The organism is Vibrio sp. 2017_1457_13, assembly GCF_030851525.1.
In the GTDB taxonomy this organism is placed as follows: domain Bacteria; phylum Pseudomonadota; class Gammaproteobacteria; order Enterobacterales; family Vibrionaceae; genus Vibrio; species Vibrio metschnikovii.
On the sequence record NZ_VHTA01000005.1, the window covers coordinates 57,672 to 288,357 of the forward strand.

181 protein-coding genes, 2 pseudogenes and 1 riboswitch (2 of these 184 only partly in view) are annotated in these 230,686 nt (G+C 43.6%); of the genes and pseudogenes, 96 read left to right on the top strand and 87 right to left on the bottom strand.

Annotation, left to right across the window (positions count from 1 at the left end):
• Nucleotides 1-585, bottom strand: the 5' portion of a protein-coding gene (locus tag FKN88_RS07960) for a glycogen/starch/alpha-glucan phosphorylase (RefSeq protein WP_154170814.1). Its footprint begins 1,869 nt before the window's first position; only the first 585 of its 2,454 coding nucleotides appear in the window; it begins with the start codon at nt 583-585; its stop codon lies beyond the left edge, outside the window.
• Nucleotides 586-1,079: 494 nt separating this feature from the next.
• Here FKN88_RS07960 and malT point away from each other — a divergent pair, with 494 nt between their 5' ends.
• The gene (gene malT, locus FKN88_RS07965; protein ID WP_004396825.1) at nt 1,080-3,788 is read left to right on the top strand and encodes an HTH-type transcriptional regulator MalT; all 2,709 of its coding nucleotides are present in this window, start codon (nt 1,080-1,082) and stop codon (nt 3,786-3,788) included.
• 55 nt (nt 3,789-3,843) lie between these two features.
• Here the strand turns inward: malT and FKN88_RS07970 are convergent, their stop codons facing one another.
• Nucleotides 3,844-4,200 carry a YibL family ribosome-associated protein gene (locus tag FKN88_RS07970; RefSeq protein ID WP_004396826.1) on the bottom strand — a complete coding sequence of 119 codons (357 nt, stop codon included), beginning with the start codon at nt 4,198-4,200 and terminating at the stop codon, nt 3,844-3,846.
• A gap of 377 nt (nt 4,201-4,577) precedes the next feature.
• On the opposite strand from FKN88_RS07970, the gene FKN88_RS07975 reads away from it, so the two are divergent.
• Complete coding sequence (locus FKN88_RS07975; protein ID WP_154170815.1) at nt 4,578-6,239, top strand: methyl-accepting chemotaxis protein; 1,662 nt, start codon at nt 4,578-4,580, stop codon at nt 6,237-6,239.
• A gap of 347 nt (nt 6,240-6,586) precedes the next feature.
• Entirely contained in the window at nt 6,587-7,834 is a 1,248-nt protein-coding gene (locus FKN88_RS07980; RefSeq protein WP_154170816.1) for a diguanylate cyclase, read from the top strand.
• Nucleotides 7,835-7,930: 96 nt separating this feature from the next.
• Here FKN88_RS07980 and FKN88_RS07985 read toward each other — a convergent pair whose 3' ends face one another.
• The 3 genes from FKN88_RS07985 to FKN88_RS07995 form a co-directional block, all read right to left on the bottom strand.
• Entirely contained in the window at nt 7,931-8,239 is a 309-nt protein-coding gene (locus FKN88_RS07985) for a YkgJ family cysteine cluster protein (protein ID WP_154171222.1), read from the bottom strand.
• Nucleotides 8,240-8,366: 127 nt separating this feature from the next.
• Nucleotides 8,367-9,074: an SDR family oxidoreductase gene (locus tag FKN88_RS07990; protein ID WP_004396829.1), complete on the bottom strand. Its 708-nt coding sequence runs from the start codon at nt 9,072-9,074 to the stop codon at nt 8,367-8,369.
• A complete protein-coding gene (locus FKN88_RS07995; RefSeq protein ID WP_154170817.1) occupies nt 9,074-10,618 on the bottom strand; it encodes a cryptochrome/photolyase family protein in 1,545 nt (514 codons plus the stop codon). Before FKN88_RS07995 ends, FKN88_RS07990 begins: the two co-directional genes overlap by 1 nt.
• A gap of 232 nt (nt 10,619-10,850) precedes the next feature.
• On the opposite strand from FKN88_RS07995, the gene FKN88_RS08000 reads away from it, so the two are divergent.
• A complete protein-coding gene (locus tag FKN88_RS08000; RefSeq protein ID WP_306687451.1) occupies nt 10,851-12,794 on the top strand; it encodes a methyl-accepting chemotaxis protein in 1,944 nt (647 codons plus the stop codon).
• Between the two features lie 82 nt (nt 12,795-12,876).
• Here FKN88_RS08000 and FKN88_RS08005 read toward each other — a convergent pair whose 3' ends face one another.
• Both FKN88_RS08005 and FKN88_RS08010 read right to left on the bottom strand, forming a co-directional pair.
• Nucleotides 12,877-14,190, bottom strand: a complete 1,314-nt coding sequence (locus FKN88_RS08005) for an FAD-dependent oxidoreductase (protein WP_154170818.1) — start codon at nt 14,188-14,190, stop codon at nt 12,877-12,879.
• A 323-nt stretch (nt 14,191-14,513) separates the two neighbouring features.
• Nucleotides 14,514-16,550 (bottom strand): tRNA(Met) cytidine acetyltransferase TmcA, encoded by a 2,037-nt coding sequence (locus FKN88_RS08010; protein ID WP_154170819.1) that lies wholly within the window; start codon nt 16,548-16,550, stop codon nt 14,514-14,516.
• Nucleotides 16,551-16,774: 224 nt separating this feature from the next.
• Here FKN88_RS08010 and FKN88_RS08015 point away from each other — a divergent pair, with 224 nt between their 5' ends.
• Nucleotides 16,775-17,809, top strand: a complete 1,035-nt coding sequence (locus FKN88_RS08015) for a PotD/PotF family extracellular solute-binding protein (protein ID WP_004396834.1) — start codon at nt 16,775-16,777, stop codon at nt 17,807-17,809.
• Between the two features lie 80 nt (nt 17,810-17,889).
• Here the strand turns inward: FKN88_RS08015 and FKN88_RS08020 are convergent, their stop codons facing one another.
• Both FKN88_RS08020 and FKN88_RS08025 read right to left on the bottom strand, forming a co-directional pair.
• Nucleotides 17,890-18,861 carry a ParB/RepB/Spo0J family partition protein gene (locus FKN88_RS08020; protein WP_154170821.1) on the bottom strand — a complete coding sequence of 324 codons (972 nt, stop codon included), beginning with the start codon at nt 18,859-18,861 and terminating at the stop codon, nt 17,890-17,892.
• 7 nt (nt 18,862-18,868) lie between these two features.
• Entirely contained in the window at nt 18,869-20,086 is a 1,218-nt protein-coding gene (locus FKN88_RS08025; protein WP_040905504.1) for a ParA family protein, read from the bottom strand.
• A 1,560-nt stretch (nt 20,087-21,646) separates the two neighbouring features.
• On the opposite strand from FKN88_RS08025, the gene FKN88_RS08030 reads away from it, so the two are divergent.
• From FKN88_RS08030 to pdxH, 8 genes are all read left to right on the top strand, one after another.
• The gene (locus FKN88_RS08030; protein WP_115152779.1) at nt 21,647-23,623 is read left to right on the top strand and encodes a replication initiator protein RctB domain-containing protein; all 1,977 of its coding nucleotides are present in this window, start codon (nt 21,647-21,649) and stop codon (nt 23,621-23,623) included.
• A 435-nt stretch (nt 23,624-24,058) separates the two neighbouring features.
• Nucleotides 24,059-24,262: a hypothetical protein gene (locus FKN88_RS08035; RefSeq protein ID WP_004396838.1), complete on the top strand. Its 204-nt coding sequence runs from the start codon at nt 24,059-24,061 to the stop codon at nt 24,260-24,262.
• Between the two features lie 222 nt (nt 24,263-24,484).
• The gene (locus FKN88_RS08040) at nt 24,485-24,694 is read left to right on the top strand and encodes a DUF3283 family protein (RefSeq protein ID WP_004396839.1); all 210 of its coding nucleotides are present in this window, start codon (nt 24,485-24,487) and stop codon (nt 24,692-24,694) included.
• A 77-nt stretch (nt 24,695-24,771) separates the two neighbouring features.
• Complete coding sequence (locus FKN88_RS08045; RefSeq protein ID WP_040905215.1) at nt 24,772-25,491, top strand: YebC/PmpR family DNA-binding transcriptional regulator; 720 nt, start codon at nt 24,772-24,774, stop codon at nt 25,489-25,491.
• Nucleotides 25,492-25,566: 75 nt separating this feature from the next.
• The gene (locus FKN88_RS08050; RefSeq protein ID WP_306687450.1) at nt 25,567-26,430 is read left to right on the top strand and encodes an NAD(P)-dependent oxidoreductase; all 864 of its coding nucleotides are present in this window, start codon (nt 25,567-25,569) and stop codon (nt 26,428-26,430) included.
• Between the two features lie 331 nt (nt 26,431-26,761).
• The gene (locus FKN88_RS08055; protein WP_158137173.1) at nt 26,762-28,480 is read left to right on the top strand and encodes a PP2C family protein-serine/threonine phosphatase; all 1,719 of its coding nucleotides are present in this window, start codon (nt 26,762-26,764) and stop codon (nt 28,478-28,480) included.
• A gap of 157 nt (nt 28,481-28,637) precedes the next feature.
• Nucleotides 28,638-30,311 carry a DUF342 domain-containing protein gene (locus tag FKN88_RS08060; protein WP_158145251.1) on the top strand — a complete coding sequence of 558 codons (1,674 nt, stop codon included), beginning with the start codon at nt 28,638-28,640 and terminating at the stop codon, nt 30,309-30,311.
• 105 nt (nt 30,312-30,416) lie between these two features.
• Nucleotides 30,417-31,052: a pyridoxamine 5'-phosphate oxidase gene (gene pdxH, locus FKN88_RS08065; RefSeq protein ID WP_004396844.1), complete on the top strand. Its 636-nt coding sequence runs from the start codon at nt 30,417-30,419 to the stop codon at nt 31,050-31,052.
• Nucleotides 31,053-31,117: 65 nt separating this feature from the next.
• Here the strand turns inward: pdxH and FKN88_RS08070 are convergent, their stop codons facing one another.
• Nucleotides 31,118-32,935, bottom strand: a complete 1,818-nt coding sequence (locus FKN88_RS08070) for a formylglycine-generating enzyme family protein (protein ID WP_158145250.1) — start codon at nt 32,933-32,935, stop codon at nt 31,118-31,120.
• Between the two features lie 158 nt (nt 32,936-33,093).
• Nucleotides 33,094-34,197, bottom strand: a complete 1,104-nt coding sequence (locus FKN88_RS08075) for a PEGA domain-containing protein (RefSeq protein ID WP_154170824.1) — start codon at nt 34,195-34,197, stop codon at nt 33,094-33,096.
• Between the two features lie 436 nt (nt 34,198-34,633).
• Here FKN88_RS08075 and FKN88_RS08080 point away from each other — a divergent pair, with 436 nt between their 5' ends.
• The 6 genes from FKN88_RS08080 to FKN88_RS08105 all read left to right on the top strand — a co-directional run bounded on the left by FKN88_RS08080 (nt 34,634) and on the right by FKN88_RS08105 (nt 43,651).
• A complete protein-coding gene (locus FKN88_RS08080; protein ID WP_115152766.1) occupies nt 34,634-35,446 on the top strand; it encodes an AraC family transcriptional regulator in 813 nt (270 codons plus the stop codon).
• 357 nt (nt 35,447-35,803) lie between these two features.
• A complete protein-coding gene (gene putA, locus FKN88_RS08085; RefSeq protein ID WP_306687449.1) occupies nt 35,804-38,923 on the top strand; it encodes a bifunctional proline dehydrogenase/L-glutamate gamma-semialdehyde dehydrogenase PutA in 3,120 nt (1,039 codons plus the stop codon).
• 23 nt (nt 38,924-38,946) lie between these two features.
• Complete coding sequence (locus FKN88_RS08090) at nt 38,947-39,645, top strand: 1-pyrroline-5-carboxylate dehydrogenase (protein WP_306687448.1); 699 nt, start codon at nt 38,947-38,949, stop codon at nt 39,643-39,645.
• A 70-nt stretch (nt 39,646-39,715) separates the two neighbouring features.
• Nucleotides 39,716-41,206, top strand: coding sequence for a sodium/proline symporter PutP (putP, locus tag FKN88_RS08095; protein WP_187003328.1), 1,491 nt, complete (start codon nt 39,716-39,718; stop codon nt 41,204-41,206).
• Nucleotides 41,207-41,374: 168 nt separating this feature from the next.
• A riboswitch (FMN riboswitch) is annotated at nt 41,375-41,515 on the top strand.
• Nucleotides 41,516-41,621: 106 nt separating this feature from the next.
• Nucleotides 41,622-42,278, top strand: coding sequence for a 3,4-dihydroxy-2-butanone-4-phosphate synthase (gene ribB / locus FKN88_RS08100; protein WP_154170827.1), 657 nt, complete (start codon nt 41,622-41,624; stop codon nt 42,276-42,278).
• Between the two features lie 185 nt (nt 42,279-42,463).
• A complete protein-coding gene (locus tag FKN88_RS08105) occupies nt 42,464-43,651 on the top strand; it encodes a DEAD/DEAH box helicase (protein WP_306687447.1) in 1,188 nt (395 codons plus the stop codon).
• Nucleotides 43,652-43,745: 94 nt separating this feature from the next.
• On the opposite strand, the gene FKN88_RS08110 is transcribed toward FKN88_RS08105, so the two are convergent.
• From FKN88_RS08110 to FKN88_RS08125, 4 genes are all read right to left on the bottom strand, one after another.
• Entirely contained in the window at nt 43,746-44,483 is a 738-nt protein-coding gene (locus FKN88_RS08110) for a transporter substrate-binding domain-containing protein (RefSeq protein WP_072670847.1), read from the bottom strand.
• 132 nt (nt 44,484-44,615) lie between these two features.
• Nucleotides 44,616-45,353, bottom strand: coding sequence for an ABC transporter substrate-binding protein (locus FKN88_RS08115; protein ID WP_161429653.1), 738 nt, complete (start codon nt 45,351-45,353; stop codon nt 44,616-44,618).
• 75 nt (nt 45,354-45,428) lie between these two features.
• The gene (locus FKN88_RS08120; RefSeq protein WP_306687446.1) at nt 45,429-46,955 is read right to left on the bottom strand and encodes a methyl-accepting chemotaxis protein; all 1,527 of its coding nucleotides are present in this window, start codon (nt 46,953-46,955) and stop codon (nt 45,429-45,431) included.
• A 136-nt stretch (nt 46,956-47,091) separates the two neighbouring features.
• Nucleotides 47,092-47,988: a LysR family transcriptional regulator gene (locus FKN88_RS08125; protein WP_154170831.1), complete on the bottom strand. Its 897-nt coding sequence runs from the start codon at nt 47,986-47,988 to the stop codon at nt 47,092-47,094.
• A 120-nt stretch (nt 47,989-48,108) separates the two neighbouring features.
• Here FKN88_RS08125 and FKN88_RS08130 point away from each other — a divergent pair, with 120 nt between their 5' ends.
• Nucleotides 48,109-48,744 (top strand): NAD(P)-dependent oxidoreductase, encoded by a 636-nt coding sequence (locus FKN88_RS08130; RefSeq protein ID WP_306687445.1) that lies wholly within the window; start codon nt 48,109-48,111, stop codon nt 48,742-48,744.
• 84 nt (nt 48,745-48,828) lie between these two features.
• On the opposite strand, the gene FKN88_RS08135 is transcribed toward FKN88_RS08130, so the two are convergent.
• From FKN88_RS08135 to FKN88_RS08145, 3 genes are all read right to left on the bottom strand, one after another.
• Complete coding sequence (locus FKN88_RS08135) at nt 48,829-49,281, bottom strand: hypothetical protein (protein ID WP_154170833.1); 453 nt, start codon at nt 49,279-49,281, stop codon at nt 48,829-48,831.
• A gap of 152 nt (nt 49,282-49,433) precedes the next feature.
• Nucleotides 49,434-49,769, bottom strand: a complete 336-nt coding sequence (locus FKN88_RS08140; protein WP_040905217.1) for a multidrug efflux SMR transporter — start codon at nt 49,767-49,769, stop codon at nt 49,434-49,436.
• A 43-nt stretch (nt 49,770-49,812) separates the two neighbouring features.
• A complete protein-coding gene (locus FKN88_RS08145; RefSeq protein ID WP_306687444.1) occupies nt 49,813-51,126 on the bottom strand; it encodes an HdeD family acid-resistance protein in 1,314 nt (437 codons plus the stop codon).
• Between the two features lie 343 nt (nt 51,127-51,469).
• Between FKN88_RS08145 and FKN88_RS08150 the strand changes: the two genes are divergently transcribed.
• A complete protein-coding gene (locus tag FKN88_RS08150; protein ID WP_170905326.1) occupies nt 51,470-52,384 on the top strand; it encodes a VirK/YbjX family protein in 915 nt (304 codons plus the stop codon).
• A 211-nt stretch (nt 52,385-52,595) separates the two neighbouring features.
• On the opposite strand, the gene FKN88_RS08155 is transcribed toward FKN88_RS08150, so the two are convergent.
• Complete coding sequence (locus tag FKN88_RS08155; protein WP_083797782.1) at nt 52,596-52,826, bottom strand: VF530 family DNA-binding protein; 231 nt, start codon at nt 52,824-52,826, stop codon at nt 52,596-52,598.
• A gap of 257 nt (nt 52,827-53,083) precedes the next feature.
• Between FKN88_RS08155 and FKN88_RS08160 the strand changes: the two genes are divergently transcribed.
• From FKN88_RS08160 to FKN88_RS08170, 3 genes are all read left to right on the top strand, one after another.
• Nucleotides 53,084-54,265 carry a YbfB/YjiJ family MFS transporter gene (locus tag FKN88_RS08160; RefSeq protein WP_306687443.1) on the top strand — a complete coding sequence of 394 codons (1,182 nt, stop codon included), beginning with the start codon at nt 53,084-53,086 and terminating at the stop codon, nt 54,263-54,265.
• A complete protein-coding gene (locus tag FKN88_RS08165; RefSeq protein ID WP_306687442.1) occupies nt 54,259-54,843 on the top strand; it encodes a glutathione S-transferase family protein in 585 nt (194 codons plus the stop codon). Before FKN88_RS08160 ends, FKN88_RS08165 begins: the two co-directional genes overlap by 7 nt.
• An 80-nt stretch (nt 54,844-54,923) precedes the next feature.
• Nucleotides 54,924-55,937, top strand: a complete 1,014-nt coding sequence (locus FKN88_RS08170) for a lipoate--protein ligase (RefSeq protein WP_306687441.1) — start codon at nt 54,924-54,926, stop codon at nt 55,935-55,937.
• A gap of 58 nt (nt 55,938-55,995) precedes the next feature.
• On the opposite strand, the gene FKN88_RS08175 is transcribed toward FKN88_RS08170, so the two are convergent.
• Entirely contained in the window at nt 55,996-56,673 is a 678-nt protein-coding gene (locus tag FKN88_RS08175; protein WP_154170839.1) for a response regulator transcription factor, read from the bottom strand.
• Nucleotide 56,674: 1 nt separating this feature from the next.
• Nucleotides 56,675-58,264, bottom strand: coding sequence for a HAMP domain-containing sensor histidine kinase (locus tag FKN88_RS08180; protein ID WP_306687440.1), 1,590 nt, complete (start codon nt 58,262-58,264; stop codon nt 56,675-56,677).
• A 161-nt stretch (nt 58,265-58,425) separates the two neighbouring features.
• Here FKN88_RS08180 and FKN88_RS08185 point away from each other — a divergent pair, with 161 nt between their 5' ends.
• Nucleotides 58,426-58,992 (top strand): phosphoribosyl-AMP cyclohydrolase, encoded by a 567-nt coding sequence (locus tag FKN88_RS08185; protein WP_154170840.1) that lies wholly within the window; start codon nt 58,426-58,428, stop codon nt 58,990-58,992.
• 194 nt (nt 58,993-59,186) lie between these two features.
• Here FKN88_RS08185 and FKN88_RS08190 read toward each other — a convergent pair whose 3' ends face one another.
• From FKN88_RS08190 to FKN88_RS08210, 5 genes are all read right to left on the bottom strand, one after another.
• Complete coding sequence (locus tag FKN88_RS08190) at nt 59,187-59,954, bottom strand: potassium channel family protein (RefSeq protein ID WP_154170841.1); 768 nt, start codon at nt 59,952-59,954, stop codon at nt 59,187-59,189.
• Nucleotides 59,955-59,999: 45 nt separating this feature from the next.
• The gene (locus tag FKN88_RS08195; protein WP_306687462.1) at nt 60,000-60,935 is read right to left on the bottom strand and encodes a Gfo/Idh/MocA family protein; all 936 of its coding nucleotides are present in this window, start codon (nt 60,933-60,935) and stop codon (nt 60,000-60,002) included.
• 151 nt (nt 60,936-61,086) lie between these two features.
• Entirely contained in the window at nt 61,087-61,617 is a 531-nt protein-coding gene (locus FKN88_RS08200; protein WP_004396869.1) for an MltR family transcriptional regulator, read from the bottom strand.
• A gap of 59 nt (nt 61,618-61,676) precedes the next feature.
• Nucleotides 61,677-62,825: a mannitol-1-phosphate 5-dehydrogenase gene (locus FKN88_RS08205; RefSeq protein WP_306687439.1), complete on the bottom strand. Its 1,149-nt coding sequence runs from the start codon at nt 62,823-62,825 to the stop codon at nt 61,677-61,679.
• Between the two features lie 98 nt (nt 62,826-62,923).
• Complete coding sequence (locus FKN88_RS08210) at nt 62,924-64,873, bottom strand: PTS mannitol transporter subunit IICBA (RefSeq protein ID WP_154170844.1); 1,950 nt, start codon at nt 64,871-64,873, stop codon at nt 62,924-62,926.
• A 790-nt stretch (nt 64,874-65,663) separates the two neighbouring features.
• On the opposite strand from FKN88_RS08210, the gene FKN88_RS08215 reads away from it, so the two are divergent.
• Nucleotides 65,664-66,611, top strand: coding sequence for a M23 family metallopeptidase (locus FKN88_RS08215; protein WP_072670864.1), 948 nt, complete (start codon nt 65,664-65,666; stop codon nt 66,609-66,611).
• On the top strand, nt 66,515-66,970 hold the full coding sequence (locus FKN88_RS08220; protein WP_187984906.1) for a polymer-forming cytoskeletal protein: 456 nt from the start codon (nt 66,515-66,517) through the stop codon (nt 66,968-66,970). The genes FKN88_RS08215 and FKN88_RS08220 overlap by 97 nt, the downstream gene beginning before the upstream one ends.
• Here the strand turns inward: FKN88_RS08220 and FKN88_RS08225 are convergent, their stop codons facing one another.
• Entirely contained in the window at nt 66,971-68,644 is a 1,674-nt protein-coding gene (locus FKN88_RS08225; RefSeq protein WP_306687461.1) for a pseudouridine synthase, read from the bottom strand.
• Between the two features lie 94 nt (nt 68,645-68,738).
• On the bottom strand, nt 68,739-69,323 hold the full coding sequence (locus FKN88_RS08230) for a LysE family translocator (RefSeq protein WP_161439338.1): 585 nt from the start codon (nt 69,321-69,323) through the stop codon (nt 68,739-68,741).
• Nucleotides 69,324-69,429: 106 nt separating this feature from the next.
• Here FKN88_RS08230 and FKN88_RS08235 point away from each other — a divergent pair, with 106 nt between their 5' ends.
• On the top strand, nt 69,430-69,873 hold the full coding sequence (locus FKN88_RS08235) for an Lrp/AsnC family transcriptional regulator (protein ID WP_040905225.1): 444 nt from the start codon (nt 69,430-69,432) through the stop codon (nt 69,871-69,873).
• Between the two features lie 37 nt (nt 69,874-69,910).
• Here FKN88_RS08235 and FKN88_RS08240 read toward each other — a convergent pair whose 3' ends face one another.
• Nucleotides 69,911-70,174 carry a DUF3012 domain-containing protein gene (locus FKN88_RS08240; protein ID WP_306687438.1) on the bottom strand — a complete coding sequence of 88 codons (264 nt, stop codon included), beginning with the start codon at nt 70,172-70,174 and terminating at the stop codon, nt 69,911-69,913.
• A gap of 341 nt (nt 70,175-70,515) precedes the next feature.
• On the opposite strand from FKN88_RS08240, the gene rbsD reads away from it, so the two are divergent.
• The 6 genes from rbsD to FKN88_RS08270 all read left to right on the top strand — a co-directional run bounded on the left by rbsD (nt 70,516) and on the right by FKN88_RS08270 (nt 76,406).
• Nucleotides 70,516-70,935, top strand: coding sequence for a D-ribose pyranase (gene rbsD, locus FKN88_RS08245; RefSeq protein ID WP_158137159.1), 420 nt, complete (start codon nt 70,516-70,518; stop codon nt 70,933-70,935).
• Between the two features lie 35 nt (nt 70,936-70,970).
• Complete coding sequence (rbsA, locus tag FKN88_RS08250) at nt 70,971-72,479, top strand: ribose ABC transporter ATP-binding protein RbsA (protein ID WP_158137158.1); 1,509 nt, start codon at nt 70,971-70,973, stop codon at nt 72,477-72,479.
• Nucleotides 72,476-73,459, top strand: a complete 984-nt coding sequence (gene rbsC / locus FKN88_RS08255; RefSeq protein WP_004396879.1) for a ribose ABC transporter permease — start codon at nt 72,476-72,478, stop codon at nt 73,457-73,459. The genes rbsA and rbsC overlap by 4 nt, the downstream gene beginning before the upstream one ends.
• Before the next feature lie 65 nt (nt 73,460-73,524).
• Nucleotides 73,525-74,403 carry a ribose ABC transporter substrate-binding protein RbsB gene (gene rbsB / locus FKN88_RS08260; protein WP_158145230.1) on the top strand — a complete coding sequence of 293 codons (879 nt, stop codon included), beginning with the start codon at nt 73,525-73,527 and terminating at the stop codon, nt 74,401-74,403.
• 67 nt (nt 74,404-74,470) lie between these two features.
• Entirely contained in the window at nt 74,471-75,391 is a 921-nt protein-coding gene (rbsK, locus tag FKN88_RS08265) for a ribokinase (RefSeq protein ID WP_306687437.1), read from the top strand.
• A gap of 13 nt (nt 75,392-75,404) precedes the next feature.
• Nucleotides 75,405-76,406: a substrate-binding domain-containing protein gene (locus FKN88_RS08270; RefSeq protein WP_154170851.1), complete on the top strand. Its 1,002-nt coding sequence runs from the start codon at nt 75,405-75,407 to the stop codon at nt 76,404-76,406.
• Nucleotides 76,407-76,442: 36 nt separating this feature from the next.
• Here the strand turns inward: FKN88_RS08270 and glpQ are convergent, their stop codons facing one another.
• Nucleotides 76,443-77,495, bottom strand: a complete 1,053-nt coding sequence (gene glpQ, locus FKN88_RS08275) for a glycerophosphodiester phosphodiesterase (protein ID WP_154170852.1) — start codon at nt 77,493-77,495, stop codon at nt 76,443-76,445.
• A gap of 287 nt (nt 77,496-77,782) precedes the next feature.
• Nucleotides 77,783-79,153, bottom strand: coding sequence for a glycerol-3-phosphate transporter (gene glpT / locus FKN88_RS08280; protein WP_154170853.1), 1,371 nt, complete (start codon nt 79,151-79,153; stop codon nt 77,783-77,785).
• Nucleotides 79,154-79,752: 599 nt separating this feature from the next.
• On the opposite strand from glpT, the gene FKN88_RS08285 reads away from it, so the two are divergent.
• Nucleotides 79,753-80,919 carry a lytic polysaccharide monooxygenase gene (locus FKN88_RS08285; RefSeq protein WP_154170854.1) on the top strand — a complete coding sequence of 389 codons (1,167 nt, stop codon included), beginning with the start codon at nt 79,753-79,755 and terminating at the stop codon, nt 80,917-80,919.
• A 139-nt stretch (nt 80,920-81,058) separates the two neighbouring features.
• Here FKN88_RS08285 and FKN88_RS08290 read toward each other — a convergent pair whose 3' ends face one another.
• Nucleotides 81,059-83,311 (bottom strand): TonB-dependent receptor domain-containing protein, encoded by a 2,253-nt coding sequence (locus FKN88_RS08290; RefSeq protein ID WP_306687436.1) that lies wholly within the window; start codon nt 83,309-83,311, stop codon nt 81,059-81,061.
• Between the two features lie 116 nt (nt 83,312-83,427).
• Nucleotides 83,428-84,351: a LysR family transcriptional regulator gene (locus FKN88_RS08295; RefSeq protein ID WP_004396886.1), complete on the bottom strand. Its 924-nt coding sequence runs from the start codon at nt 84,349-84,351 to the stop codon at nt 83,428-83,430.
• Nucleotides 84,352-84,484: 133 nt separating this feature from the next.
• Between FKN88_RS08295 and FKN88_RS08300 the strand changes: the two genes are divergently transcribed.
• Nucleotides 84,485-85,744, top strand: a complete 1,260-nt coding sequence (locus FKN88_RS08300) for an adenylosuccinate synthetase (RefSeq protein WP_004396887.1) — start codon at nt 84,485-84,487, stop codon at nt 85,742-85,744.
• 101 nt (nt 85,745-85,845) lie between these two features.
• Nucleotides 85,846-86,064: a DUF3820 family protein gene (locus FKN88_RS08305; protein WP_004396888.1), complete on the top strand. Its 219-nt coding sequence runs from the start codon at nt 85,846-85,848 to the stop codon at nt 86,062-86,064.
• Nucleotides 86,065-86,077: 13 nt separating this feature from the next.
• Here the strand turns inward: FKN88_RS08305 and FKN88_RS08310 are convergent, their stop codons facing one another.
• The 3 genes from FKN88_RS08310 to agaR all read right to left on the bottom strand — a co-directional run bounded on the left by FKN88_RS08310 (nt 86,078) and on the right by agaR (nt 89,686).
• Complete coding sequence (locus FKN88_RS08310) at nt 86,078-87,538, bottom strand: sensor domain-containing diguanylate cyclase (protein ID WP_154170855.1); 1,461 nt, start codon at nt 87,536-87,538, stop codon at nt 86,078-86,080.
• A 348-nt stretch (nt 87,539-87,886) separates the two neighbouring features.
• Nucleotides 87,887-88,489 (bottom strand): Fic family protein, encoded by a 603-nt coding sequence (locus tag FKN88_RS08315; RefSeq protein ID WP_154170857.1) that lies wholly within the window; start codon nt 88,487-88,489, stop codon nt 87,887-87,889.
• A 420-nt stretch (nt 88,490-88,909) separates the two neighbouring features.
• Nucleotides 88,910-89,686 carry a transcriptional repressor AgaR gene (gene agaR, locus FKN88_RS08320; protein WP_004396891.1) on the bottom strand — a complete coding sequence of 259 codons (777 nt, stop codon included), beginning with the start codon at nt 89,684-89,686 and terminating at the stop codon, nt 88,910-88,912.
• Nucleotides 89,687-89,930: 244 nt separating this feature from the next.
• Here agaR and kbaZ point away from each other — a divergent pair, with 244 nt between their 5' ends.
• The 9 genes from kbaZ (at nt 89,931) to FKN88_RS08365 (ending at nt 101,492) form a co-directional block, all read left to right on the top strand.
• Nucleotides 89,931-91,211, top strand: a complete 1,281-nt coding sequence (gene kbaZ, locus FKN88_RS08325; RefSeq protein ID WP_154170858.1) for a tagatose-bisphosphate aldolase subunit KbaZ — start codon at nt 89,931-89,933, stop codon at nt 91,209-91,211.
• A gap of 12 nt (nt 91,212-91,223) precedes the next feature.
• On the top strand, nt 91,224-92,381 hold the full coding sequence (locus FKN88_RS08330; protein WP_154170859.1) for an SIS domain-containing protein: 1,158 nt from the start codon (nt 91,224-91,226) through the stop codon (nt 92,379-92,381).
• 13 nt (nt 92,382-92,394) lie between these two features.
• Nucleotides 92,395-92,868 (top strand): PTS N-acetylgalactosamine transporter subunit IIB, encoded by a 474-nt coding sequence (gene agaV, locus FKN88_RS08335; protein ID WP_004396894.1) that lies wholly within the window; start codon nt 92,395-92,397, stop codon nt 92,866-92,868.
• An 18-nt stretch (nt 92,869-92,886) separates the two neighbouring features.
• Nucleotides 92,887-93,666, top strand: coding sequence for a PTS N-acetylgalactosamine transporter subunit IIC (gene agaW, locus FKN88_RS08340; RefSeq protein WP_040905236.1), 780 nt, complete (start codon nt 92,887-92,889; stop codon nt 93,664-93,666).
• Complete coding sequence (gene agaE / locus FKN88_RS08345) at nt 93,656-94,513, top strand: PTS N-acetylgalactosamine transporter subunit IID (RefSeq protein ID WP_154170860.1); 858 nt, start codon at nt 93,656-93,658, stop codon at nt 94,511-94,513. Before agaW ends, agaE begins: the two co-directional genes overlap by 11 nt.
• Before the next feature lie 169 nt (nt 94,514-94,682).
• On the top strand, nt 94,683-95,117 hold the full coding sequence (gene agaF, locus FKN88_RS08350) for a PTS galactosamine/N-acetylgalactosamine transporter subunit IIA (protein WP_154170861.1): 435 nt from the start codon (nt 94,683-94,685) through the stop codon (nt 95,115-95,117).
• Nucleotides 95,118-95,153: 36 nt separating this feature from the next.
• Nucleotides 95,154-96,296, top strand: coding sequence for an N-acetylglucosamine-6-phosphate deacetylase (gene nagA, locus FKN88_RS08355; RefSeq protein ID WP_306687435.1), 1,143 nt, complete (start codon nt 95,154-95,156; stop codon nt 96,294-96,296).
• Between the two features lie 111 nt (nt 96,297-96,407).
• The gene (locus FKN88_RS08360) at nt 96,408-97,262 is read left to right on the top strand and encodes a tagatose bisphosphate family class II aldolase (protein WP_004396899.1); all 855 of its coding nucleotides are present in this window, start codon (nt 96,408-96,410) and stop codon (nt 97,260-97,262) included.
• Between the two features lie 309 nt (nt 97,263-97,571).
• Nucleotides 97,572-101,492, top strand: coding sequence for a discoidin domain-containing protein (locus FKN88_RS08365; protein WP_373567177.1), 3,921 nt, complete (start codon nt 97,572-97,574; stop codon nt 101,490-101,492).
• A gap of 58 nt (nt 101,493-101,550) precedes the next feature.
• On the opposite strand, the gene FKN88_RS08370 is transcribed toward FKN88_RS08365, so the two are convergent.
• Nucleotides 101,551-102,201 carry an epoxyqueuosine reductase QueH gene (locus FKN88_RS08370; protein WP_154170862.1) on the bottom strand — a complete coding sequence of 217 codons (651 nt, stop codon included), beginning with the start codon at nt 102,199-102,201 and terminating at the stop codon, nt 101,551-101,553.
• Nucleotides 102,202-102,553: 352 nt separating this feature from the next.
• On the opposite strand from FKN88_RS08370, the gene FKN88_RS08375 reads away from it, so the two are divergent.
• The 3 genes from FKN88_RS08375 to FKN88_RS08385 all read left to right on the top strand — a co-directional run bounded on the left by FKN88_RS08375 (nt 102,554) and on the right by FKN88_RS08385 (nt 106,199).
• Nucleotides 102,554-103,438, top strand: a complete 885-nt coding sequence (locus FKN88_RS08375; RefSeq protein WP_154170863.1) for a cation diffusion facilitator family transporter — start codon at nt 102,554-102,556, stop codon at nt 103,436-103,438.
• 128 nt (nt 103,439-103,566) lie between these two features.
• The gene (locus FKN88_RS08380) at nt 103,567-104,937 is read left to right on the top strand and encodes a DEAD/DEAH box helicase (protein WP_154170864.1); all 1,371 of its coding nucleotides are present in this window, start codon (nt 103,567-103,569) and stop codon (nt 104,935-104,937) included.
• Between the two features lie 131 nt (nt 104,938-105,068).
• Nucleotides 105,069-106,199, top strand: a complete 1,131-nt coding sequence (locus FKN88_RS08385; protein WP_154170865.1) for a conjugal transfer protein TraF — start codon at nt 105,069-105,071, stop codon at nt 106,197-106,199.
• 65 nt (nt 106,200-106,264) lie between these two features.
• Here FKN88_RS08385 and FKN88_RS08390 read toward each other — a convergent pair whose 3' ends face one another.
• Nucleotides 106,265-108,799 carry a zinc-dependent metalloprotease gene (locus FKN88_RS08390; RefSeq protein WP_154170866.1) on the bottom strand — a complete coding sequence of 845 codons (2,535 nt, stop codon included), beginning with the start codon at nt 108,797-108,799 and terminating at the stop codon, nt 106,265-106,267.
• A gap of 442 nt (nt 108,800-109,241) precedes the next feature.
• Entirely contained in the window at nt 109,242-110,450 is a 1,209-nt protein-coding gene (locus FKN88_RS08395) for a NupC/NupG family nucleoside CNT transporter (protein WP_040905244.1), read from the bottom strand.
• A gap of 926 nt (nt 110,451-111,376) precedes the next feature.
• Between FKN88_RS08395 and astA the strand changes: the two genes are divergently transcribed.
• The 3 genes from astA to FKN88_RS08410 all read left to right on the top strand — a co-directional run bounded on the left by astA (nt 111,377) and on the right by FKN88_RS08410 (nt 116,254).
• On the top strand, nt 111,377-112,420 hold the full coding sequence (gene astA / locus FKN88_RS08400; protein ID WP_154170867.1) for an arginine N-succinyltransferase: 1,044 nt from the start codon (nt 111,377-111,379) through the stop codon (nt 112,418-112,420).
• Nucleotides 112,421-112,459: 39 nt separating this feature from the next.
• Entirely contained in the window at nt 112,460-113,803 is a 1,344-nt protein-coding gene (gene astB, locus FKN88_RS08405; RefSeq protein WP_154170868.1) for an N-succinylarginine dihydrolase, read from the top strand.
• A gap of 309 nt (nt 113,804-114,112) precedes the next feature.
• The gene (locus FKN88_RS08410) at nt 114,113-116,254 is read left to right on the top strand and encodes a GGDEF domain-containing protein (RefSeq protein ID WP_306687434.1); all 2,142 of its coding nucleotides are present in this window, start codon (nt 114,113-114,115) and stop codon (nt 116,252-116,254) included.
• Between the two features lie 38 nt (nt 116,255-116,292).
• Here FKN88_RS08410 and FKN88_RS08415 read toward each other — a convergent pair whose 3' ends face one another.
• From FKN88_RS08415 to FKN88_RS08440, 6 genes are read right to left on the bottom strand one after another with little or no spacing between them, the layout of a single operon-like run.
• Complete coding sequence (locus FKN88_RS08415) at nt 116,293-117,936, bottom strand: BatD family protein (protein WP_154170869.1); 1,644 nt, start codon at nt 117,934-117,936, stop codon at nt 116,293-116,295.
• On the bottom strand, nt 117,936-119,828 hold the full coding sequence (locus tag FKN88_RS08420; RefSeq protein ID WP_306690723.1) for a VWA domain-containing protein: 1,893 nt from the start codon (nt 119,826-119,828) through the stop codon (nt 117,936-117,938). The genes FKN88_RS08415 and FKN88_RS08420 overlap by 1 nt, the downstream gene beginning before the upstream one ends.
• Nucleotides 119,821-120,789 carry a VWA domain-containing protein gene (locus tag FKN88_RS08425; RefSeq protein ID WP_170904429.1) on the bottom strand — a complete coding sequence of 323 codons (969 nt, stop codon included), beginning with the start codon at nt 120,787-120,789 and terminating at the stop codon, nt 119,821-119,823. Before FKN88_RS08425 ends, FKN88_RS08420 begins: the two co-directional genes overlap by 8 nt.
• Nucleotides 120,776-121,261: a DUF4381 domain-containing protein gene (locus tag FKN88_RS08430; protein WP_154170870.1), complete on the bottom strand. Its 486-nt coding sequence runs from the start codon at nt 121,259-121,261 to the stop codon at nt 120,776-120,778. Before FKN88_RS08430 ends, FKN88_RS08425 begins: the two co-directional genes overlap by 14 nt.
• 5 nt (nt 121,262-121,266) lie before the next feature.
• Complete coding sequence (locus tag FKN88_RS08435) at nt 121,267-122,196, bottom strand: DUF58 domain-containing protein (RefSeq protein ID WP_154170871.1); 930 nt, start codon at nt 122,194-122,196, stop codon at nt 121,267-121,269.
• 9 nt (nt 122,197-122,205) lie between these two features.
• On the bottom strand, nt 122,206-123,162 hold the full coding sequence (locus tag FKN88_RS08440) for a MoxR family ATPase (protein ID WP_170906140.1): 957 nt from the start codon (nt 123,160-123,162) through the stop codon (nt 122,206-122,208).
• 287 nt (nt 123,163-123,449) lie between these two features.
• On the opposite strand from FKN88_RS08440, the gene FKN88_RS08445 reads away from it, so the two are divergent.
• From FKN88_RS08445 to FKN88_RS08470, 6 genes are all read left to right on the top strand, one after another.
• Nucleotides 123,450-125,363, top strand: coding sequence for a methyl-accepting chemotaxis protein (locus FKN88_RS08445; RefSeq protein ID WP_154170872.1), 1,914 nt, complete (start codon nt 123,450-123,452; stop codon nt 125,361-125,363).
• Between the two features lie 353 nt (nt 125,364-125,716).
• Complete coding sequence (locus tag FKN88_RS08450; RefSeq protein WP_154170873.1) at nt 125,717-127,633, top strand: methyl-accepting chemotaxis protein; 1,917 nt, start codon at nt 125,717-125,719, stop codon at nt 127,631-127,633.
• 64 nt (nt 127,634-127,697) lie between these two features.
• Nucleotides 127,698-127,898: a restriction endonuclease subunit S gene (locus FKN88_RS08455; RefSeq protein WP_154170874.1), complete on the top strand. Its 201-nt coding sequence runs from the start codon at nt 127,698-127,700 to the stop codon at nt 127,896-127,898.
• Nucleotides 127,899-128,197: 299 nt separating this feature from the next.
• Nucleotides 128,198-129,556: an alpha-amylase family protein gene (locus tag FKN88_RS08460; protein WP_154170875.1), complete on the top strand. Its 1,359-nt coding sequence runs from the start codon at nt 128,198-128,200 to the stop codon at nt 129,554-129,556.
• 454 nt (nt 129,557-130,010) lie between these two features.
• A complete protein-coding gene (pepT, locus tag FKN88_RS08465) occupies nt 130,011-131,240 on the top strand; it encodes a peptidase T (RefSeq protein WP_306687432.1) in 1,230 nt (409 codons plus the stop codon).
• Nucleotides 131,241-131,384: 144 nt separating this feature from the next.
• On the top strand, nt 131,385-132,263 hold the full coding sequence (locus FKN88_RS08470) for a mechanosensitive ion channel family protein (RefSeq protein WP_072670949.1): 879 nt from the start codon (nt 131,385-131,387) through the stop codon (nt 132,261-132,263).
• 9 nt (nt 132,264-132,272) lie between these two features.
• Here the strand turns inward: FKN88_RS08470 and norR are convergent, their stop codons facing one another.
• Nucleotides 132,273-133,859: a nitric oxide reductase transcriptional regulator NorR gene (gene norR / locus FKN88_RS08475; protein WP_306687431.1), complete on the bottom strand. Its 1,587-nt coding sequence runs from the start codon at nt 133,857-133,859 to the stop codon at nt 132,273-132,275.
• Nucleotides 133,860-134,050: 191 nt separating this feature from the next.
• Here norR and hmpA point away from each other — a divergent pair, with 191 nt between their 5' ends.
• Nucleotides 134,051-135,250 carry an NO-inducible flavohemoprotein gene (gene hmpA, locus FKN88_RS08480; RefSeq protein WP_306687430.1) on the top strand — a complete coding sequence of 400 codons (1,200 nt, stop codon included), beginning with the start codon at nt 134,051-134,053 and terminating at the stop codon, nt 135,248-135,250.
• A 65-nt stretch (nt 135,251-135,315) separates the two neighbouring features.
• On the opposite strand, the gene FKN88_RS08485 is transcribed toward hmpA, so the two are convergent.
• Nucleotides 135,316-135,525 carry a cold-shock protein gene (locus FKN88_RS08485; RefSeq protein WP_004396923.1) on the bottom strand — a complete coding sequence of 70 codons (210 nt, stop codon included), beginning with the start codon at nt 135,523-135,525 and terminating at the stop codon, nt 135,316-135,318.
• 501 nt (nt 135,526-136,026) lie between these two features.
• Here FKN88_RS08485 and FKN88_RS08490 point away from each other — a divergent pair.
• From FKN88_RS08490 to FKN88_RS08505, 4 genes are all read left to right on the top strand, one after another.
• On the top strand, nt 136,027-136,386 hold the full coding sequence (locus FKN88_RS08490) for an NADH:ubiquinone oxidoreductase (protein WP_154170879.1): 360 nt from the start codon (nt 136,027-136,029) through the stop codon (nt 136,384-136,386).
• Nucleotides 136,387-136,554: 168 nt separating this feature from the next.
• Entirely contained in the window at nt 136,555-137,559 is a 1,005-nt protein-coding gene (locus FKN88_RS08495; RefSeq protein ID WP_154170880.1) for a response regulator, read from the top strand.
• Nucleotides 137,559-138,002 (top strand): PAS domain-containing protein, encoded by a 444-nt coding sequence (locus tag FKN88_RS08500; protein WP_217524024.1) that lies wholly within the window; start codon nt 137,559-137,561, stop codon nt 138,000-138,002. Before FKN88_RS08495 ends, FKN88_RS08500 begins: the two co-directional genes overlap by 1 nt.
• 42 nt (nt 138,003-138,044) lie before the next feature.
• Complete coding sequence (locus tag FKN88_RS08505) at nt 138,045-139,520, top strand: NAD(P)H-hydrate dehydratase (protein ID WP_306687428.1); 1,476 nt, start codon at nt 138,045-138,047, stop codon at nt 139,518-139,520.
• Here FKN88_RS08505 and FKN88_RS08510 read toward each other — a convergent pair.
• The gene (locus tag FKN88_RS08510) at nt 139,510-140,508 is read right to left on the bottom strand and encodes a 2-hydroxyacid dehydrogenase (protein WP_306687427.1); all 999 of its coding nucleotides are present in this window, start codon (nt 140,506-140,508) and stop codon (nt 139,510-139,512) included. The two genes, FKN88_RS08505 and FKN88_RS08510, sit on opposite strands and share 11 nt — an antisense overlap.
• 554 nt (nt 140,509-141,062) lie before the next feature.
• On the opposite strand from FKN88_RS08510, the gene FKN88_RS08515 reads away from it, so the two are divergent.
• Entirely contained in the window at nt 141,063-142,109 is a 1,047-nt protein-coding gene (locus FKN88_RS08515; RefSeq protein ID WP_154170883.1) for a GMP reductase, read from the top strand.
• Between the two features lie 502 nt (nt 142,110-142,611).
• On the top strand, nt 142,612-145,314 hold the full coding sequence (locus FKN88_RS08520) for an ATP-dependent RecD-like DNA helicase (RefSeq protein ID WP_154170884.1): 2,703 nt from the start codon (nt 142,612-142,614) through the stop codon (nt 145,312-145,314).
• Nucleotides 145,315-145,542: 228 nt separating this feature from the next.
• On the opposite strand, the pseudogene FKN88_RS08525 reads toward FKN88_RS08520, so the two are convergent.
• From FKN88_RS08525 to FKN88_RS08535, 4 genes and pseudogenes are all read right to left on the bottom strand, one after another.
• Nucleotides 145,543-145,941 (bottom strand): annotated as a pseudogene (locus FKN88_RS08525) (DUF4113 domain-containing protein); the annotation flags it as partial.
• Nucleotides 145,934-146,097 (bottom strand): annotated as a pseudogene (locus FKN88_RS17510) (IS66 family transposase); the annotation flags it as partial. The pseudogenes FKN88_RS08525 and FKN88_RS17510, both read right to left, overlap by 8 nt.
• A gap of 9 nt (nt 146,098-146,106) precedes the next feature.
• Nucleotides 146,107-147,453, bottom strand: coding sequence for an ATP-binding protein (locus tag FKN88_RS08530; RefSeq protein ID WP_154170885.1), 1,347 nt, complete (start codon nt 147,451-147,453; stop codon nt 146,107-146,109).
• A 394-nt stretch (nt 147,454-147,847) separates the two neighbouring features.
• A complete protein-coding gene (locus FKN88_RS08535; protein WP_161426293.1) occupies nt 147,848-149,929 on the bottom strand; it encodes a TonB-dependent receptor in 2,082 nt (693 codons plus the stop codon).
• A 181-nt stretch (nt 149,930-150,110) separates the two neighbouring features.
• On the opposite strand from FKN88_RS08535, the gene fes reads away from it, so the two are divergent.
• The 3 genes from fes (at nt 150,111) to FKN88_RS08550 (ending at nt 160,172) form a co-directional block, all read left to right on the top strand.
• A complete protein-coding gene (gene fes / locus FKN88_RS08540; RefSeq protein ID WP_154170886.1) occupies nt 150,111-151,439 on the top strand; it encodes an enterochelin esterase in 1,329 nt (442 codons plus the stop codon).
• A gap of 2 nt (nt 151,440-151,441) precedes the next feature.
• On the top strand, nt 151,442-151,636 hold the full coding sequence (locus tag FKN88_RS08545; RefSeq protein ID WP_040905268.1) for an MbtH family protein: 195 nt from the start codon (nt 151,442-151,444) through the stop codon (nt 151,634-151,636).
• A gap of 67 nt (nt 151,637-151,703) precedes the next feature.
• On the top strand, nt 151,704-160,172 hold the full coding sequence (locus FKN88_RS08550) for a non-ribosomal peptide synthetase (RefSeq protein ID WP_306687425.1): 8,469 nt from the start codon (nt 151,704-151,706) through the stop codon (nt 160,170-160,172).
• Nucleotides 160,173-160,205: 33 nt separating this feature from the next.
• Here FKN88_RS08550 and FKN88_RS08555 read toward each other — a convergent pair whose 3' ends face one another.
• From FKN88_RS08555 to FKN88_RS08565, 3 genes are read right to left on the bottom strand one after another with little or no spacing between them, the layout of a single operon-like run.
• Nucleotides 160,206-161,012, bottom strand: a complete 807-nt coding sequence (locus FKN88_RS08555) for an ABC transporter ATP-binding protein (RefSeq protein WP_072670962.1) — start codon at nt 161,010-161,012, stop codon at nt 160,206-160,208.
• 4 nt (nt 161,013-161,016) lie between these two features.
• Nucleotides 161,017-162,054 carry an iron-enterobactin ABC transporter permease gene (fepG, locus tag FKN88_RS08560; RefSeq protein WP_004396935.1) on the bottom strand — a complete coding sequence of 346 codons (1,038 nt, stop codon included), beginning with the start codon at nt 162,052-162,054 and terminating at the stop codon, nt 161,017-161,019.
• Nucleotides 162,054-163,124, bottom strand: coding sequence for an iron chelate uptake ABC transporter family permease subunit (locus FKN88_RS08565; RefSeq protein WP_170906125.1), 1,071 nt, complete (start codon nt 163,122-163,124; stop codon nt 162,054-162,056). Before FKN88_RS08565 ends, fepG begins: the two co-directional genes overlap by 1 nt.
• Before the next feature lie 123 nt (nt 163,125-163,247).
• Between FKN88_RS08565 and entS the strand changes: the two genes are divergently transcribed.
• The gene (entS, locus tag FKN88_RS08570; RefSeq protein WP_158137117.1) at nt 163,248-164,531 is read left to right on the top strand and encodes an enterobactin transporter EntS; all 1,284 of its coding nucleotides are present in this window, start codon (nt 163,248-163,250) and stop codon (nt 164,529-164,531) included.
• A 122-nt stretch (nt 164,532-164,653) separates the two neighbouring features.
• Here the strand turns inward: entS and fepB are convergent, their stop codons facing one another.
• The gene (gene fepB / locus FKN88_RS08575) at nt 164,654-165,676 is read right to left on the bottom strand and encodes a Fe2+-enterobactin ABC transporter substrate-binding protein (protein WP_154170889.1); all 1,023 of its coding nucleotides are present in this window, start codon (nt 165,674-165,676) and stop codon (nt 164,654-164,656) included.
• Nucleotides 165,677-166,031: 355 nt separating this feature from the next.
• Between fepB and FKN88_RS08580 the strand changes: the two genes are divergently transcribed.
• Nucleotides 166,032-166,916, top strand: a complete 885-nt coding sequence (locus FKN88_RS08580; protein ID WP_154170890.1) for an isochorismatase — start codon at nt 166,032-166,034, stop codon at nt 166,914-166,916.
• 56 nt (nt 166,917-166,972) lie between these two features.
• Here FKN88_RS08580 and FKN88_RS08585 read toward each other — a convergent pair whose 3' ends face one another.
• Together FKN88_RS08585 and FKN88_RS08590 are read right to left on the bottom strand one after the other, a co-directional pair.
• Entirely contained in the window at nt 166,973-168,598 is a 1,626-nt protein-coding gene (locus FKN88_RS08585; protein ID WP_154170891.1) for a (2,3-dihydroxybenzoyl)adenylate synthase, read from the bottom strand.
• Between the two features lie 9 nt (nt 168,599-168,607).
• Entirely contained in the window at nt 168,608-169,789 is a 1,182-nt protein-coding gene (locus tag FKN88_RS08590; protein ID WP_158137114.1) for an isochorismate synthase, read from the bottom strand.
• Between the two features lie 146 nt (nt 169,790-169,935).
• On the opposite strand from FKN88_RS08590, the gene FKN88_RS08595 reads away from it, so the two are divergent.
• Nucleotides 169,936-170,709, top strand: a complete 774-nt coding sequence (locus FKN88_RS08595) for a 2,3-dihydro-2,3-dihydroxybenzoate dehydrogenase (protein WP_004396942.1) — start codon at nt 169,936-169,938, stop codon at nt 170,707-170,709.
• Between the two features lie 54 nt (nt 170,710-170,763).
• Here FKN88_RS08595 and FKN88_RS08600 read toward each other — a convergent pair whose 3' ends face one another.
• Complete coding sequence (locus FKN88_RS08600; protein WP_154170893.1) at nt 170,764-171,837, bottom strand: 3-deoxy-7-phosphoheptulonate synthase; 1,074 nt, start codon at nt 171,835-171,837, stop codon at nt 170,764-170,766.
• Nucleotides 171,838-172,066: 229 nt separating this feature from the next.
• On the opposite strand from FKN88_RS08600, the gene FKN88_RS08605 reads away from it, so the two are divergent.
• The 3 genes from FKN88_RS08605 to FKN88_RS08615 all read left to right on the top strand — a co-directional run bounded on the left by FKN88_RS08605 (nt 172,067) and on the right by FKN88_RS08615 (nt 175,276).
• Nucleotides 172,067-172,789, top strand: coding sequence for a 4'-phosphopantetheinyl transferase (locus FKN88_RS08605; RefSeq protein WP_154170894.1), 723 nt, complete (start codon nt 172,067-172,069; stop codon nt 172,787-172,789).
• Between the two features lie 175 nt (nt 172,790-172,964).
• The gene (locus FKN88_RS08610; protein ID WP_306687424.1) at nt 172,965-173,813 is read left to right on the top strand and encodes a TauD/TfdA family dioxygenase; all 849 of its coding nucleotides are present in this window, start codon (nt 172,965-172,967) and stop codon (nt 173,811-173,813) included.
• Nucleotides 173,798-175,276 carry an FAD-binding protein gene (locus tag FKN88_RS08615; RefSeq protein WP_158137109.1) on the top strand — a complete coding sequence of 493 codons (1,479 nt, stop codon included), beginning with the start codon at nt 173,798-173,800 and terminating at the stop codon, nt 175,274-175,276. Before FKN88_RS08610 ends, FKN88_RS08615 begins: the two co-directional genes overlap by 16 nt.
• 153 nt (nt 175,277-175,429) lie before the next feature.
• On the opposite strand, the gene FKN88_RS08620 is transcribed toward FKN88_RS08615, so the two are convergent.
• Nucleotides 175,430-176,320, bottom strand: a complete 891-nt coding sequence (locus FKN88_RS08620) for a LysR family transcriptional regulator (RefSeq protein ID WP_306687423.1) — start codon at nt 176,318-176,320, stop codon at nt 175,430-175,432.
• A 233-nt stretch (nt 176,321-176,553) separates the two neighbouring features.
• Between FKN88_RS08620 and FKN88_RS08625 the strand changes: the two genes are divergently transcribed.
• Nucleotides 176,554-178,380: an L-tyrosine/L-tryptophan isonitrile synthase family protein gene (locus tag FKN88_RS08625; protein WP_306687422.1), complete on the top strand. Its 1,827-nt coding sequence runs from the start codon at nt 176,554-176,556 to the stop codon at nt 178,378-178,380.
• 139 nt (nt 178,381-178,519) lie between these two features.
• Here FKN88_RS08625 and FKN88_RS08630 read toward each other — a convergent pair whose 3' ends face one another.
• Together FKN88_RS08630 and FKN88_RS08635 are read right to left on the bottom strand one after the other, a co-directional pair.
• A complete protein-coding gene (locus tag FKN88_RS08630) occupies nt 178,520-179,449 on the bottom strand; it encodes a sodium-dependent bicarbonate transport family permease (RefSeq protein WP_154170897.1) in 930 nt (309 codons plus the stop codon).
• On the bottom strand, nt 179,439-179,669 hold the full coding sequence (locus tag FKN88_RS08635) for a hypothetical protein (protein WP_154170898.1): 231 nt from the start codon (nt 179,667-179,669) through the stop codon (nt 179,439-179,441). The genes FKN88_RS08630 and FKN88_RS08635 overlap by 11 nt, the downstream gene beginning before the upstream one ends.
• A gap of 124 nt (nt 179,670-179,793) precedes the next feature.
• Between FKN88_RS08635 and FKN88_RS08640 the strand changes: the two genes are divergently transcribed.
• Nucleotides 179,794-180,729, top strand: a complete 936-nt coding sequence (locus FKN88_RS08640; RefSeq protein ID WP_154170899.1) for a LysR family transcriptional regulator — start codon at nt 179,794-179,796, stop codon at nt 180,727-180,729.
• 69 nt (nt 180,730-180,798) lie between these two features.
• Complete coding sequence (locus FKN88_RS08645; protein ID WP_306687421.1) at nt 180,799-181,482, top strand: TVP38/TMEM64 family protein; 684 nt, start codon at nt 180,799-180,801, stop codon at nt 181,480-181,482.
• Nucleotides 181,483-181,519: 37 nt separating this feature from the next.
• On the opposite strand, the gene FKN88_RS08650 is transcribed toward FKN88_RS08645, so the two are convergent.
• The 6 genes from FKN88_RS08650 to FKN88_RS08675 all read right to left on the bottom strand — a co-directional run bounded on the left by FKN88_RS08650 (nt 181,520) and on the right by FKN88_RS08675 (nt 186,207).
• On the bottom strand, nt 181,520-181,930 hold the full coding sequence (locus FKN88_RS08650) for a VF530 family DNA-binding protein (RefSeq protein ID WP_004396952.1): 411 nt from the start codon (nt 181,928-181,930) through the stop codon (nt 181,520-181,522).
• 260 nt (nt 181,931-182,190) lie between these two features.
• Nucleotides 182,191-183,144 (bottom strand): pyrimidine-specific ribonucleoside hydrolase RihA, encoded by a 954-nt coding sequence (gene rihA / locus FKN88_RS08655; RefSeq protein WP_154170900.1) that lies wholly within the window; start codon nt 183,142-183,144, stop codon nt 182,191-182,193.
• Between the two features lie 132 nt (nt 183,145-183,276).
• Complete coding sequence (locus FKN88_RS08660; protein WP_154170901.1) at nt 183,277-183,960, bottom strand: Crp/Fnr family transcriptional regulator; 684 nt, start codon at nt 183,958-183,960, stop codon at nt 183,277-183,279.
• A gap of 154 nt (nt 183,961-184,114) precedes the next feature.
• Nucleotides 184,115-184,843: a nucleoside phosphorylase gene (locus tag FKN88_RS08665; protein ID WP_306687420.1), complete on the bottom strand. Its 729-nt coding sequence runs from the start codon at nt 184,841-184,843 to the stop codon at nt 184,115-184,117.
• A complete protein-coding gene (pnuC, locus tag FKN88_RS08670) occupies nt 184,840-185,586 on the bottom strand; it encodes a nicotinamide riboside transporter PnuC (RefSeq protein WP_154170902.1) in 747 nt (248 codons plus the stop codon). The genes FKN88_RS08665 and pnuC overlap by 4 nt, the downstream gene beginning before the upstream one ends.
• Nucleotides 185,587-185,730: 144 nt before the next feature.
• The gene (locus FKN88_RS08675; protein WP_154170903.1) at nt 185,731-186,207 is read right to left on the bottom strand and encodes a hypothetical protein; all 477 of its coding nucleotides are present in this window, start codon (nt 186,205-186,207) and stop codon (nt 185,731-185,733) included.
• A 355-nt stretch (nt 186,208-186,562) separates the two neighbouring features.
• Between FKN88_RS08675 and FKN88_RS08680 the strand changes: the two genes are divergently transcribed.
• The 4 genes from FKN88_RS08680 to FKN88_RS08695 all read left to right on the top strand — a co-directional run bounded on the left by FKN88_RS08680 (nt 186,563) and on the right by FKN88_RS08695 (nt 190,800).
• On the top strand, nt 186,563-188,713 hold the full coding sequence (locus tag FKN88_RS08680; protein ID WP_306687419.1) for a TonB-dependent hemoglobin/transferrin/lactoferrin family receptor: 2,151 nt from the start codon (nt 186,563-186,565) through the stop codon (nt 188,711-188,713).
• Nucleotides 188,714-188,993: 280 nt separating this feature from the next.
• Nucleotides 188,994-189,686, top strand: a complete 693-nt coding sequence (locus FKN88_RS08685) for an energy transducer TonB (RefSeq protein ID WP_154170905.1) — start codon at nt 188,994-188,996, stop codon at nt 189,684-189,686.
• The gene (locus FKN88_RS08690) at nt 189,686-190,393 is read left to right on the top strand and encodes a MotA/TolQ/ExbB proton channel family protein (RefSeq protein WP_158145154.1); all 708 of its coding nucleotides are present in this window, start codon (nt 189,686-189,688) and stop codon (nt 190,391-190,393) included. The genes FKN88_RS08685 and FKN88_RS08690 overlap by 1 nt, the downstream gene beginning before the upstream one ends.
• Entirely contained in the window at nt 190,390-190,800 is a 411-nt protein-coding gene (locus tag FKN88_RS08695; RefSeq protein WP_306687418.1) for a biopolymer transporter ExbD, read from the top strand. Before FKN88_RS08690 ends, FKN88_RS08695 begins: the two co-directional genes overlap by 4 nt.
• Before the next feature lie 87 nt (nt 190,801-190,887).
• Here FKN88_RS08695 and FKN88_RS08700 read toward each other — a convergent pair whose 3' ends face one another.
• Nucleotides 190,888-191,529, bottom strand: a complete 642-nt coding sequence (locus tag FKN88_RS08700) for a hypothetical protein (protein ID WP_158137094.1) — start codon at nt 191,527-191,529, stop codon at nt 190,888-190,890.
• 128 nt (nt 191,530-191,657) lie between these two features.
• The gene (locus FKN88_RS08705; protein WP_306687417.1) at nt 191,658-192,563 is read right to left on the bottom strand and encodes an AraC family transcriptional regulator; all 906 of its coding nucleotides are present in this window, start codon (nt 192,561-192,563) and stop codon (nt 191,658-191,660) included.
• A gap of 241 nt (nt 192,564-192,804) precedes the next feature.
• Here FKN88_RS08705 and FKN88_RS08710 point away from each other — a divergent pair, with 241 nt between their 5' ends.
• Nucleotides 192,805-194,016, top strand: coding sequence for a sugar efflux transporter (locus FKN88_RS08710; protein ID WP_154170909.1), 1,212 nt, complete (start codon nt 192,805-192,807; stop codon nt 194,014-194,016).
• Nucleotides 194,017-194,059: 43 nt separating this feature from the next.
• Here the strand turns inward: FKN88_RS08710 and FKN88_RS08715 are convergent, their stop codons facing one another.
• Entirely contained in the window at nt 194,060-195,049 is a 990-nt protein-coding gene (locus tag FKN88_RS08715; RefSeq protein WP_154170910.1) for a rhodanese-related sulfurtransferase, read from the bottom strand.
• Between the two features lie 317 nt (nt 195,050-195,366).
• On the opposite strand from FKN88_RS08715, the gene FKN88_RS08720 reads away from it, so the two are divergent.
• Nucleotides 195,367-195,813 carry a DoxX family protein gene (locus tag FKN88_RS08720; protein WP_154170911.1) on the top strand — a complete coding sequence of 149 codons (447 nt, stop codon included), beginning with the start codon at nt 195,367-195,369 and terminating at the stop codon, nt 195,811-195,813.
• 89 nt (nt 195,814-195,902) lie between these two features.
• Here FKN88_RS08720 and FKN88_RS08725 read toward each other — a convergent pair whose 3' ends face one another.
• The 4 genes from FKN88_RS08725 to FKN88_RS08740 all read right to left on the bottom strand — a co-directional run bounded on the left by FKN88_RS08725 (nt 195,903) and on the right by FKN88_RS08740 (nt 199,652).
• The gene (locus tag FKN88_RS08725; RefSeq protein WP_306687416.1) at nt 195,903-196,742 is read right to left on the bottom strand and encodes a CPBP family intramembrane glutamic endopeptidase; all 840 of its coding nucleotides are present in this window, start codon (nt 196,740-196,742) and stop codon (nt 195,903-195,905) included.
• Nucleotides 196,743-197,066: 324 nt separating this feature from the next.
• Entirely contained in the window at nt 197,067-198,329 is a 1,263-nt protein-coding gene (gene tyrS, locus FKN88_RS08730) for a tyrosine--tRNA ligase (protein WP_154170913.1), read from the bottom strand.
• Between the two features lie 150 nt (nt 198,330-198,479).
• Nucleotides 198,480-199,271 (bottom strand): response regulator transcription factor, encoded by a 792-nt coding sequence (locus FKN88_RS08735; protein ID WP_306687415.1) that lies wholly within the window; start codon nt 199,269-199,271, stop codon nt 198,480-198,482.
• 9 nt (nt 199,272-199,280) lie between these two features.
• Nucleotides 199,281-199,652, bottom strand: coding sequence for a rhodanese-like domain-containing protein (locus FKN88_RS08740; RefSeq protein WP_154170914.1), 372 nt, complete (start codon nt 199,650-199,652; stop codon nt 199,281-199,283).
• A gap of 377 nt (nt 199,653-200,029) precedes the next feature.
• Here FKN88_RS08740 and FKN88_RS08745 point away from each other — a divergent pair, with 377 nt between their 5' ends.
• Nucleotides 200,030-200,542 carry an outer membrane beta-barrel protein gene (locus FKN88_RS08745; protein WP_072670998.1) on the top strand — a complete coding sequence of 171 codons (513 nt, stop codon included), beginning with the start codon at nt 200,030-200,032 and terminating at the stop codon, nt 200,540-200,542.
• A 288-nt stretch (nt 200,543-200,830) separates the two neighbouring features.
• Here FKN88_RS08745 and FKN88_RS08750 read toward each other — a convergent pair whose 3' ends face one another.
• The gene (locus FKN88_RS08750; protein WP_332396747.1) at nt 200,831-202,366 is read right to left on the bottom strand and encodes an EAL domain-containing protein; all 1,536 of its coding nucleotides are present in this window, start codon (nt 202,364-202,366) and stop codon (nt 200,831-200,833) included.
• Between the two features lie 359 nt (nt 202,367-202,725).
• On the opposite strand from FKN88_RS08750, the gene FKN88_RS08755 reads away from it, so the two are divergent.
• A complete protein-coding gene (locus FKN88_RS08755) occupies nt 202,726-205,452 on the top strand; it encodes a cation-transporting P-type ATPase (RefSeq protein WP_306687414.1) in 2,727 nt (908 codons plus the stop codon).
• Between the two features lie 74 nt (nt 205,453-205,526).
• Here FKN88_RS08755 and FKN88_RS08760 read toward each other — a convergent pair whose 3' ends face one another.
• Nucleotides 205,527-206,177: an HAD family phosphatase gene (locus tag FKN88_RS08760; protein ID WP_158137084.1), complete on the bottom strand. Its 651-nt coding sequence runs from the start codon at nt 206,175-206,177 to the stop codon at nt 205,527-205,529.
• 297 nt (nt 206,178-206,474) lie between these two features.
• On the opposite strand from FKN88_RS08760, the gene FKN88_RS08765 reads away from it, so the two are divergent.
• Entirely contained in the window at nt 206,475-208,214 is a 1,740-nt protein-coding gene (locus FKN88_RS08765) for a SulP family inorganic anion transporter (protein WP_158137418.1), read from the top strand.
• Between the two features lie 38 nt (nt 208,215-208,252).
• On the opposite strand, the gene nagB is transcribed toward FKN88_RS08765, so the two are convergent.
• Nucleotides 208,253-209,053, bottom strand: coding sequence for a glucosamine-6-phosphate deaminase (nagB, locus tag FKN88_RS08770; RefSeq protein WP_004396974.1), 801 nt, complete (start codon nt 209,051-209,053; stop codon nt 208,253-208,255).
• A 407-nt stretch (nt 209,054-209,460) separates the two neighbouring features.
• Between nagB and FKN88_RS08775 the strand changes: the two genes are divergently transcribed.
• Nucleotides 209,461-209,712, top strand: coding sequence for a DUF3081 domain-containing protein (locus tag FKN88_RS08775; protein ID WP_004396975.1), 252 nt, complete (start codon nt 209,461-209,463; stop codon nt 209,710-209,712).
• Nucleotides 209,713-210,016: 304 nt separating this feature from the next.
• Here FKN88_RS08775 and FKN88_RS08780 read toward each other — a convergent pair whose 3' ends face one another.
• Nucleotides 210,017-210,376, bottom strand: a complete 360-nt coding sequence (locus tag FKN88_RS08780; RefSeq protein WP_154170916.1) for a DUF413 domain-containing protein — start codon at nt 210,374-210,376, stop codon at nt 210,017-210,019.
• Nucleotides 210,377-210,593: 217 nt separating this feature from the next.
• On the opposite strand from FKN88_RS08780, the gene FKN88_RS08785 reads away from it, so the two are divergent.
• A complete protein-coding gene (locus FKN88_RS08785) occupies nt 210,594-211,499 on the top strand; it encodes a LysR family transcriptional regulator (RefSeq protein WP_158137083.1) in 906 nt (301 codons plus the stop codon).
• A gap of 126 nt (nt 211,500-211,625) precedes the next feature.
• On the opposite strand, the gene FKN88_RS08790 is transcribed toward FKN88_RS08785, so the two are convergent.
• The gene (locus FKN88_RS08790) at nt 211,626-211,874 is read right to left on the bottom strand and encodes an Lpp/OprI family alanine-zipper lipoprotein (RefSeq protein ID WP_004396978.1); all 249 of its coding nucleotides are present in this window, start codon (nt 211,872-211,874) and stop codon (nt 211,626-211,628) included.
• A 577-nt stretch (nt 211,875-212,451) separates the two neighbouring features.
• Here FKN88_RS08790 and FKN88_RS08795 point away from each other — a divergent pair.
• The gene (locus tag FKN88_RS08795) at nt 212,452-213,792 is read left to right on the top strand and encodes a DEAD/DEAH box helicase (RefSeq protein ID WP_158145144.1); all 1,341 of its coding nucleotides are present in this window, start codon (nt 212,452-212,454) and stop codon (nt 213,790-213,792) included.
• A gap of 120 nt (nt 213,793-213,912) precedes the next feature.
• Here FKN88_RS08795 and FKN88_RS08800 read toward each other — a convergent pair whose 3' ends face one another.
• Nucleotides 213,913-215,292: a YjiH family protein gene (locus FKN88_RS08800; protein WP_158137081.1), complete on the bottom strand. Its 1,380-nt coding sequence runs from the start codon at nt 215,290-215,292 to the stop codon at nt 213,913-213,915.
• 381 nt (nt 215,293-215,673) lie between these two features.
• Nucleotides 215,674-217,335: a SulP family inorganic anion transporter gene (locus FKN88_RS08805; protein ID WP_158137080.1), complete on the bottom strand. Its 1,662-nt coding sequence runs from the start codon at nt 217,333-217,335 to the stop codon at nt 215,674-215,676.
• A gap of 201 nt (nt 217,336-217,536) precedes the next feature.
• On the opposite strand from FKN88_RS08805, the gene FKN88_RS08810 reads away from it, so the two are divergent.
• Nucleotides 217,537-217,848, top strand: coding sequence for an isoamylase early set domain-containing protein (locus FKN88_RS08810; RefSeq protein ID WP_170904391.1), 312 nt, complete (start codon nt 217,537-217,539; stop codon nt 217,846-217,848).
• 353 nt (nt 217,849-218,201) lie between these two features.
• Entirely contained in the window at nt 218,202-219,515 is a 1,314-nt protein-coding gene (locus tag FKN88_RS08815) for a peptidoglycan DD-metalloendopeptidase family protein (protein ID WP_004396983.1), read from the top strand.
• A 76-nt stretch (nt 219,516-219,591) separates the two neighbouring features.
• Here FKN88_RS08815 and FKN88_RS08820 read toward each other — a convergent pair whose 3' ends face one another.
• A complete protein-coding gene (locus FKN88_RS08820; protein WP_306687413.1) occupies nt 219,592-221,421 on the bottom strand; it encodes a bifunctional diguanylate cyclase/phosphodiesterase in 1,830 nt (609 codons plus the stop codon).
• 284 nt (nt 221,422-221,705) lie between these two features.
• Here FKN88_RS08820 and FKN88_RS08825 point away from each other — a divergent pair, with 284 nt between their 5' ends.
• Together FKN88_RS08825 and FKN88_RS08830 are read left to right on the top strand one after the other, a co-directional pair.
• Nucleotides 221,706-222,062, top strand: a complete 357-nt coding sequence (locus FKN88_RS08825) for a hypothetical protein (RefSeq protein ID WP_004396986.1) — start codon at nt 221,706-221,708, stop codon at nt 222,060-222,062.
• A 102-nt stretch (nt 222,063-222,164) separates the two neighbouring features.
• Nucleotides 222,165-222,299 (top strand): hypothetical protein, encoded by a 135-nt coding sequence (locus tag FKN88_RS08830; protein WP_004396987.1) that lies wholly within the window; start codon nt 222,165-222,167, stop codon nt 222,297-222,299.
• A gap of 53 nt (nt 222,300-222,352) precedes the next feature.
• On the opposite strand, the gene FKN88_RS08835 is transcribed toward FKN88_RS08830, so the two are convergent.
• On the bottom strand, nt 222,353-222,976 hold the full coding sequence (locus FKN88_RS08835; protein WP_004396988.1) for a glutaredoxin: 624 nt from the start codon (nt 222,974-222,976) through the stop codon (nt 222,353-222,355).
• A 265-nt stretch (nt 222,977-223,241) separates the two neighbouring features.
• Nucleotides 223,242-224,213 carry a porin gene (locus tag FKN88_RS08840; protein WP_306687412.1) on the bottom strand — a complete coding sequence of 324 codons (972 nt, stop codon included), beginning with the start codon at nt 224,211-224,213 and terminating at the stop codon, nt 223,242-223,244.
• 275 nt (nt 224,214-224,488) lie between these two features.
• On the opposite strand from FKN88_RS08840, the gene FKN88_RS08845 reads away from it, so the two are divergent.
• Nucleotides 224,489-225,103, top strand: a complete 615-nt coding sequence (locus FKN88_RS08845) for a fumarylacetoacetate hydrolase family protein (RefSeq protein WP_004396991.1) — start codon at nt 224,489-224,491, stop codon at nt 225,101-225,103.
• A 70-nt stretch (nt 225,104-225,173) separates the two neighbouring features.
• Nucleotides 225,174-225,821, top strand: coding sequence for a LysE family translocator (locus FKN88_RS08850; protein WP_004396992.1), 648 nt, complete (start codon nt 225,174-225,176; stop codon nt 225,819-225,821).
• 68 nt (nt 225,822-225,889) lie between these two features.
• Here the strand turns inward: FKN88_RS08850 and FKN88_RS08855 are convergent, their stop codons facing one another.
• Nucleotides 225,890-227,596 carry a phospho-sugar mutase gene (locus tag FKN88_RS08855; protein WP_306687411.1) on the bottom strand — a complete coding sequence of 569 codons (1,707 nt, stop codon included), beginning with the start codon at nt 227,594-227,596 and terminating at the stop codon, nt 225,890-225,892.
• A 377-nt stretch (nt 227,597-227,973) separates the two neighbouring features.
• On the opposite strand from FKN88_RS08855, the gene aroG reads away from it, so the two are divergent.
• Nucleotides 227,974-229,026 (top strand): 3-deoxy-7-phosphoheptulonate synthase AroG, encoded by a 1,053-nt coding sequence (gene aroG, locus FKN88_RS08860; RefSeq protein WP_187984631.1) that lies wholly within the window; start codon nt 227,974-227,976, stop codon nt 229,024-229,026.
• A gap of 99 nt (nt 229,027-229,125) precedes the next feature.
• Here the strand turns inward: aroG and FKN88_RS08865 are convergent, their stop codons facing one another.
• On the bottom strand, nt 229,126-230,686 hold the 3' portion of the coding sequence (locus tag FKN88_RS08865) for an FAD-binding and (Fe-S)-binding domain-containing protein (RefSeq protein WP_187984632.1). Its footprint extends 1,274 nt past the window's final position; only the last 1,561 of its 2,835 coding nucleotides appear in the window; the start codon falls outside the window, past its right edge; the stop codon is at nt 229,126-229,128.

Sequence of the window (230,686 nt, forward strand, 5' to 3'; positions counted from 1 at the left end):
TTCGACATGACCATAAAAGCCAATTTCTTGTTTAATGTCAGGACGAGCGACTTCCCATGGATAGCCTTCAATTCCACACCAAGCATCCGGCGCTTCTTTTTGATGTCCATCCTCAAACGATTGTTTAAACAAACCGTACTCATAATGCAAACCATAGCCGACGGTTGGATACTCTTGCGCAGCGCATGAATCCATAAAACAAGCCGCTAAACGACCTAAACCGCCATTACCTAATGACGGATCGCGTTCTTCCTCTAGTAAATCAGTCAGGTTCTGTCCAAGTTCACTCATTGCTTGGCCAACCTGCTCATACAAGCCCATGCTGATCAGGTTGTTACCCGTTAACCGTCCAATTAAGAACTCAAGTGACAAGTAGTTAACACTTTTCGCATTAACGATGCGTGGATCTTGTTCTGTTTCTAATAAATCAAAGGTGGTTAGTTCCGCTAACGCTTGCCCCATTGCTAAGTACCATACTCGACTAGAAGCATGTTCAATCGTCGTCGCATAGGTCGCGGTAAGGTGGCGTTTCACGTTTGCTTGAAATAATGCTTTATCAAAAGTTTTCTGTTGCGTAGGTTTCATTGAGAAATCTCACTTTTCGGTTTTAATCCATCTGTGGTCTATCGTGCATCGCCTCTTCCCGCAAAACATCCTCCCACTGAAATGGCAAATTAGGATGAGAAGCAAGGGCGTAGATGCAGCGATAGCCTCGTAGAGGTGATCTGTCTCTCATCGATCAAACAGAGAAACAAACGATGAGTGATAACGATCACAGCAACGCGTTTAGTGAGCATAGTGGTCTCTTTTTACAAAACCCGGACAGCTAGATAAACATTTACTCAAAATGCAACAATGATCACATGACATTATTTTCTGTTGCTTAATTTGCAGCGTATCTCGTGTGCAAGAGATAAATATCAGGGTTATTCACCTCACCAATAAGTGACAAACATCACACAACTGGGGCGTAGTTAGTGAAGAACTGTGAATTTGGCAAGAAAGTCGTCTGGGATCAATAACAGTCTGCGGCAAGTTCCAGTAACATCCCTGTCATTAACGATGACGGGACAAATATCATGTGGATTCCATCGAAATTAACTCGCCCAGGACGGCTACACAACGCGATTGTCCGTCCGCGCGTTTTAGAACTCCTGCAAAAGGCCCCTTGTTATAAGTTGGTCCTTTTCCGCTCTCCAGCGGGTTATGGCAAAACCACCATGGCCGCTCAATGGCTTGCCGATAAACCGAATGTCGGCTGGTACAGTATTGATGAAAGTGATAATGATCCTTTTCGCTTCATGAATTACTTACTGCAAGCGATGAATAAAGCGACTCAACAAAGCTGCCCTAATGCGCAAAAATTGGCAGAACGACGCCAATTTTCATCGCCCCACTCACTGTTTAGCGAAGTTTTTGCTGAGATTTCTCAGTTTGATCAAGAATGCTTTGTCGTGCTGGATGATTATCATCTGATCAGTGATGATGAGATTCACGAAGCGATGCGCTTTTTCCTGAAACATATGCCAGATAATCTCACCCTAGTCGTCACCAGCCGAATGACACCGCCGCTGGGCACAGCGAATCTGCGTGTACGTGATTTAATGATAGAGATAGGTAATGAGTTGCTGGCGTTTGATACCGAAGAGACCACGCGTTTTTTCAACCAGCGTGTCGTGGAAGGTATTGATGACGTCACCGCCCTCAACCTGCGTAATTATGTTGAAGGTTGGCCTTCAGCATTACAACTTATCGCCTTACAAGCACAACATCAAAAGCGCACCTTAGCCCAGTCGGTTGAATCGGTCGCTCATTTTAACCATGCCCATTTATGGGATTACTTAGTTGAAGAAGTGTTTGATTTACTGGATAAAGAAACGCGCCACTTTCTGATGCAGTGCTCGGTATTGGATCACTTTAACGACAGCTTAGTCAGCGCCTTAACACAACGAGACGATGCCCTAAGTATGATTGAATCGCTCAATCGGTATGGTCTGTTTATCTATCCATTAGAAGGTGATCACAACTGGTATCGCTTTCATAATTTATTTGCTGAATTTCTTGCCCATCAACGCATGGCACGGATCCCTCAGCAAGAGCAAGAATTACATCGCTCCGCCGCGCGCGCCTGGCTTGAAGCCTCTACCCCACATCAAGCCTTACGTCATGCTAACTTAGCGCAGGATACCGATCTTTTAGCGAGTATTTTGACTCAACATGGTTGGAAAATGTTCAACCAAGGTGAGCTTAATGTCCTTGAGTCGGCAATTAATCTCCTCGCGCCACAACAGCTTTATAAAGAACCCAAACTCTGTTTACTGCAAGCTTGGTTGGCACAAAGCCAACATCGCTACGATACCGTGGGCGCGATGCTTGAACAGGCAGAAAAAGAGATGCAAGCGCTGAACGTCGAACTCAGTAGTAAACAGCAAGGTGAGTTTAATGCGCTATTGGCTCAAGTCGCGATCAACAAAAATGAGCCCGAAAAAGCCTTAACCCTCGCTGAACTGGCATTAAGCCAATTAGACAGCACCGTGTATCGAAGCCGCATTGTTGCCACATCGGTTGTTGGAGAAGTGAACCACGTTCTTGGTCACCTCAGTCGTGCGCTATCAATGATGCAACAAACCGAAAAACTGGCACGGCAATATCAAGTCTACCATCAAGCGCTCTGGGCCTTATTGCAACAGAGCGAAATCTTAATTGCTCAGGGCTACGTGCAAGCGGCTTTCGAAGTGCAAGATAACGCCTTCAAGCTGGTGGAGGAGCAGCATTTACACCAAGTTCCCTTACATGAGTTTTTACTGCGTATTCGCGCCCAAATTCTCTGGTGTTGGAATCGTTTAGATGAAGCAGAAGAGTGTGCCCACAAGGGGTTAGAAGTGCTTGGTCAACATTCACCGAGTCAACATTTACACAGTTATTCAATGTTGGCACGTATCGCGGTTGGCCGTGGAGAACTGGATAAAGCCGGGCGTTATATCGAGCAAGTCCATCACCTGATCAAACAATCACAGTATCATGTCGACTGGACGGCGAACGCCTCATTATCGTTATTATTGTATTGGCAAGCTCGTGGGGATAAAACCGCGATAGAACATTGGTTGACCACTACCCATCGACCAGAAAAAGCTTATAACCATTTTTTCCAACTGCAATGGCGCAATATTGCTCGCGCACAAATTTGCCTCGAACAGTATCCGGAAGCGAAACAAACCTTAGCATTTTTACAACAGCAAGCGAGTGAGTACCAACTACTGACCGACTTAAATCGCAACTTAATTGTTGAAGCCACGCTCGCCGCGCTCGGCAATGATGATGAACTCGCTCGTGATAAGCTCAAAGAGGCTCTACGCCTCACCAATCAAACGGGCATGGTGGGTAATTTCCTGATCGATGGACAAAAAATTGGCCATTTACTGGAAAAAATGGTTCACCGCGGAGAATTAGGCGATCTAGAGCGCCATCGCGCCCAGCTATTGATTAAGGAGATATCAACCTCTCAGCGCAGTCGCTCCATTCATTTTGATGAAGAATTTGTCGAAAAGCTGATTAACCATCCCAATATCCCTGAGCTGGTTAGAACCAGTCCGCTCACTCAACGTGAGTGGCAAGTGCTTGGGTTAATTTATTCAGGCTTTAGTAATGAGCAGATTGCTCAAGAGCTTGATGTGGCAGGAACGACCATCAAAACGCATATTCGTAACCTGTATCAAAAGCTGAATATCGCCAACCGTAAGGAAGCGATGCATACCGCAGAAAACTTATTACAGTTAATGGGATATTAAAATATCTCGAACCTCGGCCTACTGATTGGATTATAACAAGTAGGCCGACCGTCGATTAAAATGGTTTAGGCGCAAAACCAGTCATCACTTCGACCCGTAAGGCTTTACCAATTTTGGTGGTAGGATGAACAATAACCAGCCCTTTAACGGATTTTTTCAGCTTCCCTAAATCGGCCTGCTCTTCTTTAGTCAACTCACGATAAAACGGCATATCCGCCAGCATTTTGCGCTCTTTGTTTAGCTCATATTCTGCTTTGTTCTTCAAACTATTAATTTGTTTGGTCAACTGATCAACTTCATCCGTAAACTTACTCACCATAGCGCTGTCACCGCGAGTCTTGGCCGATTCTAACTTATGAGAACAAGTATCAAGGCGGCTGTGTAATTTTTGCAGATCGTTTTTTAAACTCATGGGGCTTAAGGCTCTTACCGATAAATGGGCACGGATTATAGCATAGGAGAGGCAGAGTGTTGAAACACAAAAACATCGATTCTTGCTCTTGGATTGCTCTCACCGTATAGCGCTGTGAACATCAGATGACCACAAAGTCCGGCTTCTTGAGCAAGTGATATCGAGTCGCCGCTCTTTGATAACCATAAAAATGTGAGACACCACATAGTAATCTTTCATTCATCGTTAAATATCTGCACTAGTATTATGGTAATAGCCTGCATCGCTGACAATGATATCGATAAGATAACCAATCATTCTCACGCCACGAAATGATCAAGCAGGCAAAATGGTCTCAGTTGGTTTGAATTTAATTATCATGAAAGATGGAAAACACCATGAATCTAACCATACGCCAGCGCCTCTATATCTTGTCGATTGTACCTTTATTACTGATTGCCTTAAGTATGATCTATTCAACCTTCGCAGAAACGCGCAGTTTGACTCAAGGGCAGATGAATAACACTCGCCTTGCGATGATGGAGATGAAAAAAACCGAGCTGAAATCCTATTTGGAGATTTCGCGTACCGCAATCGAGCCATTACTGCGTCGTCAAGCGCCTTTAGAGGAAGCTCTGACCATCTTACGAGAGATTCGCTTTGGACTTGATGGTTATATTTTTGGTTATGACAGCAAGGGAACTCGCCTTCTCCTTGGTCAGAGCAAAGCTGGATTAGGCGATAACTTCATCAATATGACCGATGCCCAAGGTAACTTTTTAATTCGAGATATCATTAATAACGCGAGAAAAGATGAATTTTCCATCTACTATTTTCCAAAGCCTGGGGAATCCGTACCTTTACCTAAACTCAGCTACTCGATTTATATTCCTCAATGGGATTTAACCATAGGCACTGGGTTTTATACTGATGATGTCGATGCAGAAATTGCGGCCATGGAAAAGCGGGCTCAGCAACAACTGACTCAAAGCCTTTGGACATTAACGACGATTGCCACTGTTATTGTCATTATTGTCGGAGTCATGGCACTGTTCTTAAATCGTAGCATTATGCGCCCACTGGATATGCTGGATGAATCGATTCGCTCTTTTGCCAGTGGCGATGCCGATCTCACCGCTCGGATGGAAAGCTTCACTATTCCAGAATTTGCCCGTTTAAGCAGTAACTTCAATGCGTTTGTGGCCAGCCTGCAAGGGATCATCCAACGCGTCCATCAACTCGGACAACAAGTGGTTGCAGAAACCGATACCATGACGCAACGCGCTGCTCAAGTGGACATCATTGCCACTGGACAGCGCGAAGAGACCGAGCAGGTCGCCACCGCGATGACTGAAATGACAACGACCGCTCAAGAGATCTCGAATAATGCCAATCAAGCAGCCAATTCGGCCAGACAAGCGGAAGATAATGCTCAAGAAGCGCATAAGATTGTCGAATCTGCGGCTCGATCAGTACAAGCCTTAGCCAAAGAGGTTGCCGAGGCCAGTACCGTAATTTCTAAACTCGAAGGCGATGTCAAAAATATTTCCAGCTCTTTAGTGGTTATTCAAGATATTGCTGAACAAACCAATTTACTGGCCTTGAACGCTGCAATTGAAGCCGCACGAGCTGGCGATCAAGGCAGAGGTTTTGCCGTTGTGGCGGATGAAGTTCGTAAATTGGCCAGCCGTACCCAAGACAGTACGGAAGACATCCATAACATGATTCAGCAGTTAAAGTCTGCTTCAGACAACGCCGTGAAAGCGATGGACTCCAGTCAACACCGCAGCACATCGACGGTCAAAGAAGCCAGCGAAGCAGCAAAAGCGCTGGAAAGCATTCAGCAATCGATCGGTGTGATCATGGATATGAACTCATTAATTGCCACCGCGACTGAAGAACAAAGTATTGTTGGCCAAGAAATCTCCGAACGGATTGTGGTCATTTCTGACCAAAGTAGTCAGTCTGCCGATCTGGCTAATGAAAACAAAGCCAGTAGCCAAGATCTTAATGGCCGTGCGCATGAGCTGTATAACTTGGTCGGGCGCTTTAAAGTTTAAGGTGTTTACAGTGTAAATTACTGACTCTGATCATCACTGAGTCACAAACCGTCAGCGATAACCAAACGGTTAAGCGTTGCAGATAAGCAACCAGTGAGTGAATCTCCAATCACCTTGATAAGCGAGGTGATTGGATTCAGAGTCTTTGACCAAAACTGATATCGCTTCATTAAAAATGCCTATCTTGATAATTAAACGTTGCAACCGTCGAGTTGAGAAAGGGAACAATAAAAAGCGAATAACGTGTCGACTCTTATAGACAAAGTTGGCTCATTTCGATTAATGGCTCAGGTAATACCCGATAGACATGGGAACAGCGTCCGATTAGAACCATTGGGAGTATTATTGTGCAACATTCCGTACTCATCGTTGAAGACAGTCGAGCTTATCGAAATTACTTAACTGCCCTTCTTTCAAAACTAGAAGTAGAGTTGATGATTGCTGATGACTACCAATCGGCACGTCGTTTACTCGACGCTCCAGAGTCGACCAATATACTCTGTGCGGTATTAGATTACTGTTTACCCGATGCGCAAGATGGAGAAATCGTCGATCTGCTGATCGAAAAAAACATCCCTAGCATTGTTCTCACTGCTCATGTAAATGAAGACATTCGTCAACGACTCGTCAACAAAGGGATACTCGATTACATCCTTAAAGACAGCGTTGCATCTGTCGCGTATTTAGCGCCACTCATTGATCGCTTGATTAACAACTTAACCCATACCGCTTTAGTGGTTGATGATTCGGTGATGGTACGGCGTCATATGTGTCAATTATTACAGCGTTGTTATATTCATTGTTTAGAAGCCGAGAATGGTCAACAAGGCTTAGAAATACTGAAACAGCATCCACAAATCACGCTCGTGATTGTCGATCATGATATGCCGATTAAAAATGGCGTCACCATGATCCAAGAAACTCTAGCCTTGTACCCACGCCATAAATTTATGCTGCTTGGGGTTTCGGCAAGTAATGATCGCTCTATTACCTCACAATTTCTTAAAGCCGGAGCAAATGATTTTCTGCATAAACCCTTTAATCAAGATGAGTTCTATTGTCGGGTGAATAATTTATTAAATTTAAAGGATTCTAACGATCGGATGTTCTATCTGGCCAATAAAGATGTGTTAACTGGATTGTGGAATCGACGCTTCTTTTTTGACCATATTTATACAACGAAAAACCTGATCAGTATTGCGATGCTAGACCTGGATCATTTTAAAAAAGTGAATGACTTATACGGTCATGCCATGGGAGATCAAGTCCTACAATCTGTTGCTCAATGTATGCAAGACATTTTTAATCATGAAGATAACGAACTGGTAGCACGTTTTGGTGGTGAAGAATTTTGTCTCTATTCTAAACAAGCGTTTCCGATAGTCATTGAGAAGCTCGAACAACTCATCAAGCAGGTCGCGAGTTTATCCTTTAGCCATAATCAACACACCTTCTCAGTCACGATCAGTGTTGGGCTATTTTGTGGCTATCAAGATATTTCCACCTTGGTGAATCGAGCAGATGACATGTTGTATGAAGCCAAGCGACGAGGTAGAAATCAATTGATCTACAAACCGCCTCACTTAACGACCTAACAGAGTCACGGTGACAATCAAGCATGGTCAAGGTTAACGTTAAGATAACCTTCTCAGCTTATGGTTTAAAAACAAGTTAAATCCATAAGCTAAACATTAAAGAAATAAATCTCTTTCTTCTCTGCACTCATATTCGCCCATTTCAAAGGCACGACAAACCCAAGGGCGCAATTCATAGATAGTACACATAAAAGTTTCACGATCGAGCGCCGAGCACCATCCGTCATCCAAACGACGCATCGTTTCTCCGCCCCATCGATCAACCGCGACGTGCTGCTTAGGAACCCCTGTGTCACTAATGAGCATGACTTCTAATCGGCAGCAACAAGCCTGACAAGTTGAACAGGTAATTGACGAAGATGGATCAGGATTGAGTTCGGTATGGATAGGAATTGATGTAGTCATAAAGGTCAATAATAAAGGCGATGAGCGCATCATACGCCAACTCGGTCAAGATAGCGAAAACCCTCTATCTGTTTTAGGATAAAACGTTAAGACTCAGCCTAGCGTCTGTAGAATGGACAGAACGTGATTACCATGGCAAGCGCTCTCCGTTATAAGCCAAAAACTGTCCTGTTTGCTGCAAATTCGCTTGAATGATTAACTCAACCAGATGCTGTGCAGCCTGCTCTGGCGTTAATAGCTTATCGGCGGGTACGTTGGCTTGAAAAGGCTTAGACAGCGGCGTATCGGTGGTCCCTGGATGTAGCGCCAAGACAACACCTCGTTTAATCGTGCGCTGCCACTCAATAGAGAGAGTTTTCAGCAGCATATTCAATGCGGCTTTCGAAGCCCGATAGCTGTACCATCCGCCAAGACGGTTATCACTAATACTGCCCACTTTGGCAGAAATAGTCACAAACTTAGCAGCATCACTGGCTTTCATCAGCGGCGAAAAATACTTGGCCAATAACAGCGTAGGCAAGGTGTTAATGGTAATATTTTGCATAAAAAAATCACTATTCAATGCTTGCAAATTCTTCTCTGGACCCTGATCTTGAGCATGCAGCATACCTACCGCGTTAATTAACCAATCCAGTGTCGAAAAACGCTGACTGAATAAAGCAACGTCAGATTCTTGAGTGACATCCAACTGAGACCAAGTGACACGTTGAGAGGTGAAATCGGGGCATTGGCGATGATAAGTCGCATGAATATTCGCTTCAGGTAAGGCCAATAATAACTGCTTTACGATGGCTAAACCGATTCCACCATTTGCGCCAACCACCAAAATATCCATTATAACTCCTCCAGGTGACTCACGTAGTATTCTGCCGTCTGTAAGATATCCGCTCGCTGCTGATCCGTCATGTTGTCCCATGAGCGATACAACATTCCAATACGGGGATTGACTGCTAAACGATCACGCTGCTGATGCATAAATCGCCAATAAAGGCTATTGAATGGACAGGAAGCCTTACCACTGCGGGCTTTATTATCATAGAAACAGGTCTTACAATAATCGCTCATTTTATTAATATAAGAACCGCTAGCCGCATACGGTTTAGTCCCGACGATGCCACCATCGGCAAATAAAGCCATTCCCCGTGTATTTGGCATCTCAACCCACTCAATGGCATCGACGTAAACACCTAAATACCAAGCATCGACTTCATCGGGATTGATTCCAGTTAATAAGCAGAAGTTTCCCGTCACCATCAGACGCTGAATGTGGTGTGCATAAGCAAAATCGAGTGATTGACCGATCGCTCGCTGCATACAATGCATTTTTGTTTTTGCCGTCCAAAAATAGCTAGGTAAGCGAGAGGTGGCCTGAAGTGCATTGAGCTGAGCATAGTGCGGCATGTTGGCCCAATAGATGCCACGTATGTACTCACGCCAGCCTAGGATTTGGCGAACAAAGCCTTCCACTTGGGCAAGATCGATCTGGCTCTCACGCTGATAAGCCGCAACCGCTGCATCAATCACTTCTTTAGGATGTAAGAGCTTACTGTTAAGAGCAAAGGACAATCGGCTATGATAAAGACTCCATTGCGCAGGATGCAGATGGGTCATCGCATCCTGAAATTGGCCAAAGCGTGGTAAACACACTTGGCAAAAATGAGCAAGCAATGTCAAACTCTGCGCGCGATTGATTGGCCAAAACAAATCGCCCTTTAAGTGCCCTATCGTTTGTATTCCATGTCGATTTAGGCGTGCAAGAACGTCCGATGGGTTATTTTTGAACAGCAAAGGTTCTGGTAACTGAGCAATATCTTGTGCTTTTAATTTATTGCGGTTACTGGCATCAAAATTCCATTGACCAGCAAGCGGTTTGCCATCTTCGATTAAAACCGTAAAACGTTGTCGCATCCGCCGATAAAAATGCTCCATCATTTTATGCTTGCCTTTAGGGAAATGTTGTTCAATCTCTTCAAACGGCAGCAAAAAGTGCTCGCTATTGACACAACCAATAACCGTATTAGCAAAACGTAAGTTTGCGAGCTGTGCGAATAAACGATACTCATCAGGGCGCTGATACTCGAAGCTCATCGCTCCAGTCTGTTGTACGTAGTGCGCGATTAATTGTGGTAGATCACTAAAATTCTGTGTCTCATCGAGGGTCAGGTAAACGACTTGATGACCTTCTTCCTGCCTTGCTTTAGCAAATTCTTGCATCGCCAAAAAAAACGCGACGACTTTTTGGATGTGGTGAGTCACATAGCCCGTTTCCTGATGAAGTTCAGCAATAATGTACAGTACATCATCATCTACTTTCTTAAACCAAGAGTGTTGAGCATTGAGCTGATCGCCTAATAGTAATCGAACCGTTTTGAAATTCATGCCGTGATCAGATCCTTGCTTCAGAGATGGATAGGGTTAGCTAAACCTTTACGCGAATACAGAGAATAAGATCATTCACTGCTGTTGGATTAACCTTTTTATGATTAAAAATCGTCGTCATATCAGAATGTTACTGAATAGTTAACTATATTTTCGTTCATTTATTACTCACTTTAGCAAACAAACACTATGGTCTATAGGTTGGTTAATAATAATAAATGAGGCTTATGTTATGTATTGGAAAACGCTATCAATTCGTCGCAGAATTAACTGGGTTCTATCCGTCATACTGGTGACTTGTACATTGATTGCCATGGGGCAACAGGCAATCCGCACATCAAATGATCAATTGAATGAGCTTAAGTCGCACACTCTGCCGAGTCAATTACGCGGACTCGCTTTTGAAATCAGTAATCAGCTACAACCGGCGATCACAGGATCGAATTTTCTTGCTCATCATTCAGGTTTGCTGGATTGGAGCGCGGAACAAAAATCCATTGCTAATCCCGCCGTAGCTCATCAGGCATTAGAAAATGCGATGACTCGACTCGGAGCAGACAATGCTTTTGCCGTCTTAGATAGCGCAGAAGGAAAATATATTTTTACTTATGATGGTCAGCATCGAGCCACTCGCCTTGCCGATTACCCCTTTAAAGATTTCTATCCCAACTTTCTCGGCAAAAACAAACCCATTGAATTGAACATGAACCAAGATCAAGTAGGTGGGCAATACGTTATTTTTATTAATTATCGCAGTACACAAGTCAATCCTCGAACCAATCAACCTTATGTGGTCGCCGGGTTAGGCTTCAACGTTAGTAGCTTGGTCAGTATGATCGAAAGCTTTAGGATAGGCTCTAATGGGCGAGCCATGCTGGCATCGAGCGACGGAAAAATCCAAGTCGCTCCCAAAGATTCTGTGTTAGCGAATCATACCAGCGGGCAACTGCAACAAGCCATTAGTGCGGGTAAAACCGCTCCCATTATTACTGAACTTACCGTCAACCAAGACGCTTATTTAATTGGATCTTATTGGTTAGCAGATTTAGACCGTTTTGTGGTTGTTGAAATACCCAAATCTCAAATTACCTCACCAATCATGGCTCAATTTATTCAATCGCTCCTGTTTACATTAATTTTTATCGCCGCTGCCTTAGTGATCATGCACTTTGTCGTTACGGCGTTAACTAAACCGATTCAACAACTAAGCAGTGAGATTGATCATATTGCCCAGCATCTTGATTTAAACCACAAAGTGAATATTTTTGATGGTGCAGAGGTAGCGAATTTATCGCAGAAAATTAACCTCTTTATTGAGCGGTTCAGAGATTCATTAAGTTCTGTTAATCAAACTGTAGCGGAATCGCAAGTGGCATTTTTACAATTGAAACATAACGCTAAAGAAACCAATCAAGCCACAGAGGAACAGCGTAGTGCTTTAGGAACCATTTCTCAGGCCAGTCAACATATTACCGAACGAACCGAAGAAGCGACACGACTCGCTAGCCATGCAGGCGAGCTTTCCGCGCAAGGCAATAGCTCATTACAAAATGCCCTCTCTGCGATGCACAGCAGCCTTACCCATATAGAACAACTCGGTTCGAATATGGCAACCAGCCAGCAGAGTCTGCAACAGCTTAACAACCATATTGAAAATATTCTTCGCGTTCTCGAAGTGATTAGCTCTATTTCCGAGCAAACCAACTTGTTAGCGTTAAACGCGGCGATAGAAGCCGCAAGGGCAGGAGAACATGGTCGAGGATTTGCGGTCGTTGCTGATGAAGTGCGTTCGCTTTCCCAACGCACTAGTGAGTCTACCACCGAGATCCAAGACATCATCAACAAGCTTCGATCGGCGTCGAATTCAGTGACCACACAAATTGAAGTCGTGCATGAAAATAGCCAACACAGTTTGACCACTCATCATCAAGCAGTAAAAGACGTGCAAGCATTAAACACCACTCTACAAGCGCTCTTTTCAATGAACCAACAAATCGCTCAAGGTGCTGAAGAACAAAGTGCAGCGGTAGTAGAAATTAATCAAAGCATAGAAAATTTAAATGAACAAAGTAGCCGCACCGAACAACTGACTCAACAAGGTGAGCATTCGGTGATCGGCGTAGAAAAACAGATGACTCATTTAGCCGCTAAGATTAATCAGTTTAAGGGAATATAACCGGTTGATTCTTGCCGAAGCTCACTCGCTACGTCTTGCGATAAAGAGACGTAGCGAGTTTTTTCTCTTCCTAGAAAATGATCTACATCGGTGTGTAACCACGTAGCATCATGTCATAAATCGGTTTAATCACAGATTCTTTTACCTTCCAAGCAAAGCGACTGCTTTTTAGAGGGTCAACGACTTGAAACGGTAGCGCTGTCATCGGTTGAAGAGTGAAGTCAAACTCCCACAGCATTGCATGACCCACATCTAAGATCATCGGACATGACGTGTAACCATCCCATTTCGCCATTAATGGTTTATCTTTTATTAGTGCCGTTAAGTTTTGTGTCACTACCGGTATTTGTGTTTTGACAGACGCTGCCGTCTTACCGATTGGCGTCCCTACATTATCTCCCAAGCCAAAAATATTGCTGTAACGCTTATGCTGCATCGTATATTGATCGACCTCTAGGTAGCCCTTAAATTGCTCGTTATCTGCCAATGGCGATTCTCTGATGGTTTTTATGGCCGTCATAGGGGGAGCAATATGAATAAAATCCCAATCAACGGTGTGTGTCGATTGGTCCGCTAATTGGAATGTGGCCTGTTTTCTACTCGTATCGACTGAGGTTAAGGTATGCTGAAAGTGTGAGTCAATGCTGCGTTGCTGCCAAATCTCACGTATCCGCTGGTCAAATACTTTAACTGAGAAAAGGAAATTCTCTGCCGTAAAATAGTCAAAAACAAATTTATCTCGATGACCGGCTTGGGCAACAAAGTATTCCACCAAGTTGGTCGCTTTCATTGGCGCTCCAGCGCATTTCATCGCCCCCTGCGGTCGAGTAAAGACGGCTTTACCACCTTGGCTATGGGAAAATGCTTGAGCTTGTTGATGACTAGCGATTCCGGCCTGCGGGCTGTAATAAATACTCGTTATCCCATTTTGGCCAATTTCTTGCGGATCAAACCCGTCAATTAAGTCATAACGAAGCTCAACACCCGTCGCGACAATCAAATAGTCGTAGTTCACTAACAGACCATTTTCAGTTACCACTTGATTCCGCTCAGGCCGATACTCAATTACTGAATCTTCAACCCAACGCACACTAGCATCAATAAAACGCTCATTGGGACTAATCACATCACTGACTTGTGTATAAGCACCGGCAAGTAATAACGTTTGGCCCGGTTGATACCAGTGGAAACCACGTGGTTCTATCACGGTGATCGTTGCGCCGTCCAAATAATGTCCCAATTGATTGGCAATACCAATACCGGCCGCTCCCCCCCCAACAATGACAATGTTAGCTTGAGTTTTGGTTTTATTTATCTGCCTATAACCAACTCCCACCGCACCTACTGCGCCAACCCCAACGCCTGCTTTAAGAAACGTCCTTCGTGAAATAGCCATAATGACTCCTAGGGTGTTCTCGCCCAACAATAATTTCTTTTATCGTCTAGCGAAATCATCGATCATGATTTCAAGCTCAAACACTTAAAGTCGGCGACCAGTGCAGTAATCTCACAATGATCAATCACAGCCATGGCTAAGCAGCAGCGTTAAGTAAAATGAGCGTCTAATGATTAAGAGGTTGCGTCCTTTTATCGATAGCGAATATAAGCAACCCCTTATAAAGGTAGTCAGTAGTTACTCTCAATACCAATGAGGATTGATTAAATTCGTAGACTCAGTCACACGCTTTCCAGTTTACAGTGTAAATTTCAATCCTCGTTTTATTGAAGGCTCAGTTTACACTGTAAATCACTCAATAACCGAGCGAGCTGCTGACGTAATACTTGCTCTGTTTGTTTACGTCCGGTATAGCCATGAATGGCTGCACACTCTGTCCAGGTACGCTGTTGAATGACTTTTTCAATCAATAAATCTTCGATCACCATTGAGGATTGAAAAGCAGAATGAATGAGGAGTTTTTCAATCCATACTGCGACACTTTCATAATTCGCCCCACCGATACTGTAACGAGTCAATAAATCAACCGGCAACGCTATTCGCTTCTCAGTTTTAGCTTCGCTCAATAACAAACAAACCGTCTTTGCAGCTAAGCACTGCAAACTATCTTTCAACTCGTAGAGCAAATGTGCTTGGAATTGCCGACGAGCTTGAGAGAGCCATTCTACGTGTCGAGCGTAGATCATCAGTAATGAAAAACAGCCACTCGCTTGATCACGCTGTGAACCTAACTTGATGCTATGAAAACCATTGCGTTGCCAAAAATGGATAAGCTCCGGCGTAGCACCAAAGCTGGTAGCAACATAATCACAAGGATGGCGTTCAATAAAGTGAGTCAGTAACTGGCTGCCAATACCCAAATGTTGTCGCTGGGGATGAACCGCTATTCGCATCACTCGCCAACATTGCTGCTGCGCTGCCTGCGTTATTCCCATCTGATTGGCTAATGTAATCGGGGCAAGATGGCCCCGAGGACGACGCTGACCCAACTGAATCGATTCAATTAACTCTTGGTCCAATCCGCCCTCTTGCACCGCTAAGAGACACCCAACCAGACACTGCTGATGGCTAGCAACGTAGAGCGTTAATTTTTCGTCACTCAACAAATGGAAAAGATCATTCGGCGAAGTTTGATAATGGGCATTAACCAATAAACCAAACGCCTCTTTTAACAAACCCGGTGACGCCAATAACTCGGTTTTCGATACACTAAAATAATCGATATTATCGAGCGTGATCGCTGCTAAATCCGACCGTAAATCATAATTGAGGAGAAAGGTCTCTCGATGCCAAGTCTCTAGAGGGTCTTGCGCAGCCCAGCGAATAGGTTGCTCCAAATGTAGACAATGCGTTTGTGGTCGATGCTGTGCTAACCAGTGTTGAAATTTGAGCGTGAAACCTCGCCCACAACCTTCATAGCCATGAATAGTGGTCGAAAAGACCGCTCGATGATAACGCTCAACAAAACGATACAAAAACGGTAACGGCAGTGCTGCTGCCTCATCGACCAACAATAAATCACAGTCATGCTCATGTTGCTCCAGCTCATCTGGAGCAATAAACTGTAATTGAGAGGCTTGATAATCAATTTTATCTTTACTTACCTTGGCACCGGGTAAACCTTGCGCTGCAAAATATAACACCGGAGTAATCGCCGATAAGCGTGGCGCTGTAATGATGATCTTGAGCGTTCGCGATTGCATTAACTTGGCAGCAGCGATACCTAAAGCGCTACTTTTGCCTCTACCGCGATCGGCGGTAAGTAATAATGGGCGCTTACGATGTCCAGTAACCACTCGAAGCATCGCCTCAACCGCTAATGCTTGTTCTTGGGTATGGCATGACTCAGGAACAAGGAAAGACTTAGGAAGGGCAGGAATATCGCTTTCGGTAACAATCAATAACTGCTCAAGTGCTCGAGTAAGCCAAATATTATCAGCGGCGGTAGGATTAACCTGATGACCGATAATAAACAGAAGCCCGCCACCAATTAATGTCCCTAAGGCAGCACTAAAACTATTAGCATCAAATCCTTGGCTAAAATCCGTGATCAATACATGACATTCTTGACCTAAAAGACGCTGTCCTTGGTTATACGCTAACGAAGAAGCGGCGAAAAATGGAACACCACCAAGTTGTACAACACGATGTTCCTCTACTGTTGCAAGCCATGCTTGAAGAACATGTCGACTCCATGGTAGTTCACCAGACAGATAAACGGCAAAGCGGTGATTACGCTGTTGTGCACAGCGTTGGAGAGATTGGAAGTAGTTAAGATAATCGGTCGTTAAAGTCGTCATACAGATTCACATTTCATCATGATTTGGCAATGGTAGCACAAAAGGTAAAGTGGATACGGTATCGGCTTGCGCGACACAATAAACATCATGCTAAGCCAAAGAATTGAGAAGGTTAAAATAATTGTTCTTAACGATAAATTATATTTGCTTTATTGAAACACCGATTTAACTAATTATGCATCTGAACACCAGCATTGGGCTGGACTTTAAGGAACGAAAATGCAATGAAATCTTTCATCAAAGGATTGGTCCTCGCAGCCGTCATTACTTCTGCTCAAGTGAGTGCGCAAGCACAAAGACTGAATGTTTACGCTTGGGGTGGCTACCTGCCAGAAAAATCACTCAAACAGTTTGAAGCACAAGAAGGCGTTTCGATCCATTATTCAACCTTCGAGAATAATGAATCCATGTACACTAGGCTCAAACTTCTTAAAGGCAGCGGATATGATGTGGTTTTTGCTTCCGCTTATTTTATTGAAAAAATGGCTCGTGAAGGGCTATTGAGCGAATTGGATCACGCACAAATTCCAAACATGAAAGATGCTATGCCATCGTTATTAGGTCAAGCGCATGATCCAAAGAACCAGTATTCTTTGCCCTACATTTGGGGCATTACTGGCCTTAGCTACAACGCTGCTTATTTGCCTAACGGAATTTCTCGCTGGGCCGATCTGTGGGACCCGAAATATGTTCGTCAAGTCATGCTGATTGATGATATGCGTGATGTATTTGGTATGGCACTGAAACTCAATGGATTTAGTATCAATACCCAAAACGAAGCAGAAATAGAAAAAGCTTATCAATCATTGGTTGCCTTAAAACGTAATGTATTGCTGTATAACTCTGATGCGCCGCATGTACCTTATGTTTCTGGCGAAGTCGCCCTAGGCATGCAGTGGAATGGCAACGCATTCCAAGGCCAAGAAGAGCTACCAGAGCTTACCTTCGTGATGCCTGAAGAAGGTGCTGTACTATGGATGGATAACTTTACTATTCCTTCCGGTAGTAATAATAAAGCACTAGCCCATAAATTTATTAATTTTATGTATCAAGCTGAGAATCAAGCCGAGATAGTAAACAGTTTAGGTTATGCATCCGCAACGCAATCAGGAAGAGCTTTATTAGCGGACGAACTACGTAATAATCCGTCGATTTTTCCTTCTGATGAAGAGATGCAAAAAGGCGAATTTATTAACGATGTAGGCCCAGAAGCGCTCGTTATTTATGAACGCTACTGGCAGCGTCTGCGTAATCAATAATCGTCCATACACTTAACATAAAAAAAGACAGCCCATAAAATGGGCTGTCTTTTTTTATGTTGAAAGAAAACGATAGCGAGTTAGCTAAGTTTTTTTTCGAGAAAGTCTAAAATCTCTTGAGCCAATTGATCATCAACTTTTTGGATATTCAGCGTTAATAGCGGCCCTTTACGCTGATAGTTGACTCGGCCTTTGACCAGCTCAATTTTATTATTCGGCGTTTTTTTCGGTGGCGAAAGCTGCTCTATCCAAGATTCTATCGTTTCTGTGACCTCTTTGGTGATCCGAGTAACCCCTTGAGACTGACAGTGTTGCCAAACAAAGCCATTGGCTTGCTGACATTTATCCAACAACTCTTTTTGCTGATCAGGTGTTAATTCATTAAATTGCTTATGTAATTTAACGATGGTCGGTCGACCAAGTTCAACCACATTTGGGTAAGCTTGTAACAGAGCTAGAGGTAGTGAAGCCGCCTTTAGCGCTCCGCTGACTAACGCCTCACTGCACTGAAACATCTTAGCTAACGCTTTTTGATCTTCTGCTGCTCCACTATCAAGCTGAGCTTGCATTTCTTTGCCTTTTTCATACAGAGATAAGGGCTTATGTGCATTCGCTACATCAGACAAAAATTTAGCATGATCGCTAGTGATATTATCAGCGACATAAACTAAAAAATCTTGCTTGGCAATCAAACACGATTTACGACGGCGGCTACCATCTAGGATCTCAATTTGTCCGTTCTCAAGCCGACGACCGACAGCCGGATATTGCTGCCCACGCTCACGTAACGTATTGAGAATATCGGCCAACGCATGTTCGTTAAGGAATGATTGCTCACGCGCATTTTGAGTAAAAACAGAAGTACGACTATCAATCTCTGAAGCCGGTATACGAATAAGTTCAAAAGTTACCATCGCTTCACCGGCAACGGTTAACTCAATGATCTGCGCTTGGGCTTTAGCAGCGGCTTGTGCCTCTTGCGGGGTAGAGGCCCGTCTTTTATCGGCTTTACCGAACAATTTAGCGTTCAGATCAGATGTTTTTATGGCCATGAATTACTTACCCCTGATTTAAAGAAAGCCAATGTGAATGCAAAACACGTTCTAGCTCAAGTGCGCTTTTTTGCACCGCGTCTTGCGCTGTGGCTAAGGTTTTTTTACCGCCCTCAAAATCACTCGTCGTTAAATCAAACACGGTACTGTAGGTATCGGCACAAGTTTCAAAAGCACGGCTGCGTGGAATAGTAGCCATCATCACTTGCTCGCCCAATAAATAGTTCATCTCGGTTAATACAGAAACTTGCTTTTTATTATCGTCTTCAAACATCGTTGGCATTAAACGAACAAACTCTAGCCCTTTCCAATCATCTGGAAACATTTCATAAACCGTTGGCAAATGCTGGAAAAAATTCACGGTTGATGCCCAGTCAAGACGTTTTGCCGCACAAGGGATCAATAATGCATTTGACGCGTACATAGCATTCCACACCAAAGGATCAACGTGTGGTCCAGTGTCAATCATGATAATGTCGAATTCATCGGCAATTTTATCAATCAACTTCTCTTTCAATAAACGAACAATGTCTAACGATTGATTTTTAGACAGTGATTGCCAAGCTTCAGCGTTAAACATGGCGTCTTCAGGGAAGGCTGAGATGGTTTTTAAATTCGGGTATTGGGTGGGCAGTAACACATTTTTTTTCAAAAATGCCGTATCTATCTCGGTCCCTTCGGGAAAATTATCGAGCATAATATCAACCGCAGAATAGATATTACTGTGTTCTGCCAAACTAATTTGAGGATTCAAAAATAGACGTAAAGACCCTTGCGGATCTAAGTCAATCAAACAAATGCGATAACGTTTATCCAAATTTAGTGCTAAGCAAGCCGCTAAATGCACCGCCGTCATCGACTTACCTGTTCCGCCTTTTTGGTTTTGAACATTAATGATCCAAGGCTTATTCTCAGTATTTTTTTTACGCTGGTGAAACTTCAATACACCAGCAGCATCCATAAGCATGTGTGCTTCAGCCAATGAAATCGAGTAATGGTTAGCATTATTTTTAGTGAATTGATGACCAGCGGCTTCTAGTTTAGCAATCGCTTCATCAAGTTTACGTCGTGTTAAGCCCGAACGTGTTTCCATCAATGCTTTTGACATCGGAGGGAAGTGCTCATCGCGACGTTCTTCTAATACAATCTCTATTCGGTCAGCTTGCACTTGCTGAGTTTGCTCGGCGAGCCTGTAGAGATTTTCTATCGTTTGTTCTCTTTTCATAGCCATTCTCATCATCCGTTACTGACCACAATTGTACAGCAATAAACATACAATACAATAAAAAGGTGAACATACAATTTAGGACAGAAATCACAATAAATAGATTTTATAACACCAATAGAGAAACATATGACAAAATGCTGACAGTTTTTTGATTAATTTCTACGGATAACCCAGGCAACAAAAGCAAAATTATAAAAGTGTCACAGCGTCACTTATTTACAATGTAAACTCTGCTATCCATTATTATCCAATCAGTAGCCAAAAGAAGAAGGAACGTCATCAACAAAAATATCACAAAAGAAACCATCCTAATCAGGTAATAAAACCACACATTTTTCTAACCACCCGCGAGGGGAGGGATATAAACCATTAAAAATCCCTTTAAAATAATCAAGATAGACTTATCACAATAATAAAACCTCTCTTTCGTATAAAACTTGACCTAAAAATTGAAGATTAGTAATCATCGGAACGATTATCCATCATCGATAAATTACGGTTGGTGTCATTTCAATCATAACCTGAAATAGTGAAACAACGCGTCAATGTGGTCATCAGCATGACTCTACCAACCTTACAAGGCTATTTGCAGATCTATACTCTCAATATTTCGGTTTATATTCACCAAAAACCACTGAATAAGGTTATCGAGACTCAAATCCATCTTAAATACTGTGTACGATCTTAAGAATGGAGGAGGGAGAAAATAGGAAGCATGATCATGGCTTGAATGATGATCATGCTTCCTAGGTAAAAACCCTATAATGGAAACATGATCAAGGAAGAAAATCGACGAATCACGTTTATTCGGATCCGTTAATCGTAGGATCCAAGATCGGAAAGATGATCAAGTGAAGAAAAATCACCGGAAGCATGATAAATACCAGATAATTTACGGAAGACGTCAGTTGCAATCAGGCTTTATCGATTATCTCTCTTTCACGATGACCAATAAAATCAGCAACAGAAACCGTGCAAAATCATCATAATCAACATGATCATGCTTTCGTAACACAGGAAAATAGACAAATAAACACTGACCGTTAAAATGATGACCCCAAAAGGTAAAACCGAATCGAAAATAGGTACGCGCTTTAATCAAAGATCTCAAAATACCGATTTGATGATCATGCTTCCTGTCATGTTTACGTATCAATGAACCATCAATTTGAGAAAAGAGGCTTCAACGATAAGCTGCCTGTGGATAACCTGTAGAGAAACCGTGATCATTGATCCGAAATCATAATGATCATTGATTCGTCAGTCACATGATCACGCTTCAGTGATCGTTTGATCATGCTTTCTAATAACCATTGATCATCGTTGCGAATAAGTCATGATCATGCTTCTTATCGAACTATTTTTTTATCAATTAAATACAATAGGTTAGCCGTAAAAATCCTGTCAGATCATATGATCATACTAATCAATATAGATCAGAATAATCAAAAAGATCAGTTATTTAAAAAACAGAAATTTTCCTTTATTTATGATCTTTTTTTGATTATGCTCTTGGAACTATGGCGATATTACGGCTTGTGTGATACGGAACTAATCATGGCATCAGAAGAAAAATTGTTAATCAAAGCACCACGAAGCCACAAAGATGGGCATCTTTTTGTCGTCTCAGAAACCGCGGTAGACTGGATCGAACAGTATCAACATTTCAAGGGTGTCACTAAAAGTATCATTGAATTGTTAAACTTAATCTCGCTTAGAGGCTTTCGCAGCAAAGATGGTTTAGTGTCTACAACAGAATTGATCGAAGCAACGGATGGTCAGTTGACCAGAGCGGCCATTCAACAAAGGTTACGTGCCGCTGTTGCCATTGGACTATTTAAACAAATCCCAGTTCGTTTTGAAGAAGGTCTGGCAGGCAAAACCATGCTTCATCAGTTTGTTAATCCTAATCAGCTGATCTCCGTATTAGGTTCAACCAGTCTCATCACCGAATCCGTAAAACAAAGTGAAAAACGTAAACGTTCAAAGGCACTAGCACAAACACAAGTTAACCAACGTTTGTTGCATGAGCATGGTCTTAATACGCCTCCAGCAATGAAAGACGAAGCTGAGCAATTTGTTGTCTCTCCAACCAACTGGGCAGGGATCATTGATCAAGCATTAGCACCACCACGCACACGCAAAAGTTATCAAAAATCGATGGTATCTATCTCAGGAACTCGTGCTGTGATTGAAACGCGATCATCTAAAAACATCATGACGGTCGATGATCTTATGACCCTGTTTGCTCTGTTTACCTTAACAGTACAATATCACGATCATCATCAAGAAGATTATCAGCTCAATGCGAAATACGTTCCTAATAAAACTCCGTTGTATATCACAGATATTTTGTCGTTAAGAGGTAAAAAAGACAGTGGTCCAGCGCGAGACTCGATTCGTGATAGTATTGATCGTATTGAATTTACCGATTTTCAGTTACACGAATTAACCGGTCGCTGGCTGAGTGAGAATATGCCTGAAGGCTTTAAAAGTGATCGTTTTCGTTTTCTAGCACGCACGATCACCGCGTCTGAAGAAGCACCCACAGAAGGCAGCGATGGTGAAATTCGCATTAAACCCAATCTGTATATTTTGGTATGGGAGCCCTCATTTTTTGAAGAATTGATGACCAAAGACTATTTCTTCTTGTTTCCACCTGAAATTCTTAAACAACATACATTAGTCTTCCAACTCTATTCGTATTTTCGTAGCAGAATGTCACGTCGCCATACCGATACCATGATGTTGAGTGAGCTTAATCAGAAATTAGCTCGCAATATCGAATGGCGGCGTTTTTCGATGGATCTGATCCGCGAGTTAAGACGATTGTCTAACGATCAAGATAAAACCGGTGATTTTACGGTTAATTTATGGGGTTACCATTTAACGATCAGTGAGCTGGTTGAACAAAGTAAAGTGGTTGATTATCAAGTTGCCATAAAATGTGATGTAGAAGAGGTACTGCGTTATTCTCGCGCCAAGACCACTAATGCAGGTAAGCGTAATATGGCACCAACGTTACCGAACCCATTGCGAAATGAAATGGTTTCAAAACAAAGGCTCCAAGAGTTATCTGAAATTATTGATGGTGAATTTGAACCGATACAACGTAAACCGTCGACGCCTCGTGGTCGATTAGGGCGACGAGTAAAGTTACGTAAGCATCTGGTTGAGATCAACGCAGATGAAATCACCATAACCTTATCCAAATATACCTCAGCAGAGGCGCTAGAACGAAGCATAACGGCTTTAGCAGCCATGACTGGGCATGCCCCTTCATCCATTCGTGAAGAGTGTCAGGAATTGATTGATAAGCTCGATTGGCTAAAAGTGGATGATTGCGTCGTACCTTACAGCACGTTGAGTAAGGTGATCGAGCTGTATAATACTCAGCACCGCAATAAGCACCTTTCAATCGAGCGATTAATCTCTGGCTTAGCGGTTCGTCGTAAAGTCTGTAAGTTAGTTTATGAAGAACATATCGACGACACGGTGTTCCGTGCCTTAGACGAAGTGGCTATCGGCGTTTAATCCGCTGTTATTCTCTATCCAATCACGTCCCCTAAACTATCTCTCGTTACCGCTTCTGGGCGATAACGAGAGATAGTTTCGTAAAATGAATAGAATTCACCGATGAGCACGAAGACTTTCAAACCACTGAGAACAACAGCAACCCGCCTTGATCATGCTTTCATTACTTATCAATGATTGAATTATCGATGACCGCCTATTTAACGAACTGATCAGTAAAATATTTTTCCGCACTAGTTGATTTAGTGAATTTTTTACCGATAATCCGCTCGATGTACTTCTATACTCAGGGTGAGCAGAAAATAATTGAGTCATTTATCGATTATGATAAATGAACCATTGCTTAAGTCACACTCTCGCTAAAATCTGCTTAACAAGGTTTTGGCCTTTTGTTACAGATAACTGGTTCCTAGCATGGTTTGTTCGGAGGTTGCAATGTCTATAAATTCAATTGACCATGATGAAATGACTAACATCGCCAATAAATGGGATGTTGAGGTTACGGAAGAAGCAGAAATGCAGCGTCCTAGTAAAACGCTGAAGTCTGCGCAGGCTCGTCGTCGTATTGAAATGCTACGCGATATTCGTGAAAGTGGTTTAACGATTGAAGAAGCCAAAGAGTTAGGTCTTCTTCACTAAATCACGAAAGATGATTGCGTTTGAAGAGTGACGAATGATCCTCTTCAAGTGGTTTTACGGTTAAAGTGCATGAAACCGTTAATAAAGCAGGGTGGCTAAGGCCGCCCTTTATTTTTGATGATTTCTTGGCTTAAAGCAGCCCAAAGCGCGATTTTGACTCTTAATTTTTACCATTCCTATGCTATATTTCGCATCACGTTTTTACTGATTGTGGGTTTACTAATGTCTTTTAACCTTGCGTTGCTGGATGCGGAGCAGAAAAACAAGATAGAGCTTGATAAACAGGCCTCTTTTTTAGTTTGGCAGATCAAGCAGGCTAAATGTGGACCGGAAGCGATCACTAAGCAGCTAGCCAAACTGAACTCTGAACAAGAGAAAGCTTGGTTTCAACAGTCAGTAGATAAGTACAAACGAGTAATGGGCGTAGCGTAGCGTTCATGATTAAACAGCCAAGATCACTCTTGATTGCTGTAACCATCGTATTTAATTGAATAAGAGAGAAGATCCCGATGGGAAGAAGTTTTGAAGTGCGCAAAGCCTCTATGGCGAAAACTCAAGGCGCAAAAATTAAAGTTTATTCCAAGTACGGTAAAGAAATTTACATGTGTGCAAAAAATGGTGGCACAGATCCAGATATGAACTTATCTCTTCGCCACCTGATCTCTAAAGCGAAAAGAGATCAAGTTCCTGGCCATGTTATTGATAAAGCGTTGGATAAAGCAACAGGCGGTGGCGGTGAAGATTATCAACCTGCCCGCTATGAAGGTTTTGGCCCAGGCGGCGCAAGCGTGATCGTTGATTGTTTAACCGATAACGGTAACCGTACTTATCAAGACGTTCGTCAATGCTTTGTGAAAACTGGAGCGAAAATTGGAACTCCAGGCGTTGTTGCACACATGTTTGATCATCAAGCGGTCTTTCAATTCAAAGGCAGTGACGAAGAGGCGATCCTTGAAGCGCTGATGATGGAAGACGCCGATGTGACGGATATTGAGTTAGACAACGATGTGATTACCGTGTTTGCACCTCACACCGAGTTTTTCAAAGTAAAAACGGCATTGGCTAATGCTTTTCCTGATTTAGTCTTAGATGTTGAAGAAATCACCTTCGTACCACAAAATCGTACCGCTGTGACGGGTGAAGATGCTGAAAAATTCCAGAAATTCCTCGATTTACTGGATGACTGTGACGATGTTCAGCAGGTTTATCATAACGCTGACGTTGAGTAATGATTAATAGCCGAGCTTGTCTCGGCTTTTTTACGTCCTTAGCATGTCAATCTTATTCAATATAGGGAAATTATTATGAAAGTCAGTTTTCTCGGTTTAGGTGTGATGGGTTATCCGATGGCTGGGCATTTAGCCAATGCGGGTTTTGAGGTGAGTGTTTTTAACCGTAATCAGCAAAAAGCCATTGCTTGGTCTCAGCGATTCTCTGGCCGCGCGGCAATGACCATCGCTGAATGTGTCGCTGATGCTGATGTCGTGCTGATGTGTGTCGGTAATGACGATGATGTCCGTAGCATTACGCTTGGCCAGCATGGCGCGCTATCAGCAATGAAGCCAAATGCTATGTTAGTCGATCACACTACGACGTCCGCTGAGCTTGCCCGAGAGCTTGCACAAGCGGCGAAAGAGCAGGGAATAAGCTTTATGGATGCTCCGGTCTCTGGTGGACAAGCTGGCGCTGAGAATGGGCAATTGACCATTATGTGTGGCGGAGAGCAAACGCTATTTGAAAAGCTACAACCTGTTTTTGCCGCTTATGGTCGTTCTGCAATACGGATGGGGGAGGTTGGTCAAGGGCAAAGTGCTAAGATGGTCAATCAAATTTGTATCGCTGGCATCTTAAATGGACTGTCTGAAGGCTTGTTATTAGCTGAAAAAGCAGGCTTGGATGTTCCAACCATGATCGCTTGTTTAAAAAATGGCGCCGCAGGCTCTTGGCAAATGGAGAATCGTGCAATCAGTATGGCTGAGAACCGCTTTGATTTTGGTTTTGCTATTGATTGGATGATCAAAGATCTGCAGTTTTGTCTGGATGAGGCTGAGCGTCATGGCTTGTCTTTACCGATGACGGAAGCAACGGCGCAACGTTATCGTGATTTGTCTGCTCAGGGGCTTGGCCGGATGGATACCTCGGTTTTAATCAAAGCTCTTAGGGACTGATTTTTACCGCTAACGACTCTCAGCCATCATCGATGATGGGAGGACAACACAAAACAATCGAAAGCCCAGCATCATGCTCAAACAAAACATTCTACAAGTTTGATTTGGGCATTGATGTATTTATTGTTGGTTGATAGATCATTGGCTTCTTCTTTTGATCAGCAAAGCTATTCGCTCTAACTCATAAACTGAACTATATTTTTATGCATAGGGTTTGTTACTCTTGCGATGTTCTCGGCTCATTTTTATCGATAGAGCCGATGAAATAGCTAAGGCTAACAGACCTTAATCGTCTAAAAATGAATAACACGCACAGTCAGTGAGGCCGAGTATGAGAGTGTTGATCATCGATGATCATGCGACCAACCGAGAATTGTGCCGTATTATGCTGAGTCATATTACGCCGCATGTTGATCTTTTTGCCGATGGTCAGGGAGTGGTCGCGGCAATGAAAAAGATGGATCCTTTACCCGACATTATTCTTCTCGATGTGATCATGCCAGTAAAAGATGGCTTTACTACCGCAAAAGAGATCCGTACGGCTTTTCCTGATCAGCATATTCCTATTTTGTTTCTCACGGCATTGGATGATCAAGACTCTTTTTCTCGCTGCCTTGCTCTCGGTGATGATTTTATTCCTAAACCAATCGAAAAAAGTGTCTTATTAGCCAAAATACAGGCGCACTATCGGATTGTCAAAATGCATCAGCAACTGATCTTGCAGCGTGATCAGTTACAAATATTCCAAGATCAAGTCCAGCATGATTACTCGGTAGCAGAGTCGATTTTCAGTAATTTGGTCGAAGAGATGAGCGCACAAATCGAACCGATTTATGGTATTCATTACATCTCTACGCCTTCAACGATTTTTAACGGTAATTTGATCTTGGTGGCTCGGCGTCGTTATGGTGGAATTTATGTGATGATCGCCGACTCTAGTGTCGATGGGTTGCCTGCTGCGATTGCTAATATTCCTGCGACTCGCGCTTTTTTTGCATTGGCGGAACGAGGTTGTGCATTAAGCGAAATGGTTGTCGAGCTTAATCAAGAATTGGCAACGTTTTTGCCCCCAAGTATTCATGTTGCGGCTCATTTATTTGAAATACACTCCAACGGTTTTGAAATCTCTTGGTGGGGGGGAGGAATGCCTGACGGTTATATATTATCGCCGAATCGTCAGTTGGTGAAACGCTTGGCATCGACACATCAGCCCTTAGGTGTTCTACCGAGTGAAATGTTTCGTTGTGATATCAAACACTTTAAACTCTCACCAGGGCAGAGTATTGTCTGCTGCACGAAAGGGGTTATTGAAACTCGTCATCAAAATGGCGAAGTGTTTGGTCGAAAACGGCTGGAAACATTATTGACACAAGCATCGACTCAATCGTTCATCAGCCTGATTGATTCGGCGGTGCACGCTTTTTCACCAGCAGGGCAAGATGAAGATCTCTCTATCCTTGCCATGTCTTTTCCGATCATTAATGCCCAAAATACTCAGCCGACGCTCGGTTCTTCTCCCAGTTTAATTCCTTGTAAAAGTGAACTCTATTTTTCCGCTTCGGTATTAAAGCAGATCATCGTCATGAATGAAGTTCGTTTATTTTTAAAAGGGATTATTCAAGTTGGCGATCATCTGGATTTTATCTGTTCAATTTTATCGGAACTGTTTACGAAGATTATTGAACAAGGTTTACTTGGTTTATCGACGGCTCTCAAAAGTCATCCTGACGGTTTTGTGCTTTACCACCAACAGCGAGAGCAGTTGCTTGAGGAATTAGCTGACGATTACTGGATCCGTTTTCAGGTCGATTATCAACCTCAGCAGCAAAGGGTGTTGTTTATTCTCGAACACAATGGACGACCGTTGACAGACGTTAATACTGAGCAAACGGAGTTGACGCATGATGATCAAGATTTACTATTTGCAACCGAGTTATGTGAATCGATTCGTTATATAAACCACGGTCAGCAAATTCAAGCCGTATATCGTTTTGATACTCGGTACGCTTTTCCAGACGTCTCTGTGGTCATTGAGGATTACGAGCATTAAACGAATGTCGAGGTTAGGTCTTTAATATGGCCTTTTTTTAACTTAAAGCCGATATCCAGTGATGGGGGCCTTAATTTGAACATCGAATTATTTAGTGATTCAGACATTTTTTATACACTGCTCTTTAACCCAAAGAGATGCGGTAAGGTTGAGTATTATGTGGAAGGATCTGATTACTCTCTCGGAAGACAAGAGTCGCGTTATTGCGCGCTTACCGAGCGATAGCAATGCAAACCCTGAATTAGCTCAAACGGGATTGAGTGAGTCTTTAGCTCGATTAGGAGCAGGGAAATTCTATTTGCTCGAAGAGGCGGTGAATCGTTTTATCAATTGTGTCAAAGAAGGTAAAAAAGAGGCTCGTGAAGGCATCATCATTGCTGAAAAAAGAAATGCGGCTGTTGAAGTCGTCTTGAGTGAACAAGATATGCTAGCCAGTATGGTGGTCACAGGCGCTTATGGGGGGCGTGGTCTTTATGGCAGTGAGTTAGTGCATGCTTTAGCGCAAGCTTATGTAATTAAAGGCATAAATAAACAAGCTTTAAAAAAAGTCTTACTGGTGAGTAAAACCTTAAAACCCGGAGAAACCTTTACTCAACCGATTGCTCAGGGTAAAGCGCCGATTCAAGGTCAAGACGTGCAATTTGTCCCTTTAGTGGATGATGTGACAACCCGCATTTTAGCTCCGCAAAAAACGGCCGATCCGCATAAAGTCGATATGAGAAATCTGGGAGAAACAATCACCGTCGAAGAAAACGATCCAGTGATGCGTCGTAAGCCGGCAACTCAGGGTGAGCCGGGTTTTACCGTGTTGGGGAAAGTCATTCCTGCTAAACCGGGTAACGAAGGGGTACTGGTTGCGGGTAAAGGGACACACATCTCTCCTGATGATCCTAATTTGTTGTTATCCAGTCTATCTGGAATGCCGATCATTAAGAATAAAACGGTCGATGTAGAAAGCGCCTTGTGTCTAAATAACGTCAGTGTCGCAACTGGTCACGTGAAATTTAAAGGCAGTGTGGTTATTGCCGGAGATGTTGAGCCGGGAATGATTGTCCGCGCGACGGGGTCTATTGTGATCGGTGGATTTGTTGAATCGGCAGATGTACAAGCTCAAGGTGATATCGAGATCGGTAAAGGGATTATTGGCCATACGGTTTATGATGATGAAGCGAAAACCTGTGTGGTCAAATCGGGAGGCAGTATTAAAGCCAATTATGCCCAATTTTCTGAGTTACAAGCCGCGGAAAATATCCAGCTTTCTGTGCATAGCCTGAGCAATGATATTCGCTGTGGGGGCGATCTAACCGTTTTAGATAAAGCGGAAAAACAAGGCACACTCAGCGGCGGTAGTGCGAAAGTTGGCGGAAAAGTCGTGTGCTTTAATCTAGGAGTAGAAGGCGATGCGGCCACAACGCTTGAAGCATTTGCTCGCTATGGATGGTACCGTGACCGAATCGCTAAACATAAAGAGTATTATAAACAAGCTCAAGAGAGCACGATGGAAGTCATTCGCCGGGAATTAGAGTTTAAAAAGCGTCCTAAAGCCGAGCGTAATGAGGAAGAAGCGTCACAGATTGATCAGCATAAGGCGCAATCAAGTGAACGGATGGAAAAAGTGAAGGTGGCGGTAGACTTATTAAATGAAGAATTTGAACAGATGTTGGAAATCAATACCATTGAAGTTAAAGGCAAGGTCTTCACTCACGTGACGATTCAATATGGTGATGAAAAAGTGGTCACAAAGCGAGTTCATGGGCCTTCGATGATTATTTTTAATCAACATGAGATTAAGTTTTCCTCCAAATTGGATCAAGAGGATATTGGAATTTAAGCCAGAGACTCTGCACGGTGAGAGTTCGACGGGCTAAATCAATCCGTTCTACTTGAGATCGTTAGGCTATCGGCGCACAATCATAGCCAAAAAAGAGGAGTAGACATGGATCTTTCAGATATTCGTCGTGAGTACACACAAGGTGGATTACGCCGTAAGGACTTATTGCTCGATCCTATCGAGCAATTCAATTTTTGGCTAGAGCAAGCGATTAATGCCGGGCTCGCTGATCCGACGGCGATGACGGTTGCGACCGTAGATGAACATGGTCAACCTTTTCAACGAATTGTTTTACTAAAAAATATTGATCAGCAAGGCTTGGTTTTCTACACCAACCTAGCCAGTCGTAAAGCGCAGCATATTGAACATAATCATCGAGTCAGTTTGCACTTTCCTTGGCATCCTTTAGAGCGTCAAGTGCACATTACTGGCGTCGCGGAAAAACTGACTGCCTTTGAGAACATGAAATATTTCACCTCTCGACCTAAAGAGAGCCAGCTTGCCGCATTGGCGAGTAAGCAAAGTAGCCGCATTTCTGCTCGTGGTGTATTAGAAGGTAAGTATCTCGAACTGAAACAAAAATTTGCTAAAGGAGAAATTCCTGTGCCTAAATTTTGGGGAGGCTATCGAATCAAACCGCAAAGTATTGAGTTTTGGCAAGGTGGTGAGCATCGTCTACATGATCGTTTTCTATACAGCAAATCTGATCAGCAGTGGCAGATAGAGCGTTTAGCGCCATAAAACGGGTTAGAGATGATAAAGGGGGATAAGTGACTTATCCCCCTTTATTGTATTTAATGCTTGCGCTATAGCTCGCGTAGGACGCGAAATCCGAGATAGTTGGCCGCCGTAGACGGCGAGACAAAGAGTTGATGGTAGGCTTTAGCCATTTCAGGTGAAAAACTCCATGCTCCACCTTTAGCGATACCGGGATTGTCTGATGTCCATTGCCAAACGTTACCAACCATATCGTAAAAGCCTAATGGGTTTGGTGAAAATGCCATGACGGGTGATGTACGGTTATTTGACCATGGCGTACCACTCCATCCAGTATTGGCTTGACCAGCGCCAAAATCATTTCCCCACCAGTAATCAGTTCTCCGCCCAGCGCGAGCGGCGATCTCCCACTCATCTTCACTCGGTAAGCGATAACGAAACCCAGTTTGTTGAGTTAACCAATTGGTATAAGCTCTTGCGTCGCTACGACTGATACAGACGGCAGGTGATTGAGCTGTTTGCTGAAAGCCGGGATTTTTCCAATCGCTTCCTGATACAGGAGCAACCGTTGTTCCTTGTACTGCCAGACAAATATTTTTCAGTTCAGCATCGGTTTTATAACCCGTTTGTTGAATAAATTGCTTAAATTGCCCTACGGTGACTGGCGTTGCGCTAATAGCGAAAGCATGATCAAGGCGAACTTGACGAGATGTGTTCTCCCCTAATAAGTACTCCCCTGCGAGTAGAGTGATCATTTGCGGGGCTTGCTGAGTATTTTTCAGAGTATCGGCGAACTTATCACCGGCTTTTACTTCATTGACGATTTCACGTAATACGGCACGTAAGGTGTGATCGTTACTGATATTGACTTGTTGATCAAAGGGATGGAAGCCTTCCTTTTTTATCACAACATGGTGCTGACCCGTGGGAAGCATAATTTCAACCGGAGTACTACCATAACGCACGCTATTAATCGTGACCTGATCATTATGTTGATTCGAGCGAATCATGACATTGACCCAAGCCACTTCTTTTTGTTGACTAGGGTGACTACCATCACCAGGGGCGAAGCAGTATTGGCTATCAATATTGAGTAATGTACAAGGCACATTTTCTGCTGGTCTTGCATCTAATTGCGCTTCGAGCACAGTTTTAAAGCGATTACCGTCGTAAAAGCCAGAATCAACGGTTTTATGTCTGAGTAAATGAATGTTGAGCGAAACGGAAGCCAGATGCTGTTTGATTAATGGTGCTTCGGTGGTTTCTTCTATTAGCCAAGTTTGAAATTGATTAACCGCTTTTTGCTGAGCTAAATCAGTCGTTTGCTGGCTACATTGTGCCAAGGTCATCGCCGCATTACACACATTGGTAAAGCTAACTTTTTGTTCTCCGACACGACTCAATTCTGTTCGTAATCGCTCAGCTCTTGCTCGGAGTTTATCTTGATCCAGTTGAGTGATTTTTTGTTGGATAGCGTCTTGGCTAGCTTGTAATTGAACGAGCTGATTGTGCATTTCTTGCAAGGTTTGTTCAGCAAGTAAAGTGTCTTGCTGATTCTTCTTAACTTCAGACCAAGCTGTTTGGTAAGCGTTTTGTGAACCGCTAATGTCTAATTGCGGTTCATCAATCATTTTCAAATAATCACGTTCAAGGGCTGTTTTCGCTGAATTAAACGCGGTATTGAGTTGTTTCGCTAAGGCAGTTAAACGAGCGAGTTCAGCTTGCTGAGTGTCCACCACCGTTTGCTGATGTTGAGTTGCTTTCTTCGCTTCTTGCCACTGGGTATGATGCGTAAATAATGCGTCATCAATCGCCATGACTGAGGAAGGTGTGCCTTCAGCTAACGTGGGTGCTGTCACTAAGCAAGGTAAAAGTGCTAATAACAGAACGGGTAAACCTGGTCGCATTGTTGCCTACTTCAGTTAAGTTTTTTAAAAATTATTGTCGCTATTCTAAACGAAAACGCCGTTTTGTCAGAAGTCATCTTTCAATAACTTAGGACCAAAACGGCGTTTAAACGACAGCTTTGTGAAATCAGACCAGAAAACGGGTCGATTTACAGGAATTAATCGTTTCTACTGGGGCGAAGTCTTACCCAAATAGTGTCATTTCCGTTGATTGTCACGGTTTGATTATAGGTCTCAAATCCGTCCTTCGTCACAGAAATTTGATGACGTCCTGCGGGTAAAACAACTTCCACAGGCGTACTACCGTATTGTATACCGTTAATGGTGACAGAATCATGATACTGATCTGAGCGAATAGTCACATTGGCCCACTGTTTTTCATTCTTGCTATTGACAGCTTCGGTGGCGTTTTTTAAGCAATAGCGACTAGATAGGTTTAACAGTTTACAGGCGGCGACGGCTTCTGGACGAGCTTGTAGCTGAGCCTGAATATGAGTGAAATACTCGTTGTTACCTTCAAACCCACTGCGAATCACTTGGCTTTCTTGGACGTGAATGTTGAGTTCTACACCACGAAGATTTTGCTTAGCGATGACCGATTCAGTCAAATTATCAAGCAGTTGCTCTCTAAAGGTATTCACGGCACGCTGACGAGTCAACTGCTGACCTTGATTGGCACATTCGCCCAGAGTCATACTGGTGGAACACGTGGTGCGGAAGCTGGCCTCCAAGACGCGGCTTTGACGAAGCTCGGCTTCGAGACGTTTAACTCGAGCATCCATTTTGCTCTCTTGCAAGTTCGTAAACTCAGTTTTCAAACGCGCATGACGCTGCTTCATTTGCGATAAACGCATATCACTTTCAGTTATCGCTTGCTGATTGGTAAGTTGTTCCGATTGGTTTTGTTTTACATCGGCCCAAGCCTGCTGATAACGTTGTTGGAAGGTGACTAAATCAGTGTCTGGATCTTCAAGAAGGCGATTATACTGTTTGTCCAGAGCCGATTTTGCCCGGTTTTGCCGTGCATTAAGCTCATCACTTTCACGTTTTAAACGTGCCTGTTCGTTTTTAAGTTGTTGAAGTTGAGCTCCTTCTGCTTCAAATTCCGCAGCGATAGTGTCAATTTCACTTTGTTTAATGGTTATTTTTTCATCGATAGCGGCCACAGGATCAACCTGTGTAACTTCTTCCGCGAACACCGATGCCGATACCCACAGAGGGCTTAGCGCAAGCAGTAGCGCTGGGAGGTGATATTTGATCATTAGGTCCCTGCAACAATTAACATAGCCACATTATAGTGGAGAAAGACAAACTTTTGACAGCGTTATCAATACGCTGGCTCATCGCAAAAAATTCTCATCCTGAAGGCACAATTGTATACAAAATCTAGTGAGTAGGTCACTGATTTTGTATCTTTTATAAATGTACTTACTCCATTTTGAGCAGATTCTTGAAATATGCAAGCTCCGATTTCCGATCTGCTTTAACGTTTTTTAATTGGATACTCATTGACCGTAATTTATGTGCACTTGATCATTGTTCCGAAGCCTCGGATCAGGAGCTATTGCTCTCAGTGAGCGCTAATTTTGCTTGTTGTTGGCGGTATTGATAGTGAGATGAGACTTATTTCACTATCAAGCTTGGTTTCTGATAAAAATGTTATAACATGCAAAGAGGTCATCCCATGGTGCAGTGCTCATGAGTCAATATTTAGTGAATAACCCAGAAAGAGCCAAACTTTTGTCGCCTCGTCCGGCGGAATTAATTACTTTACCGGCTTATATGGATTGCCATGATCATAGTTACACACAAATTGTGATTGGCTTGAAAGGACAAGCGGATTTTGAGGTATCGGGCATCGGTAATATTGTTGGCCCTGGACAAGGATGTGTCGTAACTTCAAGTACAGGGCATGCTTTCGGCGCGACGGTAGGACAGTCGGACATTTTGGTGTTGAACTTGCCCTTACCACAAGGGGATGATCCTTTAACGTTACAGAGAATCAATGAACTAGCGCGTAGCGACATTTATTTTCAACTCGATAAGCAGATCCAAAAACTCATTCAGATGTTAGTGCTGGAGATGCATGCCAGTCCGGACGATTTATTACTGAGTCGAGCGTGCAGTGATACCGTGCTAGCCTTGTTATTGCGTCATATTTCGGCGTTTGAAGTCCATCGTAAAGAGGCTCGTTTTGATTTAGACGCGATCGATCGCTATATCGAGCAGCATTTAAGTCGTCGGATATCAGTTGCTCAATTAGCCGGCAGCGTTTATTTAGGTGAGAGTCAGTTTCACCAATTATTCAAAGAGCAATTGGGGATTACTCCACACCAATATGTCTTGAGTAAACGTGTGGATATGGCGAAACAACTCCTTGAGCAATCTCGTTTTACCTTGGGCCAAGTTGCTGAATTGGCAGGGTTTTCAAATCAAAGTGCTTTCACTCATACCTTTTCTCGTTTACAAGGTATTTCCCCTTCTCAATACAAAAAGCAGTGTAGTCGATAAATGGTTTACTGCGCTTTGCGGACTCTTTGTCCGCAAGCCTATTACCAGTGATCCTCAGCGCTGGTCTCGCTGAATTCTGTGTTGTCCATCTGATATTGTATGGTGATTGTTTTTCTTGGCATCGATGGCTGTGTTCTTGACGACATAGTGACGTTGTTTTTTTGAAAAATTATCAGTGGTTTTGCTTTTTCTTATGACCTTAATTGCTGTGATTTTGTTTTTGTTTTGTTAAAAAGACGAGATTTTCACAAAAACTCCGGAGTTTTTGACAAGTATTGTGCTTGCGCTCAAAATACACTGCTTGCCATTGACTGAAATCCGAGTCACATCCCTCGGATAGGAGATTGAGGAAAACGCATGTTTACAGCAATAGATGTGTTGAACCCCAAGTTTATTGAGCAACCGCTTAGTACGCTTTGGGCACAGATCTCGCCACTTTATATGGTGGACGAATCTCAATGGCTAATGCAATTACTGCCTTTGGCAACGCCTAGCGATGAAGAAAAAGTGTTGATTGCGACCAAAACGACACAATTGATCGCGGCGATTCGCCAAGACAAGAAATCGGTGCAGATGATCGATGCTCTGCTTTTAGAGTACAGCTTGGACACTCAAGAGGGTATTTTATTGATGTGTCTTGCAGAAGCTCTGATGCGTATCCCTGATGCACCAACAGCGGATGCGTTTATTAAAGACCGATTATCGGTCGCCGATTGGAAATCACACCTGAAAAATTCGGATTCTGTGTTTGTCAATGCTTCGACCTGGGGATTGATGCTGACTGGTAAAGTCATTGGCTTGGGTGACAACCAAGCGCAAAGTCCGGCTCAAGCGTTAAACCGTTTGGTCAATAAACTTTCTGAGCCAGTCATTCGTAAGGCGATGCATCAAGCGATGAAAATCATGGGTCATCAGTTTGTATTGGGTCGCACGATCAGCGAAGCGCAAAAAAATGGCCGGGTAATGCGTGATAAAGGTTACACCTATTCGTTTGATATGTTGGGTGAAGCGGCGTTAACCACCAGCGATGCCAATAAATATTTAAAAGATTATTTAATGGCGATTGAGGCGGTTGGCCGAGACCAATATGGTTTGGATACCAGCCCAGCCCCATCGGTATCCATTAAGCTATCAGCCTTACATCCTCGCTATGAAGTGGCTAATCAAGCCCGTGTCATGGATGAGCTGTACCAGACTTTGCTGCAATTATTAGAACGAGCAATGGAATTGGATGTGGCGATCACCATTGACGCCGAAGAAGCGGATCGCCTAGAGCTGTCGTTACAACTATTTGAAAAATTGTATTGCAGTGAACAAATTCAAGGCTGGGGCAAGTTTGGCTTAGTCGTGCAGGCGTACTCTAAGCGGGCGTTACCGACTTTAGTGTGGTTGACTGCGCTGGCTAAGCAGTACAGTTGTTGTATCCCCGTACGTCTCGTTAAGGGCGCTTATTGGGATAGCGAGATTAAATGGTCACAGCAGCGAGGCTATCAACGCTACCCCGTTTTTACCCGCAAAGAAGCGACCGATGTGTCCTATTTAGCCTGTGCTCGTTTTTTACTGAGTGATGGGGTTCGCGGACATCTTTTTCCTCAATTTGCGACTCATAACGCTCACACTGTATCGGCGATTGCGGTCATGGCAAACCATAAAGAATTTGAGTTTCAGCGTTTACACGGGATGGGTGACGGCTTATATCATCATGCCATGAAAGCGTACCAGCAATCGGTACGTATTTACGCCCCCGTTGGTAGCCATAAGGATCTGTTGCCTTATTTAGTCCGCCGTTTATTAGAAAATGGCGCGAATAGCTCCTTTGTCCATCGTTTAGTCGATGCGCGCTGTCCGGTTGAGAGCTTAACTCAGCATCCGGTTGATGCGTTATTGGCGTTTGAGACGTTACACAACACTAACATTCCTCTGCCGCCACAGATTTTCCCTGAACGCAAAAACTCAGATGGGATCAATATTGATATTCAAAGTGAAGCGCAACCATTCGAAGATCAAGTGCATGGTTATTTGAGTCAACAATGGCAAGCAGGACCGATACTCAATGGTCAGTCACAGATCGAAAGCATGATCAAGGAACGTACTTCTCCGGTTGCAGTCACGGCTCCCTATGATCGCCGTGTTGACGTTGGGCAAGTTTATCATGCAACCCATGATCATGTTTCCGAAGCCATTGCGATTGCTCAGGCTGGATTTTCAAAATGGCAGCAGACTCCTGATCAGCAACGTGCTGAAAAGCTTCTGAAATTAGCCGATTTGCTGGAATCGCATTTGGCTGAGCTTTGTGCGCTTTGTCATCAGGAAGCCGGAAAAACGATTCATGATGCAATAGATGAAGTTCGTGAAGCCGTGGATTTTTGTCGTTATTACGCAAATCAAGTTGAAGGGTTAGCTCCGTTCAGCATCAGCAGTTTTGATGGCATAACACGTCAAGTTTCACGTCAAGGACGAGGCGTATTTGTGTGTATTAGCCCGTGGAATTTCCCATTAGCGATTTTCCTTGGACAAATTACGGCAGCTTTAGTCGCTGGTAATACCGTGGTGGCTAAACCCGCCGAGCAGACCAGCTTGATCGCCGCGCGTGCCGTTGAACTGATGCTTGAAGCGGGCTTCCCTGACTATGCAATTCAATTTTTACCTGGTCGCGGCTCGGAGATAGGCCATGCGTTGACTTCACATCCTGCGATTGCTGGTGTGGTGTTTACGGGATCGACAGCTACCGCTCAGCGGATTAATCAAACATTGGCTGAGCGAGAGTCGACGCCTGTGCCCTTGATTGCTGAAACGGGAGGGCAAAATGCGATGATCGTCGATAGTACGGCTCTGCCCGAGCAAGTGGTGCGCGATGTGTTACGTTCTGCCTTTGCTTCGGCGGGTCAACGCTGCTCAGCACTGCGGGTATTGTTTGTGCAGCAAGATATCGCTGATCGTGTGATTAGTTTGATCCAAGGTGCGATGCAGGAGCTGTCGGTCGGAATGCCTTATTTGCACAGTACCGATGTCGGCCCAGTGATTGATACGAAGGCAAAGCAAGGTTTAGAGAAACACATCGCTCACATGAGCCAGACTCAGAAAAAAATTGCGCAATTAACGTTAGCTGATGATTGTCAATATGGCGATTTCGTAGCACCGACGGCGTTTGAAATCTCAGGAATTGATTGTTTAAGTGAGGAGCAGTTTGGACCTATTTTGCATATTGTTCGCTACCAAGCCAACGAGTTGGCTCAGGTGGTGCAGCAGATCAATGCTACCGGTTACGGCTTGACAATGGGTATCCATAGCCGCAATGAAACCACTTACCGTTGGATAGAGAAGCATGCGCGAGTCGGTAACTGCTATATCAATCGCGATCAGGTTGGTGCAGTGGTTGGAGTGCAGCCATTTGGTGGGCAAGGGCTATCTGGCACCGGCCCGAAAGCGGGTGGGCCGCATTATTTATATCGTTTTACCCAAGTGCAATACGGTTAATCTAACCAGCGAAGGAGTAGTTTATGGTACATCAAGTCACCCGTTTTACTGACGCCTGCTCGGCTTGGGAAAACTGGAACTTAACCGATTTTGATTTTAAATGTGAGTGCTTACTGTCATTGAAATCATCTTTAAAAGAAAGTATGCCGGGATTAGCTGATGTGGTGTCTTTTCACCTTGAGCAGGCCAGCGCATTATTGGCGCGTTCACACTCATTGATTGGTCCTACGGGCGAAACCAATGAACTGTATACCGCGGGGCGAGGGGTTGCTCTACTTATCCAAAATGACGCGAGTGTAACGGCCAAGCAAGCATTGGTGGCCCAGTTATGCTGTGCGTTGGTGGCGGGCAATAGTGTGATTATCTGCAGTGATGATCGCGAGCTGGTTTCCGCTTTAACGGCGGCTAACCAGCAGTCATCTTTACCGGTTAATTTACTGCAGTTTAGTGCCTTGGATGCGTATCAGGCATTAATCGAATCAGACATCCGCAGTGTTGGTTATGTGGGTAATGTATCGCTTGAGCACAGTCTTAATCGACAACTTGCCCAGCGTTCCGGCGCAATTATTAATCTTGTTTCAGAAACCGATCTCACCACCCTTCCCGTGGCACACGATCCGCACTTATCGCTACGTTTTATTACCGAACGTACGCGCACTATAAATATAACAGCAGTGGGTGGTAACGCGACGCTCTTAGAGCTAGGCAACGAAACCCATTAATCCTGACCCTCCTGCTCATTAAATTAATGAGCAGGAGGGAAAGCGATCTTAGTAAATAGAGGAAATATCAATGGACAATAGCTTTGCTATTACGACCACCTTCATTATCTATCTGATTTTGATGTTGGCGATCGGTGTGTTTGCTTACCAGCGAACCAAAAACTCATCAGACTACTTCCTAGGGGGCCGTTCCCTTGGGCCATGGCCTGCTGCGTTGTCAGCGGGAGCATCGGATATGAGTGGTTGGTTACTGTTAGGTTTACCCGGCTACGCTTATGCGGCAGGGATTGAAGCCTTTTGGCTTGCGGGTGGCTTACTCATCGGTACATGGGCTAACTGGTTAATTACCGCAAAGCGGTTGCGTACTTACAGTATTACCACCGATGCTCTGACTTTACCTGAGTTTTTATCGCGGCGCTTTAATGATAAATCGAAACTGATTCAAACCATCTCAGCCTTTTTCATTTTGTTATTTTTTCTTTTCTATACCAGTTCAGGTTTAGTCGCGGGTGGTAAATTATTTGAAACCGTCTTTGGGATTGACTACACCACCGCGGTGATCATTGGCACGATTTGTGTGGTGTCCTATACCTTATTTGGTGGTTTTCTAGCTGTATCTTGGACCGATTTGGTGCAAGGTTTATTGATGGCTGCCGCGTTGCTGATTGTCCCGATCACCGCAATGAATGGTGGTTTTAGTCAATTAAGTTCAGATTTGAGCGCGATTAACCCGCAATTATTAACTCTATGGGATGATATTCAAGGCAAGCCTCTTTCTAGTATTGCCATTCTTTCTCTCGTCGCTTGGGGCTTTGGCTATTTTGGACAACCGCATATTTTGGCGCGTTTTAAGGCAGCGCGTTCGAATAAAGATCTAACTACTGCCCGTTGGATTGCGGTGCTGTGGACGGCGTTGTCAATGTTTGGAGCCATGTTAGTGGGTTTAGTTGGCCTAGTTTACGTTACGCAAAATGGCTCGATTCAGCTTGATGATGGTGAGCGGATATTTATGCTGCTGGTTAACGCTGTGTTTCATCCAGTCATCGCTGGTATTCTCCTAGCGGCGATTTTAGCGGCCATCATGAGTACCGCAGATTCACAGCTGTTGGTCTCTTCGTCTGCCCTAGCGGAAGATTTTTATAAGCAAGTTTTCAAACAAGAGGCGACTTCAGAAGAGATCGTTAAAGTAGGACGTTTTTCCGTTGTGCTGATATCAATCGTCGCGTTAGTGTTGGCCATGACACCGGATAGCTCAGTGCTTGGCTTAGTCTCTTATGCCTGGGCGGGTTTTGGTGCTGCTTTTGGTCCTGCATTAGTGCTCAGTCTGTACTGGTCGCGTATGAATCGTAATGGCGCTTTAGCGGGGATCATCGTTGGTGGTGTGACAATTGTGGTTTGGAAACAGCTGACTGGCGGTTGGTTTGATGTGTATGAAATCGTTCCTGGGATACTCTTTTCAACCCTAGCGATTGTGGCTGTTAGTTTGCTAACTGGTCAACCAGAAGATGCGGTTAAAGCGCAGCACAAAACCTTTCAAAAGAATTTAGTTGAATTAGAGTAATGTGGTACAGGTAAATACTATCAAGCCTCATGTCGATCATGAGGCTTTTTTATTGTGTCTGCATGTCTCAAATCTGGCCGCTTGTGGCTTTGCAAACGAGGCGTGAAGTATTACCATAATAGGCGTCAAGTTAAAGGAGGCCTTTAGCTTGACCTTAACTCATTACATTAAAATTCTCAGGGCGGGGCGAAATTCCCCACCGGTGGTATGTCCATTAGGGCCAGCCCACGAGCGCTCGATTCGTCGAGGTCAGCAGATCTGGTGAGAAGCCAGAGCCGACGGTCATAGTCCGGATGAGAGAGAATGACAAATACGCCAATAGTGTCTAGCGAGGATTTACTCAGCTTGCCATTATGGTGCCTTTCGTTTTGCCTCATAAAACTGCCCTGATTCTGGTCATTATTAGGAGTAAACCATGAATCAGTTGTCACTACTTGCCGAATTTGGCGATGCAATCACTCGAGTAGAAAACGCGTTACACGCTTTACGTGAAGGGCGCGGTGTTTTATTGCTTGATGATGAAGATCGTGAAAATGAAGGCGATATTATCTATTCTGCAGAAAAGTTGACCGACCAACAAATGGCGTTGATGATCCGCGAATGCAGCGGGATTGTCTGTCTATGTTTAACCGATGAGCAGGCCAATAAACTCGAACTGCCACCGATGGTGCCCGTCAACGACAGCAAAAACCAAACCGCGTTTACGGTATCGATAGAAGCTCGTCATGGTGTGACCACTGGAGTGTCCGCTCAAGATCGTGTGACCACGATTAAAACCGCGATTAATCCGCAAGCGAAACCCGACGATTTAGCCCGCCCAGGTCATGTCTTTCCGCTACGTGCCCGTAAAGGCGGAGTTATGACACGACGTGGTCATACTGAAGGTACGGTAGATTTAATGCAAATGGCAGGATTATTGCCCGCTGGTGTGTTGTGTGAAGTAACCAATCCCGATGGTACGATGGCTAAAACGCCAGAGATTGTTGCCTTTGGCCTTTTACACAATATGCCCGTACTGACTATCGAAGACATCGTCCAATACCGTTTGATAGCGCAGCAAAAATTGGCGTGATTACATGCGACATCATGTCTGACTTATAAATGAGGTATGAAGAAAGTAAAGCGTTCATACCGAGGTGCTGTTGAACGGCTTCGAAATCACTAATCTCGAAAGATCAACAGCACCGCATTCTTCATGTTAGAATGAACGATATTGTCGAGCGTTTTTGCTCTACGCCATTTTATTTAGAGTCTGCTATGTCATTTACACAACTTGGGCTAAACGAAGCACTGATCAAATCAGTCGCTGAGCTTGGTTATCAAACTCCGACCACCATTCAAACGCAAGCGATCCCGGTTATTTTAAAAGGCCAAGATCTGATTGCTGCCGCGCAAACTGGGACCGGTAAAACAGCCGGCTTTGTGCTACCGATTTTAGATAGATTGATGCAAGGAGAAACTCAGCGCAAAAAACGAATTCGCGCGCTGATTTTAGTGCCGACTCGTGAGCTTGCCATCCAAGTTGCGGATAATGTCAAACAGTATGCTCAATACACGGAGTTAACCAGTTTAGCGATGTATGGCGGTGTTGATGAGCAGGCACAAAAACAGCAACTGATTGACGGTGTGGATGTGTTGGTTGCCACCCCCGGACGACTGCTTGATATGTACGCTCAACGAGCGGTACATTTTGATGAAATTGAAGTGGTTGTGCTGGATGAAGCGGATCGCATGCTCGATATGGGCTTTATTGAAGCGATTAACAAAATCATTCAACGTTTGCCAACGGAAGCGCAATTTTTACTCTTTTCCGCGACTTTATCGAATAAGGTTCGTGAGCTGGCTAAAACTGCGGTGGGTGAAGCTCATGAGATCAGCATTGCAGCGAACCAAGCGTCGAAGTCGAATATTACCCAGTGGCTTATTACGGTCGATAAAGATCAAAAGTCAGCATTGTTGAGTCACTTGATTCATGAGTATCAATGGGACCAAGCGCTGATCTTTATCGAGACCAAACACGGCGCTGCCAAATTGGCTGCGCAATTAGAAAAAAGAGGCATTGCCGCTGAAGCGTTTCATAGCGGTCGTAGCCAAGCAGTACGCGAGCAACTGTTAGCAGATTTTAAAGCTGGAAAGATCAAATATTTGATTGCGACCGGTGTTGCAGCGCGTGGTATTGATATCGATGAATTACCGCGAGTGGTCAATTATGATCTGCCGTTTCCCGCCGATGAATATGTCCATCGTATCGGACGGACAGGTCGAGCTGAGGCACAAGGCGAAGCGATCTCTTTGGTATCGAAAGACAACTTCAAAAACTTATGCATGATAGAGAGCCGTTTAGGGCATTTGATTGAACGGCGAGAAATCGCAGGATTTGAGCCTAAACATCCAGTGCCAATATCAATTCTTAATTACGTGCCGAAGCACAAACGCACTCAATAAAAAAATGCGGCTGGTGGATTATTTCTACCAGCCGCATTTTACTCATATCCGATCTCTGTTTTTTTAATGCCTTAGACGCAGGTCCATAGACTGATTAATCGAGAGCGATCCCATACTTAAGCAGTATTTCGTTAAAAGTACCATTGGCTTTGATTTGTGCTAACCCTCGATTAAAAGCTTCGATGTACTCGAGAGCATTGGGATTGGCTAGCCCAGAGGTAACATGAAGTGAGTTAGCGGATAAACCACTCGTGGTAAATCGATAGTTATTGGCATCCAAACCATTGTCACTCATTAAAGAGCGAGCGACTAATTCATCTTCTAAAGTGACGTCGATCCGGCCTGCTTCTAAACGGCGTAAATTAGAAATTAAATCATTGGCTTCTGAGCGATTAAATAGCGTTGAATTTAAAAAATCGTCGCCATATCCATAACCTCGAACCGTACCTACGCGTTTACCTGCGAGACTATCAAGACCGCTATATTCAAAGGCATTCGTAGGTAGGGTAATAAATTTTATTTGGTTGTAGAGATAATGATCGCTATAAGCCAGGACGCTGGTTCGCTGTTCGGTAAACCACGTTGCTGGTAGCAAATCAATATTGCCAGCTTGAACCTCTGCCAGTGCCCTTGCCCAAGGCATAATTTGAAACTCTAGTTGATAGCCTTGCGTTTCTAGTGCGGCGCTGACTAATTCAATAGAAAGTCCATGAGGAGCCTCTGAGGTAACAAACGGTGGCCATGGATCTTGCGCTGCTGTGAGAGTTTTCGCCCAGCTTGTCCAGCTCAGAAAAGTAAGTAATACGGTTAAACAAAGTGATGTGACTTTCATACGAAGACCTCATTATCCTAATAAAACACTGGTGTCGTTTGAGTAGGGAAAACGCCACTTTGTATCAAAGGTGATCACTTGAAGAGATTGAAGAAGTATTCTCTTCAAGTGATGAAGTGCGGATTGATAGTATTAACGGTAACCGGCAATGATTTCATCGAGTTTACCGCTCTCTTTGATGAGATTAATTCCGTTCTGCAGTTTTTCAACATATTGATCGTTAGTACTGTTATGGAACGCGAAATAGGTTTGCGATTCATGTAGTACGTAGACGATTTCGTACAGACTGGGATCGATATTTTGTTCACGCATAATAAATACACCGACATTATCGCCATAAGCCCACAGATCGATGCGATTAGCATCCAATTGCCTTGCGACCATTTCCGGTGATGCTGAAGGTCTTAACGCATTAGGATTGACCGCGAGATTACGCAGCAGTTGCTCACCGATATCTTCTCTCACCACACCCACGCGATAATTATTGAGATCGCTCGGTGTGGAAATTTTGATGCCTTTGGCTTTTGGTGCCCAGAGCACGACTCGACTTTCGACAATCGGCCCCGCCCATTTAAAGAGGTTGTCTCGAGCTTCAGTACGTGTCATGGAAAATAGAACTGTATTTGGCGTTTCTAACGCCGCAGCGTAACCTCTCGCCCATGGTTGAAGTTGTACGCTTTCGCGTTTGACAGGGTCATTGACGGCTTCTGAGGCTGATTCAAGCACATCAATAGCGATTCCCGTTAATCTCCCTTGTTCTTCATAATTAAAGGGCGGATAGATTTCAGTAATAAAATTTAGATCGTTTAAGCTTGATGCAAAACTGTAAGAAGATACGGCCAATAAACTGGCGGTGATAATTGACTTCATGGTGTTCCCTCTTGATGACGATTGAAGTGGTATCCCTAGAGGAGGTAATGAACGATTACCTCCTCTCACCGGAAATTAATGGGTTTTAAATTTAGCGACTTGTTGTTTGATTTCTTCTCCAATATTGATCACCTCTACTGACATACCTAAGTTGGTTTGAGCACCATCAGCCACGGCTTTGGATGTGTCAACGACGTCAAGTAATGAGCGGCTAATCGAGGCAATCGATACATTTTGACTTTTGGCAAGATCGGCCACGTGTTGATTTTTCTCTTTGATGGTTTTTGCCATCAGGTTCATTTTTTCGATAACGGAATGAGACTCACCAAAACGCTCAGAGGTTTTTTCCAGAGTCAGTGCGATGTCATGTAACTCTTTTTCAACCATTGAGGTGGCTTCATTGAGGGCATTGATATTGGTTTTAATTTGCTCAGTAGAATGGCTAGTTTTCACGGCTAGGTTACGGACCTCATCGGCGACCACCGCGAATCCTCGGCCTTGTTCACCAGCTCGAGCGGCTTCGATGGCAGCGTTGAGTGCGAGTAGGTTGGTTTGTTCTGAAATATCATTAATCACATTTAAAATGGTGTTAATTTTTTCACCTTCTTGAGAAAGCGTAGTCATTTTGCTGTTAAGCAGTAACATTTTCTCCTGCATTTTTTTCATTTCGTGCGAGGTGGTTTCAATCGTACTGTGCATCGAGTCGGTTAACGTGCTGGATGAACTGGCGTGCTGTGCGCTGTCTAACGCTGATTCATTAACTTGTTGAATTGAATGTTGAATATCAACGGCAGCGTGTGAGATAGAATCTAACGTGTGTTGTTGTTGATTGAGTTTTACGGCATTGTCGCTCGCAATCTCTTTACTGGCGAGCGAGGATTGATGCAGGTGTTCCGTTGACTGGATGATTTTTTGAACAATGGTTTCTAAAGACTCGGTAAATCGATTGATCCCTAAGGTAATATCTTTAAATTCGTTGAGTTTGGCAGGCTCAATCCGTTGTGTGAGATCGCCATCTCCAGAAGCAAGGTCCATGACCCTATCGGTAAGGTTAGCAAGAGGTTTTAATACCGTGATACGCAACAGTAAAAGAGTGATTAAAGAGAGCAAAACGTCCAGAATCAGTATCTCGATGATAACTTTTTGCATCAATTCAGATAATTGTTCGGCGATAGCAAAATCATTGTAATATAAAACAATCGAACCGACTTTTTTGATATTACCAAAATCATCAATAAAGAATTCCTGCTCTTTTTTCCCCGTATACGATTTGGGATCAATATTGGTGATCTCTGGGTATTCAGGATGATTGAGATAAAAGATTATTGATTTGTCATTATTGTCTTTTATCTGTACTGCACTAATCGCAGGCTCATTGAGCTCTGATAATACAATTGCCTTCGCTGAGTCAAAATCGAAGTCCCAAATCGGCTTAGGTAGACTGATCGATAAGCGATGAGTAGCATGTTCAATATTCGCACTTAGGCTTTGATAGAGCTGCTTTTGGAAAACATTATATTTTACTGCGCCCATTCCCAATAGAATCAGAGTAATAGCCAACACAATTTGGCTAAAAAAGATCACTTTGATACTTTTAAACATAGTTAATCCTCATCCACGCTATTACCTATTGAGTATAGTCGGCGTTCCATTTACTGCTAACGGAAGGGAAAAATTATGTTTATTTACTCGTCTAGGAAAGCGTTTTCTTGAGCATCGGTTTGATTTACCTCCATTTTTATGAAGGGATCGTCATGTCTAGATCGTCCCATTGTGTGCTGACAAAATCGATAAATTGCCGCACTAGAGGCGACTGATAGCTACGCGATAAATACACCGCCCACAATGCGCTGGTCGCTAAATGGTAGTCGGGTAATATCTGGATTAGAGCGCGATCTTTTAAGTAGCGATTGGCTAAATCACAAGGGAGCAGGGCAATGCCTTTACCGTGTAATGTTGCCCGGCAGATTAGGCTCATATCGTTGGCTCGAATCGTACCATTGACATTGACACTGTAGGTTTGGTTATGGCGAAGAAACTCCCATTTATGATGTGAAAGATGGACAAAACAGTTGTGCTCAGCTAGGTCACTCGGCTGTACAATCGGTTGATGTTGAGCAAGATAAGTCGGCGCAGCACAAGCAACCGTGTCGACTTGAAAAAGACGTCGAGCAATTAATTGTTCGTCAGGCTGATTAGTGAATCGCAGCGCAATATCTACCCGTTCATCAACCAGTTGAGCTAAGCGATCGGAAGCAAGAATATCAATCGTCACTTGCGGATGTAGGTCAGTAAACGCTTCTACGGCATCAAGCAGGAGATAACGTGCTAAACCAATCGGTACCGAAATACGAATTCGCCCAGACAATGACTGCGATTGCTCTAGTGCTCGCATTTCTAATTCTGCCGTTTGATTGAGGATTTTTTCACACTGTCTTAGCGCTTCTTCCCCAGATGCTGTTAGGCTCACTTTGCGTGTCGTCCGATGCAGCAAACGCTGTTTTAACCAATCTTCAATTTCTTGTACATGGCGTGAGACTTGTAAGCGACTTAAGTTAAGGTTTTCTGCCGCTTGAGTGAAACTGCCAATGTTGGCGACTTCTACAAAGCTGCGCATTGCGGTTAATTTATCCATGCTTCTCTCTTATTAGTATCTTATCTAGATACAATCTACATCCTTTCTTACCATTTATCACTCGCTCAGAGGCGACTACACTAGCATCTGTTGATAAATTAAACATTAAGGTGTTAAAAAATGAAAGTTGCTATTGTTGGAGCCTCGGGTTGGATCGGTAATCATTTAGTACAAGAAGCACTGTCTCGTGGGCACGATGTTGTCGCTATGGTGCGTGATCCCGCTAAAATGACCGATACGAATGTCGAAGTACGTCAGTTTGATGTACACAATCATACCAATTTTGCTCAGTTATTTGCAGATATAGATGTCGCCATGGTGTCCATTGGCGGTCGAGCAAGTGGGGAACATAGTATTGTGGCTAAGACGGCAGAGCAGTTATTGAGTGCATTGCCTCAAGCTGGAGTAAAACGTTTACTTTGGGTTGGGGGAGCCGGCTCGTTAGAAGTTTCACCGGGCGTTTCACTGGTCTCTTTACCGGACTTTCCAAGCGAATATAAACCAGAAGCATTAGCACAAGGTGAAGCCTTGGCGATTTTTAGAAGTAGCGATAGTCCACTGAATTGGACCTTTGTTAGCCCTGCGGCTGAGATTTTCCCCGGTGATAAGCAAGGCGCTTACCGCATTGGCGGTGATCAGTTACTCGCAGATCAAGATGGTCACAGTCGGATTTCGGTCAGTGATTATGCAGTGGCAATGCTTGATATGTTAGATACCGCGTCGTTTGCACAGCAACGAGTCGGAGTTGCCTACTAACGGATCGTTATCAACGCTGATATTTATGATCGTCACTAAGTGAGTGTATGCTTAGCGACGATCCGTCTTGTTTATTCACGCTCGTTATTGTTCGACGTTAATGCTATTCAAAATAAACTGGCTTTCATAAACCATTTTATAAGCATCTGAAGGTTGATGAAGCCCTTTGCTGATTGCCATGATGGTTGTTTCACTGGTGATCTGGGTGGTTGAATACAACCATTTTTGCTTATTTTCAGCCTGTGAAATTTGGTTTTTAGCAACAGAATCAACATTGATATCTTCATCCAAGAGGGTGAAGTAAGCATACCCGGCTTGACTCGCTAACTCCGCACTTTTACGCAAAATATACTTACGAGCAATGGCTCTGTCTGTGTAATCATTACCAATAAAACTGATTTGCCAAGTATCTTGAGCAAGGGCTTGTACATCGAATCCTTTACCAAAGGACCAAAAGTTTTTTTCTGTTTGATAAGGTGTTGCACAACCTGAAAGTAATAATAACCCTGCTATGATCATCACGATGTTTTTTTTCATTGATTTTTACTCTATAAACGTTATTGATAAAGGTGTAAGACCTTGGTTAAGTGAAGTTTACTTAAGATTGACATCGATGATTGTCTGGAAATGTCTGTTGATGTCTTTTTTTTTTGAAAAAGACTCCTTATCGCTCATATTAATGGTGGTGATTAATGAGTGATGGATTTAGAGAATATTTGTATAATCATGATACCTACGACAATAAAAGTGATACCAATTAATGCTGGGACATCTAAACTTTGTTTATAAATAAAAAACGACATGATAGAAACCAGGAGAATACCCATCCCTGCCCATATCGAATAAGCGATGCCAATATTCATGGTTTGTACGACTTGAGATAAACCATAAAAAGAGATGCAATACCCGATAACCACAAAGCAACTCGGCAGAAATCGAGTAAAACCATAAGAAGCTTTCATCATCGTTGTTGCCATGGTTTCTGCAAGGATAGAAACCATTAATATAATATATACTTTCTGCATAAAATTGATGCCTGTCGAAATTAATAAAAATAATGAATAGAATTTATTTTGTGGATAAATTTAAATTTAGTTTCCTCATTTTCCACAAGCGGCGTTTATACCACGGAACCGTCGTTGCGTGAACCATACGATGTAGTGCGCGAGAATAATCCATGACCAAGCCCGGAGTCCATGCCATCATTAGCGCTCGTCTTCTTATTTGTGCGGCGATCCATAACTCTGGAGTACACATTATTTTTAATAGAGATAAGAAATTCTGATTTGGCCGAGCTAGAATACCTTCTAAGGCCGCTTCTAAAGCATAAGCAACCGTACTAGAGCAATTCTGATGCGTTATATTATAAATCGGATATTGACGATAACTTTCCCAAAAATTTAGCAAAGCATCGCGATTATAATGTTCAAACATAATCTTTTGATCGGATTCACACCAGTCGGCAGCTTCAGTTTGATAGTCTGATAAAAACCGTCCAGGTACATTATTATCTGGCGTTGCTCTTAATAAGCGAAAAAAGTCAGCCGCTTTGCGATCGATATCTTCCTCTGGGTATAAGCTTACATAAAGCTCAGAGGGTAACTCTAATGAGGCGTGACCGGTCGAAATAGTACCATTTTTATCAACTGCAGCAATATAACGATTAATAATTGGACGTGGTAAAGGAGGCGTGCTTGCTGAACCGACAGGTGTCCAAATATGGATAGTTAAAGGCTGTTGGAGAGATTGAGTGGCTCGATGTGATACCTTCGATACGGTGTTCTGTTTGATAGAGTCGAGAGATAACTTAGGGTTGATAATCTGAAATATGGTTAATCCTTTTTCTATATAACGAGATCGAGTAGCAATCGATAAAGCACTTACGCCAGTCCCAATCATAATTAAACCGATAAAAAAAGATAGTGTCGATTGATGATGAGTTAAAATAAAAAATGAAAACAACATTTGGAATACTCCCCATGCAAGAGTAATTTTCCATCGATAGAATCGGACGATCCAAGCAGAAGCCATAGCAAAGGATCCGGTAATAAAATAAGCGAGAACAAAAATCGCTGAGATAATTTCGTTACTGTATCCATTATTCATTAATAAAATATAGGAGAAAAATAAAAAAACAATTCCCTTACATAATAGTAAGTGGTTTTTATTTTTTATGCTGCATAGAGCAATGCTTAAGGTCATTAAGCTTTCAAATAATAGAATAAGACCAAAGGTATTTTTAGGGAATAATAGCTGTTGATTCAATCCATCAAAAAAGATAAAGGCACCAGTCATCACCCACAGAATTCCGAAAATCCATAGGTAAAGTGAGTGTTTTTTAACAAAGTCGGAACCTAAAAATAGTAAAGCAATCTGTAACATGTTGAGCCTATTCTTATTCTTTAACTACAGCGATGAAATGAAGATAAAAATATCTTATGAATGGAGTCTACCTAAAACCTGAACCAATGACTGTCTGCATATGTCACCTTCTGTCTTGGTTATTTTGATTAATATGAGGATTGGGTCATTTTCCGTCTTTTTGATGGTTTTTTATTGGGGGTTTATTTTTAAGATATTGTATAATAAGGATTATTTATCCATACAATCCCATACATTAGTTACCGAGTATGAAGCAATAAAACGCTGTATAATTGCGCTCTATGTCTATTTACTCTGGTGAGTGATTTATCCCACCACTGACGAAGTGTGAGTAATCAATACTATGTTGACTAATATCCAAAGCGATCTACCCGAATGGGCAGCAAAAATTTATCCAGAGAGCAAAGGCTGGGATCGTATTCGTAAGAACTGGCGTTTTCGTTTGTGGGCGTTGCTGCATCCCCAAGCTGTGCGGCGGATGTTATCACTGGTTGAGCAGCCTATTCTCGCTAAGGTGCTGAATGACAATCCACAGCTATTAGAAAGACCACTTAAACCCTACCTCTGTGTTGATTTATCGCTAATGCAAAGAGTGGAGTTCCTTGAGCAGCATTTTTTATTTGTCGCTGAGCGTTTTGGTGAGCGTTGTACGGAGATCATGTCTGATCAAGGTGTGAGCTTATTATCTATCGAAGATAAAAATGGCGAAGCCTATGATATCCGTTTAAACCGAGGAGCCAGTCGTGAGGGATCGATTGGTTTAAGCTTAGTGAATCAAGCGGGGACTACGATTTATTCGATTAGCTTTCATTTTTCTGATCACGGTAAAACGGTGTATATTGGAGCTTTGCAAGGTCCAAGTGAAAAGATTGAAAATCGTCAGCAAATCATTAAAGATTTAACGCGTACAGTTCACGGCTTACGGACGAAAGCATTAATGGTTGAGTTAGCCTTATTAGTATCTCGTCAGTTGGGTGTTGAGCGCTGTTATGCGATTTCTAATCGCGGCCATATTTACCAAGCGCTGCGTTATATTGGTTCTAAGCGTAATAAAGTCAGTTTTGATTATGATGAGCTATGGACAGAATATGAGGCAGAGAAAATCAGTCGTTATAGGTATCGTGTTGCGATGATGCCAGCACGTAAAGAGATCGAGACCTTAAACCGTAATAAACGTCGTCTGTATACCAAACGTTATCAATGGTTAGATGAGTTAGAGTTAGCTATTGGTGAGCGACTTAAGCAATTGAGCTGTTAATTATTCAAATTGTACAACAATATCCTTTCATAATGTCACGTCTATAGTAGATAAAGGGCTGCTCAGCCCTTTATTTAATCTATCCCCTTCCTATTTGAAGCTGCAGCGGTATTGGCTACGTTCGTTCACCCAATCACATTGCCTATCTATGTGCATGGGGACTCACTCACTTGTCGCCTGCCTGCAACTCCAAGTTGTTTGGGTATATGGTTTAATGAAAGGTCTCAATATAGAGATTTTCCACCTTACTTCTTGCCCATTCTGTACGACGTAAAAACTTCAAGGAAGATTTGATTGACGGATCGCTTTTAAAACAGTTTAGGCTAATTCGTTGCGCTAATCCTTGCCAGCCATAATGTTCTACCAATTGAGTCAGAATTTTTTCTAAGGTTAGGCCGTGTAAAGGATTATGCGGCTGCGCATGCGGATCGTTTGTGTGCATAAAAATAGCATAAGTGATGATTGAGCTGCCAAGTATAGCGTGCTTAGTAATAAATGTGCAGTAGGGCAGATCTTTGCATCATCAAGATGCCAATTTGTTGGTTATTTGTTAGCTTATGGTTTCTTTTTGTGGTTGCTTTCTACTTATGGCGTTTAGCATAGATTATATCGAACCATCATTGCTGACCGGCCAAATCAACTCATGAGTCAAGGAATCGATGAGCAGAGTGAACATTAAATGGCTGAATGAGCTTTAATATGCGATCAACGAATACCTTATTAGTATTGATGGTTGGTATGAGTTCGACGCTGATTGGCATCGGCTTATCTCGCTTTGCATTTACCCCTTTAATACCGATGTTATCGAGCGAGGGGTGGTTTTCGGTCGTTGAGACCAGTTACCTCGGTAGCTTGAATTTACTGGGCTATTTGATTGGAGCCTTGAGTGCTCATCGTTTAGCGCAGCAGGTCGGAGATCGCTTATTATTGACCGTTGCTGCTTTGGTGGTCAGTGTTAGTTATTTTGTCTGTTTTTTGCCTATCCACTATCTGTGGGTTGCTGGTTGGCGTGTTCTTGCTGGTGTTGCTGGTGGACATTTAATGGTCATTGGCCCAGCATTCGCTTTGCTGCATAGCCATAAAAATTATCGCAATGCGGTTATGACTATGATCTTCATGGGCATAGGTTTAGGTGTAGTACTTTCTTCTGCGATTATCCCGCTCCTACTTCGTTTTAGTCTTTCGATAACCTGGTTAGCTATCGGTAGTCTCTCTTTGTGTATTAGTGCTGTGATGATATTCGGCTTACGGCAACTGCCTGCTATATCTCACCCATCTTTATCCTCGGAACCTTCATCGTCTTTTGCCACTGGCGCTGTTTGGTTAGTGATGGCGGCTTATGCGCTTGATGCCGCCGGTTTTATTCCGCACACCATTTTTTGGGTTGATTATTTGGTTCGTGAGCGGAACTTCACGCAACCACAAGCGTTATGGTTGTGGTTTGCGTTTGGCGGTGGCTGTCTTAGCGGGCCATTGATTGCCAAATGGTTGGTATCGCAATTATCTTGGCACAGAGCGCTCTGGGTTGCTTACGCACTCAAAGCGTTCGCCATTCTTTTGCCAGTGCTGACCGCGATGCCAGTGTTGCTGTTTTGTTCAGCTTTCATCGTCGGAGCATTGACACCAGGTATTGTCGCGTTAACCGCAGGCCGAATTGCTGAGTTAGTTGGCACGACACGACATCAATATTATTGGGGTAGGGCAACGGCTGGTTTTGCTTTATTACAAGCATTATCGGGTTGGGGCATGTCCTTTTATTATCAGAAAGTAGGTGAGTACGCCCCGCTATTTATCACGGCGGCACTATTGATGTTATTCGCTTTGCTCTGTATTTCGGCAAGTCCATTTTTTCGATCAAAATCGGTGAAACAGTCATGTTAACGCTTTATTTAAATGCCACTTCCCCTTATGCGCGGTTAGTGCGCATTTGTGCACTAGAAAAACAAATTCCGTTAAATTTAGCCATGGTCGATCCGTGGGGTTCACCGGATACACTTTTGCAGGTTAACCCAGCGGCAAAAGTTCCCGTGTTAATCACGGACGCAGGTGTTGCCTTGAGTGAAACCTTACTTATCCTGCAATACTTGGATATTCACTCTCCTTGTGCGCCGAGAATGGATGATGATGAGCAAGTGATGCAATGGTTAGGTCTAGGTCAAGCATTAATGGATAGCGCTTTTCAGACGGTGATCGCCAATAAATATGGTGAGCCCGATGGATGTGAATTGGCTTTGCGTCGTCAGCATGCCATACAGAGAATGTTGACTCAGCTTGAAAGTCAATGCTTACCGTTTGCTAACAAACCATTCACCACTGCCCATTGTTCGATTGCAGTAGGATTAGCTTATCTCGATTTTCGTTTGAGTAAGCTGAATTGGCAACGCTCTTATCCACAGTTAGCAAGCTGGTACGCACAAATCACACAGCGCCCCAGTTTTCAACAAACTCAATTTTCCTAGTGAGCCCACGGATTTCTGCTCGCTATCTTGAGTCATGCTCAGTACGATAACGGTTTGTTCAATATCAATGTGAAGTAGACATGACTCGTACCCGTATTCTTATTTCTGAATCAACCAATCCTTGGTTTAACTTAGCGGTTGAAGATACGATTTTCCGCTCGATGCCCGCCGATCAGCGTATCCTGTTTTTGTGGCGCAATGCCGATACTGTCGTTATTGGACGAGCGCAAAATCCATGGCGAGAGTGCCGAACTGAGCGCATGGAACACGATGGAGTGAAACTGGCGCGCCGACAGACGGGTGGTGGCGCGGTTTTTCATGATTTGGGCAATACTAATTTTACTTTTATGGCGGGCAAACCTGAGTACGATAAACAGGTGTCGACGCAGATTGTATTAGCGGGATTACAACAACTGGGTATTCACGGCGTGGCCAATGGACGTAATGATTTGGTGCTGCAAGATGAAGACGGGGTGCGCAAGTTCTCTGGCTCAGCTTATCGAGAAACGCTTGATCGCGGCTTTCATCACGGCACTTTACTCTTGAGTGCGGACATGAGCCGCTTAGCGGATTACCTTAACCCTGATCCCAAAAAACTGCAGGCGAAAGGGATTACTTCGGTTAAGTCTCGTGTGATTAACCTTAATAGCGTTAAAGCGGATATTGACCACCAGCAAGTATGCGATGCGATCATCCACGCTTATTTACAGCATTACCAACAAGATGCCCAAGTTGAGTACATTTCTCCTGAACAGTTTACTGATTTGCCTGATTTTGAAGATAAGTTTTCGAAACAAAGCAGTTGGGATTGGAACTTTGGCCAAACCCCACCTTTTACTCATCATTTGGATGAGCGTTTTACATGGGGAGGAGTAGAAATCTTTCTCGATGTTGAGCAAGGAGTGATTCAGCAAGCGACGATTTTCAGTGATATGCTCGATCCTTACCCGATGGAGCGATTAGCCGAAAAAATGACTCATATACCCTATGATCGCTGTGCTATTGCTTTGTGCATTGAGCAATTAGCACAGCAACACTCAGAGTATGCAAAGGAGCTGAAAGAGTTGTCAGCATGGATAATGACCGCTTGTTGAGTATTGACTGAGTGAGCCATCCTCTCTTATGCCAAAACCAAACATAGCCAAGCCACACTTACTGATCGGCTTGTAGATAATATCCCATGCCGCGTTTGGTTTTGAGCAGCGGGGCGGTGAAAGGGTCGTCAATTTTTTTGCGTAATCGGCGCATGTAAACATCGACCACATTGGTTAATGGATCTTGATGCATTCCCCAAACGTTAGCCAGAATTCGCTCGCGACTAAAAATATGCCCAGGTTTATTCATCAATAATTCCAAAATTGACAACTCTTTGGCGGTCAACTCAATGGGTTGATTGTCTCGTGTGACCTGCATTGTTGGCAAACAGAGCACTAAATCTGCGACTTGTAGTGTGGGTAATGGACTGGATTCAGAGTGACGTCGCTGTAGAGCATCTAAACGAGCCAGTAACTCTTCAAAATGGAATGGCTTAGCAAGATAATCGTCTGCGCCGGTACGCAAGCCTTTGACTCGTTCATCGACATCGCCTAGGGCAGAGAGCATTAAGATGCGAACATCAATGCCTGCCGAGCGAATTTGTTGGCAGATGGTCAGTCCATCACAATGAGGCAGCATGCGATCTAAAATCAGCAGATCAGGTTCATAGCTGATGACCGTTTCTACTGCGTATTGGCCATCATTCAGGTGCTGGATCTGATGACCTTCGGCTTTTAAGCCTCGTTCGATAAAACTTGCGATTCTAGGATCATCTTCAATTAATAAAATGCGCATCCTAAACCTCTTCCAGTGGAAAGCTAAGGGTCACTTGGCTACCTTGATTAAGCTGGCTAGCGATCTTGATCTCGCCATTTAATTGTTTAGCCATGCTCTGAGCTAAGGTTAAGCCTATACCGAGTCCGTCAGGACGATATTGTTTGCCATTGTTAGCGCGAAAATAGCGTTCAAAAATACGCTCAAGGTCATCGCTAGCGATACCAATACCTTGATCGCTGAGCTGAAACAATACTTGGTTGGGTTCGAGCATTAACGTTAGTGTAAGTGGCTGTTTTTTCGGGTCATAACGTAATGCATTATCAACAATAATACGGATAATCATTAATAGTTTATCTAAGTCGGTATAGCAAATCAGCGTTTGCCAATTGGCTTGTGCTGGATGAGTCGACTCAACGATAACCTGTTGCGAGTTGGCGAGTAAGTTCGCTTGCCGTCCAACCGCTTGCCAAATGGTCTCAAGTGTCATTGCGGTGAGAGTCGGCTGAAATAATTGTTCATCTTGGCGGATCAGCATTAATAGATCATCAATTCGGTAAGATAAATGCGTCGCTGACTCGTTAATACGTTGTAAAGTTTGCCGATACTCGTCATCACTATTGTGACGACTGCGTAGGGTGATTTGCGCTTCGCCTAAAATCGCTGTCGCAGGGGTACGTAGCTCGTGGCTGACGTTGGCAAAGAACTCTTTTTGCTGATGTTTGGCTTTTTCTAGGGTTTGCAGTGCTTGAGCGAGCTCTTGGGTGCGTGCGGTCACTTCTTTTTCAATCAGCTGGCGCGAAGCCATTTCCTGTTGCTGAGCTTGCTCTAGGCTTTGTGCCATATAGTTGAAGTGGCGAGCGAGGGTTTTTAGCTCATAAGGGCCACTGATGGCGATTCGGTGATCCAGTTGACCTTGCTCTAACGCGGTAGTGCTTTTGACCAATTCCGCCAATGGTTTTGATAAGGTTCTCAGTAGCCAGCCACCGAGTAATCCACCTAAAATCACGCCAATCACGGCGAGACTGATGATCACGCTTCTCACGTTCGATAACGCGCTCATCGCTGCACTTTCATAACGAGCAGTACGCTGTTGTTGCACACTGATCGCTTGATTGAGTAACTGGCGAAGATCGGTGTTATCTACTTGATCAAAGGATTGGCTAAGTAGCAGCCAGCGTTCATCATCATCGGTGATTTTAGCGATTTCCCATGAGCGTAGCGCCTGTTTTAAACTGGCGAAGTTGGTTTCAAATAAAGAGATGACTTTAATTTGCTGAGTGATCTCCGCAAAGTCTTGCTGAGTTAAACTCTGTTGCTGGGCTTGTTCGGTGAGCTGATTGAGCTTTTCCAGTAAATCTTCAATTTTGGCAAAGCGTAGGTCGCGTTTTAAGGTACTGCCATCTTTTATCAATAGATATTCGGCAAGCCAGATCTTCAATTGTTGTTTTTCGGTACTCAGTTGCATGAAGTTTTGCAAAATTTGGCTAGAAATTTGTCCACGCTGAATATGCTCATTAGCGACCTGATTTGACCAATAAGCCGCTCCTGCCTGAGCCAAAATCAGCGACAGTAAAAGTGCCAATACAAACGATAATTGATAGCGAAACACAGCCATTTCCTCACAGCATAGCGTCAATAACTGCAGAGTAAGCGATTTATGCACTCACGGTAAACCATGTTCATCTTAGGTTAATCTTCGCGCAGGGTTTAGGTTCATTGAAGCGCGTTACAGTAGTCACTCAAATTACCTAAACCAGTAAGGCAGAGACTATGCAACGTATCCATAAAACACTTTCTATTTCAGCACTATTATTATTCAGCGTGTTACCGTGGGCAGCTCAGGCTTCTTCGCCGGTTGTGAATAATAATATTACCCATCAAGAAGTGCTCAATGCTCAACAGGCATGGGGCGAGGCATTAATCAATATCAGCCAAACGTATGAAAAGCAAGGCCATGCGGCGGCAAAAACGTTAGCCAGCCAAGTATTGGATCAAGCTTATGGTTACCAACAAGGCGCGGTGCTTTTCAAACCGACGCTCGCCAGTGGTCAGCAAACGTTTCGTACCGATGTGGCTGGAGCGTTAGCCTATTTTGTCGGTGGCAATAGTGATTATGCGCAAGACTCTGGCTTTGCTTTAAAAGGTTGGAAGGAATACCGTTTTGAAAATGCTGCGGTTTATATTAATGGTGATTTAGCCTTGACCATGGGCAATGTCATATTGGTTGATAAGCAAGGGCAAACCACGATGGTGGATAAAAGCTGGGCCTTTAAGAAAGATGAGCAAGGTCAACTTCGCATCGTCTTGCACCACTCTTCTTTACCTTATCAACCTTAAGGCTTAATACCTTTATACCCTTCCTACTTGAAGCTGCAGGAGTGTTGGCTACGTTTGTTCACCCTCTATCTATGCTCATAGGGACTCACTCACTTGCCGCCTACCTGCAACTCCAAGTTGTTTGGGTATAAGCTTCGATACAGAGCCGGTGGCGATGCGACCTGCTTTTTCTATCTGAGCGATTGAATACACTATTATCGGTGTTTAGTATGACTATGATGCAGATGATGTTTGTCCTTTAACTGCTGACGAAACCGAGCGAGATGAAATTGGGATCGAGGTTGCTGACCGCATTTTCTATGACTATGTTGATGCTGTGAATCTAGGCGCTGTTGGTGATTATCATCGACAAAGAAAGAGGCCACGCTCGCGGTTAATAAACCAAAGAGGGTGATGCCTGTTAACATGAGAAACACCGCAACGCCGCGGCCAAAAGCGGTCACTGGATACATATCGCCATAGCCTACGGTGGTAATGGTGGTCATTGCCCACCAAAGCGCATCACTATAATCTTCAATTGGACTGTCGCTGCCTCTCTCCACCAAATAGACAAACGCTGAACTTAGCATCACGGTTAATAAGCTGGTTAAGCCAATAAAACTGAGGGTTTTTTGCCGTAAGACCGCTTTGGTTTGCCGCCAGGTTCTCGGTAAAATAAACAGAATACGTATAAAACGTAATGGTCTTAGGAATGGCATCGCAACAATCAAGACATCAGGCCAATTTTGCATTAAATAGCGGCCACGCTGTTGGCTGAGCAAAATTTTAATGGCTAATTCAGTGGCGAAAACGCCCCACACTAACCAAATCAATTGATTGATAAAGTGGCGTTCTTCTTGGTCTAGCTGAGCGACATCGGGTATTAAAGCCAATAGTACATAAATGAGCGATAAGACAAGCATTGGCACTTCGGTTTTGCTCTCGAAGGCGGCCAGTAATTTTGCGCGTTGTTTTAGGTTCATAATTCTAATGTCATTGTGCGTGGTTTGATAAAAGGTTGTCTGCGTTTAGATGCTATCGGTTAATTGAGTGATACGCGCGCAGAGTGCTTCGGCTAATTGGTGGCTAGCGAGGTTGCGTTCAATGATCGAGTGGGCGAGTTTTCCTTGTTGTATCACCCTGAGCCATTCATCGATCATCGCGCTAAATCCTTTGTTGGTCAGCATCGGTGTCCAATCTGGCGAAGCCAGTCGTTGCGGCTGATTATTCTGCCAGTGCATGCCTTCAGAAAAAGAGTGAAATTGATAACTTTGATTAACGAACTGCGCACTAATAGATTCACTCGTAATGCCACATTGTCGATTCATTGAAGCATGCAACAAAGTGGCTCCATGTTGCCATTGAATATCGATTCGCGCTAACTGTTTGCCGGCCATTTGATGGGTGATGTAAGCGTCTTGCAAATCCGCTTTAGCGTAGAGATTGATGCTATCTAATGGATGGATGAAGTCATCAAACAAGAAGGTACGAATATCACCAGGTAAAGCATGGCGATTTTTCTCCCAGCGTAAGCCGAGTAAGTCGTCTCGTAAGCCTTGCTGCACTCCGACCAAATGTTGATTTAATAGAGGAAGGTGGCGACGATTAAACCCGACATAAAGCGGTTGTTGGTACTGTTCAGCTAATGCGTACAATTGTTCGCAATCAGCCGCGCTGTTTGCTAAGGGTTTATCGACAAATGTGGCGATGCCATGACGTAAGAAAAAAGCCGCAATCTCAGGATGAGCGGCCGTTGCCGCGTGGATCATCACGGCATCGACTTGGAATTTGAGCAGATCTTGATATTGGGTACAGGTTTTAGTAATCCGATATTGAGCGGCTAAATGCGCAAGAGTGTGCTGATTTCGAGTGCAAAAGACCAGTTCAACCTCGGGACGTTGGGTTATCACGGGTAAGTAAGCTTTTTGGGCGATATCCCCCAAGCCAATAATGCCTATTTTGATCATCGTTATCTAAACTGGTTCGCTTCACAATGAGAGCAAGACTAACACTTGCTCTAAAAATCGGTAAGTGTATTGCCGAGAAATTGGGAAGACGATCTTTGTCATTCCTAAGATAAATCCGAGAACGAGTCATACAATAGGCCATAATGATTTAAAACGGACTTTCTTTATTGAGTTCATTACAAACCTCAATAATCGCTAAGGAAAGTCCAGAGCGGATCACTTGCTGTTGGCGCTGTAGTTGTAAGTGATAAAAGTCGAGATCGATGTCGCCATCAGGATCAACCATCGTCACGGGTAACAACCCTCTGTTTTGGACAAGATTTAATGCTTTTATGGCGTGAATCACTTTGGGATCGGTAAAGCTGTACTCCATGGCATCACTATTCAATTGATTACGCAGTTTAATGATGGCTTCGATATCATGATAAGTGTCGTCGGTCACCACGCCTAGGCCGTATAAGAGCTTTAAGCGAACAGAAAGGTTACCAAGTGGTCCAGTGTCGTCTAATAATGGTCCAACAACCGATTGCACCGCAAAATTATCCTTTCGAAAAATACGCTGCATCAGTGCATCAACCGCTTGGGTTAATATGTCAACGGTTGTGATAAAAAAGCCACGCACAGAGGGGGCGTTGTTCAGTTGTTCTAAAATATCGATTTCGTCAATTTTCTGTGCCATATACTATCTAATTTAAGGTTGAGATGGGAAGGCGGTGTCCTTCCCATCTTAGTGTCACGTTAAAGCTGATGATAAATTGCTTCAATTTTTTGTACTTCGACACTGTTTTCTTTTAAGCCTGAATAATGTGCCAGCGTTTTTGGGATCCCGCGTTCTTTGAGTGAAGCTTGCAATTCAATGGATTGCGGATCGTTAAGGTTGGTATATTTTAGGGCGGCGGCAATCCCTTTCAGTAAGGTTGTATTATCTGTGCCGTACTCTATTGTACCGAGTAATGGCTTGATTAATCTATCATTCGGCCCTAATTTTCGTAGAGGTTGACGTCCAACGCGATCCACTTCATCGACTAAGTAAGGATTTGCAAAACGCGATAAGATTTTTTCGATGTACGCATGATGCATTGTGCGATCAAACCCATAACGTTGGATGAGCACTTCGCCACTCTCTTGCATCGCTTGTTTGACCTCGGCGCGTATCTCTGGGTCTTCAATGGCTTGACGAATGGTATGGTGTCCTTTCAAACAGCCAAAGTAAGCGGTAATACAGTGTCCGGTATTGAGGGTAAACAGTTTCCTTTCGATAAAAGCCATCAGATTTTGGGTGGTTTCCATGCCCTTGATACAAGGAATTTCGCCTTTAAACTGCTGCTCATCGACAATCCATTCACTGAAGCTTTCAACCGTGACGTCAAGTGGATCATCGTTGGCGGCTTCGGCGGGAGGGACAATTCGATCGACGGCTGAGTCAACAAATCCAATATATTGTTCAGCTTTGGCTTGGAGATCAGAGGATAAATACTTAAACACCTCGGTTTTTAAGTGGCTAGTGCCTCGTACCATATTTTCACAAGCGATAATATTAAGCGGTTGTTGATTACCTGCCGCAAAACGCGCTTCAATCCCTTTGGCGATGGTTTTTGCAATCATATCCAATACGGCGGGGCCGACAGCCGTGGTGACTAAATCGGTGTTAATCATTCGTTCAATGAGCTCGTGGCTGGCGGAGTTAACGGCGGTTACCTTAGTAACGGTATCAATCTGACAGTCATGACCGACAATCTTAACTTTATACTGTTGTTGATGACTAAGTTGATCCACTAAGGGTTCATTAACATCGGCGAATGTGACTTGAATGTGCGCATCGGCGAGTAGTTTTCCAATAAAACCACGGCCAATATTACCGGCACCAAAATGTACTGCATTTTTCATAATTCATTACCTACCAAATAGTGACTGACAAAGATTAGGGTGAGGTCAGCATAAATTACGGGGGATGCTGACCTCGTTTGCCTCAAGAGCAAAGGCAATTAGGCCGCTTGGGCATTGTTCAAAATTGCCAAGATCTCTTTGATGTTATTGGTCGAGGTCAGGGTGTTGATGGCCTCTGGATCATCAAGGGCATTGGTAATGGCAGTAATGACTTGAATATGGTCATCATTTTTGGCGGCAATACCGATCACTAATTTGGCGATATCGTTTTCATCGTCGCTAAATTGGACGCCGGATGGGTACTGACAAATGACAATACCCGTTTTGATGACTCGATCTTTGGCTTCAATTGTGCCGTGAGGAACCGCGATCGATTCACCTAAGTAGGTCGAGACTAATTGTTCTCTCGCAAGCATCGCATCGACATATTCCGGGTGCACGTAGCCAAGTTCTACTAGCTTATTACCAGCAAAGCGAATGGCTTCCTCTTTATGGCTGGCGGTTAAACCTAGGTAGATATTGTCTTTCTGTAAGCTAAAGATGGATGGTTGCTGAGGGTCAAAATACTCATCATTAGCGGCGACTAACGGTGCTTTAATGAGACAACTGTCATTGGCTGCTTTGGGATGTATGGCGGCCAGCAGTTGGATGACTAATTGGTTATACATGTCGCTATCAAGAAAATTGGTGAGTGATAGATGCTGGGCATTCGGGGCGTGTTTACGCGCTCTGTCGGTGAGATCTTTATGGGTGATCACAATATCCACATCTTGTGGCAAGTTATTGATCGCCAGATTTGTGATGGTGATGTTTAAGCCTGCTGCTTGGGCTTTCTTACGCAATAAACTGGCCCCCATCGCGCTTGATCCCATCCCTGCATCACAGGCCACAATGATGCTTTTGATATGGTTTAGTTTGAGATCATGCTTAGCTGGTGACGGTTTAGCTTGTTCTGTTGTTGTGGATTTTAACGTGTTCATTTGCGCAGTAGCTTTGGCGAGTGAATCTTGATCGCCCTCTTCATCGGTTGAATGCTGAGCTTTCATGAGAATGGCAGCAACAATGAAGGAGACGGCAGCCGCGGCAAAAATAGAGCAGATCACACCAAGCATGGAGGCTTTATTGGTCATTAATAAAATGGCAAAAATAGAACCTGGTGAGGCAGGAGAGACAATACCCGCATTAAATAGGGTTAAGGTAAAGATCCCCGTCATTCCGCCAGCAATCGCGGCTAAGATCAGGCGAGGATTCATCAGTATGTAAGGGAAGTAGATCTCATGAATACCACCGAAAAAGTGAATAATCGTTGCTCCACCAGCGGTTTGACGAGCGGTTCCTTTACCAAACACCATATAGGCTAATAAGATACCTAATCCCGGTCCTGGGTTAGCCTCAATCAGGAAGAAAATGGATTGCCCTGTCTCGCTGGCTTGTTGAATGCCAAGTGGGGAGAAAATACCGTGATTAATAGCATTGTTGAGAAATAGAATTTTCGCAGGTTCGACGAAAATGGATGTTAATGGAAGTAGGTGTGCTGCGACCAAAAAGTTAACGCCAGCCGCTAAAACATCCGATAGCACTTTGACAAAAGGGCCGATTAAATAAAAGGCGATGACGGCGCAGATCATACCGATAATACCAGCAGAGAAATTGTTCACTAACATTTCGAAGCCGCTTTTAATCTTGCCATCAACACGTTTATCAAAGTATTTGATGGCCCAGCCGCCCATTGGCCCGACGATCATTGCGCCCATAAACATAGGAATATCAGTCCCGACGATAACCCCCATGGTGGTTATCGCACCGACAACGGCACCTCGTTCACCACCGATTAACTTACCGCCGGTATAACCGATCAGTAGAGGCAGCAAGTAGGTGATCATCGGGCCAACCAAAGAAGCTAATGTTTCATTGGGTAACCAACCTGTAGGAATAAAAAGAGCGGTAATAAAGCCCCAAGCGATAAACGCACCAATATTGGGCATAACCATGTTTGATAAGAAACGGCCAAAATTTTGTATCTTGACCTTAGCATCTGGTGATAACATATCCGTTCCCCGTTCGATGTTCTAAAGAAGTAGTGTGATAACGGTTCGTCTAAAACCGTTGGTTGCTTAGTACCCAATCAATCTATCACACAATTTTACGTTAGAGCTGACAACGGGTTTTTTGTGATCTATCACGCTATAACTGTCTTTTAGCTGTGCTCATTACGTGATTCTCTTCACCATTTTGCTGTGTAATTAATTTACATCTTCTTTGTTTTGATTTTGTCAACTTATTTTAGTTGCGCCATGTATCAAATTGGGTGATTTCTGTTTGTCTCATATGGTGATCTATATCTCAATTAAGTAACAATGATTGATTTGTTTGAATAATTGTGTGATCTAAGTATCGTGCTGATTTTTGCCTATTATTAAAAACTAAATAATTGACGATGTTTAAATGATTTCTGTAATTTAAGTACAGTTTGACGAAATGGTGTGAGGATGCATTATCAGAATATTCCTTCACCAATTGTTTTCTCATCTGATGTTACTGAGTGATGAAGAGGGGTAGTATCGCCTGCCACCTTTGCATACAGTTACAGCGACATTCATTGGCTCTTTATCTATGCTTATGGTGGATGGATTCGTTTGATGTTGATTGGCAATCTCAAGTTGTTTCGGGATATCAATGTCAGACAGAGAGGTAATTTATCGCTACTTATTATAAAAATAAAAAAGAGATCCATGTCAGAAGCTGCTTAACCTAGTATAGTCCAATCAAGCAAAACGTTTAGTCATTGCGGGTTACCTGCTAGAATCCAAGAATTCCACCTTAGTATTAATAGAATCAATGAAAGAAAAGGTTATCGTTTCTGTTTCATCTATCCACGGCACGCGACACTTTCATCTCGGCAAGTGGTATCGGCATGTTTTAAAAACAGTGGGTTATACTCTGCTGGTTGCATTACTGACCATTGGTGGGGTGATCTATTATTTGTCCAGCGAAGTGGATTTTGCCAAATTAAAGCAGCAAGAATTAGAGAGCCAATCCTCTTCATTACTGGGAGAGCTATCTTCACTGCAAGAACTAAAAAATAATTTAGAGCATGATTTACAAGAGCGTGAAGAAAAAATGCAGTTGGTTGCCGATCGATTAGGCGATCTTGAAAAAGTCTTAGGTATGGAAGACAGTGGTGCGGAATTAGAGTCTCGCTTGGATACAGCAGCGATAACTTCTTCGGTCAGAATGGTGATGTTAACCCAAATTCCCAGTGGCGCACCTGTGCATGAGGCAAGAATTTCGTCAGGATATGGTCAGCGAACTCATCCTGTAACAGGTAAGGTACTTTTTCATCGCGGGCAAGACTTTGCGGTCAATATCGGTACTCCTGTCTACGCGCCAGCCGATGGCGTGGTGGAAGTCACTCGGGCGAGTAACCAAGGTTCAGGTAACTTTTTGCGCTTACAACATGCTTATGGTTTTTCAAGCTCTTATTCGCACTTACAAAAGTTTGCGGTGAAAAGTGGCGATTTTGTACAAAAGGGCGATCTGATTGCTTATTCGGGTAATACCGGTCTCTCTTCTGGGCCTCATCTACATTATGAAGTGCGTTTTGTTGGTCGACCATTAGATCCCAAACCTTTTGTCGATTGGGGTATAAATGATTTTGAAAGTTTATTTAGTCAAGTAAGAGGTATTCGATGGGAATCTTTAGTAAACAAAGTCGAACTCAGAGTCAGCGCGCAGCTACAACTCTCATCGCAAAAGGCTGTTCAATTAGCGGACAACTCCGGTTAGAAGACAATATTCAAATCGATGGTCTTGTCGATGGACAACTGCATGTTATTAAGACCATTGTGGTTAGTGAAAGTGGCGCGGTAAATGGTGATATTTTTGCGCAACATGTGATCATTAACGGTACATTTGAAGGCACTTGTCACGCCGACAAAATCGAGATTTTAAGTAAAGGGGTGGTTAATGGCACTCTGTATACTGACGATTTGAGTATTGAACAAGGTGGACGTTTTAATGGCATGACTCACCCTGCTGCAGGTGAAAACGTCACTCAATTAGTCGATGCAGTTGACGCCAAGGAAACCAAAAACACGAAAATCCACAAAGAGATAAAACCCGCGACCAAAGGCTCAAGTCTATAATCAAAAGTCTGCTGGCACTTCAAAGGTCATTTTTTGATGATGATAGGGGTGAGAAAAGCTTAACTTCTGAGCATGTAGACACAGTCTTTCAGCAGCTTGCCCATACAGATCATCGCCAACGATAGGAAAACCCAATCCATCAGGATGAGCGCAGTGGACGCGCAATTGGTGGGTTCGTCCCGTATGAGGGTATAAATTCACTCGGGTTTTACCTTGTTCAATCGCTACCTTTTCCCACCGTGTCTGCGCCGATTTCCCCATCTCAAAGCAGACCTTTTGTCTAGGTCTATCGTCTAGGTCCGCGGCCAGAGGCAGCGCGATGTCACCGCTATCGTGCTCAAGTTCACCGGATAATAGAGCCACATACTGCTTGTCAATTTGCCGAGTAATAAATTGTTTTTGTAGGGATTTATTCGCGCGGCGCGTTAAAGCGAACACTAACAGTCCTGATGTCGACATATCTAAGCGGTGCAAGACAAATGGACCTTCACAGTTAGGAAATTGCTCAGCTAAGCGGGTGAAAGCGGAATCTTTAATATTAACGCCTGGTACGGATAAAAACTCAGCAGGTTTGTTGATAACGACGATTGCCTCATCTTGGTAGATAATCTCAATTTGTTTACCCTCGGCAGGATTCACTAATAAGGGATTATCCTCTAACGGCATACCTTTGAGCATGTGCGCCAAAATCGGTTGACACTTACTTTGACAAGCGGGGTAAAACTTACCGTGCTGGCGGATCTCCGATTTCGGTGAACTGCCCCACCAAAATTCCGCTAACGCGATTGGGGTTAGTTGGTGCTGAAAAGCATAATGCAGTAATTTCGGTGCCGCGCATTCCCCAGCACCTGCTGGAGGGACTGGGTTTGGACACGGAGCAAAAATAGCATTGAGGTTTTTCTTCTCGCCGTACTGGTTAAGAAAGAAATAGTGTGAGAAGAGTTGATGCTGTAAGCGCGCTGAACGTTGCTTACGCTCTTGTTTAAGTGTTGTTATGGTCTGATTGAGCTGGTTAAGTTCTTCATCTAACGCGGCGATTTTTTGCTGCCATTCAAGCTTAAGCTGTTTTAATTGCCATTTTTCTTGCACGCTTTGCTGAGCAAGTTGGTTGAACAGCGCTTGTTGTTCCGCTTTTGTTGCTTGGCTGGTCGCTGTGGCGCGCTGTTGTTTTCGCTGCGCTCGGCTGTCGATCATTGTTTTTTGCTGCGTGCTAATCGCTTGATTCGCTTGCTCTTGGCAGGTCTGTAAAGCCTCGATGAGAGCATTGCGCGGCTCCGAGTTCATTAGCTGCTTAATTTGCTGATTTATTTCGGCGATATGGTTGGCTTCTGCGCTAAAAAATTCCGTCTGCGTAAAACGATCAAACACTGGCGGTACAAAACCGGGGAGATGATCTTGTTCGGCGAGCTGACCAGAAAACGCAGCGAGATATCCCAATTGCTGTTGAGCATTTTTCACCACTAAAACGCCAAACATTTTTCCGTGACCGTCGCTGTGTTGCTCAATGCCAAAAGGGTGAACCCAATCATTTTGTGTTGTTAGATGAGTTTGTAACTGTTTGGTGGCAATCAGCGCTAAAGGATGCGGCTGATAACAAAACGGATAAGTGAAGCGTTCAGGTAATGAGATATTAGTAATGTCAGTGATAAATGGGGTAAAGCAATCGGCAGGCATAGTGAAGACAACGGTGGTTAAAAACAAGGGAGAGTTTACTGCGCTCGGCGTAAAAAGTCAGTATTTCTCCCTAAGCTTGAGCAAAACAACCTATTTACAGCATCGGTAACACAGACAGCAGCAATAATCCGCCCATGGCACCATTAAACCAACGGACATAGCGCGGATGATTCATCCACTGGCTTAGCTGCTTACCGGCCACCGTCCAGACGCTTACCGATGGTATATTGACCATCGCAAATACCAAGGCGATGACCATTAATTGTATCCAACTTGCCTGTTGGTTAAACACACTTACAGCGGTGAGCGCCATTGACCAGCCTTTCGGATTCACCCACTGAAAGAGTGCCGCAGCAGTAAAGGTCATCGGTTGATAACGCTGCGTTGTTTGTGAGGGGTTACTCAAGGCTATTTTTACGGCTAAATAGACTAAGTAGGCGGTGCAGATGATTTGCAGTCCGTATTGTAGCATTGGATAACGATGAAACAGTTCGGTGAGTCCAACACCAACCAGCAGCACCATGATACTGAATCCTAAAATAATGCCCAGCATGTGAGGAATGGTCCGTACAAATCCGACGTTGGCTCCTGAGGTCATGAGCATGATGTTATTTGGACCGGGTGAAAAAGTAGAAACAAACGCGAATGCGATGAGTGGTCCCCATTGTGTGTAATCCATGAGCGGCTCTTGTTAAGTAAATGATGAGAAAATAATAATGGTATTGTTGGGCAATATTGTGTTTATATTTGTTTTTAATGACTTCAATTAGCAATAAAAATGACTTATGGATAGATTTGACGAAAGAATATTGCAAGCGCTTCAGGCGGATGGGCGGATCTCTAATGTCGAGCTTGCCGAGCGGGTTGGGTTATCACCCTCAGCGACACTAAGGCGAGTGCAAGAGCTTGAGCGCAAGAAAGTCATTAAAGGTTATCGAGTGATCGTCGATAAAAGCCAGCTTGATATTGGGTTTGTGGCGTATGTTGCGATTGGTTTGAATAGCCATACCAAAAAGGCACAACTCAGTTTTGAAGAGCACGTACGCTTTGCTAAAGAGGTGGTGGAGTGTCATAACATTACTGGAATGAATGAGTACTTACTTCGTGTTGAGACTAAAGATCTCAGTGCTTATAAGCGCTTTCATGCGGATGTGTTAGGTGAATGCCTAACGGTAAAATCCATTAGCACTATGGTCGTCATGGATTCTCCAAAAGATGCCCGCCAGTAGTGAGCATCTTTTCATCCTATTTTTAGTGTCCGAGAAACTAAAAAATACAGTGTTTCGCGTATGAAGTGGCTTGATTGGCTGTCCAATCGCCTTTTGGTTTCTCTTGCATATCCTCACACCACTCTTGACTGCCCACTTCAGTTTGTAATACGCAGTGTTTAGCAAAATCCACCGCTCCTTGGGCGCTCCATTCACCTTTAGGTTTTTCACGCATCTCTTGGCACCAAGAGCTAGTACCTACTTCGTTTTCACAAGCAGCGAGAGCCAAGGTACTGAGCAATAATAACGCTAATTTTTTCATTGTTGATCTACCGATAAAGAAAACGTAAGTCATGATACCTAAGTCGCCCTAGAACAAGCCATGCTTTCTGGTCATTTTTCTGTTTTTCCTACGGCAATTGCAGATATGACTCAGTGGATCATTGATTGGCTAATAAAAATCTCAGTGATCATTCTCACTGTTTATCCATCATCAAATATCGATAAAACGATCCAACTCACAGTCTGATTTTAATCTAGATGCAAAGCAAAAAAGTGGCGTTATTATGCTATCGAAACGTTTCGATGAGTGTTTTGTCAATAATAAACGGTCGATATGGGTCCTAGCTTCACCTCAACGTGCACTGAAATAAAGGTCAAATAATGAAAAAAAATCTCCTCCTAAACGCAGAGCTCTCTTATCTAGTGGCAACGTTAGGTCATACCGATGAAATTACGATTGGCGATGCTGGTTTACCGATTGACGAGTCTGTACAGCGAATCGATTTAGCTTTAACGCAGGGTATCCCGAGTTTTTTGGATACGGTGCGCGTCATCCTCAGCGAAATGCAAGTGCAAGTGGTGCTACTGGCTAACGAGTTTGCTCAAGTCAGTCCTGATTTACATAGCGCACTACTCACGGAGTTACACCGCGAGCAACAGGAAACAGGTCAACCTATTGCGATTGAGTATCTTAGCCATGATGAGTTTAAAACTCGTACGGTTGCCAGCCGCGCGGTGGTAAGAACCGGTGAGTGTACACCTTATGCCAATGTGATTTTTCAATCGGGCGTGGTGTTTTAGCGTTCGATGTTGTGATTTAACGATGAGGAGGAGTGATGACTCAACCGATTTTAGCTCTCAGTCAGATTGATAAAGCTTTTCCTGGTGTGAAGGCGCTTGATCAAGCTTGTTTAAACGTCTATCCGGGTCGAGTCATGGCCTTGATGGGAGAAAATGGCGCTGGCAAATCGACCTTAATGAAAGTATTGACGGGGATCTACAGCAAAGATGCTGGCACCATAGAGTATCAAGGTCAACCAGCCAGTTTCAAAGGCCCTAGGGATTCTCAGCAAGCGGGGATCAGTATTATTCATCAGGAGTTAAACCTGATCCCGCAGCTGACAATTGCAGAAAACATCTTTCTTGGCCGAGAAAAAACCAGTGCTTTCGGTCGTATCTTGTGGCAAGAGATGTACGCGGAAGCGGATCAGCTGTTAGCCCGTCTTAATGTTAAACACAGTGCTAAAACCTTGCTCGGTGAGCTGAGTCTTGGTGAACAGCAGATGGTGGAAATCGCCAAGGCACTCTCCTTTGAGTCTAAAGTGATCATCATGGATGAGCCAACCGACGCATTAACGGATACCGAAACCGCCTCATTGTTTAAAGTGATTAATGAATTGCGCGACCAAGGTTGTGGCATCGTTTATATCTCTCATCGTTTAAAAGAAATTTTTGAAATTTGCGATGATATTACCGTGTTGCGAGATGGCAAATTCATCGGTCAATGCCAAGTCAGTGAGACCGATGAAGATGGTCTGATTGAAATGATGGTTGGGCGTAAATTAGAAGAGCAGTATCCACGTATTGACGTAGAGCCAGAAAATAAAGTTTGTCTCGAAGTGATAGGTTTGACCGGATCGGGGATTCATGATGTCAGCTTTACCCTGCGTCGAGGAGAGATTTTAGGTATCTCTGGCTTGATGGGAGCGGGACGTAGCGAATTAATGAAGGTGATTTATGGCGCGCTGCCTTCTGAGCGGGGTGTGATTAATCTGAATGGTCGCACCATTAACCCCGTTAGCCCGCAAGATGGTTTAGCCAATGGTATTGCCTACATCTCAGAAGATCGCAAAGGCGATGGTCTGGTACTCGGTTTATCAGTCAAAGAAAATATGTCGCTGTGCGCCCTCGATAAACTGACCAAGGGCATACAAATTCAGCATGGCGCAGAAGCGACGGCGGTAGAAGATTTCATTCAACTGTTCAATATAAAAACCCCTTCTCGCAACCAGATCATTGGTCATCTTTCAGGTGGGAATCAGCAAAAAGTGGCGATCGCCAAAGGCTTAATGACCAGACCGAAGGTGTTGATTTTAGATGAACCGACACGTGGTGTTGATGTCGGTGCGAAAAAAGAAATCTATCAATTAATCAATAAGTTTAAAGCGCAAGGGATGAGTATCATTTTAGTTTCATCGGAAATGCCAGAAGTACTTGGTATGAGCGATCGAATTTTAGTGATGCATGAAGGGCGGATCAGTGGCGAATTTGATGCCAAGCAAGCCAATCAAGAAAATCTTTTAGCGTGTGCCGTTGGCAAAACCTTGAACGAGGAAGCAGCATGAATAGTAAAACCCTAAGTAATCAGACGCCAGACGGTGGTAAAAAGTGGTTTAGTAAAGCGTGGTTGATTGAACAAAAGTCACTGATTGCTCTGCTATTTTTAGTCGTTGTGGTGTCATTCTTAAATCCCAACTTTTTTACCGTCGACAACATACTGAATATTTTACGTCAGACATCGGTGAACGCGATCATTGCGGTTGGTATGACTTTAGTTATTTTAACCGCGGGCATTGATCTCAGTGTTGGCTCTGTGCTGGCCCTATGTGGTGCGTTTGCTGCCAGCCTGATTGCCCTTGAAGTTCCGGTTATGGTGGCGGTGCCAACGGCTTTACTTGCTGGCGCGGCGCTAGGAGGGATCAGTGGCATCATCATCGCCAAAGGTAAGGTACAAGCTTTTATTGCCACGTTAGTCACCATGACACTCCTGCGCGGCGTCACCATGGTTTATACCGATGGGCGTCCTATTTCAACCGGCTTTACCGATACCGCTGATGCGTTTGCTTGGTTTGGTACCGGTTACGCACTGGGCATTCCTGTACCCGTTTGGATGATGGTGGTGGTGTTTGCGGCGGCGTGGTACTTGCTCAATCACACACGTTTTGGTCGTTATATCTATGCCATGGGCGGTAATGAGTCGGCGGCGCGTTTATCCGGTATCAATGTTGATCGCGTCAAAATCGGTGTGTACGCCATTTGTGGTCTGTTATCGGCCTTGGCGGGCATCATTGTTACTTCTCGGCTCTCTTCTGCACAACCTACGGCAGGCATGGGCTATGAGCTGGATGCGATTGCAGCGGTTGTATTAGGCGGCACCAGCTTAATGGGCGGCAAAGGTCGGATCATGGGCACCTTAATTGGTGCGCTGATCATCGGCTTCTTAAATAACGCATTGAACTTACTCGATGTGACCTCTTACTACCAGATGATAGCGAAAGCGGCGGTTATATTGCTGGCTGTGCTGGTGGACAATAAAAATAAGTAAAACGTGAACCTACCAGATGTAAGCGAGCTTTCATCTGGTTCCCCCTACAAAAAAGGATGATTAACATGAAAAAACTTGCGACGTTAATTTCTGCTGCGTTGTTATCGGCTTCGGTATCGGTCTCAGCTTCTGCTAAAGACACGATTGCCATTGTCGTTTCAACCCTGAACAATCCATTCTTTGTCACCATGAAAGATGGTGCGGAAGCGAAAGCCAAAGACTTAGGCTATAACCTGATCGTTTTGGACTCGCAAAACGATCCGAGTAAAGAGCTGTCGAACGTAGAAGATCTCACGGTTCGAGGTGTAAAAGCGATTTTAATTAACCCAACCGACTCCGATGCTGTATCAAACGCTATCCGCCGAGCCAATCGCGCGAATATCCCTGTGGTAACCTTGGATCGTGGCGCGAGCCGTGGTGAGGTAGTCAGTCATATCGCTTCGGATAACGTAATGGGCGGAGAGATGGCTGGTCAATTTATCGTTGAAAAAGTTGGCGAAAAAGCCAAAGTCATTCAGCTCGAAGGGATCGCCGGCACCTCGGCGGCTCGTGAACGCGGACAAGGTTTTATGAATGCGGTTAAAGAGCGTGATATGGTTTTGCTTGCCAGCCAACCTGCTGACTTTGATCGCACCAAAGGATTAAACGTCATGGAAAACCTATTAGCATCAAACCCAAGCGTGCAAGCTGTCTTTGCGCAAAATGATGAAATGGCATTGGGCGCGCTGCGCGCGGTGCAAGCGTCTGGTAAAAACATTTTGATTGTTGGTTTTGATGGTACTGAGGATGGCATTGCCGCAGTAAAGCGTGGTCAGTTAGGGGCAACGGTCGCTCAGCAACCCGACATGATTGGCGCTTTAGGGGTTGAAACTGCTGATAAGATCCTCAAAGGTCAGACGGTCGAGGCTTATCTTCCTGTGCCGCTGAAAATTATCAGTCAATAACTCATGTATCGTATACCTCGCTCTGAGTATAGGGCGAGGTTTTCTATCTTATAGAAGGATAATTCTTATGAACCAATTGGTGGTATTAGGTAGTGTCAATGCTGACCATGTTCTACAAGTCCCTACTTTCCCTCGTCCTGGAGAAACGCTTCATGGCCGAAATTATCAAGTCATTCCTGGCGGTAAAGGAGCAAACCAAGCGGTTGCCGCCGCGCGCTTAAAGGCGGATATCGGTTTTATTGCCTGCGTTGGTGATGATGCCTTTGGTATCGAAAGTTGTGAACGTTTTAAGCGGGATGGAATGGATATTCGTGGTGTGAAAGTACAAGCGGATTGCCCAACAGGCATTGCGATGATCCAAGTTTCCGACCGTGGAGAAAACAGCATTTGTCTTTCAGCTGAGGCGAATGACCGATTAACCGCAGAAGCCATCGAAGATGACCTACCAAGTATTCGTGCCGCCAGCTACTTGTTAATGCAACTTGAAACGCCGATTGACGGCATCATTAAAGCCGCACAAGTCGCTAAACAAGCGAAAACAAAGGTGGTACTCAACCCAGCGCCAGCCCGTGAGTTGCCTTCTAGCTTGCTTAGTTGTGTTGATGTGATCACCCCCAATGAAACAGAAGCGCAAGTACTCACCGGCATTACCGTCACTGATGATGCTACAGCCCAGCAAGCGGCCACAGTATTACATCAGCAAGGCATTGAAATTGTTATTATTACCCTTGGCGCAAAAGGAGTTTGGTTAAGTGAACATGGGCGTGGACAACTTATCCCCGGTTTTCGCGTCTCGGCCACCGACACCACCGCCGCGGGCGATACATTTAATGGTGCGTTTGTGACTGGCTTGTTAGAGAATATGCCTTTAGAATCAGCGATTAAGTTTGCTCATGCCGCAGCAGCGATTTCAGTTACTCGTTTTGGCGCACAAACGTCGATTCCGACTCGCCAAGAAGTGGATGAATTTTTAGCTCAGCATCAATAAGGGATAAGATGATATGGCGACCATGAAAGATATTGCACGCGTTGCAGGCGTTTCGACCTCTACGGTTAGCCATGTGATCAATAAGACTCGCTATGTCAGTGATGATATTGCCGAGCGAGTCAACAAAGCCGCGAAAGATCTCAATTACGCGCCTTCGGCTTTGGCGCGTAGTTTAAAAATGAATCGTACCCGTACCATTGGCATGCTAGTGACTACCTCGACCAATCCATTTTTCGGAGAAGTCGTTAAAGGGGTTGAGCGCAGCTGCTATCAACAAGGTTATAGCCTGATCTTATGTAATACCGAAGGGGATAATCAACGTATGAAAGCGTCGATCAATACCCTATTACAAAAACGAGTCGATGGCTTAATTTTAATGTGCTCGACCTTAGAAGGCGAACGGATTGAAGTCTTTGAGCGCTATCCTGATATTCCAGTGGTGGTTATGGATTGGGGGCCAATGTTATTTTCCAGTGATAAAATCCAAGATAACTCGCTACGTGGTGGCTACATGGCGACCCAGTACTTAATTGAATGTGGTCATCAATCCATCGGCTGTATTACTGGACCACTGAGTCGTCATCAAGCGCAAATGCGCTATGAAGGTTATAAACGAGCCATGTTAGAAGCGGGCTTAACCATTAATCCTGATTGGATTATTGAGTCTGATTTTGAATGTGAAGGAGGCGCGCAAGCACTGTATCGATTGCAAAAAAAAGGGCCATTACCCAGCGCAATTTTTGTTAGTAATGACATGATGGCCATGGGGGTGATTCATGCCGCCAGTGACCTTCATATCCCTATTCCAGAGCAGCTTTCGATCATCGGTTATGATGATATTCATATCGCAAATTTTATGACGCCTTCCCTGACGACTATTCATCAGCCTAAATACCGTTTAGGTCAGGCAGCGATCGATACCCTATTAAATAAGCTTAAAAATCAGAGCCGCGAGCCTCAAGTGGTTCAACTAGAACCAACGCTGGTTGTCCGTCAGAGTGTGAAAGTAAAATAGAAAGTGAACCGTGCGGTTCACTTTTTGCGCCATGACTTATCGGCCTAAAAATTTCACCGCTTTATCTGGGAAGTCCGTAAATAAACCGTCGACTTTAACCTGATGGTAGAATACCTCTAGCATATCATCAAAGCTTTCGGCCCAAGGAGCGATACGTCCAGGATCGGCTCGAAAAGTATATGGATGCACTTCTAAGCCTGCATCTCTAGCATAGTGCATTAACGGATTAATCACGATGTTGCTTTTAGTCGAGCTATTGTCTACCAGCATAGGCATCCACGGACCAATACCATCAGCATATTGAGCAACCTTTTTCATTCCATCTTCACTAAACATCCATTGATAGTCATATGGTGTGGCAGTTTGACCTTGATAGATCATGGTTTCATTCCAATCAGTGTGGGCGATCAGCTGGACTAAACGAATGTCCATATCCATATTGGGTAGTAATTGGTCATGGATACGTTTGAGCTCAATAGGATCAAAAGATTGTAAATAAACCTTATCTTTTTTAGTTTGATAGCCATACTTTTTTAGCGTGTTTAAGACAGCTTTAGAAATATCTTTCCCTTCATGACGATGAAACCAAGGTGCTTTAATTTCGGGATAGATACCGATATCGTAACCTAACGTATGGTTGAGTCCTTGTATTAACTCAATTTCTTCCGCTAAAGTGGGGACGGTAAAATCTGCATGCCACATTGGAAAGCGAGACGGAAATACGGCGACAGCTTGCCCTTGTTCATCTAGATTAAATCCTTCTGTAACACGTAAGGTTTTTATTTCTGCAAGGGTGAAATCAATAGCGTAAAAACGACCATCTTGTCGAGCACGATCGGGAAATCGCTCTGCTACATCAGTAACGCGATCTAAATAGTGATCGTGGAGTACGACTAAATGATCATCTTTTGTCATTACCACATCTTGTTCGATATAGTCGGGTTTCATTGCATAGGCTAGCGCTTTAGCTGCAAGAGTATGTTCGGGTAAATAGCCAGATGCTCCTCGATGAGCAATTACTAGCTGTTCGGCATGTAGAGACGTTGAGGTGAGTAATGTCAGTAGAGCAATATGGAGTAATTTCTTCATTATTTTCTTCCTATATCCCCTTCTTTTATAAAACTGAAGGGTTTTTTGGTTACCTTCGTTCGCCCTAATCACATCATCATCTATGGCCATGATAGGGTACCCACTTATCGCTATATTTAGCTGAAAGTAGTTTGGGTATAGTTAAAGATGGAATGTTATTGCTCGCAGAGTTAAAGCCGCTTTTAAAGGACAAAATGAACGGCTAATGATAGCGATTAAACATTCGTAAAACGTAAGCCCGAAGTATTTTCGGGCTTATGTGGTTAAACAGAAGGTTCAGTAAGCGTTTATTGTGCGGCTTCTGCAGCTTCTCTGGCATCTTTTTCTTTGTGGAAGGCTCTTTCTCCGACAAAGGCATAGAGCAAACAAACAATAGACAAAATGCACGATGCAACAAGGATAAAGAATCCGCCATCCCAACCAAAATGGTCAACCGTATAACCTAAGATGGCGTTAGCGGCGACGGCACCACCGAGATAACCAAACAGCCCTGTCAAACCTGCTGCGGTTCCTGCGGCTTTTTTCGGTGCTAATTCAAGCGCATACAGCCCAATCAGCATTACTGGGCCATAAATTAAGAAACCGATAGCGATTAATGCAAGCATATCAACGGTTGGATTACCGGCTGGGTTAAACCAGTAGACCAATACGGCTAGGGTTACTAAAACCATAAACAGAATACCTGCCGGGGCGCGGCGACCTTTAAAGACTTTATCTGAGATCCAGCCGCAGAGTAGGGTTCCGGGAATACCCGCCCACTCATAGAGGAAATAAGCCCATGAAGATTTATTCACCGTAAAGGCTTTAGCTTCTTGCAAGTAAACTGGAGCCCAGTCTAATACACCATAACGAATGAGGTAGACGAACGCGTTAGCAATCGCAATCGCCCATAACAGTTTGTTATTAAAAACGTACTTAAAGAAAATCTCTTTCGCTGTCATCTCTTTTTCATGAGATTTATCGTAATTTTCTGGGTAGTCATTTTTATACTCTTCAATCGGTGGTAAGCCGCAAGATTGTGGAGTATCGCGCATGGTTAACCAAGTAAATAGCGCGACCAGCAAGGCAAAGAAAGCCGGAACGTAAAAAGCCGCTTTCCAGTCACCACTGAAGGCCCATAAGCCTAGGATAAAAATAGGACCAATCAGCCCGCCACCCACGTTATGCGCAACGTTCCATACCGAAACAATTTCTCCGCGCTCTTTACGTGACCACCAATGCACCATAGTTCGTCCACAAGCGGGCCAGCCCATCCCTTGGAACCAACCATTTAAAAACAGCAAAATGAACATCGCGGTAATACTGCCCGTTGCCCAAGGCATAAAGCCAAAGCAGAACATCACTAAGGCGGATAAAACAAGGCCTGCCGTTAAAAAGTAACGAGGATTGGAGCGGTCAGACACGTTACCCATTAAGAACTTGGACAGTCCATAAGCGATAGAAACCGCAGCCAGTGCGACCCCCAGATCACCACGACTAAAACCTTGTTCAATCAAATAAGGCATCGCTAAGCTAAAGTTTTTACGGACTAAGTAGTAACCGGCATAGCCGACAAAAATACCGATAAAAAGCTGCCAACGCAGACGCGAATAGGCGCTATCAACTCGTTCAGAAGATAGCCGCTCAATGTGAGCATGTGGTTTAAAGATCCCAAACATAATGGCCTCGTAATGTAATTAGGTTGCTGGGGGAATAGAACATTCAAAATGGAGCGAACGAATAATGTTTTATTTTCGTTCGAAACTTTTCGAGAATTGTAGGTATGTTGCAAATTATTTCTGTGATGAATGAAGTGTTACAATTAATTTACTCATAAAAACAAATAATTAATTGGTTTTTATGAGTGATAAATAATCGAAATGATGGCATTTTGATCTTTAGTTTTTGCTAATAAAGCTTTGTTTTTATTAGATTGGTTTAATGTGATGCCATACCTGCTCGTTCGAGAGTTCTTTCTTTGCAACGAATCAATGACCAATTTAGTTTGATGATCTGGCGAGAGGATAAAATTTGATGTCTCTCGTAGGAAAATGAGCGTTCAAAGTATGAGCAGTATAGATTTGGAAGGTAGGTTGTATTTTGGAGCATCGATAGTGGTACTTGACTTGGGTTATCAGTGAATCTTGCTAGCTTTAGGACGTATTGGGTTTGAAAAGATAGCCCATTTTTATGGTGATGGTTGAGTTGGTTGATCATCGTAAAACATCGCCCTAGTTCATCTGTCATTATTAACATCGTCAGTGGAAGGAACCTAACAATGAAACATCGATTAGTCCTGAGTACCTTGTGTATCAGTTTATCTATTCCCTCATTAGCTTTTGCACATGGCTGGGTTGAGTTTCCCAGTGCGCGGCAAAATACGTGCTATTTAGATGGTGGGTTTTGGAGTAATGCGATACCTAATGCGGCTTGCCAAGCGGTTTATGATCAATCGGGAGCTTATCCTTTTGTGCAGCGTAATGAAGTGGCTGCTAATGTGGCTCGTTATCGAGATCTCGAGCAGGTGAAAGCAGTGATACCGGATGGTCAGCTTTGTTCTGCGGGTCATGCTGCTAAAGCTGGGTTAAATATTGTCTCTCCTCATTGGCAGAAAACACCGATTCAGCTAAATGAACATCATCAATTGGACTTAGTTTTTCATGCTGCAGTGCCACATAATCCTTCTTATTGGGAGTTTTACTTAACGAAACCAGAGTACGATCCAAGTCTACCTTTGACATGGGACGATTTAGCGTTAATTGATGAGGCGGGGAATGTCGCAGTAGGGGCTGATAGAAAATACCGATTTACAGTCAATTTCCCTGAGGGACGCAGTGGTGATGCGATTTTGTATACCCGCTGGCAGCGAATTGATCCGGCGGGCGAAGGGTTTTATAACTGTAGTGATATCACCTTTGTGGGTGGAGAGGCCCCAACGCCGCCTACTGAACCGAGTGAACCTGAGCAACCGACAGATTTAACGGCATTAGGTTATTTTGTGCCAACAGGGTTTGGACCATTGGACAGCGGTGATAGTGTGCGTTTTCGTACCTTTAGCCAGCAAGGGCAAGAGCTGACGGATATTCATCTCGAGATTTCAGCCAATAACAGACACACTTGGCCTGTTGAACTGGCGGGTCAGTTTAATCAGCAGCAGGCGGGAGATTGGTATATCGGTATTTGGCACCAAGAAATGAACCACTATATGTTTGATACCAGAAATATCCATACTAACCAAGTGTTTGCGCCACATGGTCAGTTTAGCTACCAATTATCATTACAAAAACAAACACCGCCACCAGTGAACCCTGATAACGCGTGGCAAGAGAGCAAAACATACACCGCTGGTGATATTGTTGTTCACCAAGGGCGTGAATGGACCGCGCAGTGGTGGACGAAAGGAGAAGAGCCGGGAACCACCGGAGAGTGGGGTGTTTGGCGCTAAGATGAGTTAACTTCTTAGTGTGACTCCTGTTAATTGTTTGAAGTAGGCAGCAATATCGCTGCCTACTTCAAGTAGAAAAATCATAAAAATACAGCCAAGTTAAGGAGCAGTAACTCCTTCACTTGATTTGATATCTCGATTAATAGTGTACTTCCACACCAAGGGTAATGGTTCTTCCTGGATCAGGCATACTAATTACCGCTCCGGGCTGGACTTGATAACGGTCAGTGAGGTTATTAATGGCCAAAAACAGCTGTGTATTAGGGTTTAAGGCATATTGAGAGTAGAGATCAATTTTATAATCCGCTGGAATATCGATAATCGCACTGGCACCCGTGCCCGCTAACCAATTGCTTGGATTCGACTTACCGGAGTGATAAGAGACCTTGATACCAGTATCAAGGGTATTATTAAAAAATTGCGTGCCAAGATTGAGGTGTATGTTTTCTTTGGGGGGAATACGCGTTGGGGTTAATCCCCAAGCAAAGCCCATAGAATTACAGCGCTCGCTTTCTGCATATGCCGCTTGGTCTGTAGAGCAAATTTTGGTTTCACTGTATAAGGTAGCGGCAAGGTGAGCGTATAACCATGCATAGTGATATTTGGCGCTCAGCTCCCAACCAGAGAGTTGCATTTTATCGTAATTGGTAAAGGTAAAGTTGGAACGCCATTCAGGCATTCCCGGCGTTTTTGGCAATACCCCACCAGAAATATAATTTTTAATGCTGTTTCTAAAATAAGACGCTGATAGATGAAGACTATCTCCACTCGCCATTGTATCCGTGCTATGCCATTGCACGCCTACCTCGTTATTGAACGATTGCTCAGGTTTGAGAGGGTTGAAAGGATTGTAGCTGAATACCTCATTCGATAGTGTCGTTTCATATAAGCTCGGCATTCGATAAGTACGTGAGGATTTCAAAAATAGCTGGGTACTTGGGGTGAGTTGGTAAGTCAGTTCACTCAGTAAATCCACTTTTTCTTTGTAATCGAGATGTTGCTTGGTTTGGTGGTCAGTGGACTTGGCATTGTGGACATTTAGCCCCAGTTTTATTTTCAGCGGTGCGTAATTTATATCGGCATTAGCAAAAATATTTTGTGTACGACGCTTACCATCACGTGAAGTCACGGTTTGGGTAAAACGCGTTTGTCCATCTTCTTCAGGCGATAAGCGCTCTTGCTGCTGCGCAAAACCATAAGTTAAACGCACCGGCCAGTCGGTCAATAAGCTCTCATTACTGACGCTAAAGCCGGAACGATCGTTGCTGTAGCCATGGAAATACTGCTCGGCATTAGTGCCGACGGCCCAAAGCCCGTTATATTGAGCGAGCTTCGCATCGGTGTACCACACATTGGCGTGTAGATTTAGCCAAGGATGATCAGGCTGATAGTAGTAATTGGCGGCATAAGTATTGACTTTCGCTGTGCCTAATCCCCACTGAGGCATCATCTCTTGACCATTGGGTAGTGGGTTGCCTTCTTGGTCATAATTAAATTTGTACCAATAAGCGGCCAAAACCTCACCGGCTTTTTGTTCGTGGTAACGATAGGTGAGATCGGCATTATGCGCGGTACGATTGTTGGTGGCTAATTTTAAGAGCCACGAATCACTTTCAAAGCTGGTGTTAACCACTTCTTGTCCTGGGCCAACCACCGGGTCTTGATAATCGTCATAGCCATTTTTACCGGAAAAATGGTTGCCTTTTGAGCGTTTACTATAGGCGAGTACGGTACTAAATAACTCATGTTGATAACCAAGGCCAATCATGGCTGAGCCGTGTTCAAATTTGTATTCAGAGTCACGGTTCGCTAATAAATAGCGGCCTTGTTGACGGTAATCGCCACTGACTTCTGGGGTACGATTATGGTTATTGGCCCGAGCTTTAAATATCACACCAAAAGAGCTGTCATCTTTAATCACATCGTTAATGGTTAGCGTGGTGGCGTTAACCACGCCGCCAACAGCGCCGCTAGCGTAAGGTGAACTATCCATGGTCGCACCTTGATGAACCGTCAAGGTGCTGAGTAAGTCAGTATCAATATAAGTTCGGTCACTGACGCCTTGGTAACCACGAGAGGTGTGAGTAGATTGCAAGCTGCCATCAATAAAAATCGGTACTCGACCTTCGCCTTGCAAGCCGCGAATGCCAATATCCAATGCGCCAGCTTCATTATGCATATTATTACTTTGTATGCTGGTGATCCCAGAAAAGATATCCGCATTGGCGATACCACGCATTTTGTCTAAATCACTGCGTAATCGTTGATGAGTAGGAATGGGTTGCCCATGTACGGTGATGGTTTCATCGGTTTCTGATGGAGCGGCGGTTTCTGCTTGAGTTGCACTGGTCAACAGAAGAGGAATAAGAGCCAACAAAGGTTTCAACTGCATAATTTGATCCTTGTCAAAATGAGAGCAAGGATACTGATGTAATTGATAATTATTATCAATACGTTTTGCTGAATAATTTGTGACTTGAATCACATTTTGATGCTGGTATTTTACCATTAAGTCAACGATTGCGATTTTTGGATTTCTTCATCGACCCACACCAGCAACTGTTTGATAGCTCTTGAGAGCAATTGGTTTTGGCGCACGATATAACCCAAACTGGTGGAAGAAAAGTCGGGCAGTGGGGTAAGCGTTGTGTGTAATGTCCTTTGCGGATTGACTGAAAACGTAGGGACAATCGCGACTCCGAACCCCGCTTCTGCCCAGTCAATTTGTGCATCCACACTACCGACTTCCATAATGCGATAGTTAGGCAGGTTCAGTTTCGGCAAACTGAGATCGATTAAATCTCGAGTACGAGTATCATGACCCAGCAGAATAAGCGTCGGTTCATCTACGGTGAGAGGAGCTTGTGAATGATCGCTAACCGCTAGGCTTTGATTCGCGGCCTGCGCCTGCCACTGCGCGAGTCCATTGCCGATTGCGCACCACTGCACCTCACGTAGCTCGGTAAAACTGAGTGGTGCTTCTTCTTTCTGCGCGATCACAAATCCCAAATCGGCTTTGGCCGTTTTCACCAGCTCTGCCGCTTGTGAAGAGGTGGTATTAAATAATGACAGGTCGATCCCCGGATAGGTTTTACGAAAGAGCTGAAAAGGGCCAATCAAGAGTAAGCGAGAGATGATATCGCTGGCTGCAATGGTTAAGGTGCCCTGATGAAGATGGTTAATGGCATTGAGATCGGCTTGGCAGACTTGTAATTCAAGTAAGGTTTTCTCTGCACTTTGCAATAATCGCTCACCCGCTTGAGTCAGTTGAAAAGGGTTACGTTCAATCAATTTGACTCGCGTTGCTTGCTCTAACTGTTTTAAATGCAAGCTAACGTTGGGCTGTGTCATGTGTAATGCCGCTGCGGTTTTACCAAAATGTTGATATTTCGCTAAAGTGACAAAGGTATTGAGCCAGTGAATATCAAGCATGATGGATCCTTAAACGAGAGAGCATTCAGTAAAGGTGATATGGAATTCTTATCAGAGTTATAATAATAATTAATTTTTCATATTTCAATCTTAGGCATAGGATGGTGACACTTGCTTTTAAGGAGAGTAACTCATGTCGTCGATTGTTGTTGTTGGTGCTAACTGGGGTGATGAAGGTAAAGGTCGGATTGTTGATTATCTTGCCGATCAAGCTTCAGCCAGTGTTCGTTTTCAAGGCGGAAATAACGCCGGTCACACCGTAGTTAATGAATTCGGAACGTTTAAATTACACCAATTGCCGAGTGGCGTGTTTAATCCAGATTGTTTGGCGGTACTTGGCCCAGGTATGGTGATAAGCCCTGAGTTATTGTCAAAAGAGATGGCGGAAGTTGAGCAATCAGGCGTATCGCTACGCATGGCGATTTCCGATCGTGCGACCTTGTGTTTGCCTCTCCATGCTTTAGAAGACAGTTTAGAAGAAGCACGTTTAGGCGATCGCGCCTACGGCTCTACTCGTCAAGGCATAGCTCCGGCTTATGGTGACCGAGTGATGAAAAAAGGCATCTTAGTCGGTTGGTTAAAGCAACCTGAAGTATTACAAGAGCGCATTCAATTTTGGTTAGATTGGAAATTGCCCCAACTCAAAGCCCTTTACCCAAGTTTTGAGTTTACCCAAAGCGCGGCGGAAATGGCAGCATGGCTACTAGAGGTTGCTCAGCCATGGTTAGCATCGGTTTGTAATGTCACCGTACCGCTAAAAGCCATTCAAGCCCAAGGCGGAAACTTGTTGTTTGAAGCCCAGTTGGGCGCTGGCCGAGATTTAGTGTACGGCGAATACCCATGGACAACGTCTTCTCATGTGACTTCCGCTTACGCAGGTTTGGGCGGTGGTTTACCCGCATTGCGTCCAGAGCGAGTGATTGCCGTGGCGAAAGCCTTTAGTTCATCGGTTGGCACTGGCACCTTGATCACCGCGATGGAAGAGCAAGATGCGTTTCGTGAAAAAGCCAACGAGTTTGGCGCGACTACTGGCCGTCCACGTGATATGGGTTATTTTGATGCCGTAGCAACCCGTAATGGGGTTGAGCTACAAGCGGCAACCGAAGTTGCTTTGACCAAAATTGACTGCTTAACGGGCTTATCTGATCTGAAAATTTGTGTCGGCTATCAAGGTCATCACAGCGAAAACCCGATTTGGCCACAAACGGCAGCTCTGGCGCCTATTTATGAGCAAATGGAAAGCTGGCAAGAAGACATTACCGGTTGTCGCACCTTTGAAAGCCTGCCGCTTGCGGCTCAAAAATACGTGCTACGGATTGAAGAGCTATTGCAAGTGCCGGTATCGATGATTTCGGTAGGGCCTGAACGTGAGCAAATGATCTTACGTGGTTAAGAACCACTAATAAAGCTATCAGTCTCCCACAGCACTTGCTCTGCTCGGGAGACTTTTTGTATGCTGTCACCTCCAATGACCCACCGAGCCTAAGTGACATCATGTTAGAAAAAGAAAACCTACTCAAACTCGCCAGAATGCCCATGCCTTTTGGCAAATATGCTGGTAGGGTCTTGATTGATCTACCTGAAGAGTACCTACTGTGGTTCGCCAACAAAGGTTTTCCCGAAGGGGAATTAGGCCAACTGCTTCAGCTGTGTCTGGCATTAAAAATCGAAGGTTTGGATAGTGTCGTTAAGCCACTTAAGCATAAACACTAAACACTCGGACTGTTCATGAGCACACTACACGATTGCGCCCCGAAGATTTTGCACGATACAATGCTCTATCCGCATCAAAATAAGCCGTCTCTATTGGATTATCTTTAGTTATATCTAACAATGAAATCCCGATGCTTACCGTAATACTCACCTCTTGTGGAAGGCATGGAAAGGTCAGTTCACTAACCGCTAAACGCAGCTTTTCTGCATGTTCTACGGCATCTTGTAATGAAATATTCGGCAGCAGTACCATAAACTCCTCACCACCAAACCGCGCGACCGCATCACCTTCTCGAATATTTTGATTTAAGCTATGAGCAACGCAACAAAGTACTTGATCACCGATTGGGTGTCCGTATGTATCGTTAATTCTTTTAAAATAATCGATATCAATGAGTAAGATTGCAGAGACACCTTCTACCTTACGTAATCGAGTTAATTCTAACTGAATAAGCCCTGATAGGTATGCGCGATTAAACAGCCCCGTTAGGCAATCAGTACCTGCTTGATATTCAAGATGGAGTGTCTTCTCATCTACTTTGTGCCGTGCAAGCATAATAGAAGCAAAAATCACTAAAAATAGTAATAGGCTAAGAGAGCCACCCAGAAGTGCACTACTTTTTAAACTTTCATTGATGCGAGACTGAATGGATTCGGCAGATTTTTCTACCACTAACCAAGTATTCCAAGTATCCATAAAGCGTATCCAGAGTAATACCTCTGAATCATCTCTATTAGCAAAACTTAATGCTATGCCGTCTCTATTTTTATCAAGAAAGTTGAACTCTATATCCCACAGATCGCTTAAGTTAAGCTGCTCCGCTAATAACTGTCGGTTTCTTGCATAAACCAGTTGACCATCTAATCGCGCCAGATAAACGTCAAAACCTTTAAGGCGGCCATAAGTCATCAGCAGATTACTAAAATCTTCGGTATCGACTCCCACACCAGTAAGGCCTAGAAATTCGCCATTATGATCAAAAAGAGGAGCATTAACCCATATGTGCAACTTATCTTCTTCAGCGTAATACCATGTATCTATATTGATATCTCGTAAGGTTTCACGATAAAGATAATACCATCCATCTCGTGATACATTATTGGGATCAAGTTTTATGATTCGCTGATCATCTGAATAGTAAGTCTCGGAACGATCACTGACTATGCTAGCATCCGCTAAACGAAATCGTAGACTAATGTCACGTAAGAAAGTACGTAATATATCAATATCTTGTTCGCCAGCTAGAATCCAGTCACGTATAAAATTATTATGCTGTAGTTCACCACTAATTCGATGATATTCGCCAGCTGTTCTATCGACGCTTGCCGCTAATGCCATACCTATCGAAGGTAATTCATAGTGTTGGATAAAGTGTTTAACTCTACGACTATCTTGCCAAGCATAAAAACTCGTGAGTACTAGGAATGCTAGAAACACCACCAAGCTTAGCGAATGAAATAGGCGATCTTTCATTACGTAGAGTCCAGACAAATATCATTGATGATTTTCATCCTAGTATAGAAAATCTAAATATCCTATTTTGATAAAAGCAACTTGTAGGGCGGTTCAAGATAAACTCGTTTTTAAGAATGGATCAAGAGATGGAATCTATTACAATCGTGATGCTTTAAGAACTTATGGTATGTGGAGCTACCGTTCTTATCCACTAGAATCTCGCTAAGTGCACGTTGTGTAATTTGTTGTTGCCGTGCTGGTGGTGACAACAAATTACATTCAATTCAGCATGAGTTGACTTGGGGCATTTGGATAATGAGTAGGACTTGACCTTGCGTGAATCATGAAGGTAGTGAATAAAGCAATTTACAAGAGCTTGGTTTGGCTGATCGCTCTATCAAATAGTTTTTCGAGAAGCGATAAATTGCCGTGATAGCCTTGAATATTGGCTTCAAGCCAGTGGTCTTTGGATACTTCAGGCCAATCAAGTTCATACCCTGCTACAAAAACTAACTCTTCAAAGAAAAATCGCGTTGCTCTGCCATTACCTTCGCGAAAGGGATGAACGATATTAATTTCACAGAAAATATCAGCAATCAGGCGCACAAACGCAGCTCTATCGACACAGTTACGTAGCTGAGGAATTCGTGCCAATTGGCGGTTTAGCTCTCTTTCAATATAGAGACAATTACAAAAGCGCGTCGTGCCCTTGCTAATATCAACATCGCGATAGTTTCCAGCCCATGAGTAGACATCTTGAAAAAGTACCCAATGTAGGGTTCGAAAGTGTTCAACGTCGAATTGCTCTAAAGTAGAAAGGTGGCTGACGTAGTGGATATATCGGTATTCAGAAAAGGCGGTTTCCGCCTCATGCAGTTCATCACTGCCTTGAATATTCAGTTGATTTTCGAGTGTCTCCGAGTCGGGATAGCAATAATGATCCCGACTGACGCCGTACTTATCTCGCATATTGGCGCTTTAGTGCTTCTAGAGTTGAGGGTTTACCACTAGCGATTAGCCCCTCATAGGATGCGCTAACTTTGAAATTACTCAGCTTGGGCACAAATTTTCGTTCCACAGAGCGCTCTGGAATATCAATTTTGGCATGACTATTCTGCATATATTCTCTCAACCTTATGATGTCACGTTGTCAGTGTAATGGTGTGGCCAATCAGGATCAAATTCAAAAAATTTTATATCTCTCAGATTTGAAACTACGCACCGTTGCTATGCTTTGATCTCCTCTGATGGTCGAATTCATTGATGTGAATAGCGACCTAACACAGTATTGTTATAGGTAGTCATTTTTCTGATGTAGCGATAGTATTCGATCACTAGAAGAGCTGGTGCTAATTTTGAGTTTTTTGCCCTAGACCTTCATAGTAAAGGCTATTGCTTCACTACAATGACAGTAATGCCAAGTTGCTCAAGCCCCTGTAGATATTCTTTAGGAATACCTTCGTCAGTCACTATTTTATCAACTCGGGCGGTTTCAAGAATTTTATGTAGACTCACTTTGCCAAATTTAGATGAATCGGTTACAACAATCACTTCATCGGCAATATTGCACATTCTACGGTTAAGTCTTGCTTCATTCTCATTGTAGGTAGTTATGCCTTTTTCTAAATTAAATCCATCAACGCCAAGAAATAATTTATTAAAGTGATAGTGTTCTAGAATATTATCGGCTTCTATTCCATAGAAGGACATCGATTTTCTGCGAAGTTTTCCTCCCGTTAGCATGACTTCAACCCCTTCTGCAGAAAAAAGGGCGTTGGCGATATTTAATCCATTCGTCATCACTACTAGATCATGGGCATTTCTTAATGCTTCTGCAATATAGTAAGTTGTCGTACCTGAATCGAGTATTAAAGTATCCCCCTTCTCAATTAACGTTACTGCCGCTGCTGCAATTTTTTGTTTTAAGACTTTATTGAGTTGATTTTTATCTTCAACCGAGTGCTCATGAAGACGAATATCACCATCTTGAAGATATGCTCCTCCATAAGCACGTGTTGCGATACCTTGTTTTTCTAAAGCGGCTAGATCATTTCTAATCGTGACCGTTGAAACCCCAAATTTTTTCGAAAGATCAGTAACCTGAACACTTCCGTTTTTCTTCAGGAGTGCAATCGTGTGTTCACGTCTTTCGCTAGTATTCTTCACTTTTAGTTACCCTATTTTCTGATAATTACGACTTATCAATATTGTTGTTATGAGTAGGAATCAAAAGGACTATCATATTTCGTTTTGTTTCTTTTGTCTTCAGTTGCCTCTCAATACTTCATTTCTTTCGTTTTCTTTCTTTTTGTTTTTGTGAGTCACTTATCAATTGCTGTTTTCTTTTGTTTTTATTCGTTACGTTTTGATTTATGTTTAAATCATAAAATAAAAAGGAAAGGTAAGGAAAATGAACCCTCTTGTGGAAATCATTAAAAAGCACAAATCTGGAAAATCTGTTGGTATTTATTCTATCTGTTCAGCTCACCCACTGGTTATCGAAGCTGCAATTCAGTATGCCAAGAGTGACAATAGCGAATTATTGATAGAGGCAACATCAAATCAAGTAGATCAATTTGGTGGTTATACAGGCATGACGCCAAAAGATTTCAAAATAATGGTTAAACAATTAGCCACCAAAGCTGAGTTTCCTATAGAACGTATCACACTCGGTGGTGATCATTTAGGGCCAAACCGTTGGCAGCATCTAGATGCGGAAACGGCAATGAACTATGCAGAAGAGCAGATTACAGCGTATGTCGCTGCGGGATTTCAAAAAATTCATCTAGATTGCAGCATGAGTTGCTTCGGTGATGAAAAGCCATTAACTGATTTTACTGTTGCGAAGCGTGCTGCTCGCTTAGCATTAGTGGCAGAGAAAACCGCCTGTCATTTATTTGGCCAATCATCATTAGTTTATGTAATAGGAACGGAGGTTCCGGTTCCTGGCGGTGCAGTAGAGGAACTCGATTGTTTACAAGTGACTCAGCCGCAAGCCGCTATTGATACTATAGAAACGCATTATTCAGCATTCTCTGACCTTGGTTTAGGCGATATCTGGTCACGTGTTATAGGTGTTGTTGTGCAGCCAGGTGTTGAGTTTGATCATCAAGGTATTATTGATTATTGCCCAGAGAAAGCACAGGCGCTGAGTAAAGTCGTTGAACGTTATCCTCATTTGGTGTTTGAAGCTCATTCGACGGATTATCAAACCGCACAGGCTTATAAAGCATTAGTTCGCGATCACTTTGCGATTTTAAAAGTCGGTCCAGCTTTAACATTTGCTTTGCGTGAAGCGCTATTTTCCCTCTCATGTATTGAAGAAGAATTGATTCCAGCAAGGCATTGCTCTGGATTGCGGCAAGTGCTTGAAGGTGCAATGCATGCTGAACCTAAGTATTGGCAGGGGTATTACGAAGGAGACAGCGAAACCCAGCGTTTAGCTCGCAGCTTTAGTTTTTCTGATCGTATTCGCTACTATTGGCCTGATCAAAAGGTCAATGACGGCTTAGCTGTGCTATTACAAAATTTACAAGATCATCCTATTCCTCTGCCGTTAATCAGCCAATATCTCCCCCTTCAGTTTCAAGCCATCCGTGAAGGTAGGCTCACTCCTGAGCCCAAGACAATCATTCTTAATAAAATTGGTGAAGTGGTTGCGTTATACGCTGCTGCTTGCCGTGATAAATAGAAGGTTAACCTTATGTATTTAAATATTTCTCAACAACAGCTAGCGACTAAAAATGGACTAGCCACGGCTAAAGAAATTACTCAGCAACCAGATGTCTGGCAAAGAACTTTGCAAAAGTTGATATCTCAGCAAGCCATTATTCATGATTTTATGAACTCATTCTTTTCTTATCCCAATGGACGCATTGTTTTAACGGGAGCTGGGAGTTCTGCGTTTGCTGGACGAGCACTTGCCCCTTATCTATCTGGAAAATTAAAGCGTCGAATTGATGCGATAGCAACGACTGATATTGTTGCCGATCCCGATGAGTATTTCGCTGAAAATTGTCCAACCTTACTCGTTTCTTTTGCTCGCTCTGGTAATAGCCCAGAAAGCGTTGCTGCAGTTGAACTTGCCAGCCAAGTCCTTGATAACTGTTATCACTTGGTGATTACGTGTAATGATCAAGGCAATCTGTATTTACGAGCCATGGGTGATTCAAGGAGTCTAGCATTATTAATGCCACCAGAAACGAATGACTTAGGCTTTGCTATGACCAGTAGCTTAACGAGCATGATGCTCGCTTGTCTATTCACGTTATTACCTCAGCAATTTGATAGTGAACGATTTCACTCGATAGAACAGGCGTGTCGTACCATTCTTAACTCTCAATTAGAAAGCATTATTTCCTTAGCTAGTTTACATGCAAACAAAGTGATTTATTTGGGGAGTGGTAGCCTACAAGGGGTCGCACAAGAAGCTGCATTAAAGTTGCTTGAGTTAACGGCGGGTAAGCTCTCCGTCACGTTCGATTCCCCTGTTGGTTTTCGTCATGGTCCTAAGTCGGTTGTCGATGATGCTAGTCTGATTTTTATTTTTATTTCGAATGATCCTTATACCCGCCAGTATGACCGGGATCTCTTGAGGGAGTTACGAGCGGAAAATAAAGCCTTGAAAGTGGTGGCGTTAACAACGGAAGTCGATGCCATGATTGCGGAAGGCGATTATTTTCAAATTCCAGATTTTGTGGGTGCAGATGATGCGGCACTGGTTTTTCCATTTTTACTATTTGCACAGATTTATGCGTTTACTCGCTCGTTTGATCTCGAAATTGGTCCAGATAATCCTTGTCCTAGTGGTGAAGTAAATCGCGTTGTACAAGGTGTCACTATTTATCCATTTAATCGTTAGAAAGGAATAGATAATGCCAAATATCGTATTAAGTCGTATTGATGAGCGTTTGGTTCACGGTCAAGTGGGTGTGCAATGGGTTGGGTTTGTCGACGCCAATATTATTGTTGTTGCTAATGACGAAGTTGCCGAGGACAGCATCCAACAAAGTTTGATGGAAATGGTGATCGCTGAAGGGATTGCGATCCGTTTCTGGAGCATACAAAAAGTCATCGATAATATTCACAAAGCCTCTGAGCGCCAGAAAATTTTGTTGGTGGCAAAAACACCGTCTGATTTTTTAAAAATAGTCGAAGGGGGAGTTCCAATCCAAGAAATTAATATTGGTAATATGCATTATGTGGATGGAAAAAAACAAATTCATAAAACCGTTTCCGTGAATGCACAAGATATTGAAAGCTTTCAACAATTAAAAAAACATAACGTGAAATGCCGTGTGCAGGGAGTCCCTACCGAATCTGCTACGGATATTTTTGAATTACTTTAATTATAAAGGAACTGAAAGATGGAAATAGGATTCATGCAAGCGTTGATGCTGGGAATACTCGCATTTTTCGCTGGATTAGATCTCTTCAACGGTTTAACTCACTTTCATCGCCCCGTGGTATTAGGCCCTTTAGTCGGCTTGATTTTGGGTGATTTACCTACGGGGATATTAGTGGGCGGAACATTAGAGCTAGTTTGGATGGGATTAGCCCCATTAGCGGGTGCTCAGCCACCCAATGTTATTATTGGGACTATTGTTGGGACGACGTTTGCCATCAGTTCTGGCGTGCCTGCTGATGTCGCTGTTGGGGTCGCGGTACCCTTTGCGGTTGCAGTACAAATGGGGATTACTTTCTTATTCTCTGTGATGGCACCAATGATGTCTAAATGTGACCAAATGGCAGATAACGCCGACACTAAAGGCATTGAACGCGTCAACTATTTTGCGCTACTGGTATTGGGTACGTTTTATTTCTTATGGGCTTTTCTTCCAATCTATTTGGGTGCAGAACACGCCAAGGTTGCTGTTGAAGCGCTACCTAAAACCTTGATCGATGGTTTAGGGGTTGCGGGTGGCATCATGCCAGCTATTGGTTTTGCGGTCCTGATGAAAATCATGATGAAAAATGCCTACATTCCTTATTTTATTCTTGGATTCGTCGCGGCAGCTTGGCTTGAACTTCCTGTGTTAGCGATTGCCGCTGCAGCACTGGCGATGGCATTGATTGATTTTATGAAAAAAGGAACAGACACCACTGTTGTTGCGACTAAACAAGAGGAATTTGAAGATGGAATCTAATCACAATATCGATGTCAACCAAGCACCTGACGTCCCACAAGATGAATATAGTGATAAATCGATTGGTACTGAGTTAACCAAATCAGACATTAACCGAATGGCATGGCGTTCACTACTATTACAAGCCTCATTTAACTTTGAGCGTATGCAAGCCGCAGGATGGTTATATGGGCTATTACCGGCACTAGAAAAAATTCATACCAACAAAAATGATCTATCCAAGTCAATGCGTGGGCATATGGGCTTTTTTAATACACACCCATTCTTAGTCACGTTTGTAATGGGCATTATTTTGGCGATGGAGCGTTCAAAACAGAATGTGAATAGTATCCAAAGTACTAAGATCGCGGTTGGTGCTCCCATGGGAGGAATTGGCGATGCCATGTTCTGGCTCACTTTGCTGCCGATTTGTGGCGGGATTGGTGCCGATCTCGCATTACAAGGCTCGATTCTTGGGGCGGTCGTTTTCTTCTGTTTATTTAACGTGGTTCATTTTGGCCTTCGATTTGGTTTAGCACATTACGCTTACCGAATGGGCGTAGCAGCGATACCGATGATTAAAGCCAATACCAAAAAAGTAGGTCATGCGGCCTCCATTGTTGGGATGACGGTGATTGGTGCACTGGTCGCGACGTATGTACGCCTCTCCACTACGCTAGAAATTAATGCTGGTGATGCGGTGGTTAAGTTGCAAGCGGATGTAATTGATAAGCTGATGCCTGCATTCCTTCCATTAGTGTATACCTTGTTGATGTATGCCTTGGTTAAACGTGGTTGGAGCCCAATTAAACTGATTGTGGTCACGGTTGTGATGGCGGTTGTGGGTCGTTTTATCGGTTTCTTATAACATTTTAACCGAGATAGAAGATGAACAATCAGAGGGGGGCGTGAATGCCCAAAGGGATAAACATTCCTGCCAATCTACTTAGCATTGCTATGAGCGTTGGATAATACATGACCTCGCTCATGCTTTTAGTCAGCTGGATCCCCCCTCTCCAATAGAAGAGGAAAAGAAGATGTTGAGTGTGATTATTTCTGGCCATGGCGCGTTTGCTTCAGGCATGGAAAAGGCTATGCACCAAGTGATTGGGGCACAAGAGCAATGTGTAGCGATTGACTTCCCTCCGGAATCGACGACCCAACAACTGCAAGAACAATTTCGAACCGCAATGGAGAACGTTGGTACACAAGATGGGCTGGTATTTATCACCGACTTATTGGGTGGTAGTCCCTTTCGTATCGCGTCAACCCTTGCTTTAGAACACGGTAATATAGAAGTCATTACTGGGGCTAACCTGCAATTAATTTTGGAGATGATGTTGGAGCGTGACGAACTCAATATTACCGAGTTTAGAGAACAGGCCTTGTTATGTGGCCACCGTGGAATGACATGTTTATTTGATGAGTTAGCCAAACAATCACAGACCGAAATGGCATGTGAAGGCATTTAACCAAATGCTTTTGTGATATGTCGAGGAGTGAATAAAGTGAAAATTTATGTAAAACAGATTCTTACCGAACAAGGATGGCAGCAAGATTACATTATTACTATCGAAGATGAGTGTTTTACACAAATTCGGCCTAAGCAACCCGAAGACGATATATCCACCATGGTGCAAGCGGATGTGATGTTACCAGCATTGATAGACTCACACGTGCATGGTGGCGCTGGTGTCGATGTGATGGACGGTACGCTCGAATCATTAACGAAATTATCACAACACTTAGCCAGTCAAGGCGTCGGTGCTTTTCTCGCAACCACGGTTACCGATCAGCTACCACATATTGAACGCGCTTTGATTAATGTGGCTGAAGCCATGGTGCAAGGTGTTCCTGGGGCGACGATTTTAGGCAGTTACTTAGAGGGTCCCTATTTTACCGAGAGGCATAAAGGTGCTCATGATTCGAGTTTATTTCGTGAGCTAGACACACAGGAATTGGATCATCTGATCGCGGTGAGCCGAGATACATTAAAAGCCGTCGCGTTAGCGCCAGAAAAAAATCAGGCATGCTACGCCATTCGTCATTTGAAGCGGCGAGGAGTCAACGTGATGTTGGCGCATACCAATGCGAGTTACGCCCAAGCACAGTCGGCATTTGAGGCTGGTGCAGATGGGGTTGTCCATTGCTACAATGGGATGAGTGGTCTTCATCATCGGGAACCTGGTGTGGTGGGGGCTGGATTAAGTGACTCTCGAGCTTATATTGAGTTGATTGCGGATGGTCATCATGTTCATCCAGCGGCAATGAAAATTTGTGTCAGTTGTGCCGCAGAACGTTTAGTGCTGATCAGTGACGCTATGTGTGCGACTGGTCAACCTGATGGTGAGTATTTCTTGGGCGGTAATTTGGTCCGTATGCAAAGTGGCATTGTGACAACTCAAGAAGGGGGGTTAGCGGGGAGTACTTTAGCATTATTCCAAGGGGTGAAGAATTTATCAACCATGGTGGGTGTAGAACTAAAATACGCGATTGAATCAGCCAGTTTATTCCCGGCTCGTTTACTAGGTATCGAACATACATATGGTTCAATCGCCATCGGTAAAAAAGCCAATTTTTTATTTGTTAACCCAGCGTTTGAATTAAAAGAAACCTGGGTGAATGGGAATAAAGTATGGTGCTTTAAATAAAAAATCACAGAGTAAAAATATTAATGATTTAGATGATCATTTAAATAATCCTTAATTAACCATAAATAATATATTATTTGAGTGGCGTTTTTATACGCCATAGGAGACCTTATGTATCTAATATCTTCACATGAAATGCTAAAAGACGCTCAGAGAAACAACTATGCGGTCCCTGCATTTAATATTCATAATTTAGAAACGATACAAGTGATTGTTGAAACCGCTGCTGAAATGCGTTCCCCTGTTATTTTGGCAGGGACGCCGGGGACTTATAAACATGCCGGTGTTGATTACTTGGTTTCTATTTGTAAAGCTGCCGCTAAAAAGCATAAATTACCACTGGTATTACATCTAGATCACCATGAAAGTATTACTGATATAGAAGAAAAAATTCATGCTGGGATTCGTTCGGCTATGATTGATGCCTCTCATTCCCCTTTTGATGAGAATATTAAAACCGTTAAAGCTGTTGTTGATATGTGTCATCGTCATGGCGTCTCTGTTGAGGCAGAGCTGGGACTGCTTGGGGGGCAGGAAGACGATCTTATTGTTGATGAAGCCAATGCACAATTAACCGATCCAAGCTCAGCGAAGGAGTTTGTTTTGCGTACGGGGATAGATTCTCTTGCAGTTGCTATTGGTACGGCTCATGGTTTATATAAATCAGAGCCTAAATTGGATTTTGAAAGATTAGCGGCGATTCGTCAGTGTGTTGATATTCCTCTTGTTTTGCATGGCGCATCGGGTATTTCTGATGAAGATGTACGTCATTGTATTGCATTAGGTATTTGTAAAGTTAATGTGGCGACTGAATTGAAAATTGCTTTTTCAGATGCAATGAAAGGGTATTTGTCTAGCCATCCTGATGCGAATGATCCTCGACAATATTTAGTTCCAGGCATGCAGGCAATGAAAGAGGTGGTCATTAGTAAAATTAACGTTTGTGGCAGCGCAAATAGAATTTAACTTGATTTTATAATAATTATTTTTTGCTTTGTCTTTAGTTCAGGTCTCCCCCCTATGTTTACCAAGACTGGATAAAGCGTTTCATTGTTCGCAATGTTTACCACCTATTTTATAGGTGGTTTTTTATTTTGAATAGAAATTAAATAATGAAAATTATATTTCCTTTGCAATAAAAACTTTAAATCGGTTCAGACTTTTCAATTGGTTTCTTTTTTTATTTCGTTATATTTTTATTTGTGACTTAAATCATTCGTTTTATTTTCTTTATCTGTAATATAAAGGTTTAATCCATAAAAATAAGGTTTTAATATGAAAGGAAATGAAATGAAGCCTTTGGCTTTTCGTCTGAAAGTGATGCCAATATTATTAACAGCAGCGATATATACATCGTGGTCGGTTAATGTTTTGGCCGCACCACTCAGTAATCTTAATCTAGATAGCATCATGCAGAATGGGCAATCTGTTTTTTTGCATACCATTGATAATAAAAATGTAAAAATTGATTTTATTAATAGTCACGTGTTTCGTTTACAAGCCAGCCATAACGACATTTTTACCGATGTTAAAACGGATGCAGTCAACGATCAGTGTGCTAATTTTAAATGTGATAACAGTGATTTTAATGCAGAGGCGCTGCCCAACATTGTTATTAATGATCAACAAGGTCATGTCGCGATCAATGTTTCACAACAAGGTGAATATCATCTCATTACAACCGACGCCCTTGCACTACGTGTTTACCATGCACCGTTAACTTTTGCTTTATATAAATCCGATAATATGACACCGCTATGGAGAGAATTGCAGCCGATAGACCTAGGTGCCTCGGTGGATGGTTTTGACCAAAGTGAACTCAAATTTTATAACAGCAATCTAAAAACGGTACAAACGTTATCCAGTAGTAAGGATGAACATTTCTACGGTGGAGGGCAGCAAAATGGAGAGTTTGAATTTAATGGTAAAATTCTCAAAGCGTCGTATTCTGGCGGCTGGGAAGAATTTGATCGCCCGAGTCCTGCTCCTTTTTACTTCTCAGATAAAGGATATGGCGTGTTACGCCATACTTGGCGAAATGGTGCGCATGATTTCCGCAGTATTGATCAAGCGGTATCTTCTTATAATGAAAACCGTTTTGATGCCTATTATTTTGTTGGGGAGACGCTCCACGAAATAGTTGATCACTATACAAAATTAACTGGACGTCCACATTTGATGGCTCGCTGGGCTTATTATTTAGGTGATGCTGACTGCTATCAAAATAAAAATGGTGCTTATCCTTCTGGTTGGCCTGATTCGCCAGGAAATACAAGAGATGTGGTGGATCAAGTCGCAATACCTTATAAAAATCACGACATGCCAGTGGGTTGGATTTTACCGAATGATGGTTATGGGTGTGGATATTCTGATCTGGCGGGTACGGTGAGTGAGCTAGATAAGCTAGGAATTCAAACGGGGTTGTGGACACAAAAATCACTGGATCAAATTCGTCAAGAAGTCAGTGATGGCGTAAAAGTGTATAAATTGGATGTAGCTTGGACAGGCCCAGGAAAACTTTATTCATTGGCAGCGAATAATGATGCTCATATAGGATTGATGGAAAACTCAACAACGCGAGGCATGATTTGGACCGTCATGGGATGGGCAGGAACACAGCGCTACAGTGTGACTTGGACAGGCGATCAAGCGGCAAGTTGGGATTATATACGCTGGCATATTCCAACATTTATCGGTTCTGGATTATCGGGACAAGCTTATGCCTCTTCAGATGTTAATGGTATTTTTGGTTCGGGTGCCGAAACTTTTACTCGTGATCTCCAATTTAAAACGTTCACACCAGTATTAATTTCTATGTCAGGTTGGGATCGTGGGGAGCGTAAGCATGCTTGGTGGCATGATGGTGATTTTAATGGCAAATTGTATCGGGATATCAATCGGGATTATTTGATGTTGAAGTCTGCCCTTATGCCTTATATGTATCATTACGCTTATCAAGCCGATCAATCGGGATCGCCACTCGTTCGAGCCATGACTTGGGAGTTTCCTGATGACGCGCGTTTGAAAAGTGAAGAGTTTAAATATCAATACATGTACGGTGAGTCTTTATTGGTTGCTCCGGTGTACGAGCCAATGGCAAAAAACAATGGTTGGTATAAACAACTCTATTTACCCACAGGCGAATGGATAGACTTTTGGGACGGGACTCGTACCTCTGTGCCGGATGGGGGAAAAGTGTTGGAATACTATCCCGTTACGATTGATCGAATCCCCGTGTTAGTTCGAGCTGGTGCGATTATCCCGATGTATCAAGGGGCGCGTTCTGATGCACTACAAGATCAATCACATGTGATCATGCAGGTTTTTCCGCACGGTGAAAGCCACTTTACTCTTTATGAAGATGATGGTGAAACCCGTGCCTACCGAGAGCAGAATGCTTACGCAGAAACACAGATCCATGTACAAGCTCCGCATATAGGTACTCCGGGTAATATTACTATCACGATTGAGCCAGCTGTTATACATCATGCTTATGATGGGCAAATTAATCAGCGCAGTTATCACATTCAAGTGAGTTCATTGATTGCTCCGCAGTTAGTTAAACATAATAACCTCGTGTTGAATCAACATCAGACTCAAAATGACTTTGCACAAGCGGATGAAGGATGGTTCTTTGACTCATCTGACAAAAATGGTGTAGTACATATTAAGCTTCCTAAACAGTCCGTATATGAGCAGCAGCAAGTCATGATTGATATTGATGAAGCGGCAATATGGCCAGAAACGCTACCATATCCACAGCCCAACTATCATACGGAATTTGATAAAAGCTTGCTCAAAATTGTTAAACCAATGCCAGCTGAACCTGGAACACCTTTTGTGAATGCATTAGATGGTGATGTGGCAAGCTTATACCATTCACCATGGGAGCCGACAGAACCATCCGAACAAACTCCGATGGATTTTATTGTGCAATTAGGTGGCACATTTAACGTTTCTGGTTTTACCTATTTACCCGATGAAATGGCCGGTAACGGAACTATTACTCAATATCGTCTTTATCTATCGACGACTAATGGTAACTGGGGAGAGCCCGTTGCAGAAGGAACTTGGCCACAAACAGAGGCGTTAAAAATAGCGGATTTTTCAGAAACTGAAGCGAGTTATTTACGTTTTGAAGCGGTTGCCGCGTCTGGTGGCTTTGTCAGTGCGAGAGAGTTTGACATTATTGCAACGAAAAAGCGCACGCCAACCAAAACGATCGAATTAACCGAAGATCATCTCACGATCGAAGGAGAGGTAAAAGTGGGTTCGTCGGTAACGGGTAGTGAAATGCAGATGAATGGATTGAATTTTCAGTCCGGTATTGGAATGCAAGCACCAGCAAACGTCAGTTTTAGCCTTGATGGAACTTGGACGCGCTTAACAGCGGATGTCGGCATCGATGACAGTTGTAAAATTGAAGGCAACAAAGTTAAAGCGAGCGTTTATGCCGACGGTGTAAAAGTATGGGAATATGATCTAGAAGGTCCTGCTGTAGTGAAACCGGATTTGGATTTATACAACATCAAACACATTATATTGCGTACTGATGATATCGATAACGACGTGACGGGGGATTGTGTCAACTGGGCTAATTTAAAATTAACCGGCCCAGAAACAGCAACCTTTAATGAGTTTGATCGGACGGCGATTCGCTTTATTGAAAAACCCAAAGCGCAATCTGGTTCTGAAATCGAAAAAGCTTTCGATGGTGATCTGAATAGTATTTATCATTCACCATGGTTCCCTGAACACGATTCTGAAAAAGCGCCGCAACATTTTGTGATCGATTTGAGTGCTGACTTTATGGTTAGTGGGTTTAGTTATGTTGCACGACCCGGTGCAGGGAACGGAGCAATCGGTGATTATCGTCTCTCTTTGTCTGAAGATGGTCAGAACTTCATAGAAGTTTCGGTAGGAACTTTTGAGCATCGTGATGGCGTGCAAAAATTAGAATTTTCACCGTATCAAGCGAAATACCTGAAATTTGAGGCGTTATCCGGTGTGGGTGACTTCGTCTCGGCTGCTGAGTTTGATGTATTTGCTCAGAAAGTGAAGAACAAGAACCCTATCGAACCGGAGTTATCATCAAGTTCAGGGGGAAGTATGGGGCTGTTCTATTTATGGCAATTATTCCTTGTTGGTTTAGTTCGTTACTATCGCTCCAAGTTTAGTTTTTGTGACCCGAAATAGTAGTTTTTATGTTAAACCTAACCCCTACTTGCCTAAGTAGGGGATTTTCGCTTTTATTTTACTCATCAGTATAATACTGCACACCAATTTGAATTCGTGATCTATCATTGGCCACTCGCCAGCGGTTGGTATCACGCAGTGAATAGATACAGCCGCAGTACTCTTGTTGGTAAAAACGTTCTCGCTTGGCCAGTTCAACCATGCGACTCGCTCCACCTTGTTTGCGCCAGTTAAAAGTCCAGTAAGTCAGGTTTGGGTAACGTGCTGCAGCGCGTTGACCACAATCATTAATTTGTTGCATATTTTTCCAACGCGAGATCCCTAAGCAACTGGTGAAAGTGTCAAACCCATTTTCATGGGCGTACAACGCCGTGCGTTCAAAACGCATGTCAAAGCACTCAGTGCAGCGAATACCGCGCTCTGGCTCCCATTCCATTCCTTTTACCCGTTCAAACCAGTTTGGCGCGTCATAATCTGCGTCTATAAACGGAATACCCAGTTTTTCAGCAAAACGAATGTTCTCTTCTTTACGGATCAAATACTCTTTTTCTGGATGGATATTCGGGTTATAGAAAAAGACCGTGAGTTCAATCCCCGCGTTAACTATTCGCTCCATCACATCACCAGCGCAAGGGGCGCAGCAAGAATGAAGCAGGACTTTATTGGATACATTGGGGGTTTCGAGAACGATAGTTTGTAAAGTGGACATAAGCCTAAAGACATGATGGTGAATAAATAATGTTAACGTATTGTACCAATATGCAGCCAGTTTTCTAGCGATTAATGATAAGTCTAAAAAGTGGATGAAATCGGGATCTTTTTTGATTTTTGCTGTTTAAATATAACGATACTTTATGTTTATATTCAATTTTTAATCAAATGCGAATCCAAGTAGTGATAATTGTTTTTATTTAACATTATCATGCTGTTTTTATTGGTTTTTATTTTATTCATTTATCATGCTTATGGTTGTTTTTTTATGGAAATTATAGACGTATTGTGTAAAAAACTTGTGCTATGATTCATCGTCGATGAGCAGAGTGTTTTTGTGGAGTTCTATAATGAATCGTAAAACCAGCGCAGCACTCATTTCGGTGGGTTCTAATAGTACGTTAATTGTGATGAAAATGACGGTGGGGATTTTTAGTGGCTCGGTGAGTATCATTTCAGAGGCCATACACTCTGCCATGGATCTTATTGCCGCATTAATTGCGTTATTTGCCGTTAGTACCTCCGATTTACCACCAGACGACAATCATCCTTACGGACACAGTAAAATTGAGAACGTTTCAGGAGTATTAGAAGCGTTATTGATTTTGGGTGCTGCAGCATGGATTGTCTATGAAGCGATCAGTAAGCTGTTTAATCCTCAGCCAGTCAGTGCGATAGGGCTAGGCGTAGTCGTGATGTTAATTTCTGCTCTGGTTAACTTATTGGTTTCAAGACACCTTTATCGCGTAGCGAAAGAAGAAGAATCAATCGCGCTACAAGCGGATGCTCTGCATTTAAAAGCGGACGTATTAACCTCACTCGGTGTTGCGGTGGGGCTATCAGTGATGTTAGTCGCCGGATACTTAGGTTATGACTGGTATTTTATCGATGCGATTGTGGCCATCTTTGTTGCGGTATTTATTTCTCGTGAAGGGGTGAGTTTGTTATGCGAAGCGTTTCGTCCTTTATTAGACCATAGTATCTCGGACGAAGAGTTAGCGCTGACTAGTCAAACCATTAAAAGTGTTTGTGGGCCAGAGATGAGCTTTCATCAGTTACGTACTCGTTATTCAGGCCGTCGCCGTCATATTGATTTTCATCTTACTGTACCTAAATCGATGTGTGTCGATGCTGCCCACCAACAATGCGATAGAATTGAAGCGGCGATCATGGCTGTGCTGCCTAATGCTGAGGTGTTGATTCATGTAGAGCCCGATTATCGCCATTCAACGTAAGGTGTTGTGAGTCGTCAATCGGTCGGTATTTGTAATTAACGGTTGCTACCCAATAGTAAAGGCCTCAAAATGGCGGACTTTGCGCGGCGGTGCCGCGTTGTTTATTTTATTACTATTGAGAATCATATATGGGTTTTACCTCGCTCGGTCTTTCTGCACCAATCCTTAAAGCTATTGAAGAGAAAGGGTATAACACGCCTTCGCCTATCCAAGTGCAGGCCATTCCTGCGGTATTAGAGGGCAAGGATGTCATGGCAGCAGCTCAGACTGGCACAGGAAAAACAGCTGGCTTTACATTGCCTATTTTGGAGCTTTTATCAAAGGGTCCAAAGGTTCGCGCCAATCAGGTGCGCGCTTTAATTCTTACCCCAACACGTGAGCTGGCTGCGCAAATTCAAGAAAGTATTCTAGTCTACGGTCGTTATCTGCCATTAAGCAGTGCCGTCGTCTTTGGTGGAGTGAAAGTTAACCCACAAATGCAGCGGATGTGTAAAGGGGCGGATATTTTAGTGGCTACCCCAGGTCGATTGATGGATCTGTATAACCAAAATGCGGTCAAGTTTGATCAACTGGAAATCTTGGTCTTGGATGAAGCGGATCGCATGTTAGACATGGGCTTTATTCGTGATATTCGTAAGATACTGAAACTATTGCCAGAAAAGCGTCAGAACTTATTGTTTTCGGCAACATTTTCGACCGAGATTCGAGAGCTTGCTAAAGGCTTAGTTAATAATCCGGTTGAGATTTCAGTCAGCCCTGCCAATTCAACAGCAAGAACTGTTGAGCAATGTATTTATCCGGCTGACGTGAAAAAGAAACCAGCCATGTTGGTTAAGTTGGTCAAAGAGGGTAATTGGCAACAAGTGTTGGTGTTTATGCGGACTAAACATGGTGCGAACCGTTTAGCGACCTATTTAAATGAGCAAGGATTAACCGCGGCGGCAATCCACGGTAATAAAAGCCAAGGCGCACGTACTCGAGCGTTAGCTGACTTTAAAGCGGGCGATATACGTATTTTGGTCGCTACCGATATTGCTGCGCGTGGCATTGATATCCCTCAATTGCCACAAGTGGTCAATTTTGAGTTGCCTAAAGTCGCTGAAGACTATGTCCATCGTATCGGCCGAACTGGCCGCGCTGGAGAAGTGGGTAAAGCGATCTCATTTGTGTGTGAATTGGAAGCACCGGAGTTATTTGCGATTGAACGTTTAATTCAAACGGTATTACCTCGAATGAGTTTGGCCGGTTTTGAGCCCACTAATGTTGTCCCTGAATCGAAGTTAGATGGTCGTCCGCTTAAACCTAAAAAGCCCAAAAAAGTGAAGAAGCCGACAGCGACTCAGCAAAATACGGGTCATCGTGGTCAAACGTCCGGTGAGGGACGCCCTGCGAACAAATCCAATCCTAATTCAGCGAAAAAGAGTCCGTCACATCGTACTCGTCGCCCATCATCAGCAGTCAAGACGCCGGTCGTTAAATCTGCTCCTCGATCTGCTTAAATCCGATTGATGAAAGTCGCGCACTGCACTTTATGGAGTGCGCGATTTAAAAAATGACGGTTATTTAGCGATTTAGCCTTTAGTGTATTAACCTTAGTGATGAGTGTTTTCACGTAAAAGGTGATAAGGATATGCAAAAATACACACAACTGGCAGTGGTGCTTGGGGCGTTTTTTTCTGGTTCTGCGTTAGCGGCGAATGCTGTCGCTGATGCGCGAGGGAATGCAATGGGTAATACTGGGGTGACCACCTCTGATTATCTATTAGCGCCGTTTTATAACCCAGCGTTAACCGCGGTTTATCGTAGCCGAGATGACTTTGGCGTGCTATTACCCGCCGTCGGTATTAACCTGCGCGATAGCGATGATAATTTATCGACGATTGATGATTTACAAGATGTGATCAAAGCGTTTGAAGCTGGTGATACTTCACAAGCAACGCAAGATCGATTGAATCGTTATTTAGATGACTTAAATAACAATAAACCTTTTGCGGTGTCGGGTGGTTTAGGTGTTGCGGTTGCCATTCCGATGAACCGAGTTTCATTAAACTTTTTTGCGCGCGGCTATGTTGAGATCCTCGCGAAAGCGCAGATCAGTGATGATGCCGATCCGGTCAATCGCTATCAAGACTCTAGTGTTGATCTCATGGCCTTTGGTTATTCCGAATACGGGATTGCAGTGGCGAAAATGGTGCAGTATCGCGGCCATCAATGGGCTATCGGTGTGGCGCCGAAAATCCAACAACTCAAGACTTATCAACAGAGCTTAAGTGTTAAAGAATTTGATTTAGATGATTATGATCAGAGTGAAACCAGTGACAGCGCTTTTAACCTCGATTTAGGTGTCGTGTGGTTAAAAGATAACTATCGCGCAGGTTTGGCGGTAAAAGATCTGTTTAGTCAAAAAATCACGACATTTAATGGCATCAATCAATACAAATTGGATACTCAAGTTACCGTCTCGGGTGGTTATGTAACGGATGCTTTCACCGCTGCTGTGGATTTAGATCTCACCAAACAATCTCGTTTTGACGGCAAAGGGGATGATACTCAGTTTTTACGCTTTGGTATTGAAGGTAATGCATGGCGCTGGGCACAACTACGTGCTGGCTATGAGATTGATTTAGAAAGTAATCTTGATAATGCTATTACCGCAGGTATTGGTTTTAGTCCGTTTGATGTGGTGCGTTTTGATTTAGCCGGGAACTACGCTGGTAAACATCAGATGGGGGTAGCGGCTAACCTTTCGCTGACTTTTTAATCCGCCGCTTTGAAATGTATAACCGCTTCAGGTCTACTCGACTTTTGAAGCGGTTTTTTTAATGATTATTTCAGAGCTCTATCGATCATCTGATTAATAAACTGATAATGATTTTTCACTTCATCGCTCACATGTCTTGAGAGACGCATTTTACGAATCGCGTGGAGTTGAGCTAAAGCCTCAGAGCGGGTCACAAAATCGTGCTCACTTTCATTCTCTTTATCAAGATTTGCGATCACAATCAGGCGTTGTACATAACTGACCTGCAGCATTTGACTGATGCTGTTGACTTGTCTGGCATCGACAAAAATAGCGTTAGTTAATTCACTGAGCATCTGATTCACACTGTATTGATTACCATACAATCGACTATCGCTGAGACGCATCGTGACGTTAGGATGCAATAGATGATCGAGGATCATTTGCTGCATAGCAAAGAGGCGTTGGTGAGGTTTCGGATCCTCATTGATACCGTATCGAGCAAATCCGCGTCGTTGAGGCTGCATATAATTAAGTAGCGGCATCATTTCTTGTAAGACATCGGGGGCAAAGACATAGTTGGCTAAAGTACGCATTGCGCGCTGTTGGTCGGCAAGCGCAACCGGAGTAAATGGTTTGACTTGTGGATCTTGTCCAACCACCGCTCGCTCAACATAAATACCACCGATATAGCGCGAAACAACATTGGCTTGATTGAGATAGTGATTAAAGAGCACATTAGCGCTCATCAACAGTTGTTGATGGGATTGACCAGGTACGCGCGCCGTTTGCAATAATTGAGGGTAGGTGTGCTTAATCAGCTCAAAACGTTGTGTCGCATAGGTGATAGGGTCCGAGCTGTGTGCGCCAATCATTGCCCGAGGGTCGATGTGGACGCCAGGAAAACGCATGTCATCTGCATCGTTAGCGAATGCCAATTCAGGCTGATGGGAACGCTGTAAAATACGTTCTAGGCGTTGTGACTCTTGTTCAGGGTCTGCAAGTGCGGGAGAGTAACCATATTCAATCGCCCAGATATCGTAAGGCCCAGGTAAGTAACTGTAATAATCACCTTGAGGTTTACCTACGGGGGCTAAGTTAATCGGTGCGTAATCCATTACCGACCCCGACAATACCCCTTTAGTGAGCGACTTATCGTGAATTTGCTCATTATCCCATAAAGAATGAGACTTCATATTATGATTCAGCCCCAAGGTATGCCCGATTTCGTGCATCACTAAATGGCGTAATCCTTGCTGTAAACGTTCATTGTCGGCAAAGGCTTCTCCGGTCGGCAAACCATAAGTTGCTCTTGCCATCATTAACCCTTGCTGTAGAGAATGGGCGGCAGAGCAATGCACTGGTTGTCCGTTAATGATATGAGTGTGCGTTTGCTGAGTGGGAGTCACAGGCGCGAACACTTGCTCGGTTAACCAAACATTAGACAGAAAAATATGCTCTAGCATGATGTTAGCGGCAATAATTTCACCGGTTAAAGGGTTCGCTAGTGAAGGACCATAACCACCAAACAGAGGTTGAGGAGAAGAGGTCCAGCGTAGCACGTTATAGTTAATATCTCCGGCTTCCCATTCGGCATCATCCGGCTGCTCTTTGACGACCAGTGCATTTTTAAATCCCGCAGCTTCAAAGGCGATATTCCATCCTTCTACTCCTTGACGAATCGCTTCTCGCCATTCATGAGGTGTCGTATTTTCTATCCACCACACAATGGGTTCTACGGGTTCTGAGAGATCTTGCTCTGGGTGTTTTTTCTCCAAGTGCCAGCGATTAATCACATCACCATAAGGTGCCCAACTGCTATCGGTCATCCGATCAAACGATTGAGTAAAGTAGCCAATCCGTGCGTCATCGGCGCGCGGTTGATAGTCATTCTCAGGCAGTGCAATCAATGAATGTTGGAGACGGATTTGCGTGATCCGCGCATCGGCTTGAGCCGCAGAGCTCTCTTGTGGCTCATTGTTTAAGAATACATAGTCGATCACCACGTCGACATTACGCGGATAGACGCGCTCTGCGCTAAAACGCGAGCGATGTTCAAGCAGCTCTCCCATCATGAACCCTGATCCTGATGAACGTCTGTCGAGAGTTGGCGTCAGTTTATGCAGTGCATCACCGATGAATAATCGATCCGCGCTCAGTAGGATTTGTCCTTCTTCTTCGGCAATGATTGGTAGGGTTGCCAGTGTCGCTTGACTAATATTCGCGTTGGCTGCGCGGGAAAGAGGGTTATTGGGGTCAAATTGAAAACGAGGATTCAACGCAACGATATCAATTCTATCGAAATAACGGCGAAATTCGATGACGCGAGTTTCACGAAAGTTGCCCCGAAAATGTCCTGCTTCAACAATACCATTCAGACTTTGGGCAAGATAAATCATTGGCTGGTTGAGCTGTGATTCATTGATGGCAAATAACGTTTCACCGGTAGTTTGGTCGCGATAAAAAGTAAGGAAACCTTCTTTATGACTCATGGTTTCAACAATACTGCTGTAACTCATGGAATCATCGGTAGTAGGCTCTTCAGCCCATAGCGGTGAGGAGCTTAATAGTGCTCCAGCGAGTAGCGCGGTGACTAAACGTTGACGAGAATGCATTATCATGCGGTAACGGTCCTTTATTATTGGAGGATATACCCTTCCTATTGGAGACGGTAGCGGTGTTTGCTGTGTGCCTTTACCCTAATCACCGAGTGATTTGCGTATAGGGAATGACTAGACTGGCTAACTACCTGCAACGTCAAGTCGATAGACGCACAGGCAACCACACACTTCAAACCTAGCTCATTGAATAGTCGCGAGTATTGAGCTTGGCTATCAGACCATTATGCAACAATAAAGTTTATTTATGGAGAGTAGAAAAGAGTAAATCATGAGGTTCCCGATGCAATAGCTGGCAAAACCCAGTGGGTAATCCAGTCGATCATTGAGCGTAGAAGGGGAAAGATTAGACAAGATCTCACTTGCTCTCAAAGGGGGGCGATTAAAAAATAAATGAGAGAGATAAGATAATGAAGAAGGGCAAAGCCCTTCTTCATTAAGAGATTTACAGTGAAATAAACAAACCAGCCAAACAAGCACTCATTAGGTTAGCAAGAGTGCCAGCAATCACGGCTTTCAGGCCTAAATTAGCCACTTCTGCTCGACGTTCTGGTGCCATAACCCCAATCGAACCAAGCTGAATCGCGATAGAACCAATATTGGCAAAGCCACATAAAGCAAAGGTAATCACCACTTGGCTGTACTCAGACAGTGCATCTTTATGTTGGATAAAATCAATAAAGGCCACAAACTCATTCATGATCACTTTTTGGCCGATATAAGAGCCTGCTTGAATCATTTCATGAGCAGGGATGCCGAGTATCCAAGCCAGTGGTGCAAACAGATAGCCAAGTAAGAGCTGTAAAGTGATGCCTTGTAAACCAAACAGCTCAGCAAAGCTCTCTAACCCAGTATTGACCATCGCGATCACGCTGACAAAAGCGATAAGCATAGTTCCGACCGCGACCGCCACCTTCATGCCATTCATTGCGCCGCTTGCCAGAGCATCAATCACATTACTTTGTTCGCTACCATCAATGTGTACATCGGTCTGATCGCACGGTTTTCCTGCTTCAGGGACGATGATTTTCGCCATGAGCAAGCTACCTGGCGCCGCCATAAAGCTAGCGGCAATCAGATATTTTAGCTCAATACCGAGTCCTGCATAGCCTCCGAGCACACTACCCGCTACAGAAGCCATACCGCCAGTCATCACCGCAAATAGCTCTGAGCGGGTTAATTTAGGCAAAAAGGGACGTACTAATAGCGGCGATTCCCCTTGTGATAAAAAGATATTGCCTGTAGCGACTAAAGACTCGGCTTTGCTGGTGCCTAAAAAGCGCTGGATCCCGCCGCCTAACCAAGCGATGACTTTTTGCATAATGCCTAAATAGTACAGCGCAGAGATAAGCGCGCTAAAAAAGATAATGATCGGCAAAACACGAATTGCAAAGATAAACCCAGTATTGGCTAAATCACCAAATAAGAAGGCGATGCCTACATCAGCAAAGCCTAACAGACTTGCAACCCCTTGACTGAGCGCACCAAGGGCGGCTTGTCCCCAAGGAAAGTACAACACCAGTGCAGCAAAGCTGACTTGCAGTAATAGCGCCCGTGAAACCGTTTTCCAATTAATAATCGCGCGTTTCTCAGAGAGCAGATACGCCAAAGCGAGCAAGACCAGCATGCCCAATAAGCTAAAGATAATCGTCATAATTTTTTTCGATGTCGTGAATGAATGGAAAGAGAGTGGGTGTCATGTTTATAAAAGGCGGGAACAGGCTACGGCACTGGCTAGCAGTGTAGGAGGGAAGTAATGACCTAAGCGGTCGCCGTTGTCTGTTCATAAAGCACCTTTACAAGCAAAGTTAACGAGCTGGTCCTATCCTAGGGTCGTTCACTATTCCATATGACGGCTTGTATTGGTGAGTTCGGATGCACACCGAGCGCGGAGTATAGCGGTACAAAAAGAGATTTTCATCACATTTATTCAATTAATGGATGCGCAGTTTCGATTCTTTCACCCATTAAGCTAAGTAATCGGTTGCTTTGAACATTCCCTGCCATATTTTTATTGGATCATCATTTTATGATATTTCTATATAAAAGCGTTATCTCTGAAATAACGCCTTGCTAAGCAAAATAATCAATGAAGAGAGTAACGAATATGTAGCATGGCTATGCATTAATAATGATTAACTTTTCTTTTTCCAACGTTCGATTTGTATTCACCGTAGAGTAATTATTGAACCAATAGATTTAGATAGATGAGGGGGAATGAGTATAAATAGCTTAAATCATTGTCGTTATTTATCGAGATAATGTATTTACTTTTCAGTCTATTAAGTTAATTTTTGTCTTGTATATGGTTGGTTTTTTGTTAAAAGTGTTGATATTTTTCTTTATTTGAATTTACTATGTAAACACGACAAAGTTAATCAATGTTTAGCAATAACCACCAAGTTTTAAATAAATAGTAGCACTTCTAGATAATAATCCTTACTTGTTAGCATAACGTGTCAAAAATAATGCATTTTTAGTGATGAGTAGACAGTAAGAATTATTTGTGTGGCTATTTTGCATGGTTATGTTCTTCGCTTACGAACAAGAACATCGCCCATCACAACAAGGATTCAAGTTATGATGCTTATTCGCCCAGTGACTAGGGATGACAAACCCGCATTGCTAGCCTTAGCTAAAAAAACCGGAGTGGGATTCACTTCGTTACCTCATCATGAACAGCGTTTAGCGCAGCGAATTGAAAGAATGCTGGCGACTTGGCAAGGAGAAGCGCCGCTGCATGATCAAGGTTATCTGTTTGTCTTGGAAGAGACAGAAACTCAGCAAGTGGTTGGTGTGAGTGGTTTAGAAGTGGCGATTGGTTTAAATGAACCGTGGTACGATTTTCGCGTTGGGACTTTGGTGCATGCCTCCAAAGAGCTGGATGTTTATAACCAAATGCCGACCTTATTTTTAAGTAATGATCATACGGGATGCAGTGAGCTGTGCACACTCTTTCTCGATCCTGATTTTCGATTAGGTAAACATGGCCATTTATTATCGAAAAGCCGGCTGCTGTTTATGGCCAGTTTCCGAGAACATTTCACTGATAAATTGATTGCTGAGATGCGTGGCGTCTCTGATGATAGTGGCCATTCACCGTTCTGGGAAAGCCTCGGCCGACGATTCTTTTCGATTGATTTTAGCCAAGCGGATCATTTAACGGGGATTGGCCAAAAGGCATTCATTGCCGAATTAATGCCAAAACATCCTCTGTATGTCGATTTTTTATCGGAGCCTGCTCAGCAAGTGATTGCTAAGGTGCACCCTAACACTGAGCCTGCGCGTAAAATTCTTGAAGATGAAGGGATGCGTTATGAAGGCTACATCGATATTTTCGATGCCGGCCCGACTCTGGAAGCGTACATTGATGATTTACGCATGGTTCGTGATAGTGAGTTATGTGAGGTATTGATCAGTGACTCGCCACCACAAGGGGAGGCTACATGGTTGATTGGTAATCTTAATTATCACCATTATCGAGCGATGATCAGTAATGCGCAATACGTTGATCAGCAAATTTCGCTGACGGCTGAGCAAGCGGATCAATTACAAGTACAGCAAGGTGATAAAGTCAGAATTGCCCCATTATTTGCGCAGCCGCGCGTGACCGCGAGTTGTTAATTTCCTCTTTTAAAATCAATAATAATAAGGACGTTGTGTATGTCAGCTTATGAAGTGAATTTTGATGGTCTGGTTGGGCTTACTCATAATTACGCAGGACTGTCGTTTGGTAATGTTGCGTCAACTTCAAATAAAAATGCGGCTTCTAATCCACAGCTAGCTGCGCTGCAAGGACTCAGCAAGATGAAAGCACTTCATGATATGGGGTTTGTACAGGGCATATTACCTCCCCAAGAACGGCCTTGTATGGCGACTTTGCGTGAATTGGGCTTTAGTGGACGCGATGAGCAAATACTGGCTAAAGTTGCCAAGCAAGCTCCGCAGCTTTTAGCCAACGTAAGCTCCGCTTCATCGATGTGGGTCGCTAATGCTGCGACGGTTTCTCCTTCGGCAGATACAGCTGATAACAAAGTTCACTTTACGGTTGCTAATCTGAATAATAAATTTCATCGTTCAATTGAAGCCACGACAACCCGCCGAGCACTGCAAGCGGTATTTTCTTCTGCTGAGCATTTTGTCCACCATGCTGCGCTGCCTCAGCAAGCTCTTTTCGGTGATGAAGGGGCGGCAAATCATAATCGGTTATGCCGTGATTATACTGCGCCTGGAGTTGAGCTGTTTGTGTATGGTCGTCAAGCATGGGGAGGAGACGTTGAACCACAGCGTTTCCCTGCTCGACAAACTCGTGAAGCGAGTGAAGCAGTGGCGCGGTTGCATCAATTAAACGCTGCGCAGCGAGTGTTTATCCAGCAAAATCCAGCGGTGATCGACCAAGGGGTTTTTCATAATGATGTGATTGCGGTTAGCAATGGACCGGTATTGTTCCATCATCAGCAAGCGTTTCTCGATCAAGCGCGTGCTTTTGCTGAGCTAGAGCAAAAACTGAATGCCTTAGACAGCCCATTTATCCCGATTGAAGTTCCGACCGAGTTAGTTGCGGTGCAAGATGCGGTAGACAGTTACTTGTTTAACAGCCAGCTATTAACCAAAGCCAATGGCAAAATGCTGATTGTCGTTCCTGAAGAGTCTCGTCAAAACCCGCGAGTGTGGGCGTATCTGCAGCAATTGATCAGCAGCGGTGGACCGATTGATGAAGTTAAGGTGTTTGATCTGCGCGAAAGTATGTGTAACGGCGGTGGTCCGGCTTGTTTGCGTTTGCGTGTTGTTCTCAATGCATCAGAACTTAAAGCCACTAACTCCCGATGCTTAATGGATGATCAACGTTTTGAAACGCTCAATCAATGGGTGAAAAAGCATTATCGCGATCGATTACTTGAGGCGGATTTGGCTGATCCGCAATTATTAATAGAGAATCGAACCGCACTTGATGAGCTAACTCAGATCATGGGCCTCGGGTCGTTATATCCATTTCAGCAAGCCTAATACATTGAATCCGTAGAGCAGAGGTGAGTTCTTTGTTCATCGGCAATAATATTTGGTCATCCGGATCATTTTCCGCGTTAAGCGTTAATCTTGTCTGTGAAAATTCTCACTATTGAGAATTTTCACAATTAATGACTGTGTTTTCCCGCTAAAATGGAAACAACCTCTCAAAAATGCAGCTCATCTCTAAGATACATAAACCCTTTTAGCCAATTTGCGGCGCGGTTAACAGAGCCTATGGGATTCGATTGAGTAACGCTGCTTGATTCTCTAATTTGACGCTAGGCACACTCTATTTAGGCCATGGTCATGTTCTCTCGTACCCTAGCAAAACAGCTCTCGACTTGCAGTAGTCATCGTATGTTGACTGAGGTTATCTTTCCCTTTTTACGCCAGATACTTTTACCTCAGGCGATGCACATCTTCCATGCACCTTCTCATCCTTATCAGGCAAAGAGTATTTTTACAGTAGGGCAACCGCTGTCAGTGGCTCAGTATCCAGAGACGTTTTGGTTGTGGGCCGCCCAATTTGATTGTGCCGATAATCTGATCCCTCTCGCTACTAATACTTGCAACTGGGATTATCAGCAGGACATCCCATCAGAAGCGTATTTATTTACCCTCGATAACCACAGCGATAAACGGACCTATTTATTGTTTGAGGGAGTCTGTGAGCAGCGAGTGAGTCAGTTATTGGCGACCGGGGGGCTTGAATGCTTACCGCTGATAGCGGCTCGTTGGCAGTGTATCCGCGCCGAAACGGACGCTGCGCAAGAGTTTAAGCTTCGTGATAGCCGTGAGGCTAAGTATCGCGATGAGTTAACGCAGCGCGAAATTTTTATTGATAACATGAAACTGGTACATCAATTAGCACTTACCTTATCAAATCCGAGCAATTTGGATGAGCTGCATCGTGCATCGGTTGAAGCGGTGCGCGATAAGCTGGGGTTTGATCGAGTGGCTTTATTTTTATTAGACATCAAAAAACGCTGTTTTAGCGGCACTTATGGGACGGATGAGCAAGGACGAACGATAAGTGAGCATCATACTCAGTTCGATTTACATCAGTTAGAGCCACGATATATCGAAGCGATCGCCGACGGAAACTCAACGTTGGTGATCATCGATGATGCGCCGTTGTATACCGCAGGTGAGGTGATCGGGCAGGGATGGAACGGCATGCTATTGCTGCGTGATGGTGAAGAAGTGTTTGGTTGGATAGCGATGGACAACTATTTTCGTCGTCAACCCATCGGGGATTATCAACGCCAGATGCTCGGTTCTTTTGCTTCGTTATTGGCGCAAATTTATATTCGTAAACGGCAGGAACAAAACATGCGCATGTTACATGCAAGCATGGTCGAATTATCGCGTTGTTTGACGGTGAGTGAAGTGTGTAAAACGGCGGTAGCCTTTGCGATTAAGCGCATGGGTATCGATCGCATGGCAGTATTTTTGACCGATGAACAGTGCGGTTATTTGCAGGGGACTTGGGGAACTGATATTCAAGGGAATATCGTCGATGAGGGTTATTTTCGTAGCTCTGCGATTGATAATGAAATCGTCCTTTTGGCCAAACAAGCACCAAATGAGGTGGTGTTCAAAGAGTCGGTGCCCATCTATCACGATAGTCAAATTGTTGGATTTGGTTGGACGGCGATGACGATGTTGACTGATAACGATAAACCATTGGCGTTTATTTCAGCTGATAACCTGATCCGCCGCTCTCCGTTAACGTCTCAGTTACGAGAAGTGATCCGCATGTTCGCTTCGAATTTAACCGAAGTTTTGATGCGTGCTAAAGCTCAGCAAGCGATCAATGAATTGAATGAAAACCTAGAGCGTGAAATCTATAACCGTACCCGAGAGCTACAAAAAGCCAATGAGAAGCTGGATTTACTGGCCAAAATGGATCCACTGACGCGTTTAGGCAATCGGCGTATGTTAACCCATTTGTTAGAACAAACCTGTGAGCAATATGCGGCTAAGCCGGTTGATTATGGGGTTATTTTGCTCGATATTGACCACTTTGGCTTATTTAATAACTATTATGGGCATCTTGAGGGGGATATCGCATTAATGCGGATTGGTAAAGTGCTCAGTCAACATACTCAGTCTGATGGAGAGCAATTTTGCCGGATCGGCGGCGAAGAGTTTGTCTTGCTACTAGCTAGGCATAATGCTCAGCAAGTCGCCGCGTTAGCCGAAACGATTCGCTGTGCGGTCGAGCAAGAGAATATTCCACATCACACTAGCCCTGTTTCTTCATGTTTAACGGTCTCGATTGGTTACTCTGTTGCCCGTTTTACGCCGAGTGAAATTCAATTTGAGCGTATGTACGCTGAAGCCGATAAAGCGCTTTATCAAGCAAAGCATCAAGGACGCAATACTGTGGTTGGGGCCGAATTGACCCCAACTACGCCTGACTCGTTTGAACACCTCTCCTCTTAATATCAAAGTCGGTATTCTTAGTCTTAACGTGTCTAATCCTATAATTTCGCTAAGGGGTGCTGAGTTTTGGCTGCCCGCTTTAGCGCTTCTTGCTGAAGACGTTTTATCAGCGTGTTAAGAGCTTGGTAGTCACACGTTTGGCTGTTTAGTGAAAATTTATTTTCATGCAGTGTATTCAGGGTTTGCTGTACTTGCTCTCGCTCTGCATGAGTCAATGGACTTTCATTTAACCAGCGTGAGAGTGCATGGTTAATCATCATCGCATCTTGAGTGGTTAAGGCATTCTGTAGCTGTTGCCAAGTGGAGCCAGGCTGAATGTTGGTTGTTTCTTGTTCATTCAATCGGGTATGTTTTCGATATAAACGCCAATACAATCCGAGCGTGACTAGCCAGAAAGTCGCCAATAAGGCGGCCAGATACGGCCATAATCCTGCCTCTTTAACAACTATTGTTTGAGCAGACACTGCTGTCGTATGGTTCGGATCAGAGGGCGAGATAGCATTGATTGGCTGAGTCGCCGAAACATCAAGGGATAAGCCTTTCGCTTGGCTTAATTGGGCCTGTTTAGTGTAGCTATTCCACCAATGAATATTGATATCAGGCAGTTGGATTTCACCACTTCGCCGTGGGATCAACACCTGTTTGAGTTGCATCAGTGTATTTCCGTTATCTAAAGTGGTGAATTGTGGCTTTTGCTCGTAAACGCTAATCGAATCAGGATAACTCAGAGCAAGAGTAGGCAGTTGCTCTGCAGAGAGCCCAGCCACTTGCAGGGTAATATCTCGGGTTAGAGCATCTCCTACTTCGAGATGATAAACGCTATCGGTGATTGGCGCGCCTTGGCTATTTGTCCAATGATCGGTGAGCGTTAACTGTGAGGTTGGTAGCCATGCCCCTTGGTAGTCACTCGGCTGTGGTTCAACCACTAATGAATAAGTGTTGGGTTCTGTGTTGAGGGGAATAATGCGCGCGCCACCATGTAACGTATTTCCTAAAAGGTATGAGCCTTGAAAACGAGGTTCAACTAAATGATATTCGCCTGCTTGAATCGCTGTTAAGCGATACTGCTGCTCAATAATGGTCGCTTCTATCCCTGCGATCACCGTCTGATATTGTTGAGTTTCACCAATCTGACCAATAGTCATCCCATCTACGGACGGTGGTGTGATGTGGGTGTTTTGTAAGCGGCGGCGATCCGCTTTGATGGTAAGGCGAGTTGTTAAAACGGTACTTTCTGCTGGATACAGAGTATCCCGTGACAAGGTACTCTGTAGTTGAACAAGTTCATCCATCTGTGGTGCTTGTTCATCAACACTGACTTGTATCGAGATGGGGTCGGTGTGTTGGCCGTTAAGCTCAAAGCTTGGGATAGTTAAGATCCCTAAGCGATTGGCGGCTAGCGATAATGTCCATTCGCTGCGCTGGCTGCGTTGATTATTAATGATATTGACTGAAGACGCAAAGCTTGGGCGGCTGGTAAAAAAGTCCTCTTCTAAATGACTAAAATCAATCGCTTCTGCATTGGCAGGTTGATCGCTGACAAGACGCAGCTGAAAGACCTCGTTTTGGACGACTTTATTTTTGCTGACCGTAGCATAAAACGATGCACTATAAGCCGAGAGGCTGATGCTAGTGAGCAATATCATTAGCCAAAATGAAAAGTTGAGTCGTAACAATTTCATCACCATGGATTACCTTGATTTTGGGGAGTTGATTTCTCTTGAGCTTGTAAATACAGCTGTGCACGTAATAAGAGACTCGGATCGCGAGCACTTTCGACTTGCTCTAAACGGCGCAGTAGCGGATCGCTTTCTTGTGTGCTAGCTGGGGTTTGATCCACCGTTGGCTCATGGGGCAAATCTGGTTCTAATGTATTCGGCTCGGTCGGTGTTGCTGCTGAGTCAGATGTCTTTTCATCCGCATGTAACGTATCTGTATTGGACGAAGCCGAAGGCTCTGCATTCGGGCTGTTATCTTGGGGTGATTCTGATTGTGTTGACGAATGTGAGTCATCACCGTTTTGGGGCGAGTTTTTCTCTTTCTCAGAGTTCGGATTGGCTTCGTTGGTCGGTGACGAATCTGCTTGCGACGAAGCATCGTCAGCGTCAGACTCTTGTTGCTGTTGCTGTTGCTGTTGCTGTTGCTGTTGCTGTTGCTGTTGCTGTTGCTGTTGCTGTTGCTGTTGCTGTTGCTGTTGCTGTTGCTGTTGCTGTTGCTGTTGCTGTTGCTGTTGCTGTTCAAGCGCTTTCTTTACCACCGTTAAATTATGCTGCGCATCAGTATGCTGCGGATTATTGGCGAGTATATGCTGATAACGTTGTAGCGCTTCGGTCAGCTCACCAGCTTGGGCGAAAGCATTGGCTAGATTGTATTGTACTTGCTCGCTGGGATTCTTGATTTGACTAAGCACGTCAATCGCACCTTGATAATCTCCGGCTTGATAGCGCGCAACACCTTGCCATTCTGGTTGAGAAAATAACTGTGCTGCGGTTTGATAATCACCTTGTTGATAAGCCTGTAGCGCTTGCTGATTTTGATTTAGCCATGCAGAGGCGTGTGCAGGTGAAACGGTTAAGCCACTACTCAGTGTTAGTAACGCAACCCAAATATAGCCACGTCTAAATAGTAATGCGGCTGGTAAAATGAGCAATAAAATCAACCAATAGCCGTGGTTTATTGGAATGGAGAGCTGAGCGGCTTGTGTGGATAATGAAGCCTGATACTGAGATTGAGTGGCACTTAATAGACGCATGATATCTTGATCGTCCCCTCGATAAGCAACGAATAAGCCTTGTACTTCGTTAGCTAAATCTTGCATCAGTGAAAAATTGGTTTTAGCAATGACCGGTTGGCCAGATTGATCGTTGAGCAGTGTGCCATCAGGCATAGCAATGGGTGCCCCACTTTCGGTTCCGATACCGAGCAAGCTTAACTGCCATGGTTTGCCTCGGACTAAAGAAGAGATCGCCGATGCTTCATTGGCGGAAAGGTCGTCGGCGATTAATAGAATATCGCCTTGTTGAAATCCCGCTTGTTGGAGCATCTCAATCGCCAGTGCGACCCCTGCCGCCGCATTGGCTCCCGGTAATGGCATGATACTTGGCGATAAGTTCGGAACTAAGCTCGCAATCGTGGCTGTGTCGGTAGTTAAAGGACTGACAATATAGGAATCCCCAGCGTAGGCGACCAAACCAGTGCTGCCTTCTTGCCAACCGTTGAGTAAATCGAGCACTTTGTAACGAGCTTGAGACAGTCGATTTGGCTTGATATCGGTAGCATACAGCGATCGTGACATGTCCATCACCACGACACGGCCACTCTGCTGGCTATAACTTGGCCGAGGCTGTTTTTCAAAACTAGGTCCTGCTAAAGCAATGAGGGCGATTAGCCAGCACGCACCGAGCCCACCCAAAACCAGTGATTGCCGCTGGCGAACTGCTAACCCTAATGCTTGGGCCAAATGGGGAGCAATAAGAGGTGTGGTTGTGGCATATCGCAAAAGCCAAATAAGCACGAGGCCAACAGGTAGGATCCCGAGTAACCATAGGGGCGAAAGAAACATAAACTCAGACATGATGTCTCCTCAGCATCATCAAAATGATAGAAAGTAACAAACTTAGTGCTAACGGATAGCTGAATATTTCTTTTTGAGGTCGCCACACATGAGTCGCTTGCTGAATCGGTTCAAGTTTATCGATCGTCTGATAAATGGTCTGTAAATCCTGTTTATCACGCGCTCGGAAATACTGTCCCCCCGTCAAATCGGCAATCTTTTGTAATGTTTCTTCATCAAGATCTTCAGCAGTATTAATACGACGCGTCATAAAAAAATCCCTGACCATCATTTCACCTGCACCGACACCCACCGTGTAAATCGTGGTGTGATACTGTTTGGCGATTTGCGCCGCTTCGATAGGGTCAAGTACGCCGGCATTGTTACTGCCATCACTGAGGAGGATCATCACCCGCTGCGGGGCATCACTCTCAATAAAGGTTTTGGTCGCGAGGCCAATACCATCGCCGATGGCAGTTTGAGTGCCAATCAGACGTAAAACGGCTTGATTAAGCTGTTGAGCGACGGTAGTTCTATCGAGAGTGAGCGGTGTTTGTAAATAGGCGTGATCCGCAAAAAAAATCAGTCCGAGACGATCGCCTTGCCGCTGAGCGATAAAGTCACTAAGTACCTGTTTGACCGCCGTGAGACGATCGATATAGTCATCGCCCATCTGCATGTCTTTTTGATTCATAGAATAAGACAAGTCGACCACCAACATCATGTCTCTATGAGGCTGAGAGTGTGTAATGGGTTCACCATACCAAACAGGGCGCGCAGCCGCTGCGACGAGGCTTATCCAAAGTGTTAGCACCAAACCTTTCATCAGCCATTGCTGTGGTTGGTGGTTATCACTGGACGGAGGAAGATAAGCGAGAGGTACTGCAGTAGTGGGTGGTTGCGGCGGTAAAAAAAAGTACACCAGCAGTGGCAGTGGCAGTAACGCCCACAGCCACCACCATACAAATTCAACGTTTGCCAAGGTTTCGTAAACTCCTCTTTGTTGGGGGCAACGCTTTATCTATCCACAAGTAGCAATCCGCAACCAAACGCTCCGGATGCTCGATGGGTTGTTTTTGATATAAGGCTTGTTGCCATAACGCGAGATTTGGCACAAAGAGTGGTTGCCCCAATTGGTTATCTAAAAAAACGTACCAGTCATGGCCCGTGAGGTGAGCAATATCTTCACGCGGGAAATAACACAGCGCGGCTTGTCTCAGCAATTCAATCGCAGAAGAGGGGGTTTGATAACCCGCAGGCATACCGAGTAAGCGTAATGCGGTTTTCTTCGGAGCGAGACGCTTACGTTTCCAGTGAATCAAAAAGGCAACCAGCAAGATAACGCTAACAGCGGCTGCCGCGCTTACCCACCATCCCCACGCTAATGGCCACCAAGAGGGCAAAGCAGGAAGATGAAGAGCATTAAGGTCGAGTAGTGATGAGGCTGCCTGCATTTAATTTAGAGTCCGGATAGTTGTGGTAACAAAGGCCGCCCACAAGAGAGTAGGCGATAGTCCATTGCCATACGTTGGCTCAATAATTTTAGTTTTAGTTTCTGAGATTCAAAGGATTTTTTGATACCGTCGCGGGTATTATTTGCTGAAAAGTTGAGCCAGAGCGTGTGTTGGTTATTTCTTACACGTTCTCTACCACGAAAAGCGGTGATCCCTTGCTCCAATGGATCGGCAATCTGTACTATTCGGACTTGATTATGGCGACTTAATCGACTCAAGAGTGGCTGCATTCCGTCATCATAGCGTACGAAATCGCTGAGCAAGATAATCTCACTGCCTTTAGGACAGAGTCGATCAAGCGTGAGTAAGCCTTCCTGCATGGAAGAATTTGACGCAGTGGTCGTCTGCTGCGCTTGTGTTTGTCTACTGATTAGTTCAGATAGAATACGTAATGCGCCATTACGCCGTGCGGTGGGTTTTAGTTCAATTAACCGGTTTCCAAGATCAATAACCGCGCCAATTCGATCTTGTTGCGCCACGGCTAACCAACTGATTAAACTTGCCATATGAGCGGCTTGCACGGATTTAAACAGTAAAGTTGAACCAAACTGCATCGAAGGGCTAAAATCGACATAAAGAATAACGGGCTTTTCTCGCTCTTCACAAAAAAGCTTAGTGTGTGGTTTACCCGTTCTTGCTGTCACTCGCCAATCAATGCTTCTAATATCATCGCCAGCCTGATACTGGCGCACTTCAGCAAAATCCATCCCACGACCAAGTTGACGGCTTTGGTGTTGACCGAGCAATGGAGCCCACAAACTTTTAGCTGGAGGGAGCCATTTCACGGCCTGTTGCTGGTAAGGCAGTAGTTCTTCAAGGCATAAGGTAACGCCATTGGCGTGCTCAGGTAATGATGATAGAGAAAGATTGGTCATCTATTTATCCTAGGCGCTGCCGACTAATGTCAGTAAGTGAGCAATAACTTGGTTAGGCGTGATGCCTTCTGCTTGTGCTTGATAAGTTAACAGTAATCGATGGCGAAGCACGGGATAGATCATCGCTTGAACATCCTCCGGGCTGACAAAGTCTCTGCCACTGAGCCAAGCATGAGCACGAGCACAACGGTCTAAGGCGATGGTTGCGCGTGGGCTAACCCCCATCTCAATCCATTGAGCTAGTGTTGGGTCATACTCACTGGGATGACGAGTGGCCATGATAAGGCGGATGATATACTGCTCGATGGCCTCAGCCATATGGATATTGAGTACGGTTTGTCGGGCAGAGAAAATATCCGATTGACTCAAGACGGGCGGAGTAATAGAACGCTGTCCCAGAGCTTCTCCACGGTTAAGACGCAAAATAGCCAATTCATGTTCAGCGTCAGGATAGTCAACTTCTAAATGCAATAAAAACCGATCCAACTGCGCCTCAGGTAAAGGATAAGTCCCTTCTTGCTCAATCGGGTTTTGTGTCGCCATCACCAGAAAAAGAGGCGGTAGTGGGTAGGTTTTACGACCTGCGGTGATCTGTTTTTCAGCCATTGCTTCTAGCATTGCCGCTTGTACCTTGGCTGGAGCACGGTTTATTTCATCAGCGAGAACCAGTGAATGAAAAATAGGCCCAGGTTGGAAGATGAATTCTCCCGTTTCTGGGCGGAAAATATCGGTACCGGTTAAGTCTGCTGGCAGTAAATCAGGGGTAAATTGTATACGATGAAACTCACCTTCAATGCATTCAGCCAGTGATTTTACCGCACGAGTTTTTGCTAATCCTGGGGGGCCTTCAACCAAAATATGCCCATCCGCCAGTAAAGCAATTAGCAACTGTTGGATTAATGAAGATTGACCAATCACTTGCTGGTTTAAATAGTCTTGTAGTGTTTGAAAGGTAGTTAACTGCATTGACCTTAAACTCCCGATAGAAAAATCAGCTTTTGGTCAATGTATTACCCGAAAAGTTCCCACCAATACAGCAAAAAAATGCGGTACTTGAACCGATTGGTGATGATTTCGACGCCGACATTACGATGAGAAATGGGACGAAGTTCGGTATATAAATAAATGATTGGAAGAATACTCACCAAATTGCAACCCATTTCGTGATTTTTAATGGTTTTGTGCTAAACATCTAAGTAGCAAAACTTCGATTTTATTAGTCTCAGCAGACATTGTTTGGTGAAGAGGATCCCATGCTCAAAAAATTAAGAATGACATCAAGACTGATCATTGTGTTCAGTATTCCTTTGACCATCAGTTTGTTACTGGCTGCTTGGATCGTAACCAATCAAGTCAGCTCCAGAGTGGTGGGGTTAGGAGAAACATCAGTCAGCCGTACGGCGCAAAGTAGTTCGGAAATGGTCAGCAGTTGGGTAGAAGCCCGCATGGCGGTTGTCCGCTCTTTAGCACAAACCGAGACGTTAGCTTCCGGAGATACGCAAGCCATTTTTAACTACGTTAAACACTTTGGCAAAAACATGAGTTCAGAATTTGAAGTGATGTTCTTTGTCGACTTAAAAGGGGATGCTTACCACCACAACGGCGTTGTTGCGAGTCGAGCCGATCGTGGTTACTTTCAGCAGTTAGTGGTACAAAAAACTCAGCAGTCACTGGTCAGTGACCCGCTTTATTCGGGAACTTCAGGCAATGCGATCATTGTTTTGGCTCATGTGGTAAAAAATCATCGTGGTGAAGTGATTGGTTTATTAGCCGCAACCGTAACGCTGAATACTTTGACTCAACTGGTTGATAGTGTCGCTACCAATAATGCAGAAGCGTGGCTGGTTGACTCGCGCGGTGTCTATGTGGCACATAAAACGGCAGCCAAACGCCTAAAAGATAATGCAACTCAGGACAGCAACACGGCTTACGCACAAATGAGTAGATTAATGGTTGCCGGTCAATCTGGGTTAACCGATCTGTATTTAGAAAATAAGCAACATTATATGGTGGCTTACCATCCGGTCGCGAATACCCCGGGTTGGTCGCTCGCGGTTGCTCAACCGTACGATGATATTATCTCTACGGCACGTGAATTAACCGTCACCTTGTTACTGGCGTTTGCGGTGACCTTGATTTTATTAATCGTCATCATTCTTTTGGTCGCTAAAATGATTGTCAGACCAATCAACGAAACGCGTGAGGCACTAGAGCAAATTGCTGCGGGAGATGGTGATTTAACTCAGCGTCTTAATGAAGAGCGCCACGATGAGTTTGGCGATTTGGCACGCAGCTTTAACGCGTTTGTGGGAGGGGTGCATAGCTTGGTAAAACAAGTGGCTGAAGCTTCCATTCAGTTAGGTGCCGCGGCTGAGCAATTGGCGGTTTCAAGCCGAGAAGCGAATGATCAAGTACAGAAACAACGTCACGAAACGGATCAAGTGGCTACCGCGATGACAGAAATGGCCGCAACGGTGAACCAAGTTGCAGAAAATGCCGGTAATGCGGCTCAAGCGGCGGACCGTTCAAGTAAATTTGCTCAAGAAGGTGAAGTCGTGGTGACGAAAACCACTAACGAAGTCCTGTCCTTAGCGAAAGAGGTACAAACCGCGGTTAATGTGATAGAGAAACTACAGCAAGACGCAGATTCTATCGGCAAAGTGCTTGAGGTGATTCGTAGCATCGCTGAGCAAACGAACTTACTGGCTCTTAATGCAGCAATTGAAGCTGCTCGAGCTGGTGAACATGGCCGAGGCTTTGCGGTGGTTGCAGATGAGGTTCGAACATTGGCGACACGTACGCAAAGTTCTACCGAAGAAATTCGTGACATTATCGAGAAACTACAATCAGCGTCGAAGAATGCTTCGCAAGTCATGGATGGTGGTTATCGTAAGGCTAATGAAGTGGTCGACTGGGCCGAACAGGCTTCGGAAAAGCTGCGTGAAATTACCACCGCAATCATTACGATCAATGACATGAACATCCAAATTGCGACGGCAACCGAGCAACAATCAATAGTGGCTGATGATGTAAACCAAACACTCAACCGAATCAGCGGTGGGGTAGAGCAATTATCCGATGGCTCAACCCATATTGCGGCGGCCAGTGATGAGTTGGCACGTTTAGCGACGGATCTACAGAATAGAGTCGGTCGCTTTAAGGTTTAAATTTTACTCTCTTTTCAATCAACATCGCCCCTAAAACTAGGGGCTTTTTTATATCTTTTCTACCTAAAAATCGAGTCATAGTCACTACCATTATTATTCTCAATGATCCTCAAAGAGCAATCGACAACGGCATCAATTTATTGAAAAAGTGTATGGTTGATTGACGGTCTCGCTGTCGCCTTACGCGATTGGAGTATTGATATTTGGTGAATAATTATTAGTTTTTAATGAATTGAAGGCTTACCATTATGGTGAGATATGCGTAAATATGAATTGGTTGCCGATTCTATTATACTCCTGACTTGATAATGTTGGTTCTACCCCCTGAAGGGATATCTATATAAGGTTGTACTATGTTTACATTCAAAAACATGACCATAAAAAGTAAGGTTGTGCTCGGTATGACGCTAGCCGTTTTAGCGTCGACGACCATTCTTGGTTTAATGGCTCAGCATCAAGCTAGGCAGACACTAGAGCACCGTTTGGTTGATATTGAGCTCCCAACGATGCTGCATCGAATTGCGGAACAAATTGATCGAGACGTTAGTACCCTATTGCAAGCTTCTCAACAGATTGCAAACAATGTGTTTATTCAAGAAGTGATTGCGACCACCGATAGAAATGCAGAGCAAGAAGCTCAGCTTGTTCTTCAGCTCAACAATATTCGTCAGCAATACCGTTTAGATGATGCTTCAGTGGCGAATCGAGAAACGGCTTTTTATTGGAATCAAAATGGATTTCTCCGCCAATTGAATCGTCAGCAAGATGGCTGGTTTTTTGGTTTCACGGACTCTCAACAGCCAACGATGGTCAGTATGTTTAGAGAGCCGACTGGTGAGGTGAAACTGTTTGCTAACTACCAAATTGTCAATGGGATTAGTATGTCAGGTTTGTCTAAATCAATGGATGACATGGTACGTTTATTGACCAGTTTTAAAATTGAACAAACCGGCTTTGTTTATCTGGCTAATGCTCAGGGTGAGATTCAAGTTCATCATCAAAATGATAAACATCAACGTTCATTAAGCCATATTTATGGGCCACAAGCTTCATCTCTACTTAATAAATCAACCTTTAATTTAATGACGGCTCAAGACAGTGGTGAAGAGGTATTTGTTGCCAGTCTCTATATCCCGAGTATGGATTGGTTTGTCGTTGCTTCTGTGCCTGTTCGAGAGGTTTTTGCTGATCTGAATAGCATGGGACAACGGATGATATTATTAACCTTGATGGTGGCTGGAGGGTTCATTGTTGTGGGGATTATTTTGGCCAACAGTATCGCCAAGCCTATCCGTCAGATCGCTCAACGATTTACCGATCTTGGACAAGGTGATGGCGACCTGTCTCAACGTATTGAGATTGAGGGCACCGATGAAATTGCTCAGTTATCACAAGGATTTAATGGTTTTATCGATAAAATTCATCAATCGATGAAAGAGGTTTCTGCGACGAGTCGAGCGTTGCATCATGCCGCTGCGAATGTGTCGAACAAATCGCAGACCACGTTTGATAATAACCAACATCAGCGTGAACAAACGGTTCAAGTGGTGACAGCGATGAATCAAATGGGTTCGACAATTAGTGAAATTGCCGCCAATGCTGCTACCGCTGCTGAAACCGCTAATGAGGCGGCAACCAGCACGCTACAAGGCAAAAAAGTGATCACTCAAGCTAAAAACACCATTGATCGTTTAGCTACTGATATCATGAATACCGGTGAAGTGGTTGGACAGTTGGCGAAGAAAACCCAAGATATAGGTAGTATTTTAGATGTGATCCGAGACATCTCTGATCAAACCAATTTATTAGCATTGAACGCAGCAATCGAAGCTGCGCGTGCAGGCGATCAAGGTCGGGGTTTTGCGGTGGTTGCCGATGAGGTTCGTAATTTAGCCAGTCGTACGGCAAGCTCGACCGAAGAAATACAAACTATGATTCATCAACTACAAGCTGATGCGAAAGCGGCGGTACAAGCAATGGAAACGGGGAGAAGCGTTTCAGCCGAGGGGGTTGAATTTACCCAATCAGCCGCTCAAGAATTAGAAATCATTTTACTGAAGATTCGAGACATTACTGATAGAAATACTCAAGTTGCTACGGCGACAGAAGAGCAATCGACGGTTGTTTACACCATTAATAGCAATGTTGAAGAAATTAATGTTGTGAATGAGAAAACGACGGTGACGGCAGAGCAACTCGCTCAAGCGAGCCAAGAGTTAAGTGACTTATCGCAGCGTCTTGATTCGATGGTGAGTAACTTTAAACTCTAACGTAGTCTAGCTACCTTGTGGTGACTTAAGTAGACTACAAGGTTTTTAATTGAAGAGGCATACTATGAAAGATATTGAACAAGAGTTAGAGAACATGACCGCTCAGCTTAGCGACCAACCTGAAACACCACTACCAAGTTTGGAAGAACAGCGTGCTTTGGTGGCTGAATTTAAGCGTTTAGAAGCGGCTGGTGAACTAACTCCAGAAATATTAGAGCAACATTTTGGGCCGTTTTTTGCTGCCAGTGATGCCCCTGTACACTAATTTTCTTTTTTTATTCAATCACAAAGGCGCTTTACTGCCTTTGTGATTTTCTGCCTATACCGTACGACGAGCAAATGTGATTTCTTGACGGTTTTTTAATCCATCCTAAACATTTCGTTGCCTAGCGAAAGCGTGATTCTACGCCTTGGGTCTCCACCATCAATAATTCCATAAAGGGGGATGGCGCTTTGCTCCAGCAACCTATAATCATGGTCACTATAATCGAATTGTTCTAGCGAGCTGCATTCATTGATTTTTTAAGTTTTCTTTCGCTGGCTAGATAAACAGGAGTATTCAAGATGATCAGTTCTCAGCCGACGGATGTCATTTTACATGTTTTTGATTGGCCTTATGCCAAAGTTACCGAGCATGCGTCAAAGATTGCCAAAGCAGGCTATAAAGCCGTATTAGTTTCACCGCCGATGAAGTCTTACCAACAACCGAGTGGTACTCCTTGGTGGCAGCGTTATCAGCCACAAGATTATCGAGTGATTGATAATCAATTGGGCAATACCAGCACGTTTCAAGCGATGGTTACGAGTTTAGAAGCGCTGGGTTTATGGGTGTATGCTGATGTGGTATTTAATCACATGGCCAATGAATCAACCCATCGCTTGGACTTACAATATCCAAGTGATGACGATCTTAACGACTATGCTCAGCGTGATGAGTATTACCAACAACAACGTTTGTTTGGTGACTTATCTCAACCCCTGTTTACCGAAGATGATTTTGTCGAAGCCTTTGGTATTAAAGATTGGCAAGATAAATGGCAAGTGCAAAACGGACGTATTTCAGGTGGTCCACATGATGCAGGTTTACCTACATTACGTGATAATCCTCATGTCGTTGCACAGCAGCAAGCCTATCTGTTGGCGCTAAAAGCAATGGGCGTGAAAGGGTTTCGGATTGATGCTGCCAAGCATATGACCATTGAGCATCTCAAGCGTGTATGGAGTGAAGAGATCACTCATGATGTGCATATTTTTGGCGAGATCATCACCGATGGTGGAGCGACCAAAGCGGAATATAAACTGTTTTTAGAGCCCTATTTAGAGCAAACCCGTTTGGGAGCTTATGACTTCCCCTTATTTCAGACTGTCTTTAATGCGTTACAGCCGAAAGGCAGTTTAAAAGCGTTAATTGACCCCTACTGTTTTGGTGAAGCGTTATCGAAAGAGCGCGCTATCACCTTTGCTATTACTCATGATATTCCTAATAACGATGTGTTTATGGATCTCGTGATGTCAGAAACGTTAGAGTCGCTGGCGTATAGCTATATTCTTGGTAGAGATGGCGGAGTACCGTTGATCTACACGGATTTAAACCCAAGTGGACTCTGTGCTCGCAATGGAAAACCGCGTTGGCAGAATGCTTGGTGTGATCCTAAAATTTTGGCTGGGATTGCCTTTCATAATCAAATGCATGGGCTACCCATGTTACCTATCGAAGCCAGTGATGATCTATTGGTCTTTCGCCGAGGTGAACAAGGGGTCGTGATCATCAATAAATCGGCTCGCAGCCAATCTGTTGAGCTTAAGCAATGGACGAATGGATTGTACGATCTCTACACTGGTGAGACGTTTGAAGCCCAAGGTAGTATGACGACTATTGAAACGCCAGCAATGAGCAGCCGAATGCTAGTGCTTCAACGCTAGTGGATGAATGGTATTCTTTTGATGAAAAAAGCGCCTCTTGAATCGATAAGTTGATATCAAGAGGCAAGACGTCGTTAGCGAGATGTTTAGAGAGTTTAAGCCGTTTGAATCGTTAATATCTGTAATATCTGTGCATTAACCAGAAGCGAGTTACCTTATTATTTTAGTAATGATGACGAAAAACGCCAATGAGCGGCTCAATAAATGTACATTTTATGGTTTTTGCTGGAGCAGTCTCTCATTTTTTTTCTGATCTTTCTCTCTCATTGACTCATCCATCCCCTGTGACTAATCCACTAAAAACTGATTTATAGCAAGTTATCTTATTAGCAAAGACGTACTATCAAAAGTAATCAGTAGCGTATCAAGCCACATCGTCTCCGTCTATTGGGCGAAGATGGGCTTTGATGTTGTATACGTTTTTAATTGCCTTGCCGAATAGTGAGTATTTACTATGCAGAATCTTGTTGATCGTTTTTTACGCTATGTGACTTATGATACCCAATCTAAGCCGAAAAATACGCACACGCCCAGCTCCAGTGGGCAAATGGTTTTTGCGCGGCACCTTGTTGAAGAATTACAGCAAATCGGATTAACTGAGGCGAGTGTGGATGAATACGGCTATGTAATGGCCTGCTTGCCCTCTAATGTTCACTATACGGTTCCTGCCATCGGGTTTATCGCTCATTTAGATACGGCACCAGACGCTTCAGGTAAACACGTCAAACCGCAGATTGTCGAACATTATCAAGGGGGAGACATTGCTCTTGGTAAAGGCGATGAAATTCTCTCACCGATTCAATATCCAGAGCTGCATCAACTTCACGGTGAGCACTTAATCACGACCGATGGCCATACCTTGCTCGGCGCTGATAATAAGGCAGGCATTGCCGAAATCATTACCGCCATTGAGATGCTGATTGCCGATCCTTCCATTCCTCACGGTGATATTTACATCGCTTTCACTCCTGATGAAGAAATTGGTCGTGGTGCTGATCATTTTAATCGGCAAAAGTTCGCAGCAGAGTGGGCCTACACCGTTGATGGTGGTCCTGTCGGGGAGCTGGAGTTTGAAAACTTCTATGCAGCTACCGCTCAGGTTATTTGCCACGGTGTTAATGTTCATCCTGGAACAGCAAAGAATAAAATGGTGAATTCGATGTATCTCGCCAGTGACTTCATTGCCATGATGCCGATACAAGAGACTCCAGAGAATACCGATGGCTATCAAGGTTTTTATCATCTTAAATCCGCTAAGATGAGCGTTGCATTATCACAGTTAGATTACTTAATTCGTGATTTTTCACGTCAAGGTTTTGCCGATCGTAAAGCATTTATGCAGCAACAAGTACAACGGCTTAATCAACGTTTGGCTAAAGGCCATATTGAATTAGTCATAACGGATCAGTATGCGAATATGAAAGAGCAAGTGATGGCGCACCCACATATCATTGAATTAGCCCAATCAGCGATGCTTGAGTGTGGTATCTCGCCAATCATTAAGCCTATCCGTGGTGGAACAGATGGTGCGCGTTTATCTTTTATGGGATTACCTTGCCCGAACCTTTTTACTGGCGGCTATAACTTCCATGGTATTCATGAGTTTATTACTATTGAGGGAATGGAGAAAGCAGTTCAAGTGATTGTGAAATTAGCAGAGAAAACCGCACAGCGTTACGCATAAAGGTTTGTTGTCAATCAACGCTAAGGGATCGCTTTAGCGTTTTTTTATGGTTTTTGGATGCCTAAGCAACTTCATGTAGGCATAAGACCATCAATACGGTATAAAACACTCAATAAAAAAGATAATGGATTAGGAATTTTTACCATGCAACATCTCTACGTCGCCATTGCGTTTTTACAAGAAAATAAGTTGATATTAACGCTACTTATTATTTTCTTGATCATGGCACTAAAACGGTTAGTGCTATCGCAAATTCGTGGTGAAGTCTCTTTTTTGACTGAAGAGCAGCGTAAATGGATGTCACGGACCAAAAATGGTGCTTTTGTTGCCACGATTTTAATTTTATTTTTACTCTGGAAATCAGAGATCAGTCAGTTTGCACTATCGGTAACCGCGATTGCCATCGCCATTGTCGTGGCTTCAAAAGAGATCATTCTTTGCTTCACCGGTTCAATTCAACGTGCCAGCTCTCGCTCATTTCGTATGGGGGATTGGATAGAAGTGGGCAAACTGTGTGGTGAAGTGATTGAGCACAACATGATGGCGACCGTCATTCAAGAGATTGATTTGCAGCATGGTCAATACCATTACACAGGCAAGACGGCGACGCTACCTAACAGCATGTTTTTCACTTACCCAGTGAAAAATTTAAACTTTATGAAGCGTTATGTCTTCCATAATTTCACCATTATCGTGCCCCGATTCGTTAATTTGTATCCCTTGTTACCGATCATGTATCAGCGAATGGAAACGCATTTTGCTCATTTTATTGATGTTGCTCGGCGTTATAACAATATGATTGAGAAACATGCTGGCGTTGATTTACCCAGTGCTGAGCCGCACATTGAAATTTCCAGTGCAGGGGCGGGCGAGCAAGTGGTGCACTTTATGATCTTTTGCCCAACCGATAAAGCGAACCAATTAGAGCAATTGATCCGCCGAGATTTTATGGAGGCGTATGAAAAAGCTTTTCCACCTGAGCCAGCCGTAGCGCAAGAACCCGCCCAAGAGAGTGAGAGTTAACGCGTCAAGTCATTCAATACTGTGTTTTTTGTGCAGTTGTATGCCAAGTCGTTTGGCAAGACGAGTTAAGTTGGCACGATCCACATCGAGTCTTCGTGCCGCTTGAGCCCAGTTGTATTCTGCTTCCTCCAAAGCTTGACAGATCAATTGACGTTGAAACGCATCGGTTGCAGTGCGTAAGCCTAATGATTCCTGATCTGACGCCCTGACAGCTTGCTCGGCACAAGCTTGTGGAGGATGAGTCGCGATTAAAGATTCATCGAGAGTTCCTATTTCCATTAAATCAATGGTCACTAAGGATTGGTTAGGCTTTAGAGCGCGAGCTTTGAGTGCGGAACGATTAATGACATGCTCTAACTCTCGAACATTGCCAGGCCATGAATAATGGATCAGGTAACTGAGCGCTGGGGCGGCGATTTTTAATTGCACGATACCGAGTTTACGCCGGGTTTGTTCCAGAAAGTACCCGACTAATAAGGCAATATCACCGGTGCGCTCACGAAGTGGGGGGACCCAAATTGGGTAAACACTTAATCGATGGTAAAGATCGGCTCGAAAACGGCCGGCTTGAACCTCTTGTTTTAAATCCCGATTCGTTGCGGCGAGAATACGAACATTGACGGTTTGTACCGTATCTTGACCGACAGGTTGAATCTCATTGTTTTGTAATACACGCAGTAATTTACTTTGCGCTAATAAAGGCAATTCGCCAATCTCATCTAAAAATAACGTTCCCCCATCGGCTAAAGCAAATTTCCCCATTCGATGACGTTCAGCGCCGGTAAAAGCGCCTTTTACATGCCCAAATAGCTCACTTTCGACTAAATTTTCAGGGATAGCCGCACAGTTCACATAGACCATAGGTTGGTGTTTGCGAGCAGATAGCTGGTGAATGGTACGCGCAATCAACTCTTTTCCGACCCCTGTTTCACCATGAATCATAATGGTGAGATCGGAGGGAGCGACAACGTGGATATCCGACATCATGATCCGTATAGCATCACTATTGCCAATGATGTCCCCTTTTTCTCGTTGCCAAACGTCTTCGTTGAGGGCTTCTAGACGCTGCTGGCTATATTTAGCCTGAGCTTCCAGTTGTGAGAGAGTCAACGCTAACTTCAATGTTGAGGCCGCGATCGCCGCTAAAGCCTCTAGACTGCGCATGGGTATGTCATTAAAAGCATTGGGGGTGAGGCTATCGAGGGTCAGAACGCCTAATAATACATCGCCAAAGAGCAAAGGTAGACCCATACAAGCGTGAATCGGCAGATCATCGTCATGCTCCATCAGTAAACCATCAAAAGGATCGGGGAGTGGGCAGTCGGCTCCGAATCGCACTGGAGAGCTCGATTGGCAAATAATATCCAGTCTCGGGTGCTCTGAGATGATAAAACGCCGCCCCAGTGTATCTCTGGTTAAGCCTTGCATCGCTAGTGGAATAAGCGTGTCATTTTGCCGTGACATCAACACCACACAGTCACATTGAATGGTCTTGCGAATCGCATCCAATAAGCGATGAAAACGATCTTGATCGTTAATACCGCTGGCTAAGCCAATCGTCATGTCTACTACGGTGGAAACAGAAAAATCTTGCATGGTCATCGCTCCTTTTGGACATGATAGAGTCAAAATGACTAATTTAAAAGAAGTTAATTTGACATGATTTTATAAGGGGATTATATGGTTTTCTTTTAATAACAATAGGTTAAGTTTTGGCATTGAACCTGCAAATGGGATAGTGGAAGTCAGTTTATTTTCAATTATCTTATATCAGGAGACGTCGATTTATGCTCAACAACCATACTATCGCAATCATTAAAAGTACGATTCCTTTACTAGAGTCTGCAGGCCCCGCACTTACGGCCCATTTTTATCAGCGTATGTTTACTCATAACCCTGAATTAAAAGATATTTTTAATATGACCCATCAAAAAACAGGTCGCCAAAGTGTTGCTCTGTTTAGTGCTGTCGCCGCTTACGCTAAAAATATCGATAACTTAGCGGCTCTCACTAGCGCTGTTGAACGTATCGCTCATAAACATACTAGTTTTAATATCCAACCGGATCATTATCAAATCGTCGGTCATCATTTGATTGAAACATTACGAGAGTTAGCACCAGAGGCTTTTACGAGCGAAGTAGAACAAGCGTGGACAGAAGCCTATCTCTTCTTAGCACAAATTTTTATTGATCGAGAAGGTGAGCTCTATTTACAGCGTAAACAAGCGATCGGCGGTTGGTCTAATGCGCGCGAGTTTATTGTCGCAGACAAGCGTCCAGAATCATTATTGGTGACCAGTTTTATCCTAAAACCCAAAGATGGTTTACCAGTACTTGCTCATCAAGCAGGTCAGTATATAGGATTAGAAGTGAAACCTGCGGGGCATCGATATCAAGAAATCCGCCAATATTCGTTATCTCACGCGACAAACGGCGAGTATTACCGGATATCGGTTAAGCGTGAAGGAGCGGACAATCAAAACGCAGGGGTAGTCTCGCACTATTTGCACGATAACGTTCAAGTTGGCGACTCGGTTGCTCTATATGCGCCAGCGGGTGATTTTTACTACGTTGAGCGTCAGCGTCCAGTGGTACTTATTTCTGCTGGCGTCGGTGTTACTCCGATGCAAGCGATGTTACAGACTCTTGCCGAGCAGGATAAAAATCGGGTTCATTATTTATACGCTTGTCATGATCGACAACAACACACCTTTTTAGAAGAAACGGCGACACTCATCGCAGCCCAGCAAACCTCAGGCAAAGAATGGCAACAGCAGGTTTGGTATTTACGTGGTGAAGGCGCTAATACGCATACTGGTCAAATGGATTTATCAGCCGTAACTTTGCCAATTGATGACGGGGATTATTATCTCTGTGGTCCACTTGGTTTTATGGAAAATACAGTCAAACAGTTGATGAGTTTAGGCGTTGATGCGGAACGGATTCATTATGAAGTGTTTGGCCCTCATGCCGAGCTGAATCGTTAAGATATGAGAATATAAAATGAAAATAGCCAGCTAAGAAGCTGGCTATTAAGTATTAGGTTCGTCTATTACAGGACTTTGATGCTTTCAGCTTGAGGGCCTTTTTGACCTTGTGTGATCACAAACTCAACTTTTTGGCCTTCAGCCAAAGTGCGGAAACCTTCACTTTGGATAGCACTGAAATGAGCAAAAACGTCAGGACCGTTTTCTTGTTTAATGAAGCCGAAACCTTTAGTTTCGTTGAACCATTTAACGGTACCAGTAACAGGAGTAGACATAGTAAAAATCCTAAAAAACATTTTGTATATAGGCCGAATTCGGCACGGATAGCATGGAAAAGTAGCTTGCTATTGCGTACGACACGACGGGAGTTACAAGGAATCCAACGAAACAATGTGTATACAACGAACTTCATTTCTAGCTGTCAGTGAGTCTAGATCAATCTGTATCGTTGTCAATTGGAACTTGCGATGAATTGCAAGAGTTTTAATTATTTTTTGCTCTAGGTGTCATTTCTGTGTAATTGATCATGTACTCAGTTCACTTTTAGCTCCAGTATAGGGGAATCTTTGAGCGTTTATTGCTTGTTAAAGAAAGGCTTGTTATCGCTATAGCGCGAAAATGGCTCTGTGAGCTAACCTCAAGAGTTCAATGATCAACCTTGTCTTTTATTATGCAAAGGCGTACATAATAAAGCGTTAATATGAGGTGTGGGTCGAGGTGAGTAGAACGGCCTCATTTTAGCGGCATATTTCCTCCTTTCACTAAGGTAGGCCACGATGAAAATATTAATCATTGCTGCGGTCTCTTTATTCGTCGCTATTCTCGCCTCCGCCGAGCACTTTCCTTCGTTATTACTTGGTTCTCTTACTGCTATCACGGCCGTCGCCGGGTGTTATGGTTTGGCGTTTAGTCGCGCACGATTTCCCGAACAAGGATTACTGCTGCTTTTTTGCGGTTTACTATTTAAGTTTGCGATCACCATTATTGGTGTCGTTTGGGGGATGGCGATGGGTTGGATGACTTCTCCTGCGATCTTTGCACTCTCGTATTTAATTTTCTCTATCGCGGCGACGTCATTAGGCTTTTATCTTCGCTCCCGTCAACGGGCCGCTCCTTCGCCAATGACTAAATCGTGATGTTAAGCTTACGGATAGCTTGGCTATATGACTTAACCGTATCGAGTAACGTCATCAAATGGTTTTTAAAAAGTGCCATTTATCAATAATTAAATCACGATAACCTAGTACGCTGATTCGATTTGGGTATACACTTTTAATTAATAAAAGCTAACAATAGGTGGTGGTATGTCTTACCCAGTGTTGATCTGCGATGATTCTGCATTAGCCCGAAAACAAATGGCTCGTTCTTTACCCGCTTCGTTGAATGCAGACATCACCTTTGCTGTACATGGTGTTGATGCATTGGAGCAGCTTGATAAGCACTCGTTTAAGTTAATGTTCTTAGATTTAACCATGCCAGAGTTAGATGGTTTTGAAACGCTTGAAGCGATGCGAGCGCGTGGTGATCAGACTCCCGTGGTGGTGGTCTCTGGTGACATCCAACCCAAAGCCAAAGAGCGAGTGATGGCGCTCGGTGCTCGCGCATTTATTCAAAAACCTATTGATAAAACGATCTTAAACGATGTTCTGCGTGAGCTGGTTGAGCCGCCGACGCAGCCGCGTATTGTCACGCCAGTTTCGATTGATCTGCCTATCTTACGGCGTCGTGATGTTTACATGGAAGTGGCTAACGTATCGATTGGTCAAGCGGCCGACGCGTTGGCACGCCATTTTGATGTGTTTGTTGAGTTACCTTTACCTAATATCAATATCTTAGAAGTCAGTGAACTGCATATGGCTTTGCGTGATCTGGCCGATAATGTTCAGGTTTCTGGTGTTTGTCAGGGCTTTAGTGGTGAAGGGATTGCTGGAGAGGCTTTGGTGTTACTCAGTGACTCCAGTGTCGCGGATTTAAAAAAATTAATGAAAGTCCCGGTGGACAGCGAAGAGTTGGAAGAGCTTGAATTATTAATGGACGTTTCGAATATTTTGGTCGGCTCATTTCTTAATGGGCTCGGTCAACAATCGGAAGTACGCTTTTTTCAAAGCTCTCCCGTCTTACTTGGTCAACATATTTCGATAGACTCGGTGATTCAATCAACCGCAGGTTCATTTACCAAAACCATGACCTTTGAGGTCAGCTACAATATTGAAGGCACCTCAATTCGTTGTGATCTGCTGTTTATGTTTGTCGATGAGTCGTTGCCGTTGCTCGATAATAAACTGGCTTATCTAATGGAGGATTTTTAATGCTTTCTCTCCCTGCTGAATTTGAGCAATTCCACTGGATGGTGGACATGGTCCAGAACGTTGATATGGGATTAATCGTCTTAAATCGAGACTACGAAGTACAGGTATGGAATGGGTTTATGACCCATCACAGTGGTAAGCATGGTCATGATGTGATTGGCAAATCTATCTTTGCTATTTTCCCTGAAATCCCGTCAGACTGGTTTAAATTAAAAACCAAGCCCGTTTATGACTTAGGCTGTCGCAGTTTCATCACTTGGCAGCAGCGCCCTTATCTCTTCAAGTGTCGTAATGTCCGGCCCATTACCCAACAAGCGGATTTTATGTACCAAAATATCACTCTTAACCCGATGCGTACGCCGACAGGAAAAATCAATTCTCTTTTTCTGTCTATTCAAGATGCCACCACCGAGGCGTTGGCCTCTTTACAATCTCGACAGTAAGTTAACGCGATGTGTCTCATCTAGTGTTGTAGGAAAATTATCATGCCTTTGCCCAGACTTTTTTATACCCCACAGCAAGTCAAACAAGGTGAACAGTTAGCCGCTAAGGCGCAAGGTTTAGAAATATTTCGGTTGATGGAGCGTGCTGGCCAAGCGGTATTTACCATTGCTTTAGCTCAGTATCCGGCTTCTCATCACTGGTTAGTGTGTTGTGGCAGCGGCAATAATGGTGGCGATGGTTATATTGTTGCACGGCTGGCTCAATCGGTGGGTATTCAAGTCACGGTATGGCAGTTCGGCGATCCTGAATGTTTACGTGATGATGCACGAAAAGCTTATTATCACTGGTTAGATAGTGGCGGAGAAGTTTTTCCTTGTAGCGATACTATTCCAGATCATATCGATGTGATTATTGATGGATTACTAGGCATTGGTATTAAGGGAGCCGTTCGTCCTAAATTGCAAGCGGTGATCGAGACGATTAATGACCATTCAGCCCCTGTCGTTGCGATTGATGTGCCATCGGGGTTATGCGCTTTGACAGGATGTGCGCTTGGTTGTGCTATTTATGCGCAGCATACGGTGAGTTTTGTCGGCTTAAAACAAGGTTTAGTGACAGGGAAAGCGAGGGATTATGTTGGCCATCTGCATTTTGCAGGGTTAGGCATCGAAGAAGCTTTTAATGCGCAAAACTCCCCTACGCTGAAAGCTATCGATGTCAAGTCACCTCAGCGTTACTTACAGCCCAGATCAAGGACCGCTCATAAAGGTTTGCATGGTAAGGCGCTCTTTATTGGTGGTAATAGTGGTATGGGTGGCGCCGCCATTTTAGCCGCGCAGGCATGTGTGCGAACGGGAAGTGGTCTGAACGCAGCCTTGGTTCACCCCGGGAATACCACAGCGATGTTGGTCAGTTGCCCTGAGGTGATGGTCGCCAGTTGGTCGGATGCCAGTTTGCTTGAACAACGTTTAGCATGGTGCAGCGTGGTTGCCATTGGTCCTGGTTTAGGACGAGATGAAAAAGCGCAACAGCTCATCAGAGAAGTTCAAAGCCTCAATAAGCCGAAAATAATGGATGCGGATGCGTTGTTTTTTCTTGCTCAATCCGCCTGTTTCGATCAGCAGCGAATTATCACACCTCACCCTGCAGAGGCCGCAAGAATGCTCGCGACCGATGTTGAAATTATCGAAGCCGATCGTTTTCAGGCCGCACGCGCCTTACAGCAAAAATACGGCGGCGTTGTGGTATTAAAAGGCGCTGGTACCTTAGTCTATGACGGGGAAAGCCTGTATGTCTGCTTGGCGGGTAATCCCGGCATGGCGAGTGGTGGTATGGGGGATGTGTTGACTGGGGTGATAGCTTCCCTACTTGCGCAAGGACTCTCTTTGTTTGATGCGGCTAAAGTAGGGGTTTTGATCCACAGTCAAGCGGCGGATCAAAACGCCCATGAGCATGGCGAAAGAGGGCTCATCGCGAGCGATCTCATTCCCCATTTACGCCGTTTAGTTAATCGTTGATCAACTCATTGCCGGATAGCTTACCTTGGCTAAATACTAGAATATTATTTAACGTGGTTTGCGCGATATTATTTAACGCATCTTCGGTCAAGAAAGCTTGGTGTCCGGTAAAGAGTACATTGTGGCATGATGATAGACGGCGGAACACATCATCAACAATCACATCATTAGACTTGTCTTGGAAGAACAGATCTTTCTCATTGTCATACACATCTAGGCCTAATGAGCCTATACGACCACGTTTCAACGCCTCAATCGCCGCCGCAGAATCAAGCAGCTCTCCACGACTGGTGTTGATGATCATCACTTTGTCTTTCATCTGATTAAATGCTTGCTCATTAAGCAGATGATAATTTTCTTTCGACATGGGGCAGTGCAAAGTGATCACATCACTATTAGCGTATAGCTCAGGCAGCTCGACGTATTTTGCCCCTAATTCAAGCGCGGCTGGATTTTGATAAGGGTCGTAGCAAAGCACCGTCATACCAAGCCCTTTTAAAATCCGCATGGTGGCAACCCCAATTTTCCCCGTACCAATCACCCCAACGGTTTTACCATAAAAGTTAAAGCCGACTAAACCTTCTAAAGAAAAGTTCGCCTCTCTGGTGCGTTGGTAGGCTTTATGAAAACGACGGTTAAGGCACATCATTAAGCCCACGGTATGCTCAGCCACCGCTTCTGGTGAATAGGCAGGGACCCGCACTACCTGTAAACCTAATTGTTTCGCTGCTGCCAAATCAACTTTATCAAAACCGGCGCAGCGCATAGCAATTAAACGAGTGCCACCTTGATAGAGTGTTTGCAGCACTTCTGCATCCAATTCATCATTTACAAAAGCGCAAACAACTTGGCAATCTTTAGCCATTTGTGCGGTCTTTTGGGTTAAACGGAAATCATGAAAATGAAAGGTGAGCTGCTGAGGGTCAATAAATCGGTTGAAAGAGAGTTCATCGTAGTTTTTCGCGCTAAAAAAAGCGACATTGATCATGGTGCTGTCTCCTCAAATAAGATCAGGCGAGTCAAAATAGTACGCACTAATGAGTATCATTGTTCTCGGTATAAACCTAATCGTAATAAAAATAAACCCCATTTTTTCTCTGGGATAGAGTGGTTCAGCCAGTGTTTCAGTCACATTCATCTCAAGAAACCGTTGTCGCAACCGTTTGCAAACGAGGTCTGCCATCACACTTTTACTAAAGATCAGACATAAAACGCCGCAAGTGGGTTTTGTTGCCCAAAGCGTTAAATAAAACACATTTAGAAGAGTTGGTGTTAACTTGTTGATTTAACGTGATTAATGAACTTTGTTTGCGTAGGAGAGGGTGTCGTTAGATAAAGGATATGAAATCTTCGCTAGCGTAGCACAAAAAAAAGTGAAATATCAGACTTGCCGGAAAGAAATCACGCCCTATAATGCTGAAAACCGGAGCGTCTGCCAACGCTCCGGTTTTTTTGTGTCCGAAACATACTCAGGTCTGCCAACTTGGGTATGCCGCACCCTTGCGCTAAGGCACAAACAGTGAATTAACTAAGGAAATAACCATGCGTATCGAACAAGAACTTAAGTTAGGTTTTAAAGATGTCCTGTTTCGCCCGAAACGTTCTACTCTCAAAAGTCGTTCTCAAGTTAACTTAACCCGCGATTTTACCTTCAAGCATAGTGGCCGTCAATGGTCTGGCGTGCCTGTGATTGCCGCCAACATGGACTCGGTAGGCAGTTTCGCGATGGCGAAAGCTCTCGCTGAACATGGGGTCATGACCGCGATTCATAAGCACTACACAGTGCAAGATTGGGCTGACTTTGTGCAAACGGCGAATAGTGAAACCTTAAATAAGGTGATGGTTTCTACCGGCACTTCACCGCAAGATTTTCAGAAAACTCAAGATATTATGGCATTATCGGATGATCTGCTGTTTATCTGTATTGATATTGCTAACGGTTATTCAGAGCATTTGGTCGATTACGTACAGCAAGTGCGTGCTGCCTTCCCTGATAAAGTGATTTCAGCGGGTAACGTAGTGACAGGGGATATGTGTGAAGAGCTGATCCTCGCTGGCGCGGATATTGTTAAAGTTGGTATTGGTCCAGGTTCGGTTTGTACCACACGGGTTAAAACGGGTGTGGGTTACCCTCAGCTCTCAGCGATCATTGAGTGTGCCGATGCTGCCCACGGTTTAGGCGGTCGTATCATCGGTGACGGTGGCTGCGCTTGTCCGGGCGATGTGGCGAAAGCTTTTGGCGGCGGCGCTGATTTTGTCATGCTAGGCGGTATGTTAGCCGGTCATGAAGAAGCGGGCGGTGAGCTGGTGGTGAAAGACGGCGAAACCTTTATGAAGTTCTATGGCATGTCGTCAAAGAGCGCCATGGAGAAGCACTCTGGCGGCGTAGCAGGTTACCGCGCTGCGGAAGGTAAAACCGTATTATTGCCATACCGCGGCAGTGTGCACGGCACCATTCAAGACATCCTCGGCGGCGTGCGCTCAACCTGCACTTATGTCGGCGCAGCGGAGCTTCGCGAGCTCACTAAGCGTACAACTTTTATCCGCGTGTTGGAGCAAGAGAATACGGTGTTTGGTAAAGAGAAGTAAGTTCCCTTTCTAATATACCTTGCCAACTTGAACGTGCAGAAATGTTAGCTACGTTCGTTCACCCCAATTACCTAGTCTGTCTATGTGATTGGGGATGAACGTATCGGAAGATATTAAAGTTTATGACAACAAAGTTTGAAACTCACTTTTGGACAAAAGTTGGTTGGTAGCTTTGTTAAATTAGGGAAAACTTAGCTAAGCAAAAGGCAAGTCCCGCCCCTGTATTTTTAAGTGTATCAATAGCTTGGTACTCAGCATTTTGACAGTCATTGTTCCATTATAGTGGTTTGTGCGATTTTGAGCACAGTGTGTCATTGAGTATGCGGCTATGCTGGTTAAATCGACAAGCGTGTGATCTTGGTTAATTAATGGATACAAGTAAGAGAAGGCTTGTGGCCGTTATAAAATTTGGTGAAGCGAAGAGAATTAATTGTGTTTCCTAGACAACGCTGTCGGTTTCTTTTGGAAGCTTTAACTGACTTTGTAAAGGAACTGCTACACAATGGCATCAATCGAAAACCAGATAATAAGTGCTAATCAAGCTATCTGCTCTAACATAGCAACTTTGAGCGGTCACAGGTCTTTGTTAGCACAAAACATTCTTTCGCAACTAAGAAACCTCATCGAAGGTATTGTGGTATTCACACAAGCAGGAACGTTACAGAGTGATTTTCACTATAACAAAGTTGGTCCAGCCCTCGAATATGCAAAGCGGAATGGAAAACTAAATTTTTTAGCTAAGTTCCATAAACTTACCCAAAAGAGTACCTCTCATTACACCTTTGATGGTGATGCTTCTGAACGTTTGATGCTGAAATATTACGAGTATCTACTCCGAAGTAAAAATCTCCTTAGTGAACAATACAATGTATCTATTCTCGAGAATCTAGAAAGTTTTCCTATTGACCTAGATCCTTCACTTCGAGAGTACCATGAACGTATAGCAGAAAGAATTAATCAACATCCAAGCACTTACAATCATCAGTTACTAGCACCTGAAAGGTACTATATACATAAGACAAAGCCTTTCTTCTGTCACGGGCGCATCTTCTATGAAGTTACATTTTACAGAGCAGTAAATAGAGCAACTAAAGCAGATCGTGTAATAGCATTCACACACATAGACATTTCCGACAACTATGCAGCAATACTGACACTTCAACAGGACAGCATATCAGTTATAGGCTATACAATGCCGATCATAATCATACGGGAGTGGGAAGTCTCTATTCGACCTTGTGAGTTTGATAACTTAGCAAGACTGCTTAATGCACCACTAGGTGTGCGCACAAACTCGCCTGAATATCGTTTTCTCATGAACATGCTTACTCATGAGGCAGTGAACTTATTAGACTTAATTGATATGTCAGATCAATCGTATAACTCTCTTAAAACGGTTGGTACGCAAGGTGCTACATCTTTAAGAGTATTTCCAGTGCTAGATGTAGCGCGAAATATAGTGAGATCTCGCTCCGCAGGATACAACGTAGTTCGCTATTTGATGCTAAGAATGTACAACAAAACGCTAAAGTCACAGCTTGATCGTAACCCATGTAAATATCTATCTGGACTTAGCCTTAAGTATGGTTGTATACCGTTTGATCAAATGCCTTTTTGCACTTCCTTACCGGGCCACAATCCGAGATATTGGGATTTGGTAGAAAGTCTAGATACGACGAATAGAGAACATGAATTGATGGTAAGGCAAGTCAAGAATAATGTTGAACGTAATGGTATTCTCTATACTCCGATAGCCGATCTAGTGCATTATGGCGATACCAGCAGCTTGATTTCCACTTTTAATCGCAAGCTTTATCACACACATACACACCGACAGTTGATATTGGACAAAGGGCATGTATTCATAAGAGGATACGAAACTGACACTGCTGAAATTGTCAGAAAGTTACAAGAAAAGTCTTCATCAGGTGTACAAGGTTACACTCAAGCCGTAGAACGTTGGTTGTTGGAAACAGCTCGCAACATTGACGATCCACTGAAAAAAGATGCTTTAGTTCAGTTATTTAGTAGATCATGTGTAGCTTTAATTTATGGTGCAGCTGGAACAGGTAAGTCGACTATGGTCGACCATATTGCTAGCTACTTTAATGACAAAGAAAAGCTATTTCTCGCACATACTAACCCGGCAATTGACAACTTGAAACGAAAAGTCAGTGCACAAAACTCTACTTTCAAAACTATTAGAAGTCACACTTATAGCCAGGACAATACTGCTTATGATGTTCTTATCATTGATGAGTGCAGCACGGTAAGCAATGCTGATTTACTTACAATATTAGAAAAAACCTCGTTTGAGTTACTTATCCTTGTCGGCGATAGTTACCAGATTGAGTCAATTCAATTTGGTAACTGGTTTTGGGCAATAAATTCTTTTATCCCTGGAGACTCAATATTTGAACTAAAAACACCTTATCGTACAAGTAGCGAATCTTTGTTGGGTTTTTGGAACAAAGTGAGGAATATTGAGGACGATATTGCTGAATGCATGGCTCAGAATGGTTATTCAACCCTGTTAAATAGCGAACTTTTTGATAAAAATGCGTCAGATGAAATAGTACTTTGCCTGAATTATGATGGCCTTTACGGTATAAATAACGTAAATCGTTTCATGCAAAGTAGTAACCAAAACCAAGCATTTTCATGGCGTGAGGCAATTTTTAAAGTTGGGGATCCAATTCTATTCTCTGACACAGATCGATTTCGTCCAGTAATTTACAATAACCTAAAAGGGCGAATAGAAGCTATAGTTCAAGCTCCGGGGTGGATTCAATTTGATGTGTGGTTAGACCGCCCTGTAAGTGAATTTGATGTATATCATATTGAAGATCTAGAATGGATAGCTGATTCTGTAGTGAGGTTTACTGTTTTTGACCTTCCTAGTAGCAGCGATGAGGATGACGACTCACACAACACAACGGTGCCATTCCAAGTAGCCTATGCGGTTTCAATCCATAAAGCACAAGGTTTAGAGTATGAGTCCGTGAAAATTGTCATCACAGATGCGAACGAGGATGATGTTTCTCATAGCATTTTCTATACGGCTGTAACTAGGGCTAGGAAGTACTTAAAAATATTCTGGACACCGGAGACGCAACAAAGCGTGTTAAAAAAACTAGATAGGAACACTAACTCTAGAGACGTACATCTTCTGAAAACTCGGTGTGATCTTCAAACTGTTAATTAGCTTTTTGCTGGGGAAGTTTATTCCTGCGCAGAACATTCTGATGAAGTTAGAAGGAAGTAACGGGGTCAGCTCTTGCCTTTTGACAATCACTATTTTTGTATATCAGAACCAGCTGAGAGTCTAAGTTTGTACTTTGGTTCACAACACGCTTTGGGGCAAAACCAAGCTAGCTTTGTATTAGGTAGAACATAATTCACACTATCAGCATTTAATTTTTGGTCAATCTTGTCAACGGGTGGTGTATTGAGGCAATAATATTTCACGCCGCATTGTCCATTTTTGAGTTATGCCTTGAGCAGCAAGGAAGATAGTATCACTCCCAAATCGATTGTTTAACGTGTCATACACATTCATAAGCTTAGGATTATTCGGGGTCAGGTTGAATAGTTCGGGCTGCTCATGCTGCCCGTCAACTAAGTCAACCAGCCCAACACCAATTTTATAAAACCTCACATCCTCTTGGAATAACTGCTCAGCTAGCCGAGAGGTGGCTTGAGTTATCTGGGTTACATCAGCAGTAGGATACGCAAAACGATAAACCGTTCGGCGTGCCACAGGAAGAGAGTCAAATGGTGAACTGTTAGCGAAACAAAGCATCACTCGACACAGTGACTTTTGTCTACAGGCCAATAACGTTTGGGTATGCTTGACGAGCCGAGACCGCCTGTACGATCTGCGTCAGTACAGACAGGCTGGATAGTCCACGTTTCTTGCAGGTTTCTACCAACGTATGCATTCGATCTCTGAACTTATCACCGCGTCTGAGGTGGTACCAAAGCGAATTGGTGTTGATTACGCTTGATACTCTTTCATTGTTTCAACTAAGTTATCCAATGAAAATCCACGATATTCAATGTCATAACCTTTTAGATTTAACTTTTGCAAAAGGCAGTGAGATTTCTCTATTAATTTGGCCTCACTGTAACGTTTTTGCTGTCTCTTTACTTCGGCAATGAGTATTTTTTTATCTAAGTCATTAATAGCCACTATGTCGATTTCATTGTGACCTTTTGCATCCCAGTATCCACCAATCTTTGCGAACTGCTTTGATTCAACCAATATCGCGACGAACAGGCTCTCTAATTCCAGACCAGAGTACACAGTGAAATCTCGTTCAATATATCTTCGGATGTATTCGTAGTTCTCCATCTCAACAGCACTTTTGTTGGCATGAATGAATCGAAACCAAAAGTTTAGAAATGGATCGGAAATAGAGTAACGAATATCTCGTGAGTTCTCTTTAGAGCTAATCGGGCGCTTTTTGGTAATAACATCAAAAACTTCATCAAGCTTTTCCAGATGAACACCGACACTCATACCTAAGAAGTTTTCAATTCGAGCACGGCTTGTATTGCCTTTTGATATCGCACCAAGAATATCGAAGTAAATTCGATGCTCTGAGCCAAAATCTTCAACGAGTCGATGAGTGCCTTCTTTTATTAGTGGTGAAAACTCGGAGATTACCGCCTCAAATAGGTCATCGTTCTCAGCAGAAAATCGGGTTAACCACTCGAGGTATTTTGGTATTCCGCCAGACAGGCACCACCATCGAAGCATGTTTTCAGCATCAAATTGATCGTGATCTTTCATTACCTCGGCGATATAAGAAGGCTGCAAAGGTTGAATTTTAAAGAATCTATCATCACGATTGAATAGAGGTTCGTCTTTGCCTTTGAAAATTTTTGTCATCATGCTGTAGAGGGAGCCACAACACACTAAGTGCATCATTGAGTCCCTCTTGTTTGCATCCCATAAATTTTGAATATCGGAGAATAGAGCAGGGTTGACTATGTCGATATCTTGAAACTCGTCAATGATGATGGTCAGAGGTTTTTGTTTTGTGTAATCCAACAAGAACTCGATGATATCTCGCAGTGATTGGGGCTGGAAAAACTTAACGCCAAGCTCACTATTGATGATTTCTGCGAATTCTGCCACTAAGGAGTTTTCACTCTTTCGGCTTATGAAAAGGTAAAGGAATTGGGTATTTTCTTGCTGAAAAGCTTCGTTTAAAAGACGGGTTTTACCTACGCGTCTTCTTCCAACCATTACGCTAAGTTGCCCCTTTGTTTTTACTATCTGCTCAGAAACCGTTTGTAGAGCTTTTAATTCTTTCTGACGGTTATAAAATTTTTTCATTGCGTTCCACTTTTTTCACGGACTAGCAATAGAATAGAGCATTAGTCAATTACTGTAAATAAAGTTACCGTAAAATTAGTTACAGTAACTTTATTTACACTAACTCATATGCCATAAAGTGGTCTTCAGGCATGAAAAGTTGTTGGTTTTACTCGCTGTCAATCTAGTATCTTGATTCCGTTAGCGTTGAATTTTAAATATTAGGCTAACAACTTTTAGAGCAGCTGTGCGTTACGCTGATCACCTCTCAGCATGTTTCTGGGCAAAACCTTGCTAGAGCAAAAGGCAAACGACGACAGAACTCACTTGCTGCTGACCAACTACTTAAATAATAAACGTCCGATAATTATCGGACGTTTATGTGTTGGTTTTCCAAGGTAATCAATAGCGTCTTTTAGAATTTATAGTCAGCGATGATACCGAATGTGCGTGGTCCGCCAACTTCGATCAGGTCATTCTTGTGACGTAACACATAATCCTCGTTGGTCGCATTTTTAACATAAGCACGAACGGTTAAGTTATTTATGTTGTAACCAGCATTGACGTTAAGCACCGTGTAGTCACCAGCTGAAGTACTTTCAGTGTTGGCTAAGTTAGTATAATAGTCTGAAACATAGTTAACTCTTGCGCCAAAGAATAAGCCTGAGTCAAAGTTTTGTGTAAAGCCTAAGCCTGCAGAAAGGTCAGGGGCATAGCTAAACTCTTTGCCAGTGAGATCGACGGTTGTTCCGCTAGGCCCTTGGGTGACTTCTGTTTTCAGTAAGCCAACAAAGGCGAAAACATCTAACCCAGAATCAAACCAGTACGTCGTTTCAACTTCAGCACCATAAGTTTTACCTTTAGGGATATTCGCTACGTAATTATCGAATCGGCTACCGCTGTCTCCATAGACGACGGTATGGTAATTACGGTAATCGTTGTAAAAGATATTTGCCGTTAAACCAAGCCGGTTCTCTAGGAAAGTGGAACGTGAACTGAGTTCGTAGGTCCAGACTTTTTCTGGTTTAAATACAAAGAGATTCTCTTGGCCTTCGTTGTAGCCTATACCACCTGCATTGTAGCCTTTACGAGCGGTTAAACCTAAGTTCCAAGTATCAGAGGCCTCGTAAGTTAAGCCAACTTTAGGTAGCAAGATACCGTTGTTTTCTTTTTCTTTGAAGTCGAGAGGCAACCTTGCATGGTCAAAATCACGATCAAGCTTGTCATGCTCGTAGCGAGCACCCAGTAACAGTCCCCATTGAGAGGCAATCTTGATTTTGGAATCAAAGTAAATGGAATGGGTTTGGACTTTATCAAGACGTTTTAGTGAATCTGTTTGTGTGTTTTGATCTTTAAAATAACTGCTGAGCCCGAAAATCGCATTATATTTTTCGTCTAAAGAATTATAAGCCAGTTTAGCTTCTACAGTATAATTCTCCTCGTCCACATCACCCCACCAATCCGTTGAAGGATAGGCTTTAAACTTGGTTGAGTAATCTCGCCTTGCCAGTAGGAAATCGGCTTTAAGTTCTTCATTGATGAGATAACCGACATCAAGATTAACGTTCCAGCTTTTAGTTTCTTGACGACGAGTACCGCTGGCATCGGTGTATTCCAACTTACCACCATCTTTATCGACAAGGTTTGTATATTGGCCTTCTTCATTACGGCTGGCGACCGTGAGTTTCGCGGTGAGTTTATCGGTTCCAAAAGGTTGATATAGCAGTTTACCACGGACGTTATGAGACTTTATTTCTGAAGGATCCCAAGGGTATTGATCATTGTTTGGCAATGAATAATCGATCGGCGTATTGCCCGTTGTCCCTTCAGCGGCAATACGGAAGGCAAGTTTATCTTCGACGATTGGGGCAGAGACAACACCAGCTAAGTGGTATTTGTTGTCCTCATTTTCGTAGCCAACTCGGAACTTACTTTCTGTGTAAAACGTGGGGTCTTGGGTTTTGATGACTACGGCACCACCGATACTGTTACGCCCTTGATTCGTTGATTGAGGGCCTTTGTATACTTCGACCTGCTCTGTATCCCACAGCCCAGCCTTACCGAAAGCCTCACCTGTCCAAGATTCAGATACTCCATCAACAGTGGTATTCACCCGAGGTGTGGCTCCGGTCATGAATGAGATGAATCCATCTCCAGCGCCACCTCGTCCATCAACGCCACGAATGTGTGGCATTCCTGATGGGGCGTTAAGCACGTTAGGGACTCTATCCAGTAAATCGTAGTAAGTTCGGTCTTCGCCATTATCCGCTTCTGCAGTAAAAATAGTCACCGAACTGGTATTCTGCGCCAGCGTGCCGCCCAACTTTTCACCAAGAACAACAATCGTTTCTGAGGCTCGAACATTATTCGCTTCTTGCTGTTCTTGAGCGTAAACGACCGAACTGGCGCTGCCTAGGCAAATCAGGCCAATCATCGTAGAAAGAGTACTCCTTGTATAGCGAGGGGTATTGCCACTGTTTAAGTCCATAAGCTTCATATTAAGAAATCCTTTAAAAATAGGGAAAATGTTTGATGTTGTAACCGTTTTTATGTAAAAGATTATTGCGGATGGTTATGTTAATGATAATTGTTAGTATTTGCAATTATTGATGGTGTGAATTTATTCCGCTGGCTTGTTTTTTTATGAATAAGAGAGTGGTTGATGAATAGGAATAGTCATGTTGTTTGAAGAACCCAATGCACACAGCAACCCAAATCTTCATCAGGTTTGTCGATGGCTTTCTCGCGATGGTTGCAATATTGGCGATAACAGGTGGTGGCAACAAATGGCGTTTGAAGGGATGCCGATAGTGATGAATGCTGAGGATGAATACGCTGATGTGATCTTTATTTGGCGAGAACCGAGAGGTTCAGATATCCGAGAAGTGTACATTGATATTAATGGTGTCACTGACCATCACAGTTTTACTATGGCCAAGCTTTCTCAGATAGAAGGTACGGACGTGTGGTTTTATATCGCTTCTATTAAGCACACTTGGCGCGGTGGTTATTCTTTTATTCCAGTCCCTCATCAACTATGTCAGCCAAGTTATGTTGGCAGTTATCAAGAGAAAAGGGCTCAGCACCGTGAATGGTTAAAAAAACTATTTCCGTTGAGTTGTCGTGATGAGCTTGGCAGAAACCGATTGGATCATTGCCTGTGGGGAGTGAGCAAAACACCGCTGCATATGCCTAATGCTCCGTCGCAAATCTATTGGCAAATTTTTGATCAGAATGGCGGTAACCGTACCATTAAGTCGAGTTTCTCCCTCAACTGGCAGAGTAGGATACTGAATAACAGCCGCAGTGTATGGCTGTATTCCACCACACGCGATACGCAGAAAACATTGCCTGTCGTTTTTATTCTTGATGGCCGTTTTTGGTCTGAATCGCTACCGATATACGACGCATTGTCATGTGCGACTCAGCAAGGCGTATTACCAGAAGCCCTATATGTGTTGATTGATGAAGTGGATAGCCGTCTGCGAAGTGAAGAACTCAGTTGTAATCCGCTGTTTTGGCAAGCACTGATACAAGAACTATTCCCTTTAATTTCGAGTTATTTCACCATTAGTCAAGACCCCGAGCAAACCGTAGTCGTCGGTCAGAGTCTCGGTGGTTTGGCTGCTATGTTCGCTGCATTGAATTGGCCTGAGCGTTTTGGAGCGGTCGTGTGTCAGTCTGGATCATTTTGGTGGCCAGATTTTTCTCTGGTTAAACCGCCTAGTGACTATGTACCACCTGAGTCACCGCATCTTCTTAGTGATATGAGCCGACAGATACATCAAGGGTTGGGGCGTCACTGCTGTTTGAACATTTTTATCGAAGTAGGAAGTGGCGAAGACATCATGGTCGATCTTAGCTTGGACCTATACCACCAACTCGCTGCTCAACGGCACAATCTTCAATACCGAGTCTTTGATGGTGGGCATGAACGTCTATGTTGGCGTGGTGGCATCATCGATGGGCTCTCTTACCTTTTTTCATTACCGCCGAAACGGAGTTAGACATGTCTGAACAATACGTTAATCCTTTTGATAATACTGAAAATCAGTTCACCGTCTTGATTAATCATCATGGTCAATACAGCTTGTGGCCTGAATTTAAGCCTACGCCATCAGGCTGGAAAAGTACTTTTGGTCCATCCAGTAAACAACGCTGCATCGAATATATCGAAGCTAACTGGCATGACATCCGAGTATAAACCGCCCTTCAGTACAGTAAAAAATCACTAAAAAAGACAAGTGATTATCATTTTAAGGAATGGATGAATGAAAGAACATCAAGTACCAGAAGAACGGTATCCTCTTATTGGTACTCAGCAGGGTATTTGGTTTGGGCAGCAACTGATGTTAAGACCCGAAGAATTTAACGTAGCCCATTACATCGAGCTTGATGGAGATATTGATTTAGAATGCTTTAGCCAAGCTGTTAATAGCGGTATTTTTGCCGCTGATTCACTGCATTTTCACTATTTCGATATTGATGGGGAAATTAAGCAGGGGATTATCGAGCCTAAGCAAGCTCAAAACGTTTTGGAGATTATGGATTTCTCTCAAGCGGCTTCTGTTGATGAATCGGCTCTTGAATGGATGAAAGAGGATCTCGCTACTCCGATCAATTTACAAGAGGCAAAACCAAGGTATCGACATTGCTTAATTCATGTGGGTGATAACAGCAAAACCAAGTGGCTATGGTATCAACGTTATCATCATATTGATGTTGATGGATTTAGCATTAACGCCATCACTGATTATATTGTTAGCGAGTATAATCGGTTAGTTGCGGGGACCGCTGGGCCAACCCCATTTACTCCTTTCAAAGCGGTTATCGATGAGCATCAGCACTTTCATCAATCTGAACAATATCAAGCGGCTCGTCATTTTTGGCAACAACAGGCACGTCAATTACCGGAAGCTCTCAGTTTAGTGACCGGAGGTAGACAAAGCTCGGCGAATATCGTTGAGAAATTCAACATTGAATTGGAGGGTGGCGATTGGCTTAATCGCGGAGGTAATAAAATTCTACCTTCAGAGCTTGCGATGGCATTGGTATTTGCTTACCTACACTTAGTCTCTGGAGAGCAACATATTGGTGTGGGCTTCCCATTTATGCGTCGAATGGGTAGCTGCGCTGCGAGCTCATCAGGGGCCGTCGTCAATATTCTGCCGTTGACAGTAAACGTCGATCCTACAATGTCACTGTTTGATGTTGCTAGGTCGATGAATAAAGTTATCCGCCAAGCTCGTTGTTATCAAATGTACGATGCCGAACAAATTCAACGAGATTTAGGGAAAGTTGGGCAAGTTTTGTATGGACCAATTCTTAATTACAAACCTTTTGAAGAAGACATACATTTGGCAGGAATAAAAGGCCGGACGCACATCCTTTCAGCCGGCCCCATTGATGATATTGAGTTTTCTCCTCAGCTAAATAATAACCAACTGAGCTTAACGTTGACCGGGAATGCTGCGAAGTACTCTCAACAGTCACTGGCATTGCATGCGCATCGTTTCGCTTATATGGTCGAACAGATAGCCCGTAATCCAGATACCGCTTTGCATACACTGGATATTATACCGGCGAATGAACGAACGAATATTGCTCGATGGTCTACAGGAAAGACGTTGAATGAAAAACCTCAAGTTCAGACAGTGTTAGCCGTATTTGATCAGCAGGTTAAATTGAAACCTAATGTCGAGGCACTAAAATTTGCTCAGCAGAGTTGGAGCTTTATTCAGCTAGACAGAGCTGTCGAAAATAAAGCCCAGCAGATCAAGGGATTGGGAGCTCGCAAAGGTGATATCATTGGTGTCGCCATTCCTCGTAATGCTGACACGATTATCACTATGTTGGCTATCCTACGAGTTGGGGCAGTCTACCTTCCTATTGATTTAGCGTATCCCCAGGAACGTATCGAAACCATTTTAGAACAAGCCCAGCCATGGGGAGTAATGGTGGAAAACCCTGAGCTCTTGCCGTGGAATCACCTTACCCGTTGTATCTCTTTGACTGATTTGGACAGCCTAGCTGTTACTGAGCGTGTCAAGGTTGATATTGATCCTTCAGATGTCGCTTATATTGTATTTACCTCTGGCTCGACGGGTAAACCGAAAGGGGTGATGAACACTCATGGTGCGTTGCTAAACTTATTACATTCACATCAGCATTCCATTTTTGCTCGTACCATTCGATGTCTTGCAGAGAAATATCAATGTGCTGAGAATGATGTGCAAGTGAGAGCTGCGCATACGACATCATTCTCATTTGATGCCTCTTGGGAGCAAGTGCTCTGGATGCTCTGTGGTCATTCACTGTATCTGTATGATGATGAACAACGCAAAGATGCCTATGAATTAACTGAAAAAGTCAAAAAAGATCATATTGATGCATTAGATCTTCCCCCTCTATTATTGGGTCAAATGCTTGATAACCAATTGATGGAAGCTGAGCATGTCCCTTCACTAGTGTTAATCGGGAGTGAAGCTGTGCCAGAGAAACTCTGGTCGAGAGTGAAAGCTTATCCGCAATTGTTGGTGGAAAACTTCTACGGTCCCACCGAGTTTACCGTTGATGCTGTGAGTGCATCACTCAATGTCGATGACACCCCCGTTATTGGTCGCCCAATACTCAACGCTCAAGCTTATGTGTTAGACAAGCAATTAAATACGGTTGCTGTTGGTGTGGTTGGTGAGTTGTATCTTGCTGGGGCGGGGTTGGCAAAAGGGTATTTAAATCAAGCAGGAATGACAGCAGAACGGTTCATCGCTAATCCCTTTGTACATGGTCAAATCATGTATAGAACCGGTGATTTAGTGAAATGGCGTGATAATGGTCAGTTGGACTTTGTTGGCCGTAGTGACGATCAGGTCAAAATTCGTGGTTTCCGTATCGAGCTTGCTGACGTGGAAAGCATAATCAGTGCTATTGATGGCGTTGAAACAAGCGTGGTGGTTGCAGAACGTTATGGAGAGTCTCACCGACTGATTGCGTATTGTACATTGGTCAATCCGGATCGGTCTGAGCTGAATGAATCTCTTTTATTGGCCCATATTTCCGCCTCTGCGCCAGAATACATGGTGCCTGCCGCTTTAGTGATCATCGATAAGTTTCCTCTTAATGTAAACGGTAAAATTGACCGAAAGTCACTACCTAAACCTGTGATTATGTCTAGCCATGGGAGCGTGGCTCCGACTACTCAAGAAGAGCAAGTCTTATGCGATGCGATTGCTGAACTACTGGGAATAGCAAAGGTTGGAACGTCGGACGATTTCTTTGCTCTCGGAGGAGATAGTATTTCTGCGATGGGCCTAGGAACATTATTACGGAAAGTGGGTTATGAGCTCCGTCCTAAAGAAGTATTTGCGGCACGTCAGTTAGGCGTGATGGCAACGTTGATGAAACCGCTTAGTATTGGTCGTCAAGGAAAACTCAATCAGGATGGGGAAATTCAGCCTCTACCAATGTGGCGCTGGTTTGAAGAAACCTTTGCTGAAAACACGAGTTATGTTCAAGGTGTGTTTGTCGAGATTGAACCCGATGTGATGCGAGTCCATCTTCAAGCTGGATTGAAACAATTGGTCGCTAACTATTCTGCCTGTCGCTTGATGAAACGAAATCAAGGTTACCGTATTGAGCCAGTGGAGAAGGTAAATACCGATTCTTGGTTAACAACGAGTCGAGTTGAAGATCTGGAATACGTTGATCTTGATGAAATGTTTGAACAATTTGGTCAAATGTTAGCGCCAAACAGAAATATGCTCCAACTGATCCATGTTGTTGATAGAGCAGGACGAAGTGGATTAATGATCCTTGCCCATCACTTGATCATTGATGGGGTCTCTTGGCGAATTTTATTGCCGCAGTTAAAAATGTTAGTTCGCGCGCAAGTCAATGGAAGCAAGCCTGAGCTTAACTTTGAGGTTACTGGACTGAATACTTGGTCGCAAGCACTCTACCAACACTTACCACAGTTGATGAAGCAAGCGAAAGGTTGGATTGAGCAGGAGTCTTGCTTTATTGAGCCGTTAAAACCGTCAACGGCAAAGGGTCGTATTATTCATCATCGGGCATTGTTACCGACAGAGCTAACACAAAATGTTATTCGCTATTGCCAAGAATCCCGAGTGCTCGACATTGATGAGATATTGATTGCAGCGGTGACATCTGCACTAGGTAAGTGTTATCAAAAAGAAGCGATTAAGCTGAATTTAGAATCTCATGGTCGTGAAGAGTTTGATGCTGCACTGAACCTTACGCAAACCATAGGCTGGTTTACTACTGAATTTCCACTCGTCGTTGTTCTACCTAAAGACGGCGACCTTGTCGAGTTACTCAAACAGGTAAAACAATCTAAGCGGCGTATCAAGGATAAAGGCTTAGGTTATATGTCTTTGAGATATTTAGATAACGTATATCGTGATGAGCTTGCAGAATTATCTAAGCGTAATCAAGCATCGTTATTGTTTAATTACTTAGGACGTTTTGAGCAGGAACAGGGTAACTGGACTCCCATTCGTCGACAGGGTAAGTTTGCCGATACATTAGCGGTCTCTTTAAATAGCGATAACGCTCTGTTACATCCGTTAGAACTCAATGTTTTTGTCGATGAGAGTGACCAAGAGGCCAAATTTGCTCTTAATTGGACTTGGGATGAAGCGCAATTCAGTCATGATGAGATTCGCGTTATTGGCGACCATATCACTCAGCAACTTGAAGCGATTTTGGATTGGTTTAGTGCGCAACAAGAGCCACAAGCGATCCTTCGGGTTCCAGCTGAATTTACTGAAGATGATGTCTCACTCAACGATGCAGAAAGGTTAGCCCATCGCTTTGGCCCATTTAGCGATATTCTTCCCGCTTTACCGCTGCAAGAGGGCTTATTGTTTCAATCACAACTGGGAGATGAGAAAAGTAACTACAACTCAACGACCCGATTAAGCTTCAACGGTACAATAGTACCGCAGCGAGTTCAGCAAGCGCTGAATGCCGTGATCATGCGTCATCGGCAATTACTGGCTAAATTCGACAGTTCGATTTTAGGAAGAACCGTTCAATTGCTTCCTCAAGCGATGGCTTATTGGCCATTGAAGTGTATCGATATTCGTAAAGAGAGTCGTCAATATCAACAGGCGTATCTTGAGCAAGTGGAAAAGAAAGAACTCGTTCGTCAATTTGATCTCAATAACCCCAATGAATCATTACTGGGTGCGACGTTAATCCATCATGGTAACGATCACAGCGCTTTATTTATTTCTGCTCATCACCTCGTTGTTGATGGTTGGTCAACCCCTATTTTATTGGCTGATTTCCTTGCCGCCTATGGCCAAGACAATCAAAGTCTGCCACAGATATCCTCTCAATATGCAGATGTCGTCAATCAACTTAAACTGCGGGATAAAGCCCCCGCTCAAGCACTTTGGCAACAGGTACTGAAGGACGTGACACCAACGATTGCCTTCGAAGATATCCCCGTTGAGGATAGTGTAAAAGAGGGTGAGTTGATCATTTGCGCAGAGCAAACCCAGCAATTAACCCAATGCTTAAGTCGTTATGGTTTGACGATCAATTCATTGGTACAAGGGATTTGGTCATGTATTTTGGGGAGCATGACAGGTCGAGAAGATATCGTATTTGGTACGCCAATCTCTGGTCGATTTGGGCATATAAAGGGCATTGATGAGCACATTGGTTTGTTCAGCAATACAATTCCCGTGCGTATGAAACTGAATCCTAAACAGAGCTTGTTGCAACAATTACAAGCTCATCAGAACACTCAAATTCAGCTTCTTGAGCATGATGAACTGGGTTTGAGTGAACTCCAGCAGTTGGCGGGGGGCGAAACATTATTTGATACCTTATTAGTGGTGGAAAATTACCCTGATCATTCTGATTGGTACCAACGAGATTATCAGGGAGCGAAACTTACCCACATTCACAACCGAGGCTATACCCACTACCCATTGACTATCCTGGTTCTCCCTGGTGAGCAAATCCATATTCTATTTGAGTATCGTGACACTATTGGTATTGCACAGCAAGTCATGCAGCGTTTTGAGAGAGTACTGCAAACCATTATTGATGAGCCCAATATTCCCTTGTCACAACTGGATTTACGGTTAGAGGAAGAAACCGTCCTTCAGCAGCGTATTAACCGGACGGAAACTGAAGTTCGTCATAGTACATTAGGCATACTCATGACCGAGCAGGCAGAGCGCACACCGGATCATGTTGCCTTGGTCGATAATGAATATAGTTTCAGCTATCGAGAGATGCGTGAACACGTCATTGCTATCACTAACTTATTGGTTAATCAGGGTATTAATATCGGTGATATCGTTGCCGTTGCGCTACCAAGAAGCGTTAAACTCAGTCTTGCTCTTAACAGTATAATCGAATCTGGGGCCGCTTATCTTCCGTTAGATGTCAGTTACCCCGATGATAGATTGGCTTATATGATCAGCGATGCTAAGCCGAAACTGATCATCACCACCTCTGATTATAGCGAGCGTTTTAGCGATCTTGGTGAGCTTTTTATCTTAGATGAACTACCACAAGCCACACCATATAGCGATGTAACGAGACAGCAAGCATTACGCCCAGAACATGGCGCGTACATTATTTATACCTCAGGTTCTACAGGTAATCCAAAAGGAGTGCTGGTTTCTCATCAAGCGATCATTAACCGTTTGCAATGGATGCAGCACGAATATCAACTCAATCACAAAGACGTTGTACTACAGAAAACACCTTGTAGCTTCGATGTTTCCGTATGGGAATTCTTCTGGCCATTGATTCAGGGGGCAACCTTAGTTATGGCTCCACCAGAATCGCATAAAGATCCAGAATGGCTTATGTCGATTATTGAAGATTATCAAGTCACGACGATGCACTTTGTTCCTTCAATGCTTGCTGCGTTTATCGCGTCGGTAGCAGCGAACTCGGATAAAGATCGCAACGTCGCCCCAAGTTTACAGCGCGTATTTTGTTCGGGTGAGGCGTTATCTAAGGATTTATCGACGGCCTATGCCAAGTGGATTAACGCACCGTTACATAATCTGTACGGCCCGACGGAAGCCGCTGTTGATGTGACCTATTGTCCAGCGTTTGGTGAATCACTGGACGAGAGTTTTGGCAATAGCGTACCGATTGGCTTGCCAGTTTGGAATACGCAGTTGTATGTCTTAGATAGCTTTCTGCGAGAAACACCTCTCGGTGTTCCTGGTGAGTTGTATCTTGCTGGAGAACAACTGGCGATTGGTTATCTTAATCGACATTCACTTACCGCCGATAGATTTATAGCCAATCCGTTTACTCATGGAGAGCGCATGTATCGGACGGGGGATATCGTCCGTTGGTTACCGTCAGGGAAAATAGAATATTTGGGAAGAAGTGATGAGCAGCTAAAAATCCGAGGTCAGCGAATTGAACTCGGTGAGATCGAAGTCGCCCTTCAGTCTTTGCCAAGTGTTAAGCAAGCCTTGGTCTGTGCCAAAGTCTTCGGCTTAGAAAAAAGTATGGCAGGAGCCGATGAGCGTCAATTGGTTGGTTACGTGATTCTCAATGAAGATGTCCATATCGAGGGTGAAGCGCTTAAAGCTGCTTTGGCAGATTACCTTCCTGCTCATATGGTGCCCATCGCAATCATTATCATGGAGGCATTTCCTCTCAGCGCTAATGGTAAGTTAGATCGTAAGGCGCTGCCTTTACCTAGCGATATACTGATAGGGGAAGGCCGTAAAGCGCGTCCTGGCTTAGAAACCCAACTAGTAGGTATTTTTGCTGATGTGTTAGGCATTGACTCGCTGTCTGCTGAAGATGATTTTTTCTCGTTAGGCGGCCACTCTTTAATGGCTATGAAGCTAGCAGCAGACATTCGACGAGTCTTAAATGTCCCAGTTACTGTCGGTCAAATCATGGTCAATTCTACGGTGGAAAAACTGGCGTTATTACTGCTTGATGATAAGGCTCGTAATGATCCAACCTTAGCAGGGTTTGGAGACGTACTTCCTATCCGTGCAGGTCATGGGCCTGCTTTATTTTGCATCAACTCAGCATCGGGTTTTGCTTGGCAATACACAGGATTACCGAAGTATTTACAAGGACATTATCCTATTGTTGGTCTCCAATCTCCACGCCCTTCTGGGGCCATGGCGGTGGGAGCAGACATGCAAGAAGCTTGTGATATTTACCTGAAAGCCCTAAAGGCGATACAGCCTCATGGACCCTATCATCTATTGGGCTATTCATTTGGCGGCAATGTGGCACATAGCTTAGCTGCTCAGCTTCAGCAGCAAGGTGAAGAGGTGGCCTTTCTTTGTCTTTTCGATACTTATCCACCCGAAGGGCAGGATTGGGAAGGGCCAATGAATGAAGAGGTGCAGGATGAAATCCAACGAGAGAAAGAGCGATTTCTTACCACCAATGATGTAACAGATGATGAACTTGATCAGCAAAGAGCCAAGATGTTTGAGGACATCACCGCCAACTATGAGGATGCGGTTCGGTTGCTGTCTGGGGCTCAATCATTAAAGTATCAGGGGAGAGTGGAGTTATTTGTCGCTCAAAGAACGCTACCCCAAGGCTATGATATTGATCAGCACTGGCAGTCATTCATAACAGGGCTAGAAAAGTATTACTTTGATTGCTCTCATGAAGACATTATTACATCCGAACATGTTGGAAAAATCGGTGAGCAACTTAACCAACTGTTATCCGAGAAAAAGACGCTCAAAGCATAAGGAAAAACCGGCATACGCCGGTTTTTTTCGTTATCAAGACTTGGGTATGATCAAGGGAGTATGGCTTAGAGGGTCATCAATAATAATGCTGTGTAACCCATAGACGTGGTGGATCAATGCTTCACTAATGATTTCTTTTGGGCTACCTTGGGCGATAATCGCGCCTGACTTCATCACAATCAAGTGGTCTGCGTAGCGACAAGAATGATTCAGGTCATGCAGTACGGCAACGACGGTGCGATTCTCTTCTCGATTTAGCTTTCTAAACAGGTTGAGTAACTCGATTTGATGGGCGATATCTAGGTATGTTGTCGGTTCATCCAATAACAAGTAGGGCGTTTGCTGTGCTAAAGCCATCGCTACCCATACACGTTGACGTTGTCCGCCGGATAGAGAGTCAACCGTTTGCTGCAGTAATCCCTCTATATTGGTCGCTTGAATGGCATCCTTGACGGCTTTTTCATCCTCTAATGTCCAGCGACGTAGAAAAGATTGATGGGGAAAGCGTCCTCTTGCGACCAGTTCATGCACAGTGATACCTGTTGGTGCGATGGCAGATTGAGGGAGCAAACTGAGTATTTTGGCTAATTCTTTTCGTGGATATCGTTCGAGGTTCTTACCATCGAAGCAAATTTTTCCTTCACTGGGGGAGAGCAGTTTACTTAGCCCGCGCAGTAAAGTCGATTTACCACAGCCATTGGGTCCAAGGATAACGGTAAATTGCTTATCTGGTATGTCAAGCGATAGTCCATGAGTGATCTGAGTATCTTGATAAGCGAGCGTGATATTTTTGGCTTGCAAACGGCTCTCTTCAAATGTGGATTGTAGTGTATTTACCAAAACATCAGCTTCCGGATTGTTGAATTAAAAGATATATCAGATAGCAACCACCAATACTGATGGTGACAACTCCGACAGGCAATTGATTAGGGGCAAATAAATTAGCAGCGATAAAGTCTGATAAAGTAAGCAGCATTGCCCCCATTAATGCAGACGGAATGAGGGCGACTCCCCCTTCCTTCATCAACTTTTTCACCAATTGTGGCGCAACAAGAGAAATGAAAGAGATAGGGCCAGTCGTGGCGGTTACTGCTGCAGTTAAAATGACACCGAATAATAGGGCGAGTTGGCGTGTTTTTTCGCTACTGATCCCCAGAATCTTTGCACTGTCATCACCCATTTCTAGAATGTTCATTTTTCGTGTCAGCATGGCTGCTGCGATCAAAGCCACTAATATAAATGATAATGAAGGGATAATTTGCTTCCAACTCAACCCGTTAAGAGAGCCAGCTCCCCACAGGGCGGCGGTCATCGCAGTTTCTAGGCTGCTTGAAACCATCATCCAAGTATTCAAAGCGCTTAACATTGCACTGATACCAATACCGATGATGATAAGACGAAAACCTTCGATACCGTGCTTAAAGGCCAGTAAATAAACCACACCTGAGCAGACAATACCGCCGATAATCGCACCTAAGGCTATCTGGAAATAACTGCCTCCAATCAGAATAATGACAACAAGTGCACCAGTATAAGCACCAGTATTGAATCCAATAATATCTGGACTGCCTAATGGATTACGGATTAAGGATTGAAACAAAGCACCACTCACTCCGAGAGCGGCACCAAAGATGAGTCCGGAGGTGAGACGCGGTAGTCGCCATTCAAGGATGACGGCAGTAAGAAACTTTTCCCCTTTGCCAAGAAGTACTTGTGACAGCTCAGTAAAGGAGGTCTGTAACTGCCCAGTTGAGAGCGCAAAAGCTGCGACGATGATGGTGAAGCAGAATAAAACTAAAGACCATTTGAGCGAGCGTTTTGAGATAAGGATATTCAGCCAGCCATTTTGGCTACCTAGCAAAATAGTATTGGATGGTTGCATTATTGTTTACCAAAAGTGGTGACTTTACGAGCCAAATAAATCAAAACAGGGGCCCCTACAAAAGCGGTCATAATAGAAACACGAATTTCATTGGGGGCAATAATTCGGCCAATAATATCGGCACTGATGATCAGCAAAGGTCCGAGTACGATCGAATATAGGGTCAACCATAACTGATGGGGGCCTGACAAACGACGAGCGATATGCGGGATCATGAGGCCAATAAAGCCGATCGGGCCTGCGATCGCTGTCGAGCTCCCACACAGTAACGCAATAGCAAATAACGCGGTAAGTTGTACGAACTTTACGTTTGTTCCTAGTGTTTGTGCAATGTCTTCACCGAGAGAAATATTATCTAAAGCTGGGGCGATGATTATCGCTGCGATGATGCCAACTAGGATAGGCAAAATAGCCATCGAGACGAGAGAAAGATCTCGGATATCTAATGAGCCCGCATCCCAAAAGCGCATTTCGTCGAACGCGATGGGATTGACCAGAGTGATTGAAGAAGAAACGCCCGCAAGCAGAGCCCCGATAGCCACCCCGGCTAACGTCATCTTAAGAGGGTTAACTTTGGCTTCTTTGTATGTTCCGATTAAATACACAAAAATACTCGTGATCATTGCCCCTAAGAACGCTAACCAAAGATGTTCTGACATACTTTGATTGCCTAATACGACCACGCCAACTAAGACAAAGAAACTTGCCCCTGAGTTGACCCCAAGAATCCCAGGGTCAGCAAGAGGATTGCGGGTGATGGATTGAATCAAGCAGCCAGCGACAGCCAAAGCCGATCCGACGAATAAGCCGGTCAATGTTCTAGGTAGGCGGCTTTCTATAATAATAAGGCTGTCAGTAGAGATGGTTTGGGATAACAATACATCAATGACAACACTGGGGGGGATGCTTTTTGCCCCAATAAATAAACTCGCTATACAGACAATAAACAGGGCAACGGTAAGAGAAATGAACTTACTCAATTGACTCGATAGTCGGTTAGAAAACAGAGTACTCAGTACAGATGTTTTGAGACCCTGTTGGTACGCACTCAATTGTGGAAACACACTCACTATAAATACCAATAATAATTATTATCATTGGCGTTATTATATTCTAGTGGTTAGAATGTTCAAGTTTTAAGCTTTTATAGCTCATAGCTACTTTTTTGTTTCCTCAACTTTCGACGTAAAAATATGAAAACCTCCCAATTACTATTAGATTTTAGCCTGCTCAAAGAAAACCCCCATTTTAGAATGGTATTCATTGCTCGAATGATGTCAGTTCTTGCTTTAGGGATGATGACCGTTGCTGTTCCAATCCAGATCCATCAAATGACGGGGTCAACCCTGCAAGTCGGTCTAATTATGGCCTTAGATGGTATAGGTATGTTTGTCGGACTACTCATTGGTGGTGTGCTGGCAGATAAATACGACCGAAGAAAATTGATTTTGATTGCCCGCGCGACCTGCGGAATCGGTTTTGGTGCATTAGCGCTGAACAGTTTATTGGCTAATTCATCATTGGCTGCGCTTTATATACTTTCTGTGTGGGATGGTTTTTTTGGTGCGATGGGTATGACGGCTTTGATGGCTTCTCTACCGGTGATTGTCGGTCGAGAAAACCTACCCGCCGCGGCGGCTTTGAGTATGTTAACTGTGCGAATTGGGATGGTTCTTTCTCCAGCGATCGGGGGGCTTATCATTTCGTTTGGTGATGTGAGTTGGAACTACTTAGCCGCCTCTATTGGCACATTAGGTACCCTAATCCCTTTGTTTAAATTGCCTAAAATGAAAGCGACTCATCAGACACCGGAGAATCCATTACTTTCGTTGTATGAGGGGGTGAGGTTTTTATTTTCCAACAAAGTTGTTGGCTGTGTTGTGGTGTTTGGTACGTTAGAAACGTTAGCAACGGCGGTTAGAGTCATGTTTCCAGTTTTGGCTTTAGAGACGTTTACCGGTAATGCTACGAATGTCGGTTTAATGTATTCAGCCATTCCCCTCGGTGCAATGATAGGGGCGTTAACTTCTGGATGGGTGAAAATGTCACCTAAGCCAGGCATGGTCATGGTTTATTCGACAATGGGTACCTTTTTATCGATAGTCTTGATGGGATTAGCTGGCAACTTCTGGTTGTTTCTCGCGGTGTTGGTGGTCTATGGCTATTTAGGTTCTGTGGCGTCTCTGATCCAATATTCAATAGTACAGGGCCATACGCCTGATCACTTGTTGGGACGGGTTAGTAGTTTATGGACGGCACAGAATGTCAGTGGTGACTCTGTCGGTGCGTTAGGACTAGGAGCACTGGGTAAAGTTATGGCTCCGGCGATGTCAATTTTGAGTTTTGGATTAGGGGCGACTGGAATTGGTATATTGATGGTGATTGCATTTCGTTCGCTACGCCAAGCAACATTATTTGATCCTGCCTTAGCGCCTCCAGAAAAATTAACGGATTGCTCACAAGTGGCATCAAGTTAACGGATACCGCCTTATTCGAGGCGATATCAGGGCATGTCCTCTTTTGGCTTGGAGGTTCAATGGTGTTGGCTGCGTTCGTTTACGTCAATCGCATCGTCTAGTCTATGCGATTGGCGATAAACTCACTTACCGCCTACTGGCATCTCTAAGTCGCTGGGAGTAAATGTAGATTCTAGAGTGGTCAGTAAATTCATCGAGCTATAGTAGTCGAGCCGGAAAGAATCATTGCCCATTGGAAAAATATTTCCTTGTTTGATCACGGGTAAGTAGGCGATGAATTTGTTGTTTTTTACTCGTTCGATAGCGGTGTCATCGGCGGAAAATAACAAAATAGAGCGGCCAGTAATGGCATCAGCAAAGTGTTCTCCGTTGACCGGAACAATATCTTTGCGTTTTCCCATTTGATGGTTGTTTTTAAGCCTATCTGGAAGCGGACTTATGATAAACCCTAACGCGTTTAGAATTTGTCCCTGAGCTGAGCTTTCTGTCCAGAAGTTTCCGCCGCGATCATCGCCATAGTACACCATCGCTGAGACAGGTTGAGGTGGTAGTGATATTTTATCTCTTAATGCCGTAAGTTTGGCATCAAACCTTCTGATCGCGGCTTCAGCTTGTTGTTCTCTGTCGGTGATAGAAGCTAATAATCGTGCCAGTTCTTGCCAACTCTTATCATCATAATTGACGACAAGAGTGGGAGCGATGACTGAGAATTGTTGGTAGAGTTTCACCGCTGAGTCTCCGCCTGTTGCGGCAACGATAATCAAATCGGGCTGCTCTTTGGCGATCGCCTCTGCATTCGCCGCGCCTTGATACAAAGATTTAATACTACGATCGTAAGCAACTTGGCTCCACTGATGAAAGAACCCATTTTCATCGGCTACGAGAGTGTTTGGGCCAGTACCTCCTGAAGCAATCAGTGGAGCATCAATAGCCAGCAAGGTTCCTGTTATCGAGACGCTGGTAGAAACGATTCGTTTTGGTGGTTCGCTAAGGACAACTTCACCATAACTACTCGAAATCGTTTTAGGCCAGCCCTGGGAAATGGTTAGGTCTCTGGGAGATAAATGGGTTTCTGTGTTGTCGTTACATCCTATTATGCCAAGGGTAACAATAATTCCGAACATGAGAAATGATAAGCGACGCATAAGGATCTCCAATGGTTATTGTGCGTAGGGTTTTCTTTAATATGGTCTAGCAGTAACACCGTTATATTCTCCCCTTGTTGGGTATGTTCGTTCTCGTCACATCGTTATCAATGTTCATCGGTACTGATTGACCGTCTCGCGGTCACGTAAGGTTGTTTGGGGGAATAGTCGATAATGTATTGCGAATCACTATCATTATCAATTGATTTAAATGGAATGGTTGTCTATTATCTCGCTAATGATAATTGTTAGCATTTGCTTTGCGGTGCAACACAAATTAGAACGACTTTGTTCATATGCCTATGTATGTTGAACGTCAGTAAGTCAGCAACTTTTCTCCACAAGGATAGTAACAATGGCCATTCCTAAGATAGCAGCGTACCACATACCCTCAAGTGATTCGTTTCCAGCCAACAAGGTAAACTGGCAGCTAGATGCCAAGAAAGCCGTGCTATTGGTGCACGATATGCAGAATTACTTTATTAATTTCTTTGATAGGGCAGAGGCCCCTATCCCTGAGTTGATAAAGAATATTCAGTTAATAAAACAAGCCGCCGGTTTGGCTAATATTCCCGTGGTATACACGGCTCAGCCAGCGAATCAAGATCCAGAAGAGCGCGCATTATTAACAGATTTTTGGGGGACAGGATTGACCCAAGATACAGAAATTATTTCAGATGTCGCGCCGAAAGAAGAGGATATTACTTACACTAAGTGGCGTTATAGCGCTTTTAAGAAAACGCCATTGCTAGAGTGGATGAATGAAACGGGTCGCGATCAACTGATTATCGTGGGTGTTTACGCTCATATTGGTATTCTTTCAACGGCTCTTGATGCATTTATGCTAGATATTAAGCCTTTTGTGGTCGGTGATGCCGTAGCCGATTTTTCATTGGCAGAGCACCAGCAGATGCTTGCGTACATTACTGGCCGAGCTGGTAGTGTGAAGTCTACGCAACGCGTGATTGAAGAAATTCATCACAGTATTCAATTCGTGGCACCGCTCAGTCTAGAAGTGATGCAAAAAGATATCGCAGAAATGTTAGATCTCGATATAGAAGATGTAGACGTTGATGAAAATTTGATGCTGATTGGTTTGGACTCGATTCGTGCCATGAGATTATTCGAAGGTTGGCGAAATCAAGGTGCCAATATCGCCTTCTCTGAAATTATTAAGAAAGTGACATTGAGAGAATGGTGGCAAACGATTGAAAAAGCTAAGAATTACGAAATAGCTTAGCAGTACCATTATTATAAAAAACCGATTTCATCCGAAATCGGTTTTTTAGTGTTTCTTTAGTTTGTTGAGAATTGTTCTCTCAGTTGCTTTTTGTTAATTTTACCGACAGGTGTTTTGGGTAATTTATCGATAAATCGGATTTGATCAGGAATTTTGTATTCAGCTAGCCCTTTGGCATGCAGAAAACGTTTGAGCATGATTGGTTTAAGTGCTTTTTCTTGATTTAAAACAATAATCGCGCAGCTACGCTCTCCTAGAAATTCGTCTTGAACGGCAATTAGTGCCACATCATGTACATCTGGATGCTGTAATAATAGATTTTCGACTTCTTCTGCTGCAATCTTTTCTCCACCACGGTTGATCTGATCTTTATCGCGTCCAGTAACAATGATATTACCCTCTGGAGTCATCTTGACTAAATCGCCAGTAGAATAGAACCCTTGATGATTGAAAGCGCGTTGGTTATGTTCTTGTGCTCGGTAGTAACCGCGAATGGTATATGGACCTCGGGTCAGGAGTTGACCTTCCTGACCAGGGGGGACCGGCTTACCGTCTTCATTGAGCACCAGTATTTCGTCATCGGGGGAAATAGGCCGCCCTTGGGTTGAAACAATAACGTCGATGGGGTCATCCAAACGCGTGTAATTGACGAGGCCTTCTGCCATACCGAATACTTGCTGTAATTGACAACCTAGTTTTTCTGGTAACTGTTGTGCTGCACTTTGACTGAATTTAGCACCACCGACTTGCACTAGCTTTAAACTAGAAATGTCCTCGTTAGCTGAAGGTGCGTATTGCATCCATAGTAAGGCTAAAGGAGGAACGAGCGCTGATACCGTCACTTTGTGGCGTTCTATTAAGTCAAATGCGGCTTTAGGCGATGAATCTTGACTGAGTATCACGCAGCCGCCGGAAAACAGTACCCCTAATGAGCCAGGCGAGCTCAGTGGGAAATTATGCGCCACAGGTAGTACGCATAAGTATTTGGTACTTGAGTTAAACTGACAAATCTCGATGCTGCCTATTACACTATAGACATAGTCATTATGGGTTCTCGGTATCAATTTTGGTGTGCCGGTTGTTCCGCCTGACAACTGATAAAAAGCGACATCTTCTGCTTTACTGTTTTGTTGGTAACAGGCATCCAAGTAAAGAGTATTGAGCGATTGAATATCGCTATAAGTGCTTTTACCTGATGTAATAGCGAATTTTAGTGATGGACAAGTTTCAAGTAACAATAGGGCTTGTTTTTGTGTATCAACATTTGCGATTTGCTCAGAAAAAATATAAGCCTTTGCTTCAGCGTGCTGGCAGAAATAGCTCAATTCGTTATGACGATGTGCTGGTAATGCAAGAATGGGCTTGATCCCTTTCATGGTGAGAGCAAAAAAGCAGAAGAAAAATTCAGCTTCATTGATCATCTGTAATACAACGTTATCACCAGCACTGAGGCCCAGAGCAGAAAAGCCTTTTGAGAGTTGGGCAATATTATTTTGAAGCTGTTGATAAGTATATTGCTGATCCTGACATACTAAGGCGATGGCGTCCGGTGATTGGACCGTCGTTACCGATAAGCAATCAAATAGTGTACGATCTTGCCAGTAGCCTTGTTTACGGTAGTACTGCTCATAGTCAGTAGGCCAAGGTGTAAAGTCTAATGGTGTTGAAGTCGAAGAAATCATAGAATGCCCTTATGCCGTAAGTAATTCGTCAATCTTTATCCCAGCAGCTTTTAAAATGGTACTCATTTTTGCGCCTGTTTCTTCAAGTTCACTTTGTGGCGATGATTCGTGGACGATTCCAGCACCAGCAAAAATACACATTTCTCGTTGGCTAACTTCAGCACAACGAATGGTCACAACCCACTCACCATTGCCTCGCGCGTCACACCAGCCAATCATCCCGCAGAAATAACCACGTTCAAACTTTTCAATCTGTTTAATCGCTTGATAAGCCGAGTGCCTTGGGAAGCCACATACCGCTGGTGTCGGATGAAGTTCTGCCGCAATTTGAAGTGAGTTTATATCTGGATCAATAGCTTGGCCTTCTAATCTCGTTGAGAGGTGGAGCATCGTTTCCGTTTCGATCACAGATGGCACCATGGGGGTAAAGAGATTACGGCAGTAGCCGCTGAGTACTTTTTCAACTTCTTCCACGACAAAGCTATGTTCATTTAAGTCTTTCTGAGTGTCGAGTAAAGAAGTGTGAGATATCTGGTTATCGGATTCATTGATTGATTTTGGACGTGAGCCTGCGAGTGGATTGGAAACCACATGCCCACCTTTTTTCGCCAATAGCAATTCTGGGCTTGCCCCCATCAGCTTAGTTTCTTTTCCAATATCGACAGCAAAAGTATAACCGAGAGAATTAATGGCAAGTAAGTTTCGTAGTAATGCGGTTTGATCAATGATTTGATCGGTGGCTATTCGCACTGATCGAGACAGTACGACTTTAGAAAGATCGGTAGTATTAAACAGGTTTAACAAGGTTGCGACACCCTGTTTATAGTCGTTGCCTGTAGGGGGAGAAATGACCGTCGCCTTGTTTGCGCCAACCTTATTATTTTTACGTTCTCGTGCACTACTGGAGACATACAGCTTCTCAGGGATAAAAAACTTAGTTGGAGTCTTTTCATCAAACGGTACGATAGCAAACAATACAGGATTATCATTCTCTGATTTTTTCACCTGTTCGAGCATTTGGTTAGCACGAAGAGCTAGCTCAGAAAATGGAATAGCTTGATCGAGTTGTTGCTCAATACCCACACCCAGCATTGAGTTATGTGGCGATGCAAAGAAAAAAGGGGCAGTTTCTAGTTCTTGGCTCAACAGTTCTTCAGCCATTCTGGAGAATCCGACAACTTCGCGTTTCATAATGACCTCATTCACAAAGGTGGCAAATATTTGCTATTTGTTTCATACGCAATACATTGTAAGATTATACATGATAACGATTATCAGTTTCAAATGATAATCGATCTTGTTTGGTGGGTGGTTAATATAAAAGAGGAGATGTTAGGTTGAATCAGAACAATCAAACAGTATTGCTAACAGGATCAAGCCAAGGTATTGGGTATGCGGTATTGGAACGACTGCTCATCGAAGGGTATAGAGTGGTTGCAACCGATCGATGCATTGACAAGCTTGATGAACATTTGGCCTCTCTGCAACGACAGTATGCTGATCAGCTCGATTGTTATGCGATAGATTTGCTTGATAGTCAATTAGATCAGAAAGTTGCGCAGCTTTGTCGTCAGTATCGTTTTGATCATTTAGTCAGCTGTGCGGGAATATTAAGCATCGGGAGTGTTTCTTCAATGCCTATTGAAGAAATTAGGAAAATGTTTGAGGTTAATACTTTTGCTGCCATGAGCATTATTCAGAATGTAGCCAAGGGAATGAAACAACGGAAGTCGGGAAATATTGTGGTTATTGGTTCAAATTCCGCTAATACGCCAAGAATGAATATTGGTGGATATGCAGCATCAAAATCTGCCTTGCATCTGTTAGTCAAGTGCTGTGCATTAGAGTTGGCAGAATTCGGTATTCGCTGCAATATAGTCAGCCCAGGTTCTACGAGAACAGAAATGCAGACACAGCTTTGGAATGAAAGTTACGGTGAGCAACAAGTGATTGAAGGAAATCTTGCTCAATATCGTCTAGGTATTCCATTGGGAAGGATGGCTGAACCTGCTGATATAGCGAATACGGTGCTTTTCCTCATGTCAGACTCTGCGCGTCAAATTACTATGCATGACTTACGAGTAGATGGCGGCGCAACGCTCGATAATTAATTATTCGACGATGTTAAAAAGTCAAAATAAAACAGGCTCTTAGAGCCTGTTTTATTAAGCGATTTCTGATTGAAGACAGTGTACTTTACGATAATACTCTACTGCCTGAGCAAGTGTGTCTAGGAAAACAGTGCTGTCTTCCCAGTCTAGGCATTCATCGGTTATCGATTTACCATAAACGAGAGTCTGATCAAGTCTTTGATTTCCACCTTTTAAGAAACTTTCACACATCACCCCTGCTATATTTTGTTCTCCATCAATGAGCTGGGTAGCGATATCTTTCACCACTTTCAATTGATTTTTAGCAATTTTACTGCTGTTCCCGTGACTGCAGTCAACAATCAGTCTAGGGCTAAGATTGTTGGACTCTAAGTGTTCAGCTGTATTTTTTATATGTTCGCTTGAATAATTGGGAGTTAAGCCACCACGCAAAATAATGTGACAATGTTTATTGCCTACTGTGTGTGCGGCCATTGGGGTGCCATCAGCTGAGGACACAATCAGTACATGATTATCTTGTGCTGCGTGAATCGCATCAATAGAGATTGCGGTATTGCCATCGGTCCCATTTTTGAATCCGATTGGGCAATCTAATCCAGAGGCGAGTTGGCGGTGTGGTTGTGATTCTGTTGTCCTTGCTCCAATTGCTCCCCAGCAGATCAAATCAGCGATGTAAGGTGCGATATTGGTGTCAAGAAACTCTGTAGCCGTTGGGATCCCAAGTTCAAGTATCGATTTCAGCAGCTTTCTGCTGCGATACAGGCCTTGAACTAAATCAAATTGGCCGTTCAAGTTAGGATCAACGATGTATCCTTTCCATCCTCTGCGGGTTCGTGGCTTTTCAAAATAAGTTCTCATCACGATTTTTAAGCTATCACGATATTTTTCTTGAATTTTGGCGAGCCGCATCGCGTATTCTAGGGCTGCTTTAGGATCATGGATCGAGCATGGGCCAATAATGACTAAGAGACGAGAATCCTCCCCACAGATAATACGCTTAATTTCCTCTCTTTGTTTTTTAACAAAGCGATACAGTCGTTCATCCATGGAAGTATTGGTTAACGATACGCCAATATCGGGCAAAGGGGAGAACGTTGAAGCATTGATGACGTCAGTTATAGAGTGCATGGGCGTTTCCAAATCGAGCTAATCTGTGGTTTTCTATTGTCCCACATTTGTTAATGATAACCATTATCATTGCGTTTGAGGTATAGTGTGAGACTAACGGTAATTTGTCAATATTCAGAAGAGGTAGGAAAATGGGGAAATGCGTCCTAGTATATATAACACATTGTTTTTGTTGCATTATAAATATTAATACTAACCATTGTCATTTGCTGGCTGGATAGAAATACTCATGTTTATTCCAAACTTGCCTAGTTTTTTAGAAATCCATTTCTTAACCGTGGATTATTCGTATCACTTCATCAATACCATGTTAATGGAGTATACCGAGTTACCTCACACCTTAAATCAAGCGGTATTGAAGCGAAAATGTGAGTTCTTGGCCGGTAGAGTATGTGCACAACGTGGGCTGAATCAATTGATGGATTCTCGCGTAGTGAGTATTAAAATCGGAGAACATCGGCAACCGATGTGGCCGACTGGGATAGTTGGGTCTATTTCCCATTGTTTGGGCTATGCCGTTTCAGCCGTCGGATTTCAAAGCGACGAATGTATCTCAGTTGGAATAGATATTGAGAAAGTCATCACTACGCAATTTGCTAAAGAAATTACCAATCAGGTGTTGTCAGAGGGTGAGATGGTTTTCGCAGAACAGTTTGACGAATTTCAATCGTTCTTAACCCTTGTTTTTTCCGCGAAAGAGTCGATTTATAAAGCGATTTTTCCTTTTGTAAAACAAGTTTTAGATTTTGACTGTGTACAGTTGATTACTGTGGATCAAAAACAAAAGACATTACAATTTCAGTTTTCTCCTTTTTTACTTGAGGTTCTCAATTCGAGAGTGACGGTCAACTACCATTTTTGTCAGGCAGATACAGTAGCGACTTGGTGTTTGCTCTCAACAAATCATCTTCATTTCAGAACGATGAAAGACGCGGTTAACTTGATTGATTGAAGCCGTCGTTGTTTGGGCCTCGTCGTTTATCTCAATCGCATCGTGTGTTCATATTCAGGCGATTGTTCCTTGATCAGTAACGATGGGTTCTATTTTGGCTGTCTAGTCAATACGATACAGAAGGCGAATAATCTGACGGAGAAGTATTGACTAACCCAGTATGGAGACCGTTGAAATGCCTTATAAAATAACGTCACTCGACCCTTTTGGGGTTATGGTTGAAGCGCAACACTCTTCTACCCATGTTGTTGAGCTTGATATATCGAGCTTACGCCATCTGTTTGAGCGTCATCAGCTCGTGCTCCTACGGGGCTTTACGGTTTTTGAACAGGCTGAAGATTTTGCTGATTATTGTGAGCAATGGGGAGAAGTGAGCATATGGCCGTTTGGCCGAGTACTTGAGCTGATTCAAAAAGAGCAGCCCGAAGATCATATTTTCGACAGCAGTTACATGCCGATGCATTGGGATGGTATGTATCGTCCGCAAGTACCGGAATATCAGATTTTCCAATGTGTTGAGGCTCCCTTACCCGGTAATGGTGGGCGGACAACGTTTTGTCATACCATGCTTGCCTTAGACAATGCTTCGGAGCAGGAGCGCTCATTATGGCGGAAAGCGACGGGACACTATCAACGTAAAATGGAGTTTTATCACAGTAAAACGGTTTCTCCCATCGTGATGCCTCATCCATATAAAGGCTATGAGGTTATTCGTTATAACGAACCCCATGTGGTCGACAATGGTGATTTATTGAATCCTCCTGATGTCTCGTTATCGGACATTTCAGATAGTGAAGCGATGGCGTGCCATCAAAGTTTACGCCGCGCTTTGTATGACCCACGCAACTTCTATGCACATGAGTGGCAGTCAGGAGACATTGTTATTACTGATAACTTCTCTTTATTGCATGGCCGCGAGGCTTTCACATCACATACCCCACGGCATATTCGTCGTGTGCAGGTTTTAAGCAATCCGCCTTACCATAACCCTAGTTTGGAGTCGTACGAATGTCCGCAAGAGTAGTTGATATTGTTATTATTGGTGCAGGTCCGGTTGGTTTAATGAGCGCTTACTTAGCGCAGCGATGTGGATTGAGTACGGTTATCATTGATAAATCGTCAGAGCCATTACAGGTTGGTCGTGCTGATGCGCTTAATGCGAGAACGTTACAATTATTAGAAATTGTCGATCTGTTTGAGCCGCTGTATCCACTGGGTAAGCCTTGTAATACCAGTTCCGTATGGGCAGATGGGCAATTTATTTCCCGTCAATCTTCATGGTGGGAAGCGTTGGAAGGCTGCTTACATCCGCATTTTTTGATGCTTGGTCAGTCTTATCTTGAGCAGCTACTGGACGATAAACTCACGTCATTGAATGCCCCTGTATGGCGTCAAACATCGGTGAAGGATATTGTCATTCATCCAGAGAAGTGTCTGACCGAGCTAACCAATGGCGAGATCATTGAGTCGCGTTTTGTGATTGGTGCCGATGGCGCTCAGTCGTTTGTTCGCCAGAGGTTTACTATTCCCTTCCAGATAGTGCGTCCGGAAATTATTTGGGCTGTGATTGATGGCGTTATTGACAGTGACTTCCCCAAAGTCCCGGAAATTATCGTCTTTCAAGCAGAGACTTCGGATGTCGCGTGGATTCCTCGTGAAGGTGACATCGACCGTTTTTATGTCCGAATGGATACGCATGACTTTACCGTAGAGCAAGTGATCGAAAAAATTAATCGTGCTATGGCACCACATCAATTAAGGTTTAAAAAGAGAGTGTGGTTCTCTCAATTTGCGGTCAAAGAGTCCGTTGCTGAGCGTTATGACATAGAAAATCGCCTCTTTTTAGCCGGAGATGCTTGTCATGTTCATTCTGTCAATGGCGGGCAAGGTTTGAATACCGGATTAGCCGATGCGTTTAATTTGATCTGGAAACTGAACATGGTCCTAAAAGGTCATACGAATGAGTCACTGTTAACCAGCTATCAAGAGGAGCGTCAACCCGTTGCCCAGAGTGTAATTGCCAGCTCGGGTGAGTTAGTGCGCTCGACCAAGTTTTCTGCAACGAATACTCATGCGCAAGATTACGTGAAAATAGTCGAGAAGCGTTCGGGCAATATTACCGGAATGGGCATTCGTTATGGTGAACAAGGATTAGTCGGTACGCGGATATTTGATTTTGTATTCAATACGCCAACGCAAAAAACTCGGCTTTATTCATTGCTGGATTATCGTCAATGGACATTATTGATCGCAAGTGATACCGATTATAAGTTGAATTTGCCAGAGTTTATTAAGGTGATTCGAATTGGCTCTCGGGCAGAATATGCTCCTTATTGGACAAGTCAAAATCCGTATACTGACCAAGCGTTATTAATACGTCCAGATGGCTACATTTATTCAATCCATAATTTGCTTGATTTGAATGTGTGGTTAGCAACCAGTATCGAGACAATATCGAATAGTTTATTCGTGCAACCTGAGCTTTAAGCGGTGAGGACGATGATCGTCCTCACCAAAAGACAGTTGATGGTGGAGCAAATGATTTGCTTATTTCTTTGCCACTCATCGACTATCTAAACGCCAGTGATGTTACCGACGACTCATTTTATGAGGAAAAATAGTCGGGTTATTTATTCTCCATCATATTTTGAGTGATGCTATCAAATAATCAATAAAGCACCGTACACGAGGCGGAATATTTTTGCGACTTGGGTAGAGAATATTCATCGTTGTGCTGACTTGGTAAAAATCGGGAAATAACCGAATGAGCGATGGGCCGGGGATTTTATCAATTAAAAAATGAGCGATAGGGCCAATCCCTAATCCATTTTGAATCATTGCCATAACACCCAGCGGCGCATTACTGGTGTGCTTAGGTTGTAATTTTATTTGCTGCTCCTGCCCATTATGGTTAGTTAATGTAAGAATATTATTCGGTAAATTTAGCCGAGATAGGTAAACCCAGTCGTGATCTTGTAAATCGTCTAGGCAAGTGATCGGCTTGGCGTTATTGAGATAATCTTGGCTGGCGTAAATACCTAATTCAAAAGGAGCAATCACTCGGCCTACCATCGACGATGACGTCAACTCACCAATTCTAATCACTAAATCGAGGTTAGATTCGACCATATCTTGCAGACCATCATCTAAGCAAAGATCAAAATTGACATGTGGATACTGCTGATAAAATTCATTTAATAATGGATTGATCAGAAAGGTTCCAACGTCAATCGTCGTTCCAATACGAATTGTTCCTGATATCTCTGACGCTAAATGATTCACCGCCCCCAGCGCTTGATCGGCGATATTCAGTAAGCCACGGCTGTATTGATAAAAAGTACTTCCCTCGGTGGTCAAACTAATTTTTCTGGTTGTTCGATGAAGTAGCCGCACATTGAGTTTTTTTTCTAATAGAGTGACTTGTTCACTGACCTTGGATTTCCCCATGCCGAGTGACTCTCCCGCTAATGTGAAGGAACCACATTCGACCACTTTATTAAATATGGCAATACGTTTTAATTCATTAAGCATTACTGTTCCCTTATTGGTAACTTTGGGTTCTATTTTTGTCATCTAGTCAAACTGCGTTGTCATCTAAATAATGACACAGTCGATTAGAGAGAATTTGAATGCTTTGGTTTCGATTTAATAATAATTAAATTATTAAACCCCACTTTTATGGGAGCGGTTCCATTTTATGGGTTGACAATAACCTAAATTGTCATCGTTTATTCAGTATTATGAAAAATAATTAAGGGCTGGTTATGCTTGATGTTTACCGAGAAACAGAGATAGATAAAATCACGTTTATTTTACTTGACCAAATTATTGCGCAATGTGATGCATCGTATCAAGGGATTGCTACACTAAAACAGCAACTGCGTGATTCGATAAGAGAACAGAAAAAAATAAAATTACTATTACCTGCATTCCCATGTAAAACCAATAATTTAGATAAAGTAATCAGCCATGAGCCTGATATGGGGGAATATCTAGTGTTAAGACGCTTTTTACAGTGTCTTCGTGATATTGAAGCGGTTTATTCTCCGGGGGTCGTCTTATATATTTTTTCAGACTACCATACATTCTCAGATTATATTGCCGTTGATTTGTCTCATCATTATGCGTATTCTGATGGACTAAAAGAAATGCTTGTCAATATGCATGCTGAAGATTTAATAAAAATAATTAATTTTGAAGATTTTAAAGAGTTTGAGCATCTTTGTGATACCGAGTATTTTTCTGGATTACGTAATATGTTTTCAGAGCCAGGCTACGCTGAAAATTTCACTGAGTTAAAACTTAGGAATAATAAAATGAATCAAACCTATCTAGGTTTGAAAAAATTCATGAGTCAAGATCAAAAATATGTATTGTCAACGCTTTCTTACAAAGAGCGTCGTCTTCGTTTAGCTGAAATTGCTAAAGGAATGATGATACAAGGGAAAGCTCTAGATAACTTTCTAAAACAAAAGTTTGCCGATTCGATTCGTTTGAGTATTCATGAGCATCCAATGAATGGAAAAAAGTATTCATTATATTTATTTGCAGAGCGACAATTTAAAACACCTTGGCATAGCACAGTACTTTTTGATGCAAGCCAAGGTAAAATCATGATTGATACTAAAGAAAATCATCTCAAGCGTACAGGCGTTATTTTACCTATTTTCTATAAGGGTAAAACATGGTGTTATTTACAATTAACTTGCGCTGATCAATCTATGAGCCACGTTGTCAGCCAAATTCGAGCAGAGTTACATCATGAAAAAGCAGGTTTACGTTTAATCAGTCCTACACCTTCTTTATCGGCGTCTGTCTTGAACATTAATGAATTGAGCCAACTGGTTAAAGAGTTTGGTTCGGTGTTATTGCATGGTTTTGCGCCTTTTCATCATCCGGATGATTTTTCGACTTGGTATCTGCAACATCGTTCTGCTGTCATTTGGGGTAATGATAGCGTTGTTGAAAAATTGTCCGGTGAGGCGCTACAGCAATCTATTGGTTGGCAATTCGCCACTTTATCCGATGCGATGGCTAATGGAACTTATCGATACGATTACGAAGATATTACTCCTCATGAATATGCTCTGTATTGCGCTTGTTCAGAAACGCCTGTCCATATGACTACGATAGATGCTGGATTAGCGCCACTAACCTTACGTGGTCAAGAACGTGAGCAACTACGAAAGAGCACGTTATATCCAATAAAGCATCACCAAGACTACGCGGAGCAGGAATTACCACCATTGATTCGTTATTGCCAAGTATCTCGGCAAGATATTTTGCGTTGGCAGGGTCACTCATGTGGTCAAAATTCAACAATACGCTTACCGCAAGTGGATGGGCGATCAAGTGGGGAGCCGATTGAACAGCGTCTTGACCATTTATGCACAGAGCCGTCTCTTTGCTTTGAACATACTTTGGTGGCAGGGGATATTCTTTTCGTAAATAACTTAACGACACTGCAAGCGAGCTATTCGTTATCACCGAGCAATCAATGTTGGCGTATTCAATTGCAGCCACCATCGATCAACTCACCATGGCAGCCACACAATCGTATGGTGCAAAAGGCCGTCAGTGAAGTAGTGTGAAGATACATTGATGTATGGATAAAAGGCACAACAGCTAATCACGCTGGGTGCCTTTTCTGATTTGTCTTACCCGTGATATAGAGGAAGAGACAGATAGTTATCTCTTGGAGACCTATTGCCTCGAACCGGTGAACGGTATTTAACTAATAGCCTGCCCAAGAGCAATAAAAAATGGCACGTTAAACAGGACATTGAAAGGAAAAGTAATGCCTAGTGCCGCGGTGATCGACATCCCTGCATTGGCTTCGGGCAGGCTTTCTTTCATTGCGGCTGGGACAGCAATATACGATGCACTGGCTCCAAGTACCGCCATCAGCGTGATCCCGCCAGCGCTAAACCCAAGTAGCATGCCGAGCCCTGTGCCCGCTAACCCGCCAATCATCGGCATCAAAATAGCAAAGCTGATTAAAAACAGACTGTTATCCCTAAGTGTTGCCAATTGCTGACCGGCGATCAAGCCCATTTTCAGAAGAAATAACGCTAAAATAGCCGAGAAAAGGTCAATAAACAGTGGCGAAAGCTTGTGAACGGTGTCTCCTCCTACATAGCCAATCACTAAACTGCCAATCATTAATAATAGGCTGGGATTGGCGAGGAGTTCTTTTTTAAGAAAGTGACGATTAATCAGCGATACGCTGCCTTTGGCGAGTATTAAACCAACGATGATCGCGGGCATTTCCAATAACACGACAAACAGAGGGAAGTAAGCTTCATACGGGATCTGCTTAGCTTCGAGCAAGGCAACCGCGACGGCATAAGTTGCAACACTGACGGAGCCATAGTGAGCGGCAATCGCTCCAGCATTGATTTTGTCTAACTGACCAAAATACCGCAGTAGCGGATAAGCGATCAGGGGCAGCAACAAACCAAATGCCACCACAATCAAAGCCATCACGAGAAGACTTGCTGCGATATGCGCTTGTAAGGCAATACCGCCTTTAAGGCCTATCGCAATCATCAATATCAGACTGAGGGTTTTATACAGGTTATCTGGGAAAGGAATTTTTGCGCCCAGTAGCTGGCAGACAATACCCAGAATAAAAAAAGCAATCACCGCATCAAGCACCATGTTTAGTGCTCTCCTTGCTTGTTAAGCTGATGGTTGGTATTTTCGTTTTTACAGAACGATTAAACGCGGTTTTAAGCCCTTCAAACGCGGTATAACTTGCTAGCAAAGTAGCACAAACAAGAAAACTAAACGCGTTATACCCGATGGATAAACCTACATAGTAGAAGGTTACCAGCATCATCACTGTGGTCATTGGCAGCGCCATTGTACGAAATCTCATTACACTCTCCTGCAAATTTTTCAGCATGTTATGCTGTTTTAACAATAGATAAAAATAGATAATTACTAACTTTTATATAGATAATGCTCTATATTATCTCGGTGAACTTGGTTGGAGGTGAACAATGGCATCGAGATTACACGCCCATATTGGCACGTTTCGCCAGCTAGAGATCTTGTTAGCGGTTTATCATGGCGGAAGTATTACTGCCGCGGCAGACAGTTTATTTTTAACTCAACCTACGGTTTCTATGCAGTTAAAAAAACTTGCTGAGGCGATAGGCTTACCGCTTTATCAACAAGTTGGTAGAACACTTCGTTTTACCGATGCCGGATTAGCCACGGTAGAAACGGCGAAAAAAATTCTCCAAAACTGTGAAGAATTGGAGATGCGTTTATCTCGTTTCAAAGGCCTTGAGTCAGGGACATTAAAATTAGCTGTGGTGACAACGGCAAAGTATTTTATTCCTCATTTACTTGGCCCTTTTTGTCAGCGCTACCCGGGGATTGATATTCAGTTGACGATAGCCAACCGACAGCAAGTGATGGAGCGCTGTGAGCATGGTGCCGATGATTTTTATGTGTTTAGCCATTTGCCCGAAGGGTTAGAGCTGGACGTGATTGAATTCATGGCCAATGATTTGGTGGCGATTGCCGCGGCGAGTCACCCTTTTACACAACAAGAGAGGGTGTCATTAGCCGAGTTTTGTCAGGAAGATTTTTTGATCCGCGAAGTGGGGTCGGGAACCCGCTATGCGACGGAAGCTTTTTTTAAGAAACAGCCCTATCAGCCTAATATTAAAATGACCATTGCCAGTAATGAGGCGATTATTCATTCTGTATTAGCTCGCTTGGGTGTGTCTATCTTGTCTGCTCATACCTTGGCGTTTGGTAATATATACGGTGTTAAAGTGATTAACGTCGAGTCGTTACCGATCAAAACCAGATGGTCATTCTCGTGGACTCGCCAGCGCGCCTTATCCCCGATTGCCGAGGTTTTTCTCAATTACGTGCAAACAGAAGGGCGTGAAATCATTCAGCAAACGGTGCAATTGTCATAGCGAGTTGGTTGCTTATCTAAAGAGTAAAGTCTGTATTGGCAATCACGATGATTAATAAGGAATATAAATATGAAAAAGTGGTTATTACTGATCACGATTGCGATATTGGGCGTGGCATTTTTTGCACTCGATCTTAATCAGTTGCTGACCTTAGACGGCGTTCAGCGTCATTTAGCGCAGTTTGAACAGTGGCGTACTGATGCGCCTTTGCTGGTCGGGATGCTATTTTTAGCGATCTATGTGCTAGTGACTGCCTTGTCGTTACCGGGAGCTGCGGTGATGACGCTCGCCGCTGGGGCGTTATTTGGTTTATGGTGGGGAACTCTGATCGTTTCTTTTGCTAGCACCATCGGTGCTACCTGCGCTTTTTTAGTTGCGCGTTATTTATTGAAAGAAACCGTACAACGGCGTTTTGGTGAGCGCTTACAAGCGCTGAATCATGGCGTAGAAAAAGATGGAGCCTTTTATTTATTTACCCTACGACTGGTGCCTATTTTCCCCTTTTTTCTGATCAATATTTTAATGGGCTTAACCACGCTTCGCGCCGTAACTTTTTACTGGGTCAGTCAAGTGGGAATGTTGGCTGGAACCCTTGTCTACGTTAACGCTGGCACCCAACTGGCGCAATTAGAGAGTCTTGGGGGGATTTTATCGCCAGCGATTTTATTCTCGTTCGCGTTGTTAGGGATATTCCCTTTGGTCGCGAAAAAAGTGGTCGAGAAAATCAATCAACGCCGGCGAGTCAGTGAATAGCGGTTATCGTTACCCTGAACGTGAATCGGATATTAATTTAACGACGGCTTTGGCGACTGCGTGCCGCTCTTTCTTTATGAGCGGAAGCCGCTTTAGCTTGTGATTTCAAAATCGAGTCTACGGTTAATTCCATCGGCTCTTTTGGCTGTAAGCCATGAGGGAAGGTACGTGCCCGTGGTGATATATTGAACTCTTCACTGGAAGCGCGAGGCATACGTTTAAAACGATACAGATAAAAGTTTTCTAACTTTTCTCGTGCCCAATCGGTTTTATTTAAATATTTGACACTACTGGCTACCGAAGGGTTGGTATGAAAACAGTTAAAGCGCATCGCCGTATCTAAAATATCCCAGCCATAAAAATCCACCAGCTCTTGCAGTAAGGTTTCTAACTTAAGGCCGTGTAATGGGTTGTTTTTTTGTAGTTCGATTCTTTCTTGATCAGTCATGATAACCGGCTCCTAAGGGTAAACGGTAGATAGGGTAGGTATAGCAGGATTTGGCAGATATTGGTGATGTACTTGTTCATCCTTGCAGAGGGTGCGCATTCTAGCAGAGTTGATCGTACTTCCCTATGATTATCTCTGATCCGTTAACACTATCCCCTTGCTACTTGAAGTTGCAACGATGTCAGTTCAGCTCGTTTTAATATTGATGCTGATCGAGAGTCGTTTATCTGCAACTCCAAGTCGTTTGGGTATCACATCATTTAGGAAGCGGATGAATGAGTGGTAAAATAGTGCAAACGTTCAACCAATAAATCGACAAATCCCTGCCGATCAACATCAAATAACACGGTCGCATTAGCGGGATGATTGGTGAGCTGATAACGATCAACCACGGTCATGCCTTGCGTGTATTCACCTTGAGTTTCAATACCGACCCAGCATCTTTGAGCTTTAAACAGTTCAGGGGCCAGTAACCAAGCGATGGTGCATGGATCATGCAACGGTGCGCCTGCTAGCCCCCATTTGGGATCACGATGGTAAATCATAAAAAAGTCGAGCAGTTCGGCAACGACACCAGCAATCGGATTATCAATTTTCCGAATACGTTCGATATCCTCATCCATGATTTGCGCCCGATGGGTGACATCGAGGCCGCACATGGTGATCGGAATACCAGATTGAAAAACCAGCTTAGCGGCTTCTGGATCGACATAAATATTAAATTCCGCGGCCGGAGACCAGTTTCCGGTTTCAGCGCCGCCGCCCATTAGGACAATTTCTTCAATTTTCGGTATTAAATCACGATGGGTGGCCAACAGCAGCGCAATATTAGTCAGTGGTCCAGTTGGTACTAGAGTAACGGGCTGGTCGCTTTGTCTAAGGATGTTAGCCATGAGCTCAACGGCGTGTTCCGCTTGGGGAGCAAAGCTGGGGTCAGGTAACGTTGGTCCATCCAGACCACTTTCACCATGAACATTATCGGCAATGATCAGCTCTCGCATCAGGGGCTTTAATGCTCCACCGGCAACCGGAATATCACTTCTACCCAGTAAGGTAAGAATACGTAAAGCATTATTTAAGGTTTTCTCAGGGGTTTGGTTACCGGCACTCGTGGTCACCGCTTTGATTGCTAATGATGGAGAAGCGCACGCTAGAATTAACGCAATGGCATCATCATGGCCGGGATCGCAATCTAAAATAATCGGACGTGTCATAAAGAAGGGTACTCCGTTTGTTTTTAGACTTCAGTGTATCGATTTTGCGAACCACAAAGTGTGAGTCTGTCGCTGAAACGAAGAAACCTACTGTAAGCGGAGAAGAAAAAGTGTGAGGTATGTAAAATTAAGTTATTGAGGATTGCTATTTAAGAAGCGTTGCAGCTCTTGTTCATCAACAATAGTTAGTCCAGTCGCGGTTTTTTCCACTAATCCTTGAGCGATCAATTCGTTGACCGCTCGGCGATAGACTCTGCTTGAGGTGCCAAATCGCTCGGCTTCTTGACTCGCTTTGCTAAAGCTCCCCAGCGCCATCGTTGAGCGTTGGCGCAAAAGTAAGTCATAAGCAATGTTATAAGTCAAAGGATGAAGTAGGCGGTTAGTGTAGATCTCCATTGAATCTCGGTAATCTTCCGCCAACGCAGCGGCAAAATACACCATCATTTCTGGATGCTGTTCAAGGGTTTTTGCTAGCGAAGCTAGACAAATAATATCGACTTGTAGATGCTCATCGGCGGTGACCGTCCACTGACAGGGCGTTGCGGTAAAAAACTCCATCTCACCAAAAATATGATAGTCACAGTTAGCCTCACCTAATTGAAATCGTCGACCGTTAGCGGCGAGAATGCTCATTGAAACGCGCCCGCCGGGAACCACGTAAATATGCTCTAATGGCTCACCTTGCTTAAGAATATCGCTCCCAGCATCGATATAAGCCGTGCTGATTTGGCATTGATAAATGAATGTCTTAAAGGCTTGCTTTTGTTCTTCAAGGTAAGCATGGAAGCGACCAGATGAATAGGGAGTTATTTTCATAATCTATCGACGAGAAATCAGGATGCTCAACGTTAGCTTGATTAGCCACAGGCCGCAAGTTTTGCCTTCTCTGATGTAAAAATCAATGAGCGCTAAGAGATGAGATAAGCAGCGGTATCGTAGTCACCGCTGCTTAATGCGCTTGCAGGAAAAATTAAACGCAGTGACTCAATGCATCTAACGCTGCCGTTGCGGCAAGCTTTTCACCTGCCATCATCGCTTGATCAGCGTTAACGTATTGCGTGACGCCTTGCTGTACATCTTGCTGGTACAAAACGACATTATTGAGCACAGACGCAACTTGTAAGCCACGTAATCGACCTACGGTAAGCAACGCTGATGTTTCCATATCTGCCCCCAAGACTCCTTTCTTATTCCAATAATGGCAAAGGTTTTGTTCTTCATCGGTATAAAAACTATCGTGTGAGCGAACCAATCCAAAATGGACCGCTGTGGGCTGCTGTATTAAAAATGCGTGTAAGCGACTCAGAAGCGAAAAGCTGGAAAATGCAGGGTAGGTGTCTGCAATATAGGCTTTTGATCCCCCTTCATCACGCACCGCGGCTTCCGCGACAATTAGATCACCCAGTTGAATGTTAGCCTGCATTGCACCAGCAGAACCAACGCGCACAATATGGCTGACACCGCACTGCTTTAGCTCTTCAATCGCGATAATCAGTGAAGGCGCTCCAATACCAGTACTGCATACGGTGATCTGTTGCCCATTATAACGACCATTGAATAAGCGGTATTCACGATTTTCAGCAATCAGCTGAGGATCATCGAGTAGCGCCGCGATTCGATTGGCTCGATTGGGTTCCCCACAGACAATCACTCGATTGGCGACTTGGCCATAGGCGACATTGATGTGAGGCTGAATCATACTGTGGCCTCTTGAACTTGGTTTGCTGACGTCACAGTTTGGCTATTACGTTTTGCGGTACGAACCCATTGCCGAGTTCCATTTGCGGCAATAAACATCAAAATAGCGTATTGCACAGACATCGCATAAACACCTTGAGTCGCATAAATACCGACACTAATGATGTTAATCACAATCCATAGCATCCAGTTTTCGACATATTTACGTGTCATTAAAATTTGCGCGACGACTGATAATACCGTCATGGTTGAATCCCAAAATGGAAAAGCATCGGGCTCTAAGACAGGTTGTGCAAGGTCCGCTCCTAATCCATTCATGATATCGACACTAATGTTCGCGAGAGCTAAAAAGAAAGGGTCAATATAAACCGTCAGTAAGCCAATGCTGACGATACTGATGCCTGCCGTGATCAGCAGTTTTTGTTTGCTTAACCAACGAACTTGTAGAATATCACCTTCCGCGTTGGGTTTTGTCCATGCGTACCAACCGTAGACATTCGCGCAAAAAAAGAACAATTGAAGCAGCAACAAGCCGTAGAGTTGAATTTGAAAAAATATCACGGCAAATAAGGTGACGTTGAGCAAACCAAAAAGATAGTTGATGGTTTTTTCTTGGCTGGCGAACCAAATGCACAGCAAGCCAAATACTGTACCAAAAGCTTCGATCCAGCTCATGGCGTAGCCAGAACCAATCGGGATATTAACCAGTGTGTTATTAATATCGAGTAGAGCAAAAAGATCCATAGTCATTACCGTGGTGATTTATTTTGTGCGCTTATATTAAGTGGTTCTTTGCGTTAAGAGGGAGGACATATGTCCCCCTGCGATTGAGAGCGATCATACATTTAATCAATAATCTGTTTTTATAAAGGCTGAAAACCGGCTTATTTACTCTTCATATTTAAAGCGCGTGGTTATTTGATAGTCCGAGATAGTTAAATGCGACCGACTGCAAGGGTTACCTTGGTTATCAGAACCGACCGATAACTGTTTGTCTTGGTGATCGAAAACCACTTCAACATACTGACAATCCTCTTGGCCATCACGAAGAAAAGGATTTTTAACGGTTGGTTTGACACTAAAAGAATGGGGATCTGGTGCGTCTAGCGTGAGTGGTGAGTTAACGCTCGGTCGAGCATCAGAGGCCAGATAATCGTAGCTTTCTTGATAATCAAGATAAGGATTATGAGTGGCTGGTAATTTGAAAATGAAACTGTCTTTTGCTGGCGCGTCAAGGTCTAAGGTCTGTGCCGCTTTATCGCTATTGCTTTGGCTAAATATATCCAATTCTTTTTCAGACGCTGTCACGGATAGTGAAATCAATAACAGTGTCCCTGCCAACTTTGAGATGTGATGTAGTTGCATATGAGTATCTTGTCCATCTTTTATGATCAATATCTGGGAACGGTACCATATACATTTTTTTACAAAAGTAAATAAATTTAGGGATTGCAAAGCCAGCGTTTTACTGAGTTGGATTTTTTACTGCGCAGCTTTAATTGTGATATTTATCACGTCTTTTTGATTTTCACTGTATGGGTTAAACGGTAGTTTTTAAATCTAACGTGTTAATAATTATAAGTATATTGAATTTTTTGGTTATTTTTAGCACAATCATAACTTAATTTTAGGTTAATGCAAATGATAGTAATTGTTATTCGTATAAAGTAGTATTGCGCACATTGTAAATCTGTTATTGATCAATAAGGTAATCTCTCAGATGTTGACTAAAACGCTACTTTCTACCTCAATATTGCTTGCTCTTTCCCCTGCGGCGTTCGCCGAAAAAACAACTCAGTTTGATGAAGTGGTCATCTCTGCGACACGGACGACGCAAAGTCTTGATAATACCGCAGCCTCGGTAGCTGTGATCTCAAGTAAAGAATTAGAAGCAACTATGGTTAGAGACGTTGCGGACATTTTTGAATACACGCCGGGAGTAACGACTAGTGGTTCTTCACGCCAAGGAATGCAAACCATTAATATTCGAGGAATAGAGGGCAACCGCATTAAAATTTTGGTTGATGGTGTTACACAAAGCCAAGCTTTTGACGGTGGGCCTTACTCTTTTATTAATTCAAGTGCTGTTAGCATCGAACCAGATATGCTCAAAAGTGTTGAAATTGTTAAAGGGGCGGCATCAAGCCTACACGGAAGTGATGCTATTGGCGGCATTGTAGCTTTTGAGACCAAAGATCCACGAGATTTTTTAAAAGGGGATGCGACGACAGGTGGGCAAATTAAATTATCTTATGCCTCGGAAGATAAATCATTCAGTGAACACGTTGCTATTGCTCATCGTAGCGGTGATTTAGAAACCTTAGTAGCGTTTACTCGTCGTGATGGTCAAGAGCCAAAAAACTTTGGTGATCATAAAGAAAATTATTCAATTTCTGGGCAAGATAGCGCGAATAATGACTTATTATTGAAGCTACAATATCAACTTTCTGAAGCGCATCGAATCGAGTTTACAGGAGAAATGCTGCGTAATCAGGTTGACTCTGATATTGTTCACTCAAGTTATAAAAATTATACTGGACGAGATATTACCAAGCAGTACCGTCTTGGATTAAAACATATTTGGTTTTCTGATTTATCGCTTGCCGATACGATAACCAGTCGAGTCTCATGGCAAAGTAAGGAAGAAAACGGTTTAACTAAGCGTTTTCAGCCAGCCTCTGCCGGAAGGCCTCCTTATCAACCCGCTAACAATGATAATCATCAAACGAAAGATTATTTTTATAGCGATGACAAAATTGAATTAGAAGCTCAGTTCGATAAGCTCATTACTTTAAATAATAGTGAGCATAATATTATGTATGGTATCAATTTACTACGCAGTGATATTTCAAACATTAACAATGAATATAATTCTGATCCAGCGACACCAAATCAGGTGATTGTGTATACACCCGATGCCGAAGAGCAGAAAATTGGTTTATTTATTCAAAACGAAATTGCTTTGTTTAATGGTAATCTGATTGTAACACCTGGATTACGTTACGATTCATTCAGTACTGATCCTGGCGATAATGCTGGAAAAGGACTATCCAAGTTTAATGATTCTGCCATAACCGGGCGATTGGGTACTCTTTATCGTTTAGATCCAAACAGTGCAATTTTTGCGCAAGTAAGTCAGGGGTTGCGCTCACCTAACTTTACCGAGCTCTACTATACCTTTAGTAATCCTGCTCATGGTTACGTTAATGAACCCAATTCAAATCTTAAGTCTGAAAAAAGCCTTTCTTATGAGCTAGGCTATCGCCACAATAACGATTTTTCTGCAACAGATTTCTCACTATTTTATAGCAGCTATGATGATTTTATAGAGCAGGTAGTGACTAAGGTCGAATCGAGAATAAACTACTACTCTTATATCAATTTACGTGAAGCGACTATTAAGGGCGTCGAATTATCTAATCAGTTAAAATTAGATGAATTATTGAATGCTCCACGAGGATTGACGACTCGACTAGCAGCGAATTATACCGAAGGTAAAGATGGTGATGGACGACCTCTCAATAGTATCAATCCATGGAATGTTGTGGCAGCTTTAAATTTTGATGATCCAGATTCAACATGGGGAACGAGTTTAAAGCTTAATTATACTGCGGGAAAATCAAACCGTAATATTAATAATGATAAAGCAACTGGTGGTACAGAGAATCAAGTTGAGTTATCTAGTTCAACTATTTTTGATATTACAGCTTATTATAAACCAATCAAAGACCTGACTTTGACTGCTGGTATATTTAATGTTACAGATAAAGAGTACTACCGCTGGAATGATATTAGAGGTAAGAATATTTTAGATAATGATTATTCTCAAGCGAAGCGTAATTTTGCAATTACGGCAAAATATGAGTTTTAATTATTAAAGTAAAACGTTATTTTGCTCTACCATAGTTTTAGATTGTCTTCTGACATCTGAAACTATGGTATTGCATTGACTAATTCTGCCCAAAATATTCATCTGGCATATCTCAATCTAAACTCTTATTCATTGAAATATAAGGTTTTACTGCAATTTTCATCTCTTCTTCTCAAATAGCTATCTTTTGTAAATGATAATGCAATTGATAATTGATATTGTTTAGTCGTTGAGTAATAATCTCCCCATTAAGGCGCTTAGTTTTGATTTGGAGCACGACGTGAATTTCCCCAGATATTGTGTTGCGGCGACACTTTCACTTGCCATTCATGGAACCCTGCTGTTGATGGATGATGAAGCCAAAGTTTTTGCTATGCCTGCTGGGAATCAATCGACCTCGGTATCGCTCAACTTTGTTGCTCAGCCTCAAACCCTACGTCATGAGCCGCCAGTGTCATCGCCAGCTGAAGCTAAACAGCAGAGTAAGCCGAATACGCCTAAGCCAGAGCAGAAAAAGCCTCAAGAAGCGAAAAAGGTAGTAAAGCCCGATAAGCCTTCTCCTGTGACTCAACCATTGGCGAAAAAAACAGCGCCGTCATCATCGTTAGTCAAGGAAGAATCGACCAATCAGTGGCAAGAGAATAAGGAGTCTGCTCCAGCGCCCAGTCGTAGTGGGGTAACCAATCAACCTACGCTTGTGGAAACGCCCTCATTTCTTTCGCGCCCCACACCGCCTCACTATCCAAGGCTGGCTCAAAAGCGCGGTATTGAGGGGGTGGCGTTATATGAAGTATGGCTGGATGAACATGGCCGACAAATTAAGCAAATTTTACTCTCTTCATCGGGGGCTCAATTGCTCGATCAGTCGGCGCTGAATGCGATTAAACAATGGCAATTTTCACCTTACACGGTGAATGGGCAAACCATGGCTCACCGTGTACAAATCCCTGTACGTTTTAAATTGGAAGGATAATGGAACTACTGACTCAACTTGAGCAAGAGCTTGGCCTGATGGCTTGGCCGCTATTTTTGTGCTCTCTTTTCGCGACGATGATTATCGTTGAACGTCTAATCCAAGTGTTATTTACCCTTGGGGCTAGTCGAGGTTCGATTGGTGCGGCGCTGAATCAAATTTCCCCAATGCACAGCGATCAAATTGAAGCGCTAGCCGAGGAGTTATCGACTAAGCGGTCACTGCTTTACAAAGGGGTCGCGATGCTGTTGGCTCATCACGATTTTTCTAAAGGACTGCGTGAAGATACGGCGGGTATTTGGCTTCAAGATAAGCGCCATCAGCTTCATTCCGGACTACGATTATTATCCCTCATTGGTGCGATCAGTCCATTACTGGGTTTATTAGGTACGGTACTCGGATTAATTGAAATGTTTAAAGGTGTCGCGCTGTCGTCTGGCAATATTACACCGAATGATCTCGCAGATGGATTAGGGATTGCGATGCGCACGACGGCGGCAGGTTTATTGATTGCCGTTCCTGCGATTACCGCAGCTCAATTACTTGGCGCGTGGGCAGATAGAGTCATGGCAAAACTCGAGCATACTTTAAACTATGTCAATTTATGGCTTGAAGGGGTATCGCTACAGCATGACTGCACGACTAAAAATGGGCGTTGCAGCCACGCCAATGATGTCGTTGAAAAAACAGCGGTCAATCCATCATGATCAAAACACCACCAACGACAGAATCCTCATTGATGCCAGACTTAACGCCATTATTGGATATTATCTTTATTGTTATGGTGTTTTTATTGCTGACCGCAGCGGTTAAGTTTACGTCATTAGACGTGTCTTTACCGAGTACCGATTCATCTGTGGTCAGTGAAATCAATACGCAGTCCATTACGGTAAATATTTTGGCTCAACAGCCGTATTGGGCAATTGATGGTACCAGTTATGTCGCTTGGCAGGATTTTACAGAGGCATTATTAAAGCGCAGCAAAACCAGCGAACAGCCGATTGTGATTGCAGCGGATAAAACCGCTCAAGTACAGAATTTGGTCAGGTTACTGGCATTTTTACAAGAGAATGGCATTGCAGCTACGCAGCTTCTAACCGATGAAAACCAATAGGTTCTAGAGTTGTAAAACTTAACATCGCTGATGAGACAGACGAAGATCCCATCAGCGATATTGGTTTATGGCGTATTGATGTATTTTTTAAAACGCAAATTTAAGCGCCGTTTGGCTGTTGAATTGTTCAGCATCTCGATAGGTATTGTAGCCCACTGAAAGTTCAACAGAAAATGTTGGGCCAAACATAAATTGTGAAGTGAGTTTGTAATCGTTCATGACGTCACTATCTAAATACGAGATTCGATATCGTGGGGTGAGTGACCAAAAGGAACTGATGGGAATAGCGATACCAATGTCGGCTGCAGGGCCATACTCAGCAAATTTATCGGAACCAGCACCTTCGGTATGACGTTCTCTAGCAACCGTATATCTAGCGGCACCCAATGTATAAAAAACGGATGCAGAATGAAAGTTATTGTATGCGCCGAGACCTAAGAAAGTACTTGATACGTCGGTATTGCCAGATGTCCCCATTTCATATTCAACTTTACCATAGCCATTAATATTGTCGGGAGAGTAGCTACCCGTCACATTAACACCAAACAGCGAGCGGGATCCCTTACCTGTGTAGTCGGAACCTAAAAAAGACGACAAACTATCACTTTTTTGCTCACTGAATTGCAAGCCAAGCCCTAGGTAAGAATAGTCCCCAAAGGAGTTAGCATTTGCGCTAAAGCTAAGTGTAGCAATGATGCTAATTATTGGGATGAACGACAGTTTTTTCATAATACAGTGGCCTCTAAATTGCCAATTAGTAAAAAGAGTGCGCATTGTAATCCCCAATAAAACACTGTTCAATATTTTTTTGTATTTTATTTGAACGATGAGGAGTGATGCTGAGTATTCATATCGAGTTAAGAGTGAATCGATGGCGATTGAAACTGGTTGCGAAATGCTTTTGGCGTCATTGCTTTAATGGTTTTAAATTGGCGATTAAAGTTAGAGAGATTGCTAAAACCAGTTTTCTCTGCCACTAGGGCAATAGGGAGCGAAGAGCTGGCCAACAGCTCGCAGGCTTTACCAATCCGAAACTGTTTGAGATGCTCAGAAAAACTCATCGAATAGTGTTTTTCAAATAAGCGATAGGTCGAACTTTCACTCATGTGCAGTGTGCGGCATAAATCGGTTATTTTGATTGGTTCGGCAAAATGGCTTTCGATATACTGCTTGGCGAGATGAACTTTTTTATGTGCTTCACTGTCGGCGCTTAATTGCGATAATCGATAGGCTGAGGCCGATAAGCGCCGTGCATTTTGATCTTCGGCCATGATCAATAACGATTCAATGACGCGTAAAGCTTGATAAGAATGGTCTAACATTTCAATGCCACTTAACTGCTTAGCAATACGTTGTGCCGTTGCACTACAGAGCTGTAAGCCATAAGCTGAACCTTCAAGTAAACGCTTGATAGGCTGAGTTCGAGGCAGAATAGTTTGAATCTTATCAACCCACGCTTGTTTAAACCATACGATGGTTGAATGTAGTGCTTGTGCTTGTTTGTGGTGCAAGCGTCCGGTGATCATATGCGGTAAGCCGGGCCCGTATAAAAGCAAGGTGTGATTATCCACAGTACCGCTGGCGTCTCCTGCAAAATAATTGCCCTGAAAGTTATTGTTCGGATTGTGATAGAGCACCAATTCATATTCCGTATGGTAGTGCCATGGACAAGAAAATTCCTCAGTATTGGCTTGGCAATGATAATGACGGATGAGCCAATCGCAGCTTGGATCCTGTAATACATTTTCAATCAAAGGGCGCATTGGGTCTCTCCATTTATTTTCTTTGATCATAAAGGCTTAGTCTTTTCTGTCAAATAGTGTGTTTATTTTGACGGATTAGTATTAAAAGAGGCTGGAATATCATCATTTATCTTATCGGATTTGATTACACTAGCGGCGTATTCCCTTGCAACTTACAGCAATCATGTCAATAAGCTTGGGTAGATTGTGGCCTTGTAGAGTGACTCGTTTAGAGTTATTTCCTCCCATTGGATACGTTGAAATGTATAAAGATAAAACCGCCTTGCTATTTATCATGACCGCTTTAGTGACGGGATTATGTGGGGCTTTTTTCTACCCATTATCGAGCTTATTTATTGTTGAAGCACTCGGCGCATCACCGATGATGCTGAGTCTGTATATGGTGATGGCAGTAGTGAGTTCCGTGGCGGTGTCGCAGTGGTTAGCCAGACAATCGGATCGGCACTGGCAACGCAAAGTGATTTTATTGGTGGCACTTGGCTGCTATTTGATCACTGTGGTCAGTTTTACCCTCATTCGCAGTTATTGGTTAGCGATTGTTGTGGTGACCTTATTTGGTAGTGTCAGTGGGGCGTCATTTGGTCAACTGTTTGCCCTTGGGCGGGAATACGCTGATCGCCATGTGACAGATAAAACCACCTTTCTGGCCACGATGCGCGCTGGGATTGCGATAGCTTGGGTGTTTGGCCCTCCTTTGGCATTTATGCTCAAAGCCAGTTTTGGTTTTAATGCAGCGTTCAGTGTTTCTGCTGTGATTGTGACGATTGCTATTGTGCTGATTGCTAAATATTTACCGAAAGGTGTTGAAAAAGCGTCAGCCTCAGATCCTGCTGCCGCGTTATCATTACCCAAGCAAGGTGCGGTAAAGCGGCTTATCGTTTTATATTGTATGACGATGGTGTTTACCTTTGCAGCGAATAATTTATACATTACCAGCATGCCTTTGTATCTTTCACAAGAGTTGCTCGTTCCTGCTCATTGGTTAGGATTACTGTTTGGGATGGCGGCGTTATGTGAAATACCAATCATGTTGCTGGCTGGGAAATTAGCGCAGCGTTTTGGTACGACTCAACTTCTGTGCGCGGGTATAATCAGCGGGATGGCGTTTTATTTGATTATGCTAACCAATACGACCTTCACCACCTTATTATTAGCGCAAATCCTTAATGGCTTTTTTATCGGTGTCTGTGCAACCTTAGGCATGGTGGTATTGCAGGATATGATGCCTGATCGTTTGGGGACGGCATCAACCCTGTTTTCCAGTATTCTTAGTATCAGTTCATTAGTGGCGAGTGTGGCATTGGGTGTCGTGGGCGAGTTGTTCAATTATTTTAGTACGCTGTATGTCTCGCTGATTGGCGCTGTGGCGGCATTAATTTTGCTGAGAGTTTTTATGGGGTTAGCCGCAAAACATGAGCAGCGCGCTAGCGTTACTTCTAACGCGCTGAACTAGCCTTAATGAAGGTAATTATTAAGGCCAAAGCTTGAATGGCAGATTAACGAGAGGCTTTTTGGTTACGTTGCTGGGCTTTACGGGCTAACTTTTCAGCCCGTTTTTGTTCGATGATCTGCGCGGTATCGCTGCCAATATGCGCTTCACCGCGCTGCTTAGCTAACTGCACCTGTTTTTCTCGCTCACGAAAGCGTGCCAGTTGCTCTTCGTTATGAGTGCCAAAACATTGTGGACAGCTAACCCCTTGTTCAAACTGTTCGCTCTGTTTGTCTTGTTCGGTGATCGGTAAGCGGCAGGCATTACAGATTTGGTAATCACTTTCTTGCAATCCATGACCAACAGCGACACGGCCATCAAAGACGTAACAATCACCTTGCCATAAGCTCTCTTGCTCTGGCACTTCCTCTAAGTATTTTAAAATGCCACCTTCGAGGTGATAAACTTCTTCAAATCCTTGCTCTTTGAGATAAGCGGTGGATTTTTCACAGCGAATGCCGCCAGTACAAAACATCGCTACTTTTTTATGTTTCTCAGGATCGAGGTTTTGTTTTACATACTCGGGAAACTCACGGAAAGTCTCGGTATGCGGATTTTGAGCATGTTTAAAGGTGCCAATTTGGATCTCGTAATCGTTACGAGTATCGACGACTAACACTTCAGGATCGGAAATCAGTGCATTCCATTCTTTCGGCTTCACATAAGTGCCGACCACATGGCGAGGATCAATACCTTCAACCCCCATCGTCACGATTTCTTTTTTGAGTTTGACTTTGCTGCGCTGAAAAGGCTGCTCTGAAGCTAAAGATTCTTTATAAACGGTCCCTTTGAGGCAAGGCTCTGTATCCAGCCAAGTAATTAAAGCATCAATGCCTTCTCGTGATGAGGCAACCGTGCCGTTAATCCCTTCGCTAGCGAGTAATAATGTACCGCGGATATGATGCTTTTCCATTAGCTCAAGCAGTGGAGCTCGTAGTGTTTGGTAATGGTTAAGCTCGACAAACTTGTACAGAGCACAGACAACATAGTGACTCATTGGAAACCTTTTAAAAACCGTATAAAGAGTTGGCGCGTAGTATAGCGAAGCATGGCTTGTACAAACACGGATAGTTTATAGGGGTATAAACGGCGCTTTCGGATAAAAATAGCGACAATTGGATGAAGATTATACAGACTGAGAGGAGCAGAATTGGCTAAATAGCCATTAATACTCATCTTGTTCAGAAATTTCGTATATTATTGTCAGTTTATATGGGTTTCCATCACAATTTTTTTCTCTAAACTAAGCGTTATCTTAGGAAAGACAATAACTCTTTGTCTAAATCGAATCGTTAAATTTATTGAGGAAAAGACATGAAATCACTCATTACCAAGCTTGTTGAATCAAAATCTGGTTACAGTACACTGGCTTTACGTATCCCGATTGGGATTGTTTTTATGGCACACGGCGCACAAAAGTTGTTCGGCTGGTTTGGTGGTTATGGCTTAGAAGGTACTGGACAGTGGATGGCATCGATTGGTTTAGGCCCGGGTATGTTGATGGCATTTTTAGCCGGCAGTGGTGAGTTTTTTGGTGGTTTAGCCATTTTACTGGGTATTTTGACTCGTCCTGCTGCAGCGGTACTCTCTGTAACCATGTTAGTAGCTATTTTTGCGGTGCATTTTGAGCATGGTTTATTTATGTCAAATGGTGGTTACGAATTTGCATTAGCTTTATTGGCGGCCAGCGTGTCGTTAATGATGTCTGGTTCGGGTAAATTGAGTATCGATCAGATTATTTCTCAACGTCTGCGTGGCTAAGTTAGTGTATCGGCCTCAAGGCTGGTAATGAGTATCGAGATTGATAAAATGCCGACTTTGTACAAGTGCGGCATTTTTTGTTGTTTAGTTTATATCGAGGTTTTAAGTGCGACTGGGTAAGTGAAGAAAATAAGATGGATAAAATTAAATAAGAAGTGCAATAGCACGGCAACCCACAAACGACCACTGCAATAATAGATCGCACCATAAAGAGCACCAGCTAAGGTGGCAAATAGTACTAAAGTGACGCCTCCAGCTAGGTGGGCTAAGCCAAATAGACTACTTGCAATAATAATACCTAAACCAAATCCCCACTTATCCGTTATTTTTTGTTGCAAATAGCCGCGGAAGAACGCTTCTTCTGCAACGCAGGTCAACAACGCATTATTAAGAGCAAATAACCACCACCATGTAGGGAGCGTTAACTCTGGTTTAATCGCACCGAATCCCCAAGCAAGCAATAACAAACTAAATAATGGTAGTGAAAGTAAAACCACTTGCCGCCAAGGAATGCGCTGCTGATGACCTAATAGGGTAGGATAAGCCAGCAGAAGGGCAAAGAAGATCATCGGTTTATCGAGATTAAGATAGAGATTGAAAGGGACACTATTCGGTCCCGCCAGTACCCCATCTAAGACTTTAGGGTTTTCAAATCCTGGGATAATGTGTAACAACAATAAGCCGCACCAAACGAGCAAAGTACACTGTGCGACGGTTTGCCAACGCTTGGCGAGCGATGGCGTGTAATACGCGAGTATCAGCCCTAGTGAAACATACAAAAACGTGAGACTAGAGAGGCGTCCGATGAACCATGCTCCAAGCAGTGAGAGAGCGAGTAACGAGAAGGTGAGTAAAAGACGTTTTTGAAAGCCCACGATTACGGCCAGCAACAAGGGTATCCAAATCCATAAAGAGGGATGAATTAGCATAAAAATATTCTTAACGTGTGGTTTATTATTGAATGTTTATAGGGTCTGTTGACCCTTTGCGATTAAAACGTTTTTAGCTGAACCCTTCGGGCCGCGTTTATGGTTCCTTTCTACGGCGTTATCGGCTTCTCAGGTAGAATAACTACATTTCTCTGCCTTGTATAAAGAAGCCACAAATTGCTGAAAAATCAGCTCAAAAGGTCAGCGGACCCTAAGTATAGAGAATGATTAGCTGTCATCATATTCTACCAGTGAGCTGAGGTTTATTCGCTAGGTTGAGGTTGTAAGGCACCATAATTATGGTGCCTATTTACACTGTAAAACTTAATTGAGTTTGACCAAAGCAAACTGTTTCTTACCACGTTGTATCACGTAATAGCGATCAAACAGGGCAAATTGACTACTGAGCTGTTCTTGATCCATACGCTCACCATTAATGCGAATCGCACCATTGGCTAACCACTCGCGGGCTTGACGTTTTGAGCTAGCTAATTGAGTAACCAACATCAACTCAATTAGGCTATCCGTATTATCCGCCTGATAACAAGGCAGCCCATCCAGTTCCAACTGCTGCAACTCAGCTAAACTCAGTTGGTTCATCTCACCACGAAATAGCGCTTGAGTGATGCGCTGCGCGCTTAATAAGCCTTCTTCACCGTGTACAAAGTGAGTTAACTGTTCAGCTAACACTTGTTGGGCTTGTGGCTTACCCGTACTGGCTTTGTCTTGTTGCTCAATGGCTTCAATGTCAGACAGTGACAAAAAGGTGTAGTAGCGTAGGAAGCGATACACATCAGCGTCATCGGTATTGAGCCAAAATTGATAAAAGGCATAAGGTGAAGTTTTGTTACTATCGAGCCAGATAGCCCCACTCTCTGTTTTACCAAACTTAGTGCCATCTGATTTAGTGATCAAAGGTAGGGTTAAACCATGAACCACTTGATTATTAAGCCGGCGGGTAAGGTCGATTCCGCTCACAATATTACCCCATTGATCATTACCGCCAATTTGCAATCTGCATTGATATTGTTGATTCAAATGGGCGAAATCAAATGACTGTAAAAGGGAATAGCTAAATTCAGTAAACGAGATCCCCTGATCTGGACGGCTTAACCGTTGCTTGACCGATTCACGGTTGATCATCGCATTGACTGAGAAGTGCTTACCAATATCACGGAAAAAGTCGATCACATTGATTTTTGTAATCCAATCTGCGTTGTTGACACAAAGAAGTGGCTGAGTCAGGTGTGGGGTCATTACCTGATCAATTTGCTGAGCCAAATCATTGACCCATTGCTGCACGGTGGTTGATGGGTTCAATGTTCGCTCCGCGGCTTTAAAGCTGGGGTCGCCAATCATCCCCGTTGCGCCACCAATCAGAGCAATGGCGGTATGCCCAGCATCTTGAAAGCGCTTCAACATTAATAAAGGAACTAAGTGACCAATATGTAAGCTGCCAGCAGTGGGATCGAAGCCGCAGTAAAGTGTTTGTGGACGGTTCAAGAGCTCGCTGAGCTCGTCGATAGCAGTGCTTTGTGCCATTAAGCCTCGTTGGGCTAATTCATGTAGAAAATGTGCTGAGTTCATACGGCCTTTCATCTTTTATAGACTGGATTTCGCCAGAATACGGATAAAATCCATCAGAGACGATGTCCCTAAAGGGATAGATAGGGCAATTTTATCGATGAGAGGAAATAATCGCTGACGTAAAGCAGATAGGGCGCGTTAACTCTGCTCTCAATAGCCTTTGGTGATCAAATGGTTTAAAAATAATTGGAATAATTCACTTAATGATGAGATTTGCAATTGCTGGTAAATACGTTTGCGGTGATTTTTTACCGTCCCGTGACTAATGCTAAGCTGTGCGGCGATTTCTTGTGAATCGAGTCCTTGAACCAATAACGTGGTGATTTGCTGCTCACGAGGAGTCAGGCAATCGGTGGCAAAATCAGCGATCGCTGCTGCTACCCAGTGGCGTAAATCATGCTCTGATTGACTGTTTTCTGCCAGAAATAATGCTTGTGTCCCCCAATGTTGGCGGCATAACGCCTGCAAAACCGTAAAACTCTGCTTTAAGCCATTAATTTGTTGCTGTGAAATAGGTTGATCGGTTTGTAGCATGCCTAAGTAGATAACAATCCAGCGATTATCCTCCAGATCGACGGCAATACAAACTTCATCTTGCCAACCGGTTTTTTGATAAAAATCGGTATGATAATTTTCCTGCAATGGATTGACGGGCTTAAACCCACTACGTTGTAAAACACCAGTTTGTTGTTGCTCAACGATCGCGACGTAAAAGGGATCATATCGATACGAATGGGTTAAATAGTGCTGAAATAGCAATTGACGTTGCGAGGGCAGTGAATCATAGAGATAAATCGGATGCTTATCTTGGCGATAGCCTAGGATCACAGCGCAGTCAAAAGTGACAAAGCGCTTAAGCAGTTGGATAAACTGAGCGGTAAACTGGGGGGTTTTTAATGCCGCGATGACCTCGCCAAGCGTTTGATATTCTTGAGTCTTCATACTATAGAATCAATCTCTATTTGGCAGGGATTGGCGCATCTCATCCAGTCCACCAGCATCATAGATACGAGTAAAACCTTGTCTAATTAAGCGTTGTTTGGCGATATTAGAGCGGTTACCGGTGCGACAATAAAGCACGATAGGTTGGTCTTTGGCAAATTGGGTTAAGCCAGAGTTCATAATTTCACTTAGTGGAATGTGCTGAGCGGAGTCAAGATGCCCTTGCATAAATTCTTGTTCAGTTCGAACATCAATCAACACTGCGCCTTCAGCGATCATGGACCAAACCATTTCAGCGCGTGGTGAAGCGCCAGCGGTTCCAGATAAGAGAACGCCAATCAATAGCGCTATTCTAGTCAAGCGTAAAACGTAACGTCGCATTGTGCTCTCCAATCAAAATGATAAATTAAGTGTTCAACCGCTCTGTTTGCCTATGCTCATGGGGATTGACTCACTTGCCGCCTACCTGCAACGTCAAGTCGTTTGGGTATACTTATATACGATAGATGGGTTCGTTATTTCAATCATTTCGCAACAGTATGCCTATTTTGCTATTTTTATTCCATAGGGTGTGATTACCCGTTGCGCCAAGTGGTTTGGTGATGACGATTCAGTCGTATGATGTGGCTGGATTTTGCTATGTACATAGTGATTTTGTGGCTTAGCTCTCCCCCGTGATAAAAAGGGCTAAGTTTTTTTGTCGATTAGCCGTTAAACTAGAAACACTTTTCGCTTTAGAGACAGATAAGGACATACTCATGAAAAAGTACTTTCCAACCTTAAGCTTAGCGGCTTTATTGTTGGCTGCTGCTGCCCCCGTTTATGCTCAATCTACCCCTTTTAATATGACGGCTAGCGCTGGTCCTACACAAGTGTCTTACGGCGGACAAAGTGCCACGGGTTATCAATGGCAAGTGCGAGGCTCCTACCGCTTAACCCCACTAAGTTCAGTTAACTTAGGCTACGGTGAAACGCACGCTGATTTAAAAGACAAAGAGGGTGAAAAACACGCCTATAAAGCCTATACAGTGCCTCTAACGATGACGCTGCGCCATCGAATGCAGATTGGTGATGTGTATTTGCGAGCGGGTGGCCAATACTATAATCGAACCTACAAAGACATTGAAAGTGATGGATTTGGTTTGACCGGAGCCGTAGGGGTCAATCTGAATAATATGGACGGTTCGAATTTTTCTCTAGAAATCGGTTACAGTACTCAAGGTAGCGCGGATTCAACCTCAATTACCATCGGTGCTGGGATTGGATTCTAAGCTTATTGGTTGAGCTTGTTATTCAGATAGTGACTTCCCATAGCATCATACCGACCGAGTCACTAACCTCGACGTCATAGTCGCTATACCCAAACGACTTGGCGTTGTAGGTAGGCGGCCAGTGAGTCAATCCCCATGAGCATAGGCAAACGATGTGATTGGGGTGAACGAACGTCGCCAACACCGCTGCTGCTTCAAGTAGGAAGGGTATCAACAGCGAGGAGTGTCGAGTTTATTTTTTACAAATAAGCCAATTTGGTGATGATAAGTTATCACGACGAGATATTGTCAGTTCACCGTGATCGATTCTTCAGCATGAAGTTTTTTGATTATCGCATCAATCGGCATCGCTCTTGCGTAGACATACCCTTGAATTAAAAACACACCTTGTTGAGCAAGGTAATCGACTTGGTTGATGGTCTCTGCGCCTTCTGCGATTAACTCAATATTGACCGCTTTTGCTGAAGCAATAATCGAGTCTAGCACGCTCTTTTTCACATCATCGGTTTCTATCGTATCAACAAACATTTTGTCTATTTTTATGCTACGAATATGCAAATGTTGTAGATAAGAAAACCCCCCATAACCTGTACCGAAATCATCGATTTTAAACTGGTAACCTTTGTTCATCAGTAGGGCAATTTCCTGACTCGCGACGGCTAAATCGTTGATCGGAATACGTTCTGTTAGTTCAAACTTCATGCGTTCAGATTGAGGCCAATTCAGAGAACGTAGCAGAGTAGAAAGATGACGCTTTTCAATATGCTCAGCGACCAAATTAATGCTAACCCAATGTGACACTGGTAACTGCTCTAAATCACGTAAGACGATCTTAATGATTTGATTGGTGATTTTAATGATTAATCCTGTACTTTCAGCGGCATGAATAAATAAATCTGGGGCGATCAATTCTTGCCCTTTTTGCCAACGCAGAAGTACTTCGTAACCGACAATTTTCTTAGTTCGGCTATCGATGATGGGTTGATAATAGGGAAGAAACTCGTTATCTCGAATTCCTTTTTCAATTAAACCCTCAATTGAATTCCGGTAGTTTCGCATAATCCAATAGCCGCCCATCAGTAAACCACCAAATAAAAGGCTCAATGGCGTACCCCAGATCAATAGGTTATGTTGTACATACTGTTGTAAGGCTCGACCTGCCCATAGAGCTTGTGTATTAGCGGCTGCAATGCCTTGTACTGATACGTTCAATGAATGAGCGTTAGCTTCGTTGAGAATAGCTTCATCGCCTCTTTGAACTAATAATACAGGATGATCTTGATTGACAAATCGCGCTTCATAATAAAAGCAGCCGGAACAAGGTTGATTAAGTTTACTCTGTGTCCAACTACTATCCAAAACCCAAATCGCGGTGTTACCTTTTTGAGAAAACTGGATCATTAGTTCACTTTCTGTACCGGCAATGTCTGGTGTTGCCGCGAGAGAAAATACCGCGGTTTCTTTATTACTATTACCTAGGTCATTGAGTGCATTCAGTTCTAATGGATACCCAAGGGTTGAGCATTGTGTCCCCTCATTGGTTGCTATACCCATAAAACGAATATAACGACTGTAATAGTGAGGATCGCGAATCACTTGCCAGTCATGAGCGCTACAGTCAAATTGCAGTTGTTTGATCTGCTGTTGGATCATGGTTTGTAACTCGTTACTACGTAGGGTCAAATAACGTTCTATTTGAGATTTTTTTTGCGTCAATAATAAGTTGGTAGCGTAAGCGCTAATCAGTGGGAAAGTGGCAAAATAAATCAAAAGTGGCAGAAGCAACAAAGAGAAGGCGCGTTGTCTTGTGCGATTGACTGGCAAGATCTTCATCCCTAAAACGGTCGTGTGTTTACACTACTTTAGCACCCTTTGTGTTACCCTCAGGTGTTATCTGAACAGATATTACAAAAATGCTGTCTCACTAATGAGAATGTTGTCTATTTAATGAGAGCTGGTTCTTATTATGGTCAAATCGGCATCAGGTTCTTATTGATGTTGATTCACGGAAAAATTTTGAACACTAAGACAATTTTTTGTTGCTATTCTCATCACTTGCTCCATAGACGCTATATTTATAGGAGACTGCTTTGGCAGAGTTTGATGCCGTTTCGTCATGTACTACAGGTTAAAAATAACAAGCCGTTTGTCTTTATTTAGGGTCATCATTAAAGGAGGTGATTATGGAAAAACACTCACCGAACACCGCGACAACGAAAGTCCGCCGCCGAGCCTGGCATAGCCAATCCGAGCAAGATATAGTCCAACAGCTCAATACCGATACAGACAATGGCTTATCATCCCAAGAAATTCAAATCAGACTAGAGCGTGATGGACGAAATGTCATTACTGGTCAGGCGATGATGCCAGCATGGAAACGTTTATTATTACAATTTCATAACCCTTTGATCTACATATTATTAGTCGCAACACTCGTGACGACGATTTTGGGCGAATACGTTGATGCTGGGGTCATCTTATTGGTGGTTTTAATCAATGCGTTGATAGGTTTTATGCAAGAAAGCAAAGCCGAGCAAGCGATTAACTCACTCAAGAAGATGCTGTCTTCCAATACAACAGTGATCCGTGATGGTAAAAAACAGTCGGTGGCTACCACGGATCTTGTATGTGGCGATATTGTCGTTTTAGCCTCCGGTGATAAAGTGCCTGCGGATATTCGCCTTTATCAGTGCCGAGATTTACAAATTGATGAATCAACCTTAACGGGAGAATCGGTGGCCGTTGAAAAGCGGCTGGGCGAGCTTGAACCAGATACCGTATTAGGTGATAGGCAAAATATGGCTTTTGCGGGCACGTTAGTCACTTATGGCACCGCTCAAGGTATCATTGTCGCCACTGGCGATGACACACAAACGGGCCAAATCGCGAGTATGATTGCCGGGGCGACTCAGTTAGAAACGCCATTAACTCGGAAAATTCATGCCTTTAGCCAATTGCTGTTATGGGTAATTTTAGTATTAGCCGGAGTGACTTTTTTTATCGGCTTGGGTTACGGTTTGCCTGCTGCAGATACCTTTATGGCAGCCGTTGCTTTGGCGGTGGCAGCGATTCCTGAAGGTCTTCCTGCCGTAGTTACCATTACGCTAGCGATAGGTGTACGTCGCATGGCAAAGCGTCATGCGATTATTCGTAAGCTATCAGCGGTAGAAACACTCGGTTCGACCAATGTTATTTGCTCAGATAAGACGGGGACGTTGACCGAAAACCAAATGACGGTACAAAAGCTTTATGCGGGAGGCTCTGCTCTTGAAGTGACAGGCAGTGGTTATGCTCCGCAGGGTGAAGTTCCTGATATTTGGAAAGAGAATAATGCTTTTCAACATTTATTACGTGCGGGATTATTGAATAATGATTCACGGTTGTTGGAAAAAGAAAATCGTTGGTTGGTGGAAGGCGATCCAACCGAGGGCGCGCTCATTGCCTGCGGATTAAAAGCAGGATTAGATAATTCCTCTTGTCAGCAAACTTACCGTCGTCTCGATACCATTCCTTTTGAGTCTGACCGTCAATATATGGCGACCTTGCACCGTTTTGATGAGCAACATAATTTGATTTACCTTAAAGGGTCGGTAGAGCAAATCAGTCGTCGTTGTGGTCAGCAATTAATGGCTGATGGCAGTTTAGTCACACTCGATCACGATAAGCTCGATGAGCAAGTTACTCAATGGGCGAGTCAAGGGTTGAGGGTATTAGCGTTTGCGTTGCAGTGGGTTGATCATCATGAACAAACGCTGCAGCGTTTTAACCAACATGAAGGCGAAGCGAATCTTATCTTTTTAGGTTTGCAAGCGATGATTGATCCTCCTCGTGCCGAAGCGATTCAAGCCGTTAACATCTGTCAAAAAGCGGGTATTCAAGTCAAGATGATTACGGGCGATCATGCGCTAACGGCAAAAGCGATCGCCTCTCAAATCGGGATTGCTAGTGCTACGCACTCTGATTTTGGGGCCGTATTAACAGGGCAGCAGTTGAGTGAATTGGACGAAGAGCAGTTGCAGCGAGCTTGTCGTGAAGTGTCAGTCTTTGCTCGGGTTGCCCCGGAGCAAAAGCTACAATTGGTTAATGCCTTACAATCTCACCAATTGGTTGTCGCGATGACCGGAGATGGTGTTAATGATGCGCCTGCTTTAAAGCAAGCGGATATTGGTATAGCCATGGGGATCAGCGGGACAGAAGTGGCTAAAGAAGCCTCGGATATGGTGCTGACCGATGATAATTTTTCATCGATTGAAGCGGCGGTAGAAGAGGGGCGTAATGTCTTTGATAACCTGACTAAGTTCATCACGTGGATTTTACCGACCAACCTAGGCCAAGGATTAGTCATCATGGTGGCGATTGTCTTTGGATTAACGTTGCCGATTTTGCCCGTCCAAGCACTGTGGCTGAATATGACTACTGCCGTTTTTCTTGGCTTGATGCTGGCCTTTGAACCTAAAGAAGAGGGAATTATGCAACGGCAGCCTCGTGAGTTAAAAGAGCCAATATTAAACCGAGAAATTGTTGGGCGGATTATCTCGGTCAGTAGCTTATTACTCTTGGGGGCATTTGGATTGTTCCAATGGTCAGTTACGCAAGGAGCAAGCTTAGAAGAATCACGTAGTATTGCTGTTACGCTATTTGTGGTGGTGCAAAGCTTCTTTTTATTAAACTGCCGTCGTTTGAATGGTTCGATTTTTACTATGTCATGGCAGACCAACCCGTGGATTGTCGTTGGGATTGTGTCGATGATTTGCGCACAATTGGCATTTTTATATTTGCCTTTCATGAACTTGCTATTTCAAAGTGCGCCGATTTCGGCTAGCTATTGGGCAGTGATGGTCGCCTACGGAATGGCAGTGATGATCTTAATTGAACTTGAAAAAATGCTTTGGCGACGTATGAAACGCTAAATGTTACGCTACCCAACCACCAGAGTATCGATACTGCTCTGGTGGTTGGTCTAACATCCGGGAGTCTGCTGGCTTTATGCTTGTAACTCGGTTAAAACGTGTTGTAATGATGGTCGAATATGATGGCCAAGTGCACGGATGCTATCGTTAGGTTCGACGAGATCTGGGATTTGAAACGTATGCATCTTAGCAGCGATGGCCGAGCGTACGCCATTATTGGAATCTTCAAAGGCTAAGCATTGTTGAGGATCTACCGACAGTCGTTGGGCTGCCAAAAGGTAGATTTCAGGATCAGGTTTACCATTGACAACTTCACAACCCGTAGTGAGGGAATCAAAATAGTGATCAAGTTTGGCTAAGCGTAATTTAATGGTAGCGACTTCTTTTTGCGTTGACGTGGCGACAGCAGTAGGAATATTGTGTTGCTTCAGCCATTCCAGTAACTCAATGACCCCTTCTTTGACGGGAATTGGGTGATGTTTAACGACCGCGTCGTAGCCTTTGCGCCATTCTTTGTGCAACCGTGGATAATCAAGATCGGGACCATAGCCTGCTTTTAAACCTTGCTCAATTCCAGCGGCGTTGCAGCCAATCACAGAGAGGTAGACTTCGCGCAGAAAAGGAACACCTACCGTCTGGCATGCTTGTTCAAATACTCTTAAACACACGCGTTCGGTATCAAGCAGTAGGCCATCCATATCAAAAATAGCAGCATTATAATTCATAAAAAACCTTTGGGCAGAGTGAAAGAATGATCATTATCTTTATGTGATAGTAAACGTTGATATCGCCTTACTAATTGAAGTGACGCTATGAACAAATCCAAGTCTATCTCTGTGATTTTTGGTTATATAAATCATCTAATTAGCCGAGATAGTTTATAACACTTGAGTTATGATAGATAACGATCCATTTTTCAGTATCATCGTCAGTCGCTCTAAGCTGAACAACAGCTCTGAGTTATTATTTGGCAATCTTTGGTAGGGTAAACAACATTGAAGTCAATATCAATCAAGCAGTGGATGCCTGGGTTATATCAGCTTAAGCAGTATGAAAAAGTGTGGTTGTTGGATGATGTTCGTGCCGCCTTTTCAGTGGTGGCAGTCGCACTACCTGTCGCGATTGCTTACGCTCAATTGACAGGGGTATCGGCGATTGTTGGCCTTTATTCCTGCGTACTACCGATGATGGTGTATGCGTTGTTTGGTACTTCTCGACAACTAATTGTGGGGCCTGATGCGGCGACGTGCGCGGTAGTGGCCGCTGTAGTTACACCTCTAGCCGCTGGCGATCCGACTAAACACTGGCAGTTGGTCATTACCATGACGGCGATGACCGGTTTTTGGTGCTTAATTGCGAGTCGCTTTCGTTTAGGTCTTTTTGCTGATTTCTTATCTCGCCCTATCTTACTTGGGCTACTCAATGGCGTAGCATTAACCATTATTGTTGGGCAGCTAGGTAAAGTCTTCGGCATTAAATATGAGCAGCGTTATCTATTAGAAAGAATCATTGAAGCTCCCCACCGTTTATTGGATTTACACTGGCAAACGGTGTTGATCAGCGGAATAACGTTACTCGTTTATTGGTTATCGAAACGCTTTCGACCTGCGTGGCCTGCGGCAATGTTAGCCATCGTGGTTGCGGCTATTTTGGTATGGTTCACTAAACTTGATCGTTATGGGGTAAGTGTTGTTGGGGTTATCGAAGGTGGCCTACCGATTTTTCAAGCGCCAGCATTTAATATTGGTATTACTCGAGAACTGGTTGTGCCTGCACTTAACTTAGCTGTAGTGAGTTTTGTGAGCATGATGCTGACCGCACGCAGTTTTGCGGCGAAAAATGGTTATGATATTAATCCGGATAAAGAGTTTCGAGCGCTTGGTTTAGCAAATTTAGCGTCGGCTTTTTCACAAGGTTTTGCGATTAGTGGGGCGGACTCGCGTACGGCCGTGAACGATGCTAATGGCGGAAAATCGCAATTAGTCTCAATCATTGCTGCTGTAGTGATTGGTTTTGTGGCGATTTTTCTTTACCAACCACTGCAATATATTCCGAGTGCGGCATTAGGAGTCGTCTTGATCATTGCTTCAATGTCATTACTGGATCTCAAAGGGGTTTGGGGATTAAGAAAACGCAATCGTGATGCCTTCTATCTCTCGTCGATTACGTTGATCGCGGTGCTGGTCGTAGGGGTAATTCCTGGTATTACGCTTGCCGTCTTATTAGGATTATTCCAATTTTTACGTGTGGTGATGCGCCCGAGCGATCAGTGCTTAGGTTTGGATGAAGACGGTACAATTCGTACCATGGATGAATCCAGTAAAGCGTCTGCCATTCCTGGTCTTTTGTTGTATCGTTTTAATTCACCATTAACCTATTTTAATGCGCCGTATTTTAAAGCACGTTTATTAGAAAAGATTGATCAAAATCCAGATGAGTTGAGCTGTGTGGTGATTGATGCCGTAGCGAGTTTTACTCATTTGGATTTAAGTGTGATGGCGGTACTGGCTGAAACGCAGACTTTACTCAAGAAACGTGGTATTCGTTTAATTCTTGCCGGACGCAAGCGCAGTTTACGCCAATGGTGTGAAGCTGCGGGAGTCCCTGTTGGAGACGGTGGGCTGGTGTTGCGTGCGGATATGTATTTGGCGATTAAATTGACGGGTTGTTATCAACATGCCGTTGAAGAAGGTCAAATTCCAACCGTACAGAAAGAACCTAATCCAGACGATCCACCTAAGCCTATTCCTGAGGTCGCTTAAATAATTAGGCCCGCGATTATGCGGGCCTAAATTTTTGCTTAGAAGCCTTTAATATTTTCAGCTTCTAGCTCAGTAAAGTATTTGACCGTTTTGACCTTAAGCTCTTGAGTCGCGGGAGCATCACAGACAATCACCGCTTTAGGGTGCAATTGTAGCGCTGATACGGTCCACATATGATTCACACAACCCTCAACCGCGGCTTGTAAGGCGAGTGCTTTATTGTGTCCAGTAACAAGGATCATCACTTCTTCAGCATCTAATAATGTCCCCACGCCAATGGTTAAAGCGTATTTTGGTACTTGTGAAATATCGCCGTCAAAGAAGCGAGAGTTAGCAATGCGAGTATCTTCAGTTAGGGTTTTTATGCGAGTACGTGAAGAGAGTGATGACGCAGGTTCGTTAAAAGCAATATGTCCGTCATTACCCACGCCACCCATAAACAGATTAATTTTACCGTAAGATTTAATTTTATCTTCGTAGCGTTTGCATTCCAGCTCATGGTCGTCAGTATTGCCGTCTAACAAATTAATATTTTGTGGCTGAATATCGATATGGTTGAAGAAATTATTGTACATAAAAGAGTGGTAGGACTCTGGGTGATCTTCAGCAATACCAATGTACTCGTCCATATTAAACGTCACGACATGTTTAAAGCTGACCTCGCCAGCTTGATACAACGCAATCAGTGCTTTGTAAGTGGCTAGCGGCGTGCCTCCGGTTGGCAGCCCAAGTACAAAAGGGCGGTCGGCCGTCGGTTTGAAAGCATTGATACGTTTTGCAATATGTGCCGCAGCCCACTTACCTACCTGTGCCGCTTGTTGTAATGGAATTAATCTCATCAGTTACCCCTAATTATATTTATTGATCCCTGGCGACTTAAAGTTGTTATGGTATGAGGTCTGGCCCACCCATTTCTTTCAGTGCTATGGATACGGTGCTAATTACATTAATTTTCATTATAAAATAAGTTGTTGGTAACGGCTATGCTTTGGGTCAAACTTTTTTGTTTTAGGGAGATGGATTGCTTTTTATCAGCCAATGAATGCCTTTGTCATCGACTAACATGAAGCGTCTGGGTTGATTTTATTGAATGATAAAAAGAAAAAATTCACGGAGTGAATTAAGTCTTGTCACTTTATCTATCGTTCTAGCCGAAATGGTAATGTTGATATTTAGAGCGAATGAGTGGCGAGAAATCATCTCACTATCCATACTAAATAGGAGAGCACTCAAGGGAGCTACTGCAATGAAAAATGAACTTGAATCAAGCAAAATACTGCACGCTTACGAAAAAGTAATGGAACACGGGACACCGACAGAGTTTGGTAAAATTTATGAAGGCATAGAGGCCTTTTCTGATTACGATGGATACACTGTGTATCTGCGAGGCAATGGTGTTGAACTCAAAGTGGGTTTCCATAATACGTATCATTTGGATTACGACCAAGAGCATTTACGCGACAGTTTTCTGAAAAAAATTGCGCTATTGGCTAAATAGGTCTGTTTTCTCAAGCCACTTGCCGCTTACCTGCAACTCCAAGTAGTCTGGGTATATGATGCGATAATGTGGATAGAATCTGGGTGAGGTAGAGTATTGATCCCTTACTGGCTGTTATTGATAGAAAAAACAAAGCCCCGAACCAAAATAGACTAGGGGCTTTGGGAGAAAGATTCATTCGGTTAAAAAACCAATCACTAATGTAGCGTTTGAGCCATCAAGTGCAAGGCATTGACCGCCGAGCTGTGACTTAACGCCCACTACGGGGTTAATTTGATGAGCGGTCTACTATGCCCCGTAATGATTAATCTTCTTCAACCAAGCTTGGTTCATCATCAGTATAATCATCGGACGCATCGGGTTTGTTGCGTCCATTTAGGGTATGGAAGCGTTTACGACCGCGTGATAGACGCACATACTTCATCCAAACTCGCTCGATCTTACTGCTCGCCAGTTCTGGGTTAGCTAGCACTTCAACAAAATGCTGTTCTTCAGCGTTTTCTGGGCTTAGCTCACCGGATTCAAGGCCAAGCATAGTATCTCCGTAAAGGATCAGCAGTTCTTCTTCACCTAAAGTGAAATCACCAGACTTGGCAAAACCGCGGGGAAATTTTTTGGTATCGTAAAAACGTTTTTTACCGTGACGAAAGACTGTTTCAGACATATCAACCTCGTGTGAATACGCGGAGTACTTAAAGGTATTTTTGGCTCAATGTTCCAGTGATACGGCGTATCTCTGAGGCCATTTAGGTACACCACTACTTAGCTGTGGATTACGGCGAAAGTTAGGCGCAAACTCTGGAAAAGAAAAACAAAAATTTTTTATCGTCATAATTGTCGTTCCTTGTTAATCTTCACCAGTCATAGCAGAGGATTCAATAATGGACGTAAAAGTCTTTCGTACTTTTCTTGAACTGGCTAAAGTTCGTCATTTTGGACGGGCAGCGGAAAATCTTTATTTGACTCAAGCTGCCGTTAGCGCTCGAATCAAACAGTTAGAAAATTATTTTGACGCGCAGCTGTTTAGCCGCGATCGAAACAACATTAAATTGACGTCAGCTGGTGAACGTTTGGTCGGTTATGCAGAGGTCATGGTCGCAACGTTACAGCAAGCTAAGCTTGAGCTCTCTTTAGAGAGCGGTAAGGCGCTACAGCTCACGTTAGGCGGAACACCCAACATATGGGATGCGTACTTGCAAAACTGTCTAAGCGCGGTGACTGATGCGTTCAGTGGTTATGGCTTTAAAGCTGAGGTGATGGGGAGAGAGCAACTGAACCGTCAGTTACTTGAACGCACGCTGGATATGGCGTTTGCCTTTGATCAAATTAAAGCCGATGAGCTGCAATGCAAGAAAGTCGCCGACTTGGTGTTAGTGCTTGTTTCAACTCGACCAGATACTGCTGATAGCGTTTTTGAGAATCGTTATGTTTATGTTGACTGGGGAATGCGTTTTGCTTCCGAGCATGCCGATAGGCATCCTCGAGCACCTGCGCCATTCTTACGGACTTCGACGGCGCGTATTGCTTTAGATTTTATTTTAGAGAAAGGAGGGAGTGCTTATTTACCCGCATCGGTGGTTGCTCCCTTCATCCAATCGGGACAACTGTATCGAGTGGCTGCCGTTGCCGATTGGTATTGGCCAATTTACCTGAGCTATCGAAAAAATAGTTCATCCATCGACGCCATTGTACAGGTTGAAAAATTAGTGCAAAACATCGATCCGTTGACGGCGTACAGTTTGCAAAAAGCGGCTGAATTGAACGCGACAAAAACGGACGTTGATTAGAGGCGACGATTGAAAATTCTTGAGGGTTACTGAACGACATTGAGAGTCGAGTGTGATGGTGATGGTTGAGATGAGGAAAAGTAAAAAGGGTAAGTTTTACTTACCCTTTTTACTGAATCGAACAACTTACTTGGTGTAAGACTGAGCAATATTATCGATGCGCTCGTTCGCGCGTGCTGCTTCTTCTTGTGCAGCGAGGGCTGCATCAGTTAGCGAGGCATTTTCACTTTTCAGTGCTGCAATTTGACTATTGAGTTGACTGACTTGGTTGTTTAACTGATCTAGCTTAGTCGTGGTTGCTTCGTCAGGACCTGATGCACAACCGGCTAGGAGAAGTACAGAAGACGCTGCAGCGGCAAGTAACATTTTGTTCATATTGAACTCCTTGTTGATATTTATCAAATACGCCCTATACATTATTGTTCACTTGACCCTGGCGATCCGTTGCTACTTGAGGTTAGCGTGGTGTTGGCTCCACAAGCTGGCCCATGCTAATGGGGTTTACTTATCTTGCCATCGACCTGCCACTTCATGTGCTCCGGAGAGGCATTGACCAACCGCCTAGGTGTATACCATATAGTAGCGAGTTAAAGTGTAGACACTATTTTCACTCACGACTATAGATTAAAAGTCAAAATAACCCAAAATTTTATACCTTAATCAATTGTTTGGGCTTTGCCTCAATGTTTTATGACTTTGGTATTGTTTAAAACAGAGAATATTTTATGGGATTGCTATCTATAGCGGTCACATTCAAGTTATTATGTCACTTGATACCCAGTCGTTACTTGACGCTATAATCAGAGGTTGGAAGCCGCATTCACTTTATCACAGAGCCTATATGTAGGCGGATTGAAGGAAGCGTCATTTCGTTAACTGTCGTTGCAAGTGATTTGGTATACTACGTTTGATATTTTGTTGACTGCCTACTTTTCAGGCGGCGTTATTTTTATTGGAGAATCCTTTGCAGTTTAAAGAATTAGGCCTAGACAATCGCTTATTAAAAACATTAGCACATTATGACTTTAAGCAAGCGACCGATATCCAGCGACAAGCTATTCCTGTTGCGATGGCAGGTAAAGATTTATTGGCTTCGTCCAAAACGGGTTCGGGGAAAACGTTAGCCTTCTTGCTTCCAATGCTGCATAAAGCGCTAAAAACCAAAGCGTTATCTGCACGTGACCCTCGTGGTGTTATCTTGGTCCCTACTCGTGAGTTAGCAAAACAAGTCTACAGTGAATTGCGTTCGGCATTAGCGGGATTAAGCTACACGGCAACCTTGATCACCGGAGGGGAAAACTTCAATGATCAAGTGAATGCCTTGCGTCGAGGTCCTAAGTTTATTGTTGCTACGCCGGGACGTTTAGCGGATCACCTTGAACATCGCTCTCTTTTCTTACAAGGGTTAGATACGCTGATTCTTGATGAAGCGGATCGGATGTTGGATCTCGGTTTTGCACCACAGTTACGGCATATCCACAATGCTGCTAAACATCGTCGCCGACAAACATTGATGTTTTCTGCCACGTTGGATCACGCAGAAATGAACACCATTGCGCATGAGATGTTGAAAGAGCCTAAACGGATTGCGATTGGTTTAGGCAATGAACAGCATAAAGACATTCGCCAGCGTTTCTATTTGTGTGACCATCTGGATCATAAAGAAGCATTACTGGATCGCATCTTAAACGATGCTGAGTATCGACAAGTGATCATTTTCACAGCGACTCGCGCAGATACGGAACGTTTAACTAATAAGCTAAATGAGCAAAATTTAAAAGTTGTTGCCCTCAGTGGTAGCCTCACTCAGACTCAACGTAATACGATTATGAGTCAATTTGAACGTGCGGTATTTAAGATCTTAGTTACCACCGATATTGCTTCTCGAGGATTGGATATTGCCAACGTCACGCATGTGATTAACTTTGATATGCCGAAACATACGGAAGAGTATGTGCACCGCGTGGGTCGTACGGGGCGTGCCGGTAATCAAGGTGATGCCATTTCTTTGGTTGGTCCTAAAGATTGGGACAGCTTTAAAAGAGTGGAAGCCTTTTTACAGCAAGATATTCAATTTGAAGTGTTAGAAGGTCTGCAAGGTAAGTTTACAGGCTTACGTCCTCGTCAGCCTCTGAATAAAGCAACGGTTTCAACAGGTAAAGTGAAAAAACAGGTTAAAAAGCTGCCCCAAAAACCAGTGAAACGTGATAAAAGTTTTTATCAGAATGTGGCGGTGGGTGATTCAGTATTTATCCCGAAAAAGAAAACAGCGCCTAAGCCTGATGACGAGTAATGCTATTCATCTTCCTTCAGTTGCATTAGCCAGTAAGCAATAAGTTAAATTGGAAGGGGATAAAATAAAAAGCGCCATCATGAAATGGCGCTTTTTGTTATCTAAAATGACTGTGCTAGCTTAGAAAATTAAGTGAGCAACGCCGACAATAACCGGTAGTGTGATAAGAGTCCGGAGAATAAAGATCACAAATAACTCAAGGATATTAACCGGAATTCGGCTACCGAGTAATAATGCACCGACTTCAGACATATAAATAAGCTGAGTGACTGACATTGCTGCGATGACAAAACGAGTCATTTCGTTATCGATTGACGCTGCCAAAATTGCAGGGATAAACATATCTGCAAAACCAACCACAATCGTTTGTGAGGCTTGTACGGCTTCTGGTACCCCTAAAAACTCTAGATAAGGAACGAAAGGTTGGCCAAGAATCGCAAAGACAGAAGTATATTCAGCGATGATCAAAGCTATCGTACCTAAACCCATCACGACCGGTAAGACGCCAAATACCATATCAACCGCATTACGGATGCCTTCGCCAAACACCGATTTTACGGATTTCACTTGCGCGGCTTTCTCTAATGCGAGTGACATACCCCAAGAGAAAGCACTGTGCTGTTCTGGAATAGCATCGGCATCTTTATGTGGTTTAGTCCCATCAATAAACTCATCTTTCTTCAAACTCAGTGGTGGCAGGCGAGGGATAATCACCGCGGCAACAAAACCAGCCAAGCAAATCGCACCGTAGAAAGGCAAAAAGAGGTGTTCTAATTGTACTTGCGCGAGTACCACTAAACTAAAAGTGATCGAGACAGCAGAGAAAGTGGTTCCGACGACCGCGGCTTCACGTTGAGTATAGAATTTATCTTCATACTGTTTGCTGGTCAGCAAGATGCCGACACTGCCATCACCAAGCCAAGAAGCGGTACAGTCAATGGCACTGCGTCCAGGTAGGTTAAACAAAGGGCGCATGACACGGCTGAGTAAACTTCCCATCAGTTCCAATAAACCAAAGTTTAATAGTAGTGGAAGCAGTAAACCGGCAAAAATGAACACCGAGAATAAAGTGGGTAGTAAACCTTCTAAGACTAATCCACCCGTGTTCTCTTCCCAAATCAGTTCTGGACCGACTTTAAAAAAGGTCATGATGATGGCTGCACCGCCAATAACACGAACCGTCAGCCATACCCAGCTTGGATTGAATAAATTGTTGAGGAAAGGGGAATTAACAATCACACGAGGCTTAAAGAGTTTAGTTGCCACTGAAGCGATGGACATAAAAGCGACAATGACCGTGATAATACTGACTAAGTAATCACCGAACAGGGCTTGTATCGATTTGGCTAACACGGCGACAGGGATTGTCAATCCACCATTATAGTAAACGGGTGCCATAAACAGGAACACCCCAATTAATGATGGGATGAGGAACATCCATAGACTGGCAGCAGGGAGAGTTTTCTCCTGCGCTGGTAAAGTTTGAGAGTTATCTTGCATTACTTTTCCTGTTTACAACTGTTTAATTAAAGCCATTCCTTGGCATATTAATTCACTAAACATCCCTATTTAATCAATATGCGCAGAATAACTATTTTCAACCCTGCTTGCAATACTATTCAATAAATAGGGTTAGTTATTCAATCGTTTGCGCTAATCAAAAAACAGATAGCAGCGAATTGTTTTGTTATTGTTGCATTGGTTAAATTATTGTTTAAGTGGGCGGTGTTGTTTTTGTGAGTTATAGCACTGTTTTGTAGGAGTGGAAGGGAGTTAAGAAAGCCCTTATTGTTGTTCGTTTTTCATATGGTATTGAAAAACAACAAGAAATAAGGGCTGTTATGGTTGGCGTAATTTAAAGTAGAGAATTCGAGATGCGATTTAATTAACCGTAGGCTGAATCTGTTTTGCTAAGCTATCTTTTAATGCGTCTGAAAATGTAGCATAAAGATTCTGCTCACCAATTAATTCCGTTATCCCTGAACGATGCAATTTTAGTGTCACGCGAGAGTTCGCTCCTGAGATCAGCACTTGGACCTGTTTTTTCTGGAAGCGTTTGATCATCGCTTCTAGCGTTTGCAACGCAGTGATATCCATAAAAGGTACCCATTTTAAACGAATGATTAAAATACGTGGTGTTTCTTGGATATTACTCATCACATGTTCGAAGTTTTCTGCAGCAGCGAAGAAAAATGGCCCTTCTAGAGCATACACGGCAATATCACGTGGTAATTGAGACAATCCATGCTCTGCAAGTTCTTGAGTTAAATCTGGGCTTGTACTGGCTTTAATTTCGACACTGGAGGCCATGCGTTTGACAAAATGTAAGGTCGCGATGATGACCCCAATATTGACAGCGACCACTAAATCGGCGAATACGGTCAATACAAAAGTGATCAGCAAAATAACCACATCTGCCTTTGGAGCGCGTTTTATTAATTTAATAAAATGTGGTGCTTCACTCATATTCCAAGCCACGACAAATAAAATGGCACTTAACGTTGCTAGGGGAATATTGACGGCCAGTGGCGCTAAGACTAATAGAATCACTACAAGAGTCAGAGCGTGGACGATTCCGGATAACGGGCTATTGCCGCCATTACGCACATTGGTGGCGGTACGAGCGATAGCGCCTGTTGCTGCAATACCCCCAAATAGTGGGGCGATGATATTCGCCATGCCTTGGCCGACTAACTCTTGGTTGGAGTTATGTTTGGTGCCGGTCATGCCATCGGCGACGACAGCAGAGAGTAGTGACTCAATAGCGCCAAGCATAGCGATAGCAAAAGCAGGACCAATCAGTGATAGCATTTGACTAAACGTAATGCTTGGCATTGAGAATTCCGGCAAGCCTTGCGGAATACCACCGAAAGCAGAACCAATGGTGCGCACGTCATCAAAACCAATCGTATATTGAAATACAGTGACAACGACTAAAGCCAATAGTGGTCCAGGAACCTTACTTAACTTCGGAAGTTTTGGTCCCCAAATAACCAACGCAAGTGAAAATAGGGCGAGCAGGGTGGTCGTTACATCTAGGCTGGGCAAGGCATAAAAAAGCGCAATAAGTTTTTGATGGAAATGTTCTCCGGTAATTGCCGGTAAACCAAAAAACTCTTGCCACTGTCCAATCCAAATGATGACCCCAATACCACTGGTAAAGCCCACAATGACCGGATGAGGAATGTAGCGAATAATACTCCCCAGTTTAGCAAGACCAAGAACGAGTAATATCACACCAGCCATCATGGTCGCGATTTGTAGGCCAGTAATGCCATATTGAGCGACGATGCTGGCTAAAATAACAATGAATGCGCCTGTTGGACCGGCGATTTGTACTCGCGAACCACCGAACAAAGAGACAATCAACCCAGCAATGATTGCCGTATAAATGCCCTGCTCAGGTTTGACCCCTGAGGCGATGGCGAATGCCATGGCTAAAGGTAGGGCAACCACACCAACAATCACACCGGCACTGATATTTTTTATCCACTGGTTGGGCTTGAATAAGCCAGCTTTATAAGAGTCATAAATGGCAAACATTGATCATCACCTTAGAAAAAGAAGGGAGAAATAGGGACGCGGAGGATTCTACGCTCATTTACCCTCCTGTAAAGATTGAAACGGGTAGGCTCGGTGTGAATGGTTCACGTTGTTTGGGGATAGTAGTTGAGCATGTATGCAAGCGCGCTTATAATCTCTTCAGTTGTTCAAAATTGATACAAAATAGAAATGGAGTTTGTCATGATCAATAAACGTTTTTTTAAAACTAAGAATGAAGTGGAAGTTACTTTTGAACTTGAGGCCCCTCAAGATGCTGAGCGCGTAGATATTGTCGCTGATTTTTTAGATTGGCAGCCTCAAGCTATGAAAAAAACCGCAAAATCCAATGTGTATAAATTTAAAGCTCGTTTGCCTAAGGATGCAGAATTCCAATTTCGTTACCGACTGAATGAGCAGCAATGGCTCAATGATGCACAGGCGGATCATTATGTTGCCAATGAATTTGGCGAGGATAACTGTCTTGTCCGTACTTATGAGCCAGCCTCTCATTAATTCATGTTTATAGCGGTTTGCTCTTAAGTCAACATACCTAATAGTTGCTTAAGCTTTTGCAGAGGATTTCATAAGATTGTTGTTACGTTAATGATAGTGTCAATGAGATGCATAACTTAGCGTAACAACGATTTTTCATCGAAAGAAAACAGTGATAAATCGAGCGTTGTTATCATCATCTGGAGATTTCCTTTTTCTGAGTCTTGCTTTTTTTCTGTCGATTAATTCAACTTTAATCAATAACTTTTCATAAATAAGCACACTTTTACTGATTATTTACCATACAAAAGGTGACTTTTTGTCGAGAAAGTCTTACTCTTTTGTCTCTTTTAACAGTACCAACGGGTTAAATTGTGCTATCCAAGTCTCTTTTTTTGCGCTTCTCTGCTTTATCTAAACGTAAGAAAGTCTCTGTCATCGGTTTACCTCTACTCGCGTTGGCCGCTATTTCATCTTCAATCAACTCTACGACCTATTCAAAAAAGGTCGCCTTGTCTGTTCCTGAATCACATATTGTTGAGACGATTATTGCGGATGCGAGTGAAGCCAAAGTGGCTTATCCCGATTACGAATACCAAATCAAATCCGGTGATAATTTAAGCACTATTTTTAATCAGCTTGGATTCCGGTACCAAGATTTAATGAAAATCATGGAGACAGATTTAAACTATCTGGCTCTTGATACTTTGCGTCCAGGGAATATTTTACGCTTTTGGAAATCTCCTGGCAGTCAAGACCTTGCCAAGATGGAACTTGAATTTAACGTTGTCAAGCGTGCGGTTTATACACGTCTCGACGATGGTAATTACGATTTCTCTGAGCTTGAAATTCCCGGGCAGTGGCGCGAATTTGCGATGATTGGCGAAATACAAGGCAGTTTTTCTCAGTCAGCAAACCAAGTCGGTTTAGGCAGTGCAGACATTGATCAGATCGTGTCACTGCTTAAAGATAAAGTAAATTTTGGTCGCGATCTTCGCGCTGGCGATCGCTTTGAAGTGGTATTATCACGTCAGTTTGTCGGTGAAAAATTAACCGGCAACCGAGAAATACAAGCGATCAAACTCTACAATCGTGGCAATGAAATTACTGCCTATCTTTATAAAGATGGCCAATACTATGATAGGGACGGGCAAAGCTTACAACGTGCTTTTCAACGCTACCCTACTACCGGTCAATGGCGAATGTCATCCGGATTTGATCCTAATCGCCGCCACCCGGTGACCGGGCGTATCGCGCCACATAATGGGACTGATTTTGCTGCACCAACCGGAACTCCGGTTGTCGCTACTGGTGATGGTGTTGTCGTGATGACGCGTAATCATCCCTATGCGGGTAATTATATTACTATCCAGCATGGTAGTACTTACATGACCCGTTATTTGCACTTGAGTAAGATTTTAGTACAAAAAGGACAAAAGGTGACTCGCGGCCAACGTATTGGATTATCGGGTGCAACGGGACGAGTAACAGGGCCACATATTCATTATGAATTGATTGTTAGAGGCCGACCTGTCGATCCTATGAAGGCCAATATTCCGATGGCCACTTCGGTTCCTAAGCAAGATATGGCGAACTTTATTGCACGTCGTAATGAGTTAGACCGTTTATTGGCTCAGCAAGATAGTATGCTTGCGGCAAGCAAGGCTGGGTCGGACTCTGATAGCTAACGATTAGGCCGTTCAATTCAATTGATGAACAGCCATTGGTCTAATCAATAGCTATCAATCCCCCCAAGTAGTTTCATTACAGCTTGGGGGGATTGTTTTGTAAATGACCGATCATCGCCAGTGGCTGCTGAGGCTTAGAAAAATAATAACCTTGAATTGCGTCACAACCCATCTCATATAATTTGTCCAACTCTTGCTGATTTTCTACTCCTTCGGCAATGAGGTCGACATTCAATTGTTTAGCGAGTTGAATGATTAAGCTAATGACATGCTCTGATGTTTTATTGCGTAGTAGATTACGAATGAAAGTGGCATCAATTTTGATACAGTCAATGGGATAACTGTGAATATAATTTAAACTCGAATATCCAGTGCCAAAATCATCTAATGCAATTTTAAAGCCTAGCTCTCGTAATAAATTTAAGCGTTCAGACACCTCACCTGTTTGAGTGAGTAACACGCTTTCGGTCATCTCAATAATAAATTCTGAGGGGTGGAATCCATACTGTTGAATCATTAAATTGAGATGATTTAAATAGTGAGAGGAGTGAGCGAACTCATGGGCTGAGCAGTTGATGCCTAAAGTGACTTTATAGTTAAGCTCTTTTTCTAGTACTTGTTTGGCTTGGCAAGCCAATTCGATAATTCGTTCGCCAAGTTCAATAATTAAACCAGATTGTTCGGCTACCTCGATAAACTCTAAAGGGGAAATCGAACCAAGCTGTTTATTATTCCAGCGTGCTAAGACTTCAAAATAAGACCAGTTAGGCCGATTTCGAAAAACAATCGGTTGTATTTCAATATAGATTTCTGACGTACCTGTTAATGGATTATCTAGCTGAGCGCGTAACGCACTCACTACTTGGGTTCGTCGATAATAATAGTCATTTAAGTGCGTGTCATAACAGCGAACTTGCTGAAGACGCGTTTTTTTACAATCTTTTAAGGCTAAACTAGCATTAAGAATCAATTGATCAGCGGTCATCGGCGGCAATGATTTTTTAGCAATACCGATACTCAAGCGGATTTTAATATGGTGATTGGCATCGCGATAACCTTGATTCAATGTATCGATGATCAGCTGACAAATTTTGAGCGGATCATTGGAAAAGGTAATAAAGGCAAACTCATCTCCCGAGATTCGGAAAACTTGATTCTGTTTATTCACATAATGAAAAATGACATTAGCAACAAACTTAATGACTTGATCGCCAATGTAATGGCCGTAAAGATCATTAATCGATTTGAAATTATCAATATCGAGATAAGCGAGAGTGAAAGATTGATAATTATTATCTACTAAATATTCTAGTTGGTCGGATAAATAGTTACGGTTGAAAAGGTTGGTTAGGCTGTCATGAGAAATTTCATAACTCAACTGTTGAGCGAGACTGTTAAAGCGTTGGTTCATCCATTGATGGACAAGATGATGGCGAACAATGCGAGCAACGGTACAGTGAAGTTCAATCGCCGCATCAAGGGTTATGGGTGGCTCATGAAACGTCGATAGGAGAATACCGAGTATATCCCCATTATCAGCATAAAGCGGAACACCGATATAAGTGATGACTGCGGCATGGTAGAGCGAATGATTATCGTGAAATGGGCGATGAAGTGCATCGTTATGAATGACATACTTTTGTTTACTTCTGATTAACTGCTCATAAACGGTTCCTTTGAGTGAGTAATCGCAGGCAAGCGCATGGGGCTCTTTACCCGCATAGCTCAACGTCCTACCTTTATAGAGAGATTTATCGACCTCTATTAAATAAGTCGCCCAAGAATTCAAATGGCTATGCAAGGCCTGCACTGCACGTTGATAAAGGTCTGAGCTATCTAGTAAAAGAAGCTCATTAATTGTATCAAGACTCGCTGTATTTTGAGTCAAAACGCTGGTTGCTACCATAACCTTCTCACTTTTACTGATCCCCATGCTCACTGTAAGTGGTCGCACTCGATTATGAATGAAAAAACATTCATAGCATTTGATTGCAACCTATCAACTATGGATGAGGATCGGTCATTTTTCCACCGTTTCCATCAGTAATTGCTTAGCTGTATTTTGTGATGAAAAATCAATAACGATGACATAACTCGTCGTGAGGCAGAGATCGAACAGTACCATCACCTAACCTTCGCATCTTGTAGTGACTTGGGTATAATTACCTGACTCAATTTATAGGAAATATCATGCAACAGAATCAATTTGAGGCTTTGGTTGAAAGCCTTTGCCAATGGTCAACGCTTCCTCAAGTTCTTGAGGTACTCAAACAGTCGGATGATCAAGACATTGCTGAGGCCGCCGCTTCGTTAACGGGACAATTTGCGCTGGCTGAGGTTGACGGTGAACAGCGTATCTATCACGTCACCACTGAGATTGATGAGCAAGGTCAAGAACAGGAGTTTGTCGAGCATGTGATGAATGAAGGTGAGGATGTAATTAAGTTTATTGCTTGGTTTTTTGAGTCTCAGTTTTCAGTTAAGCACAAAGAGACTTACCAGGCTGCAGGAAAAACCTATCAGCAACCGAAACGGACAGTGAAGTAATTTAACAACATTAATTTGTGATCTAAGTCTTGTTTTGGCTTTTTGTTATGCTATTATCAGCGCATTAAGTAATTAAATTACAAAAATGGGTGAGGTAATATCATGGGTAACGATTTAGGTTCAGCCTATATTGGTCAACTTATCGCCAAGCAGATGATGCATGAAGCGTTGTACGGTAAGGTAAAACCAAAGAAGAAATCTTTCATTAAAAGCGTATGGAAAAAGCTCAGTAAGTAAGCTGGGTATAGAGAATATTAAAAAGCCCTGAGTCATCGACTCGGGGCTTTTGGCTATTTTTTCGCTAATGAAATAACGTTATTGAGTGGCTCATCTTGTGGTGAAAGCGTTTTTGGATGCTCAAGCAGCCAAGTTTGCAACGCATCGTATCCCCCGATGTATTGCCCATCTAACCAGATCTGTGGAACGGTGACTGGAGTCTTTGCCCCAATGATGGCTTTGACTTCAGGGATCATTCGATAGAGAGCAGCACTATTTTTGACGACATCAAAATACTGAAAGCGAATGCCTGCTTCCTGTAAGGCGAGCTTGGCTTTTTGACAATAAGGACAAGAGGCTTTACCGTAAACAATATTGCCTTGCAAGGTATCACGTTGTACCCATTGTTCGATCACCGCTTGTATAAGAACCCCTCGGTTGAGGGCTTCACCTTGGCTAATCACTTTTCCCTCGACAATCACAATCGGAGCGTGCCAAGCACCGTATTTCAGTGGTTCCCACCAATGACTAAGCCAATCTTTGCTTTGTAAATTGATCTCGATTCCAGCCAGTTCATGGGTAAAAGTATCCTCAAGGATATCGTGAGTAAGCGTACATTCACCACAGGGAATATTGACTTTGAAAGGTCCGAATTGACCAGCCCAACGGTATAGAGTGATGTTGATTGGTGTCGCCATAAGTAACCTCGACGGTGGCTAGAGAAGTGAGCGGTTGACCGTATCTTTAAGCGGCTTAGAAATAACGCCCCTTAAGTATATAAGAATTTTTATGGGTACAGAGAGTTTATCGTCAGAAAAATAAAACGACCAATGGGGTTGGAGCCGTTGAGAGATAACTGTTGACAAAATGAGGTCATCTTTGCGGATACGGCAGTAATAGCAATGAAAAGGGCCAAGCGGAGCTTGGCCAAAAAGGACAGTATGCAATGGAGTTTATTAAGTATTAAAAATCGTAACGTAATCCAAAACGTAGAGTATCTTCACTCTGAGTCTCAACGCCATTGACGACATCATCATCAAGGTTGTTCAGTTTATAAGAGATGTAGCTACGTAAGGCAGAATTGAATTGATAGTAAGCGGCAAGTTCGAAGAAGTCTGCGCTATCTGTTTTGTTTCCGGAGACTTTATCTTCACTTTTGCCGTAAACGCCTTTCAACGTCATCTGTTTGTTTAGCTTATAAGCGGCGGCAAGCTCTAGAGCATTAAATTCACTATTGGCTTTATCATCATTATCACCAAAAGAGTAAGTCGCCCCTAGCGATAATGCATCAAGTTTATAGCCCACGCCGAGTAACCATTGATTTTGCTTGCCTTTACCGACGCCATTGTCACCGGCTGAGTAGGCAGCACCAAGATCTAGCCCGATAGGTAAAGAATACAATCCAGAAATACCATATAAATCGGCATTATCTTTACTACTGGCGGCATAGGTTGCTTGCAGATTAAGTGCGTCAAATTGACCACGGTACGCAATCACACTGTCTGTTTTATCAGAGGCTGAGCTGATGTACTGTTGGATCCCTGAAAACTCAGTGGTATCGGTGAGGTCAGAAATTTGTACAGCAGCCATGTTTTGCTTACCGAATGAAAGATCACCGATATTGGTTGCAAAACCGACATACATGTAGCGATTTTTAAACTCTGAGGTTCCGGTATTTTGTTCCGCTTCGTAAAAAGCAAATCCTCTTAGGTCATCGGCAACTTGAGTTGAGCCTCTTACATTCAAACGAGCGCGCGTATTATCTTTCATTGTTCCATCAATTTCTGCGCCTTTATCGCCGATAAAGTCGCCACGAAATTCAACGCGACCACCAATTCTCAACTCCGTGCCATCAGCACTATAAACGGTTGCGGCTAAAGATGATCCAGAGACCAATGCGGCGAGAATGGCGGTTGTCACTGCTGCTTGTTTCATTATTATTACCCTATTTAGTAAATTGAGCTTCATGCTCTATGGTTGGTTTGAGAGTAAGGTAGAATGTTTAGATGACGATTTGATTGCTCAAATGTGACGATTAGATTTTGTTTTTATTGAAGAAAAAAGACTCGACGATGTTTTCATTCACGTTCACTGGAAGCGGGAAGTGAATCTATTCATAGCGTGTTTTTGATGGTTATCTTTCGACGAAGGCTTGGCGATTTTTTAAGATAGGTTACACTTTGTGCTCACTCATTATTCAAGGACGAGCGATGAACGCGGTACGTTATGAACAACAATTGGTTTACCCATCAAAAATACTGTGTGTCGGGCGTAACTATGTCGAACACATCAAAGAACTCAATAATTCGTTACCAGAGCAAATGGTGGTCTTCAATAAGCCCAACAGCAGTATTGCAAAACAATTACATGCCTATCATCAAGAAACCTTGCATTACGAAGCGGAGATTTGTTTTCTTATCCGCAATGGTGAATATGCGGGTGTCGGGCTTGGGCTTGATTTAACCAAACGTGCTTTACAATCTCAGCTTAAGCAAAAGCAGCTACCTTGGGAGCGGGCGAAAGCGTTCGATGGCTCGGCTGTCTTTAGCCGTTTTATTGATTTAACAGGGATAGATATCGCCACTTTACAGTTAGAGCTATACATTAACTGTGTACGAGTACAATGTGGCGGCGTTGCGCAGATGATTTTTTCTCCCGCGCAGATTTTAAGCGATCTTCAATCTTATACTACCTTGCTGGATAACGATGTGGTGATGACGGGAACGCCACAAGGGGTTGGTGAGGTGCATCGCGGCGATGTTTTTCTTGGCCGCTTAAAATCTGCCGAGCAAACCTTGATCGAAGTGGAATGGTTGGCTGAATAGCTACCTCAATAGCAATCTCACTGGGTTTAAGATAGAATCTGCGACTTTGTGCTGCTATTGAGCGATGATAATGATTGATTTGACTATTTTACCGCTGTATCTCACCGCGGTGATTGCGTTGCTGTTAATTCCCGGCCCCGATATGCTGTTAATTGCCAGTTCTAGCTTGAGCTATGGGCGTAAAGTCGGGGTGTTTGCTAGCTTAGGTAATGCGACTTCGGGCGTTATTTTAACTTTACTCGCTGCCCTTGGTGTCTCGGCGATGGTGGCAATGAGTCCAGTCGCGCTCACTATCTTGCAAGTATTAGGCGCTGGTTATTTGTTGAAAATGGGCGTTGATTGCCTGCGCACTAGCGCCAGTATTGCGCCAAGTTTATCAACAGAAGTCACCTTGAGCAGCACGTTTTACCAACGCGCCTTGGTGAGTAACTTGTTAAATCCCAAAGCGTTAGTATTTTTTGTGATGTTTTTACCCCAGTTTGTGTCGAGCAATGTGCCAGCAAGCTCTGGTGAACAGATGCTGGTGCTGGGGATTTTACTCAATATCTGTGGGTTACTGTTTAATTTACTGTTGGTGGGTTTAGTCGGTTGGGGCGGGCATGTTTTGCTCGAGAATGCCAAGTTTCGTTTATATCAGCATAAGCTGATGGGCGGGATCTTTTTCTTGCTCGCCTTATGGATGCTGAGTGACCTATTGCTTAACTTTCTGTCTATTTAAAGCCATTGCAGCGTTATCTCTTGTTATCAACCCTCGCTTTATCGTTATAAAGCGAGAGTTGAATTTATTTATACTAGGCTGTTTTGATGTTCGCTGATCAGCAGTGCCATTTGTTCTTCAGCACGTAGCTCAGCCTCAGCAAAACTCTCGTCTGCGGCAAATGTTCCAACCACTTCATAGTAGCATTTCAGTTTCGGCTCGGTTCCTGATGGGCGAACAATCACTCGCGCTCCGTCTTGTAAATGATAAATCAGTACATCACTACTTGGCCAAGTGAGTGGTTCTGTTGTGCCATCTTGATGATGACGAACGGCGAGTTTTAAATCATCGTAACTGACGACAGGCTTACCAGCAATCGTATGCGGAGGCGTCGCACGTAGACGATCGCCAATCGGTGGCGTGTCTGGTGCTAAAGCAATACTGCGTTGTGCTGTTACGTACAAGCCGTGTTGACGGTATAACGCTTCTAGTTGATCCCAAATGGTTTTACCTTGGCTGTACAGCTCTGCCGCGAGTTGGGCAAAGGCGACCATAGCGGATAAGCCATCTTTATCCCAAACGCTATTACCGACGGTGTAGCCTAAGGCTTCTTCGTAAGCAAATAGGAACGGATGTTGCTCTGATTGTTTGGCCATTGCCACATTGGTTAACCATTTAAAACCGGTTAGTGTTTGGTAATAAACCGCGCCATGAGCGGCGGCAATTTTACTGAGCAGGCTAGAAGAGACGATGGTATTTCCGACCAGTGGTGCTTGGTGTGCGGTATGCCGGAGCAGGTAATCCCCCAGCAATGCACCGACCTGATCGCCCGTCAGCATTTGATAACCGCCTGTAGGTTTGGCCACGGCAACCGCGAAACGGTCGGCATCGGGGTCATTAGCGCAGGCGAGCTCGGCATTCACCGATTCCGCCAAGGCGATGACTCTATCCATCGCACCGGCTTCTTCAGGGTTAGGGAAGTTAACGGTAGGGAAGCTGCCGTCGGGCTCGCGCTGCTCTTTAACGCTCATTACCTTATTAAATCCGGCGTCAGCGAGCAGGGTTTCTGCCATTTCGGCACCGACGCCGTGCATGGCGGTATAAGCGATGGTCACGCTAGACGGATCGGTGTGATGCTGTAGCAATGGACTGGCGTTAATGGTTTGTCGATAGGTTTGGTAATAATCATCTTGCAGCCAAACCAATAATCCTTGTTGCTGGGCTTTATCCAATCCTAGAGTTGGAATGCTTTGTGTTGCGGCTAAATCAATTTGACTGGCAATGCCTGAGTCATGGGGAGCAATGATCTGCGCGCCATTTTCCCAGTAGACTTTAAAGCCATTATATTCTGGCGGATTGTGGCTGGCCGTTACGACCACCGCGGCTGCGGCTTGTAAATGTTTGACACCAAATGCGACTACCGGAGTAGGCGCTACTTTATAGGTAAGATACACCTTAATGCCTAAAGCGGTCAGTACTGAGGCGGTATCTTGAGCAAATTGCTGTGAATCTGGGCGGCCATCATAGCCAATCACCACGCCTCGTTGTTTGGCATTGTCGACTTGTTGGATCAGATAATGACCCAGTCCGACAGCGGTTTCTTGTATCACTAAGCGATTCATGCGGTTAGGGCCGCAGCCGACTTTACCGCGTAGGCCAGCGGTGCCAAATTCTAAGCGGGATTTAAAGCGATCTTCAATTTCATCCTGTTGTTGGTTATCAATTAAAGTTTGTAATTCTTTTCGGGTACGGAGGTCTGGATCTCTTGCTAACCAGAGCGTGACGTTATTGTTCATCGTGGTCACCTTTGATAGATAGTGTCAGTGGAGACATTGTAAGTAATATTTATTCTCATTAATGGGCGCGCAATCGCTAAACGTTTTATCTTCTTGCTATAGCAACGGATGTTCAGTCAACTCAGCAGCGTCAAGCAAAAAGGCCAGCCATCATTGGAGTCGATTTAAAAAGTATATTCAAGTCACTTGAATATGAACATGTTTAATGGTGTAAATTTTAAATTACACATTGTTGTTTTTGTATTGAGTAGGTGATGGTTGAAAATCACTAAAAATAGTGCTTGCGATTGCTTGGTGAAGTGGTTAAGTTACTTACAGAGCATAACCGAGCAGTGATGGGAACACCTGCAGTAATCAGTAATAGGAAGAAGTAAGCGATGTATCAAACCGATGATGTCAATATAAAACGTATCAAACAATTGCTGCCTCCAGTAGCCGTATTAGAGAAATTTCCTGCCAGTGAAGCTGCTTCTTCAACCACATTTCAAGCCCGTGAAGCGATTCATAACATTTTACATGACCAAGATGATCGTTTGTTGGTAGTGATTGGCCCTTGCTCCATTCATGATCCTAAAGCGGCGATTGAATATGGCCAGCGCTTGAAAGCCTTGCGTGATGAATTGAGTGGTCATCTTGAGGTGGTGATGCGGGTATATTTTGAAAAACCGCGTACTACAGTGGGCTGGAAAGGACTGATTAACGACCCGTATCTCGATGATTCTTATGAAATTAATGATGGTCTACGCATTGGTCGTAAACTGTTACTTGATTTAACCGATATGGGAATGCCAACCGCCAGTGAGTTCTTGGATATGATCACGCCGCAATATGTCGCGGATTTGATCAGCTGGGGAGCGATTGGCGCTCGTACAACCGAGTCTCAAGTGCATCGCGAGTTGTCTTCGGGACTTTCATGCCCAGTGGGATTTAAAAATGGCACCGATGGCAATATTAAAATTGCTACTGATGCGATTCGTTCTGCCAGTGCTTCGCACCACTTTTTATCGGTGACTAAATTTGGTCATTCGGCGATTGTAGAAACGGCGGGTAATCCTGATTGTCATATTATTCTACGTGGCGGCAAAGAGCCTAATTATAGCGCTGAACATGTTGCGGCGATTAAACAAGAGCTAGAAGTCTCCGGTTTAAAACAGAAAGTGATGATTGACTTTAGTCACGCCAATAGCTCTAAGCAGTATCAGCGACAAATGGTGGTGGCAGATGACGTTTGTGCGCAGCTACGCGCTGGTGAGCACGCTATCTTTGGGGTGATGATTGAATCTCATTTAGTAGCTGGTCGTCAGGACTTAGTGGATGGTCAAGCACCGACGTATGGGCAGTCAATTACTGATGCATGTATCGGTTGGGATGATACTGAAAAAGTATTGCGTCAGCTTGCGCAAGCGGTGGAAGCGCGTCGTAATCTGTAAGGGATTTTGTTGCTATACCCTCCTTACCTGCAACGCCAAGTTGTTTAGGTATAAATAATAAAATAGGCGCTGAATCAGCGCCTATTTTATTCAATCAACTTAACTATTTGGCCTCGATACTTCATCCAATAAATACAAAATGGATTGATAAGGGATCCCGCTGTGATGGGATAAGCCGATTTCACAAGTCCGACTATTACTAAAACCACGTTGGCAAGTTGCGGGTACTTGTTGTTTTAGCGAGTGAACGGCAGCTTGGTTGAGCTCTGGCGTGGTAAAACCCTTATCGCCAGCAAAACCGCAGCATTGAATATGCTCAGGAACAATCACGTCTGATACGCAAGCTTGCGCGACCGCTAACATGGTATTCTCAAGCGCCATTTTACGTGAGCTACAGGTGATGTGTAGCATGACCGTTTCTTGTTTTGGAGTAATGCTTAAATGCTCTAAAACATACTGGTTGATAAAGCCTGCCGGTTCAAAAATCTGCATTGGCTGGGTAAAGTGATCCATACTGCGTTTTGCACATGGGCTGGTATCGATGAGTACTGGATAGCGGCCCTGTTCACTGGCTTGCCACAATGTTTGTTCTAATTGCTGCGCTTTTTGGGTGGCAATATCAAACATCCCCTTACTGTCATAAGGCATACCACAGCATTGAGAAGAGACATTGTTTGGGATAATAACCTCAAAGCCGGCTTTGTTGAGCAGGGATAAAGTTACTTCCGTTAGTGGCCGTGGATCGAGAGCGTCGTTGCCTTGCGCCATCGTCCGGCTGGCGCAAGAGGGCAGATAAACGACTTTTTTATCGCGTCTCGGTAAATTCGCCGCGTGTTTTTCCAGTGGATAGCGATTGGCGCGAGGCAGTTCCGCTGTCCACAAGGGTGTTTTGCCTTTGCTGATTTTGCGTAAGCTTTGACTGAGCTGACTGACTCGCGCTTCTCCGCAGAGGCTTGTTGCCAGTTGATTGACTTTAAGCCCTGTTGTCACCAGTGCGGTGGTGGTGGCGAAATGATCGGCTGTCCAGCGCGCAATCGGGGTAAATTTGGCGTATTTTGCTTGGCGCAGTTGTTTAATTAAATCGCCCGTGTTGATGCCCACTGGGCAGCGCTCGGCACATAGGCCCGTGGCGGCGCAAGTATCGATACCTTGATACTGGAAAACATCCGCCAGCTCGCTTGCGGCAACCTCTTCTCCGGCTCGGCTGCGACGTTGTAATTCGCGATACAGCACGATCCGCTGGCGAGGAGATAAAGTCAGCGTCCGTGATGGACACACTGGCTCACAGAATCCACATTCAATGCAGCGATCGACCAGTGGGTCTGCAGCTGGCATGGGTTTGAGATTTTTGAGGTGCGCATGAGGATCGGTGTTGATGATGACCCCAGGATTGAGCAGCCCTTGCGGATCAAACAGACTTTTGATGCGCTGCATAAGAGCGTAGCCTTCTTTGCCCCATTCTAGCTCGACATAAGGAGCCATGTTACGCCCAGTACCATGTTCCGCTTTTAACGAACCTTGATATTTGACCGCGACCAGTTCCGCTACCGCATCCATAAATGCGCCATAGCGGTCTATTTCAGCTTGCTGTTCAAAGCCTTGAGTGAAGACAAAGTGCAAGTTGCCTTCTAAGGCATGACCAAAAATGATCGCTTCATGA

Bases quoted from the DNA above. Each gene is read 5' to 3' on its own strand.
- malT (WP_004396825.1), top strand. From the start codon at position 1,080: ATGTGGATTCCATCGAAATTAACTCGCCCAGGACGGCTACACAACGCG.
- FKN88_RS07970 (WP_004396826.1), bottom strand. From the start codon at position 4,200: ATGAGTTTAAAAAACGATCTGCAAAAATTACACAGCCGCCTTGATACT.
- FKN88_RS07975 (WP_154170815.1), top strand. From the start codon at position 4,578: ATGAATCTAACCATACGCCAGCGCCTCTATATCTTGTCGATTGTACCT.
- FKN88_RS07985 (WP_154171222.1), bottom strand. From the start codon at position 8,239: ATGACTACATCAATTCCTATCCATACCGAACTCAATCCTGATCCATCT.
- FKN88_RS07990 (WP_004396829.1), bottom strand. From the start codon at position 9,074: ATGGATATTTTGGTGGTTGGCGCAAATGGTGGAATCGGTTTAGCCATC.
- FKN88_RS07995 (WP_154170817.1), bottom strand. From the start codon at position 10,618: ATGAATTTCAAAACGGTTCGATTACTATTAGGCGATCAGCTCAATGCT.
- FKN88_RS08000 (WP_306687451.1), top strand. From the start codon at position 10,851: ATGTATTGGAAAACGCTATCAATTCGTCGCAGAATTAACTGGGTTCTA.
- FKN88_RS08005 (WP_154170818.1), bottom strand. From the start codon at position 14,190: ATGGCTATTTCACGAAGGACGTTTCTTAAAGCAGGCGTTGGGGTTGGC.
- FKN88_RS08010 (WP_154170819.1), bottom strand. From the start codon at position 16,550: ATGACGACTTTAACGACCGATTATCTTAACTACTTCCAATCTCTCCAA.
- FKN88_RS08015 (WP_004396834.1), top strand. From the start codon at position 16,775: ATGAAATCTTTCATCAAAGGATTGGTCCTCGCAGCCGTCATTACTTCT.
- FKN88_RS08020 (WP_154170821.1), bottom strand. From the start codon at position 18,861: ATGGCCATAAAAACATCTGATCTGAACGCTAAATTGTTCGGTAAAGCC.
- FKN88_RS08025 (WP_040905504.1), bottom strand. From the start codon at position 20,086: ATGAAAAGAGAACAAACGATAGAAAATCTCTACAGGCTCGCCGAGCAA.
- FKN88_RS08030 (WP_115152779.1), top strand. From the start codon at position 21,647: ATGGCATCAGAAGAAAAATTGTTAATCAAAGCACCACGAAGCCACAAA.
- FKN88_RS08035 (WP_004396838.1), top strand. From the start codon at position 24,059: ATGTCTATAAATTCAATTGACCATGATGAAATGACTAACATCGCCAAT.
- FKN88_RS08040 (WP_004396839.1), top strand. From the start codon at position 24,485: ATGTCTTTTAACCTTGCGTTGCTGGATGCGGAGCAGAAAAACAAGATA.
- FKN88_RS08045 (WP_040905215.1), top strand. From the start codon at position 24,772: ATGGGAAGAAGTTTTGAAGTGCGCAAAGCCTCTATGGCGAAAACTCAA.
- FKN88_RS08050 (WP_306687450.1), top strand. From the start codon at position 25,567: ATGAAAGTCAGTTTTCTCGGTTTAGGTGTGATGGGTTATCCGATGGCT.
- FKN88_RS08055 (WP_158137173.1), top strand. From the start codon at position 26,762: ATGAGAGTGTTGATCATCGATGATCATGCGACCAACCGAGAATTGTGC.
- FKN88_RS08060 (WP_158145251.1), top strand. From the start codon at position 28,638: ATGTGGAAGGATCTGATTACTCTCTCGGAAGACAAGAGTCGCGTTATT.
- pdxH (WP_004396844.1), top strand. From the start codon at position 30,417: ATGGATCTTTCAGATATTCGTCGTGAGTACACACAAGGTGGATTACGC.
- FKN88_RS08070 (WP_158145250.1), bottom strand. From the start codon at position 32,935: ATGCGACCAGGTTTACCCGTTCTGTTATTAGCACTTTTACCTTGCTTA.
- FKN88_RS08075 (WP_154170824.1), bottom strand. From the start codon at position 34,197: ATGATCAAATATCACCTCCCAGCGCTACTGCTTGCGCTAAGCCCTCTG.
- FKN88_RS08080 (WP_115152766.1), top strand. From the start codon at position 34,634: ATGAGTCAATATTTAGTGAATAACCCAGAAAGAGCCAAACTTTTGTCG.
- putA (WP_306687449.1), top strand. From the start codon at position 35,804: ATGTTTACAGCAATAGATGTGTTGAACCCCAAGTTTATTGAGCAACCG.
- FKN88_RS08090 (WP_306687448.1), top strand. From the start codon at position 38,947: ATGGTACATCAAGTCACCCGTTTTACTGACGCCTGCTCGGCTTGGGAA.
- putP (WP_187003328.1), top strand. From the start codon at position 39,716: ATGGACAATAGCTTTGCTATTACGACCACCTTCATTATCTATCTGATT.
- ribB (WP_154170827.1), top strand. From the start codon at position 41,622: ATGAATCAGTTGTCACTACTTGCCGAATTTGGCGATGCAATCACTCGA.
- FKN88_RS08105 (WP_306687447.1), top strand. From the start codon at position 42,464: ATGTCATTTACACAACTTGGGCTAAACGAAGCACTGATCAAATCAGTC.
- FKN88_RS08110 (WP_072670847.1), bottom strand. From the start codon at position 44,483: ATGAAAGTCACATCACTTTGTTTAACCGTATTACTTACTTTTCTGAGC.
- FKN88_RS08115 (WP_161429653.1), bottom strand. From the start codon at position 45,353: ATGAAGTCAATTATCACCGCCAGTTTATTGGCCGTATCTTCTTACAGT.
- FKN88_RS08120 (WP_306687446.1), bottom strand. From the start codon at position 46,955: ATGTTTAAAAGTATCAAAGTGATCTTTTTTAGCCAAATTGTGTTGGCT.
- FKN88_RS08125 (WP_154170831.1), bottom strand. From the start codon at position 47,988: ATGGATAAATTAACCGCAATGCGCAGCTTTGTAGAAGTCGCCAACATT.
- FKN88_RS08130 (WP_306687445.1), top strand. From the start codon at position 48,109: ATGAAAGTTGCTATTGTTGGAGCCTCGGGTTGGATCGGTAATCATTTA.
- FKN88_RS08135 (WP_154170833.1), bottom strand. From the start codon at position 49,281: ATGAAAAAAAACATCGTGATGATCATAGCAGGGTTATTATTACTTTCA.
- FKN88_RS08140 (WP_040905217.1), bottom strand. From the start codon at position 49,769: ATGCAGAAAGTATATATTATATTAATGGTTTCTATCCTTGCAGAAACC.
- FKN88_RS08145 (WP_306687444.1), bottom strand. From the start codon at position 51,126: ATGTTACAGATTGCTTTACTATTTTTAGGTTCCGACTTTGTTAAAAAA.
- FKN88_RS08150 (WP_170905326.1), top strand. From the start codon at position 51,470: ATGTTGACTAATATCCAAAGCGATCTACCCGAATGGGCAGCAAAAATT.
- FKN88_RS08155 (WP_083797782.1), bottom strand. From the start codon at position 52,826: ATGCACACAAACGATCCGCATGCGCAGCCGCATAATCCTTTACACGGC.
- FKN88_RS08160 (WP_306687443.1), top strand. From the start codon at position 53,084: ATGCGATCAACGAATACCTTATTAGTATTGATGGTTGGTATGAGTTCG.
- FKN88_RS08165 (WP_306687442.1), top strand. From the start codon at position 54,259: ATGTTAACGCTTTATTTAAATGCCACTTCCCCTTATGCGCGGTTAGTG.
- FKN88_RS08170 (WP_306687441.1), top strand. From the start codon at position 54,924: ATGACTCGTACCCGTATTCTTATTTCTGAATCAACCAATCCTTGGTTT.
- FKN88_RS08175 (WP_154170839.1), bottom strand. From the start codon at position 56,673: ATGCGCATTTTATTAATTGAAGATGATCCTAGAATCGCAAGTTTTATC.
- FKN88_RS08185 (WP_154170840.1), top strand. From the start codon at position 58,426: ATGCAACGTATCCATAAAACACTTTCTATTTCAGCACTATTATTATTC.
- FKN88_RS08190 (WP_154170841.1), bottom strand. From the start codon at position 59,954: ATGAACCTAAAACAACGCGCAAAATTACTGGCCGCCTTCGAGAGCAAA.
- FKN88_RS08200 (WP_004396869.1), bottom strand. From the start codon at position 61,617: ATGGCACAGAAAATTGACGAAATCGATATTTTAGAACAACTGAACAAC.
- FKN88_RS08205 (WP_306687439.1), bottom strand. From the start codon at position 62,825: ATGAAAAATGCAGTACATTTTGGTGCCGGTAATATTGGCCGTGGTTTT.
- FKN88_RS08210 (WP_154170844.1), bottom strand. From the start codon at position 64,873: ATGTTATCACCAGATGCTAAGGTCAAGATACAAAATTTTGGCCGTTTC.
- FKN88_RS08215 (WP_072670864.1), top strand. From the start codon at position 65,664: ATGAAAGAAAAGGTTATCGTTTCTGTTTCATCTATCCACGGCACGCGA.
- FKN88_RS08220 (WP_187984906.1), top strand. From the start codon at position 66,515: ATGGGAATCTTTAGTAAACAAAGTCGAACTCAGAGTCAGCGCGCAGCT.
- FKN88_RS08225 (WP_306687461.1), bottom strand. From the start codon at position 68,644: ATGCCTGCCGATTGCTTTACCCCATTTATCACTGACATTACTAATATC.
- FKN88_RS08230 (WP_161439338.1), bottom strand. From the start codon at position 69,323: ATGGATTACACACAATGGGGACCACTCATCGCATTCGCGTTTGTTTCT.
- FKN88_RS08235 (WP_040905225.1), top strand. From the start codon at position 69,430: ATGGATAGATTTGACGAAAGAATATTGCAAGCGCTTCAGGCGGATGGG.
- FKN88_RS08240 (WP_306687438.1), bottom strand. From the start codon at position 70,174: ATGAAAAAATTAGCGTTATTATTGCTCAGTACCTTGGCTCTCGCTGCT.
- rbsD (WP_158137159.1), top strand. From the start codon at position 70,516: ATGAAAAAAAATCTCCTCCTAAACGCAGAGCTCTCTTATCTAGTGGCA.
- rbsA (WP_158137158.1), top strand. From the start codon at position 70,971: ATGACTCAACCGATTTTAGCTCTCAGTCAGATTGATAAAGCTTTTCCT.
- rbsC (WP_004396879.1), top strand. From the start codon at position 72,476: ATGAATAGTAAAACCCTAAGTAATCAGACGCCAGACGGTGGTAAAAAG.
- rbsB (WP_158145230.1), top strand. From the start codon at position 73,525: ATGAAAAAACTTGCGACGTTAATTTCTGCTGCGTTGTTATCGGCTTCG.
- rbsK (WP_306687437.1), top strand. From the start codon at position 74,471: ATGAACCAATTGGTGGTATTAGGTAGTGTCAATGCTGACCATGTTCTA.
- FKN88_RS08270 (WP_154170851.1), top strand. From the start codon at position 75,405: ATGGCGACCATGAAAGATATTGCACGCGTTGCAGGCGTTTCGACCTCT.
- glpQ (WP_154170852.1), bottom strand. From the start codon at position 77,495: ATGAAGAAATTACTCCATATTGCTCTACTGACATTACTCACCTCAACG.
- glpT (WP_154170853.1), bottom strand. From the start codon at position 79,153: ATGTTTGGGATCTTTAAACCACATGCTCACATTGAGCGGCTATCTTCT.
- FKN88_RS08285 (WP_154170854.1), top strand. From the start codon at position 79,753: ATGAAACATCGATTAGTCCTGAGTACCTTGTGTATCAGTTTATCTATT.
- FKN88_RS08290 (WP_306687436.1), bottom strand. From the start codon at position 83,311: ATGCAGTTGAAACCTTTGTTGGCTCTTATTCCTCTTCTGTTGACCAGT.
- FKN88_RS08295 (WP_004396886.1), bottom strand. From the start codon at position 84,351: ATGCTTGATATTCACTGGCTCAATACCTTTGTCACTTTAGCGAAATAT.
- FKN88_RS08300 (WP_004396887.1), top strand. From the start codon at position 84,485: ATGTCGTCGATTGTTGTTGTTGGTGCTAACTGGGGTGATGAAGGTAAA.
- FKN88_RS08305 (WP_004396888.1), top strand. From the start codon at position 85,846: ATGTTAGAAAAAGAAAACCTACTCAAACTCGCCAGAATGCCCATGCCT.
- FKN88_RS08310 (WP_154170855.1), bottom strand. From the start codon at position 87,538: ATGAAAGATCGCCTATTTCATTCGCTAAGCTTGGTGGTGTTTCTAGCA.
- FKN88_RS08315 (WP_154170857.1), bottom strand. From the start codon at position 88,489: ATGCGAGATAAGTACGGCGTCAGTCGGGATCATTATTGCTATCCCGAC.
- kbaZ (WP_154170858.1), top strand. From the start codon at position 89,931: ATGAACCCTCTTGTGGAAATCATTAAAAAGCACAAATCTGGAAAATCT.
- FKN88_RS08330 (WP_154170859.1), top strand. From the start codon at position 91,224: ATGTATTTAAATATTTCTCAACAACAGCTAGCGACTAAAAATGGACTA.
- agaV (WP_004396894.1), top strand. From the start codon at position 92,395: ATGCCAAATATCGTATTAAGTCGTATTGATGAGCGTTTGGTTCACGGT.
- agaW (WP_040905236.1), top strand. From the start codon at position 92,887: ATGGAAATAGGATTCATGCAAGCGTTGATGCTGGGAATACTCGCATTT.
- agaE (WP_154170860.1), top strand. From the start codon at position 93,656: ATGGAATCTAATCACAATATCGATGTCAACCAAGCACCTGACGTCCCA.
- agaF (WP_154170861.1), top strand. From the start codon at position 94,683: ATGTTGAGTGTGATTATTTCTGGCCATGGCGCGTTTGCTTCAGGCATG.
- FKN88_RS08360 (WP_004396899.1), top strand. From the start codon at position 96,408: ATGTATCTAATATCTTCACATGAAATGCTAAAAGACGCTCAGAGAAAC.
- FKN88_RS08365 (WP_373567177.1), top strand. From the start codon at position 97,572: ATGAAAGGAAATGAAATGAAGCCTTTGGCTTTTCGTCTGAAAGTGATG.
- FKN88_RS08370 (WP_154170862.1), bottom strand. From the start codon at position 102,201: ATGTCCACTTTACAAACTATCGTTCTCGAAACCCCCAATGTATCCAAT.
- FKN88_RS08375 (WP_154170863.1), top strand. From the start codon at position 102,554: ATGAATCGTAAAACCAGCGCAGCACTCATTTCGGTGGGTTCTAATAGT.
- FKN88_RS08380 (WP_154170864.1), top strand. From the start codon at position 103,567: ATGGGTTTTACCTCGCTCGGTCTTTCTGCACCAATCCTTAAAGCTATT.
- FKN88_RS08385 (WP_154170865.1), top strand. From the start codon at position 105,069: ATGCAAAAATACACACAACTGGCAGTGGTGCTTGGGGCGTTTTTTTCT.
- FKN88_RS08390 (WP_154170866.1), bottom strand. From the start codon at position 108,799: ATGATAATGCATTCTCGTCAACGTTTAGTCACCGCGCTACTCGCTGGA.
- FKN88_RS08395 (WP_040905244.1), bottom strand. From the start codon at position 110,450: ATGACGATTATCTTTAGCTTATTGGGCATGCTGGTCTTGCTCGCTTTG.
- astA (WP_154170867.1), top strand. From the start codon at position 111,377: ATGATGCTTATTCGCCCAGTGACTAGGGATGACAAACCCGCATTGCTA.
- astB (WP_154170868.1), top strand. From the start codon at position 112,460: ATGTCAGCTTATGAAGTGAATTTTGATGGTCTGGTTGGGCTTACTCAT.
- FKN88_RS08410 (WP_306687434.1), top strand. From the start codon at position 114,113: ATGTTCTCTCGTACCCTAGCAAAACAGCTCTCGACTTGCAGTAGTCAT.
- FKN88_RS08415 (WP_154170869.1), bottom strand. From the start codon at position 117,936: ATGAAATTGTTACGACTCAACTTTTCATTTTGGCTAATGATATTGCTC.
- FKN88_RS08420 (WP_306690723.1), bottom strand. From the start codon at position 119,828: ATGTCTGAGTTTATGTTTCTTTCGCCCCTATGGTTACTCGGGATCCTA.
- FKN88_RS08430 (WP_154170870.1), bottom strand. From the start codon at position 121,261: ATGCAGGCAGCCTCATCACTACTCGACCTTAATGCTCTTCATCTTCCT.
- FKN88_RS08435 (WP_154170871.1), bottom strand. From the start codon at position 122,196: ATGACCAATCTTTCTCTATCATCATTACCTGAGCACGCCAATGGCGTT.
- FKN88_RS08440 (WP_170906140.1), bottom strand. From the start codon at position 123,162: ATGCAGTTAACTACCTTTCAAACACTACAAGACTATTTAAACCAGCAA.
- FKN88_RS08445 (WP_154170872.1), top strand. From the start codon at position 123,450: ATGCTCAAAAAATTAAGAATGACATCAAGACTGATCATTGTGTTCAGT.
- FKN88_RS08450 (WP_154170873.1), top strand. From the start codon at position 125,717: ATGTTTACATTCAAAAACATGACCATAAAAAGTAAGGTTGTGCTCGGT.
- FKN88_RS08455 (WP_154170874.1), top strand. From the start codon at position 127,698: ATGAAAGATATTGAACAAGAGTTAGAGAACATGACCGCTCAGCTTAGC.
- FKN88_RS08460 (WP_154170875.1), top strand. From the start codon at position 128,198: ATGATCAGTTCTCAGCCGACGGATGTCATTTTACATGTTTTTGATTGG.
- pepT (WP_306687432.1), top strand. From the start codon at position 130,011: ATGCAGAATCTTGTTGATCGTTTTTTACGCTATGTGACTTATGATACC.
- FKN88_RS08470 (WP_072670949.1), top strand. From the start codon at position 131,385: ATGCAACATCTCTACGTCGCCATTGCGTTTTTACAAGAAAATAAGTTG.
- norR (WP_306687431.1), bottom strand. From the start codon at position 133,859: ATGCAAGATTTTTCTGTTTCCACCGTAGTAGACATGACGATTGGCTTA.
- hmpA (WP_306687430.1), top strand. From the start codon at position 134,051: ATGCTCAACAACCATACTATCGCAATCATTAAAAGTACGATTCCTTTA.
- FKN88_RS08485 (WP_004396923.1), bottom strand. From the start codon at position 135,525: ATGTCTACTCCTGTTACTGGTACCGTTAAATGGTTCAACGAAACTAAA.
- FKN88_RS08490 (WP_154170879.1), top strand. From the start codon at position 136,027: ATGAAAATATTAATCATTGCTGCGGTCTCTTTATTCGTCGCTATTCTC.
- FKN88_RS08495 (WP_154170880.1), top strand. From the start codon at position 136,555: ATGTCTTACCCAGTGTTGATCTGCGATGATTCTGCATTAGCCCGAAAA.
- FKN88_RS08500 (WP_217524024.1), top strand. From the start codon at position 137,559: ATGCTTTCTCTCCCTGCTGAATTTGAGCAATTCCACTGGATGGTGGAC.
- FKN88_RS08505 (WP_306687428.1), top strand. From the start codon at position 138,045: ATGCCTTTGCCCAGACTTTTTTATACCCCACAGCAAGTCAAACAAGGT.
- FKN88_RS08510 (WP_306687427.1), bottom strand. From the start codon at position 140,508: ATGATCAATGTCGCTTTTTTTAGCGCGAAAAACTACGATGAACTCTCT.
- FKN88_RS08515 (WP_154170883.1), top strand. From the start codon at position 141,063: ATGCGTATCGAACAAGAACTTAAGTTAGGTTTTAAAGATGTCCTGTTT.
- FKN88_RS08520 (WP_154170884.1), top strand. From the start codon at position 142,612: ATGGCATCAATCGAAAACCAGATAATAAGTGCTAATCAAGCTATCTGC.
- FKN88_RS08530 (WP_154170885.1), bottom strand. From the start codon at position 147,453: ATGAAAAAATTTTATAACCGTCAGAAAGAATTAAAAGCTCTACAAACG.
- FKN88_RS08535 (WP_161426293.1), bottom strand. From the start codon at position 149,929: ATGAAGCTTATGGACTTAAACAGTGGCAATACCCCTCGCTATACAAGG.
- fes (WP_154170886.1), top strand. From the start codon at position 150,111: ATGTTGTTTGAAGAACCCAATGCACACAGCAACCCAAATCTTCATCAG.
- FKN88_RS08545 (WP_040905268.1), top strand. From the start codon at position 151,442: ATGTCTGAACAATACGTTAATCCTTTTGATAATACTGAAAATCAGTTC.
- FKN88_RS08550 (WP_306687425.1), top strand. From the start codon at position 151,704: ATGAAAGAACATCAAGTACCAGAAGAACGGTATCCTCTTATTGGTACT.
- fepG (WP_004396935.1), bottom strand. From the start codon at position 162,054: ATGCAACCATCCAATACTATTTTGCTAGGTAGCCAAAATGGCTGGCTG.
- entS (WP_158137117.1), top strand. From the start codon at position 163,248: ATGAAAACCTCCCAATTACTATTAGATTTTAGCCTGCTCAAAGAAAAC.
- fepB (WP_154170889.1), bottom strand. From the start codon at position 165,676: ATGCGTCGCTTATCATTTCTCATGTTCGGAATTATTGTTACCCTTGGC.
- FKN88_RS08580 (WP_154170890.1), top strand. From the start codon at position 166,032: ATGGCCATTCCTAAGATAGCAGCGTACCACATACCCTCAAGTGATTCG.
- FKN88_RS08585 (WP_154170891.1), bottom strand. From the start codon at position 168,598: ATGATTTCTTCGACTTCAACACCATTAGACTTTACACCTTGGCCTACT.
- FKN88_RS08590 (WP_158137114.1), bottom strand. From the start codon at position 169,789: ATGAAACGCGAAGTTGTCGGATTCTCCAGAATGGCTGAAGAACTGTTG.
- FKN88_RS08600 (WP_154170893.1), bottom strand. From the start codon at position 171,837: ATGCACTCTATAACTGACGTCATCAATGCTTCAACGTTCTCCCCTTTG.
- FKN88_RS08605 (WP_154170894.1), top strand. From the start codon at position 172,067: ATGTTTATTCCAAACTTGCCTAGTTTTTTAGAAATCCATTTCTTAACC.
- FKN88_RS08610 (WP_306687424.1), top strand. From the start codon at position 172,965: ATGCCTTATAAAATAACGTCACTCGACCCTTTTGGGGTTATGGTTGAA.
- FKN88_RS08615 (WP_158137109.1), top strand. From the start codon at position 173,798: ATGTCCGCAAGAGTAGTTGATATTGTTATTATTGGTGCAGGTCCGGTT.
- FKN88_RS08620 (WP_306687423.1), bottom strand. From the start codon at position 176,320: ATGCTTAATGAATTAAAACGTATTGCCATATTTAATAAAGTGGTCGAA.
- FKN88_RS08625 (WP_306687422.1), top strand. From the start codon at position 176,554: ATGCTTGATGTTTACCGAGAAACAGAGATAGATAAAATCACGTTTATT.
- FKN88_RS08630 (WP_154170897.1), bottom strand. From the start codon at position 179,449: ATGGTGCTTGATGCGGTGATTGCTTTTTTTATTCTGGGTATTGTCTGC.
- FKN88_RS08635 (WP_154170898.1), bottom strand. From the start codon at position 179,669: ATGAGATTTCGTACAATGGCGCTGCCAATGACCACAGTGATGATGCTG.
- FKN88_RS08640 (WP_154170899.1), top strand. From the start codon at position 179,794: ATGGCATCGAGATTACACGCCCATATTGGCACGTTTCGCCAGCTAGAG.
- FKN88_RS08645 (WP_306687421.1), top strand. From the start codon at position 180,799: ATGAAAAAGTGGTTATTACTGATCACGATTGCGATATTGGGCGTGGCA.
- FKN88_RS08650 (WP_004396952.1), bottom strand. From the start codon at position 181,930: ATGACTGATCAAGAAAGAATCGAACTACAAAAAAACAACCCATTACAC.
- rihA (WP_154170900.1), bottom strand. From the start codon at position 183,144: ATGACACGTCCGATTATTTTAGATTGCGATCCCGGCCATGATGATGCC.
- FKN88_RS08660 (WP_154170901.1), bottom strand. From the start codon at position 183,960: ATGAAAATAACTCCCTATTCATCTGGTCGCTTCCATGCTTACCTTGAA.
- FKN88_RS08665 (WP_306687420.1), bottom strand. From the start codon at position 184,843: ATGATTCAGCCTCACATCAATGTCGCCTATGGCCAAGTCGCCAATCGA.
- pnuC (WP_154170902.1), bottom strand. From the start codon at position 185,586: ATGGATCTTTTTGCTCTACTCGATATTAATAACACACTGGTTAATATC.
- FKN88_RS08675 (WP_154170903.1), bottom strand. From the start codon at position 186,207: ATGCAACTACATCACATCTCAAAGTTGGCAGGGACACTGTTATTGATT.
- FKN88_RS08680 (WP_306687419.1), top strand. From the start codon at position 186,563: ATGTTGACTAAAACGCTACTTTCTACCTCAATATTGCTTGCTCTTTCC.
- FKN88_RS08690 (WP_158145154.1), top strand. From the start codon at position 189,686: ATGGAACTACTGACTCAACTTGAGCAAGAGCTTGGCCTGATGGCTTGG.
- FKN88_RS08695 (WP_306687418.1), top strand. From the start codon at position 190,390: ATGATCAAAACACCACCAACGACAGAATCCTCATTGATGCCAGACTTA.
- FKN88_RS08700 (WP_158137094.1), bottom strand. From the start codon at position 191,529: ATGAAAAAACTGTCGTTCATCCCAATAATTAGCATCATTGCTACACTT.
- FKN88_RS08705 (WP_306687417.1), bottom strand. From the start codon at position 192,563: ATGCGCCCTTTGATTGAAAATGTATTACAGGATCCAAGCTGCGATTGG.
- FKN88_RS08710 (WP_154170909.1), top strand. From the start codon at position 192,805: ATGTATAAAGATAAAACCGCCTTGCTATTTATCATGACCGCTTTAGTG.
- FKN88_RS08715 (WP_154170910.1), bottom strand. From the start codon at position 195,049: ATGAGTCACTATGTTGTCTGTGCTCTGTACAAGTTTGTCGAGCTTAAC.
- FKN88_RS08720 (WP_154170911.1), top strand. From the start codon at position 195,367: ATGAAATCACTCATTACCAAGCTTGTTGAATCAAAATCTGGTTACAGT.
- FKN88_RS08725 (WP_306687416.1), bottom strand. From the start codon at position 196,742: ATGCTAATTCATCCCTCTTTATGGATTTGGATACCCTTGTTGCTGGCC.
- tyrS (WP_154170913.1), bottom strand. From the start codon at position 198,329: ATGAACTCAGCACATTTTCTACATGAATTAGCCCAACGAGGCTTAATG.
- FKN88_RS08735 (WP_306687415.1), bottom strand. From the start codon at position 199,271: ATGAAGACTCAAGAATATCAAACGCTTGGCGAGGTCATCGCGGCATTA.
- FKN88_RS08740 (WP_154170914.1), bottom strand. From the start codon at position 199,652: ATGCGACGTTACGTTTTACGCTTGACTAGAATAGCGCTATTGATTGGC.
- FKN88_RS08745 (WP_072670998.1), top strand. From the start codon at position 200,030: ATGAAAAAGTACTTTCCAACCTTAAGCTTAGCGGCTTTATTGTTGGCT.
- FKN88_RS08755 (WP_306687414.1), top strand. From the start codon at position 202,726: ATGGAAAAACACTCACCGAACACCGCGACAACGAAAGTCCGCCGCCGA.
- FKN88_RS08760 (WP_158137084.1), bottom strand. From the start codon at position 206,177: ATGAATTATAATGCTGCTATTTTTGATATGGATGGCCTACTGCTTGAT.
- FKN88_RS08765 (WP_158137418.1), top strand. From the start codon at position 206,475: ATGCCTGGGTTATATCAGCTTAAGCAGTATGAAAAAGTGTGGTTGTTG.
- nagB (WP_004396974.1), bottom strand. From the start codon at position 209,053: ATGAGATTAATTCCATTACAACAAGCGGCACAGGTAGGTAAGTGGGCT.
- FKN88_RS08775 (WP_004396975.1), top strand. From the start codon at position 209,461: ATGAAAAATGAACTTGAATCAAGCAAAATACTGCACGCTTACGAAAAA.
- FKN88_RS08780 (WP_154170916.1), bottom strand. From the start codon at position 210,376: ATGTCTGAAACAGTCTTTCGTCACGGTAAAAAACGTTTTTACGATACC.
- FKN88_RS08785 (WP_158137083.1), top strand. From the start codon at position 210,594: ATGGACGTAAAAGTCTTTCGTACTTTTCTTGAACTGGCTAAAGTTCGT.
- FKN88_RS08790 (WP_004396978.1), bottom strand. From the start codon at position 211,874: ATGAACAAAATGTTACTTGCCGCTGCAGCGTCTTCTGTACTTCTCCTA.
- FKN88_RS08800 (WP_158137081.1), bottom strand. From the start codon at position 215,292: ATGCAAGATAACTCTCAAACTTTACCAGCGCAGGAGAAAACTCTCCCT.
- FKN88_RS08805 (WP_158137080.1), bottom strand. From the start codon at position 217,335: ATGTTTGCCATTTATGACTCTTATAAAGCTGGCTTATTCAAGCCCAAC.
- FKN88_RS08810 (WP_170904391.1), top strand. From the start codon at position 217,537: ATGATCAATAAACGTTTTTTTAAAACTAAGAATGAAGTGGAAGTTACT.
- FKN88_RS08820 (WP_306687413.1), bottom strand. From the start codon at position 221,421: ATGGTAGCAACCAGCGTTTTGACTCAAAATACAGCGAGTCTTGATACA.
- FKN88_RS08825 (WP_004396986.1), top strand. From the start codon at position 221,706: ATGCAACAGAATCAATTTGAGGCTTTGGTTGAAAGCCTTTGCCAATGG.
- FKN88_RS08830 (WP_004396987.1), top strand. From the start codon at position 222,165: ATGGGTAACGATTTAGGTTCAGCCTATATTGGTCAACTTATCGCCAAG.
- FKN88_RS08835 (WP_004396988.1), bottom strand. From the start codon at position 222,976: ATGGCGACACCAATCAACATCACTCTATACCGTTGGGCTGGTCAATTC.
- FKN88_RS08840 (WP_306687412.1), bottom strand. From the start codon at position 224,213: ATGAAACAAGCAGCAGTGACAACCGCCATTCTCGCCGCATTGGTCTCT.
- FKN88_RS08845 (WP_004396991.1), top strand. From the start codon at position 224,489: ATGAACGCGGTACGTTATGAACAACAATTGGTTTACCCATCAAAAATA.
- FKN88_RS08850 (WP_004396992.1), top strand. From the start codon at position 225,174: ATGATTGATTTGACTATTTTACCGCTGTATCTCACCGCGGTGATTGCG.
- FKN88_RS08855 (WP_306687411.1), bottom strand. From the start codon at position 227,596: ATGAACAATAACGTCACGCTCTGGTTAGCAAGAGATCCAGACCTCCGT.
- aroG (WP_187984631.1), top strand. From the start codon at position 227,974: ATGTATCAAACCGATGATGTCAATATAAAACGTATCAAACAATTGCTG.